This window comes from Candidatus Galacturonatibacter soehngenii (assembly GCF_008830185.1).
GTDB classification, from domain to species: Bacteria; Bacillota; Clostridia; order Lachnospirales; family Lachnospiraceae; genus Lachnotalea; species Lachnotalea soehngenii.
Genome location: NZ_WAGX01000007.1, coordinates 1 through 230,686 on the forward strand (window position 1 = coordinate 1; position 230,686 = coordinate 230,686).

At 34.0% G+C, this 230,686-nt stretch carries 200 protein-coding genes, 4 tRNA genes, 1 rRNA gene and 2 pseudogenes (1 of these 207 cut by a window edge); 144 read left to right on the forward strand and 63 right to left on the reverse strand.

Going from position 1 to position 230,686, the window contains the following annotated elements; all coding sequences use genetic code 11:
- From F7O84_RS14795 to dnaA, 12 genes are all read right to left on the reverse strand, one after another.
- A 16S ribosomal RNA gene (locus F7O84_RS14795) occupies positions 1 to 770 on the reverse strand; the annotation flags it as partial.
- A gap of 412 nt (positions 771 to 1,182) precedes the next feature.
- Positions 1,183 to 1,271, reverse strand: a tRNA-Ser gene (locus F7O84_RS14800).
- A 291-nt stretch (positions 1,272 to 1,562) separates the two neighbouring features.
- On the reverse strand, positions 1,563 to 2,270 hold the full coding sequence (locus F7O84_RS14805) for a lysophospholipid acyltransferase family protein (RefSeq protein ID WP_151146992.1): 708 nt from the start codon (positions 2,268 to 2,270) through the stop codon (positions 1,563 to 1,565).
- Between the two features lie 4 nt (positions 2,271 to 2,274).
- A complete protein-coding gene (locus tag F7O84_RS14810; RefSeq protein ID WP_151146994.1) occupies positions 2,275 to 2,811 on the reverse strand; it encodes a Fe-S-containing hydro-lyase in 537 nt (178 codons plus the stop codon).
- 80 nt (positions 2,812 to 2,891) lie between these two features.
- Positions 2,892 to 3,737: a fumarate hydratase gene (locus F7O84_RS14815; protein WP_151146997.1), complete on the reverse strand. Its 846-nt coding sequence runs from the start codon at positions 3,735 to 3,737 to the stop codon at positions 2,892 to 2,894.
- Between the two features lie 24 nt (positions 3,738 to 3,761).
- A complete protein-coding gene (locus tag F7O84_RS14820; protein ID WP_151146999.1) occupies positions 3,762 to 5,351 on the reverse strand; it encodes a DUF6056 family protein in 1,590 nt (529 codons plus the stop codon).
- Between the two features lie 187 nt (positions 5,352 to 5,538).
- Positions 5,539 to 8,037: a DNA gyrase subunit A gene (gyrA, locus tag F7O84_RS14825; protein ID WP_151147001.1), complete on the reverse strand. Its 2,499-nt coding sequence runs from the start codon at positions 8,035 to 8,037 to the stop codon at positions 5,539 to 5,541.
- Positions 8,038 to 8,077: 40 nt separating this feature from the next.
- Positions 8,078 to 9,994: a DNA topoisomerase (ATP-hydrolyzing) subunit B gene (gene gyrB / locus F7O84_RS14830; RefSeq protein ID WP_151147003.1), complete on the reverse strand. Its 1,917-nt coding sequence runs from the start codon at positions 9,992 to 9,994 to the stop codon at positions 8,078 to 8,080.
- Between the two features lie 63 nt (positions 9,995 to 10,057).
- Complete coding sequence (gene recF / locus F7O84_RS14835) at positions 10,058 to 11,143, reverse strand: DNA replication/repair protein RecF (protein WP_151147005.1); 1,086 nt, start codon at positions 11,141 to 11,143, stop codon at positions 10,058 to 10,060.
- A 17-nt stretch (positions 11,144 to 11,160) separates the two neighbouring features.
- The gene (locus F7O84_RS14840) at positions 11,161 to 11,367 is read right to left on the reverse strand and encodes an RNA-binding S4 domain-containing protein (RefSeq protein ID WP_151147007.1); all 207 of its coding nucleotides are present in this window, start codon (positions 11,365 to 11,367) and stop codon (positions 11,161 to 11,163) included.
- A gap of 35 nt (positions 11,368 to 11,402) precedes the next feature.
- Positions 11,403 to 12,515, reverse strand: coding sequence for a DNA polymerase III subunit beta (dnaN, locus tag F7O84_RS14845; protein WP_151147010.1), 1,113 nt, complete (start codon positions 12,513 to 12,515; stop codon positions 11,403 to 11,405).
- A gap of 282 nt (positions 12,516 to 12,797) precedes the next feature.
- A complete protein-coding gene (gene dnaA / locus F7O84_RS14850) occupies positions 12,798 to 14,147 on the reverse strand; it encodes a chromosomal replication initiator protein DnaA (RefSeq protein WP_151147012.1) in 1,350 nt (449 codons plus the stop codon).
- A gap of 533 nt (positions 14,148 to 14,680) precedes the next feature.
- Here dnaA and rpmH point away from each other — a divergent pair.
- From rpmH to rsmG, 8 genes are all read left to right on the forward strand, one after another.
- A complete protein-coding gene (gene rpmH, locus F7O84_RS14855; RefSeq protein WP_094378920.1) occupies positions 14,681 to 14,815 on the forward strand; it encodes a 50S ribosomal protein L34 in 135 nt (44 codons plus the stop codon).
- A 173-nt stretch (positions 14,816 to 14,988) separates the two neighbouring features.
- The gene (gene rnpA / locus F7O84_RS14860; protein ID WP_151148063.1) at positions 14,989 to 15,327 is read left to right on the forward strand and encodes a ribonuclease P protein component; all 339 of its coding nucleotides are present in this window, start codon (positions 14,989 to 14,991) and stop codon (positions 15,325 to 15,327) included.
- A 5-nt stretch (positions 15,328 to 15,332) separates the two neighbouring features.
- On the forward strand, positions 15,333 to 15,545 hold the full coding sequence (yidD, locus tag F7O84_RS14865) for a membrane protein insertion efficiency factor YidD (protein WP_192451780.1): 213 nt from the start codon (positions 15,333 to 15,335) through the stop codon (positions 15,543 to 15,545).
- A 25-nt stretch (positions 15,546 to 15,570) separates the two neighbouring features.
- Positions 15,571 to 16,800, forward strand: coding sequence for a YidC/Oxa1 family membrane protein insertase (locus F7O84_RS14870; protein WP_320411234.1), 1,230 nt, complete (start codon positions 15,571 to 15,573; stop codon positions 16,798 to 16,800).
- A gap of 11 nt (positions 16,801 to 16,811) precedes the next feature.
- Entirely contained in the window at positions 16,812 to 17,432 is a 621-nt protein-coding gene (jag, locus tag F7O84_RS14875; protein WP_151147019.1) for an RNA-binding cell elongation regulator Jag/EloR, read from the forward strand.
- Between the two features lie 85 nt (positions 17,433 to 17,517).
- Positions 17,518 to 18,894 carry a tRNA uridine-5-carboxymethylaminomethyl(34) synthesis GTPase MnmE gene (gene mnmE, locus F7O84_RS14880; RefSeq protein ID WP_151147022.1) on the forward strand — a complete coding sequence of 459 codons (1,377 nt, stop codon included), beginning with the start codon at positions 17,518 to 17,520 and terminating at the stop codon, positions 18,892 to 18,894.
- A 31-nt stretch (positions 18,895 to 18,925) separates the two neighbouring features.
- Positions 18,926 to 20,812 carry a tRNA uridine-5-carboxymethylaminomethyl(34) synthesis enzyme MnmG gene (mnmG, locus tag F7O84_RS14885; RefSeq protein WP_151147025.1) on the forward strand — a complete coding sequence of 629 codons (1,887 nt, stop codon included), beginning with the start codon at positions 18,926 to 18,928 and terminating at the stop codon, positions 20,810 to 20,812.
- 7 nt (positions 20,813 to 20,819) lie between these two features.
- The gene (gene rsmG / locus F7O84_RS14890) at positions 20,820 to 21,551 is read left to right on the forward strand and encodes a 16S rRNA (guanine(527)-N(7))-methyltransferase RsmG (protein ID WP_151147028.1); all 732 of its coding nucleotides are present in this window, start codon (positions 20,820 to 20,822) and stop codon (positions 21,549 to 21,551) included.
- Positions 21,552 to 21,612: 61 nt separating this feature from the next.
- Here rsmG and F7O84_RS14895 read toward each other — a convergent pair whose 3' ends face one another.
- The gene (locus tag F7O84_RS14895) at positions 21,613 to 22,569 is read right to left on the reverse strand and encodes an alpha/beta hydrolase (protein ID WP_243140909.1); all 957 of its coding nucleotides are present in this window, start codon (positions 22,567 to 22,569) and stop codon (positions 21,613 to 21,615) included.
- 283 nt (positions 22,570 to 22,852) lie between these two features.
- Between F7O84_RS14895 and F7O84_RS14900 the strand changes: the two genes are divergently transcribed.
- The 10 genes from F7O84_RS14900 to F7O84_RS14945 all read left to right on the forward strand — a co-directional run bounded on the left by F7O84_RS14900 (position 22,853) and on the right by F7O84_RS14945 (position 31,706).
- Entirely contained in the window at positions 22,853 to 23,935 is a 1,083-nt protein-coding gene (locus F7O84_RS14900; RefSeq protein WP_151147031.1) for a sensor histidine kinase, read from the forward strand.
- The gene (locus F7O84_RS14905; protein WP_151147034.1) at positions 23,910 to 24,551 is read left to right on the forward strand and encodes a response regulator; all 642 of its coding nucleotides are present in this window, start codon (positions 23,910 to 23,912) and stop codon (positions 24,549 to 24,551) included. Before F7O84_RS14900 ends, F7O84_RS14905 begins: the two co-directional genes overlap by 26 nt.
- 196 nt (positions 24,552 to 24,747) lie before the next feature.
- Positions 24,748 to 25,518, forward strand: coding sequence for a ParA family protein (locus tag F7O84_RS14910; protein ID WP_151147037.1), 771 nt, complete (start codon positions 24,748 to 24,750; stop codon positions 25,516 to 25,518).
- A 3-nt stretch (positions 25,519 to 25,521) separates the two neighbouring features.
- Positions 25,522 to 26,421: a ParB/RepB/Spo0J family partition protein gene (locus F7O84_RS14915; RefSeq protein ID WP_151147040.1), complete on the forward strand. Its 900-nt coding sequence runs from the start codon at positions 25,522 to 25,524 to the stop codon at positions 26,419 to 26,421.
- Between the two features lie 23 nt (positions 26,422 to 26,444).
- Positions 26,445 to 26,957: a DUF4446 family protein gene (locus tag F7O84_RS14920; protein ID WP_151147043.1), complete on the forward strand. Its 513-nt coding sequence runs from the start codon at positions 26,445 to 26,447 to the stop codon at positions 26,955 to 26,957.
- A gap of 52 nt (positions 26,958 to 27,009) precedes the next feature.
- Positions 27,010 to 28,065 carry an HD-GYP domain-containing protein gene (locus tag F7O84_RS14925; RefSeq protein WP_151147046.1) on the forward strand — a complete coding sequence of 352 codons (1,056 nt, stop codon included), beginning with the start codon at positions 27,010 to 27,012 and terminating at the stop codon, positions 28,063 to 28,065.
- A 130-nt stretch (positions 28,066 to 28,195) separates the two neighbouring features.
- The gene (gene serS, locus F7O84_RS14930) at positions 28,196 to 29,473 is read left to right on the forward strand and encodes a serine--tRNA ligase (protein WP_151147049.1); all 1,278 of its coding nucleotides are present in this window, start codon (positions 28,196 to 28,198) and stop codon (positions 29,471 to 29,473) included.
- 26 nt (positions 29,474 to 29,499) lie between these two features.
- On the forward strand, positions 29,500 to 30,390 hold the full coding sequence (locus tag F7O84_RS14935) for a DUF3881 family protein (RefSeq protein ID WP_320411230.1): 891 nt from the start codon (positions 29,500 to 29,502) through the stop codon (positions 30,388 to 30,390).
- 130 nt (positions 30,391 to 30,520) lie between these two features.
- Positions 30,521 to 30,594 (forward strand) — tRNA-Arg (locus F7O84_RS14940).
- 134 nt (positions 30,595 to 30,728) lie between these two features.
- Positions 30,729 to 31,706 (forward strand): 3'-5' exonuclease, encoded by a 978-nt coding sequence (locus tag F7O84_RS14945; protein WP_151147052.1) that lies wholly within the window; start codon positions 30,729 to 30,731, stop codon positions 31,704 to 31,706.
- A 44-nt stretch (positions 31,707 to 31,750) separates the two neighbouring features.
- On the opposite strand, the gene F7O84_RS14950 is transcribed toward F7O84_RS14945, so the two are convergent.
- Positions 31,751 to 33,181 (reverse strand): D-alanyl-D-alanine carboxypeptidase family protein, encoded by a 1,431-nt coding sequence (locus tag F7O84_RS14950; protein WP_151147055.1) that lies wholly within the window; start codon positions 33,179 to 33,181, stop codon positions 31,751 to 31,753.
- A gap of 260 nt (positions 33,182 to 33,441) precedes the next feature.
- Between F7O84_RS14950 and F7O84_RS14955 the strand changes: the two genes are divergently transcribed.
- From F7O84_RS14955 to F7O84_RS14970, 4 genes are all read left to right on the forward strand, one after another.
- On the forward strand, positions 33,442 to 33,780 hold the full coding sequence (locus tag F7O84_RS14955) for a P-II family nitrogen regulator (RefSeq protein ID WP_151147058.1): 339 nt from the start codon (positions 33,442 to 33,444) through the stop codon (positions 33,778 to 33,780).
- Positions 33,781 to 33,899: 119 nt separating this feature from the next.
- Positions 33,900 to 35,117 (forward strand): ammonium transporter, encoded by a 1,218-nt coding sequence (locus tag F7O84_RS14960; protein ID WP_151147061.1) that lies wholly within the window; start codon positions 33,900 to 33,902, stop codon positions 35,115 to 35,117.
- Positions 35,118 to 35,322: 205 nt separating this feature from the next.
- On the forward strand, positions 35,323 to 36,669 hold the full coding sequence (locus tag F7O84_RS14965; RefSeq protein ID WP_151147064.1) for an MATE family efflux transporter: 1,347 nt from the start codon (positions 35,323 to 35,325) through the stop codon (positions 36,667 to 36,669).
- Positions 36,670 to 36,812: 143 nt separating this feature from the next.
- Positions 36,813 to 37,622 (forward strand): CheR family methyltransferase, encoded by an 810-nt coding sequence (locus F7O84_RS14970; protein WP_151147067.1) that lies wholly within the window; start codon positions 36,813 to 36,815, stop codon positions 37,620 to 37,622.
- 34 nt (positions 37,623 to 37,656) lie between these two features.
- On the opposite strand, the gene F7O84_RS14975 is transcribed toward F7O84_RS14970, so the two are convergent.
- From F7O84_RS14975 to F7O84_RS15015, 9 genes are read right to left on the reverse strand one after another with little or no spacing between them, the layout of a single operon-like run.
- The gene (locus F7O84_RS14975; protein ID WP_151147070.1) at positions 37,657 to 38,274 is read right to left on the reverse strand and encodes a V-type ATP synthase subunit D; all 618 of its coding nucleotides are present in this window, start codon (positions 38,272 to 38,274) and stop codon (positions 37,657 to 37,659) included.
- Between the two features lie 11 nt (positions 38,275 to 38,285).
- Positions 38,286 to 39,665, reverse strand: coding sequence for a V-type ATP synthase subunit B (locus F7O84_RS14980; RefSeq protein WP_151147073.1), 1,380 nt, complete (start codon positions 39,663 to 39,665; stop codon positions 38,286 to 38,288).
- A 12-nt stretch (positions 39,666 to 39,677) separates the two neighbouring features.
- Positions 39,678 to 41,444, reverse strand: coding sequence for a V-type ATP synthase subunit A (locus tag F7O84_RS14985; RefSeq protein ID WP_151147075.1), 1,767 nt, complete (start codon positions 41,442 to 41,444; stop codon positions 39,678 to 39,680).
- Entirely contained in the window at positions 41,437 to 42,033 is a 597-nt protein-coding gene (locus F7O84_RS14990) for a V-type ATP synthase subunit E (protein WP_320411231.1), read from the reverse strand. The genes F7O84_RS14985 and F7O84_RS14990 overlap by 8 nt, the downstream gene beginning before the upstream one ends.
- A gap of 10 nt (positions 42,034 to 42,043) precedes the next feature.
- Positions 42,044 to 42,352 (reverse strand): V-type ATP synthase subunit F, encoded by a 309-nt coding sequence (locus F7O84_RS14995; protein WP_151147081.1) that lies wholly within the window; start codon positions 42,350 to 42,352, stop codon positions 42,044 to 42,046.
- A gap of 2 nt (positions 42,353 to 42,354) precedes the next feature.
- Positions 42,355 to 42,783 carry an ATP synthase subunit C gene (locus F7O84_RS15000; protein WP_151147084.1) on the reverse strand — a complete coding sequence of 143 codons (429 nt, stop codon included), beginning with the start codon at positions 42,781 to 42,783 and terminating at the stop codon, positions 42,355 to 42,357.
- Positions 42,784 to 42,819: 36 nt separating this feature from the next.
- Positions 42,820 to 44,751 carry a V-type ATP synthase subunit I gene (locus F7O84_RS15005; RefSeq protein ID WP_151147087.1) on the reverse strand — a complete coding sequence of 644 codons (1,932 nt, stop codon included), beginning with the start codon at positions 44,749 to 44,751 and terminating at the stop codon, positions 42,820 to 42,822.
- Between the two features lie 16 nt (positions 44,752 to 44,767).
- Positions 44,768 to 45,811 (reverse strand): V-type ATPase subunit, encoded by a 1,044-nt coding sequence (locus F7O84_RS15010; protein ID WP_151147090.1) that lies wholly within the window; start codon positions 45,809 to 45,811, stop codon positions 44,768 to 44,770.
- Positions 45,812 to 45,815: 4 nt separating this feature from the next.
- On the reverse strand, positions 45,816 to 46,127 hold the full coding sequence (locus F7O84_RS15015) for a hypothetical protein (protein WP_151147093.1): 312 nt from the start codon (positions 46,125 to 46,127) through the stop codon (positions 45,816 to 45,818).
- Positions 46,128 to 46,456: 329 nt separating this feature from the next.
- Between F7O84_RS15015 and trmB the strand changes: the two genes are divergently transcribed.
- Together trmB and F7O84_RS19045 are read left to right on the forward strand one after the other, a co-directional pair.
- Complete coding sequence (trmB, locus tag F7O84_RS15020; protein ID WP_151147096.1) at positions 46,457 to 47,095, forward strand: tRNA (guanosine(46)-N7)-methyltransferase TrmB; 639 nt, start codon at positions 46,457 to 46,459, stop codon at positions 47,093 to 47,095.
- 55 nt (positions 47,096 to 47,150) lie between these two features.
- Positions 47,151 to 47,306 carry a hypothetical protein gene (locus F7O84_RS19045; RefSeq protein ID WP_192451781.1) on the forward strand — a complete coding sequence of 52 codons (156 nt, stop codon included), beginning with the start codon at positions 47,151 to 47,153 and terminating at the stop codon, positions 47,304 to 47,306.
- A gap of 69 nt (positions 47,307 to 47,375) precedes the next feature.
- Here the strand turns inward: F7O84_RS19045 and F7O84_RS15025 are convergent, their stop codons facing one another.
- Positions 47,376 to 48,548, reverse strand: coding sequence for an AI-2E family transporter (locus F7O84_RS15025; protein WP_151147099.1), 1,173 nt, complete (start codon positions 48,546 to 48,548; stop codon positions 47,376 to 47,378).
- 215 nt (positions 48,549 to 48,763) lie between these two features.
- On the opposite strand from F7O84_RS15025, the gene F7O84_RS15030 reads away from it, so the two are divergent.
- From F7O84_RS15030 to F7O84_RS15080, 11 genes are all read left to right on the forward strand, one after another.
- Positions 48,764 to 48,836: transfer RNA gene (locus tag F7O84_RS15030), tRNA-Lys, on the forward strand.
- 265 nt (positions 48,837 to 49,101) lie between these two features.
- A complete protein-coding gene (locus tag F7O84_RS15035; RefSeq protein WP_151147102.1) occupies positions 49,102 to 49,566 on the forward strand; it encodes a DUF6323 family protein in 465 nt (154 codons plus the stop codon).
- A complete protein-coding gene (locus F7O84_RS15040; RefSeq protein WP_151147105.1) occupies positions 49,559 to 50,725 on the forward strand; it encodes a DUF6179 domain-containing protein in 1,167 nt (388 codons plus the stop codon). Before F7O84_RS15035 ends, F7O84_RS15040 begins: the two co-directional genes overlap by 8 nt.
- Before the next feature lie 128 nt (positions 50,726 to 50,853).
- Entirely contained in the window at positions 50,854 to 51,159 is a 306-nt protein-coding gene (locus F7O84_RS15045) for a DUF6506 family protein (protein ID WP_151147107.1), read from the forward strand.
- A gap of 21 nt (positions 51,160 to 51,180) precedes the next feature.
- Positions 51,181 to 52,344, forward strand: a complete 1,164-nt coding sequence (locus tag F7O84_RS15050; RefSeq protein ID WP_151147110.1) for a cation diffusion facilitator family transporter — start codon at positions 51,181 to 51,183, stop codon at positions 52,342 to 52,344.
- 62 nt (positions 52,345 to 52,406) lie between these two features.
- Positions 52,407 to 53,015: an NUDIX hydrolase gene (locus tag F7O84_RS15055; RefSeq protein ID WP_151147113.1), complete on the forward strand. Its 609-nt coding sequence runs from the start codon at positions 52,407 to 52,409 to the stop codon at positions 53,013 to 53,015.
- 18 nt (positions 53,016 to 53,033) lie between these two features.
- On the forward strand, positions 53,034 to 53,828 hold the full coding sequence (locus tag F7O84_RS15060) for an alpha/beta hydrolase (RefSeq protein ID WP_151147116.1): 795 nt from the start codon (positions 53,034 to 53,036) through the stop codon (positions 53,826 to 53,828).
- 49 nt (positions 53,829 to 53,877) lie between these two features.
- Positions 53,878 to 53,951 (forward strand) — tRNA-Pro (locus F7O84_RS15065).
- Between the two features lie 160 nt (positions 53,952 to 54,111).
- Positions 54,112 to 54,768, forward strand: a complete 657-nt coding sequence (locus F7O84_RS15070; RefSeq protein ID WP_151147119.1) for an ATP-binding cassette domain-containing protein — start codon at positions 54,112 to 54,114, stop codon at positions 54,766 to 54,768.
- Positions 54,765 to 55,997: an ABC transporter permease subunit gene (locus tag F7O84_RS15075; RefSeq protein WP_151147122.1), complete on the forward strand. Its 1,233-nt coding sequence runs from the start codon at positions 54,765 to 54,767 to the stop codon at positions 55,995 to 55,997. Before F7O84_RS15070 ends, F7O84_RS15075 begins: the two co-directional genes overlap by 4 nt.
- Positions 55,994 to 56,797, forward strand: coding sequence for a hypothetical protein (locus F7O84_RS15080; RefSeq protein WP_151147124.1), 804 nt, complete (start codon positions 55,994 to 55,996; stop codon positions 56,795 to 56,797). Before F7O84_RS15075 ends, F7O84_RS15080 begins: the two co-directional genes overlap by 4 nt.
- A 15-nt stretch (positions 56,798 to 56,812) precedes the next feature.
- Here the strand turns inward: F7O84_RS15080 and nagA are convergent, their stop codons facing one another.
- Positions 56,813 to 57,925, reverse strand: coding sequence for an N-acetylglucosamine-6-phosphate deacetylase (gene nagA / locus F7O84_RS15085; protein ID WP_151147126.1), 1,113 nt, complete (start codon positions 57,923 to 57,925; stop codon positions 56,813 to 56,815).
- Between the two features lie 20 nt (positions 57,926 to 57,945).
- The gene (gene nagB / locus F7O84_RS15090; RefSeq protein WP_151148071.1) at positions 57,946 to 58,674 is read right to left on the reverse strand and encodes a glucosamine-6-phosphate deaminase; all 729 of its coding nucleotides are present in this window, start codon (positions 58,672 to 58,674) and stop codon (positions 57,946 to 57,948) included.
- Between the two features lie 417 nt (positions 58,675 to 59,091).
- Between nagB and nagE the strand changes: the two genes are divergently transcribed.
- The 3 genes from nagE to F7O84_RS15105 all read left to right on the forward strand — a co-directional run bounded on the left by nagE (position 59,092) and on the right by F7O84_RS15105 (position 63,442).
- Positions 59,092 to 60,540 carry an N-acetylglucosamine-specific PTS transporter subunit IIBC gene (gene nagE, locus F7O84_RS15095; protein ID WP_192451782.1) on the forward strand — a complete coding sequence of 483 codons (1,449 nt, stop codon included), beginning with the start codon at positions 59,092 to 59,094 and terminating at the stop codon, positions 60,538 to 60,540.
- 181 nt (positions 60,541 to 60,721) lie between these two features.
- Positions 60,722 to 61,453: a GntR family transcriptional regulator gene (locus F7O84_RS15100; protein WP_151147129.1), complete on the forward strand. Its 732-nt coding sequence runs from the start codon at positions 60,722 to 60,724 to the stop codon at positions 61,451 to 61,453.
- A 408-nt stretch (positions 61,454 to 61,861) separates the two neighbouring features.
- Positions 61,862 to 63,442 carry an HD domain-containing phosphohydrolase gene (locus F7O84_RS15105; RefSeq protein WP_243140910.1) on the forward strand — a complete coding sequence of 527 codons (1,581 nt, stop codon included), beginning with the start codon at positions 61,862 to 61,864 and terminating at the stop codon, positions 63,440 to 63,442.
- Positions 63,443 to 63,477: 35 nt separating this feature from the next.
- Here F7O84_RS15105 and F7O84_RS15110 read toward each other — a convergent pair whose 3' ends face one another.
- A complete protein-coding gene (locus tag F7O84_RS15110; RefSeq protein WP_151147135.1) occupies positions 63,478 to 65,751 on the reverse strand; it encodes a helix-turn-helix domain-containing protein in 2,274 nt (757 codons plus the stop codon).
- Positions 65,752 to 66,045: 294 nt separating this feature from the next.
- On the opposite strand from F7O84_RS15110, the gene F7O84_RS15115 reads away from it, so the two are divergent.
- From F7O84_RS15115 to F7O84_RS15195, 18 genes are all read left to right on the forward strand, one after another.
- Positions 66,046 to 67,626: an ABC transporter substrate-binding protein gene (locus F7O84_RS15115; RefSeq protein ID WP_192451783.1), complete on the forward strand. Its 1,581-nt coding sequence runs from the start codon at positions 66,046 to 66,048 to the stop codon at positions 67,624 to 67,626.
- Positions 67,627 to 67,696: 70 nt separating this feature from the next.
- On the forward strand, positions 67,697 to 68,623 hold the full coding sequence (locus F7O84_RS15120; protein WP_151147141.1) for an ABC transporter permease: 927 nt from the start codon (positions 67,697 to 67,699) through the stop codon (positions 68,621 to 68,623).
- Positions 68,624 to 68,637: 14 nt separating this feature from the next.
- The gene (locus F7O84_RS15125; RefSeq protein WP_151147144.1) at positions 68,638 to 69,492 is read left to right on the forward strand and encodes an ABC transporter permease; all 855 of its coding nucleotides are present in this window, start codon (positions 68,638 to 68,640) and stop codon (positions 69,490 to 69,492) included.
- Between the two features lie 54 nt (positions 69,493 to 69,546).
- Entirely contained in the window at positions 69,547 to 70,527 is a 981-nt protein-coding gene (locus F7O84_RS15130; RefSeq protein WP_151147147.1) for an ABC transporter ATP-binding protein, read from the forward strand.
- A complete protein-coding gene (locus F7O84_RS15135; RefSeq protein ID WP_279238011.1) occupies positions 70,508 to 71,515 on the forward strand; it encodes an ABC transporter ATP-binding protein in 1,008 nt (335 codons plus the stop codon). Before F7O84_RS15130 ends, F7O84_RS15135 begins: the two co-directional genes overlap by 20 nt.
- A gap of 22 nt (positions 71,516 to 71,537) precedes the next feature.
- Positions 71,538 to 72,785, forward strand: a complete 1,248-nt coding sequence (locus tag F7O84_RS15140; protein WP_151147153.1) for an enolase C-terminal domain-like protein — start codon at positions 71,538 to 71,540, stop codon at positions 72,783 to 72,785.
- Between the two features lie 16 nt (positions 72,786 to 72,801).
- Complete coding sequence (locus F7O84_RS15145; protein ID WP_151147156.1) at positions 72,802 to 73,845, forward strand: alcohol dehydrogenase catalytic domain-containing protein; 1,044 nt, start codon at positions 72,802 to 72,804, stop codon at positions 73,843 to 73,845.
- 54 nt (positions 73,846 to 73,899) lie between these two features.
- Positions 73,900 to 74,673, forward strand: a complete 774-nt coding sequence (locus F7O84_RS15150; RefSeq protein WP_151147159.1) for an SDR family oxidoreductase — start codon at positions 73,900 to 73,902, stop codon at positions 74,671 to 74,673.
- Positions 74,674 to 74,933: 260 nt separating this feature from the next.
- Complete coding sequence (locus F7O84_RS15155) at positions 74,934 to 76,676, forward strand: glycoside hydrolase family 3 protein (RefSeq protein ID WP_151147162.1); 1,743 nt, start codon at positions 74,934 to 74,936, stop codon at positions 76,674 to 76,676.
- A gap of 26 nt (positions 76,677 to 76,702) precedes the next feature.
- Complete coding sequence (locus tag F7O84_RS15160; RefSeq protein WP_151147165.1) at positions 76,703 to 77,554, forward strand: HAD family hydrolase; 852 nt, start codon at positions 76,703 to 76,705, stop codon at positions 77,552 to 77,554.
- Positions 77,555 to 77,810: 256 nt separating this feature from the next.
- Positions 77,811 to 78,767 carry an ABC transporter permease gene (locus F7O84_RS15165; RefSeq protein WP_243140911.1) on the forward strand — a complete coding sequence of 319 codons (957 nt, stop codon included), beginning with the start codon at positions 77,811 to 77,813 and terminating at the stop codon, positions 78,765 to 78,767.
- Positions 78,768 to 78,782: 15 nt separating this feature from the next.
- Complete coding sequence (locus tag F7O84_RS15170; protein WP_151147168.1) at positions 78,783 to 79,676, forward strand: carbohydrate ABC transporter permease; 894 nt, start codon at positions 78,783 to 78,785, stop codon at positions 79,674 to 79,676.
- A 131-nt stretch (positions 79,677 to 79,807) separates the two neighbouring features.
- A complete protein-coding gene (locus F7O84_RS19050) occupies positions 79,808 to 80,071 on the forward strand; it encodes a hypothetical protein (RefSeq protein WP_192451784.1) in 264 nt (87 codons plus the stop codon).
- Positions 79,977 to 82,109 (forward strand): helix-turn-helix domain-containing protein, encoded by a 2,133-nt coding sequence (locus F7O84_RS15175; RefSeq protein WP_192451785.1) that lies wholly within the window; start codon positions 79,977 to 79,979, stop codon positions 82,107 to 82,109. Before F7O84_RS19050 ends, F7O84_RS15175 begins: the two co-directional genes overlap by 95 nt.
- 192 nt (positions 82,110 to 82,301) lie before the next feature.
- Positions 82,302 to 83,975, forward strand: a complete 1,674-nt coding sequence (locus F7O84_RS15180) for an extracellular solute-binding protein (RefSeq protein WP_151147174.1) — start codon at positions 82,302 to 82,304, stop codon at positions 83,973 to 83,975.
- A gap of 128 nt (positions 83,976 to 84,103) precedes the next feature.
- A complete protein-coding gene (locus tag F7O84_RS15185; RefSeq protein ID WP_151147177.1) occupies positions 84,104 to 86,308 on the forward strand; it encodes a glycoside hydrolase family 2 protein in 2,205 nt (734 codons plus the stop codon).
- A gap of 21 nt (positions 86,309 to 86,329) precedes the next feature.
- Positions 86,330 to 87,676 carry a carboxylesterase family protein gene (locus F7O84_RS15190; RefSeq protein ID WP_243140927.1) on the forward strand — a complete coding sequence of 449 codons (1,347 nt, stop codon included), beginning with the start codon at positions 86,330 to 86,332 and terminating at the stop codon, positions 87,674 to 87,676.
- Positions 87,677 to 87,682: 6 nt separating this feature from the next.
- On the forward strand, positions 87,683 to 88,585 hold the full coding sequence (locus tag F7O84_RS15195; RefSeq protein ID WP_151147182.1) for an amidohydrolase family protein: 903 nt from the start codon (positions 87,683 to 87,685) through the stop codon (positions 88,583 to 88,585).
- Positions 88,586 to 88,634: 49 nt separating this feature from the next.
- Here F7O84_RS15195 and F7O84_RS15200 read toward each other — a convergent pair whose 3' ends face one another.
- Positions 88,635 to 89,804 (reverse strand): aminotransferase-like domain-containing protein, encoded by a 1,170-nt coding sequence (locus F7O84_RS15200; RefSeq protein ID WP_151147185.1) that lies wholly within the window; start codon positions 89,802 to 89,804, stop codon positions 88,635 to 88,637.
- A 117-nt stretch (positions 89,805 to 89,921) separates the two neighbouring features.
- On the opposite strand from F7O84_RS15200, the gene F7O84_RS15205 reads away from it, so the two are divergent.
- Positions 89,922 to 91,325 carry an aminotransferase-like domain-containing protein gene (locus tag F7O84_RS15205; RefSeq protein ID WP_151147188.1) on the forward strand — a complete coding sequence of 468 codons (1,404 nt, stop codon included), beginning with the start codon at positions 89,922 to 89,924 and terminating at the stop codon, positions 91,323 to 91,325.
- Positions 91,326 to 91,334: 9 nt separating this feature from the next.
- Here F7O84_RS15205 and F7O84_RS15210 read toward each other — a convergent pair whose 3' ends face one another.
- Complete coding sequence (locus tag F7O84_RS15210; RefSeq protein WP_151147191.1) at positions 91,335 to 91,703, reverse strand: hypothetical protein; 369 nt, start codon at positions 91,701 to 91,703, stop codon at positions 91,335 to 91,337.
- A gap of 186 nt (positions 91,704 to 91,889) precedes the next feature.
- On the opposite strand from F7O84_RS15210, the gene F7O84_RS15215 reads away from it, so the two are divergent.
- The 11 genes from F7O84_RS15215 to F7O84_RS15265 all read left to right on the forward strand — a co-directional run bounded on the left by F7O84_RS15215 (position 91,890) and on the right by F7O84_RS15265 (position 105,471).
- Positions 91,890 to 92,645 carry a polyphosphate polymerase domain-containing protein gene (locus F7O84_RS15215; protein ID WP_151147194.1) on the forward strand — a complete coding sequence of 252 codons (756 nt, stop codon included), beginning with the start codon at positions 91,890 to 91,892 and terminating at the stop codon, positions 92,643 to 92,645.
- Positions 92,638 to 93,315 (forward strand): DUF4956 domain-containing protein, encoded by a 678-nt coding sequence (locus F7O84_RS15220; protein WP_243140912.1) that lies wholly within the window; start codon positions 92,638 to 92,640, stop codon positions 93,313 to 93,315. Before F7O84_RS15215 ends, F7O84_RS15220 begins: the two co-directional genes overlap by 8 nt.
- A 14-nt stretch (positions 93,316 to 93,329) precedes the next feature.
- Positions 93,330 to 95,078 carry a carbohydrate-binding domain-containing protein gene (locus F7O84_RS15225; protein ID WP_192451786.1) on the forward strand — a complete coding sequence of 583 codons (1,749 nt, stop codon included), beginning with the start codon at positions 93,330 to 93,332 and terminating at the stop codon, positions 95,076 to 95,078.
- Between the two features lie 176 nt (positions 95,079 to 95,254).
- The gene (locus F7O84_RS15230; protein WP_151147199.1) at positions 95,255 to 95,545 is read left to right on the forward strand and encodes a rhomboid family protein; all 291 of its coding nucleotides are present in this window, start codon (positions 95,255 to 95,257) and stop codon (positions 95,543 to 95,545) included.
- Positions 95,546 to 95,834: 289 nt separating this feature from the next.
- Positions 95,835 to 97,004 (forward strand): multiple monosaccharide ABC transporter substrate-binding protein, encoded by a 1,170-nt coding sequence (gene chvE / locus F7O84_RS15235; protein WP_151147202.1) that lies wholly within the window; start codon positions 95,835 to 95,837, stop codon positions 97,002 to 97,004.
- Between the two features lie 87 nt (positions 97,005 to 97,091).
- Positions 97,092 to 98,654 carry a multiple monosaccharide ABC transporter ATP-binding protein gene (gene mmsA, locus F7O84_RS15240; protein ID WP_151147205.1) on the forward strand — a complete coding sequence of 521 codons (1,563 nt, stop codon included), beginning with the start codon at positions 97,092 to 97,094 and terminating at the stop codon, positions 98,652 to 98,654.
- A complete protein-coding gene (gene mmsB / locus F7O84_RS15245; protein WP_151147208.1) occupies positions 98,644 to 99,813 on the forward strand; it encodes a multiple monosaccharide ABC transporter permease in 1,170 nt (389 codons plus the stop codon). The genes mmsA and mmsB overlap by 11 nt, the downstream gene beginning before the upstream one ends.
- A 172-nt stretch (positions 99,814 to 99,985) precedes the next feature.
- Entirely contained in the window at positions 99,986 to 101,620 is a 1,635-nt protein-coding gene (locus F7O84_RS15250) for a response regulator (protein ID WP_151147210.1), read from the forward strand.
- Complete coding sequence (locus F7O84_RS15255; RefSeq protein ID WP_151147213.1) at positions 101,610 to 103,400, forward strand: sensor histidine kinase; 1,791 nt, start codon at positions 101,610 to 101,612, stop codon at positions 103,398 to 103,400. The genes F7O84_RS15250 and F7O84_RS15255 overlap by 11 nt, the downstream gene beginning before the upstream one ends.
- Before the next feature lie 2 nt (positions 103,401 to 103,402).
- Positions 103,403 to 104,353 (forward strand): substrate-binding domain-containing protein, encoded by a 951-nt coding sequence (locus tag F7O84_RS15260; RefSeq protein ID WP_151147215.1) that lies wholly within the window; start codon positions 103,403 to 103,405, stop codon positions 104,351 to 104,353.
- 53 nt (positions 104,354 to 104,406) lie between these two features.
- Positions 104,407 to 105,471, forward strand: a complete 1,065-nt coding sequence (locus F7O84_RS15265) for a galactose ABC transporter substrate-binding protein (RefSeq protein WP_151147218.1) — start codon at positions 104,407 to 104,409, stop codon at positions 105,469 to 105,471.
- Positions 105,472 to 105,488: 17 nt separating this feature from the next.
- Here F7O84_RS15265 and F7O84_RS15270 read toward each other — a convergent pair whose 3' ends face one another.
- The 4 genes from F7O84_RS15270 to F7O84_RS15285 all read right to left on the reverse strand — a co-directional run bounded on the left by F7O84_RS15270 (position 105,489) and on the right by F7O84_RS15285 (position 113,714).
- The gene (locus F7O84_RS15270; protein ID WP_151147221.1) at positions 105,489 to 107,720 is read right to left on the reverse strand and encodes a glycosyl hydrolase; all 2,232 of its coding nucleotides are present in this window, start codon (positions 107,718 to 107,720) and stop codon (positions 105,489 to 105,491) included.
- A 238-nt stretch (positions 107,721 to 107,958) separates the two neighbouring features.
- A complete protein-coding gene (locus tag F7O84_RS15275; RefSeq protein ID WP_151147222.1) occupies positions 107,959 to 108,975 on the reverse strand; it encodes a LacI family DNA-binding transcriptional regulator in 1,017 nt (338 codons plus the stop codon).
- A gap of 52 nt (positions 108,976 to 109,027) precedes the next feature.
- Positions 109,028 to 111,226: an alpha-galactosidase gene (locus F7O84_RS15280; protein ID WP_151147225.1), complete on the reverse strand. Its 2,199-nt coding sequence runs from the start codon at positions 111,224 to 111,226 to the stop codon at positions 109,028 to 109,030.
- A gap of 13 nt (positions 111,227 to 111,239) precedes the next feature.
- Positions 111,240 to 113,714, reverse strand: coding sequence for a beta-mannosidase (locus F7O84_RS15285; RefSeq protein ID WP_151147228.1), 2,475 nt, complete (start codon positions 113,712 to 113,714; stop codon positions 111,240 to 111,242).
- A 458-nt stretch (positions 113,715 to 114,172) separates the two neighbouring features.
- Here F7O84_RS15285 and F7O84_RS15290 point away from each other — a divergent pair, with 458 nt between their 5' ends.
- The 8 genes from F7O84_RS15290 to F7O84_RS19055 all read left to right on the forward strand — a co-directional run bounded on the left by F7O84_RS15290 (position 114,173) and on the right by F7O84_RS19055 (position 122,877).
- On the forward strand, positions 114,173 to 115,567 hold the full coding sequence (locus tag F7O84_RS15290) for an ABC transporter substrate-binding protein (protein WP_151147230.1): 1,395 nt from the start codon (positions 114,173 to 114,175) through the stop codon (positions 115,565 to 115,567).
- A gap of 67 nt (positions 115,568 to 115,634) precedes the next feature.
- On the forward strand, positions 115,635 to 116,642 hold the full coding sequence (locus F7O84_RS15295) for a carbohydrate ABC transporter permease (protein ID WP_243140914.1): 1,008 nt from the start codon (positions 115,635 to 115,637) through the stop codon (positions 116,640 to 116,642).
- A 16-nt stretch (positions 116,643 to 116,658) separates the two neighbouring features.
- On the forward strand, positions 116,659 to 117,492 hold the full coding sequence (locus F7O84_RS15300) for a carbohydrate ABC transporter permease (protein WP_151148087.1): 834 nt from the start codon (positions 116,659 to 116,661) through the stop codon (positions 117,490 to 117,492).
- Positions 117,493 to 117,542: 50 nt separating this feature from the next.
- Entirely contained in the window at positions 117,543 to 118,565 is a 1,023-nt protein-coding gene (locus tag F7O84_RS15305; RefSeq protein ID WP_151147232.1) for a glycoside hydrolase family 130 protein, read from the forward strand.
- A 24-nt stretch (positions 118,566 to 118,589) separates the two neighbouring features.
- Positions 118,590 to 119,759, forward strand: coding sequence for an AGE family epimerase/isomerase (locus tag F7O84_RS15310; RefSeq protein ID WP_151147235.1), 1,170 nt, complete (start codon positions 118,590 to 118,592; stop codon positions 119,757 to 119,759).
- Positions 119,759 to 120,943, forward strand: coding sequence for a glycoside hydrolase family 130 protein (locus F7O84_RS15315; RefSeq protein ID WP_151147237.1), 1,185 nt, complete (start codon positions 119,759 to 119,761; stop codon positions 120,941 to 120,943). The genes F7O84_RS15310 and F7O84_RS15315 overlap by 1 nt, the downstream gene beginning before the upstream one ends.
- A 42-nt stretch (positions 120,944 to 120,985) precedes the next feature.
- Entirely contained in the window at positions 120,986 to 122,704 is a 1,719-nt protein-coding gene (locus tag F7O84_RS15320) for a phospho-sugar mutase (RefSeq protein ID WP_151148090.1), read from the forward strand.
- A 26-nt stretch (positions 122,705 to 122,730) separates the two neighbouring features.
- Complete coding sequence (locus F7O84_RS19055; protein WP_192451787.1) at positions 122,731 to 122,877, forward strand: hypothetical protein; 147 nt, start codon at positions 122,731 to 122,733, stop codon at positions 122,875 to 122,877.
- Between the two features lie 55 nt (positions 122,878 to 122,932).
- Here F7O84_RS19055 and F7O84_RS15325 read toward each other — a convergent pair whose 3' ends face one another.
- Positions 122,933 to 123,505 (reverse strand): TetR/AcrR family transcriptional regulator, encoded by a 573-nt coding sequence (locus tag F7O84_RS15325; RefSeq protein WP_151147240.1) that lies wholly within the window; start codon positions 123,503 to 123,505, stop codon positions 122,933 to 122,935.
- Between the two features lie 175 nt (positions 123,506 to 123,680).
- Between F7O84_RS15325 and F7O84_RS15330 the strand changes: the two genes are divergently transcribed.
- Positions 123,681 to 124,382 carry an ABC transporter ATP-binding protein gene (locus tag F7O84_RS15330; protein ID WP_151147243.1) on the forward strand — a complete coding sequence of 234 codons (702 nt, stop codon included), beginning with the start codon at positions 123,681 to 123,683 and terminating at the stop codon, positions 124,380 to 124,382.
- A gap of 13 nt (positions 124,383 to 124,395) precedes the next feature.
- Entirely contained in the window at positions 124,396 to 127,848 is a 3,453-nt protein-coding gene (locus F7O84_RS15335; protein ID WP_151147246.1) for an FtsX-like permease family protein, read from the forward strand.
- A 119-nt stretch (positions 127,849 to 127,967) separates the two neighbouring features.
- Here F7O84_RS15335 and F7O84_RS15340 read toward each other — a convergent pair whose 3' ends face one another.
- Positions 127,968 to 129,356, reverse strand: a complete 1,389-nt coding sequence (locus F7O84_RS15340; RefSeq protein ID WP_151147249.1) for a M56 family metallopeptidase — start codon at positions 129,354 to 129,356, stop codon at positions 127,968 to 127,970.
- Positions 129,349 to 129,735: a BlaI/MecI/CopY family transcriptional regulator gene (locus tag F7O84_RS15345; RefSeq protein WP_330578807.1), complete on the reverse strand. Its 387-nt coding sequence runs from the start codon at positions 129,733 to 129,735 to the stop codon at positions 129,349 to 129,351. Before F7O84_RS15345 ends, F7O84_RS15340 begins: the two co-directional genes overlap by 8 nt.
- 454 nt (positions 129,736 to 130,189) lie before the next feature.
- Between F7O84_RS15345 and ulaG the strand changes: the two genes are divergently transcribed.
- From ulaG to F7O84_RS15425, 16 genes are all read left to right on the forward strand, one after another.
- The gene (ulaG, locus tag F7O84_RS15350; RefSeq protein WP_151147254.1) at positions 130,190 to 131,293 is read left to right on the forward strand and encodes an L-ascorbate 6-phosphate lactonase; all 1,104 of its coding nucleotides are present in this window, start codon (positions 130,190 to 130,192) and stop codon (positions 131,291 to 131,293) included.
- Between the two features lie 16 nt (positions 131,294 to 131,309).
- Positions 131,310 to 131,768 carry a PTS sugar transporter subunit IIA gene (locus F7O84_RS15355; protein WP_151147256.1) on the forward strand — a complete coding sequence of 153 codons (459 nt, stop codon included), beginning with the start codon at positions 131,310 to 131,312 and terminating at the stop codon, positions 131,766 to 131,768.
- Between the two features lie 16 nt (positions 131,769 to 131,784).
- Positions 131,785 to 133,272 (forward strand): PTS ascorbate transporter subunit IIC, encoded by a 1,488-nt coding sequence (locus F7O84_RS15360; RefSeq protein WP_151147258.1) that lies wholly within the window; start codon positions 131,785 to 131,787, stop codon positions 133,270 to 133,272.
- A gap of 20 nt (positions 133,273 to 133,292) precedes the next feature.
- Positions 133,293 to 133,595: a PTS sugar transporter subunit IIB gene (locus tag F7O84_RS15365; RefSeq protein WP_151147260.1), complete on the forward strand. Its 303-nt coding sequence runs from the start codon at positions 133,293 to 133,295 to the stop codon at positions 133,593 to 133,595.
- 179 nt (positions 133,596 to 133,774) lie between these two features.
- Complete coding sequence (locus tag F7O84_RS15370) at positions 133,775 to 134,557, forward strand: DeoR/GlpR family DNA-binding transcription regulator (RefSeq protein WP_151147263.1); 783 nt, start codon at positions 133,775 to 133,777, stop codon at positions 134,555 to 134,557.
- 57 nt (positions 134,558 to 134,614) lie between these two features.
- Positions 134,615 to 135,481: an L-ribulose-5-phosphate 3-epimerase gene (locus tag F7O84_RS15375; protein WP_151147265.1), complete on the forward strand. Its 867-nt coding sequence runs from the start codon at positions 134,615 to 134,617 to the stop codon at positions 135,479 to 135,481.
- Positions 135,482 to 136,543, forward strand: a complete 1,062-nt coding sequence (locus tag F7O84_RS15380; RefSeq protein ID WP_151147267.1) for a hypothetical protein — start codon at positions 135,482 to 135,484, stop codon at positions 136,541 to 136,543.
- Positions 136,544 to 136,833: 290 nt separating this feature from the next.
- Entirely contained in the window at positions 136,834 to 137,910 is a 1,077-nt protein-coding gene (locus F7O84_RS15385; RefSeq protein WP_151147269.1) for a GntR family transcriptional regulator, read from the forward strand.
- A 49-nt stretch (positions 137,911 to 137,959) separates the two neighbouring features.
- Entirely contained in the window at positions 137,960 to 139,456 is a 1,497-nt protein-coding gene (gene araA / locus F7O84_RS15390; RefSeq protein WP_151147271.1) for an L-arabinose isomerase, read from the forward strand.
- 25 nt (positions 139,457 to 139,481) lie between these two features.
- Entirely contained in the window at positions 139,482 to 141,080 is a 1,599-nt protein-coding gene (locus F7O84_RS15395) for a xylulokinase (protein ID WP_151147273.1), read from the forward strand.
- A 37-nt stretch (positions 141,081 to 141,117) separates the two neighbouring features.
- Positions 141,118 to 141,807, forward strand: coding sequence for an L-ribulose-5-phosphate 4-epimerase (gene araD / locus F7O84_RS15400; RefSeq protein WP_151147276.1), 690 nt, complete (start codon positions 141,118 to 141,120; stop codon positions 141,805 to 141,807).
- 127 nt (positions 141,808 to 141,934) lie between these two features.
- Positions 141,935 to 142,588, forward strand: coding sequence for a fructose-6-phosphate aldolase (gene fsa / locus F7O84_RS15405; RefSeq protein WP_151147278.1), 654 nt, complete (start codon positions 141,935 to 141,937; stop codon positions 142,586 to 142,588).
- 156 nt (positions 142,589 to 142,744) lie between these two features.
- Positions 142,745 to 144,733, forward strand: a complete 1,989-nt coding sequence (gene tkt, locus F7O84_RS15410) for a transketolase (protein ID WP_151147280.1) — start codon at positions 142,745 to 142,747, stop codon at positions 144,731 to 144,733.
- An 83-nt stretch (positions 144,734 to 144,816) separates the two neighbouring features.
- Entirely contained in the window at positions 144,817 to 145,869 is a 1,053-nt protein-coding gene (locus F7O84_RS15415) for an aldose epimerase family protein (RefSeq protein WP_151147282.1), read from the forward strand.
- 360 nt (positions 145,870 to 146,229) lie between these two features.
- Positions 146,230 to 146,937, forward strand: coding sequence for an ABC transporter ATP-binding protein (locus F7O84_RS15420; RefSeq protein ID WP_151147284.1), 708 nt, complete (start codon positions 146,230 to 146,232; stop codon positions 146,935 to 146,937).
- Positions 146,937 to 147,863, forward strand: a complete 927-nt coding sequence (locus F7O84_RS15425; protein WP_151147287.1) for an ABC-2 family transporter permease — start codon at positions 146,937 to 146,939, stop codon at positions 147,861 to 147,863. The genes F7O84_RS15420 and F7O84_RS15425 overlap by 1 nt, the downstream gene beginning before the upstream one ends.
- A gap of 60 nt (positions 147,864 to 147,923) precedes the next feature.
- Here F7O84_RS15425 and F7O84_RS15430 read toward each other — a convergent pair whose 3' ends face one another.
- From F7O84_RS15430 to F7O84_RS15440, 3 genes are all read right to left on the reverse strand, one after another.
- Positions 147,924 to 148,979, reverse strand: coding sequence for a GHKL domain-containing protein (locus F7O84_RS15430; protein WP_192451788.1), 1,056 nt, complete (start codon positions 148,977 to 148,979; stop codon positions 147,924 to 147,926).
- Between the two features lie 287 nt (positions 148,980 to 149,266).
- Positions 149,267 to 149,980: a LytR/AlgR family response regulator transcription factor gene (locus F7O84_RS15435; protein WP_151147291.1), complete on the reverse strand. Its 714-nt coding sequence runs from the start codon at positions 149,978 to 149,980 to the stop codon at positions 149,267 to 149,269.
- A gap of 93 nt (positions 149,981 to 150,073) precedes the next feature.
- Positions 150,074 to 150,925, reverse strand: a complete 852-nt coding sequence (locus tag F7O84_RS15440; protein ID WP_151147293.1) for a hypothetical protein — start codon at positions 150,923 to 150,925, stop codon at positions 150,074 to 150,076.
- 455 nt (positions 150,926 to 151,380) lie between these two features.
- On the opposite strand from F7O84_RS15440, the gene F7O84_RS15445 reads away from it, so the two are divergent.
- Complete coding sequence (locus F7O84_RS15445) at positions 151,381 to 151,590, forward strand: hypothetical protein (protein WP_151147296.1); 210 nt, start codon at positions 151,381 to 151,383, stop codon at positions 151,588 to 151,590.
- A gap of 119 nt (positions 151,591 to 151,709) precedes the next feature.
- A complete protein-coding gene (locus F7O84_RS15450; protein ID WP_151147299.1) occupies positions 151,710 to 152,450 on the forward strand; it encodes a hypothetical protein in 741 nt (246 codons plus the stop codon).
- 109 nt (positions 152,451 to 152,559) lie between these two features.
- Here F7O84_RS15450 and F7O84_RS15455 read toward each other — a convergent pair whose 3' ends face one another.
- Together F7O84_RS15455 and F7O84_RS15460 are read right to left on the reverse strand one after the other, a co-directional pair.
- Positions 152,560 to 153,168 carry a LysE family translocator gene (locus F7O84_RS15455; RefSeq protein WP_151147302.1) on the reverse strand — a complete coding sequence of 203 codons (609 nt, stop codon included), beginning with the start codon at positions 153,166 to 153,168 and terminating at the stop codon, positions 152,560 to 152,562.
- 13 nt (positions 153,169 to 153,181) lie between these two features.
- Positions 153,182 to 153,622 carry an Lrp/AsnC family transcriptional regulator gene (locus F7O84_RS15460; RefSeq protein WP_151147305.1) on the reverse strand — a complete coding sequence of 147 codons (441 nt, stop codon included), beginning with the start codon at positions 153,620 to 153,622 and terminating at the stop codon, positions 153,182 to 153,184.
- Positions 153,623 to 153,911: 289 nt separating this feature from the next.
- On the opposite strand from F7O84_RS15460, the gene F7O84_RS15465 reads away from it, so the two are divergent.
- Genes F7O84_RS15465 through F7O84_RS15475 form a run of 3 tightly spaced genes read left to right on the forward strand, consistent with a single transcriptional unit; the run spans position 153,912 to position 157,968 of the window.
- Entirely contained in the window at positions 153,912 to 155,639 is a 1,728-nt protein-coding gene (locus tag F7O84_RS15465) for an ABC transporter ATP-binding protein (RefSeq protein ID WP_151147308.1), read from the forward strand.
- A complete protein-coding gene (locus tag F7O84_RS15470; protein ID WP_420886648.1) occupies positions 155,639 to 157,498 on the forward strand; it encodes an ABC transporter ATP-binding protein in 1,860 nt (619 codons plus the stop codon). The genes F7O84_RS15465 and F7O84_RS15470 overlap by 1 nt, the downstream gene beginning before the upstream one ends.
- 26 nt (positions 157,499 to 157,524) lie before the next feature.
- Positions 157,525 to 157,968, forward strand: a complete 444-nt coding sequence (locus tag F7O84_RS15475; protein WP_151147310.1) for a MarR family winged helix-turn-helix transcriptional regulator — start codon at positions 157,525 to 157,527, stop codon at positions 157,966 to 157,968.
- Between the two features lie 90 nt (positions 157,969 to 158,058).
- On the opposite strand, the gene F7O84_RS15480 is transcribed toward F7O84_RS15475, so the two are convergent.
- Genes F7O84_RS15480 through F7O84_RS15495 form a run of 4 tightly spaced genes read right to left on the reverse strand, consistent with a single transcriptional unit; the run spans position 158,059 to position 161,679 of the window.
- Positions 158,059 to 159,039 (reverse strand): metal ABC transporter permease, encoded by a 981-nt coding sequence (locus F7O84_RS15480; RefSeq protein WP_151147312.1) that lies wholly within the window; start codon positions 159,037 to 159,039, stop codon positions 158,059 to 158,061.
- Entirely contained in the window at positions 159,023 to 159,946 is a 924-nt protein-coding gene (locus F7O84_RS15485) for a metal ABC transporter permease (protein WP_151147314.1), read from the reverse strand. Before F7O84_RS15485 ends, F7O84_RS15480 begins: the two co-directional genes overlap by 17 nt.
- Before the next feature lies 1 nt (position 159,947).
- Positions 159,948 to 160,706, reverse strand: a complete 759-nt coding sequence (locus tag F7O84_RS15490; RefSeq protein WP_243140915.1) for a metal ABC transporter ATP-binding protein — start codon at positions 160,704 to 160,706, stop codon at positions 159,948 to 159,950.
- A gap of 40 nt (positions 160,707 to 160,746) precedes the next feature.
- Complete coding sequence (locus tag F7O84_RS15495) at positions 160,747 to 161,679, reverse strand: metal ABC transporter solute-binding protein, Zn/Mn family (protein WP_151147318.1); 933 nt, start codon at positions 161,677 to 161,679, stop codon at positions 160,747 to 160,749.
- A gap of 157 nt (positions 161,680 to 161,836) precedes the next feature.
- On the opposite strand from F7O84_RS15495, the gene F7O84_RS15500 reads away from it, so the two are divergent.
- From F7O84_RS15500 to F7O84_RS15530, 7 genes are all read left to right on the forward strand, one after another.
- Positions 161,837 to 162,340: a metal-dependent transcriptional regulator gene (locus F7O84_RS15500; RefSeq protein ID WP_151147320.1), complete on the forward strand. Its 504-nt coding sequence runs from the start codon at positions 161,837 to 161,839 to the stop codon at positions 162,338 to 162,340.
- 57 nt (positions 162,341 to 162,397) lie between these two features.
- A complete protein-coding gene (locus F7O84_RS15505; RefSeq protein ID WP_151147322.1) occupies positions 162,398 to 163,411 on the forward strand; it encodes a threonine aldolase family protein in 1,014 nt (337 codons plus the stop codon).
- A gap of 133 nt (positions 163,412 to 163,544) precedes the next feature.
- On the forward strand, positions 163,545 to 164,432 hold the full coding sequence (locus F7O84_RS15510) for a DUF1002 domain-containing protein (RefSeq protein WP_243140916.1): 888 nt from the start codon (positions 163,545 to 163,547) through the stop codon (positions 164,430 to 164,432).
- 194 nt (positions 164,433 to 164,626) lie between these two features.
- The gene (locus F7O84_RS15515; protein WP_151148096.1) at positions 164,627 to 165,322 is read left to right on the forward strand and encodes a response regulator transcription factor; all 696 of its coding nucleotides are present in this window, start codon (positions 164,627 to 164,629) and stop codon (positions 165,320 to 165,322) included.
- Between the two features lie 15 nt (positions 165,323 to 165,337).
- Positions 165,338 to 167,782, forward strand: coding sequence for a HAMP domain-containing sensor histidine kinase (locus F7O84_RS15520; protein WP_151147324.1), 2,445 nt, complete (start codon positions 165,338 to 165,340; stop codon positions 167,780 to 167,782).
- Between the two features lie 139 nt (positions 167,783 to 167,921).
- Positions 167,922 to 169,283 carry a Trk system potassium transporter TrkA gene (gene trkA, locus F7O84_RS15525; protein ID WP_151147327.1) on the forward strand — a complete coding sequence of 454 codons (1,362 nt, stop codon included), beginning with the start codon at positions 167,922 to 167,924 and terminating at the stop codon, positions 169,281 to 169,283.
- Positions 169,284 to 169,295: 12 nt separating this feature from the next.
- Positions 169,296 to 170,738, forward strand: a complete 1,443-nt coding sequence (locus F7O84_RS15530) for a TrkH family potassium uptake protein (protein WP_151147329.1) — start codon at positions 169,296 to 169,298, stop codon at positions 170,736 to 170,738.
- 91 nt (positions 170,739 to 170,829) lie between these two features.
- On the opposite strand, the gene F7O84_RS15535 is transcribed toward F7O84_RS15530, so the two are convergent.
- Entirely contained in the window at positions 170,830 to 171,639 is an 810-nt protein-coding gene (locus tag F7O84_RS15535) for a MerR family transcriptional regulator (protein ID WP_192451789.1), read from the reverse strand.
- Between the two features lie 287 nt (positions 171,640 to 171,926).
- On the opposite strand from F7O84_RS15535, the gene F7O84_RS15540 reads away from it, so the two are divergent.
- From F7O84_RS15540 to F7O84_RS15555, 4 genes and pseudogenes are all read left to right on the forward strand, one after another.
- Positions 171,927 to 172,358 carry a tyrosine-type recombinase/integrase gene (locus tag F7O84_RS15540; RefSeq protein ID WP_279238014.1) on the forward strand — a complete coding sequence of 144 codons (432 nt, stop codon included), beginning with the start codon at positions 171,927 to 171,929 and terminating at the stop codon, positions 172,356 to 172,358.
- 184 nt (positions 172,359 to 172,542) lie between these two features.
- Positions 172,543 to 172,917, forward strand: coding sequence for a hypothetical protein (locus F7O84_RS15545; RefSeq protein ID WP_151147335.1), 375 nt, complete (start codon positions 172,543 to 172,545; stop codon positions 172,915 to 172,917).
- 3 nt (positions 172,918 to 172,920) lie between these two features.
- Positions 172,921 to 173,199 (forward strand): hypothetical protein, encoded by a 279-nt coding sequence (locus F7O84_RS15550; protein ID WP_151147337.1) that lies wholly within the window; start codon positions 172,921 to 172,923, stop codon positions 173,197 to 173,199.
- 68 nt (positions 173,200 to 173,267) lie between these two features.
- Positions 173,268 to 173,513: pseudogene (locus F7O84_RS15555) on the forward strand (transposase); the annotation flags it as partial.
- 201 nt (positions 173,514 to 173,714) lie between these two features.
- Here the strand turns inward: F7O84_RS15555 and F7O84_RS15560 are convergent.
- Positions 173,715 to 174,533 carry an alpha/beta fold hydrolase gene (locus F7O84_RS15560; RefSeq protein WP_151147340.1) on the reverse strand — a complete coding sequence of 273 codons (819 nt, stop codon included), beginning with the start codon at positions 174,531 to 174,533 and terminating at the stop codon, positions 173,715 to 173,717.
- A 204-nt stretch (positions 174,534 to 174,737) separates the two neighbouring features.
- On the opposite strand from F7O84_RS15560, the gene F7O84_RS15565 reads away from it, so the two are divergent.
- The 12 genes and pseudogenes from F7O84_RS15565 (at position 174,738) to F7O84_RS15615 (ending at position 189,173) form a co-directional block, all read left to right on the forward strand.
- Positions 174,738 to 175,574, forward strand: a complete 837-nt coding sequence (locus F7O84_RS15565) for a hypothetical protein (protein ID WP_151147342.1) — start codon at positions 174,738 to 174,740, stop codon at positions 175,572 to 175,574.
- 287 nt (positions 175,575 to 175,861) lie between these two features.
- A complete protein-coding gene (locus tag F7O84_RS15570) occupies positions 175,862 to 176,569 on the forward strand; it encodes a hypothetical protein (RefSeq protein ID WP_151147344.1) in 708 nt (235 codons plus the stop codon).
- Between the two features lie 15 nt (positions 176,570 to 176,584).
- A pseudogene (locus tag F7O84_RS19400) lies at positions 176,585 to 176,758 on the forward strand (Ig-like domain-containing protein); the annotation flags it as partial.
- Between the two features lie 402 nt (positions 176,759 to 177,160).
- Positions 177,161 to 178,780, forward strand: a complete 1,620-nt coding sequence (locus F7O84_RS15575; protein ID WP_279238015.1) for an Ig-like domain-containing protein — start codon at positions 177,161 to 177,163, stop codon at positions 178,778 to 178,780.
- A 113-nt stretch (positions 178,781 to 178,893) separates the two neighbouring features.
- Entirely contained in the window at positions 178,894 to 181,350 is a 2,457-nt protein-coding gene (locus F7O84_RS15580) for a DUF454 family protein (protein ID WP_151147348.1), read from the forward strand.
- Between the two features lies 1 nt (position 181,351).
- Positions 181,352 to 182,341, forward strand: coding sequence for a heme-binding Shp domain-containing protein (locus tag F7O84_RS15585; protein WP_151147350.1), 990 nt, complete (start codon positions 181,352 to 181,354; stop codon positions 182,339 to 182,341).
- Positions 182,341 to 183,387, forward strand: a complete 1,047-nt coding sequence (gene isdE, locus F7O84_RS15590) for a heme ABC transporter substrate-binding protein IsdE (RefSeq protein ID WP_151147353.1) — start codon at positions 182,341 to 182,343, stop codon at positions 183,385 to 183,387. Before F7O84_RS15585 ends, isdE begins: the two co-directional genes overlap by 1 nt.
- Positions 183,388 to 183,399: 12 nt before the next feature.
- Positions 183,400 to 184,428 (forward strand): FecCD family ABC transporter permease, encoded by a 1,029-nt coding sequence (locus F7O84_RS15595; RefSeq protein WP_243140917.1) that lies wholly within the window; start codon positions 183,400 to 183,402, stop codon positions 184,426 to 184,428.
- A complete protein-coding gene (locus tag F7O84_RS15600; RefSeq protein ID WP_151147359.1) occupies positions 184,418 to 185,248 on the forward strand; it encodes an ABC transporter ATP-binding protein in 831 nt (276 codons plus the stop codon). Before F7O84_RS15595 ends, F7O84_RS15600 begins: the two co-directional genes overlap by 11 nt.
- A gap of 12 nt (positions 185,249 to 185,260) precedes the next feature.
- A complete protein-coding gene (locus F7O84_RS15605) occupies positions 185,261 to 187,036 on the forward strand; it encodes an ABC transporter ATP-binding protein/permease (RefSeq protein ID WP_151147362.1) in 1,776 nt (591 codons plus the stop codon).
- Positions 187,037 to 188,743 (forward strand): amino acid ABC transporter ATP-binding/permease protein, encoded by a 1,707-nt coding sequence (locus tag F7O84_RS15610; RefSeq protein WP_151147365.1) that lies wholly within the window; start codon positions 187,037 to 187,039, stop codon positions 188,741 to 188,743.
- Between the two features lie 97 nt (positions 188,744 to 188,840).
- Positions 188,841 to 189,173: a nitrous oxide-stimulated promoter family protein gene (locus F7O84_RS15615; RefSeq protein WP_151147368.1), complete on the forward strand. Its 333-nt coding sequence runs from the start codon at positions 188,841 to 188,843 to the stop codon at positions 189,171 to 189,173.
- Positions 189,174 to 189,209: 36 nt separating this feature from the next.
- On the opposite strand, the gene pfkB is transcribed toward F7O84_RS15615, so the two are convergent.
- The 7 genes from pfkB to F7O84_RS15650 form a co-directional block, all read right to left on the reverse strand.
- Complete coding sequence (gene pfkB / locus F7O84_RS15620) at positions 189,210 to 190,139, reverse strand: 1-phosphofructokinase (RefSeq protein ID WP_151147371.1); 930 nt, start codon at positions 190,137 to 190,139, stop codon at positions 189,210 to 189,212.
- A gap of 9 nt (positions 190,140 to 190,148) precedes the next feature.
- Positions 190,149 to 191,195, reverse strand: coding sequence for an aldo/keto reductase family protein (locus F7O84_RS15625; protein ID WP_192451791.1), 1,047 nt, complete (start codon positions 191,193 to 191,195; stop codon positions 190,149 to 190,151).
- Positions 191,196 to 191,217: 22 nt separating this feature from the next.
- Positions 191,218 to 192,267 (reverse strand): galactitol-1-phosphate 5-dehydrogenase, encoded by a 1,050-nt coding sequence (locus F7O84_RS15630; protein WP_151147374.1) that lies wholly within the window; start codon positions 192,265 to 192,267, stop codon positions 191,218 to 191,220.
- A gap of 1 nt (position 192,268) precedes the next feature.
- Positions 192,269 to 193,753, reverse strand: coding sequence for a xylulokinase (locus tag F7O84_RS15635; protein ID WP_151147376.1), 1,485 nt, complete (start codon positions 193,751 to 193,753; stop codon positions 192,269 to 192,271).
- 29 nt (positions 193,754 to 193,782) lie between these two features.
- Positions 193,783 to 194,634: a class II fructose-bisphosphate aldolase gene (locus F7O84_RS15640; RefSeq protein WP_151147378.1), complete on the reverse strand. Its 852-nt coding sequence runs from the start codon at positions 194,632 to 194,634 to the stop codon at positions 193,783 to 193,785.
- A 176-nt stretch (positions 194,635 to 194,810) separates the two neighbouring features.
- Positions 194,811 to 195,842, reverse strand: a complete 1,032-nt coding sequence (locus F7O84_RS15645) for a LacI family DNA-binding transcriptional regulator (protein ID WP_151147381.1) — start codon at positions 195,840 to 195,842, stop codon at positions 194,811 to 194,813.
- A 170-nt stretch (positions 195,843 to 196,012) separates the two neighbouring features.
- Positions 196,013 to 196,669 carry a YesL family protein gene (locus tag F7O84_RS15650; protein WP_151147384.1) on the reverse strand — a complete coding sequence of 219 codons (657 nt, stop codon included), beginning with the start codon at positions 196,667 to 196,669 and terminating at the stop codon, positions 196,013 to 196,015.
- A gap of 419 nt (positions 196,670 to 197,088) precedes the next feature.
- On the opposite strand from F7O84_RS15650, the gene F7O84_RS15655 reads away from it, so the two are divergent.
- The 7 genes from F7O84_RS15655 to F7O84_RS15685 all read left to right on the forward strand — a co-directional run bounded on the left by F7O84_RS15655 (position 197,089) and on the right by F7O84_RS15685 (position 207,065).
- Entirely contained in the window at positions 197,089 to 199,203 is a 2,115-nt protein-coding gene (locus F7O84_RS15655) for a glutamine synthetase III family protein (protein ID WP_151147386.1), read from the forward strand.
- A gap of 361 nt (positions 199,204 to 199,564) precedes the next feature.
- Positions 199,565 to 200,677, forward strand: coding sequence for an ABC transporter ATP-binding protein (locus F7O84_RS15660; protein WP_151147389.1), 1,113 nt, complete (start codon positions 199,565 to 199,567; stop codon positions 200,675 to 200,677).
- Positions 200,678 to 200,915: 238 nt separating this feature from the next.
- Positions 200,916 to 202,004 carry a PucR family transcriptional regulator gene (locus F7O84_RS15665; RefSeq protein WP_151147392.1) on the forward strand — a complete coding sequence of 363 codons (1,089 nt, stop codon included), beginning with the start codon at positions 200,916 to 200,918 and terminating at the stop codon, positions 202,002 to 202,004.
- Between the two features lie 79 nt (positions 202,005 to 202,083).
- Positions 202,084 to 204,126 carry a DHH family phosphoesterase gene (locus F7O84_RS15670; protein ID WP_151147395.1) on the forward strand — a complete coding sequence of 681 codons (2,043 nt, stop codon included), beginning with the start codon at positions 202,084 to 202,086 and terminating at the stop codon, positions 204,124 to 204,126.
- A 25-nt stretch (positions 204,127 to 204,151) separates the two neighbouring features.
- Positions 204,152 to 204,598, forward strand: coding sequence for a 50S ribosomal protein L9 (gene rplI / locus F7O84_RS15675; RefSeq protein ID WP_151147397.1), 447 nt, complete (start codon positions 204,152 to 204,154; stop codon positions 204,596 to 204,598).
- A gap of 12 nt (positions 204,599 to 204,610) precedes the next feature.
- Positions 204,611 to 205,942 (forward strand): replicative DNA helicase, encoded by a 1,332-nt coding sequence (gene dnaB / locus F7O84_RS15680; protein WP_151147400.1) that lies wholly within the window; start codon positions 204,611 to 204,613, stop codon positions 205,940 to 205,942.
- 484 nt (positions 205,943 to 206,426) lie between these two features.
- A complete protein-coding gene (locus F7O84_RS15685; protein WP_151147403.1) occupies positions 206,427 to 207,065 on the forward strand; it encodes a helix-turn-helix domain-containing protein in 639 nt (212 codons plus the stop codon).
- 63 nt (positions 207,066 to 207,128) lie between these two features.
- Here the strand turns inward: F7O84_RS15685 and F7O84_RS15690 are convergent, their stop codons facing one another.
- From F7O84_RS15690 to F7O84_RS15720, 7 genes are all read right to left on the reverse strand, one after another.
- Positions 207,129 to 207,296, reverse strand: a complete 168-nt coding sequence (locus tag F7O84_RS15690; protein ID WP_151147406.1) for a DUF362 domain-containing protein — start codon at positions 207,294 to 207,296, stop codon at positions 207,129 to 207,131.
- Between the two features lie 186 nt (positions 207,297 to 207,482).
- Positions 207,483 to 208,238 carry a pyruvate formate-lyase-activating protein gene (gene pflA, locus F7O84_RS15695; RefSeq protein WP_151147408.1) on the reverse strand — a complete coding sequence of 252 codons (756 nt, stop codon included), beginning with the start codon at positions 208,236 to 208,238 and terminating at the stop codon, positions 207,483 to 207,485.
- A gap of 96 nt (positions 208,239 to 208,334) precedes the next feature.
- Positions 208,335 to 208,580: a glycine radical domain-containing protein gene (locus F7O84_RS15700; protein ID WP_151147410.1), complete on the reverse strand. Its 246-nt coding sequence runs from the start codon at positions 208,578 to 208,580 to the stop codon at positions 208,335 to 208,337.
- A 39-nt stretch (positions 208,581 to 208,619) separates the two neighbouring features.
- Positions 208,620 to 208,832, reverse strand: a complete 213-nt coding sequence (locus F7O84_RS15705; protein ID WP_151147412.1) for a hypothetical protein — start codon at positions 208,830 to 208,832, stop codon at positions 208,620 to 208,622.
- Between the two features lie 24 nt (positions 208,833 to 208,856).
- Positions 208,857 to 210,896 carry a formate C-acetyltransferase gene (gene pflB / locus F7O84_RS15710; RefSeq protein WP_151147415.1) on the reverse strand — a complete coding sequence of 680 codons (2,040 nt, stop codon included), beginning with the start codon at positions 210,894 to 210,896 and terminating at the stop codon, positions 208,857 to 208,859.
- Positions 210,897 to 211,121: 225 nt separating this feature from the next.
- On the reverse strand, positions 211,122 to 211,328 hold the full coding sequence (locus F7O84_RS15715) for a DUF1858 domain-containing protein (RefSeq protein WP_151147418.1): 207 nt from the start codon (positions 211,326 to 211,328) through the stop codon (positions 211,122 to 211,124).
- Positions 211,329 to 211,541: 213 nt separating this feature from the next.
- Positions 211,542 to 212,351, reverse strand: a complete 810-nt coding sequence (locus F7O84_RS15720) for an adaptor protein MecA (protein ID WP_151147421.1) — start codon at positions 212,349 to 212,351, stop codon at positions 211,542 to 211,544.
- Between the two features lie 273 nt (positions 212,352 to 212,624).
- On the opposite strand from F7O84_RS15720, the gene F7O84_RS15725 reads away from it, so the two are divergent.
- The 9 genes from F7O84_RS15725 (at position 212,625) to F7O84_RS15765 (ending at position 220,570) form a co-directional block, all read left to right on the forward strand.
- The gene (locus tag F7O84_RS15725; RefSeq protein WP_192451792.1) at positions 212,625 to 214,037 is read left to right on the forward strand and encodes a serine/threonine protein kinase; all 1,413 of its coding nucleotides are present in this window, start codon (positions 212,625 to 212,627) and stop codon (positions 214,035 to 214,037) included.
- A complete protein-coding gene (locus F7O84_RS15730; protein WP_151147427.1) occupies positions 214,034 to 214,633 on the forward strand; it encodes a hypothetical protein in 600 nt (199 codons plus the stop codon). Before F7O84_RS15725 ends, F7O84_RS15730 begins: the two co-directional genes overlap by 4 nt.
- A gap of 110 nt (positions 214,634 to 214,743) precedes the next feature.
- Entirely contained in the window at positions 214,744 to 214,953 is a 210-nt protein-coding gene (locus F7O84_RS15735; protein ID WP_151147430.1) for a hypothetical protein, read from the forward strand.
- Between the two features lie 278 nt (positions 214,954 to 215,231).
- Positions 215,232 to 216,989: a glycosyl hydrolase family 18 protein gene (locus F7O84_RS15740; protein ID WP_151147433.1), complete on the forward strand. Its 1,758-nt coding sequence runs from the start codon at positions 215,232 to 215,234 to the stop codon at positions 216,987 to 216,989.
- An 88-nt stretch (positions 216,990 to 217,077) separates the two neighbouring features.
- Positions 217,078 to 217,767: an N-acetylmuramoyl-L-alanine amidase gene (locus F7O84_RS15745; protein ID WP_151147436.1), complete on the forward strand. Its 690-nt coding sequence runs from the start codon at positions 217,078 to 217,080 to the stop codon at positions 217,765 to 217,767.
- Positions 217,768 to 217,784: 17 nt separating this feature from the next.
- Positions 217,785 to 218,837, forward strand: coding sequence for an L-threonylcarbamoyladenylate synthase (locus tag F7O84_RS15750; RefSeq protein ID WP_151147439.1), 1,053 nt, complete (start codon positions 217,785 to 217,787; stop codon positions 218,835 to 218,837).
- Positions 218,838 to 218,908: 71 nt separating this feature from the next.
- On the forward strand, positions 218,909 to 219,337 hold the full coding sequence (gene rpiB / locus F7O84_RS15755) for a ribose 5-phosphate isomerase B (protein ID WP_151147440.1): 429 nt from the start codon (positions 218,909 to 218,911) through the stop codon (positions 219,335 to 219,337).
- A gap of 15 nt (positions 219,338 to 219,352) precedes the next feature.
- Positions 219,353 to 219,982 carry a uracil phosphoribosyltransferase gene (gene upp, locus F7O84_RS15760; protein WP_151147442.1) on the forward strand — a complete coding sequence of 210 codons (630 nt, stop codon included), beginning with the start codon at positions 219,353 to 219,355 and terminating at the stop codon, positions 219,980 to 219,982.
- 102 nt (positions 219,983 to 220,084) lie between these two features.
- Entirely contained in the window at positions 220,085 to 220,570 is a 486-nt protein-coding gene (locus F7O84_RS15765; protein WP_151147445.1) for a deoxycytidylate deaminase, read from the forward strand.
- A gap of 90 nt (positions 220,571 to 220,660) precedes the next feature.
- Here the strand turns inward: F7O84_RS15765 and F7O84_RS15770 are convergent, their stop codons facing one another.
- Together F7O84_RS15770 and F7O84_RS15775 are read right to left on the reverse strand one after the other, a co-directional pair.
- On the reverse strand, positions 220,661 to 220,984 hold the full coding sequence (locus F7O84_RS15770) for a cupin domain-containing protein (RefSeq protein ID WP_151147447.1): 324 nt from the start codon (positions 220,982 to 220,984) through the stop codon (positions 220,661 to 220,663).
- Between the two features lie 89 nt (positions 220,985 to 221,073).
- A complete protein-coding gene (locus F7O84_RS15775) occupies positions 221,074 to 222,000 on the reverse strand; it encodes an AraC family transcriptional regulator (RefSeq protein WP_151147449.1) in 927 nt (308 codons plus the stop codon).
- 335 nt (positions 222,001 to 222,335) lie between these two features.
- Here F7O84_RS15775 and F7O84_RS15780 point away from each other — a divergent pair, with 335 nt between their 5' ends.
- The 6 genes from F7O84_RS15780 to F7O84_RS15805 form a co-directional block, all read left to right on the forward strand.
- Positions 222,336 to 224,129 carry an L-fucose isomerase gene (locus F7O84_RS15780; protein ID WP_151147451.1) on the forward strand — a complete coding sequence of 598 codons (1,794 nt, stop codon included), beginning with the start codon at positions 222,336 to 222,338 and terminating at the stop codon, positions 224,127 to 224,129.
- A 172-nt stretch (positions 224,130 to 224,301) separates the two neighbouring features.
- The gene (locus F7O84_RS15785) at positions 224,302 to 225,915 is read left to right on the forward strand and encodes a response regulator (RefSeq protein ID WP_151147452.1); all 1,614 of its coding nucleotides are present in this window, start codon (positions 224,302 to 224,304) and stop codon (positions 225,913 to 225,915) included.
- A 3-nt stretch (positions 225,916 to 225,918) separates the two neighbouring features.
- Positions 225,919 to 227,724 (forward strand): sensor histidine kinase, encoded by a 1,806-nt coding sequence (locus F7O84_RS15790; protein WP_151147454.1) that lies wholly within the window; start codon positions 225,919 to 225,921, stop codon positions 227,722 to 227,724.
- Positions 227,711 to 228,685: a substrate-binding domain-containing protein gene (locus F7O84_RS15795; protein WP_192451793.1), complete on the forward strand. Its 975-nt coding sequence runs from the start codon at positions 227,711 to 227,713 to the stop codon at positions 228,683 to 228,685. The genes F7O84_RS15790 and F7O84_RS15795 overlap by 14 nt, the downstream gene beginning before the upstream one ends.
- 306 nt (positions 228,686 to 228,991) lie before the next feature.
- Positions 228,992 to 230,485 (forward strand): sugar ABC transporter ATP-binding protein, encoded by a 1,494-nt coding sequence (locus F7O84_RS15800; RefSeq protein ID WP_151147459.1) that lies wholly within the window; start codon positions 228,992 to 228,994, stop codon positions 230,483 to 230,485.
- Positions 230,486 to 230,501: 16 nt separating this feature from the next.
- A protein-coding gene (locus F7O84_RS15805) for an ABC transporter permease (RefSeq protein ID WP_151147462.1) crosses the window boundary here: on the forward strand, positions 230,502 to 230,686 show its 5' end (the start). 841 nt of this gene lie beyond the right edge of the window; 185 of the gene's 1,026 nt are visible here — the first part of the coding sequence; its start codon is at positions 230,502 to 230,504; the stop codon falls past the right edge of the window.

Consider the following 230,686-nt stretch of genomic DNA (forward strand, 5'->3'; position numbering starts at 1 on the left):
AATCCTGTTTGCTCCCCACGCTTTCGAGCCTCAGTGTCAGTTACAGTCCAGTAAGCCGCCTTCGCCACTGGTGTTCCTCCTAATATCTACGCATTTCACCGCTACACTAGGAATTCCACTTACCTCTCCTGCACTCTAGCAACACAGTTTCCAATGCAGTCCCGGGGTTGAGCCCCGGGTTTTCACATCAGACTTGCATCGCCACCTACGCTCCCTTTACACCCAGTAAATCCGGATAACGCTTGCCCCCTACGTATTACCGCGGCTGCTGGCACGTAGTTAGCCGGGGCTTCTTAGTCAGGTACCGTCATTTTCTTTCCTGCTGATAGAAGTTTACATACCGAAATACTTCTTCCTTCACGCGGCGTTGCTGCATCAGGGTTTCCCCCATTGTGCAATATTCCCCACTGCTGCCTCCCGTAGGAGTTTGGGCCGTGTCTCAGTCCCAATGTGGCCGTTCACTCTCTCAAGCCGGCTACTGATCGTCGCCTTGGTGGGCCGTTACCTCACCAACTAGCTAATCAGACGCGGGTCCATCTTATACCGATAAATCTTTTCCAACTAGGCCATGCGGCCTCGTTGGCTTATGCGGTATTAGCAGTCGTTTCCAACTGTTATCCCCCTGTATAAGGCAGGTTACCCACGCGTTACTCACCCGTCCGCCACTCAGTCACTTTCTCTTCCGAAGAAGAAAAAGTGCTTCGTTCGACTTGCATGTGTTAAGCACGCCGCCAGCGTTCATCCTGAGCCAGGATCAAACTCTCAATAAAAGTTTATATCCTAACGTCAAAAAGCTGCTAGCTTATTTTCCGTTAATTACTGTTTTTTAGGTCGTATCTCATCTGTTAAGATGGATACTTTGTTCTGAATTTTTCTCTTGGTTTTCTTTGAAAACCGTTGAATTTTCAAGGTTGTAATTACTGTTTAGTTATCAATGTTCATTGTCATTTCTTTTGTTGCTGTGTGACTTGCAACTTTTATAGGATATCATAACCCGTGTTCCTTGTCAACAACTTTTTTATTTTTCTTTTTTATCAGTTATCTGATTTAAGAGATAAAACAACGTGTGAACCTTGAACTCTTTCACACGCACATTTACTACTTTCCCGTAGTGGATTTACATCATATCATCTAAATCAATGCTTGTCAATAACTTTTTGAAAGTTATTTCATAAAAAAGAACGGAGAAAGAGGGATTTGAACCCTCGCGCCGCTATAAACGACCTATACCCTTAGCAGGGGCACCTCTTCAGCCACTTGAGTATTTCTCCATATTGCCTGAATTACTAATTTTATTAAATTATCACGTCACTCGACGCAAAAGTTATTATACTAGAGACGTTTATGTTTGTCAATTAAATTTTACAATTATTTGTAATCTTTTTTTCTTCTATAATAGTATGGCAACTTTTTCTAATTTTTTTCTTCAAAATCTAATACAAAGTAATAAAATGTTGTGAGACTTACTATTTTATTTATTTTCTCTTTGTACCCCTTATCTTACAATTTATTATTACCTCAAAATAATATAATTATAATAATCTCTTCTATTATATCTTAAATCATTTACTAAATAGTCGAATCTCATCTTCTATTTTTTGTTTTACTATTTTTGCAATCTCTGTTGATTTTAAGTTTTTATACTCTTCATAATAGATAGGAGATAAATAATGTATTTGAACCGTTTGCTTTTTAATTGAACTGGTATCAAATGCTTTATAGGAATCAATTAGTGCCACCGGAACAATCGGACACTTTGCATATATAGCACTCTTAAAGCTGCCACCTTTAAAATCCAATAAAGAATTATTTTTACTTCTGGTTCCTTCTGCAAAGATAATATAATTAATACCTTGTTTTACATCCTCAGACATTTTATTAATTACTTTTAAAGACTGTTTTACATCATTTCTATCAATTGCTTGCGCCTTCATAGCTCTAAGTATTTGTTTTAAAAATATAACTTGTGCTACTTCTTTTTTTACGACTACTGTAAATGGTGTTGGGTGTGATTCAAAAAAAGCAAGTACATCAAATAATCCTTGGTGATTTGGAAACATAATATATCCATCTTTGTCTGGCAAATTATCTAATCCATAAGATTCTATCTTTACTCTTCCAGAACGATTTGCATGTAAAATGATATGTTTTAGTAAAGCATATATCTTTTCTTTTGAATACTTTTCATTTTTTCCATAAACACATAGCTTAATAAACCAAATTGGTGCTACAAATAAGTTCATAAGAACCATTAACATTATTCTTTTCATTTTTTTATCCTACAACATTCTCATATAGATTATTACCAAGTGAATCCATTACTACAATGACTGGAAATTCTTTTACTTCTAATTCTCTAATTGCTTCTGTTCCCAAATCATCGTATGCAATAACAGTTGATTTTATAATTTTTTTTGAAAGTAATGCTCCTGCTCCACCTACTGCTGCAAAGTAAACAGCGCCGTTTCTTACAACAGCATCTTTTACAGAATCATTTCGTTTTCCTTTTCCTATCATTCCTTTTAATCCCAAGTCTAATAGGGAGGGTGTATATTTGTCCATTCTACTGCTTGTAGTTGGACCTGCTGAGCCAATTACTTTTCCTTCTCTTTCTGGTGATGGCCCCATATAATAAATAATATTATTTTTTACATCAAAAGGCAGTTCTTCTCCATTTTCTAGTGCTTCAAACATCCTTTTATGTGCAGCATCTCTGGCTGTATAGATTATTCCAGTAATATATACATAGTCACCAGCCCTTAAATCCATTACATCTTTTTCACTAAGAGGTGATTTTAATTGTCTATCCATATTATCCTCCGTTTATATAAAATTACTCAATTACCTTATTATTCACATACTCTTTTATTTTTTTAATAATTATCCACAATTTATATATGTTTTACTATATGTCTGTTGACATGACAACATATATTAACCGCAACAGGAAGTCCTGCTATATGTGTAGGATAGGTTTCAACGTTAACGGCGAGTGCTGTCATTTTTCCGCCAAGTCCTCCTGGCCCTATTCCTAATTGATTGATTTCTCTTAACAAATCTATCTCTAACTGTTTTACATATGCAATATCTGAGTGTTTAGTTATATCTTTTACTAGTGCTTTTTTTGCTAAGAGCGCGCATTTTTCAAAGGTTCCTCCTATCCCAACTCCTATTACCATTGGTGGACATGCATTGGGACCAGCATCTTTTACTGCTGTTATTACTGCAGCTTTCACACCCTCAATCCCATCTGAAGGTTTTAACATAAAAATACGACTCATATTTTCACTTCCAAATCCCTTTGGCTCCACTGTTATTTTTACTTTATCTCCTGAAACTATTTCATAATGAATAATGGCAGGTGTATTATCCTTTGTGTTTTCACGTTCAATTGGGTCTTTTACTACAGATTTTCTAAGATATCCTTGTTGATATCCAAGGCGAACTCCTTCATTGATTGCTTCATTTAAATCACCTTCAATAAAATGAACATTTTGTCCAATCTCCATGAATATTACAGCCATACCTGTATCTTGACATATCGGTATCATTTCTTCTCCAGCAATTTTTAAATTATCTTGTAATTGATTCAATATTTGTTTTCCAACGATTGATTCTTCTTCCTTAACTGCTTCTCTCATTTTTAAATCCATATCATTTGATAAAAAATGATTTGCCTCGATACACATCTCTTTAATACATTCTGTAACTTCATTTACGTTAATTTCTCTAATCATTAAGGCCTCCTAATTAATGTAATATTAATCATTCCATACGAATTTAATTTCTTGTGGCAAATCATAATACTCACACATCCATACTTTAATAAATTCTGCACCTTCTTCATACTGCATAATATTTGAACATATGGTATTGTTTAATTTTTGCAAGGTTACATGTTTTATTTGATTTCCTTCTTTTATTTTTTTAGATGCATTTTTTAATTCATTGTCATTTTGAATGTGATAACCATAATTTGCTTTATATCCATCGTAAATAATGGAGTAGTTTTTATAAGAAAATGGCAGTAATATAAAAAGTCCTATCACACCTATTACAAAACCGTATTTTATTTCATTTACAAAATCAGAAGCCAAGCTTGTTATAATTCCAAAACTTAAAATAACAAATGGTACATAACATCTAATTGTAATAGCTGGAATAAATGTCATAGAAGATATGGTACACATTGATGCCCAAAAAACTATTAACAATATATATTTTTTACATCCAATATAATAACTTGTAATTTGAAAAATAATAAAAGTGATATAACAAAGAAGCAGAATCATTAAAACACCTTTACTTACTTTATTTTCGAGATATGCATATATGGGTTCCTTTATTATAAAATATACAATCGTCAATATTAGATTAACTATGATAAAAATAGCATTAATAATTTTATTTCCTTGCCTTTTTATCATCATAAGCACGCCTAATGCTAATAGTGCTAAAATATAGACGGCCATTATGTAAAGAAATTTGTATCCAAATACTTCCTTCAATATAGAATCTACATTTGCAACGGTTCTTTGAATGATAGGAGTATTATAAAATTCTATTTTTTCTTCCATTCTCTTTCTATTTCCAGGAGCAAATACAACAAGTAGCGTTCCAACTATTGTAGTAATCAAGTTTACATAATCCCATAAATGTATTTTTTTTGTAGAAATATATTGATAGACTACTAATGCTATCACAACAAAACTTAATGATATAGAAACCTGTTCTTGTGAAAAGGATGCTATAAATAATATAAATGCTATAAGAATGTTCTTAATCAGGAGGAGTCTACTATTATTGGATTTTAAATTTTCATTTACTTGTGTTTGGATTTGATTAGAATAGAAATAAATCCCGATCAAATATGGCATGAATGGCATAACATAAATAACTGCTGAAGTATACCAATAAAAGGAATCTCTAAGCATTCCAATATGTATCAATCCAAATAATCCGCATAAGAAAAGCGATGTAAACCATTTATTTTTATTATTATATATATTTATTATTTTATAAGTAAAAAAGAGGATTAATGTAACCGTAATTGCCATGGCAATTTGCATAACCATAACACCATTTTTTAATAATAAAGCTTCTGTTCCGAAACTGATTACTCTTCCTCCCCAATCCATATAATAAAGATATAGAAATTTTAAAAGTTGACTTAAATTATAATTAAGGCCATTTACCCCTTCAATGCTATTACTATAGCTTAAAGATGCAAATCCATAATCATCAAAATAAATAAATACATTTAAGTATTGAAAAATTATTAATATAAAAAATATTATAAACGGTGAGAGGGGAATATATTTTATTATATTCTCTTTTTTTAACTCTTTCATAATTCCTCCAAACTATCACTATGTTTTAACAAGATATCCTTACTAATTATTTCTTATCATATAATAGATATATTTTTTTATCAATCATTATAATAAAAAACAAGACTTTTTACTTTAAGATAAACATAGAATCTGTTTCGCTTAGTTTTAAAAGTCTTGTTTTTAATTAATTATTTTTTAAGTTTTTTCATTCTTGACTCAATTCTTCTTCTAATTGTTTTATTACATCTTCTTCTGTCACATTTGAGTTTTCTCTTACTTTTGCAATACTTGCAACTGTAATATTATCTTCCATGTTAATTAATTTAACACCTGAAGTAATTCTTCCTAAAACAGAAATATCTGAAACCATTAATTGAATAATAATACCTTCTGTTGTGATTAACATAATTTCGTTTTGATCTGAAACTGCCTTCACTCCAATTACATTACCAGTCTTTTCTGTAATCTTATAGCATTTTACTCCCTTACCTCCACGATATTGTACTGTAAACTCATCAATAAAGGTTCGTTTTCCAAGTCCAAATTCTGATACGATTAGCAATGAATCTCCTTGTGTATCAAGTTGCATTCCGATTACTTCATCACCGTCTGATAAAGTCATACCGATTACACCCATAGAACTTCTTCCAGTTGCTCTTACATCTGTTTCACTGAATCTAATACATTGACCATGTTTTGTAATTAAGAAAATATGTTTATCATTGTTTGTTGTTTTTACTTCAATTAATTCATCATCTTCTCGAAGTGTAATTGCTTGAAGACCTGTTTTTCTAACATTTTGGTATTCCGTAATATCAGTTTTCTTCACAATACCATTTTTGGTAGCCATAAATAAATAACGACCTTTTTTGTATTCTTTCATTGGAATAATGGCTGTTATTTTTTCACCAGGAGTAAGCTGCAATAGATTAATAATAGCAGTTCCTCTGGCTGTTCTTCCTGACTCTGGTATTTCATAGGCTTTTAGACGATATACTTTTCCCTTATTCGTAAAGAACATAATAAAGTGATGTGTAGTCGTCATTAGAAGATCTTCAATAAAATCTTCTTCGATTGTCTGCATTCCTTTAATTCCTTTTCCACCTCTATGCTGGCTCTTGAAATTATTTACTGTCATTCTTTTGATATAGCCTAAGCTTGTCATTGCAATGATTGTATTTTCATTTGGAATTAAATCCTCAATTGAAATTTCGCTTTCATCATATCCTATGGAAGTTCTTCTTTCATCACCGAATTTTTCCGCAATAATTAAAATTTCTTCTTTTATGACTCCGAGTAATAATTTTTCATCTGCAAGAATTGCCTTCAACTCGGCAATTTTTTCCATGAGTTCTTTGTATTCTGCTTCTAACTTTTCACGCTCCAAGCCTGTTAATGCACGTAGTCGCATATCAACAATTGCTTGAGCCTGTACTTCGGTTAGTCCAAATCTTTCAATTAATTTTTCTTTGGCGTCTGCAACATTTTTAGAGGAACGAATAATATGGATTACTTCATCAATATTATCAAGTGCAATTAATAAACCTTCTAAAATATGGGCACGCTCTTGCGCTTTATTTAATTCATATTTTGTTCTTCTGGTAACAACATCTTTTTGGTGAAGAAGATAATAATGCAGCATTTCGTAAAGGTTTAATACCTTTGGTTCATTATTCACTAAAGCTAGCATAATGACTCCAAATGTATCTTGAAGTTGTGTATGCTTAAATAATTGATTGAGGATTACATTTGCATTTACATCTCTTCGAAGTTCAATACAAATTCTCATACCTGTACGATCTGATTCATCACGTAAATCTGTGATTCCATCAATCTTTTTATCTCTTACAAGTTCTGCAATCTTTTCAATGAGTCTTGCCTTATTTACCATGTATGGTAATTCTGTTACAACAATTCTATTTTTTCCATTTTGCATTGGTTCAATATCTGTAACAGCTCGTACTCTTATCTTTCCTCTACCTGTACGATATGCTTCTTCTATTCCAGTTCTTCCAAGAATGGTTGCACCTGTTGGAAAGTCTGGACCTTTTACAATACTAATTAATTCATCTATATCTGTTTCTTTATCTTCTAGAACCTGGTTGTCAATAATTTTAACTACTGCTTGGATTACTTCTCTTAAATTATGAGGCGGTATGTTAGTTGCCATACCTACAGCAATACCTGTCGTACCATTTACTAAAAGATTTGGATATCTAGAAGGTAATACAACTGGTTCTTTTTCTGTTTCATCAAAGTTTGGTGTGAAATATACTGTATCCTTGTTGATATCAGCAGTCATTTCCATGGATATTTTACTTAAACGTGCCTCGGTATATCGCATTGCCGCAGCTCCATCACCATCGACAGATCCAAAATTTCCATGACCATCTACCAATGGATATCTGGTTGACCACTCTTGAGCCATATTAACCAAAGCTCCATATATAGAACTATCTCCATGGGGATGATATTTACCCATGGTATCACCAACAATACGTGCACATTTTCTGTGTGGTTTGTCAGGTCCATTGTTTAGTTCTATCATTGAATATAAAACTCTTCGTTGAACTGGTTTTAAACCATCTCTTACATCAGGTAGTGCACGAGATGCAATAACACTCATTGCATAGTCAATGTAAGAATTCTCCATGGTCTTTTTCAAATCCACTTCATGAATTTTATCAAAAATATTGTCATCCATTTATGTTTCCTCCGTCTTATATAAACAATCGTGATATCAACTAAATATCAAGATTCTTCACATATTTTGCATTACTTTCTATAAATTCACGTCTTGGTTCTACTTTATCTCCCATAAGGGTTGTAAAGGTTAAATCAATTTCTGATGAAGATTCTTCATCAATTGTTACTCTTAATAGAACTCTTCTTTCTGGATCCATGGTGGTTTCCCAAAGTTGTTCTGCATCCATTTCACCAAGACCTTTGTAACGCTGAACTTTGTTATTTGTATCGCGACCGATTTCAAGCAAAATTTTATTTAGTTCCTCATCGTTATAAGCATACCAAATTTTTTTATTTTTTTCGATTTTATATAAAGGCGGCTGTGCTAAATATACATGACCTTCTTTGATTAATTCTGGCATAAATCGATATAAAAAGGTTAATAATAAAGTACTGATATGAGCTCCATCTACATCGGCATCTGTCATTATTATTATTTTATGATAACGAAGCTTTGATATATCAAAATCATCATGAATTCCAGTTCCGAATGCAGTAATCATTGCTTTTATTTCAGCATTGGAATAAATTTTATCTAGACGAGCCTTCTCAACGTTTAGAATTTTACCACGTAGTGGTAAAATAGCTTGGGTATTTCTGGAACGTGCTGTTTTTGCACTTCCTCCAGCAGAATCTCCCTCTACAATGTAAATTTCACAATTTTTTGGATCTTTATCCGAACAATCAGCAAGTTTACCAGGAAGTGCCATTCCTTCTAATGCCGTTTTTCTTCTTGTTAAATCTCTTGCTTTTCTTGCTGCATCTCTGGCTCTTTGTGCAAGAATTGACTTTTCAAGAATTAGCTTTGCAATCTGTGGATTTTGCTCTAGATAATATGTTAATTGTTCACTTACAATACTATCAACAGCCCCACGTGCTTCACTGTTACCTAATTTTTGCTTTGTCTGACCTTCAAATTGAGGATTTTCAATTTTTATACTTACAATTGCAGTTAAACCTTCTCTAATATCTTCGCCTGATAAGTTTGTTTCATTCTCTTTTAAAAGTTTATTTGATCTTGCATAGTCATTAAAAGTTTTCGTTATTGCATTACGAAACCCTGCTAAGTGGGTTCCACCTTCTGGAGTATTGATATTATTTACAAAACTATATGCACTTTCCGTATAAGAATCATTGTGTTGCATCGCTACTTCAACATACACATTATCTTTACTACCTTCACAATAAATAATATCATTATATAGCTCGTTTTTACTTTTATTTAGATAGGATACAAATTCTTTGATTCCTCCTTCATAATGAAATTCTTTCATTACTTGAGGTTCTTCTCTATCATCTCTTAGAATAATTTTTAAATTTTTAGTTAAAAAGGCCATTTCTCTGAGTCTGGTCTTTAATATGTCATATTCATATACTGTTTCTTCAAAAATATCTTTGTCTGGTAAAAAAGTAACCACTGTACCTGTCTTTTCTTGTGGACATTCTCCAATCACCTTTAATGAATATTTAACATGTCCACGTTCATAGCGTTGGTTGTATATTTTTCCGTCGCTATAAATAGTAACTTCTAGCCACTCTGATAAGGCATTTACAACAGATGCTCCAACTCCGTGCAGTCCTCCAGACACTTTGTATCCTCCACCGCCAAACTTTCCACCGGCATGAAGGATCGTAAATACAACCTCAACAGCAGGAATTCCGGCTTTATGATTAATTCCTACAGGTATACCACGTCCATTGTCAATAACGGTAATGGAATTATCTTTATTAATTGTAACATCAATGGTATCACAATATCCTGCAAGTGCTTCATCCACTGCATTGTCTACTATTTCATAAACAAGATGGTGAAGTCCTCTTATTGATGTACTACCAATATACATACCTGGCCTTTTTCTAACTGCTTCCAGTCCCTCCAATATCTGTATTTGATCTGCTCCGTACTCAGCACTCATGCTAAACTCCTTTCTAAGCGACTTAACGCCATTTGAATAAATAACCTATATTTATTCAAAATACTAATTTTCTACTTTTACTGTACCTTCTTTTACTTTATATATTTTATCAATACAAAAGCGATTGTTAATAAATTCATCTAATCCAGTACAAGTAATTAAAGTCTGTGTATGATTAATACTGTCTAATAAATAGTTTTGCCTGTTTGAATCAAGTTCAGACAACACATCATCCAGTAATAAAATTGGTTTATCATTCATTATCTTTTCTACTAAATCAATTTCTGATAACTTAAGTGATAAGGCGGCTGTTCTTTGTTGACCTTGTGATCCGTATTTTCTTATGTCTACGTTTTTTATTAAAAAGTTTAAATCATCTCTGTGAGGACCAACCGATGTATTTTTAAATTTGATATCTTTTTCAATATTACTTTGTAACTTTGAAAAAAAATCCTTTTCACTTACATTTTGTTCATACTCAATTATTAATTCTTCTTTCCCACCTGATAATTTTTTATGTATTTCATAAATAATTTCATTTATCTGGTGAATAAATACGTTTCGTCTTTCTATTATTTTAATACCATATTCCACCAATTGCAAATCCCAAACGGAAAGGGTATCCCTTAGTTCTTTTTGAAAAGGGATATCCTTTAATAATTTATTTCTTTGATTCACAATTTTATTATATTTGGTTAGATGGTATAAATATAGTTTATCTAGTTGACATAACTCTAAGTCCATGAATCTTCTTCGCTCGGAAGGACCATTTTTAATAATATTTAAGTCCTCTGGAGAAAAACACACAAAATTAACAATACCAAAAAGTTCACTGGCTTTCTTTATTGGTATTCCATTAATTGCAATCCCTTTTGTCTTATTTTTTCTTAGATGAATATCGATTTTATATTCCATATTATTTTTTTCTATAATACTTCTTATATGTGCTTCATCTTTTTCAAATTGAATGATTTCTCGATCCTTGTTGCCTTTATGAGATTTTGTAGTTCCACATAAATAGATAGCTTCGAGGATATTTGTTTTTCCCTGTGCATTGTCACCGTACAATATATTTGTACCATTGACAAATTCAATATCTAACTCGTTATAATTTCTATAATCTGCAAGTTTCAGCGATTTAATAAACATTTTACACCAACTATCAATTATGCCTTTATTTGAATTTCTTCACCATCAAAAGTAACAATATCTCCATCATGTAACTTCTTACCTCTTTGGTATTCTACTTCTCCATTTACTTTTACCAATCCTTCAATGATTACATCTTTTGCCTCAACTCCAGATTCTACAAGACCAGCTGCTTTTAAAGCTTGACCTAATTTAATATATTCATCTCTTAATTTAATTTCCATTTTACCACCTTCTTTAATGGTTTACATAACTTGTTTTAGTTTGCTACAGAATTAAAGTTGACAGGAAGAATTAGGTATGTATATTTTTCTTCTGCATCTTTAATAAAACATGGAGCTTTTGGATTTACAAAATAAATATCAATATCTTCGTCATCTATTACTCGCAGTGCATCAATTAAAAACTTAGGGTTAAAGCCAATTAAAATATCTTTTCCTTCTTTGGTTATATCAATTTCTTCATTCATAGATCCAATAAAAGAATTAATCTTTAGTTCCATTTTACCATCTAAAATATTGATGATGATTGGTTTTTTATCACCTTCTTTTACAAGAAGAGTCGCTCTGTCAATTGAGCTTAATAATTCTTTTTTATTTATTTTGACTTTTGTCTCATAATCATTGGTTAACATCTGTTCTATTTTGAAGTATTCACCTTCGATTAATCTTGATACTACTGTAGTATTGTCAAATTCAAATACGATATGTTTATCTGTAAAGAATAATTTTACTTCAGATGATAAATCACCTGTTAGAATTTTACTAATTTCGATTAAAGTCTTACCTGGTACTATTACCTTTTTATCGTCATAACTTTCTTTTAATTTAATGTTACGTATAGATATTCTATGTCCATCTAAGGAAACAACTTTAAATTCATCCCCTTTTATGTCAATTAATTCTCCAGTCATTAACTTATTATTATCGTTATCAGCAATTGAAAATATTGTCTGTCTTATCACTTCTTTTAATGTAAATTGTGATATGGAAATGTAATAATTTTTTTCTATATAAGGTAAATAAGAAAAATCTTCTCCTGATTTTCCAATGATATTAAACTTTGCTTTTTCACAGGTGATTGTAGTTTTTAAGTTGGCATCTGTTTCGATTGTTACATCATTATCTGGTAATTTTCTTACAATATCTGTAAAAATCTTAGCATCTAAAGCTATAATCCCCTTTTCTTTGATATCACCAATTATCCTTGTTTCAATTCCAAGTTCCATATCATTTGCTGTTAGTTTAATTTCATTTGTTGATGCATCAATTAAGATACATTCTAAAATTGCCATGGTAGTTTTTGATGGTACGGCTTTGGATACAATATTAACACCATGTAATAAATCAGATTTTGTACAAATTATTTTCATTGTGAATAACTCCTCTCTGGATTTTGTTGTAAATAATTATAAAGTAAATTAGTAGTCTTAATAATAGGGGGTGTTAAAAAGTGAATAACCCTTAAAGGCTTAATAATTATCATTAGATTAGACATCTAAAACTATGTTAAAAACATTTAAGTACGTTATGTATAAAAAAATATAAAATTAACATAAGATTAAAAAAAATCTAAATATAAACACAATTTTAACAGGTTATAAACAAAAAATGTGTATAACTGTTAAAAATTGTTTATAACATCCTTAAAAATCTCAATTAGGGTTGATTTTTTTCTTAATGATATCAATTGCATTGCTAAGGGATTCATTTGTTTTTATTTCATTCGAAATTTTATCTGCTCCATGAATGACAGTTGTATGATCTTTTTTACCAAGGAAACCACCAATTGCTTTTAAAGGGGTGCTTGTCATATCACGACATAAATACATTGCAATTTGTCTAGGAAGAACTATTTCTGCATTACGTTTAGTAGATGCTAAATCAGAAGGAGAAATATTATAATGTTCTGCAACAGTATTAATAATTAATTGAGGGGTAATTTCTTTTGGTGCATCTGGAGAAATAATATCTTGTAATGCTTTTTGGGCAAGATCAACCGTTATTTCTTTTTTCTCTAATTTTGCACATGCAATTAGTTTGTTCAAAGCTCCTTCTAATTCTCGAATGTTAGATTTGATATTCGTTGCAATATATTTAATAACTTCATCATCAATATTATAGCCATCAAGTTCTTCTTTTTTACGAAGTATTGCCATACGTGTTTCATAATCTGGTGAAGAAATATCAGCAATAAGACCCCATTCAAATCGTGAACGAAGTCTAGCCTCTAGCGTTTCCATATCTTTTGGCGGTTTATCACTGGACAAAATAATTTGTCGTTTTGCTCCATGAAGATCATTAAAAGTATGGAAGAATTCTTCCTGTGTACTTTCTTTACCAATAATAAATTGAACGTCGTCAATTAATAGAACATCAATGCTTCTATATTTTTCTCTAAACTTGCTCATTGCGGTATTATTTCCATTTCGAATTGCCTCAATCAGCTCGTTAGTAAAAAATTCACTAGTAACATATAATACCTTGGTCTCAGGTTTTTGTTGTAAAATAAAATGAGCAATCGAATGCATCAAGTGAGTTTTACCAAGACCAACTCCTCCGTATAAAAAGAGAGGATTGTATACTTCACCTGGTGATTCTGCAACGGCTAAAGATGCAGCGTGAGCGAAACTATTATTTCCACCTACTACGAATGTGTCGAATGTATATCTAGGATTAAGATTAGCTTTTTCTATGTTCTGATTTAAAGTAGGTATGATATGAGTTTTTGGTTCAACTTTTTCTATATTTTTTTCTAACACAAATTCTATTTCATATTCAAAGCCTGTAATTTCGGCAATTGCTACTTTTAGAGGCAAAGAATATTTATTATTAATATAGGAAAGAGCGGCATTTTCTAAAGGCACAACAATAGTGACTGTATTATTCACTACTGCATGTACCCTTAAAGGTAATAACCATGTCTTAAATGAAATATCAGTCAGTTCATGTTCGTGACGCACCTGATTTAGTATATCTTCCCATTTTTCAACTATTAAATCCATTTCTAATCTCCCTAACATTGTGAAGTAAAATATCTCTACTCTATATTAAACTAAAACAAATAAATTATCAATCGAAAAAAAATAACAAATCACATTAATTCACATTAGGTAAACAAGTTTTTAACATAGAAGTGTGAGTTCATGTTAATAAATGGATAAGTTAATCAACATTGTAAACATGCTTAAAATCAAGAAAAAAATGAGTTATGGACAAGTTATTCACAAGATAGAAAAAAGTTTTCCACATGTTATACACATTATGTGGATAAATATTATGTAAATCACATGTGTAAAAAGTGGATAGTGTAAAACATTGGTAATAAAAAAATATAAAAAATATTTTCTATTTACTTGACGCAATGTACTTTATTGAATATAATTAGAATGATGTTTTTTAACATGACTACTATTATGTAGACCTTATATTATGGTGGAATTCATATAGGCAAGTAATGAATTTCAAAGAGATTATAGAAATGAATTTCTATAAAGACGATAGATATTAGGTTATTATTCAAAGGAGGTGCCAAAATATGAAGATGACATTCCAACCTAAAAAGAGACAAAGATCAAAAGTTCATGGTTTTAGAGCTAGAATGAGTACTCCAGGCGGAAGAAAAGTATTAGCAGCAAGACGTGCAAAAGGAAGAAAAAAATTATCAGCGTAGGCCGCAAGTATGTGGCCTTTTTTATAATAGGAAATTGCAATGCAATTTCCTATTATAAAAAAGGCAATGCGTGCATGGTTTATAATGGCTGATTTTCATCTCGCGTGGGAGTGTAGTGTGATTTATCACACTTTATCCTATCTGAAGAATCTGTGGATTGGATTGATAAAAGAGTGGAATTTTCTGAAAGCTTAAAGAAAAATAGGGATTTTCAAGTGTTGTATAAGAAAGGAAAATCTTATGCAAACAAACATTTGGTAATGTATGTATTGGAAAATAATACAACAAGGAATCGGATTGGAATATCTGCCAGTAAAAAGGTAGGAAATAGTATAGTTAGACATAGGTTAACTAGATTGGTAAGAGAAAGCTACAGATTGAATGAAGAAAAGTTTAAATCGGGTTTGGATATTGTAATTGTAATTCGAGTAGCTGCAAAAGAAAAAAAGTATCAAGATATCGAAAGTTCTTTATTACATTTGGGAAAAATTCATAATATTGTAAAGAGATGATAGAAATGAAAAAAATATTTATTTGGTTAATTAAATTATATAAGAAATATATATCACCATTTCAATTGTATAGTCATTGCATCTATACACCAACATGTTCCCAGTATGGAATAGAGGCAATTGAAAAATATGGTGCATTAAAGGGGACATATTTGACCTTTAAAAGAATATTAAGGTGTAATCCGTTTGCAGAAGGCGGTTATGACCCTGTCCCATAAATAAGGAGGATAATAAGTGATTGGTATGTTAGCAACACAAAGTAGTACGCCTATTATTGGTGAAGTAGCAAGAGTTCTTGGTTGGCTCATGAATGCAATATTTGCTTTTTTAAGTAGTGCTTTTAATATAGAAAATATAGGTTTATGTATCATATTATTTACTTTTATTGTATATACATTAATGATACCCTTAACAATAAAACAGCAAAAGTTTTCAAAACTTTCTGCAAAGATGAATCCTGAAATTCAGGCTATACAAAAAAAGTACAAGGGTAAACAAGATCAACAGTCAATGATGGCTATGAATGAAGAAACAAAGGCAGTTTATAGAAAATATGGAACATCTCCAACAGGTGGATGTTTACAGCTTATTATACAAATGCCTATTTTATTTGCTCTATATCAGGTAATTAATAATATACCTGCGTATGTAATTAGTGTAAAGAATACGTATGATGCGTTGGTAACTGGAATTATGTCAACAAGTGGTTATCAGGCTATTATGGAGGAAATAGGAAAAGGTAAAAATGTTAATCCTGATAAGTTTGATTATTTAAAGGTAGAAACAATAATTGACGTATTATATAAATTTAATTCATCGGATTGGGCTAACTTAGCGGATAAGTTTCCAAATTTATCAACTGTTATTGAGCAAACAGCGGATAAGATGTCACATATGAATAGTTTCTTAGGTGGAATTAATATTTCCGATGCTCCAATTACGAATTTGTTATCCGTTGCAATATTAATACCTATTTTATCTGGATTAACACAATGGTTAAATGTTAAACTTATGCCTCAGCCTCAGACCCCTTCAAATGCAGAGGAAAATCCTATGGCAAATTCTATGAAAACAATGAATGTTATGATGCCTGTCATGTCGGCAGTTATGTCATTTACATTGCCATCAGGTTTAGGTTTATATTGGATTGCGGGTTCAGTTTTTCGTTGTATACAACAATTAGTAATTAACAAGTATATGGATAGTATCGATCTTGATGATTTGATTAAAAAGAATCTTGATAAGGTAAATAAAAAAAGAGAGAGACAAGGACTTCCTCAGATTTCGGCATCAGCGAAAACGAATGTTAGAAGTATAGAAACACCGATAAAGAATGTGGCAAAATCACAAGATAATAAACAGAGCAAAGCAAATGAGACAAGCCAATCGGTTAGTACAGGGAAGGCAAAACCAGGAAGTATTAGAGAAAAAGCCAATATGGTGAAGCAATTCAACGAAAAAAATACTAAATAGGGGGTATTACAATGGATTACATCAAGATTTCCGCAAAAACAGTAGATGATGCAATTACGGAAGCATTAATTAAACTAGAAACAACTAGTGATATGATTGAATATGAAGTTCTTGAAAAAGGTAGTACAGGATTTTTAGGTTTTAACAGTAAACCGGCTGTCATAAAAGCAAGAAAGAAATTTACTGTAGAAGATTATGTAAAAGAATTTTTAAATAATGTTTTTGATTCTATGAATATGGTTGTTGAAATCATAACTAATCTTGATGAGATAAATAATAACTTAGATATTGAACTTAAGGGTGAAGATATGGGAGTTTTAATTGGAAAAAGAGGACAAACCCTAGATTCGCTGCAATATTTAATTAGTTTAGTAGCAAATAAAAATAGCGAAAACTATTTAAGAGTTAAATTAGATACAGAAAATTATAGAAAAAGAAGAAAAGAGACCTTGGAGAATCTTGCACACAACATATCTTACAAGGTAAAAAGAACAAAGCGTCCAGTTTCATTGGAACCTATGAATCCATATGAAAGAAGAGTGATTCACTCTGCATTACAAAATGATAAGTATGTAGTAACACATAGTGAGGGTGAAGAACCATATAGACGTGTGGTAGTAACACTAAAATAATTATATTAAATGGGGACAGTCAAAAGACTGTTCCTATTCGTATGTTAGGCAGATGAAATAAATCTGCGTAATTGGAGGAATTAAAATGAATCATGATACAATTGCTGCAATTGCAACAGCAATGAGTAACTCTGGAATCGGAATTGTAAGAATCAGTGGTGAGGATGCAATTCCAATTGTAGATAAAGTTTTTAAATCCATAAAGAATGATAAGAAGTTAGCAAATATGCAAACACATACCATACATTATGGTTATATTTTGGATGAAGAAGAGTTAATTGATGAGGTTATGGTTCTTATTATGAAGGGACCAAACAGTTATACAAAAGAAGATACAGTTGAAATAGATTGTCACGGTGGAATATTAGTTGTACAAAGAGTTTTAGAAACAGTTATTAAAAATGGAGCTAGATGTGCAGAACCAGGTGAATTTACAAAAAGAGCTTTTTTAAATGGAAGAATTGATTTATCACAGGCTGAGGCAGTTATTGACGTGATTAATTCAAAAAATAAATTTGCTTTAAAAAATTCTTTGAATCAATTAAAAGGTTCAATTCATGAGGAAATCATAAGAATAAGAGAGATATTAATTTATCATATTGCATTTATAGAGTCAGCACTTGATGATCCAGAACATATTAGTTTAGATGGGTATAATAATCAACTAGTTGAGGTTTTGGATCAAGTATTAGATAAGTTAACTGTAATGCTAAAAAAAGCAGATGATGGTAAGCTATTAAAAGAAGGTATAAAAACAGTTATCATAGGTAAACCAAATGTAGGTAAATCATCTTTGTTAAATTATCTAGTTGGAGAAGAAAAGGCAATAGTAACGAATATAGCAGGTACAACAAGAGATATTATTGAAGAGAATATAAATATAAATGGGGTTAGTTTAAATATAATTGATACTGCAGGAATAAGAGAAACAGAAGATATAGTTGAGAAAATCGGAGTTGAAAAGTCAATTAGATATGCAAACGATGCTGATTTAATTATTTATGTTGTTGATTCATCCACGTATTTAGATGAAAATGATGAACAAATATTTAAGTTATTAAAAGATAGAAAAGCAATTATTTTATTGAATAAAATAGACCTTGATATGTTAACAACAAAAAAAATGATTGAGGAAAAAACGGATAATGTAGTAATTCCCGTATCAGTAAAAGAAAATGATGGAATTGATAGTTTAGGTGAAACAATTAAGAATATGTTCTTCCATGGAAAAATTGAATTTAATGATGAAGTATATATAACGAATGTACGCCAAAAAAACTTAATAAAAGGAGCCTTTGAAAGTCTAAAGCTTGTAAAAAACAGTGTTTTGGACGAAATGCCTGAAGATTTTTATTCGATTGATCTAATGGATGCTTATGAACAACTTGGACAAGTAATTGGTGAGGCAGTAGAGGACGATTTAGTAAATCAGATATTTAGTAAGTTCTGTATGGGTAAGTAATATTTCCGTATAGATAAAAGGAGATATAAGTATGTCAACGTTAATAGAAAATTATGATATTGTTGTTGTCGGTGCTGGGCATGCGGGGTGTGAAGCTGCATTGGCATGTTCAAGGTTGGGACTTGAAACCATTATTTTTACAGTAAGTGTAGAAAGTATAGCACTTATGCCATGTAACCCAAATATTGGTGGTAGCTCAAAAGGACATTTGGTTCGAGAAATTGATGCTTTGGGTGGAGAAATGGGTAAAAACATAGATAAAACTTTTATCCAATCAAAAATGTTAAATAAGTCCAAAGGGCCTGCCGTACATTCTCTTCGAGCACAAGCCGATAAAGCAGAATATAGTAAGAGTATGAGAATGGTTTTAGAAAATACCGATCATCTTACGATAAAACAAGCAGAAGTAACAGAAATAGTGGTAGAAGACGGTATAATTAGAGGTGTTAAGACATTTTCTGGAGCGATTTATAATTGTAAGGCTGTAGTATTATGTACAGGAACATATCTAAGTTCTAGATGTTTATATGGTGAAGTAATTAATTACACTGGACCAAATGGATTACAGGCCGCTAATTATTTATCGGATTCTCTTAAAAAAAATGGAATAGAGATGTTTCGTTTCAAAACTGGAACTCCTGCTCGAATTGATAAAAGATCTATTGATTTTAGTAAAATGGAGGAACAATTTGGAGATGAAAAAGTAGTACCTTTTTCTTTTGATACGAAACCGCAAGAGGTTCAGATTGAGCAAGAATCATGTTGGTTAACTTATACAAATGAGAAAACCCATGAGATTATAAAAGATAATTTAGATCGATCACCAATTTATGCAGGTATCATCGAAGGAACAGGTCCAAGATATTGTCCTTCTATAGAGGATAAAGTTGTTAAATTTGCAGATAAGAGTAGACATCAGGTATTTCTTGAACCTGAAGGGCTATATACCAATGAAATGTATGTGGGAGGAATGTCAAGTTCTTTACCAGAAGATGTTCAATATAAAATGTATCGAAGTGTCAGTGGACTTGAGAATGCCAAGATTGTTAAAAATGGATATGCAATTGAATACGACTGCATTAATGCAAGACAGTTAAATCCGACTCTAGAGTTTAAGCATATAAAAGGTTTATTTAGTGGAGGACAATTTAATGGTAGTTCTGGATATGAAGAGGCAGCGGCACAGGGATTAATAGCAGGAATCAATGCTGCTTTAAATGTCTTAGGAAAAGAGATGATTGTAATTGATCGTTCACAAGCTTACATTGGTGTATTAATTGATGATTTGGTAACAAAAGAAAATAGAGAGCCATATCGAATGATGACATCAAGGGCAGAGTACCGACTTTTATTAAGACAAGATAATGCTATTTTTCGGTTAGCTGGAATAGGAAACAAGGTTGGTTTAGTAAATGACGAAAAATATAAACATATACTCGAATTAGAAAAAAAGATTAAAGAAGAAATAGAGAGACTTGAAAATACATTTGTTGGAACATCTGATGAAGTTTTGGAATTATTAGATAAGTATGAAAGTACACCTTTAAACTCAGGAACAGATTTGGCTGAGTTAATAAAAAGGCCTGAGTTATCTTATGATGTGATAGCACCTATTGATAAAAACAGAGAAATATTAGATGAAAAAATAACAGAGCAGGTTAATATTCAAATAAAATATGAGGGGTATATTAAAAGACAATTAAAACAGGTAGAACAATTTAAAAAAATTGAGAAGAAAAAAATACCTGAGAATTTTGATTTTAATCAGATCAATGGATTAAGAATTGAGGCAAAGCAAAAATTGAATTTATTCAAACCAGTTTCAATTGGACAAGCCTCTCGTATATCAGGAGTTACCCCCGCAGATATATCTGTTTTGTTGGTATTTATGGAGCAATTAAGAAATCGTAATCAGTGAGGTTTAGATGAATAATTATAATGTTGAAAAGTTACTAGAAGGAACCAAGCATCTTAAAATTGAACTAACAAACGAGCAAGTTAATCAATTTATTACTTATTATGAATTATTAGTTGGATGGAATAAAGTAATGAATTTAACTGCGATAACAGAATTTAATGATGTGATGCAGAAACATTTTGTTGATAGTTTAGCAATTGTAAAAGCAATTGAATTAAACGGTAAAGATAATCTTAAATTAATAGATATTGGAACAGGGGCAGGATTTCCTGGAATTCCTATAAAGATTGTATTTCCCTCTATTGAAGTTGTATTACTTGATTCGTTAAATAAAAGGATTCAGTTTCTAGATGAGGTAATTAAAAAGCTTAATTTAGATAGAATTAAGACAATACATGGAAGAGCTGAAGATTTTTCAAAAGAAAAAGAATATAGAGAACAATTTGATTTATGCGTATCAAGAGCAGTTGCAAACCTTGCAACGTTATCAGAGTATTGTATGCCATATGTTAAGATTGGTGGAAATTTTATTCCTTATAAATCAGGAAGAATTGAAGAGGAATTAGAAGGCTCAAAAAAAGCAATTCATGTATTAGGAGGTAATATTGAAAAAGAAGTTTTATTTCAATTACCTAATTCAGATATAGAAAGAGCATTTGTTGTGATTAATAAAAAGAATCAGACTCCTATGAAATATCCTAGAAAAGCGGGAGTACCAACAAAAAGTCCTATTATTTAAAAAAGGCTGTTGCAAGTTGCAACAGCTTTTTTTCTAATAGAAAAGTTTATAGAAAAATATTTTAATTATTATCAAAAAATACATTTATTTGATCGAAAAATATACTTGGTTTTTCTATATGAGGATAATATTTTGTTTGATCAATAATATAATTTTCAATGGATGGATTATAATAAGAATAGTTTTCTATTATAGTTTTGATATTTGTGTAATTTTGTCCTCCAATTATATAAATACTATTATTAATTTCTTTTAGTGCATGTATAATGTTTACATTTGTATAACAACCTTTTATACTAGCGAATAAGTATTTTCCTTGGCAATTTTGCAAATGTGCCGATTCATAAAATAAATCTAAGTAATTTGCAATTTTACTAGAATAGACATTAAACTTTTTGGTTAGGTTTTCTTTTACATGCTTTCGAGAAAACAATATATTATATATAAGAGTACCTATTATTGGAGAGTCAAATAGTATTTTAAGACTAATACTTTTTTTACTTGGAGCAAAGTTTAATTGATATAAGTCCTGTGGATTTATAACCATAATTTTATGGAATAAATTTGAATCATTATGACAAGCCATTAGTGTAAAGGAAGACGAAGATCCGCTTGCAATTACATTTGTTTTATGGCCAATAATATTTTTAATAAAATCTGATATCAATTGTACATAAAGATAATTTGTGTAAGTTAAATATGGTTTATCAGATAATCCACAACCAAGCAAATCTAGTGTGTAAACGGTATGATTTAGCGATAATTTCTTTATAACTTCCTTCCATTCTAATGAAGAAGAGGAAACATCCAAATCATGAATTAACAAAAGAGGAGAACCCGTTCCTTGTTTGGTGTAAAAAACTTTACCAAATCTCCAATTATAATAATTTCCCTTTACAGGAGAAACATTATTTTTTAAAGTCGCCGAAACATAAATGATTTTATTTACAATAGATACAGTTAATGCAGTTGCAGTTCCAAATAAAAATGCATATTTCATCTTGTTTTTTATACTCATAGACTCAAACTCCTTTATTAATATTATCTTCATTTGGCTTACTGTAAGTAATAGGAGATTTTTTTCTCTATGTACAGAGCACTCTAGAAAGATTTTGTTTTGTATTCTGATAAGTTATATTATAGTTCATTCTACTGCTATATACAAATATAATTTTATTACCTTTTTTTAAATATCTTAAGAAATATGTTATATTATGAAAGTTAATCAAATTTTTATTTAAAAAATGTCGAAAATGAAGTAAAATAATACTATGTGATAAAAAATATAATTAGGAGATAAAATGAGGGATAAAAATAAATCAGACGGGATAGGAAAAATATCTTTTGATAAGTTAAACGATTTTATTTCTGAAATGTATATTGATTTTGTACATGAGAAGGAAAAAATAGAATCAAACTATAATCGTAATTTGAAATGTATTGACGTAGTTAAGTCTAATATAGAAAATTTAGAAAATGAATTATCTTGTGACCAAAATATATTTAAGCCTAGTTATTCCATAGTAGAAAATGATGAGAAATTAAATAAATTAAAAGTTGAACTCGAAGTGCTATTAAAAGAAAATGAGGAATTAAACAGTCGATTACTTTATATAGAAAATACAATAAAAAAAATAAATCACTTACAGATAAATGAAAATGAGAATATTGATTATTTTAATGATTATAATAATACAAGTAAAATTGAAATATTAAGAAGCCAAGAGTTTGAAAGAAAAAGAATTGCCAGAGATATTCATGATACGGTTATTCAAAAATTAACAAATATGATTCATAAATCTGAATTTACACTAAAAATAATGGATATAGATAATATAAGAGCAAAACTAGAGTTAATGACAATATCTAACAGTATTCGGGAAATCATTGATGAGATGAGAAATATAATATATAATTTAAGACCTATGGCATTTGATGATATTGGAATTGATGTTATAATTGAAAGGGAACTCGTTAATATAAAAGAAAATGGTATTAAAGTAAGCTATGATGTAATTGGTGACAGTACCAATGTAGATCAAATTGTTCAAATAACTTTAGTTCGTATTATTCAGGAAGCCTGTAATAATGCATTAAAGCATTCAGAATTTACAGAATTTTATGTAAAGATAGAATATAGTAAGGATAATATTGAAGTTTACATCAAAGACAATGGTAAAGGATTTGAAATACCAAAAGACAATCATATTAAATATGAATCAAAATCTGGCTTTGGATTATCCATGATGAGAGAAAGAGTCTATCTTTTATCAGGTTTAATAAAATTTGAATCAAATAAGGATAAAGGAACTATGATTTATGTTAAAGTTCCTAAATGTTTCAGGGAGGAAAGAAAGGATGCCAATAAACATAGCAGTTGTTGATGATCACGTAATGGTAAGGGAAGGGCTTATTCAGTTATTGGAATTGGATAAAGATATTAAAGTAGTGGGACAAGCTGGAGATGGTACACAGTGTCTAGAATTATTAAAAAACATGGATGTTGATGTATTACTTTTAGATATTAATATGCCTACAATGAATGGTTTGGAAGTTTTGAAAATTATGAGAGAAAGAAAGGATAATACAAAAGTTATTGTTCTTACGATTCATAATGAAGTAGAGTATCTAGTTAAGGCAGTGGATATAGGTATTAATGGATATATGTTAAAAGATTCCGATTCGGATGAATTAAAGAAGGCAATATATTGTGTTAATGAAGGTGAAACATATATTCAACCAAAGCTATCTCCTATGTTAAACTCACGTTTGATTAATAGAAATGAAGATGAAAAGAAGATAGAGTGTTTAACAAGAAGAGAATTTGAAGTTTTAAAATTATTAGCTGAAGGTATGTTTAATAAAGAAATTGCATCAAAATTAAACATAAGTGAAAGAACGGTTAAAAATCACGTTTCGAATATATTTAAAAAGATTACTGTTGCAGATCGTACACAAGCTGCTGTATTTGCAATAAAAAATAATATTATTACTGTATAATGTTTCACGTGAAACATATAAGAGGAAAGAAAATTAATTTATATTTTCTTTCCTCTTATATGTATAATTTAAAATAATATTTAAACTAAAAATAAATATAATGTTTCACGTGAAACATTATATTTACCTATGGCTAATAAAATAAAAAGGTGATATAATAAAAAAAGTGATTAAAAATTTAAGAAAGGGGATTCAAATGGGAAGAATTATTGCAGTTGCTAACCAAAAAGGTGGAGTAGGAAAAACGACCACCACAATAAATTTATCCGCCTATTTAGCGGAACTCGGAAAAAAAGTATTAACAATAGATATTGATCCCCAGGGAAATACCACTAGTGGATTAGGATTAGATAAAAACTCTATCGAAAACACGATTTATGAACTAATGTTAGGGCAATGTGAAATCAAAGAGTGTATGCAAGATAGTATTATGGAAAATTTGTATGTAATCCCATCCAATGTTGATTTAGCAGCGGCTGAAATTGAATTGATAGGAATTAACGAAAAAGAATATATAATGAAAAAGGCTGTAGATTCGATTAAAGATGATTTCGATTTTATATTAATTGATTGTCCGCCATCTTTAAATATGTTAACAGTAAACGCTATGACTACAGCAGATACAGTACTGGTACCTATTCAATGTGAATATTATGCATTAGAAGGTCTATCACAGTTAATAAGAACAATCAATTTAGTAAAAACACGATTGAATCCAAAACTAGAAATTGAAGGTGTAGTATTTACAATGTATGATGCAAGAACAAACTTATCCTTGCAAGTGGTTGAAAATGTAAAAGCAAATTTAAAACAAGCCATTTATAAAACAATTATTCCGCGTAATATAAGATTAGCAGAGGCTCCAAGTCATGGACTTCCTATTAATTTATATGATGCAAAATCTGCTGGAGCTGAAAGTTATAAGTTATTAGCAGAAGAAGTAATACATAGAGGAGAGGAGGAATAAACCGTGGCAGTAAAAACAAAAGGTCTTGGAAAAGGTTTAGATATTTTAATACCCGAAACAGTTATGAAAGATGATAAATCAAAAGTAATTGAAAAAGTAGTTGAAAAGCCAGTCGAAAAGAAAATAAAAATAACTAAAATAGAACCAAATAGAGAACAACCAAGAAAAAATTTTGAAGAAGATGCTTTGCTTGAACTTTCGGATTCAATAAAACAATTTGGTATTATACAGCCGTTAGTAGTTCAGGAGAGAGATGGATACTATGAAATAATAGCAGGAGAAAGAAGATGGAGAGCAGCTAAATTAGCTGGTCTAAAAGAAGTACCTGTTGTTATAAAAAAATATACCGAACAAGAAATATTAGAAATTTCTTTAATTGAAAACATACAAAGAGAAAATTTAAATCCAATAGAAGAAGCTTTAGCTTACAAAAAGTTAATTCAACAATTTAACTTAAAGCAGGATGAGATAGCAGAAAGAGTGTCCAAAAGTAGAACTGCGGTTACAAATTCGCTTCGGTTATTAAAATTAGATGATAGAGTTCAACAAATGGTGATTGATGATAAAATATCAACAGGACATGCGAGGACTCTAATAGTAATTGAAGACAATGATTTACAATACCATCTAGCTAATCGTATTTTTGATGAAAAATTAAGTGTAAGAGAAACGGAAAAATTAATAAAAAAAATAACCTCGGAAAAGGTCGAAAATACCACAATAAAAGAAAATAATAATAATGATTTTATATTTAAAAACATAGAGGATAAAATAACATCTATAGTTGGAACAAAAGTTAAAATTAATCAGAAAAGCAATAATAAGGGAAAAATAGAAATAGAGTTTTATTCGAATGATGAATTAGAAAGAATTTTTGATTTACTACAATCGATAGAAAGCTAAGGTTTTTATAAGCGGAGGATGAAATGAATTTAAATGTTTTGGATTATAATATTTACTTAGAACCACTTTACTTATTAATTGGTTTTGCGGTCTTTGATTTATTGATTTTTATAATTGCTATAATTTTGATGGTTAAGTTGGGAAATTTAAAAAAGAAATATAATGTTTTCATGAAGGGCGAAAATGGAAAATCTCTTGAAAAGATGATATTAGAAAAGTTAAGTGAAATCGAAACGCTAAAAGTTTCAGATAGTAAGAATAAAGATGATATCAAAAAAATTAACGATGTTTTACTATCTACATTTAAAAAAGTTGGTATTGTAAAATATGATGCGTTTAATGAGATGGGCGGAAAGTTAAGTTTTGCAGTAGCACTATTAAATGAAAAGAATAATGGTTTTATAATCAATGCAATGCATAGTAGAGAAGGTTGTTATACATACATTAAAGAGATAATAAATGGTGAATCTTACATTGTGCTTGGAGATGAAGAAAGAAAAGCATTAGATGAAGCGGTTGGGAATGTTGGAATGTAGTTAGTTTGTCTTCTATGATAAGGTTTACATAATATAAGCGGAGTATGGAGATATGAAGTTAAAGAATGTGAGTGATTTAAAAGGTGGCGAGTTTTTAGCAAGACCTGTATGTATTGGAAGTGATATCATTCTTATTTATGAAGGGACATGCTTAAAGGAAGAATATATAAAAAAACTACGGGAATTAGGTGTTCAATACGTATATATAAGAGATGACAACAGCGATGATGATACAGAAGATAAAAGCAGCATTACAAAAGATAGTATTGTTGAAGATTACAGAGAAAAGGTTAGAAATCTATTAGAACGTCATGTGTATAGTAGTAGAGCAGAATTAGCCGAATTAAAAGAAATCGCTTATGAAATCATAATTGATATTATGAATGAAGATGATGTAGTGGAACAAATAGAGAATTTAAAAGAACATGAAGCTGATATATATGAGCATTCAATTAATGTTTGTGCACTCGCAGTTTTATTATCAATAAAATTAAAATTAGAAATGGAAACAATTCATTCAATTGCCGTGGGAAGTATTCTACATGATATTGGTTTTCGATATATACCAATCTCTTATGCAAATAAGATCATGAGTGAATTAACCAGAAAAGATTTAAATGAGTTTAAAAAGCATACGATATATGGATATATGGCAATTGAATATGAAGATTGGTTAACAGCAGAAAGTAAAGATATTATTTTGTCTCATCATGAAAGAATTGATGGAAGTGGTTATCCGCTAAAGAAGAAAGAAATAAAAGATACGACACAAATAGTATCGATATGTGATGAATATGATACTTTACTCTGTGGAATATGCTGTAAACCAATGAAGACCTATCAAATCATCGAAAACTTAAAAGCGAAAAGTGGAATTGCATTTGAGGAAAAATATATTAAACTTTTATTAGATTTTATTGCTCTTTACCCAAATGGTACTAAGGTGATTACCAATGAAGGAGAGATTGGAATTGTAATAAAACAAAACTCAACATTCAAGGAAAGACCTATTATTAGTATTATTAAGGATAAATATGGAAACAATATAAATCAAGAAAAAGATTTATTAAAGCATTTAAACATTTTCATAGAAAGTGTTATTGATTAAGAAAAATGGATTAAAAATTCAATTAATCTTTACTTGAAAATTAAAATATACTATCATATACAGTATATTATTTTTACCATAAAAGAATAAATAAAAGTATTGATAAAATGCTTTGTAGGAGGAATATATCATGTTAGATATTAAGTTATTGAGAAATAATTTCGACGAGGTAGAAAAGGCGCTTGCTTCAAGAAATGAGGATTTTGATCTAAGTAAGTTTAAAGAAATTGATGAAAAGAGACGTCAGTTATTAGCAGAAGTTGAAAAATTAAAAGCAGAACAAAATGCAGTGTCAAAACAAGTTCCTATTATGAAAAAAGAAGGAAAAGATGTAGCTTCCGTATTAGAAGAAATGAAAGTTCTTTCTGAAAAAGTAAAAGAACTTACATCGGAAGTATCAGCTGTTGAAAAGGAATTAAATAATTATCTTCTTACCATTCCTAATATACCAAATCCATCTGTACCAAAGGGATCAACGGATGAAGATAATGTGGAAATTAGAAAATTTGGTGATCCAACTAAATTTGAATTTGAGCCTAAGGCACATTGGGACTTGGGTTCTAATTTGGGTGTAATTGATGCAGAAACAGCAGCTAAGGTATCTGGTTCAAGATTTACTTTTTATAAAGGTGCAGGAGCAAGATTAGAACGTGCAATCATGAACTTTTTCTTAGATACTCATACAGAAAAACATGGGTATACAGAAGTATTTCCTCCTTTTATGGTAAGTAGGGAAAGTATGACTGGAACAGGTCAGTTACCAAAATTTGAAGAAGATGCATATAAAGTATTAGGTGATGGAAAAGAGTATTTTTTGGTACCTACTGCTGAAGTTCCTGTTACCAATATGTATAGAGAACAGATTTTAGATGGTAGTCAACTTCCAATTCTTCATTGTGCATATACTGCATGTTTTAGAGCAGAAGCAGGATCAGCAGGAAGAGATACAAGAGGATTAATTAGACAACATCAATTTAACAAAGTAGAGTTAGTAAAGTTTACAAAACCTGAGGATTCTTATGAAGAGCTAGAAAAGTTAACAAAAGATGCTGAGGAAGTACTACAGCTATTAAATCTTCCATACCGCGTCGTAAAAATTTGTATTGGAGATTTAGGATTTACTGCCGCAATGAAATATGATATTGAAGTATGGATGCCTAGCTATAATCGATATGTAGAAATATCTAGCTGTAGTAATTTCGAGGAGTTCCAATCAAGACGTGCAAATATAAAGTATAAAGATAATATAAAAGATAAAGCAAAATATGTTCATACCCTAAATGGTAGTGGTGTAGCCATTGGCCGTACCACAGCAGCTATCTTAGAAAATTATCAGCAAGCAGATGGAAGTGTAAAAATTCCAGAGGTTCTAGTACCTTATATGGGTGGTTTAACGGAAATAAAATAAATAAAGAATGATTTAGGTGAAATGAGGTGAGTTTAGTGCACAGTTACTTAAGAGCAATTGGTTTTAGTAATATTAAAAAGAAGAAAGATTTAGATTCATTAATGAATTTTGCTATGCAAAGCCCAGATAAAAAAGAAATGGCGGAAATAGAGGAAAGTTGTTTGTTTACAGAAATATCGAAGGATTTTACAAAAAGTGTTGGAATAAACATTCGTGGTGAATATAATGAAGATAATGAATTTAGTACAAGTTACTATTATCCATATTTTAAAGGAAAAGGTATTACCACAAATGAAGATGTTTCAGTTGAAAAACATGCTGAAAAAGAATCCTATGCTGGTATCGTAGATGATGTTAAGGTAGGAGTATCCTTGATTTTTTATCTGCAAAACATTGCAGAATATATAAATGAAAAAAGAATAGGTACTTTGGCTAAACAAAACATTTCGATTACTCTTTCCGCATTATCAATAAGTGGAACAATAATTCTACCAATAAGTAAAAGTGAAAAGCAGTTAAAAAATACAAAAGAGGCATCAATCAATAGAAACACTTTAATAGCAGCCGCTAGAAATGGTGATGAAGACGCAATCGAGAGCTTAACATTAGAAGATATTGATACTTATACCATGATATCGAAACGCATTTTAAATGAGGATGTTTTTACGATTGTAGATTCCTATTTTATGCCTTATGGAATAGAATGTGATCAATATTCCATATTAGGTGAGATTACTGATATGGAAGTTGAGACAAATACTTACACACAGGAAGAAATCTATATCCTTACATTAAATACAAATGCAATGACCTTTGATGTTTGCATTAATAAGAAGGATCTGGTTGGTGAACCTGAAATTGGAAGAAGATTCAAGGGGATTATATGGATGCAAGGAAAAATTAATTTTCCTGTGTAGTAGGAAAAGATTATAATTATATCATTGACTTTATGCAAATTTGCATATAAAATAAAATATGTTGCTGCTATTTGGCAACATATTTTCCTTGATATGACATGGCGATACAGGAATTAAATCTGACAGTTATGCACTTATAGCTCAGTAGGATAGAGCGACCGCCTCCTAAGCGGTAGGCCGCTGGTTCGAATCCAGTTAAGTGCATTATGAATAAAAAGGAAAGTTCTAATTTATATGAACTTTCCTTTCATTATAAAGATATGTATATGTTCTAAATAACTATGACACGAGAGATTAAAGTAAGCTCTCACGATTACCATTGTTTAGGTGGTGTATGTATGAATTATATAGTTCTAGATTTGGAATGGAATCAATGTCCAGATGGGAAGGAAAATGAAAATAAAAAACTTCCATTTGAGATAATTGAAATTGGTGCGGTTAAACTAGACTCAAATTTTCATAAAATAAGTGAATTTAGTGAATTGATTAAACCATGTGTATATGGAGAAATTCATTATAAAACAAAGGAAGTCATTCAATTAAACATGGAGGAATTAAATTCTGCAAAGACTTTTACACAAGTCTGTCAATCATTTCTTAAATGGTGTGGACAAGATTATATTTTTGCGACTTGGGGAAGTATGGATCTAACAGAACTTCAAAGAAATATGAAATATTACGGCTTGAAGTATGAATTTAACTATCCTTTAAAATATTATGATATTCAAAAAGTATTTAGTCTATTTTTTGAAGAGGCAAAGGCTAAAAGAACATTAGAATATGCAGTTGTTTATCTAAATATTAAACGAGAATATGATTTTCATAAAGCAATATACGATGCTTACTATGCTGGAAAAATATTAAGTTTAATTGATTCGGATTTTTTACAGAATAATGAATCAATTGATTATTATAAACCGCCTCAATCAAGAGAAGATGAGATTTTTATCCAATATAAAAGATATAGTAAGTATGTTTCAAAAGCATTTGCCTCAAAGGAAGAAGCAATGTCAGATAAAGAAGTCACTAGTATGAAATGTCATTGCTGTAATCGAAATCTTAAGAGAAAGATTAGATGGTTTTCTATTAATTCGAAAATACACTATGCACTAGGTTATTGTGAAGAACATGGGTATATGAAATGTAAAATAAGAATGAAAAAAAACGACGAAGATAAATATTTTGTCATTAAGACAATAAAGGCTGTTAATGAAGAAGAAGGTTTATTAATTCGAACAAAAAGAGAAGATTTAAGATTAAAGAGAAGGTTAAAAAGGAAAAACAAAAAAGAACATCCAAGTGAATTTAATATATAATTAAAGAAGAAAAGTAATTTCAATTATGAAATTACTTTTCTTCTTTATCTAAAATCAAAGTCATTAAATTTTCTACTCAATCTTCTGTTTCTTCTAATTCGCCTGCGTCTAAAAAAATGATAGTTTCTAAATAAAAAGATGAATAAAATTAGTAATAAAATTAAAACGAATATTATAATAATGGTTGCAATGATTTGTGTTTTTGAAAAAATAACAACCTTTTTATCTGTATTATTGGATTTTGTTTCTTCGGGTGTAGCATCCTTTTGCGTACTAAAATTAAAATCTGGGATATTAAGATTAGTCAATTCAATTGTTGTTGAGCCAATCTCCTTACCACCATAGGAATAGGATAAAGTAGCAAATGAGTTGCTTCCATCATTCGTGTAATTTAAAACAGATTTAGCATCAGAAAAAGCTGCCGTATTTGGAAGAATGATTTCACCATTTTTATTAATCTGTATCATAGAATCTGTGTTTCCAAATATAGTTGATTCGGTGTCATAAAAGCTTGCATTTTGAATCGTGTAATTTTTTTCGTTATCTGATATGTTTAATATTTGAAAGTTTTCAAAGCCCCAGTCAAATAGCTTGGCCGTTTCTGTAAATTGAAAAGGAGATTCTGTCTTCATGATTACACAAACCAATTCTAAGTCACCACGTTTTGCAAACGTTACTAATGTTTGTCTAGCAACATTTGTATAACCTGTTTTTCCACCAATGCAGTCTGGATAGGCGTATAATCTTTTTGGAAGCATCTTATGGTGATTTGATAAGGGTCTGGACTCTTCTTGGAGATTGGTAGGCGGTATAGTATAAGTTGTTGTTGCAGTAATGGTTCGAAATGTTTCATTTTGCATAGCTGCTCTTCCAATTAAAGCTAAATCATAAGAAGAAGAATAATGAGTTTCATCAGGTAGTCCATTTGCATTGCTAAAATGTGTGTTTTTACATCCCAATTCCTCTGCTTTTTTATTCATCATATCTGTAAAGCCCTCAATGCTTCCGCCAACATGCTCAGCAACAGCATTTGATACCTCATTGGCACTTTCAAGCATAATTCCATATAAACACTGCTCCATCGTAAGCTGTTCCCCTTCGGTTATACCGATATGACTACTTCCACGCTCAATTGAGAATACAGCATTTTTAGAAAAAGTAACAATCTCATCTAGACTACTATTTTCAAGAGCAAGAAGTGCGGTCATTATCTTGGTTGTACTTGCAGGGTAAAACTCTTCATTAATATTCTTTTCATAAAGAATGGTTCCTGTATTGATATCCATTAATATGGCTGACTCAGCCTCTACATGTGGGCCAGAAGGCCACACTGTGGATAAATCAGTTTCCTCTTCAGAAGTATTCTCAATTGATTGCTCTGATTGTGTGTTGGCTGTGGCAAAGGCTGGTAATATATTTGAAAATAATGTAATCGAAAGAAGTACACTACATAATAAAAGCTTTCGTTTTTTCATTTTTAAATCTCCTCATAATTCATATAGTCCTTATTCATTATAGGGTATTTTTCTATACTTCGCAATTATAAATCAACTTATTCACAAAAAAAACAAAATAGTATTTGACAAATAAAATCAAAGGTGTATAATTAAATCAAAGAACAAAGGCGTTTCTTAATGTTAATATTAAGAAACGCCTTTTTGTTTTATACTTATAATATGTGCATTTATGTAAGTTCTATTTTGTTATCTTTATTATCTTATGAGGAGGTATTATTATGAAGAAGTTAGAGATTATTATTAAATCAGAAAAACTAGATGATTTAAAAAGTATTCTTGATGAATGCAACGCCAATGGACTTATGATTACGAATATTATGGGATATGGTAATCAAAAGGGTTACAAGCAAATTTACAGAGGAACCGAGTATAGTGTAAATTTACTTCCAAAAATTAAAGTTGAGACTGTAGTTGCCACAGAGTTATCGGAAAAGATTATTGAAAGAGTAACCAAAGAAATTAATACAGGAAATTATGGAGATGGTAAGATTTTTATTTACGATGTGGAAGATGCAGTTAGAATTCGTACAGGTGAGCGTGGGCATGATGCTCTATAGGGATGTTAAAGTTATAAAATTATTTGAATTAAATCAATTTATTAAATGTTATCGAAGAAGATAATTAACCAAGATGTAAGTCGAGGTTAATTATCTTTTTTTAAGAGGAGGAAATAAAAATGAATGATGTTTCGTTATTATTAAATGTTGTTTGGACAATGATTGCAGCAATACTTGTTTATTTTATGCAAGCAGGTTTTGCCTTGGTAGAGACTGGTTTTACAAGAGCTAAGAATGCAAATAATATTCTTATGAAAAATATGATGGATTTTGTAATAGGTACTATTTTTTATTTTGTATTAGGTTTTTCAATTATGTTTGGTACGTCAGCAGGAGGTGTAATTGGAACTTCAGGTTTTTTTAATCCTACCAGCCTTGCAGATGCAGATGGTTTATTTAATGGATTACCAATTGGTGTATTTTTAATTTTTCAAACTGTATTTTGTGCTACGTCAGCGACCATCGTATCAGGAGCAATGGCAGAGAGAACTAAATTTATTTCATACTTGTTCTATAGTGCATGTATTAGTATTTTTATTTACCCAATCACTGGTCACTGGATTTGGGGAGGCGGCTGGTTAGGAGAACTTGGTTTTCATGATTTTGCGGGTTCAACAGCAGTTCATATGGTTGGTGGAGTTTGTGCATTAGTCGGAGCAAAAATACTAGGTCCAAGAATTGGTAAGTATGATAAAGATGGAAAAATAAATGTTTTTCCTGGTCATAATATTCCATTAGGAACACTAGGTGTATTTATTCTTTGGTTTTGTTGGTTTGGATTTAATTGTGGTTCAACTGTTTCTGCCACAACAAGTTTGGGTGATATTGCTATGACAACAAATATTGCAGCAGCAGCAGCTACTATGGCTACACTCATAATTACATGGGTAAGATATGGAAAACCAGATGTATCTATGACTCTAAATGGTGCTTTAGCCGGCCTTGTGGCTATTACAGCAGGATGTGATGTCGTAACAAATTACGAAGCAATGTTAATTGGAGTAATTGCAGGTATATTTATTGTATTTGTTATTGAATTTGTGGATAAAAAATTAAAAATTGATGACCCAGTTGGAGCAATAGGTGTGCATGGAGCTTGCGGCTTTTTAGGTACGGTATTAGCTGGTGTATTTGGGGAAGGAGTTTCTCTTTTGACACAATTTATTGGTGTACTTTCTGTTCTTGCATATGTATTAGTATCAGCCTTTATTATATTTACTATTATTGATAAAACAGTTGGATTACGCGTTTCACCAAAAGAAGAAGAAGAAGGGCTAGATATCCATGAACATGGTTCAAGTGCCTATGCAAACTTCAGATTACATGATGATAGATAAAATAGATGAATATACTCCGTAATTAAAAGTAATAAATTTTATTATAATAATCCTCGTTATTAGTTGACAAAATAATATATATATGTTAGTTTAATGAGGTTGAAAATAATAAAAAAATTGCTTTGAGCTATAGCTTTTCCTGTTTCTGATTTATAAACAGTTGAAAATCTATAGCTTTTTTTGATGAAAGGAGTATAGAAAAATTATGAAAGAAAATTCCATTCATATGATGGAAAGTAAGAATATATTTCATTTGTTACTATCAATGGCTATTCCACCCATGTTGTCCATGCTGATTCAGTCATTGTATAATATTGTTGATAGTATATTTGTAGCTCAATTAGGTGAGGAAGCCTTAACTGCTGTTTCCATTGCATTTCCATTGCAAAATCTGGTATTAGCCGTTGCAGTTGGATTAGGAGTAGGTATTAACGCATGTATGGCAATTAATATGGGAGCAAAAAATAAAGAAGAAGTTAATAAGACAGCAACAAATGGAATCGTATTAACACTATTTCATTCCTTTTTATTTGTAATAATTGGGTTGTTTTTTGTAAAGCCTTATTTACAATTTTTTACAAACAATAATCAAGTATTTCAATGGGGAATGGAATATAGCCAAATCGTAATATGTTTTTCTTTTGGAAGTATGTTACATATTAACATAGAAAAAATGTTTCAAGCATCTGGAAAAATGGTAATTCCAATGATTTTGCAAGGAGTAGGGGCAATTGTTAACATCATTTTAGATCCAATTTTAATATTTGGAAAATTTGGCATACCTGCTCTTGGTGTAAAGGGAGCAGCAATAGCAACGATAATAGGGCAAATGAGTTCTTTTATATTAGCACTTATCATGTTTTTAAAAACAGAAAAAGATATTCATGTTAGTATCAAAAAATACCCGCCAAATGCTTCCTTGATAAAAAAAATATATTCCATTGCAGTCCCTTCAGGGATCATGATGTCACTACCTTCCATATTGGTTAGTGCCTTAAATGGAATTTTAGGAGCTTTTTCTCAGACAGCAGTAGCAGTCTTTGGATTATATTACAAAATCCAGACATTTGTATATATGCCTTCCACAGGAGTAATTCAAGGAATGCGACCGATTATTTCCTTTAATTACGGGGCAAAAAGGTATGATAGAGTAAAAGATGTAGTAAGAAGTAGTTTGTTTGTAGTAGCTGGAATTATGACGTTAGGAACTATTTTCTTTCTCAGTGTACCAGAACTTATTTTATCGATGTTTCATGCAACACAGCAAATGAATGATATAGGAATTTACACCTTGAGGATTATTGGATGTGGGTTTATATTTTCTGCTGTAGGTGTGATTTGTTCAGGTGTGTTTGAGGCTTTAGGGAAAGGAAAAGAATCATTGATGATATCTTTGTTAAGACAATTAGTTATTATAATCCCATTATCTTATCTTCTTGGAAGAGCAATCGGAATACATGGTGTATGGATATCCTTTCCTATAGCAGAAATAATAGCAGCACTTGTTTCAGTTGTATTGATAAAAAAGGAATTTAATAAATTTGACAGTTAATATCTAATGAAATATAAAATAAGTATATTGTTAGCATAGATAGAATGATATAATAGATAGAATAATAAATAGTTTAGCTAAGGATAAAATGTTTTTAGTGTTTATTCCTTTTAAATTTGTTTTAGGGAGGAGCATGATTCTTTTTGAAGGTTAACAATAAAGATTTTTATCGAATTACAAGTTTTATTAAACAAAATTATGGAGTGGATTTAAATCAAAAGAGAACAGTGGTAGAAGAAAGCTTAGATAAAATTCTACTTAATTGTAATTTTACAGATTTAGATCAACTTCTTAATGTGCTTGAAAAAAAGAATGATGAGATTATAAATTCGAAAGTGATAGGTTTACTCTTAACAAATTATACTTACTTTCTACGTGAACCATCTCATTTTGAAATACTTAGCGAAGTAATCTTACCCAAAATTTATAACAATGGTAATAAAAAAAAGGGAATAAGGGTCTGGTCAGCAGCAACTTCATCCGGACAGGAAGCATATAGTATTTTAATGGCTGTTTTAAATTTTCTAAAAGAAGAAATTAGGGATTGGAATGTTGAAATAATAGCAACTGATGTTTCCCAAGCAATGATAAAAAAAGCGAAAGCGGGAATCTATCAAAAAGAAGAGGTAGAAAAGATACCAGATGATTGGTTACAGCATTATTTTAATGTCTGCATCGATGGAAGTTATAAAATAAAGGATTCTTTAAAAGAATATGTAAAATTCAAACTACTTAATTTGCTATCAGATTTTGAATTTGAAAAGTTATTCCAAGTAATATTTTTAAGAAATGTACTTATATACTTTGATAGTGAATTGATAGAACAAATTGTGGATAAGGTTGCAGATTTTTTAGAAGTAGGTGGATATTTATTTATTGGTTTCACTGAGACGATAGAGATTAAGTCAAGCAAATTAATTTGTATTCAACCATCGGTTTATAGAAAAATTTAAAGAAAAATGAAGCGCAGTACCGCTTCATTTTTCTTTATTTTGTATGTGTTCTTTTAATAACTTTTAACCTGGTAAATTCTTCACGCTCTTTTTCTTCCAAAGCATTTTGGATACTGGTCGTTAAAGCTTCATAATAAGGAATGGTTATATTCTTTAATGCATTTGCTCTTTTTTGCGTTTTCTTAATATTCGTAGCCAAACGATATGCAGCATTTTCAATCATAGAAAGATTAATGGTGAGATGTTTTACTTTTTCAAAGCATTCTCTGGCTAAGTCAAGAGATTCTCTTGTACTATAAAAGGCATAAGTCGGTTTTGCATCCGTTCGTTCATATTGAACCAATGGAATTTCAGTTCCCATAATGCTACGAGTTTTAATTGTAACTGAGTTCTCAACTGGAATGGTGGTTGAGATTTCTTCTACATAGTTAATCCCAAGCTCCATATTTGCTCGCTGCAATGCTTTGTAAGCAGTTGTAAAGGTAATATCTATCTCAGATTGAATGTCCTTTGCTTTATCAATCAGTTCCATCAGCTCGCGAATTAATATATTTCGCTTTTTGTCCATGAGCTCATAGCCTTGTTTTGCAAGAACAAGAGAGTTTTTTGCCAATATTAAATTACCCTTTGTGGGAAATGTATTTGGATCCATTTAATCACCTCTTATTCTGCAGCTACATAATATTTATCTAATATCTTTGTATCAATTCGATCTAATTCTTCTTTTGGTAGAAGACCTAAAAGCTTCCAACCCAAATCAAGCGTTTGTTCAATGGTTCTATTTTCATTTGGTCCTTGCCCAACATATTCTTTCTCAAAAGCAATACCAAATTTTAAGTATTTTTTATCAATTGGTGATAGTTCATCTTCTCCAATAACAGATGCAAGAGCTCTTGCCTGACCAACCTTTGCATAGGAAGAAAATAACTGATTTGCCACATCTTGATGATCTGCTCTTGTATAACCTTCACCAATACCATCTTTCATCAAACGAGAGAGGGAAGGAAGTACATTAATTGGAGGATAAATTGCCTGACCATGCATGACTCTGTCAAGTACAATTTGACCTTCTGTAATATATCCAGTTAAGTCAGGAATTGGGTGTGTGATATCATCATTTGGCATTGTTAAAATTGGAATCTGGGTAACAGAACCATTCACACCTTTTACAATACCTGCTCTTTCATAAATGGTAGCAAGCTCACTGTAAAGATATCCAGGAAAGCCTTTTCTGGATGGAATTTCCCCTTTAGAGGAGGATACTTCACGCATTGCTTCTGCAAAGGAGGTCATATCGGTTAAAATAACAAGGATATGCATTCCCTTATCAAATGCAAGGTACTCTGCAAGTGTTAAAGCAACTTTTGGTGTAATTAATCGTTCTACAACCGGATCGTTTGCCAAGTTTAAAAACATAGCAACGTGTTCGGATACACCACTTTCTTCAAAGGTACGACGGAAGAATTCAGCAACATCATATTTTACACCCATTGCTGCAAATACAATAGCAAATTCTTCATCTGAATTTTCACCAAGCGAGGCTTGCTTTACAATCTGAGCTGCAAGTTGATCATGTGGTAATCCGTTTCCTGAAAAAATAGGAAGCTTTTGCCCACGTATTAAAGTGGTAAGCCCGTCAATGGCTGAAATACCCGTATTGATATAGTTACGAGGGTATTCTCTTGTAACAGGGTTGAGTGGAAGCCCATTAATATTTCTTTTGACATCTGAAACAACAGGTCCTAAGCGGTCGATTGGCTGACCAATACCATTAAAGGTACGCCCTAGCATACTAGTAGAAAGGGCAATTTCCATTGGATGTCCCGTAAGTTTTGTATGGGTATTTTTAAGGGACATGTTTTCTGTTCCTTCAAATACCTGAATGACTGCCTTATCGTCATATATTTCAACAATACGGCCCAGCTTTTTTTCTTTTCCTTCTACTGTAATTTCAACAATTTCTTCAAATGCGGCATCTTGAACACCTTCTAAAACGATAAGGGGGCCGTTAATTTCGCTAAGTCCTAAATATTCAATTGACATATGATAACCTCCTTATGCATTCGTTTCTAATACTTTATTATAGAAATTATCAATATCTTTTTTATATTGATCAAATTTCTCAAGTTCGTGATTGGCTACATCGTATTTAATAGCGATTACTCGCTCAAATATATTATTTTCTTTTAAGATAGACATAGGCATTCCCATGGTAACCAAAGCTTTTGACTTAGAATATAAGTATAAAATGACTTCCATCATCTTGCATTGCTTTTCCATTGGTACACAAGTGTCTTCAGCATGAAATGCATTTTGTTGTAAGAATCCTAATCGAATTACTTTTGCAATTTCAAGAACAAGCTTTTGCTCATCAGGAAGTACATCGCTGCCAATCAACTTAACAATTTCCATTAAGCTACTTTCTTGATTGAGTAATGCAAGTAATTGATTTCGATAATCGACAAAATTAGTTGATACATTATCTTTATACCAAGGAGCTAAGTCACCTAAATACTCACTATAGCTGGTTAACCAGTGAATAGCAGGGAAATGTCTTGCATATGCTAAGGATTTATCAAGTCCCCAGAAACATCTTACAAAACGTTTTGTATTTTGTGTAACTGGTTCTGAAAAATCTCCACCTTGAGGAGATACTGCTCCGATAATAGATACAGAACCTTCTGTACCGTTTAAATTTTCCATCATTCCTGCTCTCTCATAAAAAGCAGATAATCTGGAAGCAAGGTATGCAGGAAAGCCTTCTTCCGCAGGCATTTCTTCCAAACGTCCAGATAATTCACGAAGTGCCTCTGCCCAACGTGAGGTTGAATCAGCCATAATGGCTACGTCATAACCCATATCACGATAATATTCCGCTAAAGTGATACCCGTATAGATACTTGCTTCACGAGCAGCAACTGGCATGTTAGACGTATTAGCAATCAAGGTAGTTCGATCCATCAAAGGATTACCAGACTTTGGATCTACCAATTCAGAGAAGTCTTCCAAAACTTGTGTCATTTCATTACCACGCTCGCCGCAACCAATATAAATAATAATATCAGCATCTGACCATTTTGCGATTTGATGTTGTGTCATTGTTTTTCCTGTACCAAATCCACCTGGAATAGCAGCGGTTCCGCCTTTTGCAATTGGAAATAGAGTATCAAGAATTCTTTGTCCCGTCACCAGTGGTTTGGCAGCAGGGTATCGCTTAAGTGTAGGTCTTGGAATACGAATTGGCCATTTTTGTGCTAAGCTTAGATTTAGTTCAGTACCGTCTTCTAATTGAACCACGGCAATCGTATCTGTTATCGTATATTGACCGTCAGTTACGACACTTAAGATATGACCAGATACATTAGGAGGAACCATTGATTTATGAGTAATTGCAGTTGTTTCTGGAACTTCTGCAATAATGGTTCCACCATTCACTTCCTGGCCAACACTTACGGTGATATGGACATCCCAAAGCTTCGTAGTATCAAGTGAATCAACACTTACCCCTCGATTGATGTATGCCCCTCCTTCTTTTGCAATTTCACCAAGTGGCCGTTCAATTCCATCAAATATATTATTAAGGATACCAGGTCCAAGTGTAACAGAGATTGCATCACCTGTTGCAGTGACTTCTTCACCTGGCTTAATACCAGTTGTTTCTTCAAATACCTGTATTGTAGTGGTATCTTTTGTAAGATTGATTACCTCTCCAACTAGTTTTTCCTTACCAACATAGACCATTTCAGACATCTTAAAGCCTGTATTACCTCGAAGGTATACGACTGGTCCGTTTATACCATAAATAATTCCAGTTTTAGTCATTGGAGATACCTCCGTTAAAAATAAAATTTGCTTTCGCTTCTGCAAGTTTCGTTTCGAAAGAGTTATCAATCAAAATATTTCTTGCAGGAATTGTAGCTCTGGTGCCTCCAATAAAGGAATATTCACTAATAGTAAGAGAAGAATTAGTAGCAACCTCCAAACTGGTTTTTTTGGAGGAGTCTGCTGGATCGATGTATATAATAATTTCTTGATCCTTTGCAAACTTTTTAGCAGCATTTATTTGTGAAATCAATAACTGATTATACTCAGCAGACTCCATAAATTTACAAAGTAAATCCTTTACTTCAACAAAAAGTTTTTCCTTTAATTCTTCTTGTTTTCTTGTGATTTTTCTCTTTATATGAAGGTGTTGTTTTGATACTTCTTTATTTCTTTCTTGCTTCAATCGTTCTGTTTCTGTATTAATTTCTAACTGAGCCTGGCGAAGCTTTTTTTCTTTGTGTTCTTCAAATATTTTATCCATTGATGCATGGTAATCATCTAACATTTGATTACTTTTTTCTCTTGCATCTTGCATTGTAAACTCTTGAAAATGTTGTAATTTTTCTTCTAATGTCAATAGTTTCACCTATCTTTCTTTAAAGCTTTAAGCCAATGGCTTCATTTACATAGGATGTGATAAAGTCTGGCTTACGGCCGGTTCCGTGTCTATCAGGAATTTCAACAATAAGTGGAAGTTTTCGATTCAACTTAACGTCGTCGATTATATCTGGAAATTCTCGGCCGAATTTCTCTGTTAGTAATACAATACCAATTGATTTATCGGCCAATACCTTTTCTAATTCAGTTTTTAACTCGTTTTTTTCATGAACAATTGCACCTTCAACACCTGCAAGTCTCATTCCTGTATAGGTATCAACATTATCACTAATCAGATATATTTTCATAATTAAGCTAACTTTCCTAAAATCATAATAGAAACAATAAGTCCGTATAGAGCAACACCTTCTGCAAGGGCAACGAAGATAAGTGATTTACCAAGGATACTTGAATCCTCACTAATTGCTCCTAAAGCGGCACTTGCGGCACTTGCAACGGCGATACCGGCACCAACGCAAGATAAACCAGTTGATAAAGCAGCAGCAATGTAACCCAAACCATAAGAAGAGTTGGCAACGGCGCTTGTAGCCTCAGCCGCCTGTGCATTTCCACCAAATAGTAAAATGTTTGCAAGTATCAATGTTCCAAAGAAAAAGAATACATTAATGCTTAAAGAGGTTTTAAAACGACCTCTATTTTTTTCACCAATTAAATAAGCTCCAAATGGAATGATAATGCTAAGTATAAGTGCAACTACTAAAATAATTTTTGTCAACATAATGTGACCTCCTCTTTCAATAAATTCTATCTGTAATTATTGTTTTTGCTTGGTATAAGGAACAAATTCTCTTCCGCTTCCCGAAAAGAAACGGCTAAACATTTCATAGTATTCAAGACGAAGTACGTGAATACCAACAATAAGTCCTTCCATACCAAGTACAACCAGATTACCAATAATAAATATAAGCCAGTTAGGTGATCCTCCATTTTCAGCTCCTGAAAGCGTCATTACAACCTCCATCATACCAGCATGACTTAGTGCAAATGCACCGATACGAACAAAAGAAATTGTGTTCGTCATATAACTTAATACAACTTCGAAAAGTTCAAATAAAGTTTGAACCAAGAACATTCCCACTTCTTTTGGCATAGCTTCTGCCTTTTTTTCTATCAGAGCGGTTAAAGGTTCTTTAAAAGCAATGAGTAGAAGTGGTATACCAAACATGACAAACAGTATAATACCTCCAGGTAATGTATTACCAGTCATAATTAAGATGGCTGACAAAACAATAGAACCATAAAAAATAAGTCCAGCAACGCCATTGGTATCAAAAAAGATTTTCTCTAAATTCTTTTGCTTTATTCCGTTGTATATATTAATTAACATTGATACAAGAATCAATCCCATACCAAATGCAACAGCTAATACCAATACGGTATTTAATGTCCCCATAACAGGCAATGTAATATATGTTTTCATAGGGTGAAGCCATAAGGCAGGTATTATATCTTCAAATCCAAATAAGCTACCATATAAGAATCCAAAAATAGTTGAAAATATACCAGCCATGGAGACAATTGCCGCAATGTCGAGCTTTTTGTACTTGTAGAGTAAGGCTCCTGCTATAAAGAGTACAAGTCCTTGCCCGGCATCTCCAAACATACAACCAAATATAATGGTATACGTTATAGCTAAAAATATGGTAGGATCAAATTCGTTATAAGCGGGTAGTCCATACATACGAAGAAACATTTCAAAAGGCTTAAATATTTTTGGATTGTCAAGCTTCGTAGGAGGACTACTAAAAATATTATTATGGTCATCTTCAATGATGCAAAATACATTTTCGTCATCTGAAATATCTTTTTCAAAGGAAATTGCATCTTTTTCTGTCATCCAGCCACATATGATATAAAAAACAGGGTTCTCATTTTTGGTACAGGCTGCAAGTTTACGTATATCGAAATTTCTTGACAGTTTTTTTAATTTTTCACTGGCAGCATAAATAATTTCTTTTGACGAATCAATTTCTTTTGAAATTTCTTCATTGATAGAGGAAATTTCTTGTTTCACTTCATTTATATCAAGTTCTAATTTGTCGTAAGCTTGCTGTGGTGTTCCATGATACCCGTCAGGAATATACAGTCGCTCAAAATGCATCGAGGTATAGATAGCATCAATTTTTTCTTTTTGAGAGGCAGGTAAAAAATAAATCCCCCATACATAACTTTCATCCGAATAACATTTATAAAATATAGTATCAAAATTGGAATAGACATAACGTTCTAGTTTTGCAAAATACTCTTTTGAGATTTTTCCAAACCGATATTTTATAAACTGAAAGCTAAGTATTTTTTCTAAATCATAATTTAAACCAATAAAAGGTTCAATTTTGTGTAACAACTCAAGATACTTTGCCTTTTTATCTTCAAGTTTTTGCCTTTTCTCTTTTAAATCATTCACTGTTAGGTCTAGTGAGTGAATGACTTTTACAGCCTCTTCAAGTGATACCTTTGCAGGTTCGATTGCTTCTTTTTTTTGAATCAGACCAAGATATTCGTTAGCCTTGGTCAAAAGAGATTTATATGGATTTAATTCCACGTAAGGCCTTAATTCATTTACCGTTTTTAATTCGGATAGAGTATTTTCGAGCTGAATTTCATATTTTGATAAATACTTTTCAGCTACACGATCAATATCAGATTTAGGACCAGTAATACTTAAGAATTTCATTTTTACAATCACAGTTTCACCCCCTGAATTAGTTTGTAATATATTTTAAGGTTTCATTTGAATCCAAACCATAACGAATACATTCTAGAGCGGTTGTTATACGATTTACCTCATGATCCTTTCTCGTTAAGTACATGTTAATCGTTGCAACTGAATAAGGATTCATTTTTGCGCTGGTTTGATTAATCTTATCTAATAATCTATTATAGATATGTTCAAGGCTTTCGCCTGTTAAAACCTCAGGTAATAATATCTTTGCATAGTATGTGCCTGACAAATTAAGATTAAAGTCCTCAATACTAGCAGATTCAACAAGACGTATTAAGTCATGTTTTTTTAGTTTATAAGAAATTGGTATCAATAAAGCATAAATATCAGCCGATGACATACGGTAATATTTTTTAGAACGGTAAATCCATTGGAGATTTAACATGTCAATTTTACTACCAAATGAGGCTGATAAGCTTTTAAGTTCCTTACCTTTCAAAATTTCCTGGCTCGATTTCCAGATTTGAGAAAAATAGTATAAATCTAAGGTCATCTCATAATCGAAAAGGGTCGGGTTTGCAATATTTAATAGTTTTGATAAGGGTTTATAATACTCAGTACCTTTTAAGCAAGCGATAAATTCTTCAATCGTGTGAGCGGCAAATAACTGATCCATGTCAATGGATGAATAATGTTCTAAGAATTGTTTTACAATATCCTTGTGCGGAACATCAATACCACCGCTTAAAACTGCACGCATACAAGTCTTTAAAAGAGAAGCTTCGTAACGCATAAAATACAAATGCAAGAATTTTCGCTGCTTTGGGTTTGAAAATTTATAAATCTTAGTAAAGTCTTTGTATAAAGATAGGTGAATCAAGCGTTCGATTTGGCCTCGATGCAACCTAGATTCATCTAGATCAGAGAATAATTCTTTATAGGCAGGCTTATTCTTTAGGAAGGATGCAGCTTCATTTACACTTCTAAATGACACAAGCTCTTTGTAATCATTTTCAGTCAGAAGTTTCCCTTCCATTGCTCGAATCTTAGCAGTAATACCGCTATATGCCAATAAGTTACTCATAAAATCACTCCCTTACAATCATTTTAAAGATGTTATTTGCTAAAACAGAATGATTTTTATTATATTCATCTTCTAAGGCATCCAAGGTCTTTTGCGTACAAAGTTTTAATTCACTAAGTTCTTGTTCCGTTTCATCTTGGAGTCTTTTTGTTAATTCAGATAGGGTATTTGCTGTTTCAGTATCTACTTTTTTATCAAACTCAATGATTTTTAAATCCATCTTATCAGAAATTTCTTTCTTCTTTGCAGTTGCATTCTCCATAATGGCAACTGCAGCTGATTCAATTTCTGATAGTTTATTAACTACCTTTTCCATAACTATCCTCCTAATTTTTATTTATAGTATAAAAAATATCCTTTTTTAAGGAAGGACCTACTTATATCCAAAATATATTACTTCACCTATATGATTCATATATAGTATTGGTCACGTTAGCAGTATAAATACTGTTAAAATTCAGTATTTATGCCTTGTAAGGATAAAATACCTGTCTATTATCATACTCCTTTTTTTCATATTGTCTATAGTCAATATGACAAAAAAAACATATAAAAAATTGATTAATCTTTAAAAAAATCCTAAATTATTGTAGAATAAGTAAATGATAAAAATATAATAAAAATTATTAAATTATGAGGTTAAGTATGAGATTAAGAAATGTAAAAGGATCAACAGAAACGATTGAAGATAGTCAATATGTAGTAAAAAATCCAGAAACGAACAAAGGAAGATGGGAGCAAATATTTGGGAATCATAGCCCAATTCATATCGAAATAGGCATGGGGAAGGGAAAGTTTATTACAACATTAGCATATAATAACCCTGATATTAATTATATAGGAATTGAGAAATATTCAAGTGTCTTAGTAAGAGCGATTGATAAGGTAAAGGATATGGAGCTTCCTAACTTAAGGTTTATCCGAATGGATGCCGAAGAAATAGAGCAAGTATTTCAAAAAAATGAAATAGATAAAATTTTTCTAAACTTCTCTGACCCATGGCCAAAGGATAGACATGCAAAAAGAAGGTTAACCTCCAATGCTTTTTTTAATCGATATGATAAAATATTAAAAAAAGAAGGTAGCATTGAGTTTAAAACGGACAATAAATCTTTGTTTGATTTTTCAATGGAAGAAATTCCGAATGCGGGTTGGAACATAATAAGTCACACTTATGATTTGCACAAAGATAAAGTGTTAAGTGAAGGCAATGTTATGACGGAATATGAAGAAAAATTTTCAAAGCAAGGTGTACCCATTAATAAATTAATTGCAAAAAGATAGTGTAAATGAAATGATCTCTCACATATGATATTAAAAAAGGAGAGAGGTCTAAAGAATGGCAGCCAGTAAGCAGTTTAAAAATAAAATTAATAAGCTTACATATGATAAACCTATATTTAACACAAAAGTGATGCAGATAAAAAAATCTTTTGATGAAGTAAACAAAATAATTAATGGAAAATCATCAACGAGTAATAAAAAGGATAAGTAAGTAGAACATTTGCAAAATATCAAAAAATAAAACAAGTCACTTAGGTTGATTGTGACTTGTTTTATTTTATTAAGCATCAATTTCAATATTTTTTGATTTTAATTTTTTTTCTATAATTTGATTGGCTAAATAAGCTAAGACTGCCATCAATGGAACACCAAAAAACATACCAGCGACACCAGCAAAGCTTCCACCTATCGTAATCGCGAAAATAATCCAAAGTGGTTTTAGTCCAGTTGAATTTCCTAAAATCTTAGGCCCCAAATATAACCCATCAAATTGTTGTAAAATAAAAATTAAAACAATAAATCCTAGAGACTTAAGAGGGCTAATTAAAAGCAAAATAAAGGTTCCTGGAACTGCACCAATAAACGGACCAAAATATGGTATCATATTTGTAACACCAACGATAGCACTAATAATAAGAGGATATGGCATACGAAAAATACTCATTAGAATAAAGCAAATAATTCCAATAATAAGAGAATCAATTGATTTGCCAATTATAAAGCCACTAAAAATTTTATTACATTCACTTAATGTTTTCATAAAAGTATTTGTAAAGCTGATAGGAAAAAATGCAAAAATAAAACGTTTAAAATTTTTCATTAATGTCTTTTTATCGGATAACATATAAATCGAAACAATAATTGCTATTACAATATTGAGTATCCAACGTATCACAGATAGACTTGTTGAATATATGAGGGGAATTGCATTCGTTGCAAAGTCTTTTATTGTTTCAGCAACATTTGGAAGAGCTTCATTTAATAATTCATTAATATAAACAAAATCAATATTAGGATAATTGGTTTCTAAGTTATTTAAAAATTCGTAGATTTTATCATAAAATACTGGAATGGATTGAATTAAATCGGTCAAACTTTTAATTAGCTGAGGTATAATGTAAGAAAAACAAATATAAAATAATCCAATTACCAATAAATAAGAAAAAGCAAGGGATAGGTATTTTGTTTTCTTAGGGGATTTGATTTTCAATAGTTCTGTAAATAATTTCTTGTCAAAATATTTCATCAAGGGATTAATTAAATAAGCAATAAAAGCTCCTATTAAAAATGGAGATAGTGCATTTGTGTATTGTTTTAAAGTAAGAGAAACTTGCTCCCAGGACATAATTAATTTAACGATTACAGAACCAATAAGTATAACAAACAATGTGTAGATACAAATTGTAAAATACTTTTTATTGGATTCAAATTTGTTGTTTTTGATATCGTGCATGAAATCCTCCCTTGATTTACTTTGTAAGGTTATAAACGCAATATATAGTAAAAAGTGACATATTTTATTATAGTTGTTTTGTAAGCAGGTTTCAAGGAAATAAAGTTATTTCTGTAAAAAAAAGGTTAAAAAATGTTAAAAAAGTACTTGCATTATTTAATATTATATAATATAATTATTTTTGCGTTGTACAAGTCAACCAATATTAATTATATGCGCTAATAGCTCAGTTGGTAGAGCACCTGACTCTTAATCAGGGTGTCCCGGGTTCGAGTCCCTGTTGGCGCAGTTAGAGCACTGTTTTTGAAGACGTAGAGCTTTGGGGGCGGTGTTTTTATTTTGCCCAAATTAAATAAAACAAGATTTGGCGTTTTTCTATTTTAAATAAAATTATACTGAGTAAAAATAAAAAGAGAAAAAATTCTTAAGTATTATAGAATTTTTTCTCTTTTTACACTTATATATTACCACAAAATCAGTATTTTTTCAAGTCTTGTATCCCTATGTTCTAAGGAGTAAAATCAAGGGCAAATAAAAATAAGGTGGTGTTTCTATGGAGGAAAAGCGCTTGTTTGAGCTTATAATGGGGAGCGAGAAAAATCAATTAGAACAAATCATAAAATGCAATGATGTAACACAAAAATTTGGTCTTCGTCTTTCAAATGAAGAGGGATTGGAATTACTAAAGAATAAAAATGAAATTTTAAAAAGTCAGGAGCGAATTGAATTTGGTGAAGGAATCCTTACTAAAATAATATTTACGTTTTGTGATTCCCCTTTTATCTATCAAGACAATTACGTAGAGATGATAGAAGGGTTGACGGAGATTTTTTATTTATATAAAAACGAATCCATGGATGAAATAACAGATGATGAACTGCTTGCATATATGAAGTCATGTTTTGATGGGAAGTGTCAAGGAGATTTGGATTATCTGGAAGGAACTTGTCTGGAAGCATTTTGTCGTGAAATAAGAGAAAAAGGGCCTGAGTTTATGGGAATTGTTGAAGATGAATGAAGAAGAGCTGTTAAAAATAGTTGCAAAAAGAATCAAAAAGTTTACAAGTAATGAGAGTACCTCCGTAACCTATCAAACAGCAAGACAATTAATGTTATCCGTTATATATTGTATTAAGGATGAGCCTGTAAGTTTAACAAAAAATACTAACATGAATCAAAAGTATGAACTGATCGACTTAGATCAAATAAAGCTTGAGGAAGCCTTTTATACAGGGCTAAAGAATAAAAAGGAAAAAATACAAAAAGCAAAAAAATTATATGGTACGATTCTTTGCGCCTTTGATGCTTATAATGTTGAATGTTACCATGAAACTATAATGAAAGGAATGAAGTGTTTTTTTGAACGATATGATGTTGAGTTTGATGCAACCAATCATATTTTAACACTTGATTATCCTTTACTTTTTGCTGCTACTAATTTAGAAGGTATTGATTTGATTTATGAGTATTTACTTCGAACTTATTTAGAACAAAAATTTTTATCAGGTTTTGATCGAAATGAAATATTAGCTCTATTGCGTGCATATCATAATGGATACAAAGATTTAATAATTAATGTTGCAGGTATTGTACTAACGAATTCACTTGCTTGTGTTATGGTGAATCATATATTTTCTACATTAAGCATATCAAATGAGGAAAGAAGCAAAGTGAAAATAATCTGTGAGTCTAAGACCGTTCAGGAAATAGAAGAATTGTTATCTACTTCACTTAGTATATTGATGGAACAAAATTATAAGGAAGATGGTTCCCTTAGAGATTATTTAAGTACTAAAATCCATGATATTGCATATGAAATAAAATTTGCTATTAGTAATAATTGTTTAGAAAAGCTTCTTTTTTATATAAAACAGGAGGAAGCAATACAAGAAACTGTTTATATAGATGGTATGCAGATGGAAGATGAAAAGCTTAGAGAATTGATTAAACTTATGAATTCACTTTCTATTAAAGAGCGAATCTGTATGATTGAGAAAAAAGTAAGGAGTTTGGCTGATCTAAAAGAGTTATTAACCGAATGTTTTTATGAAGGTGAATATGAATATGTATTTCAATTATTAGGAATAGAAGAGAAAAATATTTTATTAGCTGAAATAAAAGAAAAGCAAGAGTTTGAAGAATTAAATGAATGGGAAAAGAAATTACTCCAATTTTAAAAACGATACAAGAGCATAAAACTTTTATGAAAATAACACTTTTTTTAATTTTTTCATGTATAATAATGATAAGTATTGTGGATTTGCGTTCATAAGGATGTGTACATGTAAAAGGAGAAACAAGAACAATGAAAGTAAAAGCAGCTTTTATATTTATAGCAGAAGAAGTGGATTATTCAAAACATAATGCTGATATTGATACTCCGGTATTACATTTGTATGTGGTAGGAGTCAAAAGTTATGCAGAGGCAGAGGCAGTGGCAAAGGAATTGGTCGAGCATGGTGTAACTGCAATTGAGTTGTGCGCAGGTTTTGGAAATGAAGGAATAGCTAGGATTAGCAAAGCAGTGAAGGGGAAAGCAGTAGTTGGTGGTGTTAAATTTGATTTGCATCCAGGGTTTGGATATAAAAGTGGAGATGAACTATTTCAATAATATAAATAAGAGAGGTAAGCCATGATTACTTTATTGGCAAAAATATTTATTAAAAATCAAGATATCAGTAATGAAAAAGTGCGAAGACAATATGGCATACTAAGCAGTATTGTTGGTATATCACTTAATATTATTTTGTTTTTAATAAAGTATTTAGCGGGCGTGATAAGTGGATCAATTGCAATTACAGCAGATGCCTTTAACAATTTATCAGATGCAGGTTCTAGTGTGATAACTTTGATTGGATTTCAATTTTCTGGTAAGAAACCAGATGCCGAACATCCTTTTGGACATGGCAGAGGTGAGTATATATCTGGTTTTATTGTATCAATCGCAATTATCTTAGTAGGATTTGAATTAGCAAAATCCTCCTTTGCAAAGATACTTTCGCCTACCGTGATTGAAACGAGTAATCTTGCTATTTTAATTCTAGTGGTTTCAATTGGTGTAAAGTTATATATGTATATCTATAACACGAAAATTGGTAAAAAAATAGATTCAGAGACAATGAAAGCAACAGCAATTGATAGTTTTTCGGATTCGATTGCAACCTTGGTTGTTTTACTGTCTATGATTGTGATGAGAAAAACTGGAGTTCTAATCGATGGATGGAGCGGAATGGTAGTTGCGATATTTATTTTGTATGCTGGTTATCATGCCGCCAAAGATACACTTTCACCATTACTAGGTCAGGTACCAGATCCTAAGCTTGTACAGCAAATTGAAGAAATAGTAATGTCTCACGAAGAAGTATCTGGCATTCACGACTTAATCGTTCATGATTACGGACCAGGTAGGTTGATGATTTCTTTACACGGAGAGGTAGCTGGAGATGGAGATATCTTTAAGTTGCATGATGCGATTGATCGGATTGAAAATGAATTAAACACAAAGCTTGGTTGCGAAGCAGTTATTCATATGGACCCAATCGTGGTAGATGACGAGCAAGTGATTAAAATGCGCGAGCAGATTGAAGAAAAAATCAAAGAAATCAGCCCAGAAATTAGTATTCATGATTTTCGCCTTATTAAAGGTCCTACACATACGAATGTTATTTTTGATGCAGCAGTACCTTTTAAATTTCATCTAAGTGATGAAGAAGTAAAAAGCCAGATTGAAACTATGATTCAAACGAATTGGACACATTGCTATCCTGTCATAAAGGTAGATAAGTCTTATATATAAGACTGGGAAGATAATGAAGCTCTAAGATTATTTGAAAGACAGAAAGAAAGGTTATGCTAGAAATGAATCGAGTGAAAAATATTAAAAAACAAACCGATAATAAATATTTAAACCTATATGAATTAGAAGCTGAAAGAAGAGATGGAAGAATAGCTCCTTACTATCTTTCTTCAAGGGCAAAAGAGTGTAATTTACTCAAAATGTCTACAAAGGAAAATAAACCAGATGGAGTTATTATCTATGGTGTTTATGGAGAAAAAAAGGATAAAATTGCATTAGTAAGACAATATCGATATTCGATTGATGATTATATTTATGAGTTTCCCGCAGGACTTGTGGAAGAAAACGAGGATATGGTAGAAGCGGCTGTTAGAGAAATGTATGAGGAGACGGGACTTACATTAACGCCATTGGAGTCAAAAGAAGGATATTCAAGACCGTTTTTCACAAGCATTGGTATGACGGATGAGTCTTGTTCCATGGTATTTGGATATTTAACAGGAGAACCAACGAATCAATATCAGGAGGCTTCAGAAGATATTGAAGTCATACTTGCAGATAGAGATGAGTGTAGAAGAATATTAAAGGAAGAAAAGGCTGCTGTGATGTGTGCCTATATGATGATGCATTTTATAAATCAAAAGGAAGAGCCGTTTGCATTTTTAAGATAAAAAAGGAGAAGGATAAGTATGAGAAATGAAACGTTTGACATTAAAGATGGAGATTTTCAAGGCGAACTAACTACATATATCATAGATAATACCATTGATCCTGATAAAGTAAGACCTATGGTGCTTATCTGTCCAGGTGGAGGATATTACTTAACCTCACCAAAAGAAGGAGAGCCAATTGCACTGCAAATGAATCATTTTGGATTTCATGCATGTGTTTTAAGGTATAGTTGTGCACCAGCTGAATTTCCGACTGCACTTCATCAGGTGGCTAAATCTATGAAGCTAATACGTGAAAATGCTTCCAACTGGCATGTAGATCCAAATAAAATTGTTGTTCTTGGATTTTCAGCAGGGGGTCATTTAACAGCAAGTTTTGGTGTTTTCTGGAACAAAGATTTTCTACTTCGTGCATTGGGATATAAAAAGGAAGAGATTCAACCAAATGGATTGGTTTTGTGTTATCCAGTTATTACCTCAGGTGAATTTGCTCATCAAGGTAGTTTTGAAAATCTATTAGGGGATAGACAAAATGACTCAAATTGGAGAGAACTTGTTTCCTTAGAAAAGCAAGTGGATGAAACTATGCCAAAAGCCTTTATTTGGCATACGTTTGAAGATTCAGGTGTTCCAGTTGAAAACTCTCTTTTATTGGCTAATGCCATGAAAAAAGCAAAGGTTCCTTTTGCCCTTCATATCTTTGAGAAGGGAGAACATGGGCTTTCTCTTGGCACAGAGGAGACTGGAACGGTAGTAGAAGAGATTCAACTATGGATTGATTTAGCAGGAAATTGGATTTTGAATAACATATAAAATTGAAGTTGCAATTTACATTTATTGTATTATAATATGTAGTTAGAAACGAAGCGTGGCTCAGCTTGGTAGAGCGCTGCGTTCGGGACGCAGAGGTCGTGGGTTCGAATCCCGTCGCTTCGACTGACTATAAGAACACCGCAAGTACTTAGAAAATGAGACTTGCGGTGTTTTTGTACTTTTTATAATAGATAAATAATAAATAAAGTTATAAAAAAATATATCTTTTATTATGTCTATGGTGTTTTAATATATAGAAAAGAAGAAGTGGGAGGGCTAAGCATTGGAAGAAACCGAATTAATTAACAGAATAAAACAAGGTGATAAATCTGCCCTCAACACACTAATTGAAGATAACTACCAAGCTGTATTTTCTTACTTTTATAGAAATACAGGAAATTATCATCAAGCAAAGGATTTAACACAGGAAGTGTTTACTAAGGTAATTAACAAACGGTTGGGTAGTTTTTCAGGAGGAATGCTAAGGCGTATTGGAATTGCCCAAACTTTATTAAATGATCCAGAAATTTTAATCTTGGATGAGCCAACGGCTGGATTAGATCCCTATGAGAGGGTTCGGTTTCGAAATATACTTTCTGAATTGTCTGGAAATCGAATTGTTCTTTTGTCCACACATATTGTAACTGATTTAGAATTTATTGCAGGTCAAATTATTCTGCTTCGTGGCGGACAAGTACTAAAAATGGAGCATACCGATAATTTGATTAGTTCTGTAAATAGCAAGGTGTGGTCTGCAGTTTTATCTCAAGAAGAATTCAATCAAGTAAAACATCAACACAGAATCGGTAACATTATGCAAAAAAGCGACGGCATGGAAGTAAGAATAATTAGTGATAAAAAGCCTTTGGCTCAAGCTGTATTGATTCAACCTATTTTGGAGGATGTATATACCTATTATTTTGGAGGATTACATAAATGAATATGACAATTATAAAAAGTGAACTTTATAAAATTATTACAAAAAAATACCTTTGGATTTTTCTTTTAATATTATCCTTGGCTTTTTCTTTTATCACACTTCAGATGAAAGAATACACATCCGTAAAATATTCTTTTGAACCATTTAAAAATGAACTTCAACAGGCAATGGGAAGTCCAGAATTGTATAAAGTCGTTAAAGACAATGAATATAATGCTGCCTATAGTGAAATAAAACAGTATTTGCCTTCATCTGTCATAGAGTATATAGAAAAATATCGTACAGTGATGAATGATGAAAGGATGGGTGAGCAAGGAACAGTAGCTGTCTATTTGGAAAATAATTTAGCCAGTAAAGTTTGCAACTATTTTGAACGTAAAGATGACCGCATCAATGAAATTAGCAATACTGAGAAAAAAATAATGGATTTAATTGCCAATGGAAAAGAAAATGGATTTGAATATTTGGTACAGACTAAAATTTTAGAAAGTTTCAAAAAGGCGAACTTTATACAGCTGAATTTGGGAAGATGGAATCAATTTATAAATATTAATATTGGATGGTTAATTCCTAGCAGTACGATACTTTTAATATTACTGGGGCTTGCTGGTATTTATTCAGATGAATACGTGAATAAAACACAATCGTCATTACTTACTGCAAAAAAAGGAAGACAAGGTATCTTTGTTAGTAAGCTTGTTGCTGGAGTCTTGTATAGCTTTTTTTGTGTTATTTTATTTCAGATTGTTTGCCTTGTCGTAACAGGATATGTATACGGATTACCTTACAATGATATATCGCTTGTAAGTTTGTTTGGATTTAAATTAACACCTTATACATGGTCAGCGATTGAATTTTATTGTATTCAATTAGGTGGCTCCTTACTTACTGCATTCGTTATGGCTAGTATGACGATGTTTTTTTCGGTATCCTTTAAAAGTGCTTTACTTCCTTTCTTTTTGTCAGGTAGCTATTATGGAGCGACGTTTTTATTGGCTAAAATGATTAACTTTTCAGGAAATGTTACCACACTCTTTTCTCTTCCAGCGGAATTAAGCCCATTTCTACTGCAATCTATGGGTGATTTTGGAGCAAAAGGGCGATTTGCAAATCTCTTTGGCCTTGCAGTTCCAACACATTATTTAAACATTGTATTTCATATTTTCATTGCTGTTTTGGCGCTTGTATTTTGCTATAGAGGCTATGTGCGAAAGCAGGTGAAGAATTGATTTATCCAAAAGTCATACATCAGATTACAAGATATGAATTGGAATACTTGTTAAAAAATCCTGTTAATATGTTTAGTGCTGGGTTATATGCCCTAGTATCTATATTAATTGTTATTTTAGAAGGATTTCGTCAAACCTATCTTGGTGACTTTGATTCTGCGGCTTTGGAATTGGTAAACTTTATTTTGCCTGTTTTTCTTCTTCTCCATATGCTTTTTGTACTTTCTCCGATGTTTGCAGAAGAGACAGAGTATCATATTTGGGAAATGCCAGATTCATGTAATTATGGAGGGTATATTCGCAGGCTGTGTAGGTTAATTGCCGTAGCATATTATTTGATATTACTAAATCTTTCCTATCATATTATAACTGCTGTGATTGTGGGGATAATTCAACCATTTTCCACTTGGAAAGAACCAGTTTTACAGATTGGAGGTGAAATGAAAATTGTAATATCATGGGCTGTTTGGCAACACTATTTATTTGCAATTTTCTCACTGTTTTTTGCATCAATCATTATTGGGGCTTTCATATTAGTGTGCTCACGAAAAACAAAAACTGTCATGGCAGCGTGTGCTTGGGGTATTTTTATTTGTTTAATAGAGTATATGCTAAATCGTTTTAGCAGTTGGGGGCCTTTGCAGCAGTTTAATATATGGCAGCTACTTACACCATATCGTTTTGAATTTGACGGCCCCTTTTATTACCCTATAACAAATGTTTTAGTTGTAGGAGGTTTTTTTACAGTACTAGTAGCCGTTAGTATTTGGAATATATTAAAAAATAATGAGCCTCTTTGAATAGGAGACTAGGATCTATTCAAGTACATTTCCCTTCAAAATAACAGAAACAATATTGAGATTTTTATCTAACAACACCAAATTTGCATATTTTCCAGGAGTAATACTACCTACTTGATCATAGATTCTAGTCTGTTTTGCAGGATTTATGGTTGCACAAGTAACAGCATCTTCCAGTGAAATGCCAAAAGAAACTGCTTTTTTTATACAATCCATAAGATTGGTTGCAGAACCTGCTATAGTTCCATCATGTAAGGTTGCCTTGTTATCCTTTACGGTAACGGCTAAATCGCCCAGTGTATATTCTCCATTTTCTAAACCAGTCGCACGCATACTATCACTGATTAAGATAATACGGTCTTTACCAAACATTTGAAAGGTTGCTCGTACAACGGTAGGTGATACATGAATCCCGTCAGTGATTAATTCAACCATACAATCAGGGTTATCAAAGGCAGCTCCTACTAATCCAGGCTCTCTATGAGAGAAAGGAAGCATGGCGTTGTAAAGATGCGTTACATGGCTTGCGCCCTTTTGAAAGGCTTCCATGGCTTGTGAATATTTGGCCGAAGTGTGAGCTAAGGATAGAACCACTTCTTCTTTTAATTCTTCTATGGTTTCTAAAGCACCGTCTAATTCGGGTGCAATTGATAATATTTTAATCATATTTCCCGATTTTTCATTCAACGAGCGAAAGTGAGTTACAAAAGGTGTCTTTAAATAAGCCTCGTTATGAGCTCCTTTTTTAGAAGGAGATAGATAAGGTCCTTCCATATGAATTCCCATTAACATAGAACCAGTTTGATTCTTATAATTTTTTGCATTCTCAAAAATCCTTAATAGAGCATCATCATTTAAAGCAAGACTTGCAGGAATTATAGATGTAACACCGCATTTTGCTTCATATTCAGCAATTTTTTGTAATGCTTCTGGCGTTCCATCACAAAAGTCGTAGCCGACACAACCGTGAAAGTGTATGTCGATGAGGCCTGGAATGACATAAAGGCCAGTGGCATCTATTACTTTACCATCGCTTGTTATATTAGATATAAATTCCTCATGAACTGAGATATCAGTTTGTTGAAAGGTAGAATTTTCTTGAAAAACAAAACCATTTTTAATAAGCATAGCATTTCCTCCAATCAAAATTAAGCCAAAGCAGACAAAGCAGCTTCATCTGCAACAACGGTAACATCAGGATGAAACTGAAGAATGGTAGCAGGAACCAATGGAGTTACCGGTCCGTTTAGTACTTGATTTAATATTTCTGATTTATTTTCTCCACTTACAGCCAATATTATTTTTTTTGCATTCATAATATGTCCAACACCCATGGTATAAGCTTTCTTAGGCACTTCATCAAGAGAGTCAAAGAAGCGAGAATTTGCAACAACAGTATCATTTAAAAGTGTTACTTGATGTGTATTACGAATAAATGTATCACTTGGTTCATTAAAACCAATATGTCCATTGGTTCCAAGCCCAAGAAGCTGCATATCAATTCCACCCATATCTTCTATTACTTGATTATAACGATTACACTCCTTGACAGCATCGCATTCCATGCCATTTGGAAAATTTGTGTTTTTTAAATCAATGTTAACATGATAAAACAAATGATGATTCATAAAATAACAATAACTTTGTTCATTGTCCTTTGAAAGTCCACAATATTCATCTAGGTTTACCGTACGAACCTGCGAAAAGTCTAAATCTCCTTTGTTATACCAATCTACAAGTTTATTGTATATACCAATTGGAGTAGACCCAGTGGCAAGACCTAGAACAGAATCTGGTTTTAATATTATTTGAGCAGATATTAAGTTGGCAGCTTTTCTGCTAATATCCTCATAATCACGTGCTTTGATAAGTTTAATCAAAATGGTACACTCTCCTTTTGTTTTTTTTAAAGTTATATTTATTCTTATTATATATAATAAAATACCAAGTGTAAATGTAAAATCAGTTAAAAATATATACCAAAACATAATTGGTATATAAAAATTGTGTTGTTAAAATTATTTATTATGTGCAATATGACTAGCATATAGATGAAAAAATAAAATATATAGTATAAAATGCTTGTGCCCATAATATGATTAAAGTATAATTGTAGAAATGGTATATACCAAAAATGTCAAATATTGTTTAAATTATTTCAATCAATAGGTTTGAGTTCTTAACTTTGTTATTTATTTTGATTCAAAAAGCGAATATGCTTGAGAATAAATTATAATAATGTCCTTATCGAAGCTAGAGCGATAAGGGGAATGAGGAAAGGGGAAAGAATCAAAATGATGAAATATTTACAAAGACTAGGAAAATCTCTTATGCTTCCAGTTGCTTGTCTACCAGCAGCGGGGTTACTAATGGGGATTGGTTACTGGATTGATCCGATAGGTTGGGGGGCAAACAGTGCATTTGCCGCTTTTTTAATCAAAGCAGGATCGGCGTTAATTGATAATATGGCTATTTTATTTGCAATTGGTGTTGGAGTTGGTATGTCAGATGACAACGATGGAACGGCGGGGTTATCGGCACTTGTTTCTTGGTTAATGATAACAACACTATTATCAAAAGGTTCAGTGGCATTTTTAAAAGGGATACCAATAGAAGAAGTACCAGCAGCATTTGACAAAATTGAAACACAATTTATTGGTATTTTAGCAGGTATCATTGGAGCAGTTGCTTATAATCGATTTAAGAATACGAAGCTTCCAGATGCTCTTTCTTTTTTTAGTGGAAAACGTTGTGTAGCAATTGTAACTGCCGTCATCTCAGTATTGGCTTCTTTTGTATTATTTTTTGTTTGGCCCTACATATATGGTGCTTTGGTAGCGTTTGGAACTAGTATTGTTTCTACAGGTGCAATCGGTGCTGGTATTTATGCTTTCTTGAACCGTTTGCTAATTCCACTTGGCTTGCATCATGCACTTAACACTGTTTTTTGGTTTGATGCAGCTGGAATTGATGATTTGCATAAATTCTGGGGAACCGCAGAAGGTGGTATATTAGGTCAAACAGGTATGTATATGACAGGCTTCTTCCCTGTAATGATGTTTGGCTTACCAGCCGCTGCACTTGCAATGTATCATACTGCAAAATCAAAAAAGAAAAAAGTGGCTGCTGGACTTCTAGGAGCTGCGGCGTTATGTGCATTTTTTACAGGTGTTACAGAACCGTTGGAATTTGCATTTATGTTCTTGGCACCTCCTCTCTATGTAGTGCATGCATTATTAACAGGTATCTCAGCTGCAGTATGTGCTATGCTTCCGATTCGATTAGGGTTTTACTTTAGTGCTGGGCTGGTAGACTGGGTTTTAAGCTTTAAAGCTCCAATGGCTCAAAATCCGTTGCTAATTATTCCCATAGGATTAGCGTTTGCAATAGTGTATTATGTTGTATTTCGATTCTTAATTGTTCGATTTAACTTTGCCACACCTGGGCGAGAAGAGGATGATATTAGTGATGAGGAGCTAAATACAGTTCTTGCAAATGACAATTATTCAAGTATTGCAAGTATTGTATTGGAAGGTCTTGGCGGGAAAGAAAACGTCGCCTCTTGTGATAATTGCATTACCAGACTTCGTATGGAAGTAATTGATTATACAAAAGTAGATGAAAAGAAAATAAAATCAGCAGGAGTTGCTGGCATAATACGTCCAAGTAAAACCTCTGTTCAGGTAATTGTTGGAACAAAGGTACAATTTGTAGCAGATGAAATGAAAAAAATGCTTAGATAAATAGCATAAATACTCTAGCAATGGGCAACCAACTTTTATTAAATTCTAGGTTGCCCTTTTTTTAAGAAGCATTAATGGGGATAGAGAATACTAGGAAGATACTTTCCTATATTGAATATTTCGAATTATAATAGTACAATGAAAGAAAATTTTAGGATGCAAATGAAAGGAATGACAGCGATTGAATAAGGTTTTAAAGGAAAATGGACTTCCATTATATTATCAAATTAAAGATAGTATATTAAATATGATAGAAAATGAACAATTAAAACCAGGAGACTTGATTCCGCCAGAGCGAGAAATCTGTAAGATGCAAGGGGTAAGCAGAATGACTGTAAATAAGGCTATCATGGAATTGGTCAGTGATGGTGTTTTATATAGAGAGCAAGGGCGGGGAACGTTTGTTGCTAGGCCCAAACAATATAAAAAGTTGTCTCAGTTAATTGGTTTTTCACAGGAGATGGAAAGTAAGGGTCATAAAACAAGTTCAAAAATTATTTCCTTTGATATTAAGAAAGCTACGCATCAGATCAAAGACATTCTAAAATTGCCAGAAGATAAGGATTATGTCATTACAATAAAACGCTTGCGTCTCATTGACAATGAGCCAATCGCGATCGAAACGGTATGGTTAGCAAGATACCGATTTCCAGACATGTCTGTTGAAACTATTTTTGGTCAATCTCTATATAAAATATTTCGGGAACAATACGGATATCAATTAAGCAGTGCTAAGGAAACCATAGAGCCTAAATTACTAAGTGAATTTGAAATAGAACTTCTTAATCAGCCAGAAAGCCAGTTGGCATTAAACTTTAAAAAAGTTGCATATATTGAGAAGGAGATACCGATTGAATATACAGAAGCAATCTATCGAAGCGATAAGTATAAGTATGAAATTCAAATCGTATAATAAAAACAAACAGAAACAATGTTTACTTGTGTTCTGTTTGTTTTTTTAACTGATTTTTTATTTATTATAATTTTATAAAGTAAATTCAAGATACCCAAAATGGTGTATAATAGAGCAAACAAAGGATATAAACAGATTACATTAGATAAGGTTCGTTTATAGGAGGTCTATATGTTTTTGCGGCTAAAAAACAAAATAAAAATTAGATACAAAAAAAATCCTTTAAGATTGGATGGGTTAAAAATTTGTTTTCTTTATTTTTTAATAGGATTTTTCTGGATTTATTTTTCGGATCGCATCCTCTCTTACCTGTTTGAGGATAAGAAAACAATGCAAATTTTAAATACTTATAAAGGTATATTTTATGTTTTACTTACAGCGTTGTTATTGTATTATCTCATTTTAAAAATGTTAAAAAAGGTTGATGCTGCAGAGAAAAAGTTAATGGAAAGTTATGATGAACTATCAGCGGCAAACGAAGAGCTTCAAGCATATGTGCAGCAATTAACTGCGTCGGAAGAAGAACTTAGAAATCAATATGACCAAATTGTAGAATACGATACCATGCTTCGTGCAAGTGAAGAAAAGTATAAAGCATTAGTAAATCAAATGCAACTGGGGCTTGCATTGTATGAGGGAAATTCAGATGATATTATGCATTTCAAACTTATTGACACCAATGACAGTCATGAGATACTAACTGGCTTAAAAAAAGATGAAATCATGGGTAAATATTTTCATGAAATACACAAAAACATGGAAGCTGATAACATGGATAAACTCTACCATACGGTAAAAACAGGTGAACCAACCAGATATGAAAGACATCAAATACAAACAAGCTATTATTATGAGGTAATAGCATACCGTCCTAAAAAAAATCAACTAGCTATTATTGTCAATGACATTACAAAGAGAAAACAGGCAGAAGATAGACTTCAACATCTAAGCTACCACGACCAACTAACCCAGTTATATAACAGAAGATATTTTGAAGAGGAACTAGTAAGACTTGACCGCAAAGAACATTATCCACTTATGATAACAATAGCAGATATCAATGGATTAAAGCTAATAAACGATTCTTTTGGACATTCAATTGGTGATGAATATATCAAGAGAGTTGCCAAAGTATTATTAAAAGGGGTTAGAAAAAAAGATATAGTATGTAGACTGGCGGGAGATGAATTTATTATATTATCGCCAAATACAGAATTAGAAACAATAAAAAACATTGTTAGTCATATAAAAGAATTGGCAAGAAATGAATCAATCAACTCGGTTGACATATCGATATCCTTTGGATATGGAGCAAAATATAGCGAGGAAGAATCTGTCATTGATGTTTTTAAAAGAGCAGAAGACTTTATGTATAAGAAAAAATTAGTAGAAAGTCCAAGCATGCGTGGAAAAACAATCTATACCATTATGGCAGCCTTGCATGAAAAAAATCCAAGAGAGGAGCAACATTCACATCGAGTATCTGAGCTTTGTGAGAAGATGGGACTGGCGTTGGATTTACAAGAAGACGAAATAAAAGAATTAAGAACAGTAGGTATGCTGCATGACATTGGAAAAGTTGCGATTGAAGAAGGAATCTTAAATAAGAACGATAAGTTAAATGAGAATGAATGGGAGGAAATCAAAAGACACCCAGAAATAGGATATCGAATCCTTAGCACAGTAAATGAACTTTCGGAAATGGCAGAATATGTACTAGCTCATCATGAAAGGTGGGATGGACGTGGTTATCCAAAAGGATTAAAAGGAGAGGAAATACCCATTCAGTCTAGAATCATTGCAATTGCAGATGCTTATGATGCTATGATTAGTGAACGAAGTTATCGAAAGGCACTATCAAAAAAATATGCAATCAATGAATTAAAACAAGGCGCTGGTTCACAATTTTGTCCGTATTGCGTTAATGTAATGATAGAAAATGTTCTAAACAAAGAAGGTGAAGGTCCAATTAGTACGAAACCATCATAAAAAAGCTCGCCATGAAAAGGCGGGCTTTTCTATGATTAGATATCAACTTGCTTTGCTTTTCGATATTGTCCTGGTGCAACGCCTTCAATTTTCTTAAAAACGCGAATGAAATTTTGTTGTGAATTAAATCCTGTTTCATTTGAAATCTGTTCAATTTTTTTATCAGTATTATTTAAAAGAAATTTAGCAGCATCAATGCGATAAGAATTGATAAAATCATTAAAATTAACACCCATATTTTCTTTGAATAGCTTGCTAAGATAGGTAGAATTCGTTCCAAGCTTTTCTGCAATTTCGCTTAAAGATAAAGAGGAGTCAGAATAATGATTTTTAATATATTCACTTGCTTTTATAATGTAAGGGTGCTTGTATTTTTTATAATGATCAAAAGCAAGTAAAACAGCTTCTTTAATAAAAGAGTCAATGGTATTTTTCATAATTGTTTTTTCTTCTGCACGTTCTAATGCCGTATTAATTTGAAATAGCGTATTTGCATCAAGGCTGATATTTTTAAATTCTAATAGTTTATTTAATACTGCTTCTGCATAAGAGATGTAGCTTACTCTCACCTCATCTAAAGAGTTATTCTCATTGTATATTTTTAATATGAGTTGATTTGCAAATAAAAGTGCATTTTCTTCATCGTCATTTTCAATGAATTGAAAGAGTTTTTGAATGTGTTCGTTATAGTAAGTTTTGTCATTGTATGTTTCGATTTCCGATGAATCTTCAGAATTGGAAGAAGATTTAACCGTAGTCATATTTAGTGCATCACTATAAGAAAAATGCAAATCCTGTAAGGACTTATATATCTTTCCAGTTCCGATTACAGCTGGAACATGAAGATAAGAGGAGGTATTAGTAAGCATATTTTTTAAGTCTCTTTCAAAAACTTTAATGGTATGGGCGGATGAATTATGAAATTGAAATATTATGGCATATATCGTGTTATCAATTATTTGTATATGATAAGAACAAAAATCTTTTGTTTTAATATTTAGTATGTTCTCAATTGCTGATAAATAATTTTTGGTTAGATTATAGGTGTCATCTTGGTTGGTTTTAATGACCATTACATTATATAGTCCCTCGTTTGTAATCGAACTGTTTATGTTTGTTAAGTAGTTGTCAATATCCTCTTTTGGTATTGGCTTACCAGTCAATAAGTCTTTAAACAATATGTCTGATATATCTGGTTTTAATTTTTCTAAAAAATTATTTAAATAATTTATACTACTAACAGCATTGACAAAGGATGAATTAAGATACTTCATATTGTTTGTAAAAGCTACCGAGTTATTAGTGGTTGACTGACCAGGTAAACTGATATCTGTTAATCTCATTGCATCTGCAATAAATATTAAGTTTTTTATTGGAATTAATATCTTGGTACTTATAAAAAATGCCATAACTAGGCAAAGTAAGATAACAGGACAAATGAGTAGTACAAGCATAAACGTATTATTTTTAGAGGAATCATTCACTACTAATAAATACTTAAAGTGAGTTAAATCAGAGTGTGTATGTAGTAGAAGCTGATTATCTAGAGCAACTGTTTGCTTGGTGCTGTCCGCTATGTTTGTATAATAATGTTGTGCACTACTTTGGTTATTTGCATCATTAATAAATAAAGGTGTACCCAATGAATTATAAACATAAAGATGATTTGGGTATATCGTTTCATTTATTTTTAGCATCTTTAAAAATTTATTCACATCTATTTTAATAAAAAAGGTTCCAAGCCTATTCTCTCCTTCAAGTGGAAAATCACGTATCATAAATATTTTTGAATCAACAATAAAAAATTTTGAAATTCTGCCACTCTGGCTTATATAATCCAAGTTTTCAGAACTAGAATAATAACGATCAATCACACTTTTTTCGTAGAAATCAGTTCGTTTTATTAATTTATATTTTGAAGTATACACTTTATCGTTTGCAGGTATGAATAAAAAAGCTTCTTGAATTAACTCGCTTGTTCCTTTTAGGTTTGAAAGACTTAACAGTATTTCTGAATCCTCTGAACCAGAATCTGGAGATACAATCGCACTCATAATACAGTTTTCCTGACTTGTTTTTGTAATAATATCATGAATGTTTAGTAAAGAATAATCAATGATTGTTTCGGCACTAGTAAGAGCGTTTTCATAAAGCAATCTATTTTTTTCTTGCTCTGTTTTAATGATAGGCCTAAAAGCAAAAGCGATTAGATAAAAAACAATTAATATACAGAGTGCACCTAAAATCAATGTAGTTTGAAAAAATATACTGTTGTTAATACTTACTAGAATTTTTTTGATTTTTTTCATATTAAGCTCCTTGAAAAGATAACAATTATATTTTAAATAAGCTCCATTTTAAATGTATAAAATTAACATTAATTATAAAAATACATTATTTATTTTTATCTAAAATATAATACAAGAGTATAAAAATAGACAAAAAACATCAGTATTCGATAAAAATTAACAAAAATAGTGAAGTTAACATATTCTATCATAAATGATAATTTGTGTAAATGAAAGAAGATTTATTTTATATACTCCGCTAAATGAATGAATTATGATGAGTTTGCAAAACAAATTGGAAAAGGAGAGAGAAAAATGAAAATGAAAAAATGTTTAGCACTTATTCTTGGTATTACCCTTCTTGTTAGTTCATTAGCTGCATGTGGTAATACAAAGAAAGAAACAACAGAGGAACCAACAAATAGTTCAACTGGAACGGTCACAACGACTAAAGATGGAGAAACGGTAGTAACATACTCCTTATCAGAAGATTTCTATACATGGGATCCAGCGGGACAACCAAGTATGCCATCCTACATTGCTCGTATTCTTATTTATGATACGTTAATTGAAAGTGATCATGCAGGAAACTATACACCGTCCCTTGCAACTAGTTGGAGTGTATCAGAGGATGGGAAGGATTGGTCTTTTCAATTACGAGACGATGTAACCTTTAGTAATGGAGAACCATTTAACGCAGAGTGCGTAAAGGCAACCTTTGAGCGTATGGCAAAAGATGATACATTAGCCATGCATTATCTTTGGGTAAATTTAGACTCAGTAGAAGTGGTTGATGATTATAACTGTATCTTTCATTTCACACAACCTTATGGAGCATTCCTAAGTGAAATTTCCGTTGCTTCTATATTACCAGCAAAGGCATTGGCTGAGCAAGGAGCTGATTTATTTAAAACCAACCCAGGAACTGGTGCATGGAAATTCGTAAGTTATGATCCAGGAAATGAAACGGTATTTGAAAGAAATGATGAGTACTGGGGCGGGCAAAAATCAAATGTAGATAAAATAGTATTTAAACCAATTTCTGAGGACACCACTCGTATTTCTGGTCTTAAAACAGGCGAGATTAATATAGCAGGAGACATACCACCAGATCAGGCAATGGCATTAGAAGGTCAGGAAGCATTGGTAGTTCAACAAGATCCAGGTCTTACTATGTGCTTTATGTCTCTTGAGACGGGAGAAGGTAAAGTATTTTCTGATAAAAATGCACGTTTAGCGTTAATGCATTGTATTGACCGCGAATTAATCGTTGATAGCATTCTAGGCTCTGGTACACCAGCTTATTGGCCAACAATGGAAGGTGTTATCGGATATGACGCAGATGCTGTTAATTCAAAAGAATATGCAAAATATGATCCAGACATGGCAAAGCAATTATTAGCAGATAGTTCTTACAACGGCGAAGAAATCTACTTTATGGCAATTGATGGAAAGGTTCCAAGAACCAAAGAAGTACTTCAGGCAATTCAAGCTATGATGACTGCTGTAGGCTTTAATGTAAAATTAGAAATTATGGAAGGTGCAACCTTTGTAGCAAAAAGATCTGCGGGAGAATATGATTTAGGATTTTCTAATATTTTCTATGGAAATGGCTCAAGTTTGAATCATGCTAATATGCATTATGTATCCGATTCTGCACATACCGAATTTGTAAATGAAGAGCAACTTTCACTCATTAATGAAGCTTCTATGACGGTTGATTTAGATAAGCAAAATGAATTAATGAGACAAGCTTTCCAGATTGCAATGCAAGAAGGAGCGCCAATGCAGTATGTATTAAGTCTTGATATGTTTGCAATCTATACATCCAATATAGAAAATATTGTAGTTTTTCCTGATGGAGTAATGGATTTAAGAAATATTACCGTGAAATAAATTTAACAGGCGGTTATGATTTTAAGTTATCATATACCGCCTGTAACAAAACAAAAAGGAGAAATGCAAGATGGCAACAGCGCGTTTTTTATTAAAAAGACTTTTAGCAAGCTTACTGGTATTATTTGGAGTTTCAATCATTGCGTTTTCATTGATTCGAATTGCTCCAGGTAATCCTGCAATGTTAATGCTTCCTGAAAATGCAACAGAAGAACAAATTAAGAATACGGAAGCCAAAATGGGTCTCGACAAACCAGTCGTAGAACAATACTTATCCTATATGGGCAACGTGTTACAAGGAGACTTGGGAGTATCTATTTTTTACAATGAAACCTGTTCCAATTTAATTTTTAAACGTTTGCCTGCTACAGCACAATTAACGCTCATAGCGGTATGTATCTCACTAATTATTAGTATCCCTCTTGGAATTATTGCAGGTATTAAAAGAGGTACTGGTGTGGATTTTGGAGCTGTTTTATTTGCGCTCATTGGACAATCCATGTCACAAGTTTGGTTTGGACTTCTTTTGATTCTTTTATTTGGTGTTACGCTAGGTTGGCTGCCAACGCAAGGTTATGGTGGATTTAAAAACATACTAATGCCAGCAATTACGCTTGGATTACCACTTTCTGCTATAGTTGTTCGTATGCTTCGCTCAGATATGTACGACGTAATGCAAGAAGATTATATTGTTTCAACCTATGCAAAAGGAATTGGTCAGTGGGAAATTTATTTAAAGTATGCACTTAAAAATGCATTATTACCAGTTATAACGGTAACAGGTATGCAGATTGGACAATTGTTGGCAGGTGCCATTATTGTGGAACAAATCTTTGGATGGCCAGGCCTTGGTACTCTTACCGTGCAAGCAATCAACATGCGTGATTTTCCGTTAATTCAGTCAATTTTACTCATTACAGCGGCAATCTTTGTAACAGTAAATACCTTAGTTGACATTTTATATACGGTAATTGATCCGCGTATGAAATTAAATTAGGAAGGAGAATGGTTGTGAGAAGAAAAAGTATACTTCGTAAAATGTCTAAAAGTAAGTTTTTTATTATAGGAAGTTTATTAGTTGGAATTATTGTACTGTTAGCAATCTTTGCACCGTTAATTGTTCGATTTGATGCCGAAGCAACGGATTTGCGTGCAAGACTAATCAAACCTGAGTTTTTTTCAAAGGGATTAAACGGTCACATTTTAGGGACGGATTCGCTAGGGCGTGATATTTTCACCAGATTATTAATTGGAAGTCGTATCAGTTTGATTATTGCTGTTGTTGGCGTGGTTTTTCCTAGTATTATTGGAACGATTCTTGGAATGGTATCAGGTTATTTTGGAAAAATCGTAGATTCTGTGATTATGAGATTTAATGATATTCAGCTTTCCATACCAGTTATGGTATTTGCAATTACGGTTATGGCGATTTTTGGTAACAGTATTCGCAATTTATTGATTGTACTTGTTGTCGTTGGTTGGGTAAATTATACAAGAGTCATGCGAGAAAGTGTTATGGGAATTCGTGACGCTGAATTTATTAAAGCATCCCGAGTTCTTGGAGGTTCTCATTTACATATTATATTTACGCAGATTTTACCAAATATTATTCCACCACTTATTATCTTAATGAGTCAGCAAGTTGGTACCGTTATTTTAACAGAAGCAAACTTAAGCTTTTTGGGATTAGGCGTTCCTCTACCAAAGCCATCTTGGGGTTCTATGATTGCAGATGGACGTGAATACATTGCATCCGCGCCTTGGACAGTCATTGCACCTGGTTTTGCATTAATGATTACCGTATTGGCATTTAACTTTGTTGGAGATGGCGTTCGAGATGTATTAGACCCTAAAAATATAGATTAAGAAAATAATACGAATTAAGATACAAAGATCAATAGAAACAGGGAGGAATTAAAAATGGCATCTTTGTTAGAAATAAAAGACCTTGCGGTTGCATATAAAACAGGGCATGGCACATCTCATGCAGTAAATGGAATTAACCTTACGATAAACAATGGAGAAGCACTGGGACTTGTTGGAGAGACAGGTGCAGGAAAAACAACAATAGCATTATCTACTTTGAACTTACTTCCCAAAAAAGTGGGACATATTGAAAATGGTGATATTCTTTTTAAAGGAAAATCCGTATTTCAAATGAATAAGAAAGAATTAGCAGATATGAGAGGAAATAAAATCTCTATGATATTTCAAAATCCGTTGACCTCTCTAAATCCAGTTTTCACAATTGGAGAACAAATTTCCATGGTATTAAGAAAACATAAAAATCTAAGTAAGAAAGAAGCACGAATGGAAAGTGAAGAGTTACTTAAAATGGTTGGAATTGCAAAGTCTCGATACGATGACTATCCAAATCAATTTAGTGGTGGTATGCGCCAACGCGTTGGTATTGCAGCAGCACTAGCTTGTAATCCAGAGCTTTTAATTGCAGATGAACCCACCACAGCACTTGATGTTACCATTCAAGCGCAAATACTTGAACTAATGAAAAAACTTCAACATGAAAACTCTACATCATTATTGATGATTACACATAATTTAGGTATTATTTCGGAAATTTGTGAAAAAGTGGCAGTTATGTATGCAGGATGTATTGTCGAATACGGAACGGTAAAAGAAGTATTTTCAAATCCAAAACATTGGTATACAAAGGGACTGCTTGGAGCCATACCAAAGCTAGAAGGAGAAAGAGAACGACTAACTGCCATTCACGGAAATGTTGCAAATGCACAAGATTTGCCGTCAGGATGTAAATTCCATCCAAGATGCGACCAATGTATTGATACATGTAAGAGTGAAGTACCAAGCCTAATTCAAATTAGTGACGACCATTATGCAGCATGTTGGAATATGGAGGTGAATGCAAATGGCAGAAAATAATACACAGCCTTTGTTAGAGGTAAAAAATTTAAAAAAGTATTTTAAACTAAAAACAAAAGGAACGCTTCATGCAGTAGATAATGTTAGTTTTAACATATTACCAGGTGAGACGGTAGGATTGGTTGGAGAAAGTGGCTGTGGTAAAAGTACAGTTGGAAATCTATTAATGAAGTTGCTTTCAACAACCGAAGGTGAAGTAAGATTTAAAGGAGAAAATATCATTGGTACCAAAGGTGCAAAGGATATGGAATTTAGAAAGAAAATGCAAATTATTTTTCAAGACCCATTTTCTTCCTTGAATCCACAAAAAACAGTAAGAACGATATTAGCAGAACCCTTTACGATACATAAGCTTTGCAAGACACAAGAAGAAATGAATAAAAAAATTGAATATTATGCGGCATTAGTTGGACTTGAAGAGTATGTCCTAGATAAATTCCCACATGAACTAGATGGAGGAAGACGACAGCTTGTAGGGATTGCAAGAGCATTAACCCTTTCACCTGAATTTATTGTGTGCGATGAGCCTGTATCCTCTCTAGATGTTTCCATCCAAGCAAATATCATTAATTTGCTTATGGATTTACAAAAGAAATTTAATCTATCTTACTTATTTATTTCACACGATTTAAGTGTAGTAAGACATATATCCAACCGAATTGCAGTAATGTATTTGGGGCAAATTGTAGAAATAGCAGAGACGGATGAAATCTTTAATAACACACTTCATCCATATTCTCTAGCGCTGTTATCAGCCGTACCTAAGATAGATTTGGATAATAAGAGTCAAAGAATCATATTAAATGGAGACGTACCGAATCCAATTAATCCACCAAGTGGATGTAGATTCGCGGCACGTTGTTGGATGGCAAAAGACATTTGTAAACAAAAAAGTCCAGTGTTGACTGAGGTTGAGCCAAATCACTGTGTTGCCTGTCATTTTTACAAGGAAAGCAGACAAGAGATGAAAAAGCGAAATACGCAGTAAAGATAACTGCAAGGAGGAAAAGATGAGTACAAAAATAACCAAGGTTAGAGCAATTGCTACCGCCCCAGAAGGAATTAATCTGGTGGTGGTAAAGGTGGAAACCAATCAAGATGGGTTATATGGTTTGGGCTGTGCGACCTTTGCTTATCGTCATTTGGCGGTCATAAATGTAATTGAAGAATATTTAGATCCATTGCTAAAGGGAAGAGATGTAGAAAATATAGAAGACTTGTGGCAATTGATGCACCAAAATGGCTATTGGAGAAATGGACCAATTGAAAACAATGCAATCTCAGGCGTTGATATGGCATTGTGGGATATCAAAGGAAAAATGGCAAATATGCCAGTTTATCAATTGTTTGGTGGAAAAGTTAGAGAAGGTATACCAGTGTATCGCCATGCAGACGGAAAAGATATTCATGAGTTATGCGAAAACATTCAAAAATTCCAAGAGATGGGAATTACAAACATTCGTTGTCAGTGCGGAGGGTATGGAGGCGAAAGCTATGGAGTAACTCCAGCAACCGCACCCAAAAATGCAATGCCTGGTGTTTATTTGGATTCTAAAAGCTATATTAAAAATACAGTTAAGCTCTTTGAGGAGATTCGAAATACAATTGGATACGAGATGAATTTGGTGCACGATGTACATGAAAGAATTGCCCCAATGGAAGTCATTCGATTGGCAAAAGAGTTAGAACCATTTGACTTATTTTTCTTAGAAGATCCAGTATCCTTAGAACAAACAGACTGGCTAAGAAGACTTAGACAGCAAAGTAGCATTCCAATTGCCCAAGGAGAGTTATTCAATAATCCAGTCGAATGGAAGAGCTTAATAGCAGAACATTTAATTGATTATATTCGCGTACATATCAGTCAAATTGGTGGAATTACGCCAGCAAGAAAATTGCAGATATTTGCAGAGCAGTACGGTGTAAAAACAGCATGGCATGGGCCAGGAGACATGTCACCAGTGGCACATGCGGCCAATATTCATATTGACTTAGCAGCGCCAAACTTTGGTGTGCAAGAGTGGTCTGGTATTGAACCTCCAAACTTTGTCATTCAAGAACTAAAAGGACCACATGGTGCGTTACTTGAGGTATTTCCTGGACTTCCTGAATTTGAAAAAGGATATGTGTATGCTAATGAATTACCAGGACTTGGTGTGGATATCAATGAAGCAGAAGCGGCGAAGTACCCTTGTGAAAATACTGTAACGACATGGACGCAGACAAGAAGAAGAGACGGTGCGTTACAAACACCGTAAGGAAAGGAGATATAAGATGCAAAAGACAATGAAATCAGTTATTGTATCAAGTCCTCACAAGTTCGAGGTACAAGAGGTTTTGATACCTGAATTAGCAAATGAAGATGAAGTGTTAATACAAATGAAGTCGGCGGGTGTATGCGGAAGTGATCATCATATCTATCATGGATTAAATCCTTGCTCTACCTATCCAAGAATTCCTGGTCACGAAAATGCTGGAATCGTAGTAAAAGTAGGAAAAAATGTGACAAATGTAGAGGTGGGAGACCATGTTATTATTGATTTGATTTCCACTTGTGGAGAATGTTATCAATGTAAAATAGGTAGAAAAAATGTATGTGCTCATGTAAAGGTAAGAGGTTCAGGAGCAGACGGTGGTTGGAGAGAATATTTTACTGCACCAGCAAAAGAAGTATATAAAATAGATAAGTCCGTTGATTGGAAAGATGCGGCCCTAGTGGAACCTTTTGCAATTGGAGCGCATTGTACGGAGCGTGGAAGAGTAGTTTCGGAAGATGTAGTGTTTATATTAGGAGCTGGAACCATTGGTTCTATTATATTACAGACATGTAAGGCAAAGGGATGTAAGACCATTATTTGCTGTGACATAGATGATTCTTCTTTAGAAAGGGCAAAGGAATATGGTGCAGATTACACCATAAACTCTCAAAAAGAAGATGTTGTTTTGAAGGTACAAGAAATTACAAATGGATTAGGAGCAACGGTTGCGTTTGACTCAGCATGTTTTCCTGGTTCTTTGACCTTATGTATGCAACCAGGAATACTTTGCAATGCAGGAAGAATGGTTCCTCTTGGGTTTTCGACTGCATCAGAGGGGATTACACAGGCAATGATTAATCAACGAGAATTAGACATCATTGGTTCTAGAATGTCAGCATTTCAGTTTGAACCTACCATCAAACGTATGGAAAACAAAGAATTTAATACGGAGGGAATTGCAACAACATTTATAAAGTTTAGTGAAATCGAAAAGGTTTTCCATCTTATGGACAATCCAGATCCTAGTTCTAAAAAAATGGTAATTTTATTTGAAGACTAGAGAGCAAACAAACCCGTTTATATACATGAAGAAAGGATAGAAAGGTACATAAATATGAAATTTGATGCAAACAAGCAATTTAGTGTAGCAGGTAAATGCTGTATCGTAACAGGTGGTGCACAAGGATTATCAAGAGGTATGGCAGAAGGACTTTTAGAAAATGGCGCAAAAGTAGTATTAATGGATGTGCAGAAAGAAAAACTAAAGGAAGTGGTAAAAGAATATACCGATTTAGGCTATGAAGTATATGGTGTATGCGGAAATTTAGCAGATCGAACTGATATTGATCGTATGTTTACAGAGGCAATGGCTTATCTAGGAGGAAAGCTTGATGTATTAATCCCAGCAGCAGGTATCCAACGTCGTTATCTACCAGAGGAATTTCCAATTGATGATTGGGATTTGGTCATTAACATTAATTTAAACCATGTATTCATTCTATGCCAGAAAGCATTGCAGGTTATGCTAAAACAAGAAACAGGAGGAAAGATTATTAATATTGCCTCCATGGTATCTTGGTTTGGCGGAACAACGGTTCCAGCTTATACGGCAAGTAAGGGTGCAGTAACGCAATTAACAAAAAGCTTGGCAGTTGACTGTGCAAGCAGAAATATTAATATCAATGCGATTGCACCAGGCTACATGGATACCGAAATGTGTGCAAATATGACGAAAGAGCGTAAAGATGAAACCAGTAAGCGTATTCCAGCTGGAAGATGGGGAACACCTATGGATCTAAAAGGACCTGTGTTATTCCTTGCATCCAGTGCATCGGATTACTTAAATGGAGCTATTATTCCAGTGGATGGAGGATACCTCGTTAAATAAAGAGTAAACAACAAACTAAAATATAAAGAAATGCGACCGTGCGACACAATGCTGGTCGCATTTTTTGTGTTTTAAAAGGTAAATTAATTGCAAAGTACAAAAATGGGATATACACATTAAAAATTGCATGGGGAGAAAATGAGAAAAAAAGATTATTGTAGGATATTCAAAAAGAATGCAGATAGTAATAGAACAAGAAGCTTTGTATAGTTGATTTTATAAAAGAATAAAAAGTGATTCAAAGGTGTGGAGGAAAATCAATGGCAGTAAATTTGAAAGCAAAACCATTTTATTTAGAGGAAGAAGATATAAAATGGGTGAAAGACACAATCAAAGCAATGACAATCGAAGAAAAAATTGGTCAGTTATTTATTAATCTAGGAAAAAGTACAAAGGAAGACGATATCCGTGAACTAGTAGAAACGTATCATATTGGTGGAGTGCGATATACAGAAACTGCAGCAGAAAAAATATATGAACAAAACAAATTATATCAAAAATACAGTAAAGTGCCTGTTTTCATTGCAGCAAACTGTGAAGCGGGTGGAAATGGGGCTTGTAAAGAAGGTACTTTAGTTGCCACACAGGCTCAATGTGGAGCAACACATTCTAACAAAGCAGCATATGAAATGGGAAGAATCAGTGGAATCGAGGCAGATGCCATTGGATGTAATTGGACATTTGGACCAATCGTAGATATTTTACTTAACTGGAGAAATACAATTGTAAACACAAGAGCATTTGGAAAAGATCCAGAGGAAATTCTAGATATGGCAAAAGCTTATATCAAAGGAGTTCAGGAAAGCAATTTACTTGCTTGTGCAAAGCATTTTCCAGGAGATGGAGTGGAAGAAAGAGATCAGCATCTTGTCATGGGAATCAATGACTTGTCTTGTGAAGAATGGGATAAAACCTTTGGAAAAGTATACAAAGAGTTGATTGATGAAGGATTAGAAAGCATAATGGTTGGACATATTGCACTTCCATCATACAGTCAAAAAATCAACCCAGACATAAAACTAGATGAAATAATGCCAGCTACGCTTTCCCCTGAACTGATTACTGGCTTATTAAGAAATCAGCTTGGCTTTAATGGTCTTGTTCTTACCGATGCCACACATATGGGGGGATTACTAAGTGCAAAACCTAGAAGTGAACAGGTTCCAGGTACAATTGCAGCAGGTTGTGATATGTTTTTATTCTTGCATGATATCAAAGAAGATATGCAATATATGATGGATGGATATAAAAAAGGAATTATAACACAAGAACGCTTACAAGAAGCACTGGAACGTATTCTTGGTATGAAGGCCCGTCTCAATCTCCACAAAAAACATACTCAAAAGATATATGCTGGACATAAAGATAATTTACAAAAGATAGGTTGCAAAGAACATAAAGACATCGCAAAGGCAATCGCAGATGAAAGCATAACATTGGTAAAAGATACACAAGCAATGTTACCAATTGATGTGAATAAGAAAAAAAGAGCAAGACTTTATTACATAGAAAGTGAGCCTGTTTGCTATCAATCAGGTACAGATCCAGTAAAGCAAATTGTAATTGATGAATTAAAAAGAGCTGGATTTGAATTGGATGTAAATGAATCTTATTATGAGATGGAAGTAAAGAACAGTTCTCCATTTAATAAGTTTAAAGCCATGGAAATGCCAACTGTAGAAGAGTTTAAAGAAAAATATGATGTCGTTTTCGTATTTGTACACATGAAAGGTTACGCACAAGAAAACAATGTAAGAGTGAAATATTCATCCGCTCATTCCAATGAATTACCTTGGTGGGTAAGAGAAGTTGAAACAGTCTGTGTTTCATTAAACTATACCAATCATCTATATGATTTACCAATGATGAAAACTTACATTAATGCATATGCACCGACGAAAGAATGTATACAGGCTACAATTGAAAAAATTGTTGGTAAGTCTGAATTTAAGGGCAAATACAATGATAATGTATGGTGTGAACGCTGGGATACCAAATTATAGTTGAAAGGAAAATAGGTGCAAATACTATGATAAAAGAAATAACAACATTTCAAAAAAATAAAAATTTCTTAATTTGTATCGATTCAGACGGATGTGCCATTGATGGTATGACGATTAAGCACAAAGAGTGTTTTGGACCTTCTCTAATCGAAGAATGGAAGTTACAACCATATGAAAATAAGATACTAAGTTATTGGAATCATATTAATTTGTATTCAATGAGTAGAGGAATTAACCGATTCAAAGGTCTATTATTAGCACTGGATTATATAAATGAATCAGGTTATGCCCAAATTGACACAGCCGTATTAAAAGAATGGATCAATACTACAAAAGAACTCTCTAATAAAAGTTTAGAACAAGAGATTGCGTTAAAAGATAACGAAGTATTAAAAAAAGCATTGAATTGGTCTAATCGTGTGAACGAAAAAGTAGAGAGTTTACCACCAGAAAAAAAACTTGCATTTGAAGGGGTAACAGAAAGCCTCAAAGAAGCCTCTCAATATGCAGATATTGCAGTAGTATCATCTGCAAATTTACAAGCAGTAGAAGAAGAATGGAGTTCTAATCACATTATAGATTACGTTGATGTTGTTATGACACAGGAAAATGGTAGCAAGTCAGATTGTATCAAACAAATGTTAAAGTTTGGTTATGATAATAAAAATGTTTTGATGATTGGAGACGCGTTAGGAGATATCAATGCGGCAAAAGATAGTAATGTGTTATATTACCCTATTTTAGTTAACCAGGAAATTTATTCATGGAAAAGATTTAGGGATACGATTCTTAATTCATTTTTACAGAATCGTTATGAAGAAAAGTGGATGGAACTTTGTAAAAAAGAATTTGAAGAAAATTTATCCCATAATAAGTAGAGTATGAAAAATGAAATAAAAATATAGGTTCAATAATTTGTGTAGATAAAAAATACTTATCTCCAAAACAAAAATAGAATACTTGCATTAAAAACTGCACTAGGCATAAGAGAGGAAAAGATATTATGGAAGAAGATTCAAAAAGAATGCTGATAGTCAATACATCTGTTGTGCAGTATATTTGAACCAGAGAGAAGTGAGCGAATGTTTTAATAGTATAGTTAATAATTTGCTCGAATAAAAAGGAGGATTATTTATGCCAAGAACAATTGGTACGAAAACGGCAGTAAATATAATGAAAGAAAGTTTTTTTTCACGTCTGAAAAATGATTTGCATAAACACTGGATATTGTATTTGATGGCGTTGCCAGCTTTGGTCTATTTTGCAGTTTACTGCTACACACCAATGCTAGGACTTTACACAGCATTTTCAAATTATAAAATAACTAGCGGTATTTTCTCAGGTAGCTTTGTAGGGTTTAAACATTTTATTGACTTTTTTAAAAGCTATTATTTCTTGCGTTTGCTACGAAATACACTTTTACTTAGTTTAGAAGTGTTAATCTGGGGATTTCCAATACCAATAATATTTGCATTGGTTCTTAGCGAAATTAAGAGTAATTCGTTTCGAAAAGTTGCACAAACAGTTACATATTTGCCACATTTCATTAGCGTTATCGTAATATGTGGTATGGTAATTGATTTTACGAGTATGAATGGTCTTATTAATGCAATTATTCAAGCGTTTGGTGGTGAACCAATTGCTTTTATGACAAAGCCAGAATGGTTTCGTACCGTTTATGTTGGGTCAGAAATCTGGCAGAAATTTGGTTGGAATGCAGTTGTATTTATTGCAGCATTATCTGCTATTGATATATCTCAATTTGAAGCTGCTCATTTGGATGGAGCAAGTCGTTGGCAAAAAATTAGATATATTTCCCTTCCAAGTATTTTACCAGTTATTGTAACGGTTCTATTGATGCAGGTTGGACACTTAATGAGCATTGGATTTGAGAAAGTATTTAACTTATATAGCCCAGTTACATATGCAACAGCAGATATTATTTCAACGTTTGTCTACAGACAAGGTATATTAGGAGCAAATTATAGCTCAGCAGCTGCTATTGGTTTATTTAATAGTGCTATCAATCTTATCTTGGTACTAAGTATGAATGCCATAAGCCGCAAATTAACAGAAAATAGTTTATGGTAAAAGGAGGCTATATTAATGTTTAAAATGAAGAAACACATACGTCTAAGTAAGGAAGATATGATATTTAATATACTTTCCTATAGTATTATAACTGTACTTATTTTTATATGTTTATATCCGCTTTGGTATGTAGCTTGTGCTTCCATAAGTGAACCGACGATTGTTGCAGCAAGTCATGGTATATTATTATGGCCAAAACAAATAACAATGTTTGCTTACCAAAAGGTATTTGCAAATAAAGAGATATGGTATAGTTATGCAAATACCATATTCTACACATTTGCTGGTACAGCACTAAATATTATTCTTACGTCTATGCTGGCTTATGCTTTATCACATAAGAATATCATGCTAAAAAAACCATTAACCTTGTTTGTTATGTTTACGATGTTTTTTAATGGAGGAATGATACCAACTTATTTAGTGATTCGAAATTTGGGACTTTTAAATACTCGTATTGCAGTACTGTTGCCTGGCTTAGTTAGTGTATTCAACTTTATTATTATGCGTACACATTTTGAGTCTTTACCAGGAGAACTTGAAGAATCGGCAAAGATAGATGGTGCAAATTACTGGACAACTTTTACAAAAATTATTCTTCCAGTAAGTAAAGCAACTATTGCGGTAATGGTACTATATTATGGTGTAAGTCACTGGAATAGTTGGTTTAATGAGATGCTGTATTTGCCAAATACAAGAGAGTACTGGCCTTTGGCATTGATTACTCGTGAAATTATTATGGCTAGTAGTTCGGCTGCTATGTCTGATGGTTCCGCTATAACGCAGGAAGTTGCAGATGCTATCAAGTATGCTACCATTGTTATATCAACACTGCCTATTATATGCTTGTATCCATTTTTACAAAAGTATTTTGCCAAGGGAGTTATGATGGGGTCTGTAAAGGGTTAATGAAATAATATTTTTTAAAAAAATAGTTACACTTTCAACTAAATGTAAGTGTAGCTATTTTTGGCGTTTTAAAATAAGGGGTATAAAGTCTTAGATATAAATAATTGTGATATAATAAAACAATAATAACCATGCAAATAGGAGTGTATTATGAAGAAAACAAGAAAGTATATTTTGCAGATAAAACAGCCTGTAACTTTTCGCAGGTTAGTTTTGTCTTTTTTACTCATGCTAATTTTGCCCCTTATCGTTTTATTGGTAAATTATTTTCATTCCCGTCAGCTATTGCAGCAGGAAAATTTGAATTATCAAAATGCTGTATTAATTCAGGCACAAAAGATGGTGGACAAACAATTGCAAAGCTTGCAGTTATTTACTATGGATATGTCCAATGATACAACTATTACTAACTTTTTAGAGGGTGATAATTTAAGTGCCAGTGAGCTGAATTTTCAAATTTGGGAAATATCACAGCATATGAAAGGCTATAATGCACCATACAAAAATTTATTAGAAAGTATGGTTTATTCCGTAAAATATGATTATCTTATCAGTGCAGATTGGGCAGACTCAGGCGTTTCAAAAAAAATACAAAGACTCGAAACCGAAGAACTAAATCAGTTATTACAACAATTCTTACAAGAACAACGCCAATATGGTCAATATCAGGTTTTGGAGGATAGTGCTGGTACGCGTGAGTTACTTATGCTTCACACGATTCCTCTATGGAGTACTGGCAAGGATGCCACAGGTACGATTTGCCTTAGGATAAATAAAAAAGCTCTATTGAGTAATGTAGAAGAAATGGAAGAATTAAAAAAGGGCCTTCTGTGTCTTTTAGATAAAAATGGGGAGCCCATTGCTAGTACAGGAACGAAAGAACTCCTTAACGCATTGCCGCAAGCATTAGAGATTAAAAGTGGATTTTTAGACATAGCAGATGATTCCTACACAGTATCAACCATACCAAGTGAATTAAATGGTTGGACATATATATCCATTCAACCAGAGCATGCGTTATTAAATAAATTGCAAACAACTCGTAATATCAGCCTTCTTATGATGGTAATTGTACTTTTGATTGGAGTTGCAAGTGCGGTGTTACTTTCAAGAAAAAATTATAAACCTCTTGAAAAGCTGCTTCAATCTCTAAGAGAGCAATCCTTGTTACAAAAAGAGAGAGTGGATGCTGATGAGAATGAGTTTAGTTTAATTGAACGTTCTGTCGCAGATATGACCTGGTCTATGTCTGTGGTTCGGGAAACATTACATGAAGAACTCCCCCTAATAAGGGAGAACTTGTTAATGCAATTATTAAAAAATGCTGTAGTTGATTATGAAAGGTTTAAAGTTACACTTGAAAATATGGGTATCGTATTACCTTTTAGGAAGTTTTGCGTGGCTGTAGTACGATTGGTTACACAAGAAACAGATCAATTAGAAGAGCTGGCACTGTTCCAAGTGATACTAAAAGAACAGTTTTCGCATTTAATTCCAAAAGAGATTATGCATGCGACTGTAATTCCACATAGTAAATTAGTTGTACTAATCATGAATAGCGAAATAGAGGAATTGGAAAACCAAGTAGAAAAAGTAATGTTTGAGCTATGTGATGTAATGATATCTGATTATTCTTATATGATAGCGATTTATGTTAGTCGTACAGTAACAGGAATTGATCAGGTTCCTTATGCTTATCATAATGCATTACATGCTTGTAGTATACAGTCACAAGGTGGAGTAGTCATGCTTAGGAATGAGCAAACAACCGCAAGACCAGTGCAAAGTTTAGATGAGATTAGTGCTCCCTTGCAAAATTATATTGCTACGGGTAATGAAGAAGAAGCATTGACATTACTTCGCCAACACTATCAAATCAATTTTGGACAAGGTAGTCATCCATTGCATATAGTCAGGGGGTATTTTATTGGTCTTTTAAATATCATTTTAGGTATTTGTCCAGCAGAAGAACAAGAGAAAATACTAATTGAAAATAATAATCCTTTAGAGCTTATTTTTGTTCATGATACTTCACATCAAATGGAGATAACGGTAGAGACAGTCACCTCTCATGTTTGCAGAGTAATATTAAACAGCAAGAAAAGTCATGCCTCTTTTTTGACAGATCAAATTTTAGAATTTATTGAGCAAGAATTTTCTAACAATGATTTGACCCTCTCCTATGTAGCCGATCATTTTTATATAACAGCAAGCTATCTTTCTGCTTTTTTCAAAGAAAATGTAGGTGATACCTTTTTAAATTATTTGACTCGTTTACGAATTGAAAAATCAAAGGAGTTAATAAGAAATACGAACTTGACCATGGCAGAGATTGCAGAAAAAGTAGGATATGCGAGTGGGAATACCTTTACTCGAATATTTAAAAAAGTGGAACATATTACCCCTACACAGTATCGTGAAAGCTCTTTATAATGCATAAATCTGAATAGTTGCATAGGAAAAATAAAAATTGCATAACAACTCCGAAGTAACTTTTCGTGTATTTTCAAAAAGCGATGATAAATCTAAAATATTGAAGATATACAAAATGGTTTAACAATATCATAATTAACTTACCAAACAGGAAAGACCTATTTGAGGTAAAAAGTAAAAAGGAGAGATAACATGAAAAAGAGAAGTAGTATTTTGGGGAAGCGTGTTCTTACACTTATGATGACAGGTATAATGTGCACATCATTATTGGCTGGTTGTGGTAGTGAGAATAAAAAAAGTAGTACAGAAAGTAACACGACAAGCGATGTGGCAGCTACGGATGAAACAAAAAAAGAGGAAGAAATCGAGGTTGTTAAAGCAACTTACCCTCTAAGAACGGATGATACAACGCTTACTGTTTACTTACGTGATTCTAGTTCAGGCGTTGTAGGTAACTGGGGAGATATCGAAGCATTTAAGATGGCAATGGAAAAATTAGGAGTCACTCTTAAATTTATTCATCCAGCAGTTGGAAGTGAGGCGGATCAATTCAACTTAATGATTGCGTCAAATGAATATCCAGATATTATTTTATGGGATTATTCAACAACTCCTATGGGCATGGAGCAGTTAGTAAATGAAGGTGTACTAATTGATATGGATCAATATATTCGCCAGTATGCACCAAATTATTTAAACGTATTAAAAGGAAATGAAGAATACGCAAAAGAAGCAACTTCTGATAGCGGGCATTACCTTGGTATGTATTCATTTGCATCAAGCTATCCTGTTTCTGGTGGACCGACTCTTCGCGGGGATTTATTAAAGAAAAATAATCTTGAAGTACCAGTAACAGTGGATGACTGGACTAATGTTATGACCAAATTAAAAGAGAGTGGAGATACAAAGTATCCATTAACATCTGGTAAGGGACGTGACGGTAGCGTTTTATTTGATCTTATTTTACCAGCATATAAAACCTCAAATGGTTTTTGTTTAGATGAAACAGGTAATGTTGTATATGGACCATCTACAGAAAACTTTAAAGAATATCTTACAAAATTAAATGAATGGTATAATGCCGAACTAATCGATCCAGAATTTATGTCTAATGATGGAAAAAGTATGAATGCAAAGTTGGCAGATGGAACTTGTGTAGCTGGAAGCTTACAGTTGAATTATCACATTGCTAACATTACAAATACTGCACGTCAAACAAACCCAGAATTTGAGTTTGAAGGAACCACATGGCCAACACTTAATAAAGGTGACAAACCTTCATTCCCAATTGGAAATGGAACCTATTATTCTGGATTACAGGCTACTGTAACTAGTGCATGTAAAGATCCAGTTTTAGCAACACAAGTATTAGACTACTTCTACTCAGAAGAGGGTAATGATTTAGTTTGTTGGGGTATTGAAGGAAAGAGTTATACGAAAGCGGCTGATGGAACTAAGACATATACAGATGGGATTATGAAAAATGCAGATGGAAAAACACCTCAGGAAGCAATTTTACAATATGCAATTCCTACCTATGCTTTTTCAAATATTATTTTATTAGATTCTTATTTGCCAATGGTTACAAGTTTACCAGAACAAAATGTTGCACGTGAGCGTTGGTTAGATGCTGATACAGGAGTAAATATGCCTCGTGTAACAGTTGCTCCTGAAGTACAAAATGAATTCAACACGATTATGAATCAAATAAATACATACCAACAGGAAATGTATATTGGTTTTATCACTGGTCAAGCTAACTTGAATTCTGATTGGGAGACTTATGTTGATACCTTAAAAGGTATGGGAATAGATACAGCAACTCAATATAAGCAAGAAGCTTATATCTTGTATCAGTCTCGCTAATTGATAGCAATCCCAAAAAGCGTCCACAGACGAAATTTTGTGGGCGCTTCTTTCATAAGAAAATAAAATAATAGTTGTAATTTCAATTGATATATGAAGTAATTACATTTGACTTTAAGGAGGTTTCAATGCGAAACATTAATAAATTAGACATCGGATGGGAATTTTCACCATGTACTTTAAACAACGAAGGGATTCCACAAGCAGATAATTGGAATGAGGTAGTTTTACCACATGTATGGAACAAGGAAGAACCAAAGGAGGAAGGAGCAGTCCTTTATCGTTATTATCTAGATATTGACAAGTTAAGTGATGACGACTTATATTTTCTAGACTTTGGTGCAGTCGCAGGGGTTTGTACTGCATGGCTAAATGGAATTATGATAGGAACTCATCGTGGTGGTTATTCGCGATTTCGGTTTCCACTTTCTACTGCTATAAAAGAGGGGAAAAACGAATTGTTTGTTTTAGCAGATAATACTCGCTATAGTGATATTGCTCCTTTGGGTGGTGATTTTAACAATTATGGTGGGATTTATCGCTCTGTAGAATTAATTCGTACAAATACTGCACATTTTGATTTGCTCTATTACGGAACCTCAGGTTTGTTTCTTACGCCTGATACAAATGGTAGGGTACAAGTAAACTCTCGTCTTGTAGGAATTCAAAATAGCATGCAAGTAGAGTACACGATTTTAGATAATGATTCTATTGTAGCACAAACGATTTGTTCGGTAGACAATACGAAAGCTACTATGGTGGTGGAAAATCCCCATCTTTGGAATGGAAAAGAGGATCCTTATTTATATACCTGTAAAGCAAGATTACTAGATAACCATAATTGCCTTGATGAAGTTAGTGTAACGTTTGGATTTCGATCCATGGAACTATCATCAGAACATGGATTTTCACTAAATGGCAAACATATGGTAATATGCGGTGTGGCAAAGCATCAAGATTATGAAGGAGTAGGCTGTGCAACTACCAAAGAACAAATGGATAAGGATATGGCGTTAATCAAAGAGATTGGCGCAAATGCAGTTCGACTTTCTCATTATCAGCATCCTGATTATTTCTATGACTTGTGTGACAGAGAGGGTATGATTGTGTGGGCAGAGATTCCAATGCTTGGAATGCCAGATGGTAATGATGGAGTCGTAGATAATGCAAAGTCGCAACTAACAGAACTTATTTTACAATGCAGTCATCATCCTTCTATTATTTGCTGGGGCATACAAAATGAAATTGCCATGATGGGTGAGAGCCTTGAGATGTACAGAAAAACGCAAGAGTTGAATGATCTAGTAAAAGAGCTAGATAACACGCGCCTGACAGCAAGTGCAAATTTATATTGTGTTAAAAATAAGAGTCAGCTAAACTATATTACTGATATGTTGGGCTACAATATCTATTTTGGATGGTATTACGATGAAATGGAAGATTACAATTCATTTTTTGATAAATTTCATGCGGACAATCCACAGGTTTCGCTGGGGGTATCTGAATATGGCGTAGATTGCTCTGTCACACTTCATGCGACAGAACCAAAGCGAAAGGATTATTCGGAGGAATTTCAATGTTTATATCATGAGACTGTTTATCCGATGATACGCAATCGTTCTTGGTTATGGGGAAGCTTTGTCTGGAATATGTTTGATTTTGGTAGTAGCATTCGAGATGAGGGTGGTGTGAAAGGAAAAAACTGTAAAGGACTTGTAACCTTTGATCGTAAAATAAAGAAAGATTCCTTTTATTACTACAAAGCGTGGTGGAGTCAGGAAGAATTTGTTCATGTGGCAGGCCGTCGCTTTGTCAACCGTTGTGGAGACACTACCGTAATTAAAGTATATTCCAATCAACCAGAAGTTACATTAGAAGTAAATGGAAAGATATTTGGGACTTTATCGGGAAAAAGAGTGTTTGAATTTGAGCAAGTGCCAATGAATCAAGGTGAAAATCGTATTCGCGTTTTTGCAGGAGCTGTGGAGGATGAAATTACTCTAATAGGAGTAAGTCAACCAGATGAAAGCTACATTTATCATGATCCTAATCCAGAGTTTAATGTAAAAAACTGGTTTACAATGGGACAGAGCAAGGAAGATTTGTTTCCAGAAGACTATTATTCTATTATGGATGAAATGGGTACTTTATCTGCAAATCAAGAGGTATGGACACTTTTGGAGCGGGAAGTACCACAAGTTACAAGCAATCCACGAGCAAAAACTATGCCATCCATTACATTATTACGTGTGATTAATCGTATGAGTGGACAATTTGAAGAAGAATTTATCAAACAGCTTAATCTTAAATTGAATCAAATTCCTAAAAATTGAGGAGGAGTGAGGACTGTGGAAATGAATGAAATATTATATTCCACTCCATGTGGAATGATAAAAGGTACTTTGGCTAGACAATCAGGAGCAGTTGCTTTTAAAGGAATTCGTTATGCTAGAGCCAAACGTTGGCAATATCCAGAGGTAGTAACAAAATGGGAGGGTACTTATGATGCTACCCATTATGGTCCTTGTGCATTGCAACAAAGAGCTTATATGCCTGAAACGGCAACAGGTCGTGTGTTTTACTATCATGAATTTCGCGAAAATGCAACATTTACATATGACGAGGACTGTCAGTATCTAAATGTGTTTGCACCAAAGGATATAAAAAATGCACCTGTTATTGTATATATTCATGGTGGGGCATTGCTAGGAGGAAGCAGCGATGAACTTTGTTTTGATGAACCTGTTTGGACGAGAGATGGGGTTGTTGCAGTTACAATAAACTATCGACTTGGACCGTTAGGGTTTGCGTGCTTTGAAGAACTAGCAGCAGTTGATGGACACACAGGAAACTATGGATTATATGATCAGTTAGCAGCGCTTCAATGGGTACATAATAATATTGCTTCATTTGGCGGTAATCCAGATAACATAACCATCATGGGACAAAGTGCTGGAGCAATGAGCGTACAGCATATAATTTCTAGTCCACTTGCAAAAAGACTCGTACATAAGGCAGTACTTTCTAGTGGTGGTGGTAGAGGAAGAATGTTTGGAAAGGAATATTCTATGGAGCACTTTTATCCGTTTTGGAAGGAAGTAATGAGACGTGCCAAAGCGGATAGCTTGGAAGATTTGCGTACAATGGATGCAAAAAATATATTTGATGCTTTTGGCAGTTTATTAGGAGAAAACTTTGCAAAGAATCGTGAAGCCTGCAATTTTGTTGTGGATGGTGCAGCTATGCCATTTTCCATTCATGAAGTGGCGGATAAGAGATTGTATATGGACATTCCTTATATGATTGGTTCAAATAGTGAAGATATGGATCCAAGTTCCATGAACTTAGACGCACAAGAATGGGCACAGGAGCAAAAGACACCTTCATATGCTTATTTATTTAGTCGTCAGCTTCCAGGGGATACAGCAGGAGCCTTTCACAGTGCTGATTTATGGTATTGGTTTGGTACACTGAATCGTTGCTGGCGTCCGTTTACGGAATATGACAAACAACTTTCAGAAAAGATGGAAAAGTATTTAACTAATTTTGCTGCTACGGGTGATCCAAATGGGGACGATTTACCTAAGTGGGAAGTAGCCAAAAGTAGCCGCTCTCTTCTTCTTCTTGGCGACACAAGAATTAATATGGAAAAAGTAGAACCAAGTAGCTTGACGAAAGAGGCCAAAGTTAAAGGTTGGTGATTCGATATGAATAAAGACTTAAAGGTAGATTTACATGTTCATTGTGCGCTCAAACGAAAAGAAACAGGACGTGTATCACCACGTAATCCTTTGGACTGTTATGTTGCTGATGACAAGGAGCTAAGAGCTCACCTAGAGTTGCAGGGAATTGGGAAAGCCGTCCTTATGAGTAGTGGTGAGGGGAAAATAGTAAAGAAGGGGTTTGGAACAAATGAGGAATGTGCTGCAATTGTACAAAAACAGCCCGACTTTTTTGCATGGATGTGTAATTTGGATCCCGTAGATCCACTAACCGTTTATGAACGCATGTTACGTTTGAAAGAGCAAGGTGCCATAGGTGTAGGAGAATTATCGGTGAATGAATGGATGGATAGTCCATTTTTAACAGAAGTGTTTGCCTCGGCAGAAAAGTTAGACTTACCAGTTACGATACATATGAGTCCAGAACCTGGTTATGAATATGGAGTCTGTGACCACGCGGGACTACCACTTTTAGAACAAACCCTAAAGCAGTTTCCAAAACTAAAAATTTTAGGTCATAGTCAGTTATTCTGGCTTGAAATTTCTTCGGATTGTCCGAAAGAAGGAAATCAAAATCGTACGGCTATGGGAAGAGGCCCGATACAGCCAGGAGGTCGCTTAGAACAATTATTTCGAAATTATCCTAACTTATATGGTGATTTGTCAGGTTATAGTGGCAGCTGTGCTATGCTACGAGATGAAGCTTATGGACTTAAGTTTATGGAAGAATTTTCAGATCGATTATTTTTTGCAACTGATACAGTCAATAAACAACAAACGTTTCCTTTCGGGGTTTATATCGATAAGGCCTATATGGAAGGCAGATTGCGTGAGGTTACATATAAAAATATATGCTATCAAAATGCAAAAAGAATTTTTAATATGTAAGAAGAAAAGTGGTAGTTGTAATATAAAAGAGTGGCGAAATGCCACTCTTTTATATTACCTGTGCAATTCTTTTTATCCCCTCAAAAATAGTATCCGTATCCGAATTGGTATAGTTTAACCGAAAGGTAGGAACATTTTTTTTGTTTGTATAAAAAGGATCGCCAGGTACAAAAGCAACTTTATGTTTTGCGGCTCTTTGAAAAAGTGAAAGAGAAGATTGCTTATCTGGAAGGGTTGCCCACATAAACATGCCACCTTGTGGAGTGGTGTAAATGATATCTTTAGGAAAATACATTTGAATCGCTTTTTGCATCGCAATGCTTTGTTCTTTGTAGAGCTTTTTAATTTTGTCAATGTGTTGTGATACATCATTATGGGTTAAATAATCATAGATGACATATTGACAAAATATATTGCTGTGCAAATCAGACGCTTGTTTAGCAATAATTAACTGCTTCATAATGTCTTTGTTTTTGGTACAAATCCATCCAAGACGAAAACCAGGTGTAATAATTTTAGAAATTGAACCAAGTAAAACGCTATTTGGTAACTTACCCGCTCCGATATAAGGCAAATCTTTTCCTGAAAAACGAAGATCCCCATAAGGATCGTCTTCTACCAAAATGGTATTATGGTGAGATAGAATTTCACATATCTTAGTTCGCTTTTCAAAAGAATAGGTAATGCCTGTTGGATTTTGAAAGTTTGGTACGGTGTACATAAGCTTAACATTAGACTGTTTTAGTGATGATTCTAGCATATCGGTATCTAGCCCATCTTCCTTTAAATCAATGCCTATAAATTTGGGCTGGTACATAGAAAAAGCTTGAATAGCACCTAAATATCCAGGACATTCCACTGCCAAGGAATCCCCTTTGTTAATTAGTATTTTGCCGAGTAAATCGAGTGCTTGCTGAGAGCCTGTGGTAATTAGAATATCTTCTTTGCTAAAATCAAGATGATATTTTTCCTCATATCGCTTTGCTATGTATTTGCGAAGTGGCTCATAACCTTCTGTGGTTGCGTACTGAAATACTTTGTTTTCAAAATCTAAAATAACACGATTGGTTGATTCCTTTAGCTCTTTGGAAGGAAAAGAAATTGGGTTTGGGAGTCCACCAGCAAAAGATATCATGTCTTCGTCTTGTGTAACTTTTAATATTTCTCGAATAAAGGAAGATGGGGTGTTAAGAATCCCATCGGAAAATAGTTGTTCCATGCTAACCTCCTTATAATTGTGTGTAATAGCAGTTTGTTTTCTTCATTATAACATTGCAATAATAATACATACAATGTTATAATTGTATGGAATACAATTGTAAAGAGGGTGAAAAAAATGCCAGTCAATTCATTTGAAAATTATCCAATGAGTTGGAAACCAAGTATAACAAATAAAAACAATTCACTCTATAAAGAGTTGGCAAATCTGTTGGAAAAAGATATTAAAGATGGGATATTAAAGCCAGGTACCATGCTCCCTCCTCAAAGAGAACTTGCTGATTATTTAGATATCAATTTAAGTACTGTGTCAAGGGCATTTAAGCTTTGTGAGCAAAAAGGATTAATATTTGGTGCGGTTGGACGAGGAACCTTTGTCGCTTCTGATGTAACAAGTAGTGCAGTATTATTAACGAGAAAAGGTTCAAAAAAGTTAATTGAAATGGGTGCGATTATGCCAACGGTAGAACCCAATCAAATTGTGATGCAAACATTTCAAAGATTGTTAAAGGAACCAGAAGCACACAATATTTTACAGTATGATTTATCAGAAGATAATGTGATGCAAAAAAATGCAGCCGCTAAATGGCTTTTGCGTTCCAATTACCAAGCAAATCCAGAACGGATTTTATTTGCGGCAGGCGGACAAAATGCCCTGGCTGGAATTCTAACTTCATTGTTTCGCTGTGGGGATAAGATTGGAACCAATGAAGTGATTTATCCTGGAATTAAATCCCTTGCCAGTATGCTTGGAATTAAACTGATTCCAATACCTGAAAAAAAGGAGGAGCCTTTTGCCCAAACGCTTTGTCAAGTTTGTAAAAAAGAGGGTGTAAAGGGACTTTATTTGATTCCTGATTATCACAATCCGACCACTGTGACTATGGATATTCATACAAGAAAAGAAATAGCAAAAGTAGTACAAGAGCTTGATTTGATTGTAATAGAAGATGCTATTAATAGTTTACTAAAAGAAAATCCATTGCCACCAATCGCAAGTTATGCAAAGGAAAATGTAATATATTTATCCAGTGTATCAAAGACACTATCGCCAGGTCTAAGAATTGCTTTTGTATCATCTCCTAAAAAGTATTATTCTGAATTATCATTTGGTTTTTATAACTTAAATATTATGGTTTCTCCTTTTTTGATTGAAGCAACAATTCGCTTAATTCATTCAAAAGAAGGAGAAGAGCTTTTAAATGCCAGAAGAGAGCATACAAGAAAAAGAAATTTAAAATTAAATGAAATTCTTCATAAGTATAAAATTTTAGGTGATGAATTGTGTAATTTTAGGTGGCTGATCTTACCAGAAGGATTTACAGGAAAATCCTTTGAGCTTTGTGCGAAAAATGCCAGAGTGCAGCTTTACTGTGCAGAGCGTTTTGTGGTAGGAAATAGTTTGGTTCCGGCGGCTGTGCGAATTGCAGTAACCGCCGAGCAATCAGACGAAGACTTTGAATTGGGATTGTATCGAATCAAAGAGATACTAGAATCAAAAACAGAATTTACTTATTTTTAAGACTAGGTTTTATTTGCATTTGATTTCGTAATCACCAATGAAATCTTGATACGATACCAATAACTTATAATCTTTATTCTTTTTTACCTGAATAAGCTCAGAATAGTTTGTATCTACATCGATGTCCGTTATTACAGCTCCAGACTCATCTGTTAATGTAATAGTCAAACTGCCCTGCTCAATCGTTGAATTGGCAGATATCACGATTGTGTCTTTTCTCGTTGTATGAAAGGTTGTAAGGGAAGCATTACTTGTAGTAGAGTGAATGCTTCCTTTTATAATTGCCAAATATGTAAAATCTGACTGACTATAAAAGAAAATCCCAAGACCAAAAATAAATATAATGCCAATTAAAATAATAATAAAATTCTTTTTCATTTTAAGTTTCCTTTGTAATCATAAATAATAAAAAACTATTATAACAGGTTTTTTGTATTTTTACATAGATTTAATCTTAATTTAACCTGAAATGTTTTTTTAAGAGTAATTTAAGTTACGTAAGTTATGATAGGTACATCAAAAGGAGTTGCAAATAAGGGAATATAAGTAACAGGAGGTAATAAAATGGCTAATTATCAAGGTGTATTCAAACGATATGAAAAAAAATATTTACTTACAGAAAATCAATATCAATTAATGCGAGAAAAACTTGAGGCGTACATGGAAGTAGATTGTTATGGCTTGCATACCATCAATAATATTTATTATGACACACCCGATTATCAACTAATTAGACAATCATTGTCAAAACCAGTTTACAAAGAGAAATTAAGGTTACGTAGTTATGGAACAGCGACTTTAGAAAGTGATGTTTACATAGAAATTAAGAAGAAGTTTGATGGTGTTGTATATAAAAGAAGAGTATCCATGAAGCTTTTGGAAGCGAATAAGTATTTATTAAGAGAAAAACAGGCAAATAAGACCACACAAATTACAAAAGAAATAGACTGGTTTTTAAAAGTATATGAATTGTCTCCAAAAGTATTTCTTGCTTATGACAGAATTGCTATGTTTGGAAAAGAAGATGAGGAATTAAGAATTACTTTTGATACGAATATTAGATGGAGAGAAGAGAACCTTGATTTGACAAAAGGATCTAATGGAAGGCAACTGTTACAGTCAGGTCAAGTATTGATGGAAATAAAAATTCCCCAAGTAATGCCTTTATGGTTAAGTCATTTACTAGATGAACTTAAAATACGCTCCACCTCATTTTCAAAATATGGAGAGTGCTACAAAAATTATTTGATTCACAGCTTCTTAAAAAATATGGATAACAATATTAAGAACATTCAAATAGGAGGAAAACATTGTGCTTAACAGTATATTAACAACAACCACTTCAGGAGATATTACCTTTCAAAGTATTATTCTTTGTACACTCGCATCCTTAATATTAGGCATGGGAGTAGCTATGGTATATATGTATAAAAATAGGTATTCTAAAAATTTTGTGATAACCTTGGCATTATTACCTGCATTAATTCAACTAGTCATTATGATGGTAAATGGAAACCTTGGCGCAGGCGTAGCAGTCATGGGAGCATTTAGTCTAGTGAGATTTCGCTCCGTTCCTGGAACGTCTAAGGAAATCTTAACTATATTTTTTGCAATGGCACTAGGACTTACAACTGGAATGGGGTATGTTGGCTATGCAGTGGTATTCTTTTTCATTATTGGTCTTGCCATGATTGTTTTGGCGGGAAGTAAGTTTGGTGAAAAAACGCAGGCCGAGAAAGAATTAAAAATTACCATAGCAGAAAGTTTAGATTATAACGGTATATTTGATGATTTATTTGAGAAGTATACCAATGCTTTTGAACTAGTAAGAGTAAGAACGACAAACATGGGAAGCCTCTATGAATTACAGTATCATATTATGATAAAGAATCAGGCATTGGAAAAAGAATTCATTGATGAAATTCGCTGTAGGAATGGAAATTTAAACATTACCTGTGGAAGAGTTCCTACCAATAAAGAAGAATTGTAATGGAGGAATACAAAGTGAGAAAACGCAAAATAAAAATATGCGCTATAGTAATGACAATCATGATGATATCAATAAGTATAGTGGCCTGTGGTACGTCAAATACAATAACAGAGTCTGTGGTTATTGAAACTGAGAGTGAAAATGAAACAACCACTACTAAAACGCAGGATACCACTACCTCGGACTTTACATATACAAGTGAAGATATTGATGTAGGCTATGACGAGGCAAGTGCAACAAAAATTGTATTGGATGGTGATTCCATCCGTGTAGATGGGGATGGAGCCACAGCCAAAGATAATATAGTTACAATCAGCAAAGGTGGGACTTATGTTTTAAGCGGCACATTAAGCGATGGTCAAATCATCGTATCTGCAGATAAACAAGATACGATTCGGATCGTATTAAATGGTGTAGAAATGAATTGTTCCACCAGTTCTGCTATTTACTGTGAACAATCTAAGAAGGTAATCCTTATTTTGGCAGAAGGTACAATTAATACCATTTCAGATGCAACTACCTATGTGTATGAAAGTACTGATGAAACAGAGCCAGATGCAGCAATCTTTTCAAAGGATGATTTGATATTGACAGGAACGGGAACGTTAAATCTTACTGCAAATTATAACAATGGTATTCAGTCAAAAGACAATTTACTTCTTGCATCTGGTACTTATAACGTTACTGCTATAAATAATGGACTTCATGGGAAAGATTCTCTTACGATATTAGATGGTACCTATACCATTGACGCAAAACATAATGCCATTCATTCGAAAGGCAATTTGACCATAGACGAAGGAACATATTCCTTAAAAGCAGTGAAGAAAGGTTTGCATGCAGACCAACTGGTAACCGTAAATGGAGGAAGCATTGATGTATCTGAGTGCTTTGAAGGAATGGAAGGCGTAAGTATAACCATCAATGGCGGTGATATTAATATTGTAGCAAGTGATGATGGATTAAATGTTGCCAATCAAGATGAAACAGATACGACAACAACCGAGATTACGCAAGAACAGAGACCACAAGCAGGCAATCAATTGGCGCAAGCCGAAGGTGAAATGCCACAAGTCAATGGTGAAATGCCACAAGGCGACAGCCAAATACCACGAGGTGGTGGCGGCCAAATGGGCGATGGAATGGATGTGGTAGACGAAGATTGCATCATTACAATAAATGGAGGAAAAATTACCATTGATGCAAGTGGAGATGGCATTGACTCAAACGGTCATGTTTATATGACAGGCGGAGAAGTTTATGTAAATGGTCCTACCAGCAACGGAGACGGAGCACTTGATTATAACGGTGATTTTATTATCAGTGGTGGAACACTTGTTGCGATTGGAAGTTCAGGCATGGCACAAACCATTAGTGATGCTTCAACACAAAATGGACTTGAAGTTATTTATACGCAAAGCCAAAAAGCAGGTAGTATCGTATCCTTATTAGACAGCGATGAAAAAGAAATCATATCCTATACCTCCGTCAAGGATTACAGTTCAATCGTAATAAGTACGTCAGCATTAAAGGCTGGGGAAACCTATACATTAACATACAATGGTACAGCACTTGGACAAATTACCTTAAGTGATATTTCCACCGTAGTAGATGAGACGGGAGCACAAGCAACTGTTAATACCATGCGAGGTGGCGGGCCAAGAGAGCGAGGTGGACAAATGCCACAAGGGCAAGGTGATATGCCTCAAGATATGCAACCACCAAATCAAACACAGTCAGGTGAAACAACTACGACGAATTAAAACTTTCTTATGTTGCTTCATAAAAGTATGAATTATAAACATTCCCTTTATTGTGGCTATAAAAATTTAGAAAATATACACACTATAATAACAAACATGTTATAATAGAAACCATTAAAAATGGTTAGTGAAAACTGGGACACCCTAGAAAAAATAGCACTGATGGAGGCATTCATATGTTTAAGAAAAAAAGTGTAACACCTGCAAGCTTAGGAATTCGTGGTTTGATTGGAGCTTATTTATTATATCTAGCCTATACCCTAATACCTGCCATTCAAAAAGCACCAGATACAAAAGAAATGATTTTTTGGATTGCAATTGTTGCAGTATTTTCAATCGTAGGAGGATTGGCAATCATATTTTCTTTAAAATCATTTATAAAAGGTGAATATGATAAGGGCGAAGAGAATGAACTTCAAGAAACAATAAGTTTGGATAGTGACAAAAAGGATGAAGAAGAAAAGTAAAAGTTAGCGAAAAAGTGGTTGCAAGTGTTTTTACATTGTAGCTACTTTTTTTATACAAGAAAAACAGCTAACATAGAATCACACAATAAAAAAGCATGAAGCAAAAAGTGTGTTTGTATAATATAAATAAAAAAACACAATACAGAATGTATAATATGTACAATTAGCAAATAAATTTTATAGAACATAAAAGAATATTGTATGTAATATGTATATTTTGTTTGTTATACTGTTCTCGTAGCAGTAAGGGAGATATTTAAAAACAAATTGTTAAGGAGGATTTTTAAGTATGAAAAAGAAAATTATTAGCACATTGTTATGTGCGACAATGGCAGCAACTTTGTTAGCAGGTTGTGGAAGTTCATCCACTCAAACAACGGAGAACGCTCCTGCTAAAACAGAATCAGCTACCGAAACAAAAGAAGATTCAGCTGCAACAGAAACACAAAAAGCTGAGTCAAGCGGTAAAAAAGTTGGCGTAGCGATGCCAACACAGTCATCTGAGCGTTGGATTAACGATGGCGCGAATATGAAATCAAGACTAGAAGCACTTGGCTATGAAGTTGATATGCAGTACGCAGAAGATGATGTTCAGCAGCAGGTTTCTCAAATTGAAAACTTAATTGCAAATGGAGCAGATTGTTTGGTTGTTGCTTCTGTTGACTCCACAGCATTGGTTAATGTTTTAAAACAAGCAAAAGACAATAATATTCCAGTAATTGCATATGATCGATTACTCATGGATACAGATGCAGTTTCTTACTATGCAACCTTTGATAACAAAGCCGTTGGTACTGCAATTGGTAAATATATCGAAGAAAAGAAAGATTTAAAAAATGCGAAAGCACAAGGCAAATCTTACACAATTGAATTCTTTATGGGTTCACCAGATGATAACAATGCAGTATTTTTCTACAATGGTGTAATGGAAATCTTACAACCATACTTAGATGATGGTACTTTGGTTTGCAAAACAGGAAGAACTAAATTTGAAGATACAGCAATCCTTAGATGGTCACAAGAAACAGCACAACAATGGTGTGAAAACTACTTATCAGGCTATTATGCAGACGAAAAACTTGACATTGCTTGTACCGTATTTGACGGTTTTGCATATGGTGTTCGTGCAGCATTAGAAGGTGCAGGATATTCAGTGGATAAAGACTGGCCAATTATTACAGGTCAGGATGCAGAGCTTATGGCTACAAAGAACATTATTTCAGGTTATCAGACTATGTCAATCTATAAAGACACTCGTGTACTTGCTGACAAGTGTGTAACGATGGTTCAAGCCGTTTTAGAAGGAACAACACCAGAAATTAACGACAAAGAACAATATAACAACAACGTAATTACAGTTCCTTCATACCTTTGTACACCAGTTGCAGTAGATAAAGACAATTATAAAGAAATAATTGTTGATGGTGGATATTATACAGAAGAACAATTAGCAGAGTAATTTATCTACGAGATATTTAAATATAGGTGGCGGCATGCGGCTGCCACCTGTTTTAAGCTAAAAAGCTTAGAGAAGGAGTTGAAAAATATGTCTGATATCATCTTGGAAATGAGTCATATCACCAAAGAATTCTCTGGTGTAAAAGCCCTTGACGACGTAAATCTTCAAGTAAAGCGTGGGCAGATTCATGCATTGTGTGGTGAAAATGGAGCTGGTAAATCAACACTTATGAACGTTTTATCTGGTATCTATCCTTACGGATCTTATTCGGGCGAGATACGATACAATGGAGAAGTAGGACAATTTCACAATGTTAAAGACAGCGAGCAAAAGGGTATAGTTATCATCCACCAAGAGCTTGCACTGAGTCCTTATTTAACAGTAGCAGAAAATGTTTTTATGGGAAATGAGCAAAAATCCTTTAAGGGAGTTATTGATTGGACGAAGACTAGAACAAGAGCAAAGGAAATGCTTGCAAAGGTTGGTCTTGAAAATGAAGATATTAACGCACCTATCAATTCTTTAGGTGTTGGAAAACAGCAATTAATTGAAATAGCCAAAGCAATGGCAAAGAAAGTTGAATTATTAATTCTTGATGAGCCGACAGCGGCACTAAATGATGAAGAAAGTAAAAAGCTTCTAGAAATCATGCTAGAGCTAAAAAAACAAGGAATTACATGTATTATTATTTCACATAAATTAAATGAAATTAGTTATGTAGCAGATGCGATTACGGTGATTCGAGATGGTAAAACGATTGAAACACTCGTAAAGGGAAAAGATGAATTTACAGAAGACCGCATTATTAAAGGTATGGTTGGACGTGAATTAAAGAATCGCTATCCAGAACGAACAGATTGTAAAATTGGTGACGTTATTATGGAGGTAAAGGATTGGAATGTTTACCACCCAGATGATGCACAGCGACAAATGATTAAAAACATATCGTTTCACGTAAAAGCAGGTGAAGTGGTTGGGTTTGCAGGGCTTATGGGAGCTGGAAGAACTGAGCTTGCAATGAGTATTTTTGGTAAATCATATGGACAAAAGATTTCAGGAAGTATCAAAATTCATGGAAAAGAGGTTCATATTAAAACAGTGAAAGATGCAATCAATCATAAAATAGCCTATACCTCTGAAGATCGAAAAAACTATGGTTTGGTGCTGATTGATGATATCAAACGAAATATGACAATGGCTGCACTTCGCAATTTCTTTTCTAAAAATGGTGTAGTAAACAGCAGTGAAGAAATCGTAGCCGCAGAAAAATATAAGAAGCTAATGAATGTAAAAGCACATTCCATCGACCAGACGGTAGGTTCTTTGTCTGGTGGTAACCAACAAAAGGTAGTGCTTGCAAAATGGATGCTGACAGAGCCTGATGTTCTCATTCTAGACGAACCTACAAGAGGAATCGATGTAGGAGCAAAGTATGAAATCTATTGTGCAATTAATGACCTTGCCAAATCAGGAAAGGCAGTCATAGTTATTTCCTCTGAAATGCCGGAAGTCATCGGTACCTGCGATCGAATTTATGTCATTAACGAAGGAAAAATAGCAGGAGAATTATCAAAAGAAGAAGTAACACAAGAAAAAATCATGAAATGTATTATGCAGCACAATGGGAAGGAGAATAAAGATGGAGAATAAAAAAACAGTCAATTTGGATATGAAACAATATGGTATGGTAATTGCTTTAATTGCAATATTCTTACTTTTTTATGTGTTATCAGGTGGCAAAAATGCTTCTGCAACAAACATCAATAATTTAATCATGCAAAATGGTTATGTTGTTATCTTAGCAGTTGGTATGCTTTTATGTGTATTGACAGGTAATATTGATTTAGGGGTAGGTTCCGTTGTAGCATTAAGTGGTGCCGCTGCAGCGATTTTAACCATTGATATGAAGCTTCCTGTGCCAGTTGCATTTCTAGCAGCTTTGGCAGTGGGATTAATCTCTGGTATCTTCGTAGGATTCTTTGTTGCTTATTTAGATATTCCGCCATTTGTTGTAACACTTGCTACCATGCTTATGGGGCGTGGTCTAACTTACACGATATTAAAAGCGCAGACAAAAGGACCATTACAGCCTGATTATACATGGGTAGGTGCTGGATTTTTACCAACCATTAAAGTACCGTTTGGAAATGGAACCATTGATTTAATCTGTATTCTTGTTGCTACGATTGCAAGTATACTACTTATTTTATCCGAAATAAAAAATATTAACACCAAGAAAAAGTATGGTTTTGCCACCAACCCAACTTGGCAGGTAGTATTAAAAATTGTAGTAATTTTAGCAATTATATGGTTTTTCTTTTTCAAGATTGCTACTTATAACGGAATTCCATATGTACTGTTATTAATGGGAGTTTTGGTAGGAGTATATCATTTTGTAACAAGTAAGACTGTAGCAGGACGTCAAATCTATGCACTAGGAGGTAATGCGAAAGCAGCAAGACTTTCTGGTATTGATACAAGAAAAGTTTTCTTCTGGGTTTATACCAATATGGGTATCTTAGCAGCAGTAGCAGGTATCGTATTATCAGCACGTAATGCATCTGCAACACCAAAAGCAGGTGATGGCTTTGAGCTTGATGCAATTGGTTCTTGTTATATTGGCGGTGCAGCAGCGGCTGGTGGTGTAGGAACTATCATGGGAGCTGTAGTTGGTGCTTTTATTATGGGTATTCTTAATAATGGTATGTCACTAATTGGATGGTCTACGGATATTCAAAAGGTAGTAAAAGGTATAGTTTTATTAGGTGCTGTTACCGTTGACGTATTATCAAAGAGAAAAAAAGCATAAGAAATAATAAAGTAATAAATTATAAGATATAATAGCAACTAGTAATTTTGTTTTTTCAGAATTACTAGTTGTTTGTATATAAAAGATTATAAAATAGGATTTACACAAAATTAATATCTGATTATAATGATAACAAACGGGTTATATGAAAGAGTGAATAACGGAGGGAACCATGAGTCAATATAGTGTAATGCTAGTCGATGATGAGGAAGAAGTGAGACAGGCAATCATCAAAAAACTAAATTGGGAAGAGGCAGGATTTCATGTCATTGCTTATGCAGAAAATGGAGAAGAAGCCCTCGAACTTGCAGAAAATCTTAGACCTGATGTGGTTATGACAGATATCCATATGCCATTTATGGATGGTCTAACGATGTGTAGAAAATTAAAAAGTATTGCTAAGAATACAAAGATTATTATATTTTCAGGTTACGATGAATTTGAATATGCAAGAGAAGCCATTCAGCTTGAGGTCGAAGAATATATCTTAAAGCCAATTGATGCAGTTAAGTTGAAACAAATATTTGAACGAATTAAGAAAAGTTTGGATGAAGAAATCGAGGAAAAGCGTAATATAGAAAGGCTTAAGAACTACTATTATGAGAGTCTTCCAATAATGAAAGAACAATTTATGGGAAGCTTGTTAGAAGGAACGTTAGAGGAGAATAAGATTGAGGAATTAAAAAACCTTTATGATAGTGACCTAGATGCAAATTATTATGCGGTAGCAGTGATACGTTCGGAATCTCTTAATCTTGAAAATGCCACGGAGAACCGACAAGAAGAAATGTATTCTCATCTGCTTCCAGTTTCTCAAAAGCAAATAGTTGATGAAAATTTAGAGAGTATATTTTCCTATCGAAGTTTTATTTATCTGGATTGGGTTATTGTAATTGCCCTATTAGAGGAAAGTAAGGATATATCCAAATTCATCAATGGCATGAATCAGATATGTAAAATTACCTCAAGGATGTTAAATGTAAATACTTCTGCGGGGATTGGACAACCTTGTAATAGCTTAGCTAGATTATCTCATTCTTATAAATCGGCAAAGAGTGCCTTTGAGTACAAAATATTAGTAGAACCAAATCAAGCTATTTACATTCAAGATATTGAGCCAAAGGCAGAAGAACGCATTCGTATAGATGAAAATGAAGTGCAGACCATTATGAAGGATATTAAGGTTGGTAGTAAGGAGGAGTTACAAGAGTCTATTAACCAGTTGATTCTAAAGGTAAAGTATTCTAAGATATCGATTTCCCAGCTGCAACTTTCTATCATGGAAATATTTGTTGAGTTAATTAGACTTGGAAGAGTTTATGAAGTAGACGTAGAGCAAATAGCGGGTGAAGATTTTAATTGGTATCAAGATATCAGTAAATTTTCTACATTAGATGAGATCGGAAGCTTTTTACTAGGTATTTGCATGAAGGTTCGAAGGTTAATACGAAGAGAACGTACCGATACCGCCAAATTAATTACACAAAAAGCGATTGCCTATATTGATGAAAACTACAGCAACCAAGAATTATCGGTGGATATGATTTGCAGTATTTTAAATGTAAGTGCAGCGTATTTTTCTACAATTTTTAAGAAGGAAACGGGAATGGGATTTGTCAATTACCTAACAAAAGTTAGAATGGAGCAAGCGCTACATCTACTAAATTCAACATCAGAAAAAGCATACACCATAGCTGGACAAGTCGGTTATGCAGAGCCCAATTATTTTAGTTATGTCTTTAAAAAAGAATACGGAGTATCTCCTTCCAAATATCGTGCAAATCAGGTAGAGAAGAATGAAAGATAGAATCAATAAACTAATTAGACGTCTTACCAAAACCTATCAAAGAAGAAGTATACAATTTACTATTTCCATTTCTTTTACTGCGATTGCAATTATAAGTATGGGCTTTGTTGGTTTGACCTTATATGAAAAATATATAGAAAATTCAAAACAGCTTGTAACGCAAAAGAATAAGCAATTGATTGATCAAGCAAGCCTTAATCTAAATACCTATATAAGAAACATGATGAATATCTCAGATACCATGTATTATAGTGTAATTAAAAGTAAGGATTTGGCGATTGAAGATATGGATAAAGAAATGGCTCTTTTATATGAAGTAAACAAGGATAACCTAATCAGTATTGCTTGTTTTGATGATTCAGGGAAACTGATTGCGGCTTCGCCAGTTGCAACTATGAAAACAGATGTATCGGTTCAAAGTCAAGATTGGTTTATTCAAGCAAACAGAAAAATCGAGAATTTGCATTTTTCAAAGCCACATGTTCAAGAACTGTTTGATGATAGTAATTTTCGTTATTACTGGGTGGTATCCTTAAGTCGTGTGGTTAGCTTGACCTATCAAGGCAATACAAGCCGAGGTATTTTACTTGTTGATATGAACTTTAGTGATATTGAACAGCTCTTTTCAAAGGTGAATGCAAAGGGCGAGGGCTATGTTTATTTAACAGACAGCGAAGGAGAGTTAATCTATCATCCAAGACAAAAGATGATTTATACGAATCTAATGGAGGAAAACAATAAAACAGCGGCGCAGTATGAAGATGGAACCCATATGGAGACATTTCAAAAAGAAGAAAGAGCAGTTGTTGTTAAGACAGTTGGTTATACTGGGTGGAAAATCATAAGCGTAACACCAATTAAGGAAATTGCAATTAATTTAAACCAATTTAAGTTTTTTACAGTGATTATTCTTGGTGTATCGGTAATTGTTATTATTTTTGGAAATATATTAATATCTCAAAAGGTTACAAACCCCATTCGAAAGCTCGAAAAGTCAGTTCGTGATTTGGAAAGCGGTAATTTGAATTCTCATATTTATACAGGAGGTTCACATGAGATTCAACATCTTGGTAAGACCATTACATCCATGGTAAATCAAATGAAGTATTTGATGGATGATATCGTAAAAGAGCAAGAAGAAAAAAGAAAAAGTGAGCTAGATGCCTTGCAATCTCAAATTAATCCTCATTTTTTATATAATACGCTAGATTCTATTGTATGGATGGTAGAGTCGGAACGTTATCCAGAAGCAATATCAATGGTTACGGCACTTGCAAGCTTATTTCGAATCAGCTTAAGCAAAGGAAAAAATATCATTTCTATAAAAGATGAAATTGAACATGCGAAGAATTACTTGAAAATACAAAAGGTTCGTTACAAGGACCAATTTAGTGTAACGCTTGACATTGATCCGCAGATTATGAATTACAGTACCATTAAGCTGATTGTACAACCTCTTTTGGAAAATGCGATTTATTATGGTGTAGAATCAATGAGAGATGAAGGGATGATAACGATTCGAGGTTATGAAGAAGAGGGTGATATTTATATTGAAGTATCCGACAATGGAATGGGAATTCCGTTTGAAGAACAGTCTCTTCTCTTGACAGACAATAATAGGGCTAGAAAAAGAGGTTCTGGTATTGGGCTAATAAATGTACAGCAAAGAATTCAGTTGTATTTTGGCAAAGAATATGGACTACAAATACAAAGCGAGTTAGATGAGGGAACGACAATAATTATTCATCTTCCAAAAGTTGAATATAAGGAGGAAAAATAAGGATGAAACGAGTTAGTTGGATTGTGGTAGGAGTTTGCTTTCTAAGCTTGTTTCTTATTATCTCCTCTCAAGTCTATAGCGAAAAGCAAACGAAGAGTTCCAAACAAATATCCGTCATATTATACGGAAATAATATTGATCGCTGGCAAAGCTTAAAACAAGGAATGGAACAAGCAGGTAAGGATTATGAAGGAGAAGTTAACTATGTTCTTATGTCTTTAGAACATGACAAAGAAGAGCAGCTTTCACTGATACAAAGAGAGATTGACAATCATGCAGACGCTGTCATTATAGCTGCAAATGATAGCTCCATGGATCTGTCAAGTATTCGATTGCCTTCAAAAAAATATCCAATTCTATGCGTTGAATCAGGAGTGGATAATCAAGACATTGCTCTTGTTAGTGCTGATAATTATAAGATGGGAGAAAGTCTTGCGATGGAAGTGATTGACCATGAAAATGAGATTGCTAAAATAGCAATTGTTATGAATCATCAGCAAAGAGACAGTGTAAAGGCTAGATATGAAGGGTTTTACAATAAGATAGTAGAAAAATTTGATAATTTTACTTTTTGGAGAAGCGAAAAAGGGGAAAATCGAGCAATTATTTTTGCTCAACGAGAGCTGACACAAGAGGCTGTGGATGTCGTGGTCGCTTTAGATAATTCTTCTTTAGAGGCTGTGATTGATGCTACACTAAACCTCAATAAAAATGTTAAGATATATGGGATTGCAAATTCTGATAAAGCAGTTTACTATCTCGATAATGGTAAGGTTAAAACGTTGGTTTATCAGGATGAATTTAGTATTGGATACATTAGCGTAAAAAGTATATTGGATGGAACGACTTACAAAAAGGAAAAGATGTCTCACTATATTAAATATCATGTAGTGGATGATACAACGTTGTATTTGCCAGAGAATCAACATGTACTTTTTCCATTTGTAAAGTAATAAAGAGGGTTAGCATTTTGTCGTTAACGACGAGTGAAAAAGGAGAAAATAATATGAAGCAAAGCAGAAAGAAAATAGCAGGAGTAATCGTTGTTCTTTTACTGTCTGTATGTTTCTATGTAGGGGGAAAACAGTTTTTTAAGCATCAAAAGTCCATCGATGAAGTAAAGCATATCAAAATTGGTGTTAGTATTTATGATGAATATGACACGTATATTGCGGAGCTAATGCAAGAGGTTTCATCATTGGCTAAGAAAAAAGAGATGGAGGAAAAAATTGCGATTACTGTTGATGTTCAAAGTGCGGGCGGAAGCCAAATTACGCAAAATGATCAGATTGAAAGCTTCGTAGATAAAAATTATAATGTAGTCTGTGTTGGTTTGGTAGATCGAACAGACGCCTCGGGGGTAATTGATAAAGCAAAAAGTGCGGATATCCCAATTATATTTTTTAATCGAGAACTGGTAAATGAAGATTTAGAGCGTTGGGATAAGATTTATTATGTAGGTGCAGATGCAGTGCAATCAGGAGTGATGCAGGGAGAAATTATTCTTGAAGCGTGCAAAAAAAACTTTGAAAGCATTGATAAAAACAAAGACGGTATATTACAATATGTGATTATCGAAGGAGAGCCAGGGCATCAAGATGCGTTGGTTCGTACGGAGTATTCAGTAAAAACAGTTGTTAATGCAGGTTATACCCTTCAAAAGTTAGGGAATGAGATAGCAAATTGGAACAAAGCCCAGGCAATAACAAAAATGACCTCCTTGTTAGAAAAATATGGTGAAGAAATTGAAGTGGTGATATCCAATAATGATGAGATGGCACTTGGAGCACTGGAAGCAATCAAAAACAGTAATATTGAAAGTTATCCGCTTGTAGTCGGAGTGGATGGCGTGCAGGGAGGACTTGAAAGTGTGAAAAAGAAAGAAATGATAGGCACGGTATATAATGATTATAGAGGGCAGGCAAAAGCCATTGTTGAAATGGCCTTTGCACTTTCCCTACAACAGGATTTTCCAGAAGAGTTAAATTTGATTGAAAATAAATCAATCTATTTGCCGTATCAAAAGATTACTTATGATAATGTGCAAGAGTATATTCGAATGTTAAATTAAAAGAGCATTGTATGCTTTTATTCAGTTATTCTTTCAAAAACCGGTTTCCGCTCAGCTGTATATACAGCCTTAATATCATCATAATACAGAATGCCCCTTACAAATCCATTTTCATCAATAGCCTTTGAAGCTGGAATGGCATTTACCCATAGACCCATACCAGATATCATGCTTGCTTTTTCAATGCTCAGTCTGCCACTACCGTTCTTATCAACAAATTCGTCAAAAGGAAGCGTTACAAGCATAGGATCTGTAGAGGATGAGTATTCTGGATATCCTTGAAGATATGCTTCGTAAGCACCACCATCTTTTGTCTTTATTTGTATAACGGTTTTCTGATTTAAGCCGTCTGGTTTTACCCAAAATTGCAGAGCATTACAATCGGACCAATCCGATTCTTTGGAGATTTCAGCACCAGCCCAGCCATGCTTCGTCTCCTTATATTCAAATTTTAGTGCGAAGTCCCCTTGATGGACAAACTGATTGGATAAAGTCAAACTTAGTTCGCATCCGATATCCTTATTAATAATCCAACTAGTACTCAAAAGGTCTTCAAGCCCTGCATAATCTTCAAAATCATCGACTAAATATGGATTATTTAGCTTAGGTTCTACATTATACATTACAATGATTTCATGAAGTTTTTCTTTGTCTGCATATAGAGCAATTTTACCACCAGGCGCTTTTCCAATTTCCTCAAGTGATGCCTCATCTAACACGGCTGTCACTTGTTTTCCTTCTAATTTTGCGGGAAGTATAATTTCCTTTTCATTTCCTAATATCCGAAATTCTGCACTTGAAATTTCCTGATTAACTCTTGCCATAAGATTTGTCTCTTCCAAAATTCGTTGTCTAGATACTGGAGCCGTAACGTATCCGCTGATATCGCTGTACGGTTCTACTTTTGGCAACTTACTTTTTCCTGCCGTAATGATTTTCATTGCCTTTGACTGGTCTGTTGCAAAAACACTTTTTGGATCTTGGTGGAAAGAGAGAAAGTGATCCAGTAGTTCATGCCCTTTTAGCGTTCCATCCTTATTAATCTCCTCTACATAAGGGGTATAGAAGCTACTGTTTCTGGAATAGTTCGTCCATACCATAAAATAACAGCAGTCATATTCGGGTTTTGTTAGAATGTTCATAATTTCTGTAAACCACTCCGGGCGTTTGTTGCCTGTTTCCTTTATTCCACCTCCAGCGGAAGATGACATACCAATCTCAGTGACTGCCATCAGTTTCTTGTGTTTTTTTGCAAAAGAATCTGTTAATTTTACGAGCTCTTCTAGATTTTGTTGGAAAGTATACCCTTCCTCGTCCGTCACTGGATCAGAATCGTATGTATCAAAACCAACTATATCTACAAACTCATCACCAGGATAACGTTCTTCGTACTCTTCCTCAGTTGAAGCCTCTGAACCTGGTCCGTATATATATAAAATATTGTGGATATTTTTCTCATCTCTTAAGTATTCAACGGTATATTTGTACACACTTTTATAAGTCTCTGCGTCGCAAAACGCTTTTCCCCACCAAAACCAGCTACCTGTATTTTCGTGAAAAGGACGAAATAAAATGCTACCTTTGACCTGACTTGCATATTCTGCGATCATATCCAGATGACCACGAAAACTTTCGTTATAAAGTCCACCTGGAAGAATTTGATTCATACAATCACCAGTGAGTACATAAGAATCTGCCAATGAATAATCAAATTGGTTATAGGTTTTGTCAAAGGTTCCTTCCAGCTTCTTGCTAGTAGAAAAATTAGGCATATGAGAAGAAAGAGTAACAATAGCTCCTTCTTTTATCGCATCATTGGTAAATAGAGCTGCCGCTGTTATATTCCCTTCGGTCGTATCAGGAACTGTTGAAGCAGGATGACGTTCATTATATCTTGAGGCAAACCCCTTAAACATATCGCCGCAGTCAAAACCAACAATGGCAGAAATAGACCCGACCATATCCTTTGTATCAGATTCTGTAAGGTGTGTAGAACCCGCCTTCAATATAGTATCTTCCATGTGACCATACAAGAGCAGATCTGACTCCCCCACAGCCTTTAAATACTGGTAAAGTCCCACGGTAGAAGCATCAGCTTTTGAATCTACCAATTGTATTGCCTTTGCATTAGGTATTAGCGTAGCATTTTCAAGAAATATCTGGTTGTTTTTAGTAGCACCCCCACATGCTATAAAAGACAATGCTAAGGAAAATACAAGTCCTTGACTAAGCAACTTCGCAATTTTCATAATCCCTTCTCCTTTTTTACTTAATTTTAACTAAATACACTTAAATTATAATAAAAAAACACTATAAATACAATGAATATTTAATTAAATCCGTTAATTTGTTAACAAACAACGAAATATAATTTAGTTTTTTATGCATTATGACTATATTTTACGTGGTATTTAAATTAATTTTAAGAATTAAAGTTAACAAACAAAAGAACTCTGAGTGTCCTCAGAGTTCTTTTGTTAAGTGTATTTATCTATTTTCGCCTGACTTTGTTTTTACGCTTTGCTTTATAACCATGCGGCCAGATACAATATCCAATCCTCTTCCTGATTTTGGATTTTTAATTTGTTTTAGTACTTTTTCAAGCGCAACTTTTGTCATTGCTTTTGTGTTTACTTCATAGGTGGTTATTTTCATATCTGTAAAACCAGGGTATAAATAATTATCAAACCCTACAACTGAAATATCTTCTGGTACGCGATACCCTTTTTCCTTTAATTTTAAGATTAACATTCCAGCTATTAAATCACAGTTACATACGAATGCCTCTGGAAGTTTTTCGGGAAGATCAAATGCTACTTGTCCCATTTTATCACGGTCAGCAATGACCCATTCCTGATGAATGGTTTTTTTATGCTCTATCATGGATTTCATATATCCGCAGTAACGATCCATAATACTGCTGGTTTCATAAATAGAGCCTATAAAACCGATGTCTTTCATTCCATTTTTGAATAAATATTCCGTTAAAAGATACATACCATAAAAGTTATCTGTAATTACTGCATCTTCTGCAAGATCTTTGTCGTAAAAATCAAGAAAAACCATTGGCGCATTCAACGTTTCTTTGATTTTTTCAATATAATGTTTATCAATTTCCCCGATTACAATCAAACCTTCGATGTTTTGCTCGGTTACTATTTTAGGCATTTCCAAGGTCTTTTTTTCTTCTTCTTTTTTTAATACTTCAATTATAGTAAAACAGCCTTTTTCACTTGCCACAATAGTAAGTTCTTGATACATTTTCCAATAAAAAGTTGCATATTGTGCCAAATAATTTTCTGCTATGATAACTCCTATTTTTTTGTAATTGGCCTTGCTTTCATATGAAGTTTTATAGGAGCGGTAACCCATTGCTTCAGCTTCTTTTTTAATCCGCTGTCTCAATTCCTCGCTAACCCCTTTTTGACTTGATAAAGCATTATGTACCGTTACAACACTAACCCCTACCCTTTCAGCAATATCTGCCAATCGTACCTTACTCATAGTAATTCCTCTCGATTAATTAAGATTAATAATTACTTAAATTATAAGTATTTTAACTAAATTTGTCAACTTCAATAAAATGATATAGCTTGCTTTGATAATCTCCCCACATCCCTTTGATAAGAAATCCTGCCGATACTAATAGCTCACCAGAAAAAATTTCTCCTGTTTCCTCAAGTTGATAGTAAGAATGTGGATTAAGTGCTTTTAACTTTATTTTTCTGCTATGGCTGTTTGGTATTCCCAGTACTTGAACAAAAGTTACCAAGGCTTCTTTTTTATCTTTGGATACAACTTCCCAACAATCGTAATGTTGGTTTTCTGACCAGGAAGCAATGCGATAATAGTCTCCCTCTCGAATCAATTCATGGTATTTGTGATACATATCCACCTGTTTAGAAATCATAGCACGCTCTTTTTCTGAGATTTTAGTAATGTCTAGTTCATAACCAAATGTACCAGCTAAGGCGACATGCCCTCTTGTTTCAAATGGCGTGATTCTTCCGACTGAATGATTTGGACAGTCACTGACATGAGCACCTATCGTGGATAGCGGATAAATAAGGGCAGTTCCTTCTTGGATTTTTAAACGTTCAATTGCATCGGTATCATCGGAACACCAGATTTGAGGGCTATAATACAACATCCCAGGATCAAATCTAGCACCGCCTCCTGAGCAATTTTCTAATAACAAATAAGGAAATTCATGAATGAGCATTTCTTGTAGTTGATAAACACCCAGTACATATCGATGAAATAATTCCTGTTTAGAATCCTTGTTTAAATAGGCACTGCCAAGGTCGCTAAGTTGTCGATTCATGTCCCACTTTACATATGAAATAGGGGCGCTTCTTAATATTTTTGCTACGCTTTCATAGGTGTAATTTACAACCACAGGATTTGATAAATCAAGTACATATTGTTCGCGACTTTGAGTTGCTTCTCTTCCTGGAATCTGGATAGCCCATTCAGGGTGGGACTTGTATAAGTTAGAATCAGGAGAAATCATCTCTGGTTCAAACCAGATTCCAAATTCTAGTCCAATTTCATTGACCTGCTCTACAAGTGATTTTAGTCCTGAAGTTATTTTTTCTTCATTGACAAACCAATCCCCTAACGAAGAATTATCGCTATTTCGCTTTCCAAACCAGCCGTCATCCATCACAAGCATTTCTATTCCTGCTTTTTTGGCCTCTTTTGCAATGGCAAGAAGTTTTTCTGTGTTGAAATCAAAATATGTTGCTTCCCAGTTGTTGATTAAAATAGGTCTTTTTTTGTGTTTATAAGGACTACGTATCATGTGCTCCCTGTAAAAATCATGTAGGGAGCGTGTCATTTTCCCTAAACCTTCATTTGAATAAACTAATACAACTTCAGGAGCTTGAAAGGAGCTTTTGGGAGTTAAATTCCAGCAAAATTCTTCTTGATGAATCCCCATAACCATTCGTACAGAGTCAAACTGTGTAAGCTCTGCCTGGGCTATAAAGTTCCCAGAGTAAACAAAGTGCATACCATATACTTCTCCGTAATCCTGCGTGGTTTCAGGTGTTACAAGTGCAATAAATGGATGTTCTTGATGCCCTGACTCACCTCTTGCAGAAGATACCATTTGCTTTCCGTATCTTATTTTACCTCTTTGAATATGTCGCTCTCTTGCCCAAGAACCGTGAAGAGTGATCATTTCAAAGTTTTGATTATCTAAATCTAGGCAAGAACTGTATACTTTTTCCAATTTAAGATTTTCTTTTCCTTGATTGATGACTTGTATGCTTCTGGTTATAATGTCTTGCTTTTCGAAGACGGAATAAGATAGTATAACTTTTAATTGTAATATGTTATCGATACAAGTGATATCTAATGTCATCACATCTTCGTCGCTACCAAAAGAAGCGGGTAAGCCTTTTAAAGAAGGCTTTCCTTTTTGAATGGAATGGGTAACATAGTGTATTTCACAACCCAGACATCCGTCTTCGTTTCTTACATTTAAACAACTTTCTCTATAGTCACCGATTCCGCCAGTTGGGTACTCCATTGGGAAAAAATCAAGAAAAGATGATTTTTCTCTTTTGTTTTTGGAAGGGGTAAAGGGTGCTTCCTCTGTTCTAAGAAGATATTCTCCTCCGATATTTTGCAAACGGGTACCGTAATACATGTGTCCGACATATCCTTCTGTTGTTAGACCTATCATATAAGTTGTATGCAACGTATCTAACTTAAATATTTTTTTGCTTTTACTAAATTGAATTCCCATTCTATTACTCCTCCTAAATAAATGAGTCATAAAGACTTCTTGTTGTAAGTTCTTGTTTTAGTTGCTCAATGTCTTTTGTATTACCTTTGATATCCGCTTTTGCTATGCTTATTTTTGCTCCTTCTTCACTAGTAATATCAAAATAGTTATCACTAAAAATTGCATCTAAATTGATAAAATCTAATTCTAAAAATGGTGCGTAGGTATTTGTTTTGACTTCAATTATAATTTCTTCATTGAATTCCTGTATGTTTACAAAATAATCAGGTTTTTGCAAATGTAAATGTTTATAAGGGAGAAAGACTTCTGTTTGCTTAATTTGATATCCGTTTTCAAAGGTGGCAATGCACTCTAGAAATACTTGTTCTTCTTTTTCCTTTACCAAATCTTCATAATTAAAATTATAAATTTGTATTGCACTTAAGCTATCGACAGTACATTTTAGTGTTTTACTATAAGTGGTATGAAAGTCGAATGTTTTTAGGTTGATTGTAATTGTAGCGTCTTGCATATGAAGGGTTTCGTTTTGTAAATATACCATTATATTGTAATGTTTACGCACAATGGTTGCGTTAAAAGGAGCGTAGAACTTCTTTGCCATATAATGGAGTGCCTTCCAACGACCATAATAATCAATGCTTGACCAAGAGGCTACTGGCCAGTTGTCATTCATCTGCCAGTATAAAGCGCCCATGCACCGTCCTCTATTATTTCTCCAATGTTCTACTCCGGCTTTAATGGCTAGACCTTGTAATATCTGGCTGATATAGAGCATACTGTCAAAATCCTTTGGATACAAAAATAGTTCTGATAGGTAGTAAAGAATTTTTCCGTTTGCGGCATCGTTTTTTTGATGACTTTCCATTACTTTGGAAAAAATATTCCAATCCTCTTTGCTAGTATAGGTTTTGACGGTTTTAAAAGCTGGGAATGATTGAAATCCAAATTCAGAACAAAATCGAAAGTAATGATTCTGGAATTCTGAAAAAGGTTTTAGACCATGCCATACCTCCCAGTAATGTACGTCTCCAATATCCGAACTATCTGGTTTGTCAAAGGAACCTCCTGAGGATGGGGAAGAGGGCCAGTAGAAAGTCATATCATCTTTTTGCTGCATTGCCTTTGGCAATATATATTCAAATAATTTGATATAATCAGCTCGTAATTTTTTTGAATGATCCTTAAAACCACCCCAGTTTTCCCAGGCAGATTCAATTTCATTATTCCCGCACCACATACCAAGGCATGCGTGATGGTGTAATCTTTGCACATTGTCATATACTTCTGCTACAATGTTTTCCTCAAATTCTTTTGTTAAGTCATAAATGTTGCATGCAAACATAAAGTCTTGCCATATAATAAGTCCTTTTCGATCGCACAAATCATAGAAGTAATCAGAAGGGTAATAACCGCCGCCCCATATTCTAAGGCAATTGTAATTCGCTCTTATGGCGCAATCTGTAAGATAATCCAATTTTTGAGTGGTAATGTGTGGATAAATAGAATCCTCTGGTATGTAATTAGCTCCCTTTGTAAATATTTTAATTCCATTTACACAAAAGGCAAATTCATTACCCCATTTATCTTTGTCTTGCTTAATGGTTAGTGTTCTTAATCCGATGGTATAATCTTTTTCCTCAACGATTTCTTCTTGTGATTTTCGGCATTGAATACTTATCTTGTATAATGGTTGATCTCCATATCCATTTGGCCACCATAGCTTGGGGTTTTTAACAATAAAGGTGTGGGTTATGGTTTCATTTGCTGGCAGAACAACTTGCTGATGTTCATCATGGTTTTCAATTGATATTTTAACCTCATAATGTTTTGCGTTTTCATCACATAAAAAAGGAACGGTAACTTTTACATAGACCTTTTGGTCATCGTGTATTTGTTTAATGAAAGCATCACACATACGAATATCGTTGTATGCTTGTAATTCTATATCGCGCCAGATTCCAATATCTGGTAACTGTGGTCCCCAATCCCATCCAAACATAGAATGTGCTTTTCTTATATATTGATTTCCACCCATAACTCCACTTGAAACAAAAGATATTTCTTTTCCTTTTGAAGGTTGATATTCTTGTATGTGTTTTATAGGGGATTTAAAAATAATTTCAATAAGGTTGTTATTCTTTTTTAAATGCTTTTTACAAGAAACTCTCCAGGTTCTGTGCATATTATTGACTTTTTTTATATTGTGGCCATTTAAAATAATAGTACCGATTGTATCAAGTCCGTAACATACTAACTCAATATGCTTCTTTTCAAAACAAGCTTCTTCTACATCAAAATATCTAGTAAATTTATAGTTGTCTTTCATGGCTTCACGAACAATGTATTCGTTGGTGCGAAAATATGGATCTTCAAAAATATTATTTTCGCAAAAAGCGGATATGACTGTTCCTGGAACAGTTCCGATACAAAAAATGCCGCTTTGCATATTCTCGATTTTCCAGTCCCCATTTAATGTTTGCTTTGTCATGAGTAATCCTCCTACTAATGCCTTGTGATAGTTAAATAATTAATTAAAAATTAGTTAAATTTAAGATGTATTTTATATTAAACATAATTGTGTTGAAATGTCAATCCAATTCTAGTTATTTCCTACTAAAATTATTGTACGAAATCAACTGTTTATTCTTATTATTAATAGGTGCATGTCTTTTATTTCCCAAGAATGAATAGCAAACGCATTTTTCAATGGATTTAATATAACAGACATTAAACCAAGTTAAAAAAATTAAATTAAATAAAAAAATTTAATTTAAAAATGCGCTTAAACTTGTAAAAAATACACAAATAAACAAATAAAAAATAATTATATATCACGAAAAAATAAAAAGATATTGAAAAGAATTTAATTTTATATTAAAATTTTAATTAATTAATTAAGCAATAAATTAATTAAATGTTAACAACAGAAAGGGTGAAGGTTTTATTATGAAACTAGGAAAAAGGATGATTGGGTTTAGTGTTATTACGGCTATGGTTTTTTCATTAACTGCCTGTACAGGCACAAATGACAAAGAAGCTGCAAAGGCTACGGGAACAAATGAAGTATCAGAAAATAGTGTTGTACCTACGATTGATGCGATTCATTTGGGAGAAGATTATCAAGATTTGTCTGCATCAATTAAAATTCTTACAAATAGAACTGATATTGTTGATACGGTATATAAAGGATATGCTGAAGAGTTTATGAAGTTATATCCTAATATTAAGGTAACTTATGAAGCGGTTACTGATTATGAGGAATCCTTAAATTTAAGGTTAACAGCAGGAGATTGGGGGGATATTTGTTTTATTCCTACTTCTGTTGATAAGAGTGAACTACCACAATATTTTATTACATTTGGCGCTTTTGATACCTTGAACAAAATCTATAATTTCTGTTCTGAAAAGACATTTAACGGACAGCAATACGGTATTGCGAATGGTGGAACAGCAGGTGGAATTGTTTATAACAAAAAAGTTTGGGAAAAAGCGGGAATAAAGGAAGTGCCAAAAACGCCAGATGCTTTTTTGGAATGCTTGCAACAAATAAAAGAGAATACGGATGCGATTCCTTTGTATAGCAACTTTGCTGCTGGATGGCCAATGGGACAGTGGGATTCCTACATTGGAATTACAGCCACTGGAAGCCCAGACTTTATGAATGATATTGTACATATTAAGAATCCATTTGAAAAAAATGAACAAATGACAGGGCCTTATGCAGTTTACTACGTGTTATATGAAGCTGTTCATAGAGGGTTGATTGAAGAAGACCCAGCAAGCAGCGATTGGGAATCGTCCAAATCATTGTTAAACAATGGAGAAATTTCTTCTATGGTATTAGGATCATGGGCTGTACAGCAATGTAAGGATGCAGGAGCGAATGCAGATGATGTGGCTTATATGCCGTTTCCCATAACGGTAGAGGGAACACAGTATGCTGGTGCAGGAGGAAACTATAGCTTTGGTATCAATAATCGAGTGTCTACAGAAAATCAGATAGCATCTATGTTATATGTAAAATGGCTGATTGAAGAATCTTCTATTTATGAGGATGAGGGAAGTATTCCAGCCTTAAAGTCAAAAGAACTTCCTAAGACGCTGGCTGATTTTGAGGGTGTTGAATTACTATCCAATAATCCTGCAAAAGAGGGAGAGGAAGATTTTTTTGAAGAAGTAAACAATGAAAGTGAAATAGGAATCAACAAAAATGATTATACAAAAAGTGAAATATTAGAAGCAGCTCTTTATGGTACAAAAACATTAGATGAAATTATGGATGATTGGAATACTAGATGGACGAATGCGCAAATGATATTAGGTATGCAGGTTCAAGAGTAAAATAATATAGAAAGGCAATTGCGATATATTGCAATTGCCTTTCTGTGACTATATTAAGGAGGTTTTTATGAGTAATAAAATGACATCTGTTTCGACTAGTAAAGTGTCATTAAAAAGTAAACTAAGAAGCAAAAAGGGTCAGCAATTGATGGTTATTATAACGTTTATGATTATTCCCTTAACTCTGCTTGTGGTATTTACAGGGATTCCCTTTGTTAAAATGATTGAATTTAGTTTTTATAAAATGAAATATATAGGTCCACGAGAGTTTGTTGGATTTCAAAACTACATCGATGTTTTTCGAAGAGATGATTGTTTTAAATCACTGATTGTCAGTGTTTATTATATGGGGGGAGCCTTGGTACAGTTGGTGCTTGCGCTTTATTTTGCAACCATGATGGTGTTTGGTGTGAAAGGCAGTTCGGTGTTTAAGGGAGCAATTTTTTTTCCATATTTAATTTGTGGAATTGCAGTAGGGTTTATTTTTCGATTTTTTTATGCAAGAGGATTTGTGTTGGATACCATATTGACTGGACTAGGCTTTAATGCAGAAAGTATACCATATTGGCTTCAAGATAAGAGAATTAATAATATATCGTTGGTAGCAACATCGGTATGGAGGTATATGGGACAAAACACAATTCTATTTTTGGGCGCTATGATGTCGGTATCACCTGATTTATATGAGGCGGCATGTTTAGATGGTGCTAATAAGTGGCATCAGTTTCGCTATATTATTTTACCAAGTATTAAGTCTATTATCGTATTGAATTTGATTCTATCAATTAGTGGCTCTCTTAGCGCATTTGAACCGCCATATGTAATTACGAACGGAACCATGGGAACGGGTACTTACTTTGTTATAATGAATCGCTTGGCTCATGAAAATCAAAAAGTAGGTCTGGCGTGTGCAATGGCCATCATTTTATTTATTATTATTATCATATGTACTGTCATGCAAAAATTATTTTTTGCTTATGTTTTTGATGATGGAACGGCAGATGAATCAAAGAGTGCAGTTAGGCGGAGAAAAAATGAAGAAAAAAAGTTGAAAAGAATGCTTGAAAGGGAGTGAACATAAATTGAAGAAAATGAAACTTGGTACATTTATATTTACAATAATAAAATATATATCATTAATATTTGCGTCAATAATCGCGCTGATACCTGTTTTGGTTTGTGTACTGACAGCTTTTAAAACGAATGAGGAATATGCCAATACATCAGTGCTAGATAGACCTCAATCCTTCTTAAATTTTGATAATTTTGTAACGGCATTTAAACAGGCTAATATGTTAAGGGGGTTTCTTAATACGGGTTTGGTGTTGGTTGTTGTATTGGTTGCATCTGTATTTATAGGTTCAATGCTTGCTTATGTTTTAAATCGTTTTGAGTTTAAGGGAAATGCCTTCATCCGTAATTTATTTATGTTTGCGTCGTTAATTCCTGGAATAGCAACGCAGGTAACCGTTTACCAGATTATGCATAAACTTGGTTTTATTAATCATCTTTATGGATATATGATTGTGCTTATGGGGACGGATATTATTTCGATTTACATTTTTCTGCAGTTTTTTGAGAATATATCGGTATCTTTGGATGAATCGGCTATTATGGATGGCTGTACCTATTTTGGTGTATTTTTTAAAATATTATTTCCGTTATTAAAACCTGCGATTGTCACAACCATGGTACTAAAAGGAGTAGGTATCTATAATGAGTATTATATGTCAAATCTTTATTTGCAGACTCCCGATTTAAAGACGATATCAACTGCGCTTTATACCTTTACAGGACCTTATGGAAATCAGTATAACTACATTTGCGCAGGTGTGTTAATTACCATTATACCGATTTTGATTATATTCCTTATCTTTCAGAAACAAGTGTATGGAGGAATGGCAGCAGGGGCTGTGAAAGAATAAATATAGCATGAAAAAACAAATCATAAACATATAGATAAAAGGAGATAAAAATGAATAACATTAAAATTTTAAATTCTAAAGTACCTAACGTACCATGGCAGGAAAAACCACATAATATAACAGGGGCACCTATTTGGAGATATAGCAATAATCCTATTATTGGAAGGAATCCTGTTGAAGGAGTAGCAAGAATCTTTAATAGTGCAGTCATTCCTTATCAAGATGAATTCGTAGGTGTATTTCGTGGAGAACAGACAAATGGAATACCATATATCTATATGGGAAGAAGTAAGGACGCGATTCATTGGGAGTTTGAGAAAGAGAAAATACAGTTTACAGATGAAGATGGAAATGAATTTATGCCTGTGTATGCTTATGATCCAAGACTTGTGAAGGTTGAAGATACATACTATTTAATCTGGTGTCAGGATTTTTATGGTGCAGCAATCGGAATGGCAAAAACAAAAGACTTTAAATCATTTATACGAATTGAAAACCCATTTCTTCCATTTAATAGGAATGCGGTTTTATTCCCTAGAAAAATACGTGAAAATTTTGTATTGCTATCCAGACCAAGTGACAGTGGGCATACTCCATTTGGAGACATATTTTTATCGGAAAGTCCAGACATGATATATTGGGGAAAACATCGCCACGTTATGGGAAAAAGTAGTATGTGGTGGGAGTCTTTAAAGATTGGAGGCGGAGCTGCTCCGATTGAAACAAGTGAAGGGTGGCTTTTGATTTACCATGGTGTAAGTGGAACGTGTAATGGATATGTTTACAGCATTGGAGGAGCTATTCTGGATATTGACAATCCCTCCATTGTGAAATATCGTTGTGAAAATTTTTTGCTCACCCCAGAAGAATGGTATGAGGAAAGAGGATTTGTACCAAATGTAACTTTTCCATGTGCGACAATTCATGATAGTGAAACAGGTAAAATTGCAATCTACTATGGTGCGGCTGATAGCTATGTTGGGCTTGCGTTTGCATATGTTGATGAACTGATTTGTTATATCAAAGAACATAGCAAGGTATCTGTAACTGATACAGAAATAGGAGTTCGTTAATCTAATAATAAGGAGATTAATAGCATGAGTCTAAAAGAAGAAGTAAAACAACATCTGGAAGAAAAGATTATTCCATTTTGGAAAGGGCTTAGAGACGACGATTTTGGAGGATATTATGGTTATATGGATTTTAACCTGCAAGTTCAGAAAGAATACGAGAAGGGTTGTATTTTAAATAGTCGTATTTTATGGTTTTTTTCAAACGCATATACTGCGTTGGGAGATACCACATTATTAGAAGAAGCCAATCATGCTTTTTACTATATGAAAAATGTCTTTCTTGACAAAACGTATGGAGGTGTTTTTTGGTCTGTAACTTATGATGGAAAAGTTGCAGATAGCACGAAGCATACTTATAACCAAGCGTTTGCAATCTATGCGCTGGCGTCTTATTATGAAGCCTCAAAAGATAAGAGTGCATTGGATTTTGCTTATCAATTGTTTGAACGTCTGGAAACTACCTGCGTGGACCAATATGGATACCTAGAGTCATTTACACAAGACTGGAAGCCTGAAAGTAACGAAAAATTATCCGAAAATGGACTGCTAGCAGACAAAACAATGAATACGCATTTACATATTCTAGAAGCCTATACGCAGTTATATCGAGTGGGAAAAGAAAATAAGGTGAAAAAAAGATTAGAAGAAATCCTTAGAATATTTAAAAATAGAATTTATAATCAAGAAAAAGTTCGACTGGAGGTCTTTTTTGACGAGAAGTTCCATACGATTTCTGATCTTTATTCCTATGGGCATGATATAGAAGCTTCTTGGCTGTTGGATTACGCCTGTGACGTCGTACAAGAAAAGAATCTGGTGAAGGAAACAAAAGCGTATACGACAGCATTGGCTCATGCAGTATACAAGAATGCCTTAAATGGCGATGGCTCGATGAAAAATGAAAAGTTTAAAGGAATCGAAGATCAAAGTAGAATCTGGTGGGTACAGGCGGAAGCAATGGTAGGTTTTTACAATGTATACCAAAAGACTTTTGATGAAAAGTATTTAATAGCAGTACATAAGTTGTGGGAGTATGTTAAAGAGAATGTAGTGGATAAAAGACAAGGAGCGGAGTGGTTTTGGGCTTTGGACAAAGAGGGAAAAGTGATAAAAACGATGCCAATTGTAGAACCTTGGAAATGCCCTTACCACAATGGAAGAATGTGTATTGAAATAATGAGGAGGATTTTGTGATGTTACATAAACAGTTTTATGTGGAACAGAATAAACTAGAGAAGCTAATTGCAAAGAAAAATCAAAAGAGTGAATTCTATAATGGGATTTTTGACAGATACAAAGATCCGATTCTAACAAGAGATCATATTCCGGTTGAATGGAAATATGATTTAAACCCTGAGACAAACCCGTATTTTATGGAACGCTTAGGCGTGAATGCGGTGATGAATTCTGGGGCGATTGAATTAAATGGAAAATTTTATCTTGTTGCCCGAGTTGAGGGAAATGATAGAAAGTCTTTTTTTGCGGTGGCTGAAAGCGACACTGGAATAGATGGATTTCATTTTTGGGATGAACCAATTTTGTTACCAGATACGTGCAAAGAGGAAACGAATGTTTATGATATGCGTCTTACAAAGCATGAGGATGGATATATATATGGAGTGTTTTGTTCGGAAAGCAAGGATACAAAAGAGGAGGATTTATCGGCGGCAGTTGCAGCGGCTGGGATTGTTCGCACAAAAGATTTAAAAAAATGGGAGAGGTTAGATAATCTAATTACATTGCGTTCGCCTCAACAAAGAAACGTGGTTCTACATCCAGAGTTTGTAAATGGAAAGTATGCCTTTTACACACGTCCTATGGATGGTTTTATTAATACAGGAAGTGGCGGAGGAATTGGATTTGGACTTTGTGACGATATAGAGCATGCAGTGATTGAAGAAGAAGTGATTACGAGCATGCGAAAGTATCATACAATTACGGAGGCTAAAAATGGAGCTGGAGCCGTTCCTATCAAGACCAAAAGAGGATGGATTCATATTGCACATGGTGTAAGAAATACAGCAGCAGGGCTTAGATATGTAATTTATGCATTTGCAACCGATATTAAAAATCCTCAACAAGTTATTGCAAAGCCATCTGGTTTGTTAATTGGACCATTAGGGGAAGAACGAGTAGGAGATGTCTCGAATGTTGTATTTACAAACGGCGTGATTGCCAAAGAAAATGGAGATGTTTTCATTTATTATGCTTCTAGCGATACAAGAATGCATGTAGCAACAACTACCATGGATAAACTGATTGATTATGTATTTCATACGCCGCAAGATCCTCTTCGATCAGTAGAGTGCGTAGCGCAAAGAATAGAACTCATTCGTAAGAATCAAGAGTATCTGAAAGAAATATCTAGCTTTGTTTAAAAGATTTATTATAGCATGAGGAGAAAATTGTAAATGAAAGATATGAATGCATTAGAAAAGTATTGGTATTGGCGTAATTCAAAATGGTTAGATGAAGATTCAAAAAAAGAACTAATAAGCATTGAGGATAATAGAGAAGAAATCGAGGAACGCTTTTGCAAAGAGTTAGAATTTGGGACAGGAGGGTTACGAGGTATTCTTGGAGCTGGAACGAATCGTATAAATAAATATACGGTGCGAAAGGCAACACAAGGATTGAGTCGTTATATCTGTCAACAAAAGGGAGAAAAAAAGGGTGTTGCAATCGCGTATGATTCAAGAAATTATTCGCAGGAGTTTGCGGTGGAAACTGCCTTGTGTCTTAATGCAAATGGGATAAATTCATATATTTTTGAATCGTTAAGGCCAACCCCTGAGCTTTCTTATGCCCTTAGGAAATTAGGCTGCATTGCAGGAGTGGTGATTACAGCAAGTCACAATCCTTCGCAATACAATGGTTATAAAGTATATTGGGAGGATGGCGCCCAAATCACAGCGCCAAGAGATGCAGAAATAATAAATGAGGTAAATCTAGTAAAAGAGTATCAATCAATACAAATTATGAAAAAGGAAGATGCCATCAAAAAAGGTCTGTATCATGTTATTGGAGAGGAAATTGACAAAGACTATATAGAAGATTTAAAAAAGCTGATACTCCATCCAGAAAGTATTTTGAACATGGCATCAAAGTTAAAAATCGTATACACTCCTCTTCATGGGAGCGGCAATAAACCAATCAGGCGAATTTTAGATGAATTAGGATTTAAACAAGTTTATATTGTAAAAGAACAGGAACTACCAGATGGAAATTTCTCGACGGTTAGTTATCCAAACCCCGAGGAACCAGAGGTATTTACACTAGCATTAAAGCTTGCAAGAAAAGTGGATGCAGATATTATTCTGGCCACAGACCCAGATGCGGATCGATTAGGAGTTTATGTAAAAGATAATAAAACTGGGGAATATGTAGCCTTTAATGGAAATATGTCAGGGTTGCTTCTATGTGAATATCAGTTGTACACAAAAAAGAAAAGGGGTATCTTGCCAAAAAACGGAGCAATTATTAGTACGATTGTATCTTCTGATATGGCAAAGAAAATGGCAAAAGAGTATGATGTAACATTGATCGAGACGTTAACAGGTTTTAAATACATTGGGGAACAAATTAAGATATTTGAGGAAGAAAAATCTTTTGAATTTTTATTTGGATTTGAAGAAAGCTTTGGCTGCCTATTGGGAACCTGTGTAAGAGATAAAGATGCAGTTATGACAGCTATGGCAATGTGTGAGGCTGCCGCTTTTTATAAAGAACATAACATGACCCTTGTTGATCAGATGGAGGAAATTTATAAAAAGTACGGATGTTATAAGGAGGATTTATTTACACAGACATTTCATGCTGTTGGGGGAAAAGAGTGGATTGAAAAGTTGATAGAGAGTTATCGAGTAAGTATTCCAAAGGATATTGCTGGTTTTAAAGTTAGGTATATCTATGATTACGAAATAAGAAAGAAATATAATGTAGTAACAAACGAAGCGGAGAAAATATTACTGCCAGCATCAAATGTATTGTATTATGAATTAGAAGATGCATGGTTTTGTATCAGACCCTCTGGTACAGAGCCAAAGATTAAGTACTACATAGGAGTAAAAGGCAGCACCAAATCAGATGCAACTGAAAAAATAAAGCGACTCAAAGAGGCTGTTTTGAGAAAAAATTAAGGGCATTACCTTACATAACAATTAGTGTGATAATTGCATTGTGGTTTACGATGGGAGATGGGGCACCTCCTAATGACAGATATGCATTAATTATATATGGAACGTGGGCATTGGGTGTTTTACATCAGATTACGTTATTATTTAAGCCTAATACAAATAAAATATCAGAATAAAGTTAAAATAAAGCCAGAGATTATATTGCTTAATCTTTGGCTTTTTGGATGTTTGTCAATCTAGATGTGAAGAGGATAAATACATATTTGCACTAAGTAACAAGGTTTCAGTAAGTTGCGTTAACTTATCAATTGGTTCTTTGAATCCGCATTCAAGCCAATGTTCCAAAATAGACACCATGCCACCAGCAATAAAGCGAACCGCATAGGATTCAAGCTCTGCAAAAGCGCCGTTGTGAGATTGGAAGAAATATAGATTTACTGAATCCACATATTCCACATATTTTCTGGTTAAAAGATAAAATAATTCGTCTCGATGAAGAATGGTGAGAAGACGCTTTTCCTTTGCCCAATACTCATAGTAGTGAGTAAATATTTCTAATGGCGGCGTTGTTCTAATGTCAAAAACAGTTTGAAACGATAGAAATAGTTGATCGATGATGTAGTGTATGATATCCTCTTTCGTGCGAAAATTACGGTAGAAGGTCTTTCTGACGAGTCCTGCCTCAAGGCATATTTGTGTAACGGTAATTTCTTTAAAACTATATTGTTCTAATAATCGTAGTAAAGCCTGGGCAATCCACTTTTGAGATTGTAAGGCAACGGTACTTGTTTGTTTTTTATACATAGTGACACATATGCTCCTTTTTGTGTAAGTTAAAAAGAATATCTTGTTTTTTGTTTATGACTAGTATACTATTATTTAGTAGATGACACAAGTGGGACATTTGCTTGTGTTGATTTTGCTATAATGATTTTGGTAAAACAAGTGAAGGATGTAGAAAGGCGGCATTAAGACGGTCATGAGCTATGTAAAAATAATAAATGAATATCGCAGATACCATATGGGTGAGAGTACAATCGTTGCCAATAATGGAATTAATTTTGAAATTGAAAAAGGTGAATTTGCCATAATTCTTGGACCTAGTGGAGCAGGTAAATCAACCGTTTTAAATATTTTAGGTGGTATGGATTCACCAGATGAGGGTAAGGTGCTGGTAGATGGTGTTGATATAGCGACCTATTCTTCAAAACAGCTTACAAAGTATCGCAGAGAAGACGTAGGCTTTGTGTTTCAGTTTTATAATTTGGTTCCTAATTTAACAGCAAAGGAAAATGTAGAACTGGCAACCCAAATATCCCCTGAGGCACTCGATGTGGATATGGTGTTAGAGCAAGTAGGATTAAGTGATAGAAAGTTAAATTTTCCTGCCCAGCTTTCAGGTGGAGAACAGCAAAGAGTTGCAATTGCAAGAGCACTGGCAAAAAACCCAAAACTTTTGCTTTGTGATGAGCCAACTGGAGCGCTTGATTATGAGACTGGTAAGCAGATACTTAAGTTATTACAAGACACGAGTCAAAAGACTGGTACGACAGTAATTGTTATTACGCATAATTCTGCAATCGCGCCTATGGCAGATCGTGTTATTCATATTCACAATGCAAAGGTTAGAAGCATTGAAGTAAATAAGACTCCTATTCCTGTGGAACAAATAGAATGGTAGTAAGGAGCCTGATATGAAGAAGAAAAAAGCATTAACAAGACTTATTTTTCAAGAAATTCTTACCTCCAAGGCAAGATTTATTTCTATTTTATTACTTATCTTAATTGGAGTCTCCTTTTTTTCGGGATTAAATGCATCAGGACCAGATATGTTACAAACTGCCAAACTTTACTTTGAGAACCAAAAGCTGATGGATATACATATTGTATCGACGATGGGACTTGAAGAGGAAGACATTGAAATTATAAAACAGCAAGAAGGCATAGATACATTAGAAGTCGGTTATTCAAAAGATGTTATCACACAAAAGCAAGATAGGCTGTTAAGAATCTTTTCCTATGATGCAGGAAATACCTTGAATCAATTTGAAGTAATCGATGGCAAATTGCCAAGCAAGAGTGGTGAAATCGCTCTTTTGTATAGTGATATGATGACATCTATTTACCAGATAGGAGATATGGTTACCTTCAAACCAGATAGCGAAGATACCGATTTATCCGAGCAGTTTCACAAAACAGATTATAAGATAGTGGGATTTGTCAAAAGCCCGCTGTATATATCCGATAAACAGCTTGGTAGTGGTACGGTTGGGAAAGGGCTTTTAGACGGATTTGGCGTTATTTCGAACAAAGATTTTAATCTGCCTGTGTATACGGATGCCTATCTTACGCTAAAGAGCCTAAGAGGTTTGGATTCTTACAGTTCTCAATATAAGGACATCATTAACGAGTATGAAAAACAAATTGAAAGTTCTTTTGAAACACGAGCCATCACTCGTCTTGCGGATATCAAAGAAGAAGCGAAAGAGACATTAGAGGATGCGAAAAAGAAGGTGGAGGAGGGAAAGCAAGAGCTTTTAGATGGAGAAAAAAAGCTAACCGATGCCAAAGAGAAAATAGAAGATGGCAAAGTTAAACTAGCCGATGGAGAGAAAACGTTAGCGGATGCAAAACAAAAGCTTCTAGACGGAGAAAAAGAGTATGAGGATAATAAAGCTCTTTTTGATGAGCAGATAGCAGACGGTAAAACTCAGCTTGATATCGGAGGCAATCAGCTTGCAAGTGGTCAAAGTGAAATCAATGAGAATCGTAAAAAGGTAGAAGAGGGCAGAAAGCAAATAGCAAAAGGGTTAAAAGAGATTGAAGCAAAGGAAACGGAGCTGACTACGCAAAAGAATCAGTTACAAGCATTCCTTGAGCAGACAAAACAAGTAATAGAAGTTCCTGCTTCTTTTATTCCAACCGATCAACAAAATGCTCTTATTGCGGCAGGAGATTCTATTTCTCTTGGGAATGGTCAGACAGTTGGGGACTTGTGGAGGGCTTATTTTGCTGGGAAAATAGGAGGAGAGACAATTGTTACAACCTTGGAAGGAATCCTATCACAGATAGAAGAAGGAATCAAAACAATAGCAACCACCAAAAGTGAATTGGAGAAAAAGCAAGCAGAGCTTGCAAGTGCCAAAGAGCAATTAGATAAGGCGCAAGAGCAAATCAACAATGGAAATGATACCATCATTGAAAAAACGCGTGAATTTGAGGCGGCAAAAGCAGATGGGGAAGCAAAGTTAGCCGAGGCAAAGCAAAAAATTGAAGATGGCTGGAAGGAATATGAGGAAGGAGTTACAAAGCTAGAAGAAGAAAAACAAAAGCTTTTGGATGCAGAAAAAGAATATGAAGATGGATTGGCAGAGTATCAAGAGAAAAAGCCAGATGCACTGCAAAAGATTGCGGATGCAGAGAAGGAAATCGCAGATGGAGAAAAAGAATTAAATGATTTAAAAGCCCCTACTTATTATGCATTATCAAGGTCTGATAATCCAGGATATGATGAATATGCAGACAATGCAAAAAGACTTTCTGCCCTTTCGTTAGTTTTTCCGGCATTTTTCTTTGCGATTGCGGCGCTCGTTAGTTTAACAACCATTACCAGAATGATTGAAGAACAGCGTGTTCAGATTGGAACATTAAAGGCTCAAGGTTATACAAATTTTGAAATTTCTTTGAAATACTATGTATATGCATTAGGTGCAAGCAGTATTGGAGCGATTTTGGGATTGCTGGGAGGATTTTATGGTATACCCAAAATCATTGTTAGTGCCTACCGTTCTATGTATGATTTGCCCGATAAACAGTTTCATTCCTACTTGTGGATTGCATTAGTGGCAGTAGGCATTTCTGTATTATCAACAGGCATCTCTGTATGGGTTGTACTGCGCCAAGAACTAACAGGAACACCAGCTACGCTGATGAGACCAAAGGCTCCAAAGGTTGGAAAGCGAATATTCTTAGAGCGAATCACTCCGATATGGAATCGGTTAAATTTTGTACAGAAAGTAACCATGAGAAATCTATTTCGTTATAAGCAACGTATGATTATGACCATATTTGGAATTGCGGGTTGTATGGGGCTTATGATAACTGGATTTGGTATCGGGGATTCGATATCTTTGATGTCAAAGTTACAATATAAAGATATAGTAAAGTATCAGGCAATGGTAATATTTGATGAGGATGCTTCAAGCGAAAAGAAAGAGGAAGCAAAAGATGTGATTGAAAAATTGGAAGGCATCGAGGGTTCTATTCTCATTGCTAATCAATTATATAAAGTGAAAAAAACAGGTGTTAATACCCAACAAGTTATGGTGATTGCGCCGTATGATACCGCTCTTTTTTCATCGTATGTAACCCTTCAAAAAAGAGGAAGTACAGATGTATTTGATATTCCAAAAGAGGGAGCAGTAATTACGGAGAAACTATCCGACTTGTTTCAGGTAAAGGTTGGTGACATACTTACATTAACGGATTCTGACAACCAGACCTTTGAGGTACCAGTTGCCAAAATAACAGAAAATTACGCGGGACACTTTATTTACCTATCGCCTAAGACGTATGCTGATTGTTTAGGGGAGGGTGAAATTACCTTTAACGGTGCTCTGCTTCGCTACAATCAAAGTCCAGAGTGGGAGGATCAGCTTGCCAATAAGCTAAATCAATACAAAGGAATACTTGCAATATCGTATAATACTTCAATGATAGGAACGTTTGATGCAACTATGGATAGTTTAAATACGGTAGTATTGGTAATTGTAATAGCAGCAGCAGTGCTTGCTTTTGTAGTGCTTTATAACTTGACCAATATTAATGTATCAGAACGTATCCGTGAGCTTTCAACGATAAAGGTACTTGGATTTTATGATGGTGAAGTAACCATGTATATCTATAGGGAAAATATTATTTTATCCTTGTTTGGTATCTTTTTTGGAAGCTTTTTAGGAAAAATATTGCATTATTTTGTATTAAGTACAGCGTCTTTAGATAATATGATGTTTAGTTATGTCTTAAAAACATCGAGTTATATTTATGCTGGAATCTTAACGATACTATTCTCCTCCTTGGTTATGTGGGTGATGCATAATAAATTAAAGCATGTAGATATGATTGAGGCATTAAAATCAAATGAATAATATAATTACAGATTAAAGTTAGACAGATAAAGCGAATAGCCCGGTTAAGTGTACTGGGCTATTGCTTATGAAGCTAGATTGATTTATATAATAAAAAATGTAAATGAAACATTTACGAATCAAAATTTTAAATCAGATTTTTTTATGTAACCAGTATAATCGCCGCATTTCACTTTTGCAACGGTAGTTGTGTTTGAACTATCAATCACTTGAATTGATGCACCTTTTAAAGTCCAAAAGACTAGACTTGAGTTAGAACAGTCGGAAGAAGAATAAAAACCATTCTTTTTGTGTTTGGTAGTTGCAATAACTGCTTCTCTCATAAAGGAATTACTAGGGTTAGTTACCATAGGAATACCATCCTCATCATAAGTAATAATCATTTCTGGAAAATCGTTTTCATCAAAATCGTTACTATATTTTATGGAAAACGATTCTGCCATCTCTTTTTCAATCTCTTCATTTGTTTTGATGACAAGAAAGCTAGACTTCCAATTGTTGGAAGTGTTCATAAACTCTTCGGAATTAGCAGCAAAGGCTATTTTGGTACTTAAAGTTAAAATAAAGCAAATACTAAGTAGGGCAATGCTCATTCGTTTGTTGGAAGTTCTCATAATGAATGAAATTCTGTTTTTCATGTTCTCTTTACCTCCATAAAAAAATGTTGAGAATACAGTGTTTGGTTTTAAAGCTCCATGAGCTACTCGCATAATAACCAAGACGTATTGATATCGAACACTTTCGCTTAGATTTTCTGTTACAGTTTCATCACAAGATATTTCACAAAAATGTGTAAATACTTTCGAGAATAAATAAATGGCTGGATTAAGCCAGTTGATGGCAAGGGATAATATCAATGCGCCTTTAATAAACAAATCTTTTCTTTTGAAATGCACTAATTCATGACTCAGTACAAGTTTTAATTCCTCTGTAGATAAATAAATATCAGGTAGTAGAATTGTTGGGTGCATCAAAGAAATAAGCATAGGACTGGATATGCAGGAGCAGTTCATAAGCTTGATGTGAGATGAAATGCCATAATAAGCCTTTGCCCCATCGAATGTAGCTAACATTTGGTCGTCAATAATTTCGATGCTCCAACGTCTTACGGTCTTTATAAAATATATATATCGAATGATATGGTGTACAAGCACCCCGATAGCACCAATGAGCCATAAAAAACAAATGCTTTGTAATAAAAAAGTATCGTTTCTAGCTATAGTTATATTGTCTCTAGTTTGATTAAAAGATCTTAAAGGCGATACAAATGAATTATGAAGTAATGGGTCTGTTGTATTAAATTCGCGAAAGCTAAACTTCATTGACGCAGGAAGAGTTATGTTTGGTCTGAAGGGAATCAAGTACCCCACAAGGATCACCACTCCTGTATAATAGAATCCCTTTGGTGAATGCTGTTTTTTGGAGAAAGTAACAACTAGTGTATAGAATAAAGTGATGATTGCCATTGCGAATGAACAGTACAGTAGTTGAAATATAAATTTATCCATTTATTCTCCTACACTCCTTTGCCCATTTTGCGAGCTCTGCAATATCCTCATCACTTAATTCTTCCCCATGATATAGCGTGTTAACAAGATTAAGAAGAGAATTTCCGTGGTATTGCTTAACAAAACTTTGTGTTTCAAATTGTAAATATTCAACTTGTCCTATGAGTGGTGTAAAAAACCTTTCTTTTCCTGTCTTTTCGGATTTAAGAAAACCTCGATTTATAAGACGCCCTAGTAAAGTATGGACAGTCTGGAGTTTCCAAACCTTCTCTGAGTGCATATTTAATTCTTTCATTAACATAGTGGAGGTGACAGGAGGAACTAACTGCCAAACCACCTTCATAATGTCAAACTCCGCGTCCGGTAGCTTTTTCATCATAGTCAAACCAATTACCCCCTTTCATTATCGACAATTGTCTTATGAAAATATTATAATATCTGTTTATAAATGTCAATAGGTTGTGTTGTAAATAATTTTTATGCAAATAGGACTCATAAAAATTTGATGATTTCAGAATAAGAAATACTATATAAGCAAATGATAAAAAATATTTTTTTAATTAATAATAGATTACTGCAACAAAACAATCATAAAACAATCATAAAAATAACAAAAAGTTAAGATAACTACATATAAGTGCAATAAAGTACGTATAAATGAAAAATAATTGCATAAAAACAAGTGTTAATTTTCGTTTATATTATACAAAACCACAATTAATGACAAAAAACTATTGTATATGAATAGTATATATGCTAACATATATCATATAAACATAGTAAAACAATCTAAAACGAACATAAAACAATCATAAAATTCAGGAGGTAATAAAATGAGTCGTGTGCAAGAGATAACAAGGGAAAATTGGATTATGAGCACTTTTCCTGAATGGGGAACCTGGCTAAACGAAGAGATTGAAGATGAAGTCATTCAGCCAGGAAATGTAGGGATGTGGTGGCTTGGATGTACTGGGCTATGGGTGAAAACCCCAAATGATTGCAACATCACCATTGATTTGTGGTGTGGGAATGGAAAGAGAACTCATGGGAATGGAAAGATGCAAGTAGGCCATCAAATGGCAAATATGTGCGGTGCCAGAAAAATGCAGCCAAATCTTCGTGCTGTGCCATTCGTTATTGATCCATTCGCAATCAAAAAAGTAGATGCAGTTTTAGCTACCCATTACCACCAAGACCACATGAGTGTAGAGTATGCCGCGCATGTAGTTCAAAGTAAGATGACGACGGTAGATGAAAATGGAAATGAGATTCCAGTTCCATTTATTGGACCAAAGAAATCAGTTGAGTTATGGCTAAAGTGGGGAGTTCCAAAAGAACAGTGTATTACGGTAAAACCTGGGGATGTTATTAAGATGAAGGACATTGAAATTGTAGCACTTGATTCATTTGACCGTACTTGTCTTGTAACAACTGATTCACAAGGGGAAGATAGAGAAGAACTGACAGGAATTTGTCCGACTGATATGGATGACAAAGCAGTAAATTTCTTAATTAAGACACCAGGAGGCAATATTTATCATAGTGGGGATTCTCATTACTCCATTTACTTTGCAAAGCATGGTAAGGATTATGATATTGATGTAGCTTTTGGCTCATACGGTGAAAACCCAGTTGGTATGGCAGATAAAATGACTTCTTGTGATATCCTTCGCATGGCAGAGGCATTAAGGTGCAAGGTAGTTATTCCAATTCATTATGATGTATGGACAAACTTTATGGCAGATGTGAATGAAATCAAGGTGTTGTATGAAATGAAAAAGGATCGACTCGATTATCAGTTTCATCCGTTCTTTTGGGAAGTAGGAGGCAAATATATTTATCCTGCTGATAAGGAAAAGAAAGCATATCACCATCCAAGAGGATTTGAAGATTGCTTTGAGGCACCTCAAAATATTCCATTTCGTTCTTGTCTGTAAGTTTTGGGAGGAGATTATGTTAAAAGAATTTGTAGAAATGAAACATTATAAATTTGCAGAGGAGGCGAGTGACTGGAGAGAAGCCATTAAAATGAGCTGTGAAGTGTTAGAGGCGGATGGAACAGTGGAAGCAAACTATAAGGACGATATCATTGCCTGTGTAGAAAAGTATGGACCATATATTGTTATTATTCCTGAGGTTGCAATGCCCCATTCACAAGAAAATGCAATAGGAGTTCATAAGACAGCCATTAGTTTCATGAAGTTAAACAAACCAGTTCAATTTGATGAAAACGACAGAGAAAAAGATGCAAGGTTATTTTTTACACTGGCATCATGCAATCCAGAGCAACATTTGAATAACATGATGCGTTTATCCGAGATGCTTTCTAATGAGCAGGTGATTGAAGCTTTATTGAAAGCAGAAAATGAAAAAGATTTATTAGAAATCGATAATCGGTATTTAAAGGGTTAATTAGGAGGAGAATGGGATGAGCATAGTGATGAATGTATGGAATTATTTTGCAACAAATATATTGCAACAGCCGGCGTTTATGATTGGTTTAATCGTAATCATTGGTTACATACTTCTAGGAAAAAAATGGTATGATGTATTGGCAGGAGCAATCAAAGCAATTGTAGGCTATTTGATTCTTACGGTAGGTTCTGGAGGACTAGTTTCAAATTTTAGACCTGTATTAGTTGGTTTAAAGGATCGTTTTAATATGGATGCAATGGTAATTGATCCATATTTTGGGCAAAACGCAGTAACAGCTGGTGTGGAAGAGGTGTTTGGAAAAGGCTTTGGTCAGGCAATGATACTTTTGCTAATTGCCTTTATTGTTAACATTTTATTGGTTCGCTTTAGTAAAGTTACAAAACTTCGTGCCTTATTTACAACGGGTCACGTACAGGTACAGCAAGCAGCAACTGCCTATTGGTTAATTATGTTTGCATGTCCATTCTTATTAAATAGTGATATCAAAATGCTTATTGTAATGGCATTGATTCTTGGTTTATACTGGGCGGTTGGTTCTAACCTTACGGTTAAGCCTTGTCAGGAGATGACAGATGGAGCTGGCTTTTGTATGGCACATCAACAGATGTTTGGAGTAGCACTTAACTACTGGCTTGCAGAAAAACTCTTTGGTAAAAAGAAAAATGGAAAAGAAGTGAAAAAGCTTGATGATGTTGAACTACCTGGTTTTATGTCCATCTTTAATGAAAATATGGTATGTACTTCTATCTTAATGCTTGCATTCTTTGGAATTATTCTTGTAATTTTAGGTAAGGATTATTTGGTAGCAAAGGAATTTATGAAGGAAGCAGACAGTATGTTGTTTTATGTAATTAAGACATGTCTTTACTTTTCGGTATACCTTGCTATACTACAATTAGGAGTTCGTACTTTCGTAACAGAATTAACACAGTCCTTCCAAGGAATTGCAAACAAATTACTTCCAGGTTCAATACCTGGTGTTGATTGTGCAGTTATCTTTGGTTTTGGTTCAGCAAATGCAGTTCCACTTGGATTCTTAGCAGGTTTTGCAGGTCAGATTATTGCCATTGCAGCACTGATTGTATTAAAGAGTCCAGTACTTGTTATCTGTGGATTCGTTCCAGTGTTTTTTGATAATGCAACCATAGCGGTGTTTGCAAATGAAAAAGGTGGTGCAAAGGCGGCGCTTATTCTTCCATTTATCTCTGGAATCTGTCAGGTATTTGGTTCTGCAATTATTGCGGGCTGGGTTGGAATGGCAGCCTACGGCGGATACCTTGGCATGTGGGATTGGGCAGTGGTATGGCCTGTAATGACGGCGGTAATGAAGTGCTTAAGTTACTTTGGAATTGCTGCAATCGTAATCGTGATGATTTTAATTCCTCAGATTCAATATAGATTAGATAAAGATAAATATTTCTTAATTACTGAGGACTTTGAAGCATATAAAGAAAAAAAGCAAGTGAAAATAAATAAGTAATTTTTAAAAGGAGAACGTAGATGGCAAGAGAAAATTTAACTTTTTTGGTATGCTGTGCAAATGGCGCAGGCTCTAGCTTAATGATGAAAATGGCTATGCAAAAAGTTTTGGATAAAGTGGGCCTAAAGCCTCAAAAAGTTCACCACTGCGCACTTTCAGAAGGAAAAAGTGCAGCTATGCAGTATGATGTTGTATTTTGCGCACAAAATTTCACAGGTATGTTTAAGGATGCCGAACAAAAGGGAACAAAGGTAATCGGTCTTCGAAACATTATGTCGGCGCAAGAAATTGAAGAGAAGATGAAAGAACATGAATTGATATAAGGAAACAGACAGTGAACGAACGAAAGGGGGCACAAAGAAAGCCCCCTTTGTAAGAAGATTGATATATACTATCTTTTCAAGAGATAAGGTGTAGTTAGGCTTCTGATTGCTATGAAATAAAATGACAACCATATGAAAAACTGATATAATATTTTAAATCAAAAGGGTAGGGGAAGTCTATGAAGAGAGAAAAAATATATGTAGATAATCGAAGAGATAAGATTTTAGAACTTGTACAGTCAAATCCAAATGTAAGGGTTAATGAGTTGGCAGATAAGCTTAGTGTTTCCTTGATTACAATACGTCGTGACCTCCAGTACTTAGAGGAGCAAAAGCTGTTAAAACGAACCCATGGAGGTGCTGTTTTACTAAAAAGTAATACGGTGGTGGAGCCAGATGAGCCAGATGAGGTATCTTATTATAGAAGACTAATTGCAAAGTATGCAGCGACTTTAGTTGAAGATGGTGATTCCTTGTTCATTAATACAAGTAGCAATGCTCTTCAAATGCTTTCGTACGTGGCAGCATCAAACGTAACAGCTATCACCAATAATGGAAAAGTGATTAACAAAGAATTTGGTCCTGGTATTAATGTAATTTTAACAGGTGGGGAGCTTCGTTATCCAAAGGATGCGATGGTAGGTGACTATGCAATTCGAAATCTATCAACGGTATTTGCAAAGAAAGCATTTGTAGGTTGCTCTGGGATTACACCTGATTCTGGAATGATGACAGAGATTGCAAGTGAAGTTAGCGTCAATGAAGTTATGGTGAATCATTCTACAGAGGCAGTCTATGTCATGGCAGACCATACCAAGATCGGAAAACGTAGCAGTTTTATAAGCTGCTCGATTGAAAAGGTAAAGTATTTGATTACAGATGAACTGGCACCAGAAGATATTTTAGATGAGTTTAGAAGTAAAGGTGTTATTGTTTATCAGGTAAAAAAAGAAGAGATTTAATATCGTTTACTGTCTTCATTTCACCAGCATTGATTCGCAAAGGATTTGGAGGCAAGTATGGAAAAAGCATATACATTAGGGCTGTATGAAAAATCCATGCCGTCATCGTTAAGCTGGAGGGAGAAACTGTTGGCGGCTAAGGAGGCTTCATACGACTTTGTTGAAATTAGTATTGATGAATCGGAAGAAAAGTTAAAACGACTGGAGATGTCAAAGCAGGAACGACTTGATCTAGTTCGATTGATGATGGAGATTGGTGTACCCATTCGTACTATGTGTCTAAGTGGTCATCGTAAGTATCCTTTGGGTAGTAATGATGAGGCAGTTAGTAATCGGGGAATGGAGATTATGCGTAAGGCCATTCAATTAGCGGATGATTTGGGGATTCGTATTATACAAGTGGCAGGCTACGATGTATATTATGAAGAATCAAGTCTTGAGACAAAAAAACGATTTTTGAATAACTTAAGGCTATCCGCAAATATGGCAGAAAAAGCAGGCGTTATTCTTGGTTTTGAAACCATGGAAACGGAATTTATGAATACGGTTGAAAAGGCAATGAAATATGTCACTTTGGTAAATTCCACATATCTAAATGTTTATCCTGATATCGGTAATATAACCAATGCTGCATCATCCTATAAAGCAGATGTCTTAGAAGATTTGTATATGGGAAAGGGACGTCTGGTGGCAATGCATTTAAAGGAAACAGCACCTGGTAAATTCAGAGAAATACCTTATGGAGCGGGGCATGTTAACTTTGAAGAAGCGATTAAGGCGGCATGGAGTTTTGGAGTTCGTAAATATGTGGCAGAATTTTGGTATACAGGTAATCCAAATTGGAAAGAGGATTTGATTTCTGCTCATCAAAGACTTAGTACGATACTTGATAAGCAAGAAATGGAAAGCGAAAGGGCAATATAGATGAAATTTAACATTGAAAAGAAATCGATTTATTCTTTGGATAAATGCTATAGTATTGCACCTCTTTTTTATCAAAATAAGGAATATTTTTTAGTAGCCGCAGAAAAGGTGAATGAATGTGTCTTGTTTGATATGGAGGGTAATGTAAGAGACGTTATCTGGAAGGAACCAGGTGGAACGATGAGTATGGTACAGATTCCAAATAGTGATGGGCAATTTTTAGCAACGCAAAAGTTTTATTCACCAAATGATTCCAAAGAGGCAAAGATTGTAATTGTAACTGCAAAAGAAGGGGGTAAGTGGGAAATTGAAACATTGGTAGAACTTCCGCATGTCCACCGATTTGATATTGTTGAAAGAAATGGTGTCCATTATCTGATTGCGTGTACGTTAAAATCAGGTCATGACTACAAAGAAGACTGGTCACAGCCTGGTAAAGTATATGTGGCAGAACTTCCAAAGGATTTAAGTGGATTTTCGATTGACAATCAACTTAAACTTACCGTATTAAAAGAGAATATGCTTAAAAATCATGGCTATTATCGCGTTGTCGATGAAGGAGTTGAGACAAGTATTATCTCTGCTGAAAATGGAGTCTATCAGTTTATCCCACCAAAAGACAAAGAGGGAGAATGGGAGATAAAAAAACTTCTTGATTCACCTGCAAGTGATGCGGTTTTGGTTGATTTAGATGAAGATGGCGAAAAAGAACTTGTAGTACTTTCTCCATTTCATGGAGACCAAATTCGAATATACCAAAAGCAAGAAGGTAAATATCATTTAACATATGAATATGAAAAAAGAGCAAAATTTCTTCATGCAATTGGTATTGCTGTAATCGCAAAGAAACCAGTATTAATTCTAGGTCATAGGAGTGGAGAGCAGAATTTGATGTTGTTTCGCTTTGACCAAGAAAAAAAGGAATATCAAATGCAGTTAATTGACTCTAATTGTGGTTCTGCAAATGTATCGATTTTTTATAAAGATACAAATATGATCTTAATTTCTGCAAACCGTGAAACGAATGAGGTTGCCTTATATCAGATTGGGGCAGATTCATAGAGAAAAAAGGAGCCAACGTGTCGTTTGCACAGGCTCCTTTTCTCACTTTATACGAGAAAAATAAGAATTAATTTATTGTGAAACACCTTTTATGTACAAATAGTCGAAAAAAGAATACAAATTTTAAAAATAAGTAAGAATTTGTATTGACAAGTTGTGCGTCTGTATTATATATTTTAGATATGAAATACGTTTTATAAGATATATATTTGTGAATATCTAATAAAATGTATTGAATATAAATACAACTAGAGATAACTTGACCGTACAAGTTTCTTCGGGAGGCAAAAATGACGCAACAGCCAAAATATAAGACAATCGTTGACTGGGTAAAAGCGCAAGTAGAAGGCGGAAGAATTAAACCCGGAGAAAAACTGAATTCTGAGAATGAATTGGCAAATTTATTTCAGATGAGCAGACAGACAGTAAGGCATGCAATCAGTGAGTTAGAAAAGGAACATATCATTGAGAGACGCCAAGGAAGCGGAACTTACATTAGCAATGTATTTCATCCTAAAGTAGAAAATACCATGAATATCGCAGTCATAACAACTTATGTAGATGACTACATTTTCCCAAGCATCATAAAGGGCATGGAAGAAGTGATTTCAGAAGCAGGCTACACACTTCAAATTGCATTTACGCATAATAGTGTGGAAAAAGAATATAGCGTGATTAAGAATATATTGGATCGCAATATGGCAGACGGTATTATTATAGAACCGACCAAAAGTGCCATTCCAAATCCAAACGTAGCCTTATATCAAGAAATGATGCAAAGGCAAATACCTGCAATCTTTTTTAATAGCTATTATTCAGAAATCAATCTGCCATATGTGTCATTAAATGATAAAGAAGCAGGTTACCTTGCAACAAAACATTTGATTGAAGCAGGGCATGAAAGAATTGCTGGTATTTTTAAATCGGATGATAGACAAGGACATTTGCGATATGCCGGTTATGTAAAGGCGTTATCGGAAGCAGGACTTCGATTATACGATGAAAATGTACTTTGGATTGATACGCAGGATGTAAGAAACCTTTCCTTAGAACAAAGAAGAGTGTTAAAGCGTTTAAAAGATAGTACTGGATGTGTTTGTTATAACGATTTGGTGGCACAAGAAATTGTAGCAATATGTAGCAAACAAGAGATTAGAATTCCAGAGGATTTATCAATGGTAAGTATTGACAATTCTGATATTGCAAAGAACTGCAAAGTACCCCTTACGTCACTTTCTCATCCAAAAATAGAGCTTGGTAAGATGGCAGCCAATCGTCTCATTCAGATGATACGAAATAGGACAACGGTGGAAAGCTTTGAGTTTACACCTGAACTTACGACTCGAAAGTCTGTCATAAAACGATAAAAGTAGCAAGTAGACTAGCATTACTTGTCAAATAAAAGGAGGATTAACAATGAAAACAGGAAAGCAGTACAAATTTTGGTTTGCAACTGGTTCACAAAGTCTTTATGGAGATGAGTGCTTAAGAGAAGTAGCAGAGCATTCTAAAATAATGGTAGCGGGACTAAATAAGTCTGGCATCTTACCATTTGAAGTAGTATTAAAACCGACCTTAATTGATAACGAATCCATTCGTAAAACCTTTAATGATGCAAATGCAGACGATACGTGTGCTGGCGTTATTACATGGATGCACACTTTTTCACCAGCAAAATCATGGATTCTTGGACTACAAGAGTATAGAAAGCCATTGCTTCATTTACACACACAGTTTAATCAAGAAATTCCATATGATTCGATTGATATGGATTTTATGAATACAAACCAGTCCGCTCATGGTGACAGAGAGTTTGGTCACATTGTAAGCCGTATGGGAATTGAACGAAAAATTATTGTAGGATTCTGGGATGACAAACAAGTACAAGAAAGAATTGCTTCTTGGATGAGAACTGCAATTGGTTTGATGGAGAGTAGCCATATTCGTGTACTAAGAGTAGGCGATAACATGAGAAACGTAGCCGTAACCGAGGGAGATAAGGTAGAAGCTCACATTAAGTTTGGCTGGGAAATTGATGCATATAATATTACAGACATTGCAGAATATGTAAATGCAGTATCAGAAGGTGATATCAACGCTTTGGTAGAAGAATACTATGACAAGTATGAAATTCTATTAGAAGGCAGAGATGCAGGAGAATTTAAAAAGCATGTTGCAATACAAGCTGGAATTGAAATTGGATTTGAACGCTTCTTAACCGAAAAAAATTATCAGGCAATTGTAACCAACTTTGAGATGTTAGCAGGACTAAAGCAATTACCAGGACTTGCTATTCAGCGCTTAATGGAAAAAGGCTACGGCTTTGGTGGAGAAGGCGACTGGAAAACAGCAGCAATGGTTCGATTGATGAAGATTATGACAGAAGGAGTGAAGGATGCAAAGGGAACTTCCTTTATGGAGGATTATACCTACAACCTAGTTCCAGGAAAAGAAGGAATTTTACAAGCTCATATGCTTGAGGTGTGCCCAAGTATTAGTGCGGTAAAACCAGGAATTAAAGTATCACCTCTTTCCATGGGCAAACGTGAAGATCCAGCACGTCTTGTATTTACTTCAAAACCAGGTAAAGGTATTGCAACTTCATTGGTTGACCTTGGTAATCGTTTCCGTCTTATCATCAATGAAGTAGAGTGTCTTGATCAAAATATTCCAATGCCAAAATTACCGGTTGCATCTGCATTCTGGAAACCAGAACCTTCTCTTTCAACAGGGGCAGAGGCATGGATATTGGCAGGTGGAGCGCATCATACGGCATTTTCTTATGATTTGACTACTGAACAGATGGTAGACTGGGCAGCAGGTATGGGAATTGAAAGTGTAGTAATTGATAAAGATACTACAATTCGTAATATCAAAAATGAGTTAAGATGGAATTCCATTGCATTTAGATAATCAAATAAATAAGCAGAGGTATGATATGGAGAAAAAAGCAAAGGCAATCGAATGTATCAAAGAGGGAAAAGCAGCGCTTGGAATTGAATTTGGTTCAACGCGCATTAAGGCGGTTTTAATTGACGAAGAACATAACCCGATTGGAAGCGGAAGTTATGAATGGGAAAATAAGCTAGTAGATGGAGTCTGGACTTATGATGAAGAAGATATCTGGATAGGACTTAAGACTTGTTATGCAGACCTAAAGAAAGATGTAGCTGCCAAGTATGAGGTAAACATCACCAAGTTAGCAGGTATTGGTATCAGTGCCATGATGCATGGATACTTGGCATTTGATAAACAGGATAAACTTTTGGTGCCATTTCGAACTTGGAGAAATAATATTACAGGAGTAGCGGCAAAAGAGCTTACTGATTTATTCCAATATAATATTCCACAAAGGTGGAGTATAGCCCATCTATATCAAGCAATTTTGAATCAAGAAGAGCATGTTAAGGATATAACATTTTTTACCACACTTGCAGGTTATGTACACTGGAAGCTAACAGGGGAAAAAGTACTTGGAATTGGAGACGCCTCTGGTATGTTTCCAATTGATATGGAAACAAAAGATTATCATGCAAAAATGTTAGAGCAGTTTGACACATTAATCAAAGGCAAAGGATATTCTTTTAGTCTTAAGACAATTCTGCCTAATATTTTGGTAGCAGGCGAAAAGGCTGGAAAATTGACCAAAGAAGGTGCTAAGCTTTTAGATGAAACAGGGAATCTTGAAGCCGAAATTAGTCTGTGTCCACCAGAAGGTGATGCAGGAACTGGAATGGTGGCAACCAATACGGTAGCAAAAAGAACTGGAAATGTATCGGCTGGAACCTCTGTATTTGCAATGATTGTTTTAGAGAAGGAACTTTCAAAGCTTCATGAAGAGCTCGATATGGTGACGACGCCAGCAGGAGATTTGGTTGCCATGGCTCATTCTAATAATTGTACGACAGACTTAAATGAGTGGATTAAGCTTTTTAAGCAATCCCTGGAGGCATTTGGAGTAACCGTAGATAACAATGAGTTATATGGAACTCTTTATAGGAAAGCATTAGAAGGAGATAAGGATTGTGGAGGTCTTTTGTCGTATTGCTATCATTCAGGAGAGCATATGACTGGATTTACTGAAGGAAGACCTTTGTTTGTTAGAACACCTGATAGTAACTTTAATCTTGCTAACTTTATGAGAGTACATCTATATACGTCACTTGGGGCTATGAAGATAGGGCTTGATCTTCTTATGAAAGAAGAAAAGGTAAAGGTAGAAAAAATATTAGGGCATGGTGGTTTGTTTAAAACAAAAGGTGTTGGACAAAAAATACTTGCTGCAGCAACAGGTGTACCAGTATCGGTTATGGAAACAGCAGGTGAAGGTGGAGCTTGGGGTATTGCCTTGCTTGCAGCCTTTATGAGTAATAGAAATGAAGAAACACTTGCAGATTATTTAAGCAAACACGTATTTGCCAATAGTGCATTTGAAGAAGTTGAACCAGATGAGGAAGATGCAAAAGGGTTTGATATCTTTATGAAGCGTTATGTAAAAGGATTAGAAATAGAGAGAGCAGCAGTAAAGAACCTATAAGGTTGACACAAAAGGTAAGGTTAGAAAGGATGCGTTTATGTTAAAAGACTTAAAAGATATGGTCTATGAGGCAAACATGGAATTGCCAAAACGAGGACTTATCACCTATACATGGGGAAATGTAAGTGGGATTGATAGAGAAAAAGGTTTGTTTGTTATAAAACCAAGTGGTGTAGAATATGAGGATTTAAAGCCTGAGGATATGGTAGTAGTGGATTTGGAAGGTAATGTGGTAGAAGGAAAGTATAAACCATCCTCTGATACAGCAACACATCTTGAGCTTTACAAGGCATTTGAAAAAGTCGGAGGAATTGTGCATACACATTCTCCTTGGGCGACCTCATGGGCACAAGCAACAAGGGCGATTCCTTGCTATGGCACCACTCATGCAGATTACTTTTATGGAGCAATTCCTTGTGCAAGAGGCTTAACTGAAGAGGAAATAAATGGAGCATATGAAAAAAACACAGGACTTGTAATCATTGAAACGTTTAAAGGAATCGATCCAATGAGCATACCAGGAGTACTTTGTAGCAATCATGGTCCGTTTACATGGGGAAAAGATGCCAAAGAGGCAGTGCATAATGCCGTTGTATTAGAGGAAGTAGCAAAAATGGCAAGTCGAACGGAACGTTTGAATCCAGAAGTATTACCAGCACCACAAGTATTGTTAGATAAACATTATCTAAGAAAACATGGCGCAAATGCGTATTATGGACAAAATTAAGTTAAATTTATAATAAAATAGTGCTATAAAAATGGTTAGCATTGTAGTAGACGCGGCTATTTCTTAGTGGTAAGCTAAAAAGAACGTAGTATGTTTAACATTGTTAGAAAGAGAGAGGACAAGGTATATGAAATTTTTTATTGACACGGCAAAAGTAGAAGATATTCAAAAAGCAAATGACATGGGAATTATCTGCGGAGTAACAACGAATCCATCTTTGATTGCAAAAGAGGGAAGAGTATTTGAAGAAGTAATTGCTGAAATTGCTGCAATTGTAGATGGACCAATCAGTGGTGAAGTAAAGGCAACGACTCTTGATGCTGAGGGTATGATTCAAGAAGGAAGAGAAATTGCTAAAATTCATCCAAACATGGTTGTTAAAATCCCAATGACAGTAGAAGGGTTAAAGGCTACTAAGGTTCTTAGCAGTGAAGGAATTAAGACGAATGTAACCTTAATCTTTAGTGCGGCACAAGCATTGTTAGCAGCAAGAGCAGGCGCTACTTATGTTTCTCCATTCCTTGGACGTCTAGATGATATTTCTATGCCTGGAATCGATCTTATTCGTAGCATTGCAGATATCTTTTCTATTCATGGTTTAGAGACAGAAATCATTGCAGCAAGTGTACGTAATCCAATTCATGTCATTGACTGCGCTTTAGCAGGAGCCGACATTGCTACTGTTCCATATGCAACACTAGAGCAGATGACGAAACATCCGCTAACGGATCAGGGAATTGAAAAATTCCAGGCAGATTATAAAAAAGTTTTTGGTGAATAAGAATTACTTGTTTTCCTAGATGATAACTTATGTTATAATAAGCCGAAATGTGAAAAACAGTATATCTAAAAAGTGTATTATCTTTTTTATAGAAAATTTTATTCTATGGAAAGGTAGTACACTTTCTAAATGCTTTTATGAATTAGGAGGAACAAAATGGGAAATATTGATACGAAATCGGTTAATGCCATAAGAGTGTTAGCGGCAGATGCAGTACAGAAAGCAAATTCAGGACATCCAGGGTTGCCACTTGGTTCAGCCGCTATGGCTTATGAACTTTGGGCAAAGCATATGAAGCACAACCCAAAGAACCCTAAATGGGCGAATCGAGATAGATTTATACTTTCAGGTGGACATGGTTCTACCCTACTTTACTCATTGTTACATTTGTTTGGATATGGGGATTTATCCATTGATGACCTTGCTAATTTCAGACAAGATGGGTCCTTAACTCCTGGACATCCAGAATATGGTCACACAGTTGGTGTGGAAGCAACAACAGGCCCACTTGGAGCGGGTATGGCTATGGCAGTTGGTATGGCTATGGGTGAAGCTCATTTGGCCTCGGTATTTAATAAAGAAGATATGAAAGTAGTTGACCACTATACGTATGTACTTGGTGGAGACGGCTGTATGATGGAGGGGATTTCTTCAGAAGCATTTTCTTTAGCAGGAACTTTAGGACTTTCAAAGCTTATCGTATTATATGATTCCAATAATATATCCATTGAAGGAAGTACAGATATCGCTTTTACAGAGGATGTAAAAAAGAGATTTGAAGCATTTGGCTTCCAAACATTAGTAGTAGAAGATGGAAACAACTTGGAAGAAATCGGGAAAGCCATTGAAGAAGCTAAAGCTGATACAACTAGACCTACTATGATTACGGTTAAAACACAGATTGGATATGGATGTCCTGCAAAAATGGGCAAAGCAAGTGCACATGGTGAACCACTTGGTGCAGACAACGTAGCTGCTTTAAAGGAATTTTTAGGATGGGAAAAGCAAGACGCTTTCTATGTACCTCAAGATGTATATGACAACTACAAAGCAATTGCTGAGGCGAACGCAAAAGTAGAAGAGGAATGGAATCAGTTATTTGATGCTTATGCAAAAAAATATCCTGAAATGAAACAATTATGGGATCAGTATCATGATGAAAATGCGGCAGATGCATTGATTGATGATGAAGATTTCTGGAAATATGATGAGAAAGCAGATGCGACTCGTAATCTTTCTGGAGTAATGATTAATCGCATTAAGGATAAATTACCTAACTTCATTGGAGGTTCTGCAGATTTAGCACCATCCAACAAGACGAACATGAAGGATGCTGGTGATTTTTCTAAGGATAACTATGCAGGAAGAAACTTACATTTTGGTGTTAGAGAACTTGCTATGGCTGCAATTGGAAATGGTTTGATGCTTCATGGTGGCTTACAAGCATACGTAGCTACATTCTTTGTATTCAGTGATTACGTAAAACCAATGGCAAGATTATCTGCTCTTATGGGGCTTCCATTGACTTATGTATTAACACATGACAGCATCGGCGTTGGCGAAGATGGACCAACTCATGAACCAATTGAACAATTGGCAATGCTTCGTGCGTTACCAAACTTTAGTACATTTAGACCAGCAGATGCAACGGAAACAGCAGCAGCTTGGTATTATGCAATTTCAAATAAAAAGACACCAACCGCTTTGGCACTTACTAGACAGAACTTACCTCAACTTGCAGGTTCTAGCAAAGAAGCATTAAAGGGTGGATATGTAATAGCAGATGCAACAAAAGAAGTACCAGATGCAATCCTTATGGCAAGTGGTTCAGAAGTATCACTTTCCATTGAAGCAAAAGAAGCATTAGCAAAAGAAGGAATCGATGTACGAGTGGTTAGTATGCCATGTATGGATGTATTCGAACAACAGTCAGAAGAATACAAAGAGTCCGTATTACCAAAGGCAGTTAGAAAGAGAGTTGCAGTAGAAGCTCTTAGTGACTTTGGATGGGGCAAATATGTTGGTCTTGACGGAGCCTATGTAACCATGAAAGGCTTTGGAGCAAGTGCACCAGCAGACGTATTATTCAAGAAATTTGGTTTTACAGTTGAAAATGTAGTGAAGACAGTAAAAGAAATTTTATAATAAAATAAAGAATGAGAAGTAGAACGGGTCCTTTTACAAAGGAGCGTTCTATTTCTGTATTTCAATACGGGAGGGTAATTACAATGAGTATTTTACAAAAAAGCTATGGAAAGACACTGGAAGGGGATCAAATCACAGAATTTATTTTACAAAATGAAAGAGGTATGAAAGTTCATTTAATCAATTATGGCGCAATCATGACGAAGCTTTTTGTGCCAGACAAAAATAATGAATTTGCTGATGTAGTACTTGGCTATGATAATTTAGAAGGCTATTTAAAGAATCCAGGCTACTTTGGTGCAACGATTGGACGTAACGGAAATCGAATTGCAGGTGCTAGTTTTGAAATAAATGGTGTGACTTACCAGCTTGATAAAAATGAGGGTGAAAACAATTTACACGCAGGCTTTGATGGTTATAATAAAAGAGTTTGGGATTTTACAGTTAACGAAGAAGAAAACGAAGTAGTCTTTTCCTTGATTAGTCCAGATAAAGACCAGGGATTCCCTGGAGAGTTCAAGGTGTCTGTTACCTATAAGTTAACAAGTGATAATGCAGTATCGATTGGTTATGAAGGTGTAAGTGATAAGGATACCATAGCAAATATGACGAATCATAGCTATTTTAACTTGGCGGGACATACAAGCAATTCCATTCTAGACCATATTTTGTGGATAAAAGCATCAAAATTCGTTCCAGTTGTGGACAGCGCGGCAATTCCAAGTGGAGAGCTTTGGGAGGTAAAAGGAACTCCAATGGACTTTACTTCTAAAAAAGCGGTTGCAGATGAAATTGATGCAGACTATGAACAACTTAAATTCACAGGTGGTTATGATCACAATTATGCTCTTGATAAGAGAGGAAAAGAACAAGAATTAATCGCAACGGTAGAAGATCCTAAGTCTGGAAGAAAAATGGAAGTATATACAGATTTACCAGGCGTACAGCTTTATGCAGGTAATTTTATCAATGGAGATGGTGATGTTTGCAAAGATGGTGTTGTGTATCAAAAGAGAAGTGGTCTTTGTTTAGAAACGCAGTATTTTCCTGATGCAATTCATCAAGAGAATTTTGAAAGTCCGATTTTAAAAGCGGGCGAGAACTATAAGACTACTACAGTTTATAAATTTGTGTAGTTAAAGAATAAGAGAATAGGCCTTTGTATGAAAGAAACAGCAATACTATTTGTTTGCATTAGCAAATAGTATTGCTGTTTTTTGTTATGACAATATGTTTATATTTACATAGGAAGCAAAAAAAACATTTTAGATTTGGATATAAAGATAGCCAAAAAATGGAGTATCGAATTACATTTTCTATTTCAAAAAACAACGTTTATCATAAAAATAACGACGTTAATCAGTGTTTTTGAAAAAAAATCAATGATTAAGCTATAATTAATTTATGTTTTTTTATTATATATAAATATTATTAAAAGTTTTATACTTTTAAAGTATATAAGAAAAAACAAATAAAGTTATATATAGGGGTTAATAATGAATTATCTTAAAATAGAAAATTTAACAAAAACAATAAAAAATATTGAAATACTACAGAATGTCAATTTAGAAATTTTGAAAGGAGAAATTTTTGGATTGATTGGACCAAATGGTGCTGGAAAAACTACACTTATGAAAATTTTAAGTGGATTAAGTGATATTACACAAGGAACAGTAATACTTGATGGGAATGAATCTAAACAAAATAGAGTTTTTACAGGTGGGAAGGTGGGAATATTAATTGAAAACCCAGCATCTTACGGATGGCTTAATGGTTACGAAAATTTAAAAATAGTAGCTCAAACTCAGAAAAATAACAAGGAACAATTGGATAAAATCATTCAGATAAGTGGTTTAGAAGATGCTATTTATATGAAGACAGCAAAGTATTCTCTAGGAATGAAACAGCGATTGGGGATTGCTATGGCACTGTTAAATAACCCAGAATTATTAATTTTAGATGAACCATTAAATGGACTAGATGTAGAAGGCGTTGCTCAAATTAGAGAATTGATTCGCAAATTGTCTAGAGAAGAAAAATTGACAATATTAATATCAAGCCATGTTTTAAGTGAACTTGATAAGATATGTGACAGAGCAGCTTTTATTAAAAAGGGTGAGATTTTAGCTGTAGTTTCTCATAATGACTTAAAGGATGGCGGATACGAAGAAAAGTATAATCAATTAGTAAAGGGGAGAAAATAATGAAAAGCTTAACAGATGAATACCGCAAAACATGGACTTTAAAAAACATTATATTAGTAATTGGTATTTTTTTAGCCATTAATGTTATGTACTTTTTTTTAAATGCTCCTACCACATCGGCAGATTGGAGACAAGAGGCCCAAAGTACAAAGTCATTTGATGAAGAGTATCTAAAAGATACAAAAGAATTTGATACATATGATAACATTGATTTAGTACTAATTGAGAATGCTAAAAATGAAATTCAGATTATAGAATACTCTTTGGAGAATAATATACCGTATGGAAATATAAGTGTCTGGACTCATTCACAAAATGTACTTATAGCTTCCGTATTTGTAGTGATAATTATGGTTATCATTGGAGGAAAAACTATTTCCTGTGAATTTGAATGTGGAACATGGAAAAATTTGGTATCCACTGGAACGTCTAGATATGAAAAACTTATAGAAAAATATATTTATACATTATTACAGGCATTATGTGGTGTTTTTTTGTTTGCACTTGTGACCTTTATATTTGGAAGTATTTTTTACGGCTCCATAAACACAACTACAAAGCTACAAATAATATCAAATGAAATAGTAAAAGTATCTTTACTTCCTGTTCTTATAGGGTCTTTCTATGTTTTATTTATGAAGATTGTTTTCTTTACTTTTTTTACACAAAGCTTAAATTTAATATCTCGTAATGGGAAATTTAGTATAATAATAGGAGTTTTATTTATTGTATTTTCATCAAATATAAATACGTATTTAAAAGATTATGCAATATCAAAATACTTACCTTTTCAGTATTTGGTATACAAAGCCTCTGATTTATCCAGTGTGCCAGGTTATTTAACGTATAGTTTTGTTTTAATTATTTATATGATTATATTTCTAAGCATAGGAAGTATTATATTTAATAAACGAGATATCGTCTAAGGTCAATAATTCATAAGTTCCATCAAAGTGTAAGAGCGTTGTATGAAATCTATATTGCTATTACACTTTGATAATATTTTCAAATAAAATTTCAGTAACAAATAGGTTCTGTTCACAAGTATAAGTTAGTGTTCCACCATATTTTTTAACGATAGCATTAATATTTTTTGTTCCAAAGCCATGCTCATGTTTATTGGATTTGGTAGTAGGTATAACGTTCCATTTGTTTGATTTTATGGGTTCGATTGTATTATTAGTTAATTTAATAAATAATGCTTTATTCACATTTTTTATACATACATTTATTTTGGTTTCTGTTGTAGGTGCATTATTTATAAATTGATTGCGCCATTTTATTTCAGATTCAATGGAGTTTTTAAGTAAATTTGAAAATAAAATACAAATATCCATGTTACTAAATCGTGTTTCTTCAGGAAAGTAGCCTTTCCATTTTATTTTTATATCGTATTTAGAATAGATTGAAAGAATATCATCTAAAATTATATTAATAATATCATTTCCAGTATCCACATTTGTTTTAAATTTTTGGGTTTGATTACCCATATGTAATAAATAATCTTTTAATTCCTCATACTTATTTGCTTTTTGTAATTCGATTAAGCAATTGATATGATGAGTGATATCATGTCGAAATTTTTTGGTGTCTTCACCATTTTTTAGAAGAGTCCTAAAATAATTTTGCTGAGATATTAATAATTCCTCAGAAATTTTAAGGTTTTCTTTATAATAGCGGTTTTTATGATACATCATGATTAAAGCCATGTAGACAAACAATAGGACGCCTCCACTTGATGTCACCCCTAAAATTAACGGAAGTTTATACATGGATTCATTTGATTTGATTGCCATTACCTGAATAGGGGCTATATATAATAAAGCACCTATAATCCCTATAGTCATAACACCAATTAAGTTGTAGTTTACTTTTACCAAAGTATTATCGTTTCCTCTAATTTTTAACAATACAAGAAGTAAGATAAATAGAAATATTAAACTGGGAAAATTACAAAGTTGGTCTAATATAGGATGTTTTAATATCTCATCAATACTTCTTTTTGAAAGTAATGCAACTATACCTCCTGATAGTAAATCCATAAATGAAATGAGCAAATAACATGCGAGTACAATAAAAATTTTATTCCATTTACCTGTCATAATATAGACTGTGGTGATTGCCATTATTACACTTATATATGTTATAAGTTCAGGGGACAATCGACTTCGAAATAATAATAAAAATAATATACAAAAAGAGATTATAAAAAATGCAGTGCGATTTTTTTTTGAAGAATGAATTCGAAAAATACCAAAAATTAAAATTGATAACTTACATATGTCTGTTAAATAATTTAAGATTATAATTATCATGGTTTTTAATCCTTTCAAAAAATTCGTGCATGTTCCTTTATATATTTTCTAAACGCTTCCTTTGCTTTGGGAAGCTTTCTGATTGAGATAGGAATTTTTATCCCATTTTTTAATATAAAAAAAGTACCGTTTATTTCAATAACAGAAGCAAAATTTACCAAAAATGACCTATGACAGCGAAAAAGCAGATCATCAAAGTACTCCTCCCAATATTTTAAACTTCTTCGAAATATTTCATTTTTATTCTTTATATAAATATTCGTCTCGTCACCTAATGCCTCAATAAAAAATATATCGGTTATGTCTACTGCCATGCATTTTACTCCGTTGTCTAGCATAACAATTTTGTTTTTCGAAAGTTCTGATATTGCTGCCTCCAAACCTTCTACTAATTCTTCGTTCATACACGACTTTAAAATATAACGTAGTGCTCTGATTTTATACGCTTCACGAGCAAACTCCTCATGATTAGTTAAATATATTATTTCTGCTTTTTCATCTTTATTTCTAAGAATCGTAGCTACTTCAAAACCATCAATTTGAGGCATTTCTACGTCTAAAAAGATAATATCATATTTTTTTTTTGATTTTAAAAGATTATATCCATTTTGAAATTCAGTAATATTGCAATTTATTTCTTTTTCAAATAGATATTTTTTGCTAATCTCTGATACTTTCTTTATTACTTGAACATTATCATCACATATTGCTATTTCCAGTGCCCTCATTACCAAATTACCCCTTTTTTTAACAGATTATCATAATTAAATTTATATTTCAATTGTGACCTTCATGAAAAAAATAGAAGTAATATAAAGGTGCTATTTGTTTAAACTACAGGTTTCATTTTTCCAAAAGCCTTCTGTTGGAACCTTTATATGACCAGTTTCATCAATTTTATAATCATTGCCAAATACAGTAATCTTATCGCCGACTTGTTTACTATTTAGCCAGGTATTGGTGTTATACATGGTTACGATACTTAACGCACTTTCCTGTGTAAATACTTTTCCATTTTCTCCCAGATAAAAGGTTTTTGCCTTCCCATCGACAGTGATACTAAACTCTCCTGGTTCAATTCCTAAATTTTTAAGGCTTGCTTTTACACTTTCTCTACGAAACATATGAAAATCTGCCTTGCCAGATATTAAAGTGCTTAATACCGACATGGTCGTTACCGTACTTCCTCTGCATTCAGCTGAAACATTATCTTTATCATTACCAATGATAGATTCTGTAAAAGCTCTAGAAATTGTTTTCCCGTTAAATGCACATGTATAGCTATTTCCGTCAATTGCTTGATAGGAGTAATAGCTTTTTGAAGAAAGATTAATGTTATTATTCACGGCATATAGCGGTTGAAATGATTTTGTATTCATCAAAGACAATGCACCAAAGGGAATAACCTGACCTTGCCCTCCATTTCCAAAGGTAAAGTATTTTTCTCCTGAAGTGACTGCACTGACGCAGCCTTCATAGAAGTTAATTGCGTCTAATAATATTTGTGCAGAAGATTTATTTAGGTTATAAAAACTTAACTTGTCATTGCGAACTTCCAAGGTGTCAGTACCAAGTAGTGTGCTAATAGATTTTTTAGTATTGATTTGATGTTTTTTTCCGTTGTATAGACTGCGTTTTAAAGAAATGTAATTGTTTGTTATCGTATTTATCATTTTAATTTCCTCAATAATATAGACTTTTTATCAATTGTGTCATTATTAATATCGTTTTTTATTTAAAAATATTTAGAAAGGTGCATGAATAGATAGTTTTAAAGCATGAATAGCAATAGGTTTTAAAATGTTGTAGGGGTAAAATTCTATTATATTTAAGAGAAAGCTATAAAAAGTATATAAAATGTCTTGAATTATAGTAGAGATACTGAGTATAATGCTTTTAAGCAGTAATTTGCTAGAAACTTTGAAAAATTATTTATTCATAAATCAGAAAGGATCTTAAGATGATAAAAAAATTACATATAATTCTATTCTTATTCCTATTTTGCATTATGGTCTATCTAATAGTAAATTATAAGTCGGAAAAACGAGTTGGCACAATTACTATAAATACAAAAGAATTAGAGTCTGGGAACTCTGTAATAACCTTTAAGGGAAATGAGGGAGAGCAAATGGAAGTAACATTTGATTCTAATGTGAGTCAGGGGGAGTGGCACTTACAATTGACAGATTCTGATAGGCGTGTATTATATACATTTGAAACCGATAAGTCAATAAATGAAAAATACAGATTACCAGAAAGCAGTGACTTTAGATTGGAAGCCGCTTATGAAGGATTTGTAGGAAAAGTTAGAATTAAAGCAATTCTAAAAAAAACATAAAAATAAAATGAATAATAAAAAATATAGTTGAAATGTATAGACAAAATATGCTAGACTATAAAAGTAGTCTAACTAAAAGTAGACTATGGGGATATAAGTAAATTACAGGAGGATAAAAAATGCAAAAATTCAAAGAACTAAAGTCAAAATTTATGTTACCGATCCTATCTTTAGGATTATCAGCTAGTATGCTGTTTACACCAATGTCAGCTTTTGCTGCAACAGCTTATCCAGCGACGGAGCTTGATGGGGAGTTAAGCACGTTTTATCAAGGAAATGCAGATGATTGTGGCGCAGTTTCTGCAATACAAGCATTAGACAACAGTGTTTATGGAAAAGGACTGTTAAAGAAAATGATAACGGTTAATTCCAACGGAAGCTATACTCTTAACTTTGGTGCAGGAAAACAGACCATATCCAAAAGAGAGGCAGCGAGTGCACCCATTACTGGAGATCTAGATGCAAGAATAATTGAGGCAGGGCTTCAAAAAGCAATGAATGTATATAATGGCTGTTTTGCTAGTGATGTGTTTACGACTATGACAGGATTTAAGCAAAATACGTATTATGGTTCTACATCAAAAAGAAATATAATGAATGCAATGGCAGCTAAATTTGCATCTGGACAAGGAGCAATGGCAGCTTGTGATTTCGAGATAGCAGATGATAGTAAAGGAATTATAGGAAATGGTGGTCACTCCTATTCGATTAGATGGGTAGACAATGATATGGTAGTAGTCATTAATCCATGGGACACCTCCAAATTAATCTATATGTCAAGAGCTCAGTTTGAAAATTCAATCCGTTATATGACATATGTGGATGAGTCATCAAAAAAGGTTGTTGTATACTGGAATTAATGGAAATAAACGGTTAGTTTACTAAATTAAAAAAGCAAGTAACTATGATACAAATAGTTATTTGCTTTTTTTTAATCAGCATAGAATCAAAATACTTCAAAACTTATGTTTAATATTGCTTGATTAGTTTATGCACTGCATAAAAAATCAAGAATAATCCAATCACTACATTTAATAGCGAAATAATCATCTCTGGAAAAAATTTTCCAACCACGCTTCCTAAGAAAGATACAAACGATAAAAACAAAATGGTTGACATAACACAGCCTATAGCAAAGAAAAAGAGCTGATTTTTACTCCAGTTATTTTCCAACATTTTAGTTGAAAAGATTCCGCTCCAAAATACAATTGTAAGAGGGTTTGATGCTGTAAGTAAGATACCCTGTATAAAAAGATTCTTATTTGATAGAACAATGTTTTGGCTAAAGCTTGGTAGGATAGAAAAATGAAATACATCTAGTATGGTTTGTAGCCCAAATAAAATTAATACAAAGCATCCAATCATCAAAACAAAGAACTTTACCTGTGGTTTGCTTAGAATCGAAGAAATTCCAAACCAAGACAATCCAATATAACAGGTATCCACTAATGCGATTGCTAAAATAAGAGTAGCAGAGGATAACACTCCAACCAAGGAGGAGGTACGAAATACCAACAGACAGACTGGGCCAATGGCTAATTGCAATAGCATGCCAAATCTAAGACCTTTTAATATCATAATGTTTTTCCTCCTATATATTTATTTCTTCTTTTAGCGTAATTAGGCTAATAATAGTATTGGAACTGTCTACTCCTTTTATCTTTTTTAAGTTGTTTGATAAGAAAGATTCGAGCGCTTTAGTATCTTCGACAACCACTTTTAGAAGGTAGTCATATTCACCTGCAACATGATGGCATTCTAAGACACAACTATTTTTTATAATTTGCTTCCTAAAATGATCAATATTTTCATTTTTATCAATGTTTACAAATATAAAAGCCAATAAACGTTGGTTGGTTTTTTGCCTGTTTATTTTAATGGTATACTGCTGAATGATTTCAGCTTGTTCTAGCTTTTTGATTCGTTCTGTTACTGCTGGAATAGATAGTCCTACAAGATTGCTGATTTGAGATGCAGATGATCTTGCATTCCTTTTTAGTACATTTAAAATTGATAAATCGATTTCATCCATAATGATGCCTCCTCTTTTAACATATTCTATCAAATTCATTATATTAAATAAATAAAAAGGAAAAATAACATAAAAAATAAGGTAAAAGAAAAAAATAACTTAAAAATAACAGACTGTCCTTTGTTTTTAGTGTTTACTCTGAAAAAATTACGGGTAGTAAAAATATTCAAGTAATATCGATTGCTTTGAAAATCTACTGGTATTGACATTAAAATATAATGCTATATAATAGTTACATGTGCAACTGTTGCATATGCAACTAAAATAAACAACAATGGAGCGTTACAATATGAATGACTTTTTAATCTATACAAAAAAATATAAAAAACAATTTATTCTAGCAGTCCTATGCATTGTAATTGAGACGGTTTTTGAGTTAATTATACCAATGGTTATGGCAGATATTATTGATGTTGGAATTGTGAATGGTGATAAAGACTACATTTTACGAAAAGGAGCACAAATGGTTTTCTTAGCCGTTATATCCTTGCTTCTTGGTCATGCTTGTGCGAAGTATACGGCAAGATGTGGAAGCGGAATTGCTGCCCAAATAAGGGCAGGAGCTTTTCAAAAGATGCAGACATTTTCCTTTGCTAATACGGATAAGTTTAGTACCCCATCCTTGGTTACAAGGCTAACCAGTGATGTTACAACAATTCAAAATTCCATTACAAATGGAATACGTCCAGGCTTTCGCTCCCCTATTATGATGTTAACGGCTATCGTTGTTTCCTTTCGTTTGAATGCCGAATTAGCATTTGTTTTTTTAATTGCGGCTCCTATACTTGCATTTATTTTATTTCTTATCATTAAAAACGTAAGGCCTTTGTATGGTAACATGCAAGGAGCAATCGATTCGGTAAATAAAATTATTCAAGAAAACCTAATTGCCATTCGCGTCGTAAAAGCTTATGTAAGAGGAGACCATGAGATTAAAAAGTTTCAGGAAGTAAATGATAATCTACAAAGTTCTGCAAAGAAATCCTTTACGCTAGCTTCCATGAATATGCCAGCATTACAGTTTGTGATGTATGCAACGATAATCAGTATATTGTGGTTTGGCGGTAATCTCGTTATGGTTGGGAATATGAAGGTGGGTGCTTTAACCAGTTTTTTAAGCTATGTGTTGCAAGTACTTAATTCTCTTATGATGTTTTCAAATGTTTTTTTGCTATTAACTCGTTCTATGACTTCTTGGAATCGAATCTCTGAGATTTTTCATGAGGTACCAGTCATACAGGATGACCGCGCGACAGATTTAACAATTACAAAGGGTTCCATCCGTTTTGAACAAGTGTATTTTAAGTACAAAGAAAGTGCAAAAGAATATGTTCTATCAGATATTTCATTTGAAATAAAAGAAGGCCAGACCGTTGGAATTCTTGGTCAAACAGGTTCAGCTAAAAGTACCTTAGTTCAATTAATTCCTAGATTATATGAAGCAACAAAGGGTACCATCTATATAGATGAACAGCCGATTTATCAATATACACAATCTCATTTAAGAGAGTCCATTGCTATGGTTTTGCAAAAAAACACCTTATTTTCTGGTACAGTGAAAGAGAATTTGTATTGGGGAAAAGAAGATGCCACGACAGAGGAATTAAATGAGGCATGTAAAATTGCTTGTGTTGATGAATTTATAGATCGACTTGATCAAGGTTATGATACGATTCTTGGACAAAGCGGAGTCAATGTATCAGGAGGGCAAAAACAACGACTTTGTATTGCAAGAGCCATTTTGAAAAAACCCAAAATATTAATTCTAGATGATTCTACAAGTGCACTTGATACAGCAACAGAAAGCAGTATTATGGAAGGGCTTAAAAAAACACTTCCTGATACCACCAAAATTATTATTAGCCAAAGGATATCCTCTGTTTCGCATGCGGATCAAATTATCATATTAGAAGATGGAAAAATAAATGCGATTGGAACACATGAAACACTTTTATTAGACAATGAAATTTATCGTGACATCTATGAATCCCAGCAGAAAGGAGAGCAAACAGCATGATGAAAAATAGTAAGCCTGTAAAGCCAAAGGATGCGAAAAAAGCACTCTTACATCTTTTGCGTTATTTAAGTCACTATAAACTTTCTTTAGGCTTAATTGCTCTATTGGTCTGCATCAGTTCCTTTGCTGGTATTATTGGAACTTACTTATTAAAGCCAGTTATTAACGAATATATCTTACCAGGTAATTTATCTGGGCTACTTCAAATGGTTGTTTTTATGGGAATTATGTATGCGGTCGGTGCCTTTTCTTGCTTGGTATACAATAAAAGGATGGTCCATGTCTCACAGCAGGTTGTAAGTGATATAAGAATGGATTTATTTTCTCATACCCAAAAGCTTCCTGTACAGTATTTTGATACACATACACATGGCGAGCTTATGAGCCATTTTACTAACGACATAGATACGATTTCAGAAGCATTAAATAATAGTTTTACCTTAATGATTCAAAGTTTTATAACCTCTATTGGAACTATCATAATGTTAATTGTTCTGGATTGGCAGCTTTCACTGATTGTTATATTCTTCTTATCTCTTATGCTTTTGTACATTAGACACAATGGAAAAAGAAGTAAAAAGTATTTTCGTGAACAGCAGAAAAATCTTGGTAATTTGAATGGATTTATAGAAGAGATGGTAGAGGGACAAAAGGTTGAAAAATTATTTTTGCATGAAAAAAAAGACTTTGAAACCTTTCAAAAACTAAACGAAAAACTAAGAGAGTCTTCCACAATGGCAACGACGTACACAGGAATGACGATACCAACCATAGTTTCGCTATCCTATATCAACTATGCAGTATCTGCTTGTGTGGGAGGATTGTTTGTATTAGCAGGATTGACCAATCTTGGAACTTTGGCCTCTTATCTTGTATATGTAAGACAAAGTGCCATGCCTATGAATCAATTTACGATGCAGATTAATTTTCTTATGGTAGCACTTGCAAGTGCAGAAAAGATTTTTGATATGATGGAAGAACAGCCAGAAATCGATGAAGGAACCATTACACTGTGTAGAGTTAAAAGAGAAACGGATCATAGTCTAAAGGAATGCGAAGAATATACGGGATTATTTGCATGGAAGATTCCAAAGGAAGACCATAGGGAACAACAATTGATTCCTTTAAAAGGTGATGTGAGGTTTGAAAAGGTTGTCTTTGGTTATACAAAAGACAACAGGATTCTAAATGGAATTAGCCTCTATGCAAAACCTGGTCAAAAAATTGCATTTGTAGGGTCAACAGGAGCAGGAAAAACGACTATAATTAATCTAATCAATCGATTTTATGAGATTAATAGCGGAACCATTACTTATGATGGTATTGATATAAGAAATATAAAAAAGGATGATTTAAGGCGCTCTATATCTCTTATTATTCAAGATACACATTTATTTAGCGGAAGTATTGAAGAAAACATTCGATACGGAAGGTTAACTGCGACAAAGGAAGATGTGCTACAAGCGGCCAAGATTGCAAATGCTGACTCGTTTATTAGGCGTCTTCCAAATGGTTACGATACCATATTAGAAAGTGACGGCAGTAACTTATCACAAGGTCAAAGACAGCTTCTTGCCATTGCAAGAGCGGCAATATCACAGCCACCAGTACTTGTAATGGATGAAGCCACCAGTTCCATTGATACAAGAACAGAAAAGTTAATTGAAAAGGGAATGGATGCGTTAATGGAGAATCGAACTGTATTTGTCATAGCCCATAGACTTTCAACAGTTCGAAATTCGCAGGCAATCCTTGTTCTTGAAAAGGGTGAGGTCATAGAACGTGGTAGCCATGATGAGTTGTTAATGGAAAAAGGAAAATACTATCAGTTATACACTGGATTATTCGAATTGGCTTAGACCAAAGAAAGAGGAGGTTTATTGATATGAAAAAACAAGATATTAGAGAACTACTTGTACGTGAGGATAAAATCAGAAAGCAAATCATTTCTCCCGTTTTTTTAGACATAGGACTTACCCCAGGGCAAGGTCAAGCTAGAATATTAAATAGACTTTTGGATAAAGATCAGGTAACACAAAAGGAATTAGGAGATTTTTGTCATCTGGATGCACCGACTATGTCAAGAAACTTGGATAAATTAGAAAAGATGGGATATATCATACGTGAAGTCAATCCTGGATGTAGACGTTCATTTTTGATTTGTCTGACACAGCTAGGAAGAACAAAGGCACAAGAAATTAGAACCACATTTGAACGGTTTGATGAGATTTTATGTAAAGATATAGAGGAAGGGGAGTTAGAAGTATTTTCAAAGGTTTTGATGAAAATGTGTGAGAATTTGGAAGAATATAAAAATATTCTTACATAGAAAGATTTACAAATCATAGGTGTTTTGTGTGAGTGTGCTCTCCCAAAACACCTATATTTTTAAGTATATGACAGGTTAAAAAGAAAAATCTTAATGTGAGTGGGTCTGTATTTCATCAACACTTGCCTTGCAATCATTCCTTTCATTGCCCTCTTGATTGTAAATATGAAAAAGAAATGTCATTTTAGCAAACTCTAATTTTAGTTGATTTCGCCTTCTTAAGGTACTGACAAAACCATGGTGAGGGGCAAAGATAAAGACAAGAAGAAAAGTAAGACCTGTCATGACAGCCATGCTACCCGCAATTGAGACATCAAAAAAAGCAGCAGCCTGATAACCAAGTATTGCATTGGCGGCACCAATCAGGGCACTTAACAGTAACATATATTTTAGGCTGTCAGTAAGTAGATACGCAGTAATTGGAGGTCCTATCATAAAAGCTACTACCAATATAGAGCCTACAGCCTGAAAGGCGCCTACAGTAGTAAGAGAGACACAAGTCATAAGCCCGTAATGTATCAAGGCAGGGGAAAAGCCAAGTAAGGCAGAAAGTATTGGGTCAAAGGCAGATATTTCAAGCTCTTTAAAGAAAACAATAATAGCAGTTACGTTAATTAATAATAGTATACCAGTCGTGTAAATAGCCTTTGCGCCAATGTCAACACCGCCAATGATCATTCGGTCAAATGGAGCAAACGCAAGCTCACCTAGTAGTACGGAATCCGTATCCAAATGCACGCTCCCAGCATATCTGGTAATCAAAATAATTGCAATTGAAAAAAGCAGTGGAAATACAATCCCAATCGCTGCGTCTTCTGCTAGAAGTCGGGTTCGACTTAAGGTCTCAGTAAGCCAGACCGTTATTACACCCATTAACGCGGCGCCAAGTATTAAAATAGGAGACGATAAGTTATGAGTCATAAAAAACCCCAGTACGATTCCAAGTAAAATGGTGTGAGTGATGGAGTCAGACATCATAGACATTTTTCTAAGGACTAAAAATACACCAGGCAAAGAACAAGCGACTGCGACAATGACTGCGATAAGTTGAATTTCAAATTGTGGGGACATTGATCTGACCTCCTTCCAGCTTATATAAAAGCCTGTTCTTTCTATGACGATACATGCGGTGAAGAATTCCTCTTCCAGGAGCGGCTAAAATGCTTATGATTACGATGATGCTAATACAAACTACGATAGAGGGACCAGTAGGAAGCTTTGGAATCATAGAACTAGCGGCGGTTCCAACTACACCTGATACTGCACCAAAACAAGAAGACAAAAAGACCATCGCCCATAGCTTATTCGTCCATTGTCTGGCTGCTACGGCAGGCGTAATAAGCATAGCACTCATTAAAATGACACCGACTGTTTGAAGGCCTATTATGATAGCAAGAACAATCATAAGGGATAACAATAAATTAAGTTTTTTTGGAGAAAAGCCAAGGCTCTTTGCATAATCACTATCAAAAGTAAAAAGCTTAAATTCTTTCCAAAATAAAACGACCAGACTAAGTAATATAAAACCACATATGCTCATGAGAAAGATATCACGTGATAATAGTGTGGATGCCTGACCAAAGATAAAACGTTTCAGCCCTGCCTGATTGGAATTCGGTATCTTTTGTACATAGGTAAGAAGCACCAGACCAAGCCCAAAAAACACGGACATAACAAGAGCCAATGCACCGTCAAATTTAATACGGGAATGTCTTACAATAGTGATTATAAAAAGCGTTGCCAGTAAACCTGAGAGCAAAGCTCCAAGTAAGAGTACTTCAGTGTTTTTACTGCTTAGCAAAATAAAAGCAATGGCTACTCCTGGTAAAGCAGAATGGGAAACACCATCTCCTAACAGACTTTGTTTTCGAAGCACAGCAAAGCTACCCATTACACCGCTAATAAGTCCTAAAAGTCCAGAACCTAAAGCGACTGTCTGAAAAGTATAGTCGTTTAATAAAGATAAGATTGCTGTCATATTACACCTCGCTGCCCAGTAGGGTTTTTGTACTTTTGTATGTCTTTTGCAGGTTATCTTCGTGAAATACCTCTTCTACTGGGCCGCTTGCAACAACACGTAAATTAATCAGTGTAACCCAATCAAAATAATCTGGCACAGTTTGAAGATCATGATGAACCACAACAACAGTTTTTCCTTGCTCTTTTATTTCTTTTAAGAGAAGTATGATTGCTTTTTCTGTTTGTACATCCACTCCTTTAAAAGGTTCATCCATAAAATAGATTTCTGCCTCTTGTGCAAGAGCACGAGCCAAAAACACGCGTTGCTGTTGCCCACCTGAAAGCTGGCTGATTTGCCGTAATGCATAATCCTCCATACCTACTTTTTTTAGTACTGTATAAGTCAATTCAATGTCTGCTTTACGAGGGCGTCTTATCCAGCCAAGTTTTCCATAGCACCCCATTAAAACGACATCAAAAACAGTAGCAGGGAAATCCCAATCAACACTTCCGCTTTGTGGAACATATCCAATATGTTTTTTCATAAAGCGAATATCCTTGCTTTCTTTATCCATAAAGCGGACAGCTCCTGTAACAGGGGTTAAAAGCCCAAGCATGGCTTTCATAAGTGTTGTTTTACCAGCTCCATTTGGCCCAACGACTGCCATTAATTGGCCTTTAGGAATTTTTAAATCGATCTCCCATAGAACTGGTTTTGCATCATATGCAACGGTAAGATCTTCTACTTCTACTGCATAGTCTATGATATCTTTGCTCAATTTTAATCCTCCATTTCCTTTATTCATATTCTATTTAGTTTTATTTTAAAGCATCTACAATCGTATCAATATTAGAGCGAAAGGTTAGGATATAGGAGGCGGCACCTAAGGATTCATCACCTAGTGAATCTGAATATAATTCGCCACCAATCACCACATCAAAGCCCTTTGCCTTTACGGCGGATTGCAAGGCTTCAATTGTCTTTGGAGGTATGGAGGATTCTACGAAGATAGCTTTGATTTGTCGCTCTACGATAAAGTCAGCAAGAGAGCTTACATCCGCCGTACCTGCTTCTGCATCAGTGCTAATGCCTTGAAGTCCTTTTACTTCAAAGCCATATGCCTTGCCAAAGTATTGAAATGCATCATGTGCCGTAACCAACACACGCTGTTCTTTGCTTAACTCTGTAGTTCTTGATTGAATATACAAGTTTAATTCTTCCAATTTTTTTAGATAATCAGACAAATTCTTATCATATAGGGAGGCATATTCTGGATCGGCTTCCTTAAATCCATTTGCAACGATTTGTGCAGCTTGTTTCCAAAGCGTAACGTCAAACCAGATATGAGGGTCATAAGTTTTAGAATTTGTTTCAGACTTTAGCAACATGGAAGGATCAAGACCTTCTCCAATGCAAATCACTTTTTGATTATTAAGATTTTCAAATATTTCTCCCATCTTGCCTTCTAGATGCAACCCGTTATATACGACAATTTGTGCCTTTTGCATTAATGTTACATCGCCAGCGCTGGCTTGGTATAGGTGAGGGTCAATACCAGGCCCCATTAAACCATCTACGGTGACTCTGTCGCCTCCGATGTTTTTTGACAAATCAGCAAGCATTGTAGTCGTTGCAACTATATTTAGTGTACTTTTTGAAGAAGTTATATTTGCGGTCTGATTCGAGCATGCAGGTAGCAAGAGCATCATGCAAAGTATAATTCCTAAAATGCTTTTGAAATTTTTTTTCATAACATCCCTCCTTATAACAACGGTTTTCTATACAAAGTTATTCCTTCTGATAGCGTTAGCGGCGAGAAAGAATATTTCCTTTGACTAATATATGATACCTAAGTAAGAAGTGTTACGAATATATATTAAGAAACAAATATAATAAGGAAGAAAGAACATGACTCATCAATATAAATCTCAATATCGCACGGTACGTGGATATCAATTGGATAATCAGCAGGAAAATGAACTAACTTCGGCAATGGAAGATTATCTGGAAATGGTCTGTAGGCAATGCAAAGAAAATGGCTATACTCGTGTCAGCAGAATTTCTGAGCTGTTAAATGTACGTCCTTCCTCTGCATCGAAAATGATTGCTAGGCTGGTAAAGCTTGGTTACTTAAAGTATGATGCTTACGAGAGTATTTTATTGGAAGAAAAGGGCGAACAGGCAGGGACATATCTTTTATATCGACATGATATAGTGGAGCAATTTTTAAGATTGATTGGAAATAATAATCCACTTAAGGAAGTAGAGTTGATTGAGCATTCTCTAAACTCCTCTACAGTAGAACAAGTTAGCATCCTATTGGATTTTTTTGAAGAAAATATTTCTCTTAAAAAGCAGTACATGGAATATTCAAAGAAAAAATCCGTTATAATAGATACGTTACAAAAATAAAAAGAATGTATGATATAATGGTTTGACTTAGGTTAATGTAGATACAAGGAGGAAAGTATGTATAGCTTTAAAAATGATTACAGTGAAGGAGCGCATCCACGTATAATCGAAGCACTCACAAAAACAAATATGGAACAAACAGTTGGCTATGGACTCGATGAGTATTGTGAAAAGGCAAAAAAAAGAATACAAGATATCATTGGAGATAAAAAGGCGGATATTCACTTTTTTGTGGGAGGCACTCAAACAAACCAAACCGCAATTGCCGCTTTTTTAAAACCATATCAGGCGGCAGTATCAGCAGATACGGGACATATTAACGTGCATGAAACAGGAGCAATCGAAGCAACAGGTCATAAGGTAGTGACATGTAGGGCAAGGGATGGAAAGCTAACACCTGTGTTAATTGATAAAATAATAAGAGAACATACTGATGAGCATATGGTACAGCCAAAGCTTGTATACATTTCTAATTCAACGGAGCTTGGAACGGTATATAACAAAGAGGAACTAACAGCTATTTCTATGTATTGCAAAGAGCATGACTTATATCTATATATGGATGGTGCAAGGCTTGCAGCAGCGTTAGCAAGTGGTAAAACAGATTTAACCTTTTGTGATATAGCAAATCTTACGGATGCTTTTTACATTGGTGGGACAAAAAACGGTGCTTTGTTTGGAGAAGCTCTTGCCATTTTGAATGACACATTAAAGAAGGATTTTCGATTTATGATAAAGCGTCAAGGCGGAATGCTTGCAAAGGGGCGATTACTTGGCATTCAGTTTTTGGAGCTATTTACCAATGATTTGTATTTAGAACTGGCTAGTCATGCAGACCAACTGTCTATGAAGCTAAAAGATGGACTTATAAAAAAGGGTTATCAGTTTGTATCAGACTCTTATACCAATATGCAATTTCCAATTATGAGCAATGAGACCATAAAAAGGTTAAAGAAAGATTTTCTATTTGAGGAAATTGAGTCATTAGATGAGGAGAATACGGTGATTCGATTGGTGACTTCTTTTGCAACCAAAGAAGAAGCAGTAGAACATTTCATAAAGAAATTGTAAGATATAATTCATACAAGTTCATGGTTTCGTCAAATTTATCTGTTATAATAAATAAGCAAATGTTATGGCCTGGTCTTTTGACCAGCTTTAAGAGGATGCATTTAATGAAAGATAAACGTTGGAGGAAATAAAAATGAAATGGATGAATAAAAAATTACTTTGTATTGTTATGGCCTTTGCTATGATAATGGCTGCTCCGCTGACAGCCTTGGCAGACGATTCAAGACCTTATTTGGCACTTGGTGCTGATTTGAGTGAATCCGAAAAAGCGACTGTATTGGAAAAACTTGGAATAGGGCAAGATGATTTGAGTAGTTATGATGTGATAACCATTACCAATCAAGATGAGAAGAATTACTTAGGTGACTACATGTCAGAAAACGTAATTGGTGGGCGTTCGTTATCTTCTGTATTAATTACCAAAAATAAAGCAGGTAGTGGAATCCATGTTACGACACATAACATCACTTATTGTACAACAGGAATGTATCGAAATGCATTGATTACAGCAGGTATCACAGATGCAAACGTTGTAGTTGCTGGTCCTTTTGATATTTCAGGAACGGCTGCGCTTGTTGGTGCATTAAAGGCTTATGAAACTATGACAGGAGAAACCGTTTCAGAAGAAAGTATAGATGCAGCTGTGAATGAACTTGTAACTACAGGAAGCATTGCGGATACACTTGGAGACAGTGAAAAAGTAGAACAGCTTATGGCACTGGCAAAACAATATGTGGTAGAAGGAAATCTAAATTCAGAAGAAGATATCATGAAGGCAATTGAACAAGCATCCAAAGAACTTAATATTACACTTAGCGATTCGCAAAGAAGTCAAATTAGCTCACTTATGGGAAAAATCTCTGGCCTTAACATTGATAAGGAAGCATTAAAATCCCAAGCAAAGGAATTGTATAATAGCTTAAAGGATATGGGAATTGATTTGGATGATGCAGGGGTTCGTGCTCAGATAAAAGATATTTTCGTTAGTTTTATTGAACTTTTAAAAAGCTTTTTTCAATAAGTAAGATTATAATAACTCTCAGACATTGCTCTGAGAGTTATTTCTTTTCAAACATGCTTTTTCTAATTAAGAAAGAATTAAGAAAAATAATGACCCGGTATTAAAAAAGTATTGATAAAGTATAGGAGGAAAGATAATATTACATTATAATATAGAGAGTGAGTCAATCATCAAAAGGAAAAGGTGGGATAAAATTGTTTCATATATTAGTTTGTGATGACGATAAAGAAATAGTAGAGGCAATTGAGATTTATTTGGTACAGGAAGGATATCATGTATTAAAAGCATACGATGGAGAAGAGGCAATCAAGATGTTAAAGACAAATAACATACATTTGCTTGTGATAGATGTAATGATGCCAAAGCTTGATGGAATTCGAGCGACTCTCCAAATAAGAAAAGAAAGTAGTGTTCCAATTATCATACTATCTGCAAAGTCAGAAGATAATGATAAGATATTGGGGCTTAATATTGGTGCAGATGATTATGTAACAAAGCCGTTTAATCCTCTTGAATTAGTAGCTAGGGTAAAATCTCAATTAAGAAGGTATACAAAACTAGGCAACATGAATGAAGAAGACAATACCAATATATATAAAACGGGAGGGCTGGAGATAGATGATGAGCGTAAGACCGTTTGTGTTGAGGGCGAAATTGTAAAGCTTACTCCAATTGAATATAATATTTTACTTCTTTTGGTAAAAAACAAAGGAAGAGTATTCTCAATTGATCAGATTTATGAAAATATATGGAATGAAGATGCAGTAGGAGCAGATAATACAGTGGCAGTTCACATTCGTCATATAAGAGAAAAAATTGAAATCAATCCAAAGGAGCCAAGGTACTTAAAAGTGGTGTGGGGAATTGGTTATAAGGTGGAGAAACTATAGAAGGTAGGTTTAAACATGAAGAGAATCGTATATTCGAATGTAACAAAATTCATTAGTTTTTTATTACTTAATATTTTGGTTATGACAACTCTTGCGATTACCTTATATGGGGGAAATATAACATATAAGCTTAACAATATAGGAGAGATATTATCCACCAAAACATATCTAGAATCTCAAGATTTTAGGGATATGTTTATTCAAAATATTAGTAATGCAAATTATTTTATAGAAGTTAAGAAGGCTTTGGAGGTTGCAGGAGAGTATAACGGAAACAAAGAGGTTAGTCTTAGTGAATTTATAAGTGATGAAAGTAATATTAGCTTGTTTGGTTTAGAAGCCAAATACAAGTTACAAGACTTAGTGGATTGGGGGCAAGAAGGAGTTGAAACTGCCACCCTTTATGAAGTATTAGAAGAAAGAATGTCTACGGACAACAAATTATCAACGAACAATAAATTATCAACGAAATTTGACGTATTTATAAAGGCTATGGGAGCTGTTACAGATGCAGTTGTGGTTACGCCAGAGGAAGAAAATTCAGATGATTCTATTGAGATTATGCTTTTAAGTATGCAGAGTTTGGGGTTTAAGTTAAGTCGCGAGGATTTAAATAAAGAGGTTATTAGGGAAAAATATAGCGCAATTGATATTGATACAATATTAATGAGCTGTTTGGAACGAAATGATTTTTCGGAAATAGAAAAATCCAGTTATGAATTACAAGAGGCGATTGAAACGATTAGAGATAAGTATGATTTTTATAAACGGTATGAGACGTATTTCAATGGCTTAGATAGTACTAATTTTAAGATCTATATAAAAGATTACAAAGGAGATACGATTTTAAATAACTGTATTGATGAAAATACGGACTATCGTACTTATTTTGATAGTAAGACGGGTATTATTTATAATGCACTTAATAAAGAATTTACTTTTATTAATTTTGTAAATGAAGACATTAATTTGGATACTTTTAAGGTAGCCGATGAGGTAAATTATATTTATGCGGTAGGAGTTGATACGAATTATCCGCATAGAGATGTTTTTTTTGAAGCTAACGAAACCTTTTATAATACTCGAAATAGTATCATTGCATCCATCGTGAGTAGTCTTATTATTTTCTTTTGTTTTGTATATCTTGTTACGGTGTGTGGTAGAAGTGCGAAGGACGATGAGATACACTTAAATAGCTTTGATAAAATGAAAACAGAAGTAAGTGCAGGATTTATGATTGCTATTGGTATTGTATTCTTGTTAATCATGATGAGTGTCTATAACAATTTTTCTTCTGATCTTACTATCGTGGTAGGTTTGGGAATTGAAACGGCTTTATTCACATTTGCTTTTTTAAGTCTTGTAAGGCGTATAAAAGCAGGAGTGTTATGGAAGAACAGTATTGTATATAGCCTGCTTCATTGGTTGGTTATCTTCATAAAATATAGAAAAGCGACAACAAAAACAATCGTTTTATATCTTGGATTTCTTGCTGTAACACTTGTTGTTCTTGGAATCGGGATTAATAGTAGAAGTTATATGATTATGATGCTTTGGTTTTCCTTTTCAGCAGTCGTAGGGTTTTTCCTGCTTAGAGAAGCGGTTGCAAGGCAAACGATTTTAAATGGAATCAAAGAAATATCCAATGGAGACTTGGAGTATAAAATCGATACGATTAACTTAAGTGGAAGTAATGAGATATTAGCAGATGCCATAAATAATATTGGAGAGGGGTTACATAATGCGGTTGATGCAAGTGTAAGAAATGAGCGATTAAAAACCGACTTGATTACAAATGTATCCCATGATATCAAGACGCCACTTACTTCTATCATTAATTATGTGGATTTGATTAAGAGAGAGAATATTGAGAATGAAAAAATTAGAGGTTACATTGAAATATTAGATAACAAATCGCAACGATTAAAAAATCTAACCGAAGATTTAGTAGAGGCATCTAAAATAAGTTCGGGTAACATTAAGCTGGAAATGACAAAGATTAATTTTGTTGAGTTGGTGAATCAGACTGAGGGAGAGTTCAGCGAAAAACTAGAAAATAAGAATCTTCAAATAATAAGAAAGTTACCAGAAGAACCTATCTTCATATTAGCAGATGGAAGAAGAATGTGGAGAGTAATTGAAAATCTGTATAATAATGTGACAAAGTATGCTATGAAAAACACTCGAGTATACGTAGATGTAAAGGCAGATGAGGATAAAGTAATTTTATCCATTAAAAATATTTCTGAAAATCCATTGAATATAGATGCGGAAGAACTGACAGAGCGTTTTATCCGAGGAGATGTGTCAAGAAGTACAGAAGGTAGTGGGCTTGGATTATCCATTGCAAAAAACCTCACTACACTTCAAAAAGGTGACTTTGAGATTTACCTAGATGGAGATTTGTTTCGTGTTACAATTACTTTTCCAAGGGTATATGAACAAGTGGATAATATGTAAAAGATACAAAGTGTGGGACAATCTCACACTTTGTAATTATTTGTAAAAAATAGTTATAATAAGTAGTTGTTAATGGTTTAAAAAGGTGATATATTAGGTTACGTATCGATTGAAAAATAAAATTTAGGTGCGGTGTAAAATGAATATTATAATAGTAGGAGACGGTAAAGTAGGATATGCTTTAGCGGAACAGCTTACCAAGGAAAATCACAGCATTACAGTGATTGACAAAAATGAATTGGCATTAAGAAAAGCAGATGAGACACTTGATGTTATGTGCATCAAAGGAAACGGAGCAAGAGCAAGTGTCTTAATTGAGGCAGGTATTGAAGAGGCAGATTTAGTGATTGCTGTAACTTCTCGAGATGAGATGAATATGTTGACCTGCTTAACAGCAAAAAAATTATCAAAGAGTATTCAAACAATTGCAAGAATTCGTGACCCTGAGTATTATGAAGAATATGCAGCGCTACAAGAGCAGATGGGAATTGACATGGTAATCAATCCAGAGTTTGCGGCTGCACAAGAAATAGCAAATATATTACAGTTTCCTTCCGCGATGAATATTGAATTATTCTTTGATGGTAAGGAACGTTTAATAGATTTTAGAATTCAAGAAGGAGATATGCTTGCAGGCGCTAAGCTTTCAAAACTGAGTGGAAAACTTCCAAAGAATATTTTGTTTGTAGCGGTGGAAAGGGATGGTATCGCTTATATCCCAAATGGAGATTTTGAATTTCAAGTATATGATAAAGTTTATGTTATGGGTAGAATTACAGGAATAACAGACTTATTCAAATTACTCGGGCGCTACATACAAAGAGTGAATACGGTTTTGATTGTTGGTGGTGGGCGTACTAGCTATTACTTAACAAAGATTATAGCAAAGCTTGGTATGTCTGTTAAAATAATAGAAATAAACCAGAAAAAGTGCATTGAACTTTCAGAAACGATTGAGGAAGCAATTATTATTGAAGGGGATGGAACAGACCAAGAGATATTAGATTCTGAGAACATTGAGGAAGTAGATGCCTTCATTGCTATGACAGGAAGAGATGAAGAAAACTTAATTACTGCTATGTATGGGATTGAGAAGGGTGTTGACAAAGTAATTACGATGGCAACTAGGATTCGAATTCCAGATATTATGAATCGTGTTGGTTTGGATAGTATTATTGAACCGAAAATGATTACAACGAGTAATATTATTGGATATGTTAGAGGAATTCAAAATTCAAGAGGAAGCTTTGTAGAGGCTTTATACAAAATTGTAGATGGCAAGGCAGAAGTAATAAGTTTTATAGCCAATCAGTCTGCAAGGTTGTTAAATATTCCAATTAAAAATCTTCCGCTAAAAAAAGAAATTATTATAGCTTGTATTCAACATAGAAGTACAGTTACCATTCCGCATGGTAATGAAAAGATTGCGGCTGGCGATAAAGTTTTAATTGTTACAAAACGTAGTGATGTAATTAAAGATTTAAATGATATTTTATTGTAAGGAAGGATTAAAATGAATTATAGATTAGTTTCCAATATACTGGGTAAGGTTATGCTTTTGGAAGCAGCGTTAATGATTCCTTCCCTGATTGTATCGTTAATTTATAAGGAGGAAAGTGCGAGTGCATTCCTTATATCCATTGTGATACTGGCAGTGATAGGCTTTGTACTTTCTCTCATTAAGGCACAAAAAACTAAAATGTTTGCTAGAGACGGTTTTATGATCGTCTCTTTGTCTTGGATTATATTAGCCTTGTTTGGTGCGTTTCCCTTTTATATCTCAGGAGAAATTCCGTCCTTTGTAGATTGTATTTTTGAAACAATATCGGGATTTACAACGACTGGGTCAAGTATATTAACTGATGTAGAGGTATTACCAAAGGGATTATTATTTTGGAGAAGTTTTACTCATTGGTTTGGAGGAATGGGGGTTTTGGTTTTTTTCCTTACACTCATACCTTCTATGAATGGAAGAACCCAACATATCTTAAGAGCAGAGTCTCCAGGACCTTCTCCAGGTAAACTAGTTCCTAAGATTAAAGACACTTCAATGATATTATATAGTATTTACTTCATTCTTACATTAATATGTATTGTCTGCTTACTTTTAGCGGGAATGCCTTTATTTGATTCCATTGTTCATACCTTTGGAACAGCTGGTACAGGTGGATTCGGAATTAAGAATAATAGTTTAGCCTATTATAACAGTCCATTAATCTATATGATTATATCCATATTTATGATAGTGTTTGGAGTGAATTTTACAATTTATTTTTATATTTTAAAACGTAATGTATTTGAGATAAAAAAGAATAGTGAGGTAAAATTATTCATTGTGATAGTCACCTTAGCCACCCTTTTGATTACAGTTAATATTAAAGGGTTATATGGTTCCATATGGGTAGCATTTTATCAGTCATTTTTTCAAGTCACTTCCTTGGTGTCAACAACTGGGTTTGCAACTGCAGATTATAATCAATGGCCAGCGTTTAGTAAGATGATTTTAATGTGTCTAATGTTTGCAGGAAGCTGTGCTGGTTCCACAGCAGGTGGAATTAAGCAGATTCGTCTTTTGATTATGTTAAAAGTTATACGCAGAAATATAAAAAAATTAATACATCCCCGTTCAGTTATACCAATTAGAGCAGACGGAAAGTTAGTAGAAGAAGAGCAGGTGTTTGGCGTAACTACCTTTTGCTTTGTTTATTTTTTGATATTAATTGGTGCGACTTTGCTCATATCACTTGATAATCATGATTTTGAAACGAATTTTTCTGCTGTTCTTACTGCTGTTAGTAACGTAGGGCCTGGTTTTGGAAAAGTAGGACCAACGGGGAACTTCGCCTTTTATTCAGATTGGAGTAAGCTAGTTTTATCGTTTTGTATGTTAGTAGGAAGGTTGGAGATTTTCCCAGTATTGATGATATTACATCCAAGTTCATGGAAAAGAGCATAGCAAGGATTTATAAGAAATGAACCCCTGATGAGTTAGACTAAAATAATTCATGTATCAGGGGTTCATTCTATTATTTTTAGTAATAGGATGATTAATTTGCTCCTGAGCCAAAGCCTGTTGGCGTAGAAGGCGGCGTATAGATTAACTTATTTGGTGAACCGTTGTAAGCGGTTTGTATTATGCTATCATAGTTACGAAATTCAAGATGAGAGGAAGATACAAGAGGAGTGTAATAGCCTTCTTTATATTGAATTAGCTTTCTCCTTTGCATTCGTTTAAAAGTTTTAAAGGCTATTTCACTGTCCAAAAAGATGCCTCGTTCGATACATCTGTGTGCAATTGCATTAAAATCCATACTTTTATTTTTCCACAAAAGCTCTAATATAAATAATTCAATCGCATTCGCCTTTTTTGCAAATAAGGAATGCTTGGTGTAGATACGACGTTTTCTTTGGTTATTATACTCTGGCTCTTTTGGATCAATGTGAGAAAAATCAGGGTAAATGTCACAAAGAGGAAGTCTATAATTTTGGGAGATATCGATGAATGCCTCCGATAAAGAGTCAATGTCTTTGATATTCATATTTGCTTTGATGTTAGAAAGAGTGGATAATATTAAAGTCCTTTGTTTTGTTTCTTCACGTATTCTGTTTTCATAAGCCATTAAAATCTCTTGCATTTTATCAGGTTGCTCCAAAAGTATCTTAATTTCATCTATAGAAAATAAGAGTTTTCTTAGCGTGGAAATGGATATCAGGCGACAAACGGTCTGCTTGGAATAATCTCTGAAATTTCTATTACGAATTACTTTAATATCTGGGCGAATCAAGCCACGTTCCTCGTAATATCTTATCGTCTTTTGTGACAGGTTGCTTATCTTTGCTACTTGGTTAATCTTCATTTTTAAACACCTCCTTTTCATTAGCATAACATATTACCCAAGGGAATAAGCAAGTAAAAAGTAAAAAAATATAAAGTAAAGAAGAGAGGAAATAAAGAAAATATTAGTCTAAAAGATTCAAAGACTTTGGAGTGTTTTGGCTGAAAAAAGCACATTCCTGAATGCAATAGCAATTAGCGTACAAGAAAAAAATGTAACGCTCGCTTAAAACTTAAAAGAACATAGTAAAATCAACAATTTCATAAGAAATTTTTTAAAAATAAGCACTGTCAGTTGTCTGCATAGAAATAGCATATAGAGCGGGTTTGCGTGTAAAAGAAATAGCAAGATTACATTCAGATAACATAAATTTAGAAAAAGGTGTAATTGAAGTTCGTGAAGGGTCTAAGAATGGTAAATTTAGAGATGTATCAATTCGAACTCCAGATATAGCTTATTTTACTGATTTAAAAGAAGAAATGAAAGGACAATATATTTGTCGTGGAGTAAGTGAAGATAGTTTGAATCGGGGAATAAGACGTGTTATGCAAGATTTATCACTTGATAAAAAATATTATGCAACAACAATACATAGTATTAGAAAATTATATGCAAGTGAAAGAATGCAAGAAGAAAGAGAAAAAGGCTTAAATGAGCGTGATTCGTGGTGTGTTGTACAACAAAATTTGGGGCATGGAAATAAATTTAGGGAAGAATTGTATAAAATATATATTAAGTAAAAAATATCTGATTTATGTTTTTACATTTCATGTACAATAATCTTAAGATTATTGTACATGTATTTCATTTTTTACCATTATATGTTAAATTATTTTTATCATATAAAAGGGGAGATAATAAAAAAAAATAATTAGTAAAACATTATGTTTTGTTTTTGCTCTTATAGTGGCTTTTAGTATAGATATGCCATCATTTGCAAAAAATCCTATTGTTACTGAACAAAAAAGTATTACTTATACGATTCACTCAGCTATAATTCCTGATCCAATAACTCAAGCAGAAACTTTAATAAAAGCTAATTATATTAGAGCTAAAAACAAGGGTAAGAAACCATTTTCTCATTCAAAACAAGTGGGAGGAAGTTTACCTACAGAAGGTAAAGCATATTCTTCAAAAGATTTGTATGATAAAGATGGAAATTTAAAACAAAGACGATATTATGATAAAAACGGTAATGCAGATGTAGATATTGATTATCGACATGGTGGTAATGGAAAGGAACCATTTCCACATAGACATAAATGGTCTAATGGTAAAAGAGGAAAGGCATATTGGTAAAATATGGACATGTATAATTTTGATATGTTATCAAAAGAATTAGAAGTTGGAAGGGAAATAGAGTTTGAATATAATAAAAATCAGTATTCTATAACAAATAGTACTGATGGATATTGGTATTTTTATTGTGATTCTACAAAAAAGGAACTATTAAAAATTTGTGAATTTGATGATAAACAGAAGTTGATAAAGACAATGGCGGAATATAAAATTGATGGAACATCAATCAGAGATATTTTTGATCTTTTTAAATATAATATTGAATCATTAAGCATATTATAATACTTTTTATTAAAGTAAATTAATAGTCAAGGGAGCGTTAGCTCTGCAGATAGGTTCTGCAGCTTATAATGGGATATTTAAAAGGTAAAAGTTCGCTTATGATATTTGAAAAGCATGCTAATTTAAAGTATAAATATGGGAATCGACACTTTTGGTATAGAGGATATTATGTTGATACAGTAGGGAAAAACACAAAAAAGATTCAAGAATATATTGCAAATCAATTGAAAGAAGATCATGAAGCAGATCAGATGACATTGAATGAATATATTGACCCGTTTACGGGTGAGCCAGTACAAAAAAGCAAAAAGTAATCCCTAAGAGGGAAGCTAGAGAATAAAGCTATCATGAAAGGCTCAAGGAGCTTGCAGGAATAAGGAGTCAATAAAAAAGCCCTTTAGGGCCAGCCTGAAAAGGAAGTGCGGTTGGCAAAACCATCAGGTGCCTCCGGGCGCAAGCAGGGAAAAGCCCCTTATAGGGGCAGAGCAAGCCACCGGCTAAGCCGGTGGTCTTGACTATGGATTATTTTCAACAAAGTTCATTAAGATATCATTAAATAAATCCTTCTGATCATAGAAAGCTCCATGACCACTAAATTCAAAAGGTATTAAAATTGAATTTCGAATCATTTTGTTTTGAATCTCACCCAATGGAAAGGGAACAATTTTATCATGAATACCATGAATAATTAAAGTTGGAACATTAATTGCCTCCAAATCACTAAATAAAACTTCTTTAATCCAAGTATTTGCAACAGCAGCCGTTGCCCAGCCAGCCGCTTGCAGACCAAGTTGAAAGAACCAATCTGAAAACGGTTGTGTAAGATGTTGAAAGAAAAACATATTACCAAAGTTTTGTAGCATTTGTGGGCGATCTTGATAGGTTGCTTCAATCAATTGATCTACGGTTTCGCGATCAGAGCCATAAGGAAAATCAGCCCGTTTAATTAAACTTGGAGCAGCCGCAGCACAAAGTACAAGCTTTGATACTCCATAGCCTGCATATCTACCCATATAGCGGCAAGCAATGGCACCACCTGTAGAGTGCCCAAGCAATGTAAAATTGTTTAAATTCATTTTATCTACTATGCCCTTTACATCATCTGCAAGGGTATCGTAATCATATCCTTCAAATGGTTTATCTGAATTACCAAAGCCTCTAGTGTCAATACCAATACAACGGTAACCAAATCTAGGAAGGGTGTCAAATTGATACTCAAAAAGTTTATGGTTTGCTGGCCATCCATGTAGAAAAAGTATAGTTTTGTTTCCAGTTGGGTTAAGATCCTCCACAAAATAGTTAATCCCATTACCAACCGTGATGTAATATCCCATGATGCCTCCCAAGCATTTATTTCATTATCTCTATAATATATGTATCTGCATTAGAATTTCATACATCAAAATAATATTAGAAAAAATAGTTAAATTGGAAACTATATTGAGAAAACTTATCATGTGAAAAATGAAAGTTTATGATATATTTTCAACAGGAATATAACCACGGATAAAAAGCGTATTTTGGAGGTGTAATCTGGCGTGTTGGAAACTGAGAAAAAATTAAATACCGAGGGTTTAAAATATATGCTGGCCCTTGCTGAGATTAAGGAAGGACGTCCATCGGCGACAAAAGTTGCAAAGGAGTTTGGAGTCAACCGCTCTACCGTGTGTCGAGCACTAGCAGACTATGTTGAGCAAGATTTTTTAACCTCAAATTTTCAATTTACTCAAAGAGGGATGCATTATATAGAGGTTTGCATTGAGAGAAGAGATAGCATTTTGAAGGCTCTTACCAACAAAGGAATGCCTTTTGAAAAGGCAAAAAATAGTGCAATCACAATACTTTGTTCTTGTGATTGGGAGACCGTTGATTTGCTTGCTAGAAGTATTGATCGATTTTATGATAGTAGAAAGAAGAGGCTTCAAAAAGAAAAAAAGAAATCCTTTCCAGGTTCTAAAGTAAATGAATATTTAAGAGTTGGTAATTATACGGCTTCCTTTCTTTTTCTAAAGATTGATAAAAACAAGCACGAACAAGTATCTATGGCAAACGAGGGCTTTCGCCACCCAGGTACAATGATCATATCTACGAATGGAAACTATCTGCTCTTAAGATTAACTTTAGTAGAAAGACAATCAAGATTTGCCAACCAGTTTTTGCGTGGAAGACTTGATGGGATGAAATACGAAAAGAATGGTGTAATACATCAGGTAAAAATAAAGGATAATTGTGCATACATACCCCTTGAAGCATTTCACTTTCTGTATGTGAAAGAGGATAATATTTTACAAGGGAAAGCCGAACTTATTATGTCTTGTTCCGTAGGCGCCCTTAATATGCCAGAAAGTAAAGCCGTTCTAAACATATATTGCTAAGTTGAGAAATAATTTCGTTAAGAAAAAATATAAATTTAGTAAAAATGAAGAAAGCAAAGAATTTTCAAAGAAAAGCAAGAGTGTTGAATCATATTAAACCTATATAAATGTTGCATGAGTGCAACAAGCTTGTTTGACAGAAAAAATATATTTGATAAAATAAAGATGTTTTTCGCAATAGCGAGGACAACACTTAAAAATAACGCAGTTAGAAGCTGTTTTTTTTTAAGGTAGTGGTTAGTCAAAACTAACAAAAAATAGATAGAGTTAAGGAAGGAGAACTATAAATGAAAAAGAACCAGTTTGTTCTAAAAAAGATGAAGCAAGTTGCCACATGTGCACTTGCAGTAGCCATTGTAGCAACCAGCACCTCGTCAGAAATAGCATATGCAAGTCAGGTGAATGACACAGTAGATAGTAAGGATTTAGTTGTGGAGGAAGAAGAGGACACAACTAAAAATATTGAGGTGATTACAGAAGAAGAAAATGCGTTGATAGAAAATGAAGCTAGCGCTTTGGAAGAAGTAGTGCCTAATTCCCTTGAAAGTGTGCAAACGCAGTTAGAAGCAGGAACCTATTTAGTGCCAGTTGCGATGATGAATGCAAGTAACATAAGCAATCCATCCATGGCGTCTTCCACACTAGAATCAATTGGTCTTATCATAGTATCAGAGGATGGTACTGTCACCTTACAAACAAAGTGGAAAAGCTTGTCTATGGCTGGTTTGGTGGGCAGTGTCACAAAGATAGGAGTTTTTCAAACAGAAGATATAAGCAGTCAAGATGCAATAGATGGATTGGTAGAAGCAACTGTAGATACATACAGGAAGGTAAGCTATTCTGAGGAATTAAAGCCAGAGAAGATAACACTTACAATACCAAATGATATGAAGACTAAAAATGGTGTGTATATTAAAATGGAAGTAGATATGGGAATGAATCCAGAGGCTTTCATTAAAATCGATTATGCAAATGCGAATGCGGTAACCCTTTGACTTGATCAGGAATCTCTTTCATTAAAGGTAGGGGAGTCTTCATCCATAACAGCATCTATACCAGATAACGCAATCGATGAAGCAGCAACCTTTTCCTCCTCTGATGAAACAGTAGCAACAGTGGAAGAGGATGGTACAGTACATGCGGTGGCAGAGGGGACAGCAACCATTACAGCGACAGCAAATGGTTTGTCAAAAACATGTATTGTAACAGTAACACAAGCATCAATGAGTGGATTTGGAAGTAAGGCAACAGAGTTTTCTAAAGGAAGCTATTTCGTTAATGTAGAATTGAAAAATGCGAATAACATATCCATGGCGTCCTCAGCAGCAAAAGCATTAGAATTAGTTGGAACCCTTGAGGTAGAGGAAGACGGTAGCGCTACATTAACAACAAAGTGGGTACCAATCAGCTTTGGAAGTATATCCGCTTCAATTCAAACGCTAGAGGTATACGAAACAACAAAAGCTCCTCAAGCAGAAGATACAAGCAATGCAATTGCAGTAGATAGTAATGGATATGCAAGCTTTGCTATTCCAAGCGCAGTTAAGAATCAAGATGGAATATATGTAAGAGTATCTGGTCAGGGTATGCCAATTAAACCATATGCATTTATAGCAATTGACTATGAAGGTGCATCGGATATTTCATTTGTGGAACAATCATATACCGTTGTAAAAGGAGTAGATAAAGTATTCAAGGTAGACTTGCTTAATAATACAACGGCAACCTTTGCAACAACTGGCTCAGAGTTAAATATCAAATCAAGTGACAGTAACAGTGTAACGGTAACTGGAGTGAGAGCAGGGACTTCTACGATAAGTGCTACAAGTCTTGTATCAGGAAAAAAAGTAAGCATAGTAGTTACAGTGGTAGATAAAGATGCGTTGAACCATGCAATTACTTCAGCAAAATCCATATTAGAAGATGCCAATAATATCTATACCAGTGCAAGCAAAGAAAATCTAAGTGCAGCTATTAAAGCGGCAGAAGCTGTAAAAAATAAGGAAGAGTCGACACAAGCTGAAATCGATGCACAAGTTTTAGCACTATCAACGGCAAAAAATAATCTAGTTAAAAATATAGTTTTAACAGTAAATAAGAGTGCGTTAAAAGATATGCTTGCAAGCGCAAAAGCAATTAATAATGCAAATGGAATGTATCTAACCGCAAGTTTTACAAATTTAAAAAACGCCATTGAAGCAGCACAGATTATATATAACAATGAAAATGCAACACAAAATGAAGTAGATACAAAGGTTTTGGAATTAAAAAATGCAATTGATGCATTACAAAAATCTAGTATAAGCTTAAATCAAACTGAGGCTACGATATATACGAAAAGTGGTACAACAACCGTAACATTTGTAGCAACAGTAGTAGGAGACAACCAAAACGTTACATGGACCTCTAGCAATAAAGCGATTGCAAAAGTAGATAATAGAGGAGTTGTAACTGCAGTATCAGAAGGCACTGTAACCATTACAGCTTTTGCAAATGGTGTATCTGCAAATGCACAGGTGACAGTAAAAGCTCCATCCCTAACCCTTGCAAAAACAAGTGGTGTTGTAGCGGTAGGAGGGAAATTTACAATTGAAGCAAATTCAGATCCGTCAAGTAAAATTACTTATAAAACAAGTAACAAAAAAGTTGCGACTGTAAACGAAAAAGGTGTTGTACGCGGGGTTAAAAAAGGTAGTGCAAAGATTACAGTAACTGCCAATGGAATATCAAAGACTTTTAAAGTAACGGTAAAAAAACAGACACTAAAACTGAAAAAGTCAAGTGCAACAGTGACGGCAGGCAAAACAATTGCAATTAAAGCAACAGCATCCCCAACAGGAAACATTACCTATAAGTCAAACAATAAAAAGGTTGCAACTGTAAGCTCAAAAGGAGTTGTAAAAGGAATAAAAGCAGGAACGGCGACCATAACAGTAAAATGCAACGGCGTATCAAAAACATTTAAGGTAACTGTGAAAAAACAAACTTTAACATTAAAGAAAACAAGTGCGACTATAAAGGTAGGAAAGACTGTAAAAATCAATGCAACGGCGTCACCAAAGGGTAGCATTACTTATAAATCAAATAAGGAATCCATTGCAACGGTATCCTCAAAAGGAGTCGTAAAAGGGGTTAAGAAGGGAACTGCTAAAATTACAGTAACTTGTAACGGTGTATCAAAAACATTTAAAGTAAAAGTAAAGTAGTATAGTAATAAATACATTTATCAAAACGGTAAGAAATGGCATTATGCAACTTATCGTTTTGGTAAATGATATCTGTAATATTAAAAATACTAATCATTTAGGGTGAATCGTTTATGAAAAAAATAATAAATAGTATTTATGTTGTTTTAGCATTTGTGTTTATGGTAATTGGAGTAATTGGAATTGTATTGCCGATACTTCCTACAACACCATTTCTTTTGCTGTCACTTATTTTATTTGCAAAAGGTTCGAATCGTTTTCATAAATGGTTTATGGGAACTTGGCTTTATAAAAGATATGTTGAAACTTACACGAGTAAAAAAGTATTGCCGATGCGCATTAGAATAAAAGCACTTGCTACAGTAAGTATATTTTTTGCAATCGGATTTGTTTTTTCTCCAATCATCTATGCAAAAGTAATTATTGTTATCGGTTGGCTTGCTCATGTTTATTTTTTTCTTTTAAGAAAACCAGCAGGTAGTAAAATGACAGTTAGAGCAAAAAAAAAAGATGTTGTAACTAAGTCGTTCCTCTTTTTTTTAAGTGTGTGTTTAGCTACTTTCATACTAGAGGGAGGATGGTCAGATAATGATCAGACAAGCCATTCTAAGGTAAAAGCCAGTGCTATATTAGAAGATGGAAATTATAGTATTCCAATCAGCTTGTGGCATGCTACAAATGATGTAGCCAGTGCAGGAAACGAAGCACTTTATCAGACTGGAAAGTTAATTGTAAAAGAAGGTCAGGCAACCTTAAACGTTCATTTAAAAGAAATGTCAATATATGGGATGTCAGGATATTTAATGCAGCTTAACTTGCTTCAAGATATCACTTTCAATGAAAAGAGTTATCCCATTCGTTATGAGCTTTTAAATAGCACGTTAATCAGTACATATTCCCTAATAGATGAGTATAATGGACCTAATTCCACAGACAATGTAAGTGCAGGTAAGCCATATCCCAAAGTAGTTTCAGTTCCTGTAACACTGGGAACGGAGTATATTTGGGCACAGGTATATGTACCTGTTATGGGGAGTCTTGGATTCGGGGAACAAATTTGTAGAATCAAGCTTGACTTTTTACGTGCAAAGCCCATGACAAGTGAGCAATTACAAGAATGGGAGACCTTTGAGACAAGCGATAAATCAAAAGACGACGATGATGATGATAATACAACAACGCTTGATACGACCGTATTAAAAGCAAAGATTGATGAGGCAAACGCATTGCTTATCCAGACAGATGTATACACCCAGGCAAGTCTTTTTACATTACAAGCAGCAATCACTACCGCACAAAGTGCCTATGATAATGCCTTAGCTACACAGCTAATCATTGATGCGCAGGTAACGGCATTGCAAGGGGCAATGGATGCACTGATTAAAAAATCAACAGAGGTTCTTGATAAAAATAATTTGCCAGATGGAAAGTATAATGTAAATATCAATCTTTGGCATTTCACAAATGATACGAAAAGTATGGGAAATGCAGCAATGAATCCTCTTGCCTTGCTAACAGTGAAAAACAATGTATACACAATGGAGTTTTCCACCAAGCCAATGAATCTTGGAACCATAACTGCATGTTTACAGACATTTGAGGTGGAACAAACGGATGGAACTTATGCTTATGCAACAATAAAGGCAAAAAACAACAGTTTGGATGGAGTAGCAATGCCAAGTGTTTTTTCTTTTATCTTGCCCTCTAAAGAAGAATACGTGAATGTAAGAATTGACCCGAAGGTTGAGATTGTAGGAAGAGTGTTAGATGCAAGACTAAAGATTAGCTGGGATACTTTGGTAAAGGTTAACGATGATTCTACAGTGATTGAAGATACAGAGCCAGTTGTTGTAACAGAAGGGACACCCGCGGTGGATTTAACAGACAAAAAGACGAAGGTAAGAGTGACGGCACAAGCCAATGTCTTGCCAGAAGGTGTCAGCGTAAAGGTATTAAAAATTACAAGTGGAACAAATTATCAGACAGTACAAACACATCTTGAAAGTGTTGCAACCCTTTTTACGGCTTACGATATTACACTTTATAATTCAAGCAGTAAGGTGATAGAACCAAGTGGTATGGTAACGGTTTATATCCCAATACCTGATGATTATAATACGAGTACCACAGCAGTTTATCGTATAAATGATTCGTCTAAAACAAAATTAACATCAACAATTGAAAATGGATATGCAGTATTTGAGACAAATAGTTTTAGTACATTTACCCTTGCAGATACAAGTACAGTGAAAAAAACAACATTGCCAACCATAAAAAAATCAGCAATATTACCGACAAAAAAAAAATCAACAACGCCAACCCTAGGCTCAAAAAAAACAGCTTTAGCAGGAGCAAGCAGTGGTGTTGCAAAAGTAATCGATAATTTAGGTACAACAAAAGATCAATCTCAACAGCCAATTGTTGTACAGATAGTACAAAACGATAATCCCATTCAGATGAATCACCTGATAACAATTATTATGCTTGGAGCTTCTATTTTTGGATCTATCCTTATTACGCTGATTGTAGTCGGATTTATTTTGGTTCATAGCTTGTTAAGGAGGAAATAAAATGACTAGAAAAAGAAAGACCAATTCGTTTTTGTATATTCTGTCAAGCATGCTGATAGCTACTTTCACTGTTTGTCTTTGTAAGGAAGTTCTAACAGCTACAACGGTATATGCAGCCGAAACAGGAAAGACATACATAGCAACAACGCAGGCCCATTATGTACATCCAGTTACAGGTGAAGTAGCAGATTCAGGCAACAATGAAGCAATTGGCCAGCCCATGACAGAAAATATTACGAGTTCAAAAGCATTGGTTGAGCAAACTGATTCAGGTAGTATGTATGCAACTCTTCGCCTTTCAATGATGGATAGTATTTCAAATGTCAGATTCTCAACACAAGAATGGGGAGGAGATGGATGGAACTTAGTATCTAGCACGGTTATGCAGGAAAATGTCGGGGGCGATTATACATCTGATTTTAGATTTGCAATACCAAGTGAAAGCGTAGTAATAAAAGTAGAATTTTATGTTACTCCAATGGGAAGAGACATTTCGTACTTTGTTATCTTTACAAATTTTGAAGAAGGAAGTTTGGACTTTATAGTTAGTATTGAAAATACTGGTACTTCCACAGTAGATACAACACAAGAAGAACAAGATACAACATTAGAAAGTAAACAGACGCAGACGGTAATACCAAGCAATAATTTACCAGCAAATACAACTTCTAGCCAAAACGCTAAAAAAGACGTTTCTATCACAACAAAAGCCAATACAAGTTTTAGTCAAACGCCTGAAATTAAAAAGAAAACGGCAGCACAGTTGATAGAAGAAGCAGAGGGGCTCGTACTTTCTGATGATAGTCTATTAGTAAAAGATAAGACAAGCAAGGACTTAGAAAGTGAAGAAAAGGTTGTTTTAGATATGGTCAAACCCCTGCCTTGGGTATTGGTATTTCAATGTATTATCATTCTTACTGTGCCAGCGACAGTACTTGCTATCCTATTGTCACTTATTATAATGATACAGCGAAAAAGAGAGCGTGATTGATGATGATTAAAAAGATGCAATATAGTAAGAAAACAAGATTTACTGCGCTTCTTTGCATTATCATACTAAATCTTACAGGATGTGTTGATTATTCGAAAACAGCAAAAGAGGCGCATAACAGTGAAGCAGTAGTAAACCTACAAGCTTCTGAAGATAACGTAACAAAAGAAAGCAACGTAACAAAGGAAAGCGAAGAGAAACAAATTGGAAAGTTAGTAAATAAAGAGAAAACAAGTCCAGTTATCATTGCTACCTCACCAGCTACTGCCGATATTTGTGCAGCACTTGAAATTCCTCTTGCAGGTATTCCTCATTCTGATTCTTTTGATTTACCAGAGGCTTATCATGGTGCAACGGTTGTTGGAATGGCAATGTCTCCTGATATGGAAATCGTATCATTTCTTAAGCCAGATTGGATTTTATCTCCAGTCAGCCTAATTTCTGATTTACAACCCAAATACAATGCAATCGATACCAAATATGCTTTTTTGAATCTCTCCAGTGTAACTGGTATGTATAAATCCATTCAGCAGTTGGGACAGTTATTTGATAAAGAAGAACAGGCGAATAAGCTGGTGAAACAGTTTGAGACATTTTATGATCAATATAGCAGTAATCAAGAGGAGAAAGAGGCACCGAGCGTATTAATTTTGATGGGATTGCCAGGTGCATATGTGGTTGCCACACCAAATTCTTATGTTGGAAGTTTGGTTGAGTTAGCAGGTGGTAAAAATGTTTATTCAGATGAAACAAAAGATTTTATTAATGTAAATACCGAGGATATGTTAGACAAAGATCCTGATATTATACTAAGAACAGCTCATGCCATGCCAGATTCCGTTATGGAGATGTTTGGAGAGGAGTTTTCAACCAATGCGATATGGAAGCATTTTAAAGCAGTAAAAAACGCTAAGGTATATGATTTAAATTACAAGCTTTTTCCAATGAGTGCGAACCTGCAATACAAAGAGGCATTAGAAAATCTTGATAAAATCTTCTATGGAGAACAAAAGGGCTTAGATGGAACCGAGGCTTTAAAAGATTAGGAGATGAGAGTTTTGAGCCAAAAGACAGAGAAAGAAGAAAAGAGTTTACTTAAAAAGAAAGTTGTCAAAGCAATCACTGCATTTGTTCTAACAGGTTTGGTGTTTTTGCTGGTGATATTATGGGCAGTTAATACAGGAAGCTTATCGATAGGACCAAAAGAATTAATAGAGGGTCTGTTTGTACAATACAGTGAAAAGGTAGCAACCATTTATGACCTTCGTTTTCCACGCATTATTATTTCAATCCTCTTAGGAGCTGCTTTGGCAGTATCGGGTACATTATTTCAGGCAGTGTTAAAAAATCCGTTAACGGATCCAGGAATCATTGGTATTTCTGGAGGTGCTAGCTTTGCAGCAGTACTCGTCACCGCATTTTTCCCAGTCCTATTTGCGTATCTTCCTTTGTTTGCGTTTGCAGGAGGACTGGTAGCATTTTTAATTGTATATACATTGGCATGGAAAGGGGGGATAAGCCCCTTACGTATCATATTAGTTGGTATCGCCGTTAGCACTATGTTTTCTGGGTTATCAAACGCCATTAACTTAATGAGTGGAGGAAATCAATCAAGTGTCGCCTCCATCGTTGAGGGAAGCATAACCATGAAAACCTGGGAAGATGTTCGTACGGCACTTTATTACATACCTATATGCTTGATTCTATCCATATTTTTGTCAGGAAAATGTAATCTACTTTCCTTGGATGATAAAACTGCAAGGGGAATTGGTGTAAATGTAGATAGGGATAGAATGATAATATCAATGACCGCTGTATTACTTGCCTCAATTGCAACGGCAGTTGTTGGTGTCGTTAGCTTTCTTGGACTCATTGTACCCCACATTGCAAGAATTTTAATGGGGCATAATCATAAGCTTTTGCTACCGTATTCCATGCTTCTTGGTGCAACCATCTATTTGATTGCAGATACCGTAGGAAGAGCCATAGCCGCACCTTATGAAATCAATGCATCAATTATTATGGCAGTAATTGGAGGTCCATTTTTTATCCTATTACTAAGGAGGCAAAACAAATATGGTGGATGATCAAATAACTAAAATAAAAGAAGAAGGTCATAAAATTCTTTGTGTAGAAAATGTAACATTCTCGTATGAGGATAAGAAAAAAAATAAGGCAAGAAAAGTAATATTAGATGAGGTCAACCTCTCATTTTCAAAAGGTAAAATCACCACTTTAATTGGTGCAAATGGTTGTGGGAAATCGACCTTGTTTCACCTAATGACAAAAAACTTAGAACCAAGTAAAGGTAAAATATATCTAGAAGAAAAAAATATCAGAGGAATGAAGCAGAAAGATTTTGCAAAACGCGTAGCCATTGTTCATCAAAATAATGAGGCAGCAGCAGATATTACGGTGAATCGCTTGGTTTCTTATGGTAGAAGTCCTCATCAAGGTATGTTTGCCTCCCTTAGTACAAAGGATAAAGAAATAATTGACTGGGCGCTTGAGGTTACAAATACGAAAAACTTGCGTAACCGTGAGGTGTTAAGTCTATCAGGAGGTCAACGTCAGCGTGTGTGGATTGCAATGGCATTAGCACAAAAAACAGATATTTTGTTTTTAGACGAACCAACGACATATCTGGATATCCGATATCAAATCGAATTGCTAGAAATGATACAAAAATTAAATAGTGATTATAAAATTACCATAATCATGGTTTTACATGATATGAACCATGCAGTCTATTATAGCGATGAAATACTTGGATTAAAGGATGGAAAAGTACTGATACAAGGAAATCCCAAAGAGGTAATTACTACGGAATGTATTGAACAAATATATGGAGTACGATTAAAAGTTGAAAATATGAATGGTCGAAAAGTAGTCATGACTGTTCGATAGAAGGGAAAATTTATGTTTCATAAAAGATTAATAAAAGAATTTAAAGAAAATATGAAGTATGTAGCCTTAATTGTGGCAACTCAATGGATTATGCTCCTTGCTAATGTCATATTCGTGCTTTATAGTGCAAAATTATTAAACATGCTTCGTATCGAAAGTATAACGATGGATGAGATAAAAACATATATACTCATTACGTTTGGTGTAATCATTGTTCGCTTGATTATGACAAAGCTAAATGGAAGGTTTTCCTATCAAGCATCTGTGAATACAAAGGATAAGCTTCGTATAAGATTATACGATAAAATGATTCGTCTTGGCCCAGGATATTATGAGAACTACTCTACTTCTGAAGTGGTACAGCTATCAACAGAAGGGGTAGAACAACTTGAAATCTATTTTGGAAGGTATATGCCACAGTTTTTCTATGCTTTTTTAGCACCGATTACCCTGTTTTTTATTGTAGGAACCATTAACACTTCAGTAGCAGCGGCGTTACTTATCTGTGTTCCACTCATACCAGGAGCAATTATGGGTGTTCAAAAATTTGCAAAAAGACTATTGTCCAAATACTGGGGTTCTTATACAGAGCTTGGTGATAATTTTTTGGAATATATTCAAGGGCTAACAACCATGAAAATCTATCAGGCAGATGAATACTATGCAAAAAAGATGCACGAGGAATCCGAGCATTTTCGAAAAATGACAATGCGGGTACTGGTAATGCAATTAAATTCTATTACCATAATGGATTTGGTTGCATATGGCGGAGCTGTTGTAGGAATTATCCTAGGTTTACTGGCAATGAAAGCAGGTAGTGTTAATTTCACACAAGGAATTTTCATAGTACTCATATCAGCTGAATTCTTTCTTCCTATGCGATTGCTTGGGTCCTTTTTCCACATTTCCATGAATGGTAATGCAGCAGCAGATAAAATTTTTCGAATTCTTGATTTGCCAGAGCAAGAAGAAGGAGGCAAGGAAGAAATTAAGATGGATACAATTTCTTTTGAGCATATCAATTTTTCGTATCCGCAAGCAAAAGAGCGTAAGGTGTTACATAATATAAACTTTAAAGTTTGTCCAAATAAACTGGTTGCATTTGCAGGAGAATCTGGTTGTGGAAAGAGTACGATTGCTTCCCTTCTTATGGGTGAACAAACCGATTACGAGGGAGAGATTTTACTTGGTGGACATCCATTGCATGAGGTAAGCAAAATAGTGAGGTACAAAAAAATCACAAGGATTAATCACAATAGTTACTTATTTGCAGGTACGGTAAAAAGCAACTTGCAAATGGGGAATCCAAATGCCAGTGACGCTAAGATGGATGAGGCTTTAAAAAAGGTTAAGCTGTATGACTTTATCTATGAAAATGGAGGTCTTGATATGCAGTTAACGGAAAATGCGCAGAACCTATCAGGCGGACAAAAGCAAAGATTAGCACTTGCAAGGGCAATTCTTCATGATAGTGATATTTATATATTTGATGAGGCAACATCAAACATTGATGTTGAAAGTGAAGAGCTGATTATGAAGAATGTGAAACAAATGGCAAAGGAAAAAACGGTTATTTTAATATCCCATCGATTAGCAAATATTTGCGATGCAGATGAAATCTTTATGATGGAAAACAAAAGTATAGTAGAAAATGGAACACACGAAGAGTTATTGCAAATAAAGGACGGTAAATATAAAAGACTGTATGAAAGTCAAAAAAAGCTGGAAGGATATGCGCTGTATTCAAAAGATAGCACAATGTCTAACAACAGAAAGGTGGCATTTTAGATGAAAAGTACACAAAAACAACGCTCTGGGTTTGGAGTCATGCTTGGATTAATCGGTATGATAAAACCATTGATGGGATATATGATACTTGCTCTTACCATGGGTACTATAGGTAATTTATGCGCTACCTTTATTACTGTTTTTGGTGCATACGGTGTTATAAAAGCCGTTGCAACAATTAGTGGGAATGCAGCCTTTTTCGGAACTTGGTTTACGCTGACATTCAAAGAGGTATGTATCATTATGGCTCTTCTTTCTGTTGTACGTGCATTTTTAAAATATGCGGAACAAGCATGTAATCATTATATTGCTTTTAAATTATTGGCTAGAATCAGAGATATGATTTTTGCGGCATTAAGAAGAATTACGCCAGCTAAGTTAGAGGGAAAAGAAAAGGGGAATTTAATTTCCTTAATTACTTCGGACGTAGAGTTATTAGAGGTGTTTTATGCACATACTATTTCACCGATTGCAATTGCAGTACTTACCAGCGTAATTATGGTTTGCTATATTGGGCAAGGAAGTTGGTTGCTTGGATTAATCGCTCTTATCTTTTATGTGCTGGTTGGGGGTATCATTCCAGTCATAAATGGAAAAATGGGAGAAGAAAAGGGAAGTACATATCGAAAATGTATGGGGGTGCTCAATACAATTGTTCTTGATAATCTGCGGGGGATTGGAGAAATCCTACAATACAATCAGGCGCAGTCAAGAAAAGATAAAATGGAACTTCAAACAAAAGAGCTAAATCGCACACAAAAAGTATTAAAAAAGCTTGAAAGCACGCAAGGAGCCATTACCAATACCATTATTATGCTTGGCGGTGCAGTCATGCTGACCATATCATGTTTTCTTGTTATGGAAGGGAAACTATCCTTTTCACAGGCATTACTAGCAACCGTAGCCATGATGAGTTCCTTTGGACCAACAGCAGCACTTGGAAGTCTCTCCAATAATCTGCATCAGACATTGGCTTGTGGTAACCGAGTATTAAACTTACTAGATGAAGAACCCTTGGTAAAAGACATAAAAGATGGAGTCTCTTTTAAAAATGGAACTTTAAAAGCAAAAGATGTCGTGTTTGCTTATCCAACCAATTGTAAAGAGAAGGTATTAAATCATTATTCAGAAACGTTTGAAAAAGGTAAAATCACTGGAATAATAGGACCGAGTGGTTGTGGAAAGTCAACACTTCTAAAATTATTTATGCGTTTTTTTGAAGCGGATGAAGGAAAGCTTACATATCAGGACTTGGATGTAAACACCATTAATACGAGTGAGCTAAGAAACCACATCTCTTATGTCACACAAGAAACGCACTTATTTCAAGATACCATAGAAAATAATATAAGGGTTGCAAAAGAAGACGCCAGTCTAAAAGAAATTATTCTTGCGTGTAAAAAGGCATCCATACATGACTTTATTATGAAGCTACCAAAGGGTTACCAAACAAGATTAAGTGAGCTTGGGGAGTCCCTATCTGGTGGAGAAAGACAGCGTATTGGGATTGCAAGAGCATTTTTACATAATGCAGATATTTTGTTTTTAGATGAACCAACGAGTAACTTAGATAGCTTAAATGAGGCGGTTATCTTAGAAGCGCTTGCAAAAGAAAAAGCAGATAAGACAGTTGTTTTAGTGTCACACAGAAAATCCACGATGGGAATCGCAGACAGGGTGATTGCTATGAATGAAATCGTACTATAAAAAGAATATAAAGCGTAATAAATCGTGGTTCTTATACAATGCATTGGCAAGAAAAAGAACGGTCAGGCACAGCAAAGTGGATATAGGAGGAAACACGATGAAAATAAATGAAAAAGTAGAGCAAGAGATTTCTGTGGTCGAAAAAATGATAGAGATTTATTGCCAGCAACATAAGCATACAAAAAAAGGATTATGTAAGGAATGTAATGAAATACTTACATATGCCAAAGGACAGATTAATCGATGTCCTCATATGAAAGACAAAACTTTTTGTAGTACATGTAAAACACATTGTTATAAACCAGTTATGAGAGAGAAGATACGAATGATTATGCGATATTCAGGTCCAAGACTTTTGATGTATCATCCGATTTTAACAATAAAGCATGGGCTTAATACATGGAATCAGAAAAAAGCAAATAAGTTCTAGGAGATTGCATTGCAATCTCCTAGAACTTATTACAGACTAAGATAAGCGATTGACTATAACATCAGGCAGTAATTTTCTCATGTCATTTAGCTCAAAGCTTCCTGTAGCCATAGTTAGTGCATTTGCGGCGGAAACGGCTACACTGTAACGAAGTGCTTCTTCAATTGGAAGCTTTCTTGCAAGAGAAACAGCAAAAGCACCGACCATGGAATCGCCACAGCCTACGGTATTGACTGGGGTAATCTTAGGTGGTTTTCCATGAAATACACCTTCTTTACATATTAAGAGTGCACCGTCACCACCTAAAGATACAACAACATACTCAATTCCTGTTTCGTGTAGCTTTTTGGCTGCCTCAATTACTTCTTCTTGATTGTGAATTGAGATACCAAGCAATGCTTCTAATTCCTCGCTGTTTGGTTTAATTAAAGTTGGGCAGGCTTTGATTCCATTCTTTAACAGTTCGCCACTGGTATCCAAAATCACTTGCTTTCCCTTTTCTTTGATTGTGGTAACCAAATGGGCATAGAATGTATTTTCAACACCTTTTGGTACACTACCTGAAATGGTAATAACATCACTTTTATTAATTAAATCATTTAGTTTTTGAACCAATTGATTCACTTCGTCTGATGTGACAGGAGCGCCAGGCTCCAAAAATTCCGTAGAAGTGCCATCACTTGCAAGAATATTAATACAGCTTCTTGTTTCACTTTGTGTGTGGACAAAGTCTGTTAAAATGGCATGCTCCTTTAATAAATCTTCTACGTAGGCTCCTGCATGGCCTCCAACGAAGCCAGTGGCAATGATGTCCTCTCCACAAAGTTTAATTACTTTAGAGACATTTAAGCCTTTTCCACCGGCGGTGTTGGTGCATGTTTGTACGCGTGTTACACTATCTTTGGCAAAGTCTTTTACTACGTACGCTTTATCTATGGCGGTATTTAAGGTAATTGTTGTAATCATATCGTTTTCCTATTTGCTATAGCCATTCCAGCCCGGAATTTCACCGTTTAAGTCCCAAAGATCTTCCCAAGAGCCAGCACCCTCCCATAAAAATACTTGACCTTTGATTAAACGACAGTTTTTATCAACTGTGGCTAAAACCTTTAGCTCTTCTTCCGTTAATGGATCTTCAAAGCTGCATCTTAAGTTACTCATATATTCATTTCTTTTAATGGAGAAAGGAATAGGGGAGTGACCTCTTTGTACTGCCCATTTTAAGCAGATAATAGCAGGATGCACACCATGAGCTTTTGCGATTTCTACCACTTCTGGTACTTCAATATCTGCAATGTCATCTTGTGTTTTGTCTCTATCTGGTCTGGTTGGAGAACCAATTGGACAAAAACCAATGATTTCAATGCCATTCTTTTTACAGTAGTCATATAGTTCAGGCTGTTGGAAGCAAGGATGAAGTTCCATTTCATTTACGGCAGGTTTTATTTTACAGTCTCTTAGAATAAGTTCTAATTTAGGAATGGTCACATTTGATACACCGATGTGTTTCACAAGTCCCATCTCAACAAGTCTTTCCATTTGTCTCCAACATTCCATGAATTCTTCATGAATATATGGTCTGGATAAAGGATTTCTGGTATCCGCATCACATCCTGGTGGATGATAGTTAGGGAATGGCCAGTGAACAAAGTAAAGATCAAGATAGTCAAGTCTTAAATCCTTTAATGTTTTTGCAACTGAGTATAAAACGTCACCCTTGCCATGCATGTCATTCCATAGTTTAGAAGTAATAAATAAATCCTCTCTTTTTACTCCAGCTTTCATTGCATTTTCAATAGCAATTCCAATTAAATCCTCGTTGCCATAGCAAGCTGCGCAGTCAACTAAGCGATATCCAGATTTGATTGCGTCTTCTACTGCATCGGCGATATCTTGTGCACTAAAGCGGTCTGAACCAAAGGTTCCAATACCAAGTCCTGGCATTTTTGCGCCAGTATAAAGTGTTCTTTGAGGTACGAGTGATGGATCAATTGCATCTGTTGGTATTACATGTTCTCCCATAATTTTTTCTCCTTTATTTTTATTATTTTTCACTATCGATTAATATTTTTCCTTTAACAGCGCCAGGTGTTTGAAACATTTTAAAAGCATCTGCAATCTGACTTAAAGGTATTTTCTTAAAAATAAGCGAATCATCAAATTTTAATTGACCCGTCTTATAGTAATAAGCAGCCAATTCCCATTCAGGACCAGGGAAAGGTGCAGAGTATGACATCCAAGAGCCAGTTAGCGTAAACTCTTTACGGTTCATGTTTTCCCACTCTTCTACAGAAAAGGTAAGATCCTTGGTTGGAGTACCGATAAAGCATACACCTGCTTTGTTGGCAGCTAGTTTAAATGCCATTTTCATGGTGGCAGTGTTTCCAGCTGTTTCATAAACATAATCAAAACCTTGGCCATCTGTTATATCCATAGCTTGCTTTATATAATCTTCGTCTAATGTATTAATAACGTCTGTTGCACCAAGACGTTTTGCCAAATCAAGACGTTCATTAGCGATATCAAAAACAACACATTTTTTTGCACCAAAGATATTAGCCCATTGCATGGTAAGAAGTCCGATTGTACCACCACCTAAGATTGCAACGGTTTTCCCACCCTGATAATCAAGACGCTGTAGGCCGTGAAGAGCTACTGTGGTTGGTTCAAAAAATGCGCCTTGTTCAAAGCTTACTTCTTTTTCAAATTTAACTGCATTTTTTTCAGGAACAACTACGTATTCTGCAAAACTTCCATATTCTCTAGAACCAATAAAACTATAATGCTTGCATAATGAATAATTTCCTTTTTGGCAATCCTCACACTTCATACATGGTACGAGAGGGACTCCAGCAACACGGTCTCCCGGCTGAAGACTAGTTACATGTTCGCCAACTTCTTCTATGGTACCTGAGAATTCATGACCTAATACATTTGGAAAGAAGTGACATGCATCGCCATTGACTCTTGGAATATCAGAGCCACATATTCCAGTATATTTTACTTTAATTAATACCTGACCAGCTTTTGGCTCTGGTTTTTTAATCTCTTCATAGCGAATATCTTCTCTTGCGTGAACAACTCCAGCTTTCATACTATTTTCCTTTCTTGAATGTATCTTTTAAATTCTGATACAACTCTAAATAAATTTCCATCATAGCTTGATAGGCTTTGTGATTTTCCATATTTGGTGTATGGCTTCTTGTCATAACAATGGTCTCTTTTACTGCCTCTTCAAACCCTTCATAAATACCAACTCCCACACCTGCAAGAATGGCTGCACCAAGAGTAGTGGCAGTATCTGAGGTAGGTACCTTAATTACTTTACCAGTAACATCGGATTTGATTTGTGTCCATAACAAGCTGTTTGCCGCACCACCCATGGCAATTAACTCTTGTATTTCTACGCCAACTTCCTTTGCTGTTTGTAGATTATGCTCTAACGAGTATGCAACTCCCTCCATAGATGCACGTATCATATGTCCTTTTGTTTTATCAAATCCAAGTCCATAATAAACACCCTTTGCATCCGGGTCCCAGATAGGAGAGCGTTCACCAGCCATGTAAGGTAAAAAGATAACACCATCAGAGCCAGCAGGTACTTGCGATGCCAATTCGGTCAACTCATCAAAAGAGGATGTTTTTGCAAATTCTTGCTTGAACCATTTTAGGACTCCGCCACCGCCAACACTTCCACCTTGCAAAAGCCAAAGGTCTGGAATTACATGTGGGCTAAGAATCAGTTTTGGATGAGCAAGTGCCTCTTCTAAACAGATACTCATTCCTCCTGCTTGCCCACCTTGTTCTTGTGTTTGCCCTGCTTTATACACGCCTGCACCTAAGGTACCACATGCTGCATCCAGTCCGCCAGCAACGACAGGTGTACCTTCCATAAGACCTGTTTGACTTGCGGCTTTTTTTGTAACACTTCCAATTACACTATGGCAATCATAGATATCTGGGACTTTATCCAGAGAGATACCAAGGGCGTTTGCTAAGGAGGCATTGTAGCTACAAGTCTTTGCATCAAAGAAATGAAGTCCATAGCCTTGTGATTTATCCTGTGTGAACGTACCGGTTAGCTTTAGGGCAATATAACTGTTGCTTTGTAAAAACTTATAGGTCTTTTCATAAATATCTGGTAAATTTTCCTTAAACCACAAAATCTTAGGAGTGGTATAAGCAGGCTCAAATGCATTTCCTGCAATTTGAAAAATAGTATCAAAGCCAAGTTCTTTTGTTACTTTGGTAGAAATATGTCTTGCTCTTGTATCCATCCAAATCGGTGTGTTGTGTAAGCAATTACCGTCTTTGTCAACAGGGATAGCAGACCAACTTTGCCCATCAATGCCGATCCCAACGATATTAGAAGGATTGATATTACCTTTTTGCAAAGCATCTTTGATGGAGGTACAAATGCTTTCATACCATTCATCTGGATTTTGCTCTACCCATCCAGGATTTGGATAATATAGATTATAGCTTTGACTTGATTGTGCCAATACATTTCCCTTTTTATCAAATACAGCAACCTTACAAGCAGATGTCCCTATATCGATACCAAGTAATAGCTTTTCCATGTAAATCCTCCATAAAATAATAGTAAAACTTATTTTGCTTTATTGTCGCAGCCACATACCTTCATACGATCCATAACTAATTGTTTTACGCTTTCCATTCCAGCCATGCCATATTTCTTAGGATCAATGGTGTTTGGATCTTCACTTAGAACCTTTTTTATACCTTGTGTATAGGAAGCACGAAGTTCCGTTGCAAAATTCACTTTACAGATTCCGCGCCTTATGCTTTCTTTAATTGCTTCGTCTGAAAGACCCGATGCGCCATGAAGCACAAGTGGAATACTGACCACCTTCTTAATTTCACTTAAGCGATCCAAATCAAGCTTTGGTGTACCTTCATAAAAACCATGAGCCGTACCAATCGCAACCGCTAAAGAAGATACTCCAGTTCTTTCTACAAATTCTTTTGCTTCTAATGGGTCAGTATAACCTCCCATTCCACCATCTAAATCATCTTCTTTTCCCCCAACTTTCCCAAGCTCTGCTTCAACTGGGATGTGAGATGGTGCACAAGCATCTACTACTTTCTTGGTCATTTCAATGTTTTCTTCAAAGGAGTGATGAGAACCATCAATCATAATAGAAGTATAACCAACCCTTAAAGCTTTCATGGCAAGTTCAAAGTTACTTCCATGGTCAAGATGTAGAGCAACTGGAACTTTGGAATTCTTAGCAGCGGCTAATATCGTTCCATAATACAAGTCAAGTCCTGCATATTTTACGGTGGATGGAGTTGTCTGCATCATAACTGGTGCATTTAACTCTTCTGCCGCAGCAAGTACAGCCATAACCATCTCCAAGTTTTCTACATTAAAGGCTCCAACTGCATAGCCTCCCTTTTGTGCATCTAAAATCATTTGTTCTGATGTTACAAATGGCATAATAACCTCCTTCTCCTGCGAGAAACGCAGTTTTTTGATGAGATATGTTGCAGATAAATGGTATCGTCCTACAACAAATTGTTGCTGTTATTTATTGATTAGCTGGTAAGAATCAACCAGTTAAAAACATGAAAAATTTATTGTGCTGCAAATTTATGAAAGGAAAAATGTAGCATTTAAAGTTGTTTAATGGAGTTACCTGTTAATAGGCTTGTATTTAAACTAACACGAACCGCTTCGCGCTCTGTGACAGTGTCATTGGTAGTAGAGGACTGATTTGTGTCCTGTAAACGCTTAAGCATAATATGTGCGGCAGAAGTGGCTATTTCCTCCATTGGCTGTACGACCATCCAAAGTGTTGGTTTTACAACCTTACTAAGCATTAGATTATCAAATCCAATAATGGATACATCATCTGGAAAACTAAGTCCAAGCTCATTAATAGCAATGATAGCACCTAATGTAATTTCGTAATTCGTTAAATATAGTGCAGTAGGTCTATTTGTTACAGTCATTAAGCTTTTGGTTGCCTCATAGCCGTGCTCAACAGTTAAGGAGCCTCTCTTTACAAAGTCAAGATCAATCTTTATATTGTTATTCTCAAGTGCTTTATAATAGCCCAAAAGACGTTCTCTAGCGGTATATTCATTGTCATTACCACAGACAATGCTTATTTTTTCATGCCCCTTTTGTATTAAAGTAGTGACTGCTTGAAAAGATGCTTCACTATTGTCAACTAAGACACAGTCAAATCTTTTATCCTCAAAGGTACGGTCAATTAAAACGATTGGAATGCCACGACTAACAACACTATCTAAGTATTTGGAATTGCCGGAAGTTGGAATTGTAATAATTCCATCCACACGTTTGCTAAGAAGAAATTTGATTTCTTGTTCCTCCAAATCTATATCCCCACGGCAGTCACAGACAATGGTTCCATAATCATGCTGTCTTAGTATATCTTCAATATGAGCAATAATGGTACCAGCAAATATATTGTCAAGATTATGAATCAGTACGCCAATTGTTTTGGTGCGATTCTTTGCCAAACCTCTGGCAACCTCATTTACCTCATAATTTAATTCTTTGATTGCATGTTCGATTAAGGTACGATTTTCTGGCAATACATTTCCACCATTTAAATATTTGGAAACAGTAGCAAGTGAAAGCCCAGTCATTTTCGTGATGTCTCTGATTGTTGCGGCCATTTTATTCCTCCTAACTCTTAGAGCGAACCGTTTCGCTCTAAAGTCATAATACTATTATTTTGTATAAATGTCAATACAATTATATAAAAACGGTCGTTTTACATTAAAAAAATTACATGTATTCAAATCGAATACATGTAATTTACAAAACCTTATAAAGAATCTAAATACTACATATTATCAAATGAACTAAATTCATCTTTTTCTTCTTCTTCTGGCGGCATATAAAGTTTAAAAATCTTTCCTAGGAAAAGTGAATTCACATATGCCAGTAATGCAAATCCGATTAAGAACCAAAACGGCATCAATTGTACGATAAATCCAACTATCAAATATGAGATTACCGTTAGTATAAACATAAGTACGGTACTTGGTAAATGTCTGATGCTCATAAGTAAAGAATTCTTAAGTGTTTGCTTTATTGTATTTTCAAAAGTAGCCAATAATGGGAATACATAAATTGATATAAACATCCATATAACAAGTAAAAAAATAAAAATAACAATCAAAACAAATTTATACTTGGCGTCCCAGCTTAACATAATGTAAATATCACCAACAATAACGCCAGCAGCAGCCATTAATAAAAGTCCAATTGCAAGCCCTTGTTTAAAATTCAGTTTAAAAGATTTAAAGAAACTTTTTATGATATAGGATTCTTCGTTCTTTACCATTTTCAAGGTAACATAATACAATGCTGTAGTAGCAGGACCTATTGTTATGATAGGAACACAGCATAGGCAATAAATAATATTTAAGATAATAAGATCGGCAACTTTACTCATAAAAGTAAAAAACTTACCGTCTAAGCTAAAGATATTTCCCATTTTTTTCTCCTTCGATTATAAACATATGAGCAAATTATATCGAATCTGTTTCATAAAATCAATACAATTAACAGATGTTTCACAATTTGCTTATCAGTTTTGAGATACATAGCAAGATATAATATGAATCTACATATTATTATAGTAGCAATTATCTTTCATGTTTATTCTTAAGTTTATTTAAATACAACTAGTGAATATGCTTTAACATACACATTGAATGTTAAATTAAATCATTAATATTACTAAAAATGATTTTACTACTTGCATTTTTATTCTTTTTATTGTATTTTATAGGAAGGCGGATGTTATTCCGTTTATATGACAGAGTGAGAACAAGGGCGTTCCGTTTAACGGGGGTACCTTGCTTTTTTTATACTCAATTTAAAATTTTATTCATTTGAAAGGAATGGGAAGAGATGGGCGAAGTAATTAATGTTGTAGATATTTTCGGAGAAGACGTGTTTAATGATTCAGTTATGCAACAGCGTTTACCAAAGAAAGTATACAAAGATCTTAAGAAAACGATAGAAGAGGGGAAAGAATTAGACCCTGTAACAGCTGAAGTAGTTGCGCATGTTATGAAAGAATGGGCAATTGAAAAAGGTGCTACACATTATAGCCACTGGTTCCAGCCATTGACTGGGATAACAGCTGAGAAACACGATTCATTTATATCAGCGCCTGATAAACATGGAAAAATCATAATGGAGTTTTCAGGAAAAGAATTAATTAAAGGTGAACCAGATGCTTCTTCCTTTCCTTCAGGTGGATTAAGAGCAACTTTTGAAGCGAGAGGATATACCGCTTGGGATTGTACATCTCCAGCATTTGTAAGACATGACGCAATTGGAGGAACCTTATGTATTCCAACCGCTTTTTGTTCTTATAAAGGAGAAGCCTTGGATAAAAAGACTCCATTGTTAAGATCAATGGAAGCAGTCAATGACCAAGCATTAAGATTACTTCGATTATTTGGAAATACAACTTCGAAAAAAGCAACTCCTTCTGTTGGACCAGAACAGGAATACTTCCTTGTAGACAGAGAAAAATATTTACAAAGAAAAGACTTAATTTATTCAGGACGTACTTTATTTGGTGCTATGCCTCCAAAAGGACAAGAATTAGAAGATCATTACTTTGGAAGCATCAGAGAACGTATTGCTTCCTATATGAAAGAAGTAAATGAAGTATTATGGAAATTAGGTGTTTCTGCAAAAACACAGCATAATGAAGTTGCACCAGCACAGCATGAATTGGCACCAATCTATGCGCAGGCGAATATTGCAGTTGACCATAATCAATTAGTTATGGAGACATTAAAAAAGGTAGCAGGTCGTCATGGTCTAACTTGTCTATTACACGAAAAACCTTTTGCAGGTGTGAATGGATCGGGAAAACATAACAACTGGTCTATTACTACAGATGATGGTATTAATTTATTAGACCCAGGTAAGACACCTCATGAAAATATTCAATTTTTACTTGTACTAACTTGTATCTTAAAAGCAGTTGATAAACATGCAGATTTACTTCGTGAATCAGCAGCAGACGTAGGAAATGACCATAGACTTGGAGCAAATGAAGCACCTCCTGCAATAATCTCTGTTTTCTTAGGAGAGCAGTTAGAAGACGTTATCAATCAGTTAATTAGTACTGGTGAAGCAAAGACAAGTAAGCAAGGAGGTAAGTTATTAACAGGTGTTAAGACATTACCTGATTTAGCAAAAGATGCCACTGATAGAAACAGAACATCTCCATTTGCTTTTACAGGCAATAAATTTGAATTCCGTATGGTTGGTTCTTCTGCTTCTATTGCAGGACCAAACACTGTACTTAATACAATTGTTGCAGAAGCATTTGCAGAGGCATGTGAAGTTCTTGAAAAAGCAGATGATTTTGATATGGCAGTACATGATCTTATTAAAGAGTATGCAACTGCTCATCAAAGAATTATTTTTAACGGAAATGGATATTCAGATGAATGGGTTGAAGAAGCCGAAAAGAGAGGCTTGCCTAATATCAAATCTATGGTAGATGCTATTCCAGCTCTTGTTACAAACAAAGCAGTTGCTCTTTTTGAAAAGTTTCATGTATTTACAAAAGCAGAGCTTGAATCTCACGTAGAAATTGAATATGAAGCTTATGCAAAAGCAATTAACATTGAAGCAAAAACTATGATTGATATGGCTTCAAAACAGATTATTCCAGCTGTTATTAAGTATACAACGGTACTTGCTAATTCAATCAATGCAGTAAAAGCAGCAGCAGACGTTGATACAAGTGCACAGGTTGAATTGTTAACAGAGACATCCGCACTATTATCCGATGCAAAAGTTGCATTAGCTAAGTTAATTGATGTAACAGAAAAAGCAGCCCAAATCAATGAAGCAAGCGTACAGGCAACCTTCTTTAGAGATGAGGTAAAAGTGGCTATGGATGAGTTAAGAGCTCCTGTGGATCGTCTTGAAATGATTGTTGATAAAGAATTATGGCCAATGCCATCTTATGGTGATTTGATTTTTGAAGTTTAATATTTATAAAAAAACAGTTAGTCCAAATGGATTAACTGTTTTTATATAATAGAACATTACGTTGCTTTGGTAAAGTTGTATAGAGCTTAATAAAAAATTTCGTCAAATTGACACCTAATGAAATGTATTGTTTTTTTGAGTAGCAGATTTTACAAGGTCTTTCAATAAAGTTTGGTTAATTAGAGTATGGTATGAAGGAGATAAATAAGCTATACTAGGAATATATTAAAACTAGTAAATTAGTTCTATAATTTCTAGTTTTTCCTTTTGTATCAGTTCGCTGTAGCCAGTCAATTGATATGATAGCAACACAACAATCAAGCAGTGGGGTCACCACTATTAATTTTAGGAGGAAAATTAAATGGCAAGTTTATCACTTAAAAACATTTACAAGGTATATCCAAACGGCTTTGAAGCAGTTAAGGATTTTAACTTAGAAATCGAAGATAAAGAATTTATCATTTTCGTAGGACCATCAGGATGTGGAAAATCTACAACACTTCGTATGATTGCAGGTCTTGAGGAAATCAGTTCAGGAGAATTAAGAATTGGTGACAGACTCGTGAATGATGTTGAACCAAAGGATAGAGATATTGCGATGGTATTCCAGAACTACGCATTATATCCTCATATGACAGTTTATGATAACATGGCTTTTGGTCTTAAGTTAAGAAAAGTACCAAAAGATGAAATTGATAAAATGGTTAAAGAAGCAGCTAGAATTCTTGACCTTGAAAAATTATTAGATCGTAAGCCAAAGGCTTTATCTGGTGGACAAAGACAGCGTGTTGCTATGGGTCGTGCTATCGTTCGTAATCCAAAAGTATTCCTTATGGATGAGCCTTTATCAAACCTTGATGCTAAGTTAAGAGTTCAGATGCGTATTGAGATTTCTAAATTACATAAAAATTTAGGAACAACAATCATCTATGTAACACATGATCAGACAGAAGCTATGACACTTGGAACAAGAATCGTAGTTATGAAAGATGGTGTAGTACAGCAGGTAGATTCCCCACAAAACTTATATACAAAACCACAGAACTTATTCGTAGCTGGTTTCATGGGTTCACCTCAGATGAACATGTTAGATGCTAAGGTTGATGTTAAGGGAGATGATGTTTACCTTAACATTGGAAGCACTCCAATCAAACTTCCACCTGCAAAAGCGAAAAAGCTTATTGATGGCGGATACAATGGAAAGACTGTTGTATTAGGAATTCGTCCAGAAAACGTACATGATTCACAGATGTTTATTGAATCTTCACCTAACACTGTTCTTGAATCAACTGTTAGCGTTTACGAATTACTTGGAGCAGAAGTTAACTTACACTTTGATGTAGAAGGAACTACAGTAACTGCAAGAGTTGATCCACGTACTCAGTCAAGAGTTGGAGATAAGATTAAAGTTGCTTTAGATGCTGAAAAGATTCATGTATTCGATAAAGAAACAGAATTAACAATTACAAACTAACATAAAGATAGGCTCTGCTAAAGATTGCACTTAGCAGAGTCTTATTCTATTATATCACAGGGAATCATATCAAATTCCTGTGATATTTTACTCTTAATACGGGTACAAAAAAACCATTGGCAAATCACACCAATAATTTGAAATAATCCCATAGGTGTAGTATAATAATGAATTAAGGTTAGTGTAATTGTTGATAATAGGTATATTATAGTCAAAATGAAAGAAATGGAGTGGATATATGATTTCAAATCAGATATTACAAAATAGTATCAATGAACTTAAAGCAATCACAAGAGTCGACTTGTGTATTCTAGACATAGATGGAATGAATATGGCGAGTACTTCGGAGGATTTTAATATTAATTCAAGTATGATTCATTCCTTCGCTATTTCACCAGCGGACAGTCAAGAAATTCAAGGCTTACATTATTTTAAAGTATTTGACGATAGACAGTTAGAATATGTTCTTGTTGCAAAGGGTGCTAGTGATGACGTTTACATGATTGGAAAAGTTGCAGTTTGCCAGATACAGAATCTAATCATAGCTTATAAGGAACGTTTTGATAGAAATAATTTTGTTCAGAATCTAATTCTTGATAATCTTTTACTTGTTGATATCTATAATAGAGCAAAAAAGCTTCATATAGAAATAGAAGCAAGACGTGTTGTATTTATGATAGAAACCAAAAATGAGAAAGATAACAATGCGTTAGAAACTGTTAAAAATATATTTTCAGCTAAGTCAAAAGATTTTATTACAGCAGTGGATGAAAAGAACATCATCTTGGTAAAGGAACTTGAACCAGACGAAGGGTATGAACATCTAGAACAAACGGCTAACATACTTGTAGACATGCTTAATACAGAGGCGATGACACAAGTAAGAGTAGCATATGGTACGATTATTGATGAAATCAAAGAAGTATCTAAGTCTTATAAAGAAGCCAAGATGGCTCTTGATGTAGGTAAAATATTCTACAGTGAAAAAAATATTGTAGCGTATAATACTCTTGGTATTGGCCGCTTAATTTATCAGCTTCCAATTCCTTTGTGTGAAATGTTTATGAAAGAAGTATTTGGAAACCAGATGCCAGACACCTTTGATGAAGAAACCGTTACTACGATTAATAAATTTTTTGAGAATAATTTAAATGTATCAGAGACTTCAAGACAACTTTATGTTCATAGAAATACATTAGTATATCGTTTGGAAAAGTTACAAAAGAGTACCGGTTTAGATATTAGAGTGTTTGATGACGCTCTTACTTTTAAAATTGCGATGATGGTAGTAAATTATATGAAATATATGGAAAGTTTGGAATTTTAGTGAGTGGGCGGAGAGTGTGTGGAAGTGAAACTACTTTCATATCTACCAGTGTGCGAAATATGCACGAATGGAGGATATTATGAAGAGAAAAGTTAAGTTAAAAGGGTCAATTAAGATTTATATGCAATGGCCGTTAATACTGACAATACTTATTTTTATAATGAATGGTGTTGTTTTCGCAATTGATAGAAAAGCAGGCGGAGCAATGGCTACATTTACTATAATTTATATTGTCTTTATATTGGTTTTGTATTTAAGAACTAAGGGAACTCTTATGAATGACTTAATTTCATTTGCAACCCAGTATGGACAAATTCAAAAAAAGCTTTTGCTGGAGATGAAGGTACCCTATGCTGTAATGGATGATTCAGGAAAGCTTTTATGGATGAATAAAGAATTTTCCAAAGTTGTGAAAAAAGATAGATATTATAAGAAATCAATTACAAGTTTGTTTCCAAGTATTACAAAAGAGATATTACCAGGAGAATTGGATGAATGCCAGATACTTTTTGAATTCGATGGCAAAGATTATGAAGCACAGATGAAAAAAGTTGCGATGGACAATGTATTAGAGAGTACTTCTATTGTCAATGTGGCAGCGGAGAGAAGCTATATTATAGCACTTTATCTATTTGATCGAACAGAGTTAAATAAATATATAAAAGAAAACAAAGAACAAAAATTAGTAACAGGACTCATTTATTTAGATAATTACGAAGAAGCTTTGGAAAGCGTAGAAGAAGTTAGACGTTCCTTATTGATTGCTTTAATTGATAGAAAGATTAATAAATACATTTCAGGAATGGATGGAATTGTTAAAAAGCTTGAAAAGGATAAATACTTTGTTGTGATGAAGCAAAAATGTTTAGATTCCCTTCAAAACAACAAATTTTCTATTTTAGATGATGTAAAAACAGTTAACATTGGAAATGAAATGGCAGTTACATTAAGTATAGGGTTTGGTGTGAATGGTACAACCTATGCTCAAAATTATGCGTACGCAAGAACGGCTATCGACTTAGCACTAGGACGTGGAGGAGATCAGGCAGTTGTAAAAAACAGTGATAAGATTTATTACTATGGTGGAAAAACGAAGCAAGTTGAAAAAAGCACCAGAGTAAAGGCGCGCGTAAAAGCCCATGCCCTTCGAGAACTTATGGAGGCAAATGATAAAATCATTGTTATGGGACATAAAATAGGAGATGTTGACTCCTTTGGTGCTTCGATTGGTATTTATCGTGCGGCCAAAACGCTTGGAAAAAAGGCGTACATTGTAATAAATGATATTACCACCTCAGTACGGCCTTTATTGGAATGCTTTGTGAATAATCCAGACTATGACGAGGATATGTTCTTAACAAGCAATGAGGCATTAGAGATTTTTGATAACAATACCGTAGTAACGGTAGTAGATGTAAATAAACCTAGTTATACGGAATGCGAAGATTTGTTAAAGAGAGCGAAAACAATCGTAGTCCTTGATCATCATAGACAAGGTGCAGAAAGTATTGATAATGCTGTATTATCCTATGTGGAATCCTATGCATCCTCATCTTGTGAAATGGTTGCAGAGATTCTTCAGTATTTTGATGATGGAATTAAAATTAGAGGCATTGAAGCAGATTGCTTATATGCTGGAATAATGATAGATACGAATAACTTTATGTCAAAAACAGGAGTAAGAACTTTTGAAGCCGCTGCATTTTTAAGACGATGTGGGGCCGATGTATCAAGAGTTAGAAAGATGTTTCGTGATGATATGGTTACGTATAAAGCAAGAGCAGAAGCAGTACGAAACGCACAAGTATATCGCGAGTTCGCTATATCCGTTTGCCCAACAGAAGGGCTAGAAAGTCCAACGGTAGTGGGCGCGCAAGCGGCCAATGAATTGCTTAATATTATTGGTGTAAAGGCATCGATAGTATTAACAGAATATAATGGAATGGTATATGTAAGTGCCCGTTCCATTGATGAAGTCAATGTTCAGGTTATTATGGAGAAATTAGGTGGTGGTGGCCACTTAAATATCGCTGGTGCTCAGTTGGAGTGTAATCTAGAGGAAGCTAAGAGTATAATTATAGAAACACTTGATCATATGTTTGATGAAGGAGAATTATCTTAGGTTAAGTTGTGAAAGGAGTATTAAGATGAAGGTGATTTTATTAGAAGATGTAAAATCCTTAGGAAAAAAAGGTGAAATTGTTAATATTAATGATGGATATGCAAGAAATTTTATTTTACCAAAGAAACTTGGATTAGAAGCAAACAATAAAAATTTAAATGATTTAAAATTGCAAAAAGCAAAAGAGGAAAAAATCGCACAAGAAATATACGAAGAAGCAAAGGCTCTAGCCGTTAAAGTTGCTGAAAAACCAGTTGTTTTAAGTATCAAGAGTGGAGAAGGCGGTAAGACCTTTGGTTCAGTTTCTTCAAAAGAAATTGCAAAAGCAGCACTCGATCAATTAGGACTAGAATTGGATAAGAAAAAATTACAGCTTTCAGAACCAATTAAAACATTAGGAACTACCATTGTACCAGTTAAGCTTCATCCTAAGGTGGTAGCAGAGCTTAAGGTAAATGTAAAGGAAGCGTAGGAGGTATCAATAGTGGAAGAAGCACTTATTAAAAGAGTTTTGCCACATAGTATAGAGGCGGAACAATCCGTAGTTGGCTCTATGATTATGGATCGAGAAGCCATCTTAGTTGCTTCTGAAATCATTACAAGTGAAGACTTTTATCAACATCAATACGGGGTGCTGTTCGAAGCTATTGTAGAGCTGTTTACAGAGGATAAGCCAGTTGACTTAGTTACCTTGCAAAACCGTCTAAAAGAAAAGGATGTACCGCCAGAGATAAGTAGTCTTGAATTTGTTCGAGATTTGGTTATGGCAGTTCCAACTTCAGCCAATGTAAAATATTATGCCAATATTGTTGCCGAAAAGTCTATGCTAAGAAAACTTATTAAGGTAAATGAGGAAATAGCAAATACCTGTTATTTGGGAAAAGACAAGCTAGAGGATATCTTAGAAGGAACAGAGAAAAAGATTTTTGATTTGATACAAAAGAGAAATTCAGGCGATTACGTTCCGATTAAGCAAGTTGTAATCAATGCATTAGAAAAAATTGAGGCAACTTCAAAAACAAAAGGAACCGTTACAGGAATTCCAACTGGATTCATAGATTTGGATTACAAAACCTCGGGTCTTCAGCCATCTGACCTCGTTTTAATTGCGGCTAGACCTTCTATGGGTAAAACAGCCTTTGTATTAAACCTTACGCAGAACATGGCATTTCGGCATAATGTAACTACCGCTATTTTTAGTCTGGAAATGTCAAAGGAACAGCTTGTTAACCGTTTGTTTGCATTAGAATCAAGAGTGGATTCCCAGTTGATTCGAACCGGTAATCTAGCTGATTCTGATTGGGAAAAACTAATAGAAGGCGCAGGGGTAATTGGAAGGTCCAATTTAATTATTGATGATACACCAGGTATTTCCATATCGGAGTTACGTTCTAAATGTAGAAAATATAAGTTGGAGAAGAACCTTGGAATTATAATCATTGACTACTTACAGCTGATGACTGGTAGTGGAAAAGGCGAATCAAGACAACAGGAAATCTCTGATATTTCAAGATCATTAAAAGGTCTCGCGAGAGAATTGCATGTCCCAGTTGTAGCATTGTCTCAGTTAAGCCGTGCGGTGGAGCAAAGACCAGATCACAGACCTATGCTGTCCGATCTTCGTGAATCAGGAGCAATTGAGCAGGATGCAGACGTTGTTATGTTCTTATATCGAGATGATTATTATAATAAAGATTCAGAGAATAAGAATATAGCTGAGGTCATTATAGCAAAGCAAAGAAATGGTCCAATTGGTACTGTTAATCTAGTTTGGCTTCCAAATTACACAAAATTTGCAAATATGGAAAATAAATAAGTCTGGCTTATGCCAGACTTGAGGCTGCCGACTTTGTTGGCAGCCTTTAAAATTCATGGCTAACGCCATAAATTTTAGTTATAGGTTGTAAAAATGCTGATTAACTCGTACAAGGGCTTTGCCCCTATTAATCAGCATTTTACACTACAGTGAAAGTGAATTTCACTTGCGTGATTTAAATTGAGAACGCTTCGTTCCCAAACTCTCCGCTTTCATAAAGTGGTTGTCTATAGTGTGAAGTCTGGCTTATGCCAGACTTTTTTTAATTTAAGTGAAGTTATTTCTAAGAAATTAAAATTAATTTTAACATAATAGGAATATTCTAAGGCGAACTATAATATATATAGATATAGAGAGTTTATGTTTAAACCGGGCGACGTAGTAAAGAAGTATAAGTTTAGTTAAAAACACAACTGTAAATGCTTTTATTGAGCTGATGGCAAAGCGTAACGAAATAAGTAGTTAAACAAGAGGAGGAAAAATTATGGACAAAAGGTATATGATATCCGATGCTGCAAAGTTAGTTGATGTCGAAACACACGTGCTTAGATACTGGGAGGAGGAACTGGAGCTTTCTATTTTAAGAAATGAAATGGGGCATAGATATTATACAGAGGGTGATATTAACCTATTTCGAAATGTAAAAATCTTAAAAGAAAGAGGATTCCAATTAAAAGCAGTAAAGGCATTAGTACCAAAATTAAAAGACTGCAATGTGGACAAGCTAAGTGAAATGCTTCCACTTGAAACAGAGTTAACTTATCCAGTGGTTGAAAATAATCATATGGTAAAAGACTCAGAAAATAAAACAATGGAAATATCCACTAAAATGCCATCCACTAACCTTAGCAACGATAAAATGCAGCAATTTCAAAATATAATTAAAAGTATTGTAAGTGAGGCCTTGATGGAAAATAATTATGAATTAGGAAAAGAAGTTGGGGGAAGAGTATCAGAAAGTGTGTTAAAAGAGATGGATTACCTCATGAAAGTTCAGGATGAACGAGAAGAGGAGAGATATAAGAAATTAGATGAGTTAGTTCGAACCCATCAAAAACATAGAAAAGAGATTGCGGCCACAGCAGAAGGAGGGAAAAAAAAGAAAAAATTTCGTCTATTATAAAATAAAACAAGTAGAATGGATTTGTCTTCCTTCTACTTGTTTTATTTTGAGTGTAAAACTGGATTATTGAGAAATGGAACCAGTTGGACATGTTGCTGCACATGCACCACAGTCGATACAAGAATCAGCGTCGATTACGTATTTTCCATCACCTTCGCTAATTGCGCCTACTGGACATTCTCCTTCACAAGCTCCACAGCTTACACAACCGTCATTAATAACAAATGCCATACTATTATCCTCCTTAAATTTTCGTATTATAACTAAATCAATTGTATTTAGTTATGCACTTAAACTGATATAAATTATCAAAAGTACTTGCTTCTGATAATATACATTTTAATACAAATCTACTTAGATGACAAGCATAAAACAAAGTACAATTATGTGAACTTATGCAAATAAATAACAACATTTTTATGCTTCAAGTTCACTACGGCGTTTTTTTATGCCTTCAATGATATGTTTTTTTGCTTCAATGGCATCCTCTTTATCCAAATCATTTAAGTTTTCTAATGGATATTCCATACCTAGCTCTTTGTATTTTTCACGTCCCATAGTATGATATGGTAAAACGTCTAATGCCTTTAGGTTTTTTAAATCTCCAATGAAATAACCTAAGTCAAATAAATATTTTTCGTTATCGGTAATAGTAGGTACCACTACATGACGAATCCAGATATCAACGTCCTGACTATCCAGATATCGAGTAAATTTTAATATCTGTGTATTGGATTGTTTGGTAAGCTTTACATGTTCTTGAGGATCAATATGCTTAATATCAAGCATTACCAAATCCGTCACCTTCATCAAACGATCAAATTTAGCCATAAGCTCGGCGTTTTTTTCGTTGTAAATAATACCTGAAGTATCAAGACAAGTATGAATATTTTTTGCTTTTGCAGCTTCAAAAAGTTCAATTAAGAAATCTATTTGTACCAGTGGTTCTCCACCAGAAACCGTTAAGCCCCCATTTTTATAAAATGGAATATTCTTTTCATAAGCTTTTAATATCTCATCTACACTCATCTGCTTACCAAGATTTAAAGCCCATGTATCTGGATTATGACAATACAAGCAACGCATTGGACATCCTTGCGTAAAGACAACAAAACGAATACCAGGTCCATCTACGCTACCAAAACTTTCAATTGAGTGAATATAACCGTTCATAAAATAACCTCCTTTCAAACAAATCTAAGATATAAAAACAGGAAAAGAAGAGTCTTTTCCTGTTCTGTGTTGTTTCAAATATAAAGCAAAGGAAAATTACATTGCGTTGTGGAAAGTACGTGAAATAATATCGTTTTGCTGTTCCTTTGTTAATTTAATGAAGTTAACAGCGTATCCAGAAATACGAATGGTTAACTGTGGATAATTTTCTGGATGAGCCTGTGCATCTAATAATGTTTCTCTGTTTAATACATTTACATTTAAATGATGGCCACCACTTACTGAATATCCATCTAATAAAGAAACTAGATTATCAACTTGAGCATCGCTAATATTTGACATTTTAAATTCCTCCTATAAAATCATTTTGTTTGGGACTAGTTAGTCGGCGTCTTTTTCTTCATCAAGCCCTTCGTGAAGGGTTGGGATACTGCAAGCTAAATCGCCTTTTGCGCAGTCTAGACAGCCTAATTGTTCTACAGTTTTTGTTTCGTTTTCAGATTCAATTGTACTGATATTTAGATGACCAACTCCTTTGGATACGGAGTTGTCTAGTAAAGCAACAATGTCATCTATCATAGTTTTATTATCCATAAAATCAGTCCTTTTTATATAAGCTTATTTGCTTAAATCAAGATCAATATCACCAGCAAAAATCTGATCTTCTTTACCAAGTGCACCAGGAATGATTGTGAATGTATTTGAAATACCATCCTGTGCATCTCTAAATGGAAGTTTTGAAACAGATGCAAGTGAAGCTACAGCACCTTTACTATCACGTCCGTGCATTGGGTTAGCACCTGGAGCAAATGGTTCACCTTGTTTTCTTCCATCTGGTGTAGAACCTGTATTTTTACCATAAGTTACGTTTGAAGTAATTGTTAAAATTGATGTTGTTGGAATACCATTACGGTAAGTTTTATTTTCTCTTACATATTCCATGAAGGTATGAACCAAATTACTTGCTAACTCATCAACACGTTCATCATCATTACCGTATTTTGGAAAATCACCTTCCACTTCGTAATCTACAACGATACCGTTTTCATCACGAATGGTTTTAACTTTTGCATATTTAATTGCTGATAATGAATCTGCTACAACAGAAAGTCCAGCAATACCTGTAGCAAACCAACGAGTTACTTCTCTATCGTGTAATGCCATCTGAATTTTTTCATAGCAGTATTTATCATGCATATAGTGGATGATATTTAATGTATTTACATAAACACCAGCTAACCATTTCATCATATCTTTGTATTTATCCATTACATCATCAAATTCAAGATACTCAGAAGTAATTGGTCTGAATTTTGGTCCTACTTGCTTTTTGCTAATTTCATCTACACCGCCGTTAATAGCATATAATAGACATTTTGCAAGGTTTGCACGAGCACCAAAGAACTGCATTTCTTTACCAAGTCTCATAGAAGATACACAGCAAGCGATTGCATAATCATCACCATGTGTTACTCTCATCAAATCATCATTTTCATATTGAACAGAAGAGGATGCAATTGAAGTTTTAGCACAGAACTTCTTAAAGTTCGCTGGTAATTTAGTTGACCAAAGTACTGTTAAGTTTGGTTCTGGAGATGTTCCTAAGTTGCTTAGTGTATGAAGGTATCTAAAAGATGATTTTGTAACCAATGGACGTCCATCTATACCAACACCACCGATTGATTCTGTAACCCAAGTAGGATCTCCTGCAAAAATTGCATTGTATTCAGGAGTACGAGCAAATTTTACTAAACGTAATTTCATAACGAAATGATCGATAAATTCCTGAATTTGTTCTTCTGTAAATCTTCCTTCTTTTAAATCTCTTTCAGCATAGATATCAATAAAGGTTGAAGTACGTCCAAGAGACATAGCTGCACCGTTTTGTTCTTTTACAGCTGCTAAATATCCAAAATATAACCATTGAATTGCTTCCTGTACATTGGTAGCAGGTTTTGAGATATCATATCCGTAGGTTGCACCTAATTTCTTTAACTCTTGTAATGCTTTAATTTGTTCCGATAATTCTTCACGTAAACGGATTACATCCTCTGACATAATAGAAGGAGTAGTATCCTTTTGATTCTTTTTATCTTCAATTAGACGGTCTATACCATATAATGCAACACGACGGTAGTCACCAATGATACGTCCACGTCCATAAGCATCTGGTAGTCCAGTAATAACATGGTTAGATCTACAAGCTCTCATTTCTGCTGTGTAAGCATCAAAAACACCTGCATTATGTGTTTTTCTATGAGTTGTAAAAAATTCTGAAATTTCAGGATCTACTTTGTAACCATTATCTTCGCAAGCTTTTTCTGCCATACGAATACCACCGTAAACTTGCATAGATCTCTTAAATGGTTTATCGGTTTGGAAACCAACAATCGTTTCCTTGTCTTTATTTAAATATCCAGCACCATGTGAAGTGATGGTAGAAACAATTTTAGTGTCCATATCAAGAACACCGCCTGCTTCACGTTCTTGTTTTGTTAAGTCCATTACTTGAGCCCAAAGTTCAGTTGTGTTTTTTGTAGGTCCAGCAAGGAAAGAATCGTCTCCTTCATATAAAGTAAAGTTTTTCTGAATGAAGTCTCTTACATTAATTTCTTTTTCCCAAATACCACCCACGAAATCGTTCCATTCTGATCTCATTTGAATTTCCTCCTAATTGATATTTATAATTGAATGTGATTACTCTTAAATGACTTAAAAGTATGTTAACAGTTTAACTAACTTAATTATAATGGAATACTGTATACACGTCAAGGCTTCGGAATGTATTTTTTTGAATACAGTATACAAAAATCGAGTAATTAAAAACCTATAAATAAAAGTATATATTTATAGGTTTTTAAAAATTGTAAATGTAGTAATTATTTATTTAGCTAATGCCAAATATTCATTAATTTTAGCCGCTAGCTCATCAGCATCAATTCCATGAACCATAGATGCTTCTTCAAGAGTTTCACCTTGTGAAGAAGGACATCCAACACAGTGCATTCCTGACTGCATTAAAATTGGAACAATGTTACTATCAACTGCGATTATATCAGCAATAATCATGTCTTTTGTGATTTCTGCCATAATAATACCTCCTTAAGTATACATAGTTAAGATTATTATAATCTGTTTTGTACGAGTTATTCGTAGTAAAAGTATTTTATCACTTCAAATAAGTTTTAGCAAATACTACAGTGCTTTATATGCCTTATTGAGAATCTTTGTTCAATAAGGAATTGATTCAAAAAATTGAATGTAAAAAGCCAAGGTTTTCTTGGCTTTTATTAATGCAACTTATTACATATGCGATAAGATCTGTACTGCATTTCCTGTTATAAAAATTTCATCATGCTCTCTTAAGCGAGCTTCAATAGAAGGAGTATATTTTATCTGAGATGCATACTCAGATAAGATATTACAAATCTTATTAAATTGTTCTGGGGTATGAGTCGTTTTGCTAATTACCAAATAATACTTACCAGTTGATGTTTCTTTATATAAGGAATTCTTTCCATCGTAATATCCTTCTAATACAGAAGACAAACGAATTACAGTATCTAAATTATCAAAGGAATATAATTTTGTTAAATCTACAGATTCTGAAAGTTTAATTGACTCTTTCGAGAGATTCTTTTTGGAAGAAGCTTTTTCTTCCTTATCCTGAGTCAAAGATTCAGACAACGGAACAAAATTATCATTATTACTTGCAGTTGATTTCGATTTTTCATCATGAATTTTCTTAAATAAATCTAAGACATCATCTGCACCTGTTAGAGGGGATACTTCAGTAGTACTTTCTATATCTTCTTTATCACTCAAAGAAGGTGCAAACCTAGAAAATCGAGTATCTAATTCTTCTGGATCTTCCACTTTTGTAATGACGAGGATAATACAATCAGGTGATAATGGAATCGCTTCAATCATTAAAGGAATATCTTCAGCTTCAAATCCAAATTCGTAGGATGCTTGTTGCATCATGTCTCGAAATAATGATTTGGCTTTTTCAGTTCCATAAGCTAATTCACTAATTTTTAGTTCCCTGTCAGCTAAGTCGTCTTTCGTCAAAGTACAGCGTATTTGGTTATCGTTTACTTTTTCGATTTTCATAATATCACATCCTTTACATAAGGTTTAAAGAAATGAGTTAATTTATACCTAGTAATTTTATATTATTATCCTATTATAAGTATATCACAGTATATACAAAAACGTTACATAAGTCAATCATTTATTCAAAAATAAAAATGAAAAAATACTAGGTAATTGTTGGATTTTATGGTTTTTTTATATAGTAAACTAAAAATTAAAATAAATATTGCAAATTAATTAAAATTTATATATAATATTTATTTATAAGAGGAAAATTTCTGTGTATTGATAGTGAAAAGGAGTTGGTTTAAATTAAATAATCATGATTTGTTTGCATTAAACGAGACGAAACATCGTTTTAGCCTGTATGATCGATATCGAATCGAAAGGCAGATTGGTTGTGGATTAAGCGGCAAAGTATATCTGGCAGAGCATATTAAGTTAGGGGCAAAGCGGGTAATAAAATGTGTTAGCAAAAAAGAATCCATGTACCAACAATTTTTAGCAGAAGCTACACTTCTGAAAAATCTTACACACCCAGGTATTCCAGTTATTTATGATCTTGAAGAAGATGAGGAATACTTATATATTATTGAAGAATATATTGAGGGTGAGTCTTTAAAAGCAATTATGCTTGATCAAAAAGCTATTTCAAGAGAATCAGCAATTCATATCATAATCCAAATTTGTGACATAATAGAGTATCTACATAACATAAGGCCTTATCCAGTATTATATTTAGACTTAAAACCTGATCATATTATAGTATGTAATGATTGCGTTAAAATAATTGATTTTGGAGCAGCAATTTATATGGAAAAAGAGGAAGTTGATTACTCTTTTGGAACACCAAGTTTTGCAGCACCAGAACAATTTTATAGTTTAAAGCTTGATCCTAAGGCGGATATTTATGCAATTGGTAGTATTTTATATTTTATGTTAATTGGTAAAAAACCTTCTCAATCAAATAGCAAAAAATCTAAAAAAAATGAATTTCTTTCTATTTCTCAAGATCTAAAAAAAATTATTTTAAAGTGCATGGCAAAGAATCCCCAAAATAGATATGATAATGTAGCTCAAATAAAAAAAGATTTATCAATATGCAAAAATAAAAAAAATACTCTTATAATATCCATTTTGGGTAGCCAGTCCAGAATAGGAGTTTCACACATAGCAATTGGGATGGTATCTTTTTTAAATAAAAATGGAATAAAGGCCATTTATGAAGAAAAAAACAAAAGCGAAATTGTATCCAATATAAAAGATATAAACGCACATCTATATCATAAGGACGGAATTTATTACTTTAAAAATTTCATTGCAGTTCCAAACTATAACGAGACAATCAGTATCAACAAAAGTGATTTTGAAGTAATTGTAAGAGATTGTGGAACCTTTCATGAGCGAAGCAGTGATTATGGAACCGCTGATATTCGATTGGTTGTGTTAGGTACAAAGGAATGGGAGTATTCTTTTTCCAAGGAATGTATGGAAGCAATGAATGATAACAAATCTCAGTATCTATTTAATATGTGTGGAAAAGGACAAGCTTATAAGGCAGCACAATATCTTGGAATTAAGAGAGGATATCACGTACCATTTTTTACTGACCCATTTGTTAATAACGGTGCGTCAGAGAAAGCATTTAAACATATGCTAAAAGGCATTATTCATGTAAAGAGGAGGATGTTATTCAAAAGGTGAGAATTGAAAACGAAGATACCGCCATTAAGACGATTGGTATCACTGGAGTACAAAAAGGTGCAGGAGTAACTCATCTCTCCATTATGTTAGGAAACTATATTCGCGCAAAATTAAACAAAAATGTTACAATTATAGAAATGAATCAGAGTGGTGCTTTTAAAGAATTAAAGGAGTACTATTTAGCCAAGCATAAACATGAACAAGAATATGATACTTTTTCGATATCAGAAGTTACCTATTATTATAAGGTAGAAAAGGAAATGCTTGGAATGATTTTTAACCTTTGTAGGGATTATGTTATTATCGATTTTGGAGAAATAAATGAAGAATGCACCAAAGAGTTTTTAAAATGTAATATCAAGATTGTTGTTGGGAATTTGAATCCATGGAACAGAACCAAATTAATATCATACATGGAATTCTTTATTTCCAGAGACTATCTTGGAAAAATTAAATATGTATCCAGATTTATAACAAAAGACGAGATACGTCACATAAAGAATATCTATAAGACCAATATATATGCACAACCTTTTGAACCTGATCCCTTCTTAATTCATGGATGTAATTTTGAATTTTTAGAAAATTTATTATAACAATCTGATTCATTTATAAGTACGGTAAGCAGTATTTCAATAATATATCACGAGTCTCTAAAGGAATAGAAAATGGCATACTTGTAAATGAATTAGAAGATGGAGGAATTATGAATAATCAGGGGTTAGACCTATATTTTTTAATTGAATTAGAACAATATGTTACAAAGGGAGTACCGTTAGTTTTAGAAGGTCGTGCAAGTACACCAATTCAGATTTTTGATGCTTTGCGTGAATGTAATGACTATATGAGTGATTACATTGGTGACGAGCAAGGTATTCTAAGAGAAATAAGATTCGATAAAATAAGCAAGTATTAAATTGGTAAGTCATAATGAAAATAAAGGGAAGAGTCATTCAAATTAAAAACTAATTACGGATATCCCTCTATGCGTAGATCGAATGACGGGTGTTTGGGTGGGTAAGTGTTATCAGTTCAGCCTCTTGTATGGCTGGGCTGGTAAGCAAAATTTGACTAATTTATTCAGAAAACATTAAAAAAAATTTACAATGTCGAAAATAGTAATGACGTTATGGTGTGTTCATGGTATAATAAACGAGAAAAAAATAGAATTTAGAATATGGAGGGATAGTTTACATGAGGAGAAGGACATCTCCAGAGCTAAAAAAGAAGATCATATCAGTTTTTGCTACCCTAGTATTGTTGATCATTGTAATTATCATTTATGTAGTAGGAAATATAATTGAAAAATATACACCATCGGATAAAAAAGCAGATTTGCCAGAATACTTTGCACTTAGCAGTGAAGATGAAGTAGCATTAATTTTACAAGATACGAAAGCGGAAGAAAAAGGTTTAATCTTTAATGATGAGATTTATCTAGAATATAGTACGGTAAGAAAATATTTAAATCCTAGATTCTATTGGGATCCTAATGAGAATGTTCTACTTTACACAACACCAAGTGATGTAATAACAGCTAGTGTTGGTAGTAAGGATTATTATATAAGTAAAAATAAAAATACTGAGAATTATGTAATTGTTAAGGTAGATGGAAATAATGCATACATTGCGCTAGATTATATACAAAAATATACAAATATTGCGTATGAGAGATTTAGCGACCCAAATCGCGTTCATATTACTTATGAGTGGGGCAATGTAACGTATGCACAACTTAAAAAAGATGATAGTGTTCGTGTTAAAGGTGGAATAAAAAGTCCGATTTTAACGAATGTTACAGAAGGAAGCAAAGTAGCAGTCTTAGAACAAGGCGATGAGTGGAGCAAAGTTCGAAGTGAAGATGCTTTTATTGGATACATTAAGAATAAAAACTTGATTAATATAAGCCAGGAAACAGAAAGCAGAAGTTTTGAGGAACCTGTTTATACGAGTATCAAGAAAGATTATGACATTAACCTTACTTGGCATCAAGTAACAGAAAAAGCCGCAAATAGTAAGCTTCTTACTCTTTTAGCAGATACAAAAGGAATTAATACCATATCACCGACTTGGTTTTCTTTGTCAGATAATGAAGGTAATTTTACGAGTCTAGCAGATGCTACTTATGTACAGCATGCACATCAATTAGGAATAGAAGTGTGGGCGTTAATTGATAATTTCAATCCGAATGTTAGTACTTATGAAGTGCTATCCTATACATCAAAACGTGAGAAGTTAATCAATCAATTAATTGCCGCGGCAATTGAATATAATTTGGATGGAATTAACATTGATTTTGAGGAATTAAAATCAGAAGAGGGAGAACACTTTGTTCAGTTTATCAGAGAGTTATCCATAAAATGCAGAAACAATGGAATTGTATTATCGATTGATAACTATGTTCCAACTGAGTATTCAGCCCTTTACAATAGAAAGGAACAAGGAATTGTTGCAGATTACGTGATTGTTATGGGATATGATGAGCATTTTTCGACCTCTGAAGAAGCAGGTTCTGTTGCCTCAATTGGTTTTGTGAAGTCAGGAATTGAGAACACTCTTAAGGAAGTTCCGAAGGAAAAGGTTATTAATGCGGTTCCATTTTACACCAGACTATGGATTAAGACTCCAAAAACGGAAGATGAAATTGCAAGTGAGAATGAGAGTACAGAATTTATTCCATACAAATTATCAAGTGAGATATATAGTATGGCAAATCAAGACAAGCTCATCAGTGCAAATGGCCTAGAACCAACTTGGGATGAGACAACGGGTCAGTACTATGCACAGTATGAGAAAGATGGAATCACATATGAGATTTGGCTAGAGGAGGAAGCTTCCATCGAAGAAAAGATGAAGTTGGTAGACCAGTTTGAGATTGCTGGAGTAGCAAGCTGGAAGCTTGGTCTTGAAAAAAAGAGTGTTTGGGATACCATTATCAAATATGTGAATTAGGCAGAGAAAACCCAAAGACAGAATAATAACATTTTATTTTCTTCATGTACATAAAATGTATAAATGAATGTGTGTGCAGGAATGTAGCATGAAGAGAAAAACGATAGAAATTTTAATGACTGTGATACTTCTGATGAGTGCGCTGGTGATTGGCCAGCAAGGAAGTGTTGCAGTCACAAACATGAAAAGCGCTAAACAAAAACCAGTTGTAGTAATTGATGCCGGACATGGTGGAAATGACCCCGGAAAGGTAGGAATCAACAATGCATTGGAAAAGGATATTAATCTAAGCATTGCAATCCTACTTAAAAAAATGTTGGAAGCAGAAGATATTGAGGTCATTATGACTAGGGAAACAGATAAGGGCCTCTATGATGAAAATGCTAAAAATAAAAAAGTACAGGATATGAAAAGACGATGTGAAATTATTGGTAAGGCAAATTCAGTCGTAACGATTAGTATTCATCAAAATAGCTATCATGAAGAATATGTAAATGGTGCACAAGTTTTTTACTTTCAACATTCCGATAACGCAAAAAAATTAGCTGAAATAATACAAACACAGCTACAAACGCATGTACAACCAAATAACAAAAGGTCTGCAAAAAACAATGCAAGTTACTATTTACTTAAAAAAACAGATGCAACGGCAGTAATCGTGGAGTGTGGGTTTTTATCAAACTACGAAGAAGCTTCAAAACTAGTCGATGAAAATTACCAGCAAAAATTAGCTTGGGCAATTCATCTTGGTATATTACAATATATAAATGGATTATAAATAGTGAGAGAAAAACGATGAATACAAAACAAAAAAAGATTCAAATGAACCAAATGGATAAAAAGGCCATACAAGAGGCTGCCCAAATACTAAGACAGGGAGGATTGGTTGCATTCCCAACTGAGACAGTATATGGATTAGGCGCAAATGCACTAGATGAATTTGCATCCTCGAAAATTTATGAAGCCAAGGGAAGACCTTCGGATAATCCTCTTATTGTTCATATAGCTGAGCTTGAAGCATTGGACAAAATAGTAAAGGTAGTTCCTGATAATGCGAAAAAACTTGCAGAGATTTTTTGGCCTGGACCATTGACTATGATATTTGAAAAAAAAGAAATTGTGCCTCTAGGAACGACTGGGGGCTTAAATACTGTAGCGGTAAGGATGCCAAAGCATGCGTTAGCACTTAACCTGATAAAAGAAGCAGGTGGATATATAGCTGCGCCCAGTGCCAATACATCAGGTCGGCCAAGTCCGACTAAGGCGTCGCATGTTGCTATGGATTTGGCAGGGAAAATCGATATGATTTTAGATGGGGGTGCGGTTTCCATTGGAATCGAATCGACTATTATAGATGTTACCACAAATCCACCAATGATATTACGACCTGGATTTGTAACAAAAGCTATGATGGAAGCTGTAATTGGTGAAGTATCAATAGATCCGACTATTTTAGGGGATAAAGAATTAAATGATCGTCCAAAAGCACCTGGAATGAAATATAAGCATTATGCACCCAAAGGTGATTTGACCATTATAGAAGGTGAAGAAGAACAAGTAATTGTAAAAATAAATTGTTTGGCGAAAGAAATGTCAGACAAGCAATATAAGGTTGGAATTATTGCAACCGATGAGACTATTAACAGGTATGATGTGGGACAAGTTATTAGCATCGGGAAAAGAAGTGATGAGCAGACGATAAGCCATAATTTATATCGCGTGCTTCGAGAATTTGACGAGAAAAATGTTGATGTTATCTATTCGGAAAGTTTTCAAAGTGAAAAGATGGGGATGGCTATCATGAATCGATTACTAAAGGCAGCAGGGCACAAGGTGATTCATATTTAATATAGTAGAGGTTGATGCGGCTTGTCCGCTTTTCAACATAGATATTTGTATAACATTTAAGGAGGAACAATATGATAGCACTAGGTTGTGATCATGGTGGATTTACTTTAAAGCAAGAAGTAATTTCCTATTTGGAAGCAAACAAGCTGGAATATAAGGATTACGGTTGTTTTGGTGAAGAAGCTTGTGATTATCCAGTATATGGGAAGGCAGTGGCAAATGCGGTTGCCAGTGGGGAATGTGATAAGGGAATTATTATATGTGGAACTGGGATTGGAATTTCAATTGCTGCGAATAAGATAAAGGGTATCAGAGCGGCACTTTGTTCTGACTGTTTTAGTGCAGAAGCTACAAGACTTCATAACGATGCAAACATAGTTGCTATAGGAGCAAGGGTGGTAGGCCCAGGACTTGCCGTTAAGATTATTGATACATTTTTAAATACAAAGTTTTCAGATGAAGATAGACACAAACAAAGAATTAGTCAAATTGAAGACTAAATTTAGGAGGAAAATATGTCAAACGTAACAGTAATGGATCATCCATTAATTCAACACAAAATAGGAATTATTAGAAGAACGGATACTGGTTCAAAAGATTTTAGACAAATGATAAGTGAAATTGCAATGTTAATGTGCTACGAAGCTACAAGAGATTTAAAGCTTCAAGATGTTGAGATTGAAACACCAATTTGTACAACCACTGTTAAAGAATTACAAGGAAAGAAGCTTGCAGTTGTACCAATTCTTAGAGCTGGATTAGGTATGGTTGATGGTATGTTATCCATGATACCAGCAGCAAAAGTTGGCCATATTGGATTATATCGTGATCCAGAAACATTAGAGCCAGTTGAATATTATTGCAAACTTCCAGCAGACTCTGCTGAAAGAGAAGTGTTTGTAGTAGATCCTATGTTAGCGACAGGTGGTTCAAGTGTTGCTGCAATTCAATTGTTAAAAGATAAAGGTGTTCAAAATATACGTTTTATGTGTATCATTGCTGCACCTGAAGGTGTAAAGAGAATGCAAAAAGAGCATCCAGATGTAGATATCTATATCGGAGGTTTGGACGAGCGTTTAAATGACCATGGATATATTGTACCAGGACTTGGAGATGCTGGAGATAGAATCTTTGGAACAAAATAAAAAAGAATCGCTAGTGTGTTACGCACTGGCGATTTTTGTAAATAAAGGGTTTAAAAACAATTAAATTTACTTTATAATCACACTATATAAGGAGGGATATTTATGAGTAGCAAAAGAAATGATTATATTACTTGGGATGAATACTTTATGGGAGTTGCCAAACTATCTGGTATGAGGTCGAAAGACCCAAACACACAAGTAGGTGCTTGTATCGTGAGTGAAGATAATAAAATTTTGTCAATGGGGTACAATGGTTTTCCCAAAGGGTGCTCGGATGACGAATTCCCATGGGAACGAGAAGGCGATCCGCTAGAAAATAAATACTTATACACGACACACAGTGAGTTGAATGCTATATTAAACTATCGTGGTGGAAGCTTAGAAGGTGCAAAACTCTATGTTTCTTTGTTCCCATGCAATGAATGTGCAAAGGCAATCATACAATCTGGAATAAAGACGGTAGTTTATGATGAAGATAAATACAAAGATACACCTTCTGTAATGGCTTCAAAGAGAATGTTTGATGCGGCAGGTGTAAGATATTATCAATATCAGCGTACCAATCGAGAGGTTGTATTAAAATTATAAGATCAATAAAAGAAGCTTAAAAAGAAATATACTTCACATGTAAAAACGCCCAAGCCAACGGATGCTTAGGGCGTTTTGTGTAATTATTTCTTAAATGAAATCTTTTCTCATAGGAGTAAAAACATCAAGAAGCATTGTTTCTTCTAATGCGACAACACCATGTTCAACATTTGGTGCTACATAGTATGTATCACCAGCCTTTAATACTTTATCATCCTGTCCATCTTCTTTATAGAGTAAAGAACCAGATATAATATATCCAATCTGCTCATGAGGATGTGAGTGCAAAGCGCCAATTGCCCCCTTTTCAAAATGAAGTTCAACAGACATCATATTTTCGCTATAAGATAATACTTTTCGTTTGACTCCTCCGCCTAAATTGTTGATGATTGCACTATTATTTTCCGTATACATAAATGTTCTCCTTATTTGCTTTACAAAAACTATAGTATGGCTTGTAAAATATGTCAATATAAAATAAGAATATTAAATAAAATAATAAGCTAAAGTGGTTCATTGTTTATTACTGTAATGGAATCTTGCTCTACAAATTCTTTGTCCAAACTCTTCCTATTATAGTAGGATAAGGAATAGATATCGGAATGTGTACCAAGAGCAAATGCAGTAGGGGTAAGACCTGTAATGGACTTAAACACGCGATTAAAATTTCTAATATTATTAAAGCCACAATTAATAGCAATGTCTGTTACTTTATCGGGAGTGTTCTTCAATTGATTTGCAGCATGTTCAATGCGAATGAGATTGACATAATTTACATAATTAATACCTGTTAACTTCTTAAATATTTTAGAGAAGTGACTCTCTGAAAAACCCATTTTATTAGCAGCAAAGGAAAGTGATAGATTCTCGTAATAATTGGTATCAATATAAGAAAGAAGCTGCTGTAAATCATAGAGCATAGTATCTCTTTTGTTGGTTTCACCAATCGGGAGATGAGCCTTTGGAAGTTTGCGAAGTAGTTGATACCAAAATTCTTTTAAGGTAGCAGTTATAATTTCGCGATAGTAAGGCTCTTTTTGCTTGGTTTCTATCTTTAGCACATTAATTAAATGTATGAGTTTTTTATCTAATTGCAATTCGCATAACATTTCGGCAGTAATCAAAGGGTGCTTAAAGTTACTCTTATTGTAAAGAGGACTTACAATATTTGGGTCAAAAATAATAAAATCTAAGGAATTGTCCATATCAAATGAATCACTATAATGGATATGCCCACTATCACATATGACCAAATCTCCTTTATTTGCTAAAAAAATATCATCATTAATACTGATTCTCGCACTTCCGCCACGTATATAAATGAATTCAATCTCTTTATGCCAGTGCGCTAGAAAACTAATATTTTTATAAGAAGAATGCCATACCATAAAATCAGAATCATAGCTTCTTACTTCATGAAATGCCTTCATTTAGTCCTCCCATTCTTATTTGCTATTTTAAACTAGAGTATCGATTTAGAATAAAACATATCTGTCATGGATATAGTATAACAACAATGACAAAAAATGTCCATATATCAACAGATTTTTGCGAGCATTAAAAGGCTAGCTATTGTATAATTAGCATAGAATAAGAAGCTAATAAAATAAATTCTTAGTTAAATCAACCATAGAAGATAAAGATGAAATTTTATTTGTGGTAAATGTGGATATTTCAGTTTCGTTTAAAAATGTTAACTGTAAGTAGTATGCATGTATGATGGCTAAGAATTATCATAACAAGGTGAAAAATGGAGGAATGGAAAATGGCAGAAAGCAGATTAATTGGTGATTATCCTGTTATTGGTATCAGACCAACAATTGACGGAAGAAGAGGACCTTTAAAGGTTAGAGAATCTTTAGAAGAGCAAACTATGGGAATGGCAAAGGCAGCAGCAAAATTATTTACAGAGAACCTAAGATATTCAAATGGTGAACCAGTAAAAGTTGTCATTGCAGATACAACAATTGGACGAGTAGCAGAGGCAGCAGCATGTGCGGATCAATTTAGAAAAGCAGGTGTTGATATTACACTTACCGTTACCCCTTGTTGGTGCTATGGTTCTGAAACAATGGATATGGATAAAAACACCATAAAAGGTGTATGGGGCTTTAATGGAACCGAAAGACCAGGAGCAGTGTACTTGGCAGCAGTACTTGCAGGTCACGCACAAAAAGGACTTCCTGCATTTGGTATCTATGGACATGATGTACAAAATGCAGATGATACAGACATTCCTTGCGATGTAAAGGAAAAATTACTTCGTTTTGGACGTGCAGCAGTGGCAGCAGCAACTATGAGAGGGAAATCCTACTTACAAATCGGCTCAATTTGTATGGGTATCGCAGGCTCAATTATTAATGTAGAGTTCTTTGAAGAATACCTTGGAATGAGAGTAGAATCAGTAGATGAAGTGGAAATCATTCGCCGAATGACAGAAAACATCTATGATGAAGAAGAATACAAAAAAGCACTTGCATGGACAAAAGAAAAATGTAAAGAAGGCTTTGATAAGAATCCAGAAGAAGCACAAAAGTCACCAGAAGAAAAGGAAAAAGACTGGGAATTTGTTGTTAAGATGATGTGCATCATCAAAGACTTGATGAATGGAAACAAAAACCTTCCAAAAGGCTGTGAAGAAGAAAGCGTTGGACACAATGCCATTGCGGCAGGATTCCAAGGACAAAGACAGTGGACTGATTTTTATCCAAACTGTGATTTCCCAGAAGCACTTCTTAACTCCTCCTTTGACTGGAATGGAGCAAGAGAACCATACATTCTTGCAACTGAAAATGATACATTAAATGGTGTAGGTATGCTATTTAGTAAACTTTTAACCAATACAGCGCAAATCTTTGCAGATGTAAGAACCTATTGGAGCCCAGAAGCAGTGAAAAAAGCAACTGGCTATGAGCTAGAAGGTGTTGCAAAAGAATCAGGTGGATTTATTCACCTTATTAACTCAGGAGCAGCTTGCCTTGATGCTTGTGGAGAAGTAAAGGATGAAAATGGAAATGGCGTAATTAAGCCTTTCTGGGAAGTAACAGAAAATGACATAGAGGCTTGCTTAAAAGCGACTACTTGGAATGCAGCAGATCAAGGGTATTTTAGAGGAGGCGGATATTCCTCCAGATTCTTAACCAGAGCAGAAATGCCTTGTACTATGATTCGTTTGAACATTGTAAAAGGACTTGGACCTGTATTACAAATTGCAGAAGGATGGACAGTTAACTTACCAGATGAAGTATCGGATAAATTATGGAAGAGAACCGATTATACTTGGCCATGTACTTGGTTTGCACCAAGAACAACTGGAAAAGGTGCATTTACAACTGCTTATGATGTAATGAATAATTGGGGTGCAAATCACGGTGCAATCAGCTACGGTCATATTGGAGCAGACTTAATTACCTTATGTTCTATTCTTCGTATTCCTGTGTGCATGCACAACGTACCAGAAGAGCAGATCTTTAGACCAGCAAGTTGGAATGCGTTTGGAATGGATAAAGAAGGTGCAGATTACAGAGCTTGTGAAGCTTATGGACCATTATATCGTTAAGACAATTAGGTTTAATGAATTTGTTACAGTAAAGTGGAATACAAACTGTAATATGAATAGCAAAAAGTGTCTGAAAGGGTAAAACCTTTGAGACACTTTTGTGGTATACTGATTACTGAAGCCATAAGGCTTTACCATAACCTTTTACTGATAAAAGCAAGGGGGATAAAATATGTATAAAGTTCTACTAGTAGATGATGAAGCATTAATCCGCGAAGCAATAAGTGAAAATATCAAGTGGGAGGAGCATGGTTTTGAGTTTTTGGGAGCGTGTGAAAATGGAAAAGAGGCAATTGATCGAATCAATCAAGAGGTTCCCGATTTACTGATTACTGATATTTGCATGCCGTATGTAGACGGTATGGAGCTTACCAAATATGTATATGAAACATATCCTTTGACAAAGGTAATTATAATAAGCGGCTATGACGAATTTGAATATGCCAAGACGGCAGTGAAGTATAAAGTGTTAGAGTATGTTTTAAAACCCATTACGGCTTTTGAATTAACAGAGCTACTTGATAAAATTAAGACGGATTTTGATAAGGAATCACTTAAGAATAAAAATTTAAAAAAAATACGAGAAGCCTATATGAGCAATCTTCCTGTATTAAAAGGACGCTTTTTAAATAGTTTAATGCAAGGAAATTTATTACCTGAAGACATAAAGAAGAAATCAGAAGATTATGGAGTAGATCTATCTGGAAGATATTTTGCAACGGCAATGATACAGGGCGATGATTTGGAAGAATATCTAAAAAGGCATCATAATATCAAAGAAGATCTTGTATTGTTTTCTATTTATAATATTACAGAAGAAATTGTTAGTAAAGCAAAATGTGGGGTTACCTTTCAAAATGGAGAAGATAAGACAATTGTAATTTTTCAGTCTGACAAAGAGGAGGGATTTCGAAGCAGGGTATTTGATATTTGTACACAGATTCGAAGTGCTCTCAATCAATATCTAAAAATTGATGCAACGATAGGAATTGGCAAGACGGTAGCTACAATAAGCTGGTTGAATCGTTCACTAGAATCTGCAAGAGCGGTTTTGGAATATCGTTTTTTACTTGGTGGAAATGTAGTTTTAGATGCAAGAGAGTTAGGTAAGAATAAAACTTCGTTTGGCCTGGACATATCAGTATGGGTGGATAAAATTTTACTTAGTATCAAAGCAGGCGATACATTGGAAATTGAAAAAGTAATTCAAAGCTTTGTTTTGAAATTAAAAACAGATTATGTTTCCAAAAATCGTATTATTATCTACATTCAAAACATTGTTTTGTCAATCGTAAACATGTTAGAGGAAGCAGGACTTAGCAATGAGGAGTTTATGGAGGGAGAATACACGTTTATTAATCGAATCTATATGCTTAATCATTTAAAAGATATTGAAAATGAATTGATTGGTTTTTGTATAAAAGTATCACAAGGCATGACCAGTGAAAAAGATAGTTATGGAAATAGACAGGCGATAATGGCACTTGATTATATTGATAAAAATTATAGTAATTCCGAAGTTTCCCTAAATTCTGTCTGCCATCACCTTGCCATGAGTACCAGTTATTTTAGTTCGATTTTTAAGAACTACACAGGAGAAACCTTCATTGAAGCACTTACAAAAAAACGAATCGAAAAGGCAAAAAGCCTGATTGAACATACTTCGTTAAAGTCTTATGAAGTAGCAAATGAGGTTGGTTTTGGCGATCCTCATTATTTTAGTATTATTTTTAAAAAACATACAGGTTATACGCCAACAGAATATGCAAAAATTAAGAGGAAATAATGAATGACAAGAAAGCAGGGAAATCTTTTATTTCGATTTAAAAGCATTCGAAGCACCATGATCTTTTTTTTCACCATGATTATTGCGGTTGCACTTATAGTTTTTCTTATTATATCCATTCGCTATACTCAGGAAAACATCATGGAGAATTCAAAATACTATACCATGCAGTTGATCGAACAAGTGAATGGTGATATTGATTCCTATATGGACTATATGGAGAATATATCAAGACTGATATCAAAGAATAAAGATGTCATTGATTATCTGTATGATGAGACAGCTACCAAAGAAGAATTAGATCAAATCAAAACCAGAGTCATTTCACAATTTCAAACCATATCAGATGCCAGAGATGATATCTATAATATTGCAGTACTAAGTGACAATGGAAGAAATGTAATTAATGATGGAAAAGACCAACTCAATCCATATGCAGATATTAAGCAATCTGAATGGTATGTTAAGGCAAGACAAAGCAATGGAATTGCGGTCTTGTCTTCTTCTCATGTACAAAATGCAATCAAAGATGATTATAAATGGGTAGTAACTTTAAGCTGCGGGATTCAAAATCCCAATACTGGTACTATTGAAGGAGTTCTTTTTGTTGACTTAAACTATAGTGCGATTAATAATCTTTGTGAAGGAATTAGTATGGGAAGTAAAGGCTATGTTTTTATCATCGATTCCCAAGGAAGGATTGTATACCATCCAAGACAGACCCTTCTTTATAGCGGATTAAAGAGCGAAAAAGTAGAGGAAGCTTTAAACGGAAAGCAAACGAATTTTACAACAGTAGAAGGAGAAAATAGTAAGCTATACACGGTTTATACGTCCGAAAAAACGGGTTGGACGGTTGTAGGAGTAGCCTATTTGAGCGAACTTATGACAGGAAGAGAAGAAACGCAGTTAGCGTATCTGATCACTGCATTGTTTCTTATTATCATATCTGGAATTATTGCAATCATATTATCCAGTGAAATATCAAAGCCACTAAAGGAATTGGCTAATTCCATGAAGGCTGTTCAAGAAGGGCATTTTGAACATGCAGAAATTGAAATACTGGAACAAAATGAAATTGGAATGTTAAGCAATTCTTTTAATATCATGACACAAAAAATAAAGGAGTTAATGGAACAAATTGTAAGAGAGCAGAGGGCAAAGAGAAAAAGTGAGTTAAAGGCGCTTCAATCTCAAATCAATCCTCATTTCCTTTATAACACGCTTGATTCCATTATCTGGATGTCAGAAAGTGGTAAAAATCAAGAAGTCGTTTTAATGACCTCTTCATTAGCAAAGTTACTTCGTCAAAGCATTAGTAATGAAGATGAAATTGTAAGTATATACAGTGAAATCGGTTATACAAAAAGCTATCTAACGATTCAGAAAATGAGATATAAGAATAAACTAGAATTTGAAATTGACATAAAAGAAGATATTCTGAATGAATCCATTGTTAAATTAGTGCTTCAACCTCTCGTTGAAAATGCGATTTATCATGGGATTAAGTATAAGGAGGACGGAAAGGGTTTCATCCGCATTATGGGAGAAAGAGTAGAAAATGATATTGTCATTTGCATTGAAGATAATGGAAAAGGTATGGACAAAGAAGCACTCAATCACATATTTGACAAAAAAGAAAATAAAAAATCGGGTGGTGTAGGAGTCAATAATGTAAATAACCGCTTAAAGCTTTATTATGGAAGTAGATACGGTTTACGCTTTAGAAGTCAGGTTGATGTTGGAACTATGGTGGAAGTTAGAATTCCTGTATCAAGTGAGGAGGATAGCCACTATGAGAAATACTAAAAAATTAATTACATGGATGATATGGTTACTTGCATTTATTCTAATTGTTTTTTTACTGACCAGATGCAATGCAAAAGATAATAAGACGGTAAAAATAGTTTATGTTTCCAAAGTGCTAGATGATAACAATGCGTTTTGGTTTTCGCTGATTGAAGGGACAGAAATTGCCGCAAAAGAATATGGTGTTGAGCTTACTATCCTGGCACCAGACTCAGAAAGTGACTATGAAAAGCAAAATGATATGATTGCAAATGCAATTGCTCTAAAGCCAGATGCAATTTTACTATCTCCAGCCGATAATGAAAAAACATTACCAGCAGCAAAGAAGATAAAAGAGGCTGGAATTAAATTAATTCTTATCGACTCTCAGATGGCAGAACCAATTGAAGATGCCTTGATTGCAACGGATAATATTGAGGCTGGAAAGAAGGTTGGACAGTTAGTAAATCATCTAATCAAAGAAAATTCGAAAATCGCTGTTGTAAGTCATGTACAAGGTACTTCTACCGCCATTGCAAGAGAGGTGGGGCTTAGAATCGCTCTTGGAGAGGATGAGAAACGAATTGTAGACGTAGTTTTTAGTGATTCTGAATATGACAAGGCCTATCAGGTAACCAAAGAATTATTACAAGTTCATCCTGACGTGGATATCATAGCTGGTCTCAATGAATATTCTGCCATTGGTGCTGCAAGGGCGGTTCGTGATTTAAAACTGACGGATTCAATTAAGCTTATAGGATTTGACAGTTCCGTAGAGGAGATTCAGTTACTAGAATCAGGTGTATTTGATGGAATTGTGGTACAAAAGGCATTTAACATGGGATACATTGGTCTGGAAACAGCCATCAAAATTTTGCGTGGAGAAGAGGTTGCCACAAATATTGATTCAGGAAGTAACATTGTTCGAAAGGATGATATTTATACAGAGGAAAATCAAAAGCTTTTGTTTCCATTTCGCTAAAACGGTAGGATATTGTATAGCAATATCTTACCGTTTTTTAGCAAGTTATCATATTGTAGGATAAGCCTGTATATAATATACTAGGGAAGTTGCATTTTTATTGGGACTTATTACCAGCGATTAAAAGGTATCATTTTCCTTTATAAAAAATGACACATAAAAAGTACAATATAAAGAGAAAAATTATTATAATAGTAAAATAATTACCTTTTTCAAGAAAATATTCTATTAAACTGTTCAAATAATAGACATATAATAGAAGCATATTAAACAAGTTGAACAAACAACACAAGGGAAGGTGAAAAAGTGGGCGACGTAATTTTAACGATGAAAAATATCGACAAATCCTTTGTTGGCGTACATGCACTAAAAGGTGTAAGTCTTGAAGTGAAAAAAGGTGAAGTACATGCGCTAATGGGCGAAAATGGTGCTGGAAAATCTACTCTTATGAAAGTCCTAACGGGCATCTACTCAAAAGACAGTGGTACCATTGTTTATGAGGGTAAGGAAGTAGAGTTTACAAATCCTAAAGAAGCACAGGATGCTGGTATTGCCATCGTACATCAGGAATTAAATATGATGAATCATTTAACGGTTGCACAAAATATATTCATTGGTCGAGAGATGATGAATGGAAAACTAATCAATGATAAGAAAATGAATGAAGAAGCAAGCAAGCTATTTCAGAGGCTGAATATTGACATAGATCCAGATAGTGTAATGGGTGATTTAACAGTTGGTAGACAACAGATGTGTGAAATTGCAAAGGCAATTTCTAGAGATGTAAAGGTTATTGTTTTTGATGAACCAACCGCTGCACTTACCGAATCAGAAATTGCGGAGTTATTTAAAATCATTCGTGATTTAAGAAAAAAGGGACTTGGAATTGTTTATATCTCTCATAGAATGGATGAAATAAAAGTAATTACAGATCGTGTAACAGTAATGCGAGATGGTGAATATGTAGGAACCTTGATTACTGAACAATGTTCCAAGGATGATATCATCAATATGATGGTAGGTCGTACGATTTATGAAGATCCAAAGGAAAAAAGCAGTGTTCCAGAAAATGCACCTGTTGTACTTAAAGTAGAAAACTTAAATGCCGGAAAAATGGTACAAAACATTAGTTTTGAACTTAGAAGAGGCGAAATATTAGGTTTCTCTGGACTTATGGGAGCAGGTAGAACAGAGACTGCAAGAGCTTTATTTGGAGCAGATAAAAAAGAAAGCGGAGACATTTATGTCAATGGCAAGAAAATAGAAATCAATAGTCCTCAAGATGCAGTGAATGCTGGTATCGGATATCTATCAGAGGATAGAAAACGTTACGGAATTGTACTTGCGCAGTCGGTTGCACAAAATTCAACCATGTCATCACTTCAAAACTTCATGAAAGGTATTTTCATCGATAAGAAAAAGGAAAAGAAAGTATCACAAGAATATGTAGAAAAGCTAAAAACCAAAACACCAAATGTAGAAACGGCAGTTATTAACTTATCTGGTGGAAATCAGCAAAAAGTGGTTATTGCAAAATGGCTGATTAAAGACTGTGACATCCTAATCTTTGATGAACCGACAAGAGGTATTGATGTCGGAGCAAAAAGTGAAATTTATCATCTGATGAATGAGCTTGCCGCACAGGGAAAATCAATCATTATGATTTCTTCCGAATTAACGGAAGTGCTCAGAATGAGTGATAGAATTATAGTTATGTGTGAAGGTAGAAAAACTGGTGAGCTAAGTATTGAAGAAGCTTCACAGGAAAGAATCATGCATGCAGCTACACTTAGAAATTAATTGGGAGGATTAAAAAATGTCAGCTAAAACAACAGAAAAAAAGCAAAATGCTTTCTTAAATAATCCAATTGTAAAGGCAGTTGGTACACAAAGATTAATCGCTTTGTTAGCCTTAATTATTATATATATCGTATTTGGAGCAATTAGTCCTTCATTTAGACAGTATTCTACCTTAGTAAGTATTTTTGATGCATCTTATTA

Bases quoted from the DNA above. Each gene is read 5' to 3' on its own strand.
- F7O84_RS15040 (WP_151147105.1), top strand. From the start codon at position 49,559: ATGAATGAAGAAGAGCTGTTAAAAATAGTTGCAAAAAGAATCAAAAAG.
- F7O84_RS19050 (WP_192451784.1), top strand. From the start codon at position 79,808: ATGCAAATAGGAGTGTATTATGAAGAAAACAAGAAAGTATATTTTGCA.
- recF (WP_151147005.1), bottom strand. From the start codon at position 11,143: ATGTTTATTAAATCGCTGAAACTTGCAGATTATAGAAATTATAACGAG.
- araD (WP_151147276.1), top strand. From the start codon at position 141,118: ATGTTAAAAGACTTAAAAGATATGGTCTATGAGGCAAACATGGAATTG.
- dnaN (WP_151147010.1), bottom strand. From the start codon at position 12,515: ATGAAAATAATTTGTACAAAATCTGATTTATTACATGGTGTTAATATT.
- mmsA (WP_151147205.1), top strand. From the start codon at position 97,092: ATGTCTGATATCATCTTGGAAATGAGTCATATCACCAAAGAATTCTCT.
- F7O84_RS14900 (WP_151147031.1), top strand. From the start codon at position 22,853: ATGAGGGATAAAAATAAATCAGACGGGATAGGAAAAATATCTTTTGAT.
- F7O84_RS15435 (WP_151147291.1), bottom strand. From the start codon at position 149,980: ATGAGGGCACTGGAAATAGCAATATGTGATGATAATGTTCAAGTAATA.
- F7O84_RS15610 (WP_151147365.1), top strand. From the start codon at position 187,037: ATGAAAAGTACACAAAAACAACGCTCTGGGTTTGGAGTCATGCTTGGA.
- F7O84_RS15720 (WP_151147421.1), bottom strand. From the start codon at position 212,351: ATGAAAATCGAAAAAGTAAACGATAACCAAATACGCTGTACTTTGACG.
- F7O84_RS15395 (WP_151147273.1), top strand. From the start codon at position 139,482: ATGGAGAAAAAAGCAAAGGCAATCGAATGTATCAAAGAGGGAAAAGCA.
- F7O84_RS15075 (WP_151147122.1), top strand. From the start codon at position 54,765: ATGAATATGACAATTATAAAAAGTGAACTTTATAAAATTATTACAAAA.
- pflB (WP_151147415.1), bottom strand. From the start codon at position 210,896: ATGAGATCAGAATGGAACGATTTCGTGGGTGGTATTTGGGAAAAAGAA.
- F7O84_RS14905 (WP_151147034.1), top strand. From the start codon at position 23,910: ATGCCAATAAACATAGCAGTTGTTGATGATCACGTAATGGTAAGGGAA.
- F7O84_RS15105 (WP_243140910.1), top strand. From the start codon at position 61,862: ATGTTAAAAAAGGTTGATGCTGCAGAGAAAAAGTTAATGGAAAGTTAT.
- F7O84_RS15485 (WP_151147314.1), bottom strand. From the start codon at position 159,946: ATGACAGCAATCTTATCTTTATTAAACGACTATACTTTTCAGACAGTC.
- rpiB (WP_151147440.1), top strand. From the start codon at position 218,909: ATGATAGCACTAGGTTGTGATCATGGTGGATTTACTTTAAAGCAAGAA.
- F7O84_RS15035 (WP_151147102.1), top strand. From the start codon at position 49,102: ATGGAGGAAAAGCGCTTGTTTGAGCTTATAATGGGGAGCGAGAAAAAT.
- trmB (WP_151147096.1), top strand. From the start codon at position 46,457: ATGAGATTAAGAAATGTAAAAGGATCAACAGAAACGATTGAAGATAGT.
- F7O84_RS15735 (WP_151147430.1), top strand. From the start codon at position 214,744: ATGAATAATCAGGGGTTAGACCTATATTTTTTAATTGAATTAGAACAA.
- F7O84_RS15335 (WP_151147246.1), top strand. From the start codon at position 124,396: ATGAAGAAGAAAAAAGCATTAACAAGACTTATTTTTCAAGAAATTCTT.
- F7O84_RS15330 (WP_151147243.1), top strand. From the start codon at position 123,681: ATGAGCTATGTAAAAATAATAAATGAATATCGCAGATACCATATGGGT.
- F7O84_RS15210 (WP_151147191.1), bottom strand. From the start codon at position 91,703: ATGAAAAAGAATTTTATTATTATTTTAATTGGCATTATATTTATTTTT.
- F7O84_RS15115 (WP_192451783.1), top strand. From the start codon at position 66,046: ATGAAAATGAAAAAATGTTTAGCACTTATTCTTGGTATTACCCTTCTT.
- rpmH (WP_094378920.1), top strand. From the start codon at position 14,681: ATGAAGATGACATTCCAACCTAAAAAGAGACAAAGATCAAAAGTTCAT.
- F7O84_RS19045 (WP_192451781.1), top strand. From the start codon at position 47,151: ATGGCAGCCAGTAAGCAGTTTAAAAATAAAATTAATAAGCTTACATAT.
- F7O84_RS15650 (WP_151147384.1), bottom strand. From the start codon at position 196,669: ATGGGAAATATCTTTAGCTTAGACGGTAAGTTTTTTACTTTTATGAGT.
- F7O84_RS15310 (WP_151147235.1), top strand. From the start codon at position 118,590: ATGAGTCTAAAAGAAGAAGTAAAACAACATCTGGAAGAAAAGATTATT.
- F7O84_RS15655 (WP_151147386.1), top strand. From the start codon at position 197,089: ATGGGCGAAGTAATTAATGTTGTAGATATTTTCGGAGAAGACGTGTTT.
- F7O84_RS14965 (WP_151147064.1), top strand. From the start codon at position 35,323: ATGAAAGAAAATTCCATTCATATGATGGAAAGTAAGAATATATTTCAT.
- F7O84_RS15290 (WP_151147230.1), top strand. From the start codon at position 114,173: ATGAAACTAGGAAAAAGGATGATTGGGTTTAGTGTTATTACGGCTATG.
- F7O84_RS15530 (WP_151147329.1), top strand. From the start codon at position 169,296: ATGAATTATAGATTAGTTTCCAATATACTGGGTAAGGTTATGCTTTTG.
- rsmG (WP_151147028.1), top strand. From the start codon at position 20,820: ATGAATAATTATAATGTTGAAAAGTTACTAGAAGGAACCAAGCATCTT.
- gyrB (WP_151147003.1), bottom strand. From the start codon at position 9,994: ATGAGTGCTGAGTACGGAGCAGATCAAATACAGATATTGGAGGGACTG.
- F7O84_RS15535 (WP_192451789.1), bottom strand. From the start codon at position 171,639: ATGAAGATTAACCAAGTAGCAAAGATAAGCAACCTGTCACAAAAGACG.
- F7O84_RS14840 (WP_151147007.1), bottom strand. From the start codon at position 11,367: ATGGAAATTAAATTAAGAGATGAATATATTAAATTAGGTCAAGCTTTA.
- F7O84_RS15305 (WP_151147232.1), top strand. From the start codon at position 117,543: ATGAATAACATTAAAATTTTAAATTCTAAAGTACCTAACGTACCATGG.
- F7O84_RS15420 (WP_151147284.1), top strand. From the start codon at position 146,230: ATGAATTATCTTAAAATAGAAAATTTAACAAAAACAATAAAAAATATT.
- F7O84_RS15605 (WP_151147362.1), top strand. From the start codon at position 185,261: ATGTTTCATAAAAGATTAATAAAAGAATTTAAAGAAAATATGAAGTAT.
- F7O84_RS15325 (WP_151147240.1), bottom strand. From the start codon at position 123,505: ATGTATAAAAAACAAACAAGTACCGTTGCCTTACAATCTCAAAAGTGG.
- gyrA (WP_151147001.1), bottom strand. From the start codon at position 8,037: ATGGATGACAATATTTTTGATAAAATTCATGAAGTGGATTTGAAAAAG.
- tkt (WP_151147280.1), top strand. From the start codon at position 142,745: ATGGGAAATATTGATACGAAATCGGTTAATGCCATAAGAGTGTTAGCG.
- mnmE (WP_151147022.1), top strand. From the start codon at position 17,518: ATGAATCATGATACAATTGCTGCAATTGCAACAGCAATGAGTAACTCT.
- isdE (WP_151147353.1), top strand. From the start codon at position 182,341: ATGATGATTAAAAAGATGCAATATAGTAAGAAAACAAGATTTACTGCG.
- F7O84_RS15700 (WP_151147410.1), bottom strand. From the start codon at position 208,580: ATGTCAAATATTAGCGATGCTCAAGTTGATAATCTAGTTTCTTTATTA.
- F7O84_RS15370 (WP_151147263.1), top strand. From the start codon at position 133,775: ATGAAGAGAGAAAAAATATATGTAGATAATCGAAGAGATAAGATTTTA.
- F7O84_RS15365 (WP_151147260.1), top strand. From the start codon at position 133,293: ATGGCAAGAGAAAATTTAACTTTTTTGGTATGCTGTGCAAATGGCGCA.
- F7O84_RS15630 (WP_151147374.1), bottom strand. From the start codon at position 192,267: ATGAAAGCTGGAGTTGTTCACGCAAGAGAAGATATTCGCTATGAAGAG.
- F7O84_RS15660 (WP_151147389.1), top strand. From the start codon at position 199,565: ATGGCAAGTTTATCACTTAAAAACATTTACAAGGTATATCCAAACGGC.
- F7O84_RS15795 (WP_192451793.1), top strand. From the start codon at position 227,711: ATGAGAAATACTAAAAAATTAATTACATGGATGATATGGTTACTTGCA.
- F7O84_RS15260 (WP_151147215.1), top strand. From the start codon at position 103,403: ATGAAACGAGTTAGTTGGATTGTGGTAGGAGTTTGCTTTCTAAGCTTG.
- serS (WP_151147049.1), top strand. From the start codon at position 28,196: ATGTTAGATATTAAGTTATTGAGAAATAATTTCGACGAGGTAGAAAAG.
- F7O84_RS15195 (WP_151147182.1), top strand. From the start codon at position 87,683: ATGAATAAAGACTTAAAGGTAGATTTACATGTTCATTGTGCGCTCAAA.
- araA (WP_151147271.1), top strand. From the start codon at position 137,960: ATGAAAACAGGAAAGCAGTACAAATTTTGGTTTGCAACTGGTTCACAA.
- F7O84_RS15500 (WP_151147320.1), top strand. From the start codon at position 161,837: ATGACTCATCAATATAAATCTCAATATCGCACGGTACGTGGATATCAA.
- F7O84_RS15455 (WP_151147302.1), bottom strand. From the start codon at position 153,168: ATGATATTAAAAGGTCTTAGATTTGGCATGCTATTGCAATTAGCCATT.
- F7O84_RS15495 (WP_151147318.1), bottom strand. From the start codon at position 161,679: ATGAAAAAAAATTTCAAAAGCATTTTAGGAATTATACTTTGCATGATG.
- F7O84_RS15785 (WP_151147452.1), top strand. From the start codon at position 224,302: ATGTATAAAGTTCTACTAGTAGATGATGAAGCATTAATCCGCGAAGCA.
- F7O84_RS15770 (WP_151147447.1), bottom strand. From the start codon at position 220,984: ATGTATACGGAAAATAATAGTGCAATCATCAACAATTTAGGCGGAGGA.
- F7O84_RS15340 (WP_151147249.1), bottom strand. From the start codon at position 129,356: ATGGATAAATTTATATTTCAACTACTGTACTGTTCATTCGCAATGGCA.
- F7O84_RS15295 (WP_243140914.1), top strand. From the start codon at position 115,635: ATGAGTAATAAAATGACATCTGTTTCGACTAGTAAAGTGTCATTAAAA.
- yidD (WP_192451780.1), top strand. From the start codon at position 15,333: ATGAAAAAAATATTTATTTGGTTAATTAAATTATATAAGAAATATATA.
- F7O84_RS15740 (WP_151147433.1), top strand. From the start codon at position 215,232: ATGAGGAGAAGGACATCTCCAGAGCTAAAAAAGAAGATCATATCAGTT.
- F7O84_RS14985 (WP_151147075.1), bottom strand. From the start codon at position 41,444: ATGACTAAAACTGGAATTATTTATGGTATAAACGGACCAGTCGTATAC.
- F7O84_RS15145 (WP_151147156.1), top strand. From the start codon at position 72,802: ATGCAAAAGACAATGAAATCAGTTATTGTATCAAGTCCTCACAAGTTC.
- F7O84_RS14810 (WP_151146994.1), bottom strand. From the start codon at position 2,811: ATGGATAGACAATTAAAATCACCTCTTAGTGAAAAAGATGTAATGGAT.
- F7O84_RS15600 (WP_151147359.1), top strand. From the start codon at position 184,418: ATGGTGGATGATCAAATAACTAAAATAAAAGAAGAAGGTCATAAAATT.
- F7O84_RS15130 (WP_151147147.1), top strand. From the start codon at position 69,547: ATGGCATCTTTGTTAGAAATAAAAGACCTTGCGGTTGCATATAAAACA.
- F7O84_RS15505 (WP_151147322.1), top strand. From the start codon at position 162,398: ATGTATAGCTTTAAAAATGATTACAGTGAAGGAGCGCATCCACGTATA.
- F7O84_RS15705 (WP_151147412.1), bottom strand. From the start codon at position 208,832: ATGGATAATAAAACTATGATAGATGACATTGTTGCTTTACTAGACAAC.
- F7O84_RS15215 (WP_151147194.1), top strand. From the start codon at position 91,890: ATGGCTAATTATCAAGGTGTATTCAAACGATATGAAAAAAAATATTTA.
- jag (WP_151147019.1), top strand. From the start codon at position 16,812: ATGGATTACATCAAGATTTCCGCAAAAACAGTAGATGATGCAATTACG.
- F7O84_RS15010 (WP_151147090.1), bottom strand. From the start codon at position 45,811: ATGAGTAACTTATTGGCATATAGCGGTATTACTGCTAAGATTCGAGCA.
- F7O84_RS15160 (WP_151147165.1), top strand. From the start codon at position 76,703: ATGATAAAAGAAATAACAACATTTCAAAAAAATAAAAATTTCTTAATT.
- F7O84_RS15150 (WP_151147159.1), top strand. From the start codon at position 73,900: ATGAAATTTGATGCAAACAAGCAATTTAGTGTAGCAGGTAAATGCTGT.
- F7O84_RS15690 (WP_151147406.1), bottom strand. From the start codon at position 207,296: ATGGCATTTGTTATTAATGACGGTTGTGTAAGCTGTGGAGCTTGTGAA.
- F7O84_RS15025 (WP_151147099.1), bottom strand. From the start codon at position 48,548: ATGCACGATATCAAAAACAACAAATTTGAATCCAATAAAAAGTATTTT.
- F7O84_RS14910 (WP_151147037.1), top strand. From the start codon at position 24,748: ATGGGAAGAATTATTGCAGTTGCTAACCAAAAAGGTGGAGTAGGAAAA.
- F7O84_RS15190 (WP_243140927.1), top strand. From the start codon at position 86,330: ATGAATGAAATATTATATTCCACTCCATGTGGAATGATAAAAGGTACT.
- F7O84_RS15635 (WP_151147376.1), bottom strand. From the start codon at position 193,753: ATGGAAAAGCTATTACTTGGTATCGATATAGGGACATCTGCTTGTAAG.
- F7O84_RS15110 (WP_151147135.1), bottom strand. From the start codon at position 65,751: ATGAAAAAAATCAAAAAAATTCTAGTAAGTATTAACAACAGTATATTT.
- F7O84_RS15450 (WP_151147299.1), top strand. From the start codon at position 151,710: ATGCAAAAATTCAAAGAACTAAAGTCAAAATTTATGTTACCGATCCTA.
- nagA (WP_151147126.1), bottom strand. From the start codon at position 57,925: ATGCTTATTAAAAATGGTTTTGTTTTTCAAGAAAATTCTACCTTTCAA.
- pflA (WP_151147408.1), bottom strand. From the start codon at position 208,238: ATGAACGGTTATATTCACTCAATTGAAAGTTTTGGTAGCGTAGATGGA.
- F7O84_RS15140 (WP_151147153.1), top strand. From the start codon at position 71,538: ATGAGTACAAAAATAACCAAGGTTAGAGCAATTGCTACCGCCCCAGAA.
- F7O84_RS15570 (WP_151147344.1), top strand. From the start codon at position 175,862: ATGAAAAAGAACCAGTTTGTTCTAAAAAAGATGAAGCAAGTTGCCACA.
- F7O84_RS15355 (WP_151147256.1), top strand. From the start codon at position 131,310: ATGTTAAAAGAATTTGTAGAAATGAAACATTATAAATTTGCAGAGGAG.
- F7O84_RS15050 (WP_151147110.1), top strand. From the start codon at position 51,181: ATGATTACTTTATTGGCAAAAATATTTATTAAAAATCAAGATATCAGT.
- F7O84_RS15460 (WP_151147305.1), bottom strand. From the start codon at position 153,622: ATGGATGAAATCGATTTATCAATTTTAAATGTACTAAAAAGGAATGCA.
- F7O84_RS15790 (WP_151147454.1), top strand. From the start codon at position 225,919: ATGACAAGAAAGCAGGGAAATCTTTTATTTCGATTTAAAAGCATTCGA.
- F7O84_RS14960 (WP_151147061.1), top strand. From the start codon at position 33,900: ATGAATGATGTTTCGTTATTATTAAATGTTGTTTGGACAATGATTGCA.
- F7O84_RS15135 (WP_279238011.1), top strand. From the start codon at position 70,508: ATGCAAATGGCAGAAAATAATACACAGCCTTTGTTAGAGGTAAAAAAT.
- F7O84_RS14945 (WP_151147052.1), top strand. From the start codon at position 30,729: ATGAATTATATAGTTCTAGATTTGGAATGGAATCAATGTCCAGATGGG.
- F7O84_RS14820 (WP_151146999.1), bottom strand. From the start codon at position 5,351: ATGAAAGAGTTAAAAAAAGAGAATATAATAAAATATATTCCCCTCTCA.
- F7O84_RS14995 (WP_151147081.1), bottom strand. From the start codon at position 42,352: ATGAAAATATATCTGATTAGTGATAATGTTGATACCTATACAGGAATG.
- mmsB (WP_151147208.1), top strand. From the start codon at position 98,644: ATGGAGAATAAAAAAACAGTCAATTTGGATATGAAACAATATGGTATG.
- F7O84_RS15205 (WP_151147188.1), top strand. From the start codon at position 89,922: ATGCCAGTCAATTCATTTGAAAATTATCCAATGAGTTGGAAACCAAGT.
- F7O84_RS15765 (WP_151147445.1), top strand. From the start codon at position 220,085: ATGAGTAGCAAAAGAAATGATTATATTACTTGGGATGAATACTTTATG.
- F7O84_RS15780 (WP_151147451.1), top strand. From the start codon at position 222,336: ATGGCAGAAAGCAGATTAATTGGTGATTATCCTGTTATTGGTATCAGA.
- F7O84_RS15440 (WP_151147293.1), bottom strand. From the start codon at position 150,925: ATGATAAATACGATAACAAACAATTACATTTCTTTAAAACGCAGTCTA.
- F7O84_RS15060 (WP_151147116.1), top strand. From the start codon at position 53,034: ATGAGAAATGAAACGTTTGACATTAAAGATGGAGATTTTCAAGGCGAA.
- F7O84_RS15230 (WP_151147199.1), top strand. From the start codon at position 95,255: ATGTTTAAGAAAAAAAGTGTAACACCTGCAAGCTTAGGAATTCGTGGT.
- F7O84_RS14895 (WP_243140909.1), bottom strand. From the start codon at position 22,569: ATGAGTATAAAAAACAAGATGAAATATGCATTTTTATTTGGAACTGCA.
- F7O84_RS15180 (WP_151147174.1), top strand. From the start codon at position 82,302: ATGAAAAAGAGAAGTAGTATTTTGGGGAAGCGTGTTCTTACACTTATG.
- F7O84_RS15280 (WP_151147225.1), bottom strand. From the start codon at position 111,226: ATGGGAATTCAATTTAGTAAAAGCAAAAAAATATTTAAGTTAGATACG.
- F7O84_RS14870 (WP_320411234.1), top strand. From the start codon at position 15,571: ATGTTAGCAACACAAAGTAGTACGCCTATTATTGGTGAAGTAGCAAGA.
- nagE (WP_192451782.1), top strand. From the start codon at position 59,092: ATGATGAAATATTTACAAAGACTAGGAAAATCTCTTATGCTTCCAGTT.
- F7O84_RS15745 (WP_151147436.1), top strand. From the start codon at position 217,078: ATGAAGAGAAAAACGATAGAAATTTTAATGACTGTGATACTTCTGATG.
- F7O84_RS15580 (WP_151147348.1), top strand. From the start codon at position 178,894: ATGAAAAAAATAATAAATAGTATTTATGTTGTTTTAGCATTTGTGTTT.
- F7O84_RS15185 (WP_151147177.1), top strand. From the start codon at position 84,104: ATGCGAAACATTAATAAATTAGACATCGGATGGGAATTTTCACCATGT.
- F7O84_RS15670 (WP_151147395.1), top strand. From the start codon at position 202,084: ATGAAGAGAAAAGTTAAGTTAAAAGGGTCAATTAAGATTTATATGCAA.
- F7O84_RS15510 (WP_243140916.1), top strand. From the start codon at position 163,545: ATGAAATGGATGAATAAAAAATTACTTTGTATTGTTATGGCCTTTGCT.
- rplI (WP_151147397.1), top strand. From the start codon at position 204,152: ATGAAGGTGATTTTATTAGAAGATGTAAAATCCTTAGGAAAAAAAGGT.
- F7O84_RS14815 (WP_151146997.1), bottom strand. From the start codon at position 3,737: ATGATTAGAGAAATTAACGTAAATGAAGTTACAGAATGTATTAAAGAG.
- F7O84_RS15300 (WP_151148087.1), top strand. From the start codon at position 116,659: ATGAAACTTGGTACATTTATATTTACAATAATAAAATATATATCATTA.
- F7O84_RS15275 (WP_151147222.1), bottom strand. From the start codon at position 108,975: ATGAGTAAGGTACGATTGGCAGATATTGCTGAAAGGGTAGGGGTTAGT.
- F7O84_RS15520 (WP_151147324.1), top strand. From the start codon at position 165,338: ATGAAGAGAATCGTATATTCGAATGTAACAAAATTCATTAGTTTTTTA.
- F7O84_RS15625 (WP_192451791.1), bottom strand. From the start codon at position 191,195: ATGGGAGAACATGTAATACCAACAGATGCAATTGATCCATCACTCGTA.
- F7O84_RS15475 (WP_151147310.1), top strand. From the start codon at position 157,525: ATGAAAAAACAAGATATTAGAGAACTACTTGTACGTGAGGATAAAATC.
- F7O84_RS15480 (WP_151147312.1), bottom strand. From the start codon at position 159,039: ATGTCCCCACAATTTGAAATTCAACTTATCGCAGTCATTGTCGCAGTC.
- F7O84_RS15715 (WP_151147418.1), bottom strand. From the start codon at position 211,328: ATGGCAGAAATCACAAAAGACATGATTATTGCTGATATAATCGCAGTT.
- F7O84_RS15055 (WP_151147113.1), top strand. From the start codon at position 52,407: ATGAATCGAGTGAAAAATATTAAAAAACAAACCGATAATAAATATTTA.
- F7O84_RS15685 (WP_151147403.1), top strand. From the start codon at position 206,427: ATGGACAAAAGGTATATGATATCCGATGCTGCAAAGTTAGTTGATGTC.
- F7O84_RS15615 (WP_151147368.1), top strand. From the start codon at position 188,841: ATGAAAATAAATGAAAAAGTAGAGCAAGAGATTTCTGTGGTCGAAAAA.
- F7O84_RS15640 (WP_151147378.1), bottom strand. From the start codon at position 194,634: ATGCCATTTGTAACATCAGAACAAATGATTTTAGATGCACAAAAGGGA.
- F7O84_RS15200 (WP_151147185.1), bottom strand. From the start codon at position 89,804: ATGGAACAACTATTTTCCGATGGGATTCTTAACACCCCATCTTCCTTT.
- F7O84_RS15255 (WP_151147213.1), top strand. From the start codon at position 101,610: ATGAAAGATAGAATCAATAAACTAATTAGACGTCTTACCAAAACCTAT.
- F7O84_RS15430 (WP_192451788.1), bottom strand. From the start codon at position 148,979: ATGGATTTACTATCAGGAGGTATAGTTGCATTACTTTCAAAAAGAAGT.
- F7O84_RS14975 (WP_151147070.1), bottom strand. From the start codon at position 38,274: ATGGATCCAAATACATTTCCCACAAAGGGTAATTTAATATTGGCAAAA.
- F7O84_RS15585 (WP_151147350.1), top strand. From the start codon at position 181,352: ATGACTAGAAAAAGAAAGACCAATTCGTTTTTGTATATTCTGTCAAGC.
- F7O84_RS15425 (WP_151147287.1), top strand. From the start codon at position 146,937: ATGAAAAGCTTAACAGATGAATACCGCAAAACATGGACTTTAAAAAAC.
- F7O84_RS15155 (WP_151147162.1), top strand. From the start codon at position 74,934: ATGGCAGTAAATTTGAAAGCAAAACCATTTTATTTAGAGGAAGAAGAT.
- fsa (WP_151147278.1), top strand. From the start codon at position 141,935: ATGAAATTTTTTATTGACACGGCAAAAGTAGAAGATATTCAAAAAGCA.
- F7O84_RS15345 (WP_330578807.1), bottom strand. From the start codon at position 129,735: ATGATGAAAAAGCTACCGGACGCGGAGTTTGACATTATGAAGGTGGTT.
- chvE (WP_151147202.1), top strand. From the start codon at position 95,835: ATGAAAAAGAAAATTATTAGCACATTGTTATGTGCGACAATGGCAGCA.
- F7O84_RS15000 (WP_151147084.1), bottom strand. From the start codon at position 42,783: ATGTTGACAAAAATTATTTTAGTAGTTGCACTTATACTTAGCATTATC.
- F7O84_RS15665 (WP_151147392.1), top strand. From the start codon at position 200,916: ATGATTTCAAATCAGATATTACAAAATAGTATCAATGAACTTAAAGCA.
- F7O84_RS14955 (WP_151147058.1), top strand. From the start codon at position 33,442: ATGAAGAAGTTAGAGATTATTATTAAATCAGAAAAACTAGATGATTTA.
- F7O84_RS15320 (WP_151148090.1), top strand. From the start codon at position 120,986: ATGAATGCATTAGAAAAGTATTGGTATTGGCGTAATTCAAAATGGTTA.
- F7O84_RS15270 (WP_151147221.1), bottom strand. From the start codon at position 107,720: ATGAAAATTGCGAAGTTGCTTAGTCAAGGACTTGTATTTTCCTTAGCA.
- F7O84_RS15265 (WP_151147218.1), top strand. From the start codon at position 104,407: ATGAAGCAAAGCAGAAAGAAAATAGCAGGAGTAATCGTTGTTCTTTTA.
- upp (WP_151147442.1), top strand. From the start codon at position 219,353: ATGTCAAACGTAACAGTAATGGATCATCCATTAATTCAACACAAAATA.
- F7O84_RS14950 (WP_151147055.1), bottom strand. From the start codon at position 33,181: ATGAAAAAACGAAAGCTTTTATTATGTAGTGTACTTCTTTCGATTACA.
- F7O84_RS15415 (WP_151147282.1), top strand. From the start codon at position 144,817: ATGAGTATTTTACAAAAAAGCTATGGAAAGACACTGGAAGGGGATCAA.
- F7O84_RS15360 (WP_151147258.1), top strand. From the start codon at position 131,785: ATGAGCATAGTGATGAATGTATGGAATTATTTTGCAACAAATATATTG.
- F7O84_RS14920 (WP_151147043.1), top strand. From the start codon at position 26,445: ATGAATTTAAATGTTTTGGATTATAATATTTACTTAGAACCACTTTAC.
- F7O84_RS15285 (WP_151147228.1), bottom strand. From the start codon at position 113,714: ATGACAAAGCAAACATTAAATGGGGACTGGAAAATCGAGAATATGCAA.
- dnaA (WP_151147012.1), bottom strand. From the start codon at position 14,147: ATGGATTTAATAGTTGAAAAATGGGAAGATATACTAAATCAGGTGCGT.
- F7O84_RS14925 (WP_151147046.1), top strand. From the start codon at position 27,010: ATGAAGTTAAAGAATGTGAGTGATTTAAAAGGTGGCGAGTTTTTAGCA.
- F7O84_RS15385 (WP_151147269.1), top strand. From the start codon at position 136,834: ATGACGCAACAGCCAAAATATAAGACAATCGTTGACTGGGTAAAAGCG.
- F7O84_RS15375 (WP_151147265.1), top strand. From the start codon at position 134,615: ATGGAAAAAGCATATACATTAGGGCTGTATGAAAAATCCATGCCGTCA.
- F7O84_RS15165 (WP_243140911.1), top strand. From the start codon at position 77,811: ATGCCAAGAACAATTGGTACGAAAACGGCAGTAAATATAATGAAAGAA.
- F7O84_RS15575 (WP_279238015.1), top strand. From the start codon at position 177,161: ATGCCAATTAAACCATATGCATTTATAGCAATTGACTATGAAGGTGCA.
- trkA (WP_151147327.1), top strand. From the start codon at position 167,922: ATGAATATTATAATAGTAGGAGACGGTAAAGTAGGATATGCTTTAGCG.
- F7O84_RS15170 (WP_151147168.1), top strand. From the start codon at position 78,783: ATGTTTAAAATGAAGAAACACATACGTCTAAGTAAGGAAGATATGATA.
- F7O84_RS15465 (WP_151147308.1), top strand. From the start codon at position 153,912: ATGAATGACTTTTTAATCTATACAAAAAAATATAAAAAACAATTTATT.
- F7O84_RS14980 (WP_151147073.1), bottom strand. From the start codon at position 39,665: ATGTCAATTGAATATTTAGGACTTAGCGAAATTAACGGCCCCCTTATC.
- pfkB (WP_151147371.1), bottom strand. From the start codon at position 190,139: ATGATTACAACAATTACCTTAAATACCGCCATAGATAAAGCGTACGTA.
- F7O84_RS15380 (WP_151147267.1), top strand. From the start codon at position 135,482: ATGAAATTTAACATTGAAAAGAAATCGATTTATTCTTTGGATAAATGC.
- F7O84_RS15560 (WP_151147340.1), bottom strand. From the start codon at position 174,533: ATGGGATATTACATCACGGTTGGTAATGGGATTAACTATTTTGTGGAG.
- F7O84_RS15470 (WP_420886648.1), top strand. From the start codon at position 155,639: ATGAAAAATAGTAAGCCTGTAAAGCCAAAGGATGCGAAAAAAGCACTC.
- F7O84_RS15045 (WP_151147107.1), top strand. From the start codon at position 50,854: ATGAAAGTAAAAGCAGCTTTTATATTTATAGCAGAAGAAGTGGATTAT.
- F7O84_RS15645 (WP_151147381.1), bottom strand. From the start codon at position 195,842: ATGGCCGCAACAATCAGAGACATCACGAAAATGACTGGGCTTTCACTT.
- F7O84_RS15120 (WP_151147141.1), top strand. From the start codon at position 67,697: ATGGCAACAGCGCGTTTTTTATTAAAAAGACTTTTAGCAAGCTTACTG.
- F7O84_RS15750 (WP_151147439.1), top strand. From the start codon at position 217,785: ATGAATACAAAACAAAAAAAGATTCAAATGAACCAAATGGATAAAAAG.
- mnmG (WP_151147025.1), top strand. From the start codon at position 18,926: ATGTCAACGTTAATAGAAAATTATGATATTGTTGTTGTCGGTGCTGGG.
- F7O84_RS15445 (WP_151147296.1), top strand. From the start codon at position 151,381: ATGGAAGTAACATTTGATTCTAATGTGAGTCAGGGGGAGTGGCACTTA.
- F7O84_RS15545 (WP_151147335.1), top strand. From the start codon at position 172,543: ATGCCATCATTTGCAAAAAATCCTATTGTTACTGAACAAAAAAGTATT.
- F7O84_RS15015 (WP_151147093.1), bottom strand. From the start codon at position 46,127: ATGGAAAAGGTAGTTAATAAACTATCAGAAATTGAATCAGCTGCAGTT.
- F7O84_RS15775 (WP_151147449.1), bottom strand. From the start codon at position 222,000: ATGAAGGCATTTCATGAAGTAAGAAGCTATGATTCTGATTTTATGGTA.
- ulaG (WP_151147254.1), top strand. From the start codon at position 130,190: ATGAGTCGTGTGCAAGAGATAACAAGGGAAAATTGGATTATGAGCACT.
- F7O84_RS15250 (WP_151147210.1), top strand. From the start codon at position 99,986: ATGAGTCAATATAGTGTAATGCTAGTCGATGATGAGGAAGAAGTGAGA.
- F7O84_RS15550 (WP_151147337.1), top strand. From the start codon at position 172,921: ATGGACATGTATAATTTTGATATGTTATCAAAAGAATTAGAAGTTGGA.
- F7O84_RS15315 (WP_151147237.1), top strand. From the start codon at position 119,759: ATGTTACATAAACAGTTTTATGTGGAACAGAATAAACTAGAGAAGCTA.
- F7O84_RS14805 (WP_151146992.1), bottom strand. From the start codon at position 2,270: ATGAAAAGAATAATGTTAATGGTTCTTATGAACTTATTTGTAGCACCA.